Genomic DNA, 216,936 nt, shown 5'->3' with positions numbered 1-216,936 from the left:
AGCGGGCGGGCGGGCGGACGCGGCGGGGGAGGTTCTTTGGCCATGCCAGATTATGGCCCGATTCGCCCTGCCCGTAACAGCCGGGCAGGTATGCGTGGGGCAGGCCGATTTCGCGGCCGTGCGTCGAGGGCCAAAACTCATGTAATGCTCAGGCTCTGAGGGGGCTCTTAGAGGGCGTTGAATGGATATCTAAAAGGGGTCCGGAACCTTGTGACAGAATTTCCGGAACGTTGTGGCTCGCTACAGTGGCCTTTGCTGGGGAGAGTTCGAGAGGGGCAAAGCCCCTCTCGGTTCCCACACCGCCTAAGCTTCGACGCCCTCTGCCGTAAGGGCTGTCCTCGTCGCCGCCAGGATCCGGTCCGACAGCGCAGGGTCGTCCACGGCGCGCGCGAGGATCAGCGCGCCGACCATGGCGGAGAGCAGGGCGAGGGCGCGGTCCTCAGACGCCTGTCGCCGCCGGCCCGGCAGCAGCATCGCCAGGCGTTTCGCCGCCATGCGGATGCCCCCCGTGAAGACCTCGCGCAGCGCCGGACCCTGGCGTGCGACATCGCAGCCCAGCGCGGCGAAGGCGCAGCCCTTGCCCGGGCGGTCGCGATGCGCCGGGGAGAGGTAGTTCGCGACGATGCCGGCCAGGGCCTCCGGGCCGGCATCGTCCGGGATGCGCGCGAGGGCCGTGCCGGCCATGGCCGCTTCCAGCGCTTCCGCCGCCAGGCGCTCCTTCGATCCGAACTGGCTGTAGAGACTGCCATGGGTCAGGCCGGCCGCCTCGGTCAGCGCATCCACGCCGACGCCTGACAGGCCGCGCTCGCGGAACAGCCGCGCGGCTTCGGTCAGGATGCGGGCCCGGTTCTCGGCAGCCTGTTCCTTCGAAACGCGCACCGTTGCGACCTCCTTTGTCCGATCTGTGCTCCTTGACAGATTTGATGACGATCGCAATCTCAATCAATGATGGCGATCGTCATCAAAAACAAATCCCTGCTGCGGAGCCCTGCTGCGATGCGGATCCCTTTCCTCGGTGCCGGCGACCGACGCATGGCGGATGGCGGGATCGTCGCGCCACTGCCCCGCGCCGCACAGGGCCGGGTGCGGGTCCTCATCTCCCGCGCCGCGGCGCGCGGGTGAAACCCCCCGAACGGAGATCTCCCATGTCCTCATCCCCTACCATCGGAACGGCGCTCGTCACGGGCGCGTCGTCCGGCATCGGCGCGGTCTATGCCGATCGTCTGGCGCGGCGCGGCCACGACCTGCTGCTGGTCGCCCGCAATGCGGCACGTCTCGAGGAGTTGGCGGTGCGCCTGCGCGCCGAGACCGGGCGCGCGGTCGAGATCCTGCCTGCCGACCTCCAGCAGCCCGCCGATGTGGCGCGCGTCGCGCAGCGCCTGCGCGAGGATGCGCGCATCCGCCTGCTGGTGAACAACGCCGGCGTGGCCGTGGCGGGATCGGCGACGGCGGCCGATCCCGCACGGCTCGACGCGATGGTGCAGCTCAACACGGTGGCGGCGATGCGCCTCGCCGTCGCGGCGGGGGCGGCGTTCAAGGCACGCGGCGGTGGGGTGCTGGTGAATATCGCCTCGGTGCTCGGACTGGCGCCCGAGATGTTCAACGCCGTCTATGCGGCGACCAAGGCCTTCATGCTGGTACTGTCGCAGGGCCTCGCGGCCGAGCTGCGCGACAGCGGCGTGCGCGTGCAGGCCGTGCTGCCCGGCGCGACCCGGACCGCGATCTGGGAAGGCGCCGGCACCAGCGTCGACGCCCTGCCTCCCGAGATGGTGATGGAGGTGGATGAAATGGTAGATGCTGCCCTCGCCGGTCTGGACGCAGGGGAACTGGTGACCATTCCTTCCTTGCCCGATGTCGGCGACTGGTCGAAGCTCGATGCGGCGCGGCTCGCGCTGGGTCCCAACCTGTCGCGCAACCGTGCCGCCGACCGCTACCGTGCCGGCGCGCGGGCGGCGTGAGGACGGGGAGGAGGACATCGTGACCGCTCAGGACATCCTGATCTGCAACCCCGTTCGCACGGCGATAGGGGCCTATAGCGGCACGCTGAAGGGCGTGCCGGCGACCGAACTCGGCGCCGCCGTGGTGCGCGAGACCCTGGCGCGCAGTGGTCTCGCGCCGGAGGCGATCGGCGGCGTGATCCTCGGCAATGTTATCCAGGCCGGCAACCGGATGAACCCGGCGCGCCAGGCGGCGATCGGCGGCGGCCTGCCGGTGAGCGTGCCGGCCATGACGGTGAACCGCGTCTGTGGGTCCGGTGCGCAGGCCGTCGTCACTGCCGCGCAGGAGATCCTCGCCGGTCAGTACGACGTCGCCATCGCCGGCGGCATGGAGAACATGGATCGCGCGCCCTACCTGCTCGACAACGGGCGCTGGGGCTATCGCATGGGTCCGGCCGAGATCCATGACAGCATGCTGCGGGACGGGCTGAACGACGCCTTCTCCGACAAGCATTCCGGTTGGCACACCGAGGACCTGGTGACCAAGGCGCAGTTGACGCGGGAAGCGCAGGATCGCTTCGCCGCAAGGTCCCAGCAGCGCTTCGCCGCGGCGCAGGCGGCGGGGCGCTTCGAGGCGGAGATCGTCCCGATCACGGTGAAGGGCCGCAAGGGCGACGAATCCCTCGCGCGCGACGAGGCGCCGCGCCCCGATACGACGGTCGAGGGCCTGGCGCGGCTGCGCCCGGCCTTCCGGCCGGAGGGCACCATCACCGCCGGCAATTCGCCGGGGCTGAACAGTGGCGCGGCGGCGATGGTGGTCGCCAGCCGCGCCTTCGCCGAGGCCCGTGGCCTGACGCCGAGCGCGCGGCTCGTCGCCTATGGTGTTGCGGCGGTGGAACCCGGGTTGTTCGGCCTGGGCCCGGTGCCGGCCGTTCGCCGCGCGCTGGACCGCGCGGGCTGGAGCATCGGCGACCTCGAACGCATCGAGATCAACGAGGCCTTCGCCGCGGTGCCGCTGGCCGTGGTGCAGGAACTCGGCCTGCCGGAGGACATCGTCAATCCCGAAGGCGGGGCCATCGCGCACGGCCATCCGATCGGTGCGACCGGCGCGGTGCTCGTCACGCGCCTGCTGCATGCGATGAAGCGGGACGGGCTGCGCCGCGGCATGGTCACGCTGTGCATCGGGGGCGGACAAGGCATCGCGCTGGCCCTGGAGGCAGCCTGAGCTGGCGGGGTTTGTTCGCGCCACCACGTCAGCGAAGGCTGCGGGGCCCTCCTGACGACTGGCCTGCTCTCCGCGGCTGAGTTGGAGGGGCTTTGCCCCTCCAAACCACCTCACCAAAGGCCACAGGTCCTTTGGGAACCTTTACTTGGCGCCGTGCGCCGTCGGCAGAGCCTGCGCCGAAACCCGCCCCTGCGCCCGCAAGGCGCTCGGCGGAGAGCGGCATGCCTTTTCTGCCGGGCGCCAGGTGTCTGCGTTCCAGGTGCTCCGAGCACTTGGCGGGGTGGCTCAGAGGGAGAGCGCCTGTCCAACTGCCACAGCGTCAGCATCCGGATCGGATGACCCCGAGAGCAGCCAGATGCCCTCCCGGTCGGACGCACGGCCGCAACGCCCGGACTGTCCTTCGTCGTGGCTACGCGCGATCACCGTGCCATGTCCGCCCTTGCCTGGTCCTTCCTTCTCGCCCTGTCCGTCCTTTGGGGCGGCTCCTTCTTCTTCGTCGGCGTCGCCGTGGCGGAGATCCCGCCGCTCACCCTGGTTGCGCTGCGCGTCGCGTTGGCCGCGGGCCTGCTTTGGCTGGCCCTGCCGCTGCTTGGTGTCGCCGCGCCGCGCGGAGCGCCGGCGTGGCGGGCCATTGGGATCATGGCGCTGCTGAACAACGTCGTACCGTTCAGCCTGATCGTCTGGGCGCAGCAGACGCTGCCCTCGGGCCTGGCCTCGATCCTGAATGCGACGACGCCGCTCTGGACAGTGCTGGTCGCCCATGTCGTGACCGTCGAGGAAAGGGTGACACCGGGAAAGATCGCCGGGGTGCTGCTCGGCTTCGCCGGCGTAGCGGCGATGATGGGGCCGGCCATCCTGACCGGCGCGACGGTGGCCGGGCCGGCGACGGCGGCGATGCTCGCGGCGACCTTCTCCTATGCCTGCGCCGGCGTCTTCGGGCGGCGCTTCCGTGCGATCGGCGTCGCGCCGATGCAGGCGGCGCTCGGCCAGGTGACGGCATCGACGCTGATGATGGCGCCGCTAGCCCTGCTGATCGACCGGCCCTGGGGGCTGGCGATGCCGTCGGGCGCTACCATCGGCGCCGTGCTGGGCCTCGCGGGGCTGTCCACCGCGGCGGCCTACGTCCTGTACTTCCGCATCCTGGCGCTGGCCGGGGCGGTGAACCTGCTGCTGGTCACCTTCCTGATCCCGGTCAGCGCCATCCTGCTCGGCACCCTCGTGCTGCATGAGGCGCTGGAACCGCGCCATCTGCTGGGCATGGCGCTGATCGGCCTGGGGCTCGCGGCGATCGACGGGCGGCCGCTGGCCTATGCGTCGCGCAGCTTCCGTTCGTAGTGCTTGGCGTATTTGCCGGTGATCAGCTCGGTCTTTACCAGCACCGCGACGTCGGTGGTGTTGAACTGCTCATCGATCACGGCGCCGTCGCCGACGAAGCCGCCCAGGCGCAGATAGCCCTTCACCAGCGGCGGCAGGTCGATGAGCGTCCCCTTCACGTCGATCGTCGCCGGATCCTTGCGCAGCATCTCGACATAACGTTCGGGCAGCGCACGGGGGCGGATGTCCTCCGGCGCCATGTGGTTCGCGGCGAGGTAGGTGAGCTGGTCCGCGAGCGCATCGAGATCGGTGCCCGGCAGCGAGGCGCAGCCGAAGAGGATCGCGATGCGATGCCGGAACACATAGGCCGCGATGCCTGCCCACATGAGCTGCAGCGCCGCCCGGGTGCGATAGGCGGGATCGACGCAGGACCGACCGCATTCGACGATCTCGCCCTCGACGGCGACGATGCGGGAGATGTCGTATTCCGACGCCGAATACCAGCGCCCCAGCCGTGCGGCGGCGGCCCGGCGGATCAGGCGATAGGACCCGACGACCGATTCGGCACCCTCGCCGCGGTCATGGTCGACCACCAGCAGATGCTCGGCGACGGCGTCGAATTCGTCGCGGTCGCGCTGCGTCGCCGTGGTCTCGGCATCGGCATGGGCGCCCATCTCGCCATAGAAGACGCGATAGCGCAGCGCCTGGCTGGCATCGACCTCGGCCTGGTCCCTGGCAAGACGCACGCCGAGATTGCCGGCACGCAGTTCCCCGAAGTCGGGGTCATCCTGATCGGTCACGATTCGCGTCCGGGCTTCCGGCGCTTGCCCGGGGCCTCGGCCTCGACGGGTTCGGCGCGGCGGCCGAAAAGCTCAAGCCTCTGTCCGACCAGCACGAAGCCGAGGCGGCGGGCCATGATCCGGGCCAGTTCCTCGAACTCCTCGTCGGCGAATTCGATGACCTTGCCGGTATCGACGTCGATCAGATGGTGGTGATGGCCGCGATCGGCCGGATCGTAGCGGGCGCGGCCGCCGCCGAAGTCGCGGCGTTCGAGGATCCCCTTCTCCTCGAGCAGGCGGACGGTCCGATAGACGGTCGCGATCGACACCTTGTTATCGAGTGCGAGTGCGCGGCGGTACACGTCCTCGACATCCGGATGGTCCTCAGCCTCGCTCAGCACGCGCGCGATCAGCCGGCGCTGGCCGGTCATCTTCAGTCCACGCTCGATGCAGAGTTGCTCGATGCGCGACGGGGCGCGGTCCTGGGCGGGCGGGCGGGCCTGGATGCGGGTCTCCATGCGGTGGTCGGTATCCCGGAACGGTCACGCGCCACAAGTCGGCGCAGCGGGAACGATAGTCCCCGCCGCCCTGTCAGGCCACTGCCAAGGCGCCTATCGCCCCGATAGTCGCACGCGACATCTGCGGCCGCTCAGCCCTTCGACTTGCCCGCGCGCGCACGCGGCGTCGTGCCGAGGCCGATCTTCTTCGCGAGCGAGGAGCGGTGTTTGGCGTAGTCCGGCGCCACCATCGGGTAGTCCGGCGGCAGACCCCAGCGCTCACGATACTGCTCCGGCGACAGGTTGTAGGCTGTCTTCAGATGCCGCTTCAGCATCTTCAGCTTCTTCCCGTCCTCGAGGCAGATCAGATAGCCCGGCGTGATCGACTTTTTGACCGGCACGGCGGGCTGCGGACGTTCGGGCTCAGGCGCGGGACGGCTGCCGACGCCGGAGAGCGTGCGGAAGACCTCCTGGATCAGCCCCGGCAGTTCCGCAGCGGGAACCGGGTTGTGCGAGACATGGGCAGAAACGATCTGAGCTGTCAGTCCCAGCAGTTCGCCCTGCGTGTTCGATTCGGCCACTTTACAAGCCCCCTGTAACCCTAGCGTCAACGCTTCTACCGTTGGTCGCTAGGCCCTGCAATTCCTAGTGGAGTGAAATCGGTGACACATGCAATTTCTCCATCAATGGTCGAAGAAATAAGCGTCAATTCCACCTTGGACATTCAAAATGAGACTTGTCCCATGACCTTCGTACGGGTGCGGTTGGCACTGGACCGGATGCCGCCGGGGACGGTGCTGGAAGTGCTGTTGCGTGGCGAGGAACCGCGCCGAAATGTTCCACGCACAGCCGAAGAACAGGGTCACACAATATTGGCTATGACTGATGAAGCAGGCGGAATCATGCGTCTGCTTCTGCGTCGGGGCGGATGACCGGCAGGCGCAATACCAGCGCGTCGCCGCCATCAGGGTAGTAGCGTCGCCGCCGCCCGGCTTCGACAGCACCCAGGCCCGCATAGAGTGCCCGCCCCGCGACGTTCGATTCGGCGACCTCGAGAAAGAGTTCCGTCGCGCCCAGCCCGCTCACCTCGGCCAGCAGAGCGCCCATCAGAGCGCGACCGAGGCCGCCGCGCCGCGCCTCCGGACGGACAGCCAGGGTCAGGACTTCGGCTTCCCCTGCCGCCGCACGCCCCATGACGAAACCAACGGGCGCATCGTCGTTGGCGGCCAGCAGCGCGACATGCCCCGGCAGGTCGAGCAGCAGACCGATCGCCTCCGCACCCCAGCGTTGGGCCGGGGGGAAGGCCTCCGCATGCAGCAGGGCGAGGAGCGGGGCGGCCTCGGCGCCGACACGGCGGATTGTCATGCCGGGGCCGTGACGGCCGGGGGCTCGGCGTAGAGCGGCGCGGCCCCGCGCGGCGGCAGCATACCGGCCAGACGCCGCACGGCGACCTGCGCGACGGCTTCGGCATGGGGTAGGCCGGGATGGGCCTCGGCCGCGTCGCCGCGGGCGCGCAACAGCCCGGCCACGACCTCCGCCGCATCTCCCAACACCAGGACCGGGCCGGCGGCGGCCGGCAGCGCGTCGAGAGGCGCAACCACCGGTGGCCCGGGGCTGGCCGCGCCGGCGGGGAAGACCTCGATCACTGCGCGGCCGCGGCGATTGTCGATCGCGGCCCAGAGCGTCCGGCCCGCCCGCAACGCATCCGGCAGGGCGGCGGCGAGCGCCTCGCCCGTCGTCACGCCGACCAGCGGGCGGCCGGCGCCGTGCGCCAGGCCCTCGGCCAGGGCGATGGCCGCCCGCAGGCCGGTGAAACCGCCCGGCCCGACCCCGACCGCCACGGCATCGAGCGCGGCAGCGGTGATCCCGGCGTCGCTCAGCACCTCCGCGACGAAGCGCGGCAGCAGGGCGGGGTGGCCGCGCGCAGCTTCAGCCTGGCGCAGGGCAAGACACGCGTCGCCATCCAGCAGGGCGACGGAGCAGCGCGCGAGCGCGCCCTCGATGCCGAGAATCCTCATGTGGGAGGCTCTAGATCAGATCGCGCCGGGCTGAAATCCGCCAGGCGCGTGAAAGCGCGCGCGGGGAGGGGGATCCGGAGCGCAAGCGGCGCTTCCCTGCCCAGGCGCCATGCGCGCAAGATGCGCGCAACGACAGGATTCCAGGAGAGGAAACCCCATGAGCATCACCCGCCGCGCCCTCGGCGCCGGGGCGCTGAGCGCGCCTGTCCTCCTCGCTGCCGGCGCTGCCCGTGCGCAGGGCGCCTGGCCCAGCCGCGCTGTCCGCATCGTCGTGCCCTACACGCCCGGCGGCGTCTCCGACATCACGGCACGGCTGATCGCGGATCCGCTATCCGCCATGTGGGGCCAGCCGGTGCCGGTGGAAAACCGGGCCGGGGCCGACGGCGTCATCGGCACCGAGGCTGTCGCACGCAGCCCGGCCGATGGCTATACGCTCGGCCTGGTGTCGGTCGGACATCCGGTCAATGCGGCCTTCTACCGGCTGCCCTTCGACACCATGCGCGACTTCACCTTCGTGACCCAGACCACATCGACCCCACTCGTGATCTGCGCGCCGCGCGCCTTCGCGCCCAACACCCCGGCCGAACTCGTCGACTACGCGAAGCGCAACCCGGGCGTGACCTTCGCGGGCACCGGCGGGGTGGTGCGGCTCGCCCCGGTGCTGTTCGCCCAGCGGACCGGCATCACGCTGGAATATGTGCCCTATCGCGGATCGACCCAGGCGCATCCGGACCTGATCGCCAACCGCGTGAACATCATGTTCGACACGGTCCCGGCTGCCCTGCCGCACATCCAGTCCGGTGCGCTGAAGGCCCTCGCGACCACCGGGGCGCAGCGCAGCCCGCAACTGCCCGATGTGCCGACCGTCGCCGAGACGCTGCTGCCGGGTTTCGAGGCCGCGACCTGGGGGATGGTCATCGCCCCCGCCAATGTGCCGCTGCCCGTGCTGGTCAAGCTCAATGCCGACATCCGTGCCGCGTTGCAGAACCCGACGGTGGTGGAGCGGCACCGGACGCTGGGGGCTGCGATCGTGTCCAACTCGCCCGACGAGATGCGCAGCTTCGTTCAGGCCGAAATGGAGAAATGGGGCGCGGCGGCTCGCTCGGCGGGGATCCAACCGCAGTAGTGCCGGCCGCCCATGTTGGGTGTGGTCGGTATTGGAGGGGTGCTGCGCCATGCGCACGACGATACGGGGCTGGCGGGCATCAAGAAGGCCTCTGCCCCCTCTCCGGATTCCGTCCCACCGGGCCACAACGTGGCCTGGACCGCCAACACCTGGTGCCGGGCGCAGCGCGTATGCCAGCTTTCCCACCGCCTTTCGTCCGCAAGTGCGCATGTCGCCCCTGATCTTGACCGTGGCGCAACGTACCAAGTGGCGGTTTCCAAAGGCCTTGGGCCTTTGGCGGGGTGGTTTGGAGCGGCGGAACCTTCCAACGGCGTCAGCGGAAGCCTGAGGGCGACCAGGAACCCTTGCCGGTCCCGAAGCGTCGCCGATGGATCTTTCGGCGTCGCGGCAAGAGTTCCTTCACTCCCGTTGCGCCAATTGGAGGCATGCTGAATTCGCCCAGCGCGATTGTGGAGGCGATCACCCGCCCCTGGGGCACGCAGGACAGTCTCCTGCGGCGCACCATCGCCAGCGGTGCCCGGCTGCTCCGCCCCGGGCGCGCGGCCGAGACGGCGGCGACGCGCGTGGAACCCGTCGTTCCGCCAGTCGCGGATTCGGCCGGCGCCGAGGCAAGCCGGGCGGCGGCACCGTTCGATCGCGCCATCTGGTCCAACCGTCTCTGGGGCGAGGGGATGACCTTGCCCGGCGGAGCGGAGGAGGTCCTGCGCCTGTCCGCCCTCCTGCCGCTCGCGCCCGAGCATACGCTGCTGCTCGCCGGACTCGGCGCGCGGGCGGCGGGCGGCGTGGTGTCCGGTGCGCGCGGCTGCTTCGTCGCTGCCCATGACCTGCTGCCGCCCGAGGCGCCGGGGCCGGGCCGCGGGTCTTCCCGCCGCGTAACCAGCGCGGCCCTGGCGCCGGAGGCACCGGATTTTCGCCTCGGCTATCACCACCATGCCCTGCTGCTGGAGCCTTTCCGCCGGGGCGGGGCCCCCGAAGGATTGCTGCGCGCGACCGCCGCCGCGCTGCGCGATGGTGGGGAGGTCGTGCTGCTCGACCTGGTGTCCTGCGACGACGCGCCGGAGTCTCGCTGGCTTCATGCCGAGGCGCGCAGGCCGCCTCCACCCGACGCCGCCTTGCCCGCCGCACTGGAACAGGCCGGATTCCGGATTCATGTCGTCGAGGATGCTGGGCCTCGCCAGCAACGTGCGGTGCTGCAGGGCTGGGCATCGCTGCTCGCCGCCCTGCGCAGCCAGGAGACCCGGCCAGCGCCGCGCGAGGCGGCCGCGCTGGTTCTCGAAGCGGAAGCCTGGCTGCTGCGTCTCCGGCTGTTGCGCGAAGGGCGGCTGCGGCTACTGCGGTGGCACGCGACGAAGCGGCGCACCGTGGTGTAACCGCAATCAAGGGCGGCGTGCTCATGGCAGGGACCGTCGGACCCCGGCCGGGGCTGACGGCGCGGTCGCCGAAGCTCGGGGGGGGGCTATCCCGTCACCTTATCGGCGACGCTGGCCCTCGGGCAGGGCACGCCTGTCCTGCCCTGCCGTTCAATCGGCGGCGGCATCCTGCGCCAGCCAGGGCCAGCGCATCTTCACCACGGGGCTCGACGGTTCATAGGCGAGGCAGGTGCCGATGATCCGCGGCTTTTCACGGATTCCGGTCGTCTTCTCGCGTGCCAGTTCCTTCGCCCGCCGCACCGGATACAGCGTCTGGTAGGCGACGGTCGCCATCTGGGCCAGCATCTCGCGCAGATGAGTGCAGCCGACCACGCCGCCGACGCGCTCATTCACCGCACGATTGAAGCCCGGCCCGATCTTCACGCCGGCCAGCCGCGCGAAGTTCGGCGCCGCCTGGGGGCAGATGGCATAGGGCGTGTGATCGGAGGCCGCCTCGCAGTGCCGGATCACCAGATCCTCGTCGATCGTCAGGCGAAGCCACATGCCATGCAGCGGCGTGCCGGGCTCGAGCCAGCCCTTCTCCTCGTTCTCGAAGCCGTAGGATTTGGTGTCGAGCAGATGCCCCTCGATGTCGAACAGCCCATCGGCGCGGCGGTAGCCGTGCATGTCGATCTGGCGACGGTGCATGGGTTCGCGGTCGGCGGGGGCGGAAAGCGGCATGGGAACGATCCGGGACGTTGATGGCGCGCAACGCGTTCGCGGCAGCGCAGCATAGGCATCGCCGACGCTTGGCCGCAAACGCGCCAGGCGCGGATCAGCCCAGCGCACCCTCGTCGCGCAGCAGCGCGGTGACCGCCTCGGCCGGGACATCCCCGGTGGTGAAGACGTCGCCCGGTGCGCGCATGAGCACGAAGCGCATGCGCCCGTCGCGGTTCTTTTTGTCCTTGGCCATGCGGCCCATCAGGGCGTCCACGGTGAAGCGCCGCGGCAGGTCGCCGATACGCGCCGGCAGCCCGACCGCGGCCAGGTGCGCGATGACCCGGGATGGCCATTCCTGGCTGCAATGCCCGAGGCGCGCGGACAGCGAGGCCGCGAGACCCAGCCCCACCGCGACGCCTTCGCCATGCAGCAGGGTGCCGTCGAAGCCGGCCTCGGCTTCCAGCGCATGGCCGAAGGTATGGCCGAGATTGAGCAGGGCGCGGCCGCCCTCCGCACTCTCCTCGCGCTCATCGGCCGCGACCACCGCGGCCTTCAGCCGGCAGGATTCGAGCACGGCATGGGTCAGGGCGGCCCGGTCGCCGGCGACGGCATCGGCGCCATGGGTCTCGCACCAGTCCCACAGCGGGCCCTGGAGCAGGCCGTGCTTCGCGACCTCGGCGTAGCCGGCACGCAATTCGCGGGGGGGCAGGGTGCCCAGGGTGTCGGTGTCGGCCAGCACGATGCGGGGCTGGTGGAAGGCGCCGGCCAAGTTCTTCCCGGCGCGCAGGTTCACGCCGGTCTTGCCGCCCACCGAGGAATCCACCTGCGCCAGCAGCGTCGTCGGCACCTGCACGAAGGGCACGCCGCGCATGGCGACCGCCGCGGCGAAGCCGGCGAGGTCCCCCACCACGCCGCCACCCAGCGCGACCACGGCTGTCCGGCGATCCAGGCCGGCGGCGAGCATGCCCTCCAGCACCTCCTGCAACCGGCTGAAATCCTTCGAGGATTCGCCGGGCGGCACGGTGATCTCGGCGACCACCCGGAAATCCGCGCCCAGCAGACCGGCGCGCAGCGCGGGCAAGTGCAGCGGCGCGACGGCGGCGTCGCTGATGATCACCACGCGCCGCGCCGGCAGCACCGGGGCGATCAGCCCGCCGGCGCGCGCCAGCAGGCCCGCACCGATCACGACCTCATAGGCCCGGTCGCCCAGCCCCACCGGCAGGCGCTGCGGGCGTACGGCCTCATCCACCGCATCCTGGACGCGGCGGGTGGTCGTCTCGGGGCTTTCATCGGTGCAGTGAACGGTCACATCGGCCTCGGCATAGAAAGGGTGGCGCGCCGTCATCAGGCGCTGCAGCACCTCGGCAGGGTCGGCGTTGAGGAACATCGGCCGGTGTTCCCGCCCCGCGACACGGCGCAGCAGGGTGGGCAACTCGCAGTGCAGCCAGATGGTGACGGCGCCGGACCGCTTGATCGCCGCCCGCGTCGCCGCATCGGCGAAGGCGCCGCCGCCGGTGGCCAGCACGACCGGCGGTCCGGCCAGCAGGCGGGAGATCACCCGGCGCTCGCCATCGCGGAAATGCGGCTCACCATAGCGTGAGAAGATCTCCGTGATGGGCATGCCTGCGGCCGATTCGATCTCGGCATCCGCATCGCGGAAGGGCAGGCCGAGTCGCGCCGCCAGCCGCCGCCCGATGGCGGTCTTGCCCGCGCCGGGCATGCCGACCAGGACCAGGGCCCGCGACGAGGCGGCCTCCGACGGGCCATCGGGAAGGGTTTCGGGGGGCAGATCGAGGGCGGAGTTGCGCGACACGGGGCCGGAGGCTAGAGCAATATCGGTCCGGATGAAATCGTCCTGTCCGATTTCAGGCCACGGAAAACGTCGATTCTTGAGCAGCTTATCACCGCTGCCCCGCTTCACCACCAGCCTTCCGCGAGGGAGCCGCCCCGCCCGATGTCCCGCAGCCCGTTCTTCGTCATCCTGCTGCTGGTCCTCGGGGCCGTCGTCGTGGGACTCCTCGCGCTGGGCGCCTTCCCACCCGGCGTCACGCCGCAGCCGGTCGAGCGCAGCCTGCCCAACGAGCGCTTCCAGTCGAGCCGCTGAGGGTCGGTTCGGAAGCACGCTGAGTGGCGTGTTTCCTGGTCCGGCTCCCGCCCGCGTCCCCCGCTCGGCCATCCATGTCAGCATCCCGGATCAGGTGGCCGGGTCAGGGTGCCGGCCGATGCCGGTGGTTCCCAACGCTCCCCGGCCCCTGGCCGCATTGATCCGTCGCAACGCCCGGCGGGGGCAACCATGTCAGCCTTCTTCCATCGGGAAGGAGACAGACCATGGCATCGACCATGCGAGCGGCGGTCTTCGTCGAGCCAGGAAAGATCCAGCTCCAGGAAAAGCGGATTCCGGACGTCGGACCCAACGACGCGCTGCTGAAGGTGACCACCACCACCATCTGCGGCACGGATGTCCACATTCTCAAGGGCGAATATCCGGTCGAACGCGGCCTGACCATCGGGCATGAGCCGGTCGGCGTGATCCATCGCCTCGGGTCCGGGGTGAAGGGATATCAGGAAGGCCAGCGGGTCATTGCGGGGGCGATCACGCCCTCCGGCTGGTCCAATGCCTGCCTTTGCGGCAAGTGCAGCCAGGACGGCGCCGGCACCAAGCATGGCTGGCGGCCGATGGGTGGCTGGCGCTTCGGCAACACCATCGACGGCTGCCAGGCGGAATACGTGCTGGTGCCTGACGCCCTGGCGAACCTGGCCCCGGTGCCCGATGCGCTGACCGACGAACAGGTGCTGATGTGCCCGGACATCATGTCCACCGGCTTTTCCGGCGCCGAGAGCGGGGAGGTGCGGATCGGCGATACCGTCGCGGTCTTCGCCCAGGGGCCGATCGGGCTCTGCGCCACCGCCGGCGCCCGGCTGATGGGGGCGACGACGCTGATCGCGGTGGACCGCGTGCCGGAACGCCTGGCCATCGCCAAGAGGCTCGGCGCGACGCATGTCGTCGACTTCTCGAAGGTGAACCCGGTCGAGGAGATCATGCGCCTGACCGATGGGCGCGGCTGCGACGTGGCGATTGAGGCGCTCGGCACCCAGACCACCTTCGAATCCGCGCTGCGCGTGCTGCGGCCCGGCGGGACGCTGTCGTCGCTCGGCGTCTATTCGACGGACCTCAAGATCCCCTACGACGCCTTCTCGGCGGGGCTCGGGGACCACAAGATCGTCACTACCCTCTGCCCGGGCGGCAAGGAACGGATGCGGCGGCTGATGGAGGTGATTGCCTCGGGCCGGGCGGACCTGACGGCGATGGTGACGCACCGCTTCTCGCTGGACCGGATCGAGGAAGCCTACGACCTGTTCAGCCACCAGCGGGACGGGGTGCTGAAGGTCGCGCTGACGCCATAGGGCGATGAGGCTCGCGACGCGACGGGGAGGGGCTTTGCCCCTCCCCGGACCTCGCCCCACCAAGGGCCCGAGGCCTTTGGAAACCGATACCTGGCGCTGGGCGCGGCGTTCGTTTCGAGATGTCGGGGCGCGCGCCGTGCATGGCGCCTGGTCATACTTTCTGACGCTGGGCAGGAACCGCGCGTGTCATGGCGGCCGGCCCGCTGCGCAGGGCGCCGAGTGACGGTTTCCGAAGGCCTCGGGCCTTTGGCGGGGTGAGGTTTGGAGGGTGGCAGAGCCCCTCTCCATCCGCCGTCATCCGCCATAGCTTCATGCCTGCGGGGTTCTATCCTCTCCACCCCACCCGTTGCGGCCTCACCACCTTCCTCGCAACTGTGCGCCATGTCCGGTGCTCATCATGTCGAGTCCTTCCTGGAAATGCTCTCCGCCGAGCGCGGCGCGGCGCGCAACACCCTCGCCGCCTACAAGGCGGACCTCGATGACTTCGCCGGCTATGCCGCCGCCCGTGGCTTCGCCGTGCATCAGGCGGATGCCGAGGCGCTGCGCGGCTGGGTGCGCCAGCTTGCCGGCGCCGGCTACGCCGCGCGCACCCAGGCCCGGCGGATTTCCGCCATCCGGCAATTCCACCGCTTCCTGGCGCGCGAGGGGGTGCGGCCGGACGACCCGACCGAATTGCTCGACAGTCCCCGCCTGCCCGCGAGCCTGCCCAAGGCCCTGAGCGAAGCGGAAGTGGAGGCGCTGATCGCCGCCGCCGCCGCCCTGCCCGGGCGGCGCGGCGCGGCGGCCGCGGCGGCGGTGGAGCTGCTCTATTGCTCCGGGCTGCGGGCCAGCGAACTGATCGCCCTGCCGGCCGGCGCCCTGCGCGAGGAGGAGGGCCTGGTCGCCGTGCGCGGCAAGGGCGGCAAGGAACGCCTGGTGCCAGTCTCCGCCCGCGCCCGCGACCTGGCCCTGGCCGCCCGCACCGAGGCCGCCGAGCGCGCCGGGCCCAGGGGCGCCCGCTGGCTGTTCCCCTCCCGCGCCGCCACCGGGCATCTGACCAGGCAATCCCTGGCCCTGCTGCTGAAGGAGGCAGCCCTGGCCGCGGGCCTCGACCCGGCCCGGGTCAGCCCGCATGTGCTGCGGCATTCCTTCGCCTCGCATCTGCTCGGGCGGGGGGCGGATCTGCGCAGCCTCCAGCTCCTGCTCGGCCATGCCGACATCGCGACGACCCAGATCTACACGAAGGTGCTGGAGAGCCGTTTGAAGACGCTGGTGGAGACCCATCACCCCCTGGCTGCATCCGGGGGGGTCGCGCCCGGCGCCGATATCGGCTAACCCCCGCCGGCCATGCGCCACTTCCTGGACTTCGAAAAGCCGATCGCCGAACTCGAGGGCAAGATCGAGGAGCTGCGCCGGACCACCGACGCCGGCGGCATTGATGTCGCCGAGGAGGTCGGCCGTCTGCACGACAAGGCGCAGACGCTGCTCAAGGCGACCTATGCCAAGCTGACGCCCTGGCAGAAGGCCCAGGTCGCCCGCCATCCCGACCGGCCGCATTGCGGCGATTTCATCGCCGCGCTGATCGAGGACTACACGCCGCTCGCCGGCGACCGCGCCTTCGCCGACGACGCGGCGATCATGGGCGGCATGGGCCGCTTCCGCGGCCGCGCCGTGATGGTGATCGGCACCGAGCGCGGGAACGACACCGAAAGCCGCGTGAAGCACAATTTCGGCATGGCGCGGCCCGAGGGCTACCGGAAGGCGCGTCGCCTGATGGAACTCGCCGGCCGCTTCGGCCTGCCGATTCTGTCCTTCGTCGACACCGCCGGGGCCTTCCCGGGCATCGAGGCCGAGGCCCGCGGCCAGGCGGAGGCCATCGCGCGGTCCATCGAGGCAGGCCTCGACGCCCCCGTCCCCTTCATCGCCACCATCATCGGCGAGGGCGGGTCCGGCGGCGCCATCGCACTCGCCGCGGCGGACCGCATCATCATGTTGGAACATGCGATCTACTCGGTGATCTCGCCGGAAGGGTGCGCGTCCATCCTGTGGCGCGACGCCGCCCAGGCACCGACCGCCGCCGAGGCGTTGAAGCTGACGGCAGACGACCTCCGCAGGTTGAACCTGGTGGACGCGGTGGTGCCGGAACCCCTGGGCGGCGCACATCGCGACGCGCATGCGACCATCGCGGCCCTGGGCGACAAGATCGAGCAACTGTTGGAACCGCTGGTCGCGCTGGACGGGGCGACCCTGCGGGCGCGACGGCGAGAGAAGTTCCTGGAAATGGGGCGCAGCGGGAGCCTCTGAGGTGGCGCCCGGGGCCGCGGAGGAGGGCTTTGCCCTCCTCCGCACCTCCACCCGCCAAGGGTCGAAAGGCCTTTGGAAACCTCCTTTCCGCCCTGCAGACGGGCACAGCATTCCCCCGGAACGCGCCCTTGGCGCGCGACGCTGGGTCGATGGGCCGGGCCGCGCCGGCGGAAGCGAATTGGATGCCTTCCTGCGCATGAACGGCGCACATGCTGGGTGGCCGGCGGCCGGAGATGGGCACGGACGACATGGTGGCCAGTCCCCGCGCGCTTGGGGCGCCAGCACACGCCCCGGCGTTCATCCGACCAACGACGCCAGGCACCAAGTATCGGTTTCCAAAGGCCCTGTGGCCTTTGGTGGGGTGAGGTCCGGAGAGGGGCAAAGCCCCTCTCCGGTCAACCCGTGACCACCGAGGAAACTGCCCTCCGCGACGCTTTCCTCCGCGCCTTCCCTGGCGTCTCCCTTGTCATTTTCCTCGCTGCCGTCGACCAGACCATCGTCGCCACCGCGCTGCCGGCCATCGCGGCCGAGATGGGCGGCATCGAGCGCACCTCCTGGATCCTGGTCGCCTATCTCGTCGCCGCTACCTGTGCCGCGCCGGTCTTCGGCCAGCTCGGTGACTGTTTCGGCCGGCGCCGGGTGCTGTTCGGAGCGCTGGCCGTCTTCTTCACCGGCTGCCTCGGCTGTGTCCTGGCGCCGACCCTGCCGGCCCTGGTCGTCGCGCGCATCGTGCAGGGCTTTGGGGGCGGGGCGCTGCTCACCCTGGCCCAGGCGCTGATCGGGGAGGCGCTGCCGCCGCGCGACCGCGGGCGATACCAGGCGCGGATCGCGGGGTCCTATGCCTTCGCCTCGGCCTTCGGGCCGGTGGCGGGCGGCTACATGACCCAGGCCTTCGGCTGGCGATCGGTCTTCCTGCTGTTGCTGCCGATCGCGCTGGCCTGCGCGGCATTGGCGCGGCGCCTGCCCTATGTGCAGCCAGCGCGTCTCGGGATCCGGCTCCGCTTCGACTGGACGGGGCTCGCCCTGTTCGTCGTGATGGTCGCGGCGGCGCTGATCGGGCTCGACCGCGCGCGGCGGCTCGATCCGGCGCTGTTGCCGCTCGCCGGCGGGCTGGCGGCGCTGGCGCTGGGGGCGGGGACGTTGCTGCTGCGGGCGGAACGCGCGGCGCTTGATCCGCTGCTGCCGTTGTCGGTGTTCAGCGAGCCGTCGATCTGGCGCTGCTATGCCATGTCCGCGGCCGTCGTCGGGGCGCAGGTGGGCATGATCTCCTTCCTGCCGGTCTGGCTCCAGACGGTGCGAGGGCTGGAACCGGGGCCCTCGGGGCTGATGCTGCTGGCGATGTCCGCGGGCGGGGTCACGGGGGCCTTCTTCACCGGGCGCATGGCCGCGCGGACCGGGCATGCGATCCTTTGGCCGTCCATCTTCCTGCCGCTCGGCAGCGTGGTTTGGGCGGGGCTCGCCATTTTCGCACCCGTCCTGCCGCTGGTTGTCTTCGCGCCGCTGCTCATGGTGACGTCCTTCTGCTCGGGTTGCTCCTTCCCCGCGGTGCAGGTGACCGCCCAAATGGCCGCGGGGCGGGAGAGGCTGGGGGCCGTCTCGGCCGGGATCGCCTTTTCCCGCAACATCGGCGCGGCGACGGGCACGGCGCTGGTCGCCGCGGTGGTCTTCGCGGCACTGACGCTGACCGGCCCTGCCACCACCCCGGCCTTTCAGCGCCTGGTGGCCGAGGGCCCGGGCTTCGTCGCCGCGATGGGGCCGGAGGCCGCCGCGGTGCTGCGGGCCGATCTGGTCGAAGCCTTCCGCATGTTGTTCGTGACCGTCGCCCTGCTGATGGGGCTGGGGGCATTCTTCGCATGGCGGGTGCCGCTGCGGCGGGTGTAGCCCTCCTGCCCTGACGCTCCTACGGTGCGCGTCATGACCGAGACCCTTCCCGACCTCCTCCTCATCGGCTGCGGCAAGATGGGCGGCGCGATGCTGTCCGGCTGGCTCGAGCGCGGGCTGTCCCGCGCCGTAGTGGTGGAGCCTTTCGCCCAGGCCGCCGCGGCCTTCGCCGGGCGCGCCACCATCGTGCCCGATGCCGCGTCCATCCCGGCCGATTTCCGCCCCGGTGCGGTGGTCTTCGCGATCAAGCCGCAGGAGGCACCGGCCACCCTGCCGGCCTATGCCCGTTTCGCCACTGGGGACACGCTGTTCGTGTCCATCATGGCCGGGCGCTCGGTCGCCTCGATGCGTGCGGCGCTCGGGGACCAGGCGGCCGTGGTGCGCGCCATGCCCAACACCCCGGCCGCGGTGCGCCAGGGCTTCACCGCCGCCTATCCGGCGCCCGGCGTGACCGAGGCGCAGAAGACCCTCGCCGATGCACTGCTGCAGGCAGTGGGCGAGGTCGCCTGGGTCGCGGAGGAAGATCAGATCAATCCGGTCACCGCCGTGTCCGGCGGCGGCCCGGCCTATGTCTTCCTGCTCGCCGAGGTCATGGAACAGGCCGCGATCGAGCAGGGTCTGCCGCCGGCCCTCGCGCGGCAGATGGCCCGCGCGACGGTTGCCGGTTCGGGTGCGCTGCTCGCCGCCAGCACGCAGGATGCGGCCGATCTGCGCAAGGCGGTCACCAGCCCGAAGGGCACGACCGAACGGGCTCTTGCCGTGCTGATGGAACCCGATGCCTGGCCAGAGCTGATGTCGAAGGCAATCAAGGCCGCGACGGATCGCGCACGCGAACTGGCGGGCTGACCCCTCCGCCGCCTATGGTGGCGCCATGAGCGAGACCGACGACGACGCCCTGATCGCCGCGCTGTGGCGCGTGGTCGCGAACCATGGCTGGGCCGGCCTGACCATGGGCCGGCTGGCCGCGGAAGCTGGCCTGCCGATGGCCGCGCTGCGCGACCGTTTCCCCACGCGCTTCGACCTGCTGTTGCTGCATGGGAAGGTGGTGGACCGCACCGTGCTGGCCGGCACCATCCCGGGCCAGGGCGGGGCGGAGCGCGACCGGCTGTTCGATGTGCTGATGCGCCGGTTCGACACCATGCAGCCGCATCGTGCCGGCATCCTGCGTTTGCTGAAGGACATGCGGTCCGATCCTGGTCTGGCCGCGCTTCTGATGCCGCAACTCGCGCTGTCGATGCGCTGGATGCTGGATGCCGCGGAGATCGAGACGGATGTGCGGCGCCAGCGCGTGATGGCGCTCGGCCTGGTCGGCGTGTGGATCGGCACGGTGCGCGCCTGGGTCGAGGATGACAGCGAGGATCTCGGCCACACCATGGCCGCGTTGGATCGGCTGCTCGATCGCGCGGGGCAGGTGGGGCGCAGCCTGCGCCTGCTGCCGCAGGCCGCGGCACCGATGGCGCCCGAGGACGCCTGACGTTCCACTTGGCGAGGCCGCGAGGGGGAGGGGCTGTGCCCTTCTCCGGACCTCACTCCGGCAAACGTCTGGAGGTCTATGCAAACCTCCTCCTGACGCTGGGGATCGCTGTCAGAACGGGCGCGGAAACCCGCGCCTGCGCACGAAGCGCGCTTCGCGGGCACGGCATGCCTGTCGTGCCTGGTGCCAGTGGATTGCGGTCCAGGATGCTCAGCATCCAGGGGCACCCATTGACGTTGCAAGGCAACGTCAATGGGTGCCCGATGGCGGGGTGGTACGGAGAGGCGGAGCCCCTCCGATTTCCGCCGGCGGCATGACGCCAGCCATCAGGACGGCTCTTGCAGACATCGACTTGGCGCAGCGTGACGCCGAGCGGTGCGCGCGGCGCAACGTTTCAGCTTGGGGTTTGGCAAAAGGTTGCGCTCCTACAATCGCCCATCCAGTCCTGGTGCGGCACCCACCAATGGTCATCTCCGACGAACGCCGTTGGATATTGAGGATGGCAGTCAATCACTGCGACGCGTCGCATGCTGTTCATGATGCGGCGCCACGGAATTGGGTCTAGGGTGCGTGCGCAACGCGGGAGCAGGCAATGTCAGACCGTTTCGGATTCAAGCCAGACTTCGACATGATGAAGGTTCTCGGTGAGTTCCGCATGCCGGCGATGCCGGACATGGAGGCGCTCGCGGCGGCGCAGCGCAAGAACATCGAGGCACTGTCCACCGCCAATCGTGTTGCGCTGGAAGGCGCCCAGGCCGTGGCGCGGCGGCACATGGAGATCATGCAGAGTTCCGTCGCCGAGATGACCGAGGCGATGAAGGCCTTCGCCACGGCGGATGCCCCGCAGGACAAGGCCACCAAGCAGGCCGAGCTCGCCAAGGCGACCTATGAGAAGGCGGTGGCCAATCTTCAGGAGATCGCCGACCTGATCCAGAAGTCGAACAGCGAGGCGCTCTCGGTCCTGAACAAGCGCTTCGCCGAAGCGATGGACGAGGTGAAGGGCCTGATGGCCAAGGCCGGCGGCTGAAACTGCCCCTACCGGTCGGGTGCTGGCCCTGTGCCACGCCCGATCAGGCGCCCCTGGGCGTCGTAGCGGCGCCAGGAATCGCCGCTGCGCTCGATCCGGCCGGTGCTGCGCCCTGAGGAATCGTAGAGGCGAGCCCGGTCGCCGGACCATTCTGTCCGTCCCGCCGAACGACCCGACGAATCATAGTGCCGGACCGTGTCGCCGCGCTGTTCGCTTCGTCCGACGCCGCGGCCCGACGAATCATAGTGGCGCGTGGTGTCGCCGCGCGTTTCCGACCGCCCGGTCAACCGGCCCGAGGCATCGTATTGCCGCTGCGTCGCCTGACCTTCGATCCGCCCGAGGCTGCGCCCGGACGAATCGTATTGCCGCCCGGTCTGTGCCGGCGCCAGTCCCGGCGCGAACAGGGCGATGGTTGCGCAACACGCGACGAATGCTCGGAATCGGTGCATCCGGTCTCCTCAACGCGGAAAGCTGGCTTCGCTCTGCGGCGGAATCACGGCCGCATGATTTACACAAGGCCGTCACGTTGCTACCTACCGCGCGCCTTCCTCCCGCCAATTGACGCCCCGCGGCGCCCGGAGCCCCCCGGCCATGAAGATCGTCGCCTGCAACAGCAACCGCCCCCTCGCCGAGGCGGTGGCAGCAGCCTGTGGACTTCCGCTGACGAACGCCTCGGTCCGGCGCTTCGCGGATCTCGAAGTGTTCGTCGAGATCCATGAGAACATCCGTGGCGAGGACGTCTTCGTGGTGCAGTCCACGAGCTATCCGGCGAACGACAACCTCATGGAACTGCTGATCACGCTCGATGCGCTGAAGCGCTCCTCGGCGCGGCGCATCACGGCGGTGATCCCTTATTTCGGCTATGCGCGACAGGATCGGAAATCCGGCCCCCGCACGCCGATCAGCGCCAAGCTGGTGGCGAACCTGATTGCGGCGGCCGGGGCCAACCGCGTGCTGACGATGGATCTGCATGCCGCGCAGATCCAGGGCTTCTTCGACATTCCGGTAGACAACTTGTTTGCCGCGCCGCTCTTCGCCCGCGACATCCAGGAACGCTACAACGGGCGCGAGCTGATGATCGTCTCCCCCGACGTGGGCGGTGTGGTCCGCGCGCGGGCCATCGCGGCGCGGCTTGGCGTCGATCTCGCCATCATCGACAAGCGGCGCCCGCGCGCCGGCGTGTCGGAAGTGATGAACGTGATCGGTGAGGTCGAAGGCCGCCACTGCCTGCTGGTGGACGACATCGTCGATTCCGGCGGCACGCTGTGCAATGCGGCCGAGGCGCTGCTGAAGAACGGTGCCAAGTCGGCCGGCGTCTACGTCACGCATGGCGTCTTCTCGGGCGGCGCGGTCGCGCGCATCGGCGCGGCGCCGATCGAGATGATGACGGTCACCGATTCCATCCAGGCAACCGAGGCGGTGCGCGTGTCGCGCAACATCCGCCAGCTCACCATCGCGCCGCTGCTCGCCGAGGCGATGAAGCGCATCAGCGAGGAATCCTCGGTCTCCTCGCTGTTCAACTGACGCGGAGGGGGTTTCTTCCGGCGCTGCCGAACCGAGAGGGGCCTTGCCCGTCTCGGGCTCGCCCCGCCAGGGGGCCCCATCGACGTTGCGCAGCAACGCGAATGGGAGCCCGCTTAGGCCACAGGGCCTTTGGAAGCCGATACCCGGCGCGGAGCATTGGGCCGTGGAGCCCGGGGGAAACGTGGTGGAACCGGCAGAGGCGGTCATCGGCCTGTATCGGCGCCACGGGTTGGCCTGGGCGGCGGATCGCGGCACGCGGCCGGGCGAAGGCCCCTGGATCGATCGCTTTGCGGCGTTGCTGCCACCGGGCGGCACCGTGCTCGATATCGGTTGCGGCGGTGGCGAGCCCATTGCCGGCACGCTGATGCGCACCGGTTTCGCCGTGACGGGCCTCGATTCCTCCCCGCCGCTGCTCGCCCTGTGCCGGGAACGCCATCCGGGCGGGACCTGGATTGCGGGCGACATGCGCCGGATGGATCTGGGCCGTCGCTTCGATGGGCTGATCGCCTGGGACAGCTTCTTCCATCTGAACCACGACGCGCAGCGCGGCATGTTCCCCCGCTTCGCTGCCCATGTGGCGCCCGGGGCACCGCTTCTGTTCACCTCCGGCCCCGCCCACGGGATCGCGCTCGGTAGCTATGCCGGGGAGACGCTGTTCCATGCGAGCCTGGACGCGATGGAATACCGGGCGCTGCTGGCGGCGAACGGCTTCGCGGTGCTGGACCACACCGTCGAGGATCCTTCCTGCGGCGGGCGGACCGTATGGCTTGCGCAGCAGGCCAAGGACTGAGCCGACAAGAGGGGCTTTGACCCTCTGCAATTTCCCATCCGGTTCCTTGCCAAGTCGCCCGCCCCGCCCGATCCTCCGCCGCCTGCCGCCCCCGGCGGCCGCACGGAAGGACTCACGGCATGAAGCTCTACTACTCGCCCGGCGCCTGTTCGGTCGGCATCCATGTCCTGCTCGAGGAAATCGGCGCGCCCTACGAGGCCGTGCTGGTGAACCTGCGTGAGGGCGCGCAGTTCAAGCCGGAGTTCACCGGCGTGAACCCGAAGTCGAAGGTGCCGACGCTGGAGCGTGACGACGGCTCCATCCTGACGGAATACCCTGCCATCGCCTTCTGGCTCGCCTCGCGCTTCCCCACCGCGCATCTGATGCCCTCGGGGATGGATGCGCAGGCGAAGGCGCTGGAATTCGCCGATTACTGCGTTGCCACGCTGCACATGCAGGGCTTCTCCCGCATGTTCCGCCCGTCGAATTTCGCGCCCTCCGAGGGCGACGCGGAGGCGGTGAAGGCGCGCGGCGCGGAGATTTTCCAGAAGGGCCTCGGCATCCTCGACGCGGCGTTGGATGGCAAGGAATGGCTGGTCGGCACCTATTCCTTCGCCGACAGCGCGCTGTTCTATGTCTGCTTCTGGTGGAACGGCCGGCTGGGCAAGGAACTGCCGGCCAATGTCGCCGCCCACTATGCGCGCATGAAGGCCCGCCCGGCCGTGCAGCGCACGCTGGCGGCCGAAGGCTTGGCGTGAGCCCGCCCTTCGTCATCATCCAGCCGCCGGCGCCAGGCGAGAAGCGGCCCTTCAGCCGCGCCACCCGCGCTGGCGGCCTGGTCTTCGTGTCGGGGCATTCCGCCCCGCACGATCCGGCGAACGGCATCCATCGCGGCGCCACCGCGGCCGAGCAGACGCGCAATGCGCTGGCGAAGGTCGATGCCATCCTGCGCGAGGCCGGCAGCAGCCTGGACCGCGCCGTCCAGGTGACGATGCTGATCACCGACCCCGCTGACTACGACGCCTGCAACGCCGAATATGTGAAGCACTTCCCGAACGGCCTGCCCGCCCGCCACACGGCGCGCTTCGGCGTGCCGACCGAGGCGAAGGTCGGCTTCGCCTGCATCGCCCTGGCTGGACCCGAGGAGGCCTGATGACCCCCGCGCTGAACCCCATTCCCTTCTGGTTCCTCCGCCATGGTGAGACCGACTGGAACGCAGAGGGCCGCAGCCAGGGCCGCACCGACATTCCGCTGAACGCGGTCGGCCTGCAGCAGGCACGGCGGGCGGCACTCGCCATGGTCGACCGCGGCGTCGTCACCATCGTGGCCTCCCCCCTGTCGCGCGCGCTGCGCACGGCGGAGATCGTGGCCGAGGCGCTGCAACTGCCGGTCTCGACCGACAGCGACCTGCAGGAAGTCGCCTTCGGTGCCGAGGAAGGCCAGCCCATGGGCGACTGGTATGACGATTGGATCGCCGGCACCTTCACGCCCGACGGTGCCGAGACCTTCCAGGGCCTGCACGACCGCGCCGTGGCGGCGATCAACCGTGCGACGGCGCTGCCGGGACCGGTGATGGTGGTGGCGCACGGCGCCTTGTTCCGCGCGCTGCGCATGGCGCTGGGGCACAAGCCGAATGTACGCACGCCGAACGCCCTGCCGATCCTGTGCGCGCCGCCAGCAAGGGGGGCGGTGTGGGAGGTGAGCCCGGTGGAGCTGCCGGCGATGTGAATGCCGGAGAGGGGCTTTGCCCCTCGCCGAACCTCACCCCACCGCGGGTTCCCATTGACGTTGCGAATCAACGCCAATGGGAGCCCGTATAGGCCACAGGTCTCTGGGAGACCGATACGTGGCGCGTGGCGCCCGAGCTGCGCGCTCCAGCGGCGTCAGCGCCCGGTGGTCAGGGCCGCACCATCACGAAGCGTCGGTAGATGGCCCCTAGCGCGATCAGCGCCAGGCCGAGCCCCAGGAAGGACAGCACGCGCCACAGCCCCACCAGCGTGTCCATGTCCACCAGGAACACCTTGAAGGTCGTCAGCGCGATGACGGCGAGCGCCGCGAGCCGGATCTCCTTCCGCCCGCTGCGGATGCCGATGGCGATCAGCAGCGCGCCGAGCAGCAGCCAGGCCCCGGAATAGGCGTACATCTCGGCGTCGCCGATGCCGCCGCGGCTCATCTTGATGGGATGGAAAGCGCGACGGACCTCCAACGTGATCCAGGCGAAGCCCGACGCCAGCGCATAGGCCGCGAGAAGCTGCGCCGCGCCCGGTGGGTTCCGGGCCTCGGGCGCGCGGGCGACCGCCCAGGCGGTCAGCAGCGCCGGGATCAGATAGGCCGGCAACAACGCGTTGAGGATCGGCAGCGATCCGACGTCATGGCCCTCTGTCCAGGGGTTGCGGACCAGCACGATCAGCCCGACGACCAGGCCGACGACGCAGGCTGCGCGCGCCGCCCACAGCATCGCCACCCGTCCGGTCCGTCGATGCAGGAGCAGCGCAATGCCGGCGCAGGCGAACAGCGCGGTGAGCTGCCAGGCGGCCTCGATGAAGTCCCAGGCCTCGGCATTCAGCGCGCCGCCCTGGATGGCGTGGCGGATTTCGAGCAGCACCAGCAGAGTCGCGAAGAGCGCGGCGCCGCATTCCAGCAGCCGCACCACGATCCCGTCCCGCACCCGCAGGAAGATCCGCGCCGCCCAGGCGAAGCAGATCGCCGGCACGCCATAGGCGAGCAGCAATCCGTTCAGCAGCGGCGTCGTGCCCCAGTCGTAGCCGAGCACGAAGCCGTTCAGGACCAGACGCACCAGCACGACGGCGGCGACCGCCGCCGCGACGCGGCGCAACGCGTCGAGCCCCGTCCGCGCCGCGATCATGGCGAGAGGCGGCAGGAACAGCGCGACGGCCAGCGTCAGCCACTGGTCCCGCAGCACCATGGCGACGCCGAGGGCCAGCGCCGCGGTCGCCGCCGCGGCATGGGCCCCGGCGCGCCGCTGATCTCCGGCACGCATCCCCCGCGCCGCCGCCCCCACATGCACCGCCGCCAGGGCGGCGGCCGCGAGGGCCCAGCTCGGATCGGTCGCGAAGCCGCGCACCCGGGTATAGGCCACCAGCAGCGTCAGCACCGGCACGGCAGCCCCCAGCCCGGCCCAGGCGAGGCCCCGGCCTTCCAGCGCCAGGCCCGCGATCAGGTGCATCAGCCCGAGCAGCATCGCGGCTGTCAGGAAGGGCGTCAGCGCCTCGGGCGCCCAGGCGCCGGGGATGAAGGACTGGGGGGCGCCCTCGATGGTCACCAGCTCGCCGGTCGGGGACCAGGCCGGGACCAGCCAGACCAGCAGCATCACCAGGCCGAGCCCCGCCGCGATCCAGGGCAGTCGCGTCAGCCTCTCGTCGCGCAGCCCGGCCAGGATCGCGACCGGGGAGAGCAGCAGGATGCCCGCCGCCGGCGCGAAGCCGCCATCGAAGATCGCCGCCGGCAGCAGCGCCGCGCCGAGCAGGCCGGGTGGGACATGCGCCAGCCGCCGGCCGAGCGCGCTGCCCAGCGCCTCCCGCGGCAGCAGGAACAGGAAGCAGGCGGCGGCGAGCGGCACGAACAGCGCCGGCGCCCAGAGGTCGAGCCCCTGCCCCATCCCGGTGCCGACCAGCACCCACAGCGCGCCGGCGACGGTCGCCGACCATCCCAACCAGCCCCAGGCCGTGGCGCGCACCACCAGCATTGCCGCAGCCACCACCACCAGCAGATAGGCGAAGAGGCCGGGCAGGGAGGGGTCCTCGGAGGAGACCAGCGCCGGCGTCGCGAAGGCGCCCACCAGCCCGATCACGGCGACCAGCGGCCCGCGGCGCAGTGACAGCAGCAGGCCCAGCCCGCCCACCGCCGCCATTGCCACGAAGCCGATCAGGGGCGGTAGCAGGGTATAGAGCCCCGTGGCGGCATAGGCCGCGCCGAACAGCGCGGCGAGGCCGCCGGCCGTGAGCGCGGCCGGGGCGTAGTCCGGGAGCGTGCCCGGCCGGTCGATGGCGGCGGACCGCCGCGCGAGCCACTCCCCGCCGAGGATCAGCACCGCGCCCAGCAGCGCCGCCAGGGCGCAGCGCGCGCCCGGGCCAAGCCAGCCTTCCTCGACCGCGGTGCGGATCAGGAAGATGGCGGCCAGCAGCAGGGCGCCGGCGCCGAGCCAGACGCCCCAGCGCTGGGTGATGAGTTCCTCCAGGCTGCGCTGCGGGCGCGGCGGGCCCTGGCGTGCCCAGGGGGGTGGTGGTGCGGGCTCGGCCTCGGGGAGGACCTCGGCCGGGGCATCTTCGCGTGGCGTGGCGGCCATGGCTTCGGTGCGGGCGGCGGCCTCGCGGGCCTCGGCGTCTTCCTGCTCGGCGACCACGCTGTGCGCCGGCGGCGCGGCCGCAGGCTGCGGCGGGCGGAAGCCGGCGGCGATCAGGGCGCCGGCCATGCCGGCGACGTCCCCCCGCAGCGTGGCGACCTCGCGGCGCAGCGCCTCGGCATCCCGCCGCGCGCGGCCGGCGCGGGCGAAGCCGGCAATGCCGAAGATCCAGCCGCCGAGCAAGAACAGGACGAAAAGGAGAATGAGGCCTTCCATGCTGCCGACGCTCGTCTTGCGCCCGGCGCCGCGTCAAGGGCGGCCATGCTTGCGCGCGTGACCTGCATCGCGCGGGTGCGCGCGTGACCCGAGACATCCCGCGCTTGCACGCGTCGCCCCCGTCCCCTAGAAGCAGGCCGCGCCGGCACCCCTGGAGGCCGGCGCTTGTCGTTGGCCCAGCTTCAACCGGGCCTGGAACGACAATCCAGAACCCGCATAGGAGCACCGACCATGGTCCAGACCATCCGGATCGAGGCCGAGGCGCGCGAGCAGGCAGGTAAGGGGGCAGCCCGCGCAACCCGGCGTCAGGGGCTTGTCCCCGCTGTCATCTACGGCGCGAAGGCCGAAGCCACGCTCGCCGCGCTCGACCCGCGCGACGTGATGAAGGAACTGCACAAGGGCGGCTGGCAGTCGCACCTCTACGAAGTGGCCGTGAAGGGTGGCGTCACCGAACGCTGCCTCATGCGCGACGTGCAGTTCCACCCGGTCACCGACCGGCCGATCCATGTCGATTTCCAGCGCCTGGCCCCCGGCGCGCGCATCCGCGTGAAGGTGCCGGTGCACTTCATCCATGAAGACACCTGCCCGGGCATCAAGGCCGGCGGCGTGCTGAACGTCGTCCGCCGCGAAGTCGAAGTGCTGGCCGAGCCCGAGAACGTGCCGGAAGCCTTCGAGGTCGACCTGTCCGAAGCCCAGATTGGCGCGGGCCTGCGCTGGTCCTCGGTGAAGGACCAGTTCGGCACGAAGCCGGCGATCGTCGGCCGCGACTTCATGATCGCCTCGGTCGCCGCGCCGACGGTGGTCGAGGAAGCCCCCGCCGCGGCCCCCGGCCCGGTCGAGGCGACCAAGCAGAAGGCGCCGGCCGCCGGCGCCGCCGCCCCGGCCAAGGGCGGGAAGAAGAAGTAAGGAAGGTCGGGGGAGGGCCCCTCCCCCGAATCCCCCTCCGTTATTTGGCTTTTGGGAACTGACCTCGGAGGTCAGTCTCCAGGTGACCAGAAAAAGGAGGGGGGTTCGGGGGGAGTTCATCTCCCCCTGATCTTTTCGGCCATGGCCATTCAGGACGGACCTCTGCTCTGGGTGGGCCTCGGCAACCCGGGCTCCGAACACGCCCGGCAGCGCCATAACATCGGCTTCATGGCGCTGGACGAGATCGCGCGCCGTCATCGCTTCTCCCCCTGGCGCAAGCGCTTCAAGGGCGAGGTCAGCGAGGGCACGATCGCCGGCCGTCGTGTCTGGGCGCTGAAGCCCATGACCTACATGAATGCCAGCGGCGATGCGGTGCAGCAGGCGGCGTCCTTCCTGAAGTTGCCGGTCGACGCCATCACCGCCTTCCATGACGAGCTCGACCTCGCCCCCGGCAAGGTGCGGGTGAAGAAGGGCGGCGGCGTCGCGGGCCACAACGGGTTGCGTGACATGCGCCGGGCCTTCGCCAGCGCCGAGTTCTGGCGCGTGCGCCTGGGCATCGGCCATCCGGGCCACAAGGATGCGGTGATCGGCCATGTGCTGGGCAATTTCGCGAAGCAGGATGCTGCCTGGCTGTCGAAGCTGCTGGATGCCGTCGCGGATGCGGCGGGGCTGCTCGCCGAAGGCAAGCCGGAGGATTTCATGACCCGCGTCGCGCTGCTGACCCAGGAGGCGTGATGGAAGACGATCCGCGTCCCGAATTCGACTTCACCGGCCCCGGCCCGCAGGACACGGCGAACGGCACGGCGATCCTCGCCGCCGCACTGGTGCGGGAGGCGCAGAGCCTCGCCCAGGCTGCCGCGGGGCTGAGCGCCACGCTCGGCGTGTTCGAGGGCGAGGACGCCGTCACGCGCGGCATGATGCAGGCCGGCACGCGGGAGGCGGCGGCATTGGCCGCGGCGCTCGTGCTCGCGGCGCGCTACCTGCTGCGCTTCACCGGGGACGCGCCGCGCGCGGCGCAGCGGACGGTCGCGCGGCTGCCGCGTGGCGCGCTGTCGGTGGGCGAGGTGGTGGGCCATCTTCGTGCGGCGGCACTCGCCCCCGTGACCGATGACGGCGCGGCGCGCATCGCCGCCGCCAGCATCGCGGAAACCTTCGCATCGGCATTCGAGGCCGCCTGGGACAGGGTGGCGCCCGCCGGCGGCGCCAAGGGGAATTGAGATGGGCTTCAACTGCGGCATCGTCGGCCTGCCAAATGTCGGCAAATCCACGCTGTTCAATGCGCTGACGCAGACCGCGTCGGCCCAGGCGGCGAACTATCCCTTCTGCACCATCGAGCCGAATGTCGGCCGCGTGGCGGTGCCCGACCGGCGGCTCGATGAGCTGTGCCGCATCGGCAAGTCGCAGAAGATCGTCCCGACCAGCCTGGAATTCGTGGATATCGCCGGGCTGGTGCGCGGGGCGTCGAAGGGCGAAGGGCTCGGCAACCAGTTCCTCGCCAACATCCGCGAGGTGGATGCGATCGTCCACGTCCTGCGCTGCTTCGAGGACGGCGACGTCACCCATGTCGAGGGCAGCGTCGATCCGATCCGCGACGCCGAGACGGTCGAGACGGAGCTGATGCTCGCCGACCTGGACAGCCTGGAAAAGCGCGCCCAGGGCCTGGTGAAGCGCGCACGCGGTGGCGACAAGGAAGCCATCGCGCAGATGGCGCTGATCGACCCGATCAAGGCCGCGCTCGAAGCCGGCAGGCCGGCGCGCACCGCCGTGCCGAAGGGCGAGGAGGCGGCGGCGGCGCGGCTGCAGCTCATGACCACCAAGCCCGTGCTGTATGTGGCGAATGTCGAGGAAGCATCCGCCGCCACCGGCAATGCGCAGGCCGAGCGCGTCTTCGCCAAGGCCCGCGCGGAAGGTGCGCAGGCGGTGGTGGTCTCGGCGGCGATCGAGGCCGAGATCAGCCAGATGCCGGAAGGCGACCGGGCGGAGTTCCTGTCCTCGCTGGGGCTGGAGGATTCCGGCCTGGATCGCATCATCCGCGCCGGCTACGCGCTGCTCGGCCTCATCACCTACTTCACCGTGGGGCCGAAGGAAGCGCGCGCCTGGACCATCCTCAAGGGGATGAAGGCGCCGCAGGCCGCCGGCGTGATCCATGGCGATTTCGAGCGCGGCTTCATCGCGGCGGAAACCATCGCCTTCGACGACTACGTGAAGCTCGGCGGCGAGCAGGGTGCCAAGGAAGCCGGCAAGATGCGCGTCGAAGGCAAGGAATACGTCGTGAAGGACGGCGACGTGATGCTGTTCCGCTTCAACGTCTGATCCGCGAACCGCTTCATCGCCCTTCCCCGCCCCGTGCCGCAACAATGACCCGGAACATGGGGTGCGGATGATGGCGGTGACGCGGCGCGGATGGTGCGGGGTGGCGATGGCGGCGATGATGGCCCTGCTGGCCGGCCCGGCCCTCGCCTGTTCCTGCGCGTCGGACGCCGATCCGGAATGGCGTGTGCTCAACGCGCCGCTGGCGTTCCGTGGCCGCGTGGTTGCCGTCGAGGCCCTTGGCAGCCAGGCTGAACCTCCCCTGCGCGCGACCGTGGAGGTGACGCAGATCTGGAAGGGCGACCTGCCCGCGCGCGTGGAGCTGCAGGCCGGCGGCGCCAGTTCTCTGTGCGGCTTTCGCCTGTCGCCCGGCGACGAGCACGTTTTCTTTCCCGGTGAGCATCGCGATGGCGGTCTGGCGATCAACCAGTGCGGCATGTGGGCGGCACGGGAAGCGGCGCCGGCCCTCTCGCGGCTCGGGGATGACCTTGCGGCGGCCGATGCCGCCATGCGGTCCGCGCCTGGTGCGGTGGGGCCGTTGCTGCGCCGCGCTGGCGTGCTCCGGCGATGGCGCGACCATGACCGCGCCGCCGTGGCCTATCGGTCCATCGTCGCGGCGGCGCCGGATCTGGCGGCCGCGCAGGCCGGCCTGGCCCAGGTGATGATCGCGCAGGGGCAGGCGCCGGAGGCCATGGCGCTTCTGGTGCAGGCACAAGCGCGGCTCGGGCCGCAGGCCGATATCCGCGGCGTCCTCGCACTGGCCCGCGTCGTGACCGGCGACCTCCGGGATCTCGGCCAGGCCGATTTCCGCGAGGCCGATCTCCCGCAGCTCGACCTGTCCCGGCAGGTGCTCCGCGGAGCGGATTTCTCACGTGCCTTTCTGGGGAGCGTGCGCCTCGAACAGAGCGACCTGCGCGGCGCGCGCTTCGACGGCACGCGTTTCTATGCGGTGGATCTGCGGCGTGCCGATCTCCGCGGTGCACAGTTCGTTGCGCCCCTGGGGTTTCCGCGCGTGGAGGGGGCCGATCTTCGCGAGGCGAGGCTCGAACGGATCGACCTGCCGGAAGACTGGTCGCTCCGTGACATCGACATGCGCGGGGCGACCCTGCTGGAGAGCCGCTTCCGCGCCGTGTCCTTCGTCGCGGTCGATCTGAGAGGCGCACGTCTGACGACCATCCACATGCGGAGAGGCGGCTTCGTCGCAAGCCGCCTGGACGGCGCCGTGCTGCGCGACGTGACGTTCTCCCGCGTCGACATGACCGCGGCCTCGGGCGTACCGCCGCGCATCCTTGCCGCGCCGGGCGACCTGCCGGGCGTGCGGCTGATCAATGTCCGCTTCGAAGAGTGATCACCGCGCCGGCAGCTCCGTCCGCGCCGCCCCCGTCACGGGGTCGGGCGGCGGCAGCGCCGTACCGCGCGGCCCGATCGGGCCGCTGCGCGAATAGCGATCGTCATCGCCGCAGGCGACCAGCGCCAGCATCACCAGCAGGACGGGCGCGAGAACTCGAAGGATGGCGACGCGTGTCATGCCCAACCGCTTAGCACGCGGCGCCTGCCGCGCTAAACCGCCTTCGCGCAGCCCGGAGGCACCGTTCCATGTCCGACCTCATCACCCCCATGATCGGCTTCATCGGCGGATCGGGCGTCTATGACCTCGACGGGCTCGAGGATCGCAAATGGGTGAAGGTCCACACACCCTGGGGCGATCCCTCGGACGAGATCCTGACCGGCGTGCTCTCCGGCGCCCGCGTCGCCTTCCTGCCGCGCCACGGGCGCGGTCACCCGACGCCGCCCTCCGCCCTGAACTACCGCGCCAATATCGACGCGATGAAGCGCATCGGCTGCACTGAGCTGATCTCGCTCTCGGCGGTGGGATCGCTGAAGGAGGAACTGCCCCCGGGGCATTTCGTCATCATCGACCAGTTCATCGACCGCACCTTCGCGCGCGAGAAATCCTTCTTCGGGTCGGGCTGCGTCGCGCATGTCTCGGTCGCGCATCCGGTCTGCCCGCGCCTCGGCGATGCGCTGGAAGGGGCCGCGAAGGCGATCGGCATCCCCTATACGCGCGGCGGCACCTACCTGGTCATGGAAGGCCCGCAGTTCAGCACGAAAGCCGAGAGCCTTCTCTACCGCCAATGGGGCTGCGACGTGATCGGGATGACCAACATGCCAGAGGCCAAGCTCGCCCGCGAGGCGGAGCTCTGCTACGCGACCATGGCGATGGTGACGGACTACGATTGCTGGCACCCCGACCACGACCACGTCACGGTCGAGCAGGTGGTGAAGGTGCTGTTCTCCAACGCTGACAAGGCGCGCGCGGTGGTCCAGGGCGTGGTGCCGATGCTCGGTGCGCCACGCGGGCCCTGCCCGGCCGGCTGCGACCGCGCACTGGACCACGCGCTGATCACGGCGCCGGAGCGGCGCGATCCGGACATGCTCGCGAAGCTGGACGTGGTGGCGCGACGGGTCCTTTGAGCCCGGAAGAAGCCCCGGCATCAGGCGGCCGGACCGGAGTGGAGAGGGGCGCCGCGCCTCTCCGGATCTTTCCTCGCCACCTGCGGTCCGTGCGCCAAGGCGAGGGGGGGCCTACCCCCGCTTGTGGCAGGCCACGAAATGGCCCGGTCGCGCCTCCCGCAGCGGGGGTGCGACTTCCCGGCACATCCCGGTATCCGCGATCGGGCAGCGCGTATGGAAGTGGCAGCCGGAGGGCGGGTTCAGTGGGCTCGGCACGTCACCCTGCAATCGGATGCGCTGGCGCTTCACCGTCGGGTCCGGGATTGGGACCGCGGAGAGCAGCGCCTCCGTATAGGGGTGCAGCGGCGTGGTGTAGAGTTCGCGCGAAGACGCGATCTCCACGATCCGGCCGAGATACATCACCGCGACGCGGTCGGAGATGTGTTCCACCACCGACAGGTCATGCGCGATGAAGAGGAAGGTGAGGCCGAACTTCTCCTGAAGGTCCTCGAGCAGATTCACGACCTGCGCCTGGATCGACACGTCGAGTGCCGAAACCGGTTCGTCGCAGATCACCAATTTGGGCGAGACGGCGAGCGCGCGGGCGATGCCGATGCGCTGGCGTTGGCCGCCCGAGAACTCGTGCGGGAAGCGCCGCATGTGGTCGGCATTCAGGCCCACGGTCTCCAGCAGCTCGACGACGCGTTCCTCGCGCTCGCGCGGGGATTTCACCAGGCCGTGGATGATCAGCGCCTCGGCGATGATGTCGCGCACCGTCATGCGCGGGTTCAGCGAGGCGAAGGGATCCTGGAAGATGATCTGCATGTCGCGCCGCAGCGCGATCATCTGCTGTTCGGTCAGCGCGGTGATGTCCTGGCCGTTGAACCAGACCTGACCCGAGGTCGGTTCGATCAGCCGCAGGATCAACCGCCCAGTGGTGGACTTGCCGCAGCCGGATTCGCCCACGAGGCCCAGGGTTTCTCCGGCCGTGAGGTCGAAGGAGACGCCGGAGACGGCGTGCACCTCGTTCACCGTGCGGCGCAGGATGCCGCCCTTCACGGCAAAGCGCTTCACCAGGTCCTGCACACGCAGCAAGGGCTCGGTCATGCGGCGATGCTCTCGGCGTGGATGCAGGCGACCTTGTGGCCTTGGGTGATCTCGCGCAGCGGCGGTTCGGCGGCGCGGCATTCCTCGGTCGCGAAGCGGCAGCGCGCGGCGAAGCGGCAGCCGATCGGCGGATGCAGCAGGGACGGCACGGTGCCCGGGATGGCCTCCAGCCGCTGATGCACCGTCGCGGCAAGGTCGAGGCGGGGGATCGAGCGGATCAGCCCCTGGGTATAGGGATGCAGCGGCGTGGCGAACAACGCGCCGACCGGCGCTTCCTCCACCACCTTGCCGGCATACATGACGATGACGCGCTGCGCATTCTCCGCCACTACGCCCATCGCATGGGTAATGAGGAGCACGGCCATGCCGAGCCGCTCCTTCATCTCCTCCAGCAGATCAAGGATCTGGGCCTGGATGGTGACGTCGAGCGCCGTGGTGGGTTCGTCCGCGATGACCAGCTTCGGGTTGCAGGACAGCGCCATGGCGATCATCACGCGCTGGCGCATGCCGCCCGAGAACTGATGCGGATAGTCATGCACGCGCCGCGTCGGGTTCGGGATGTTGACCAGGGACAGCATCTCGGCCGCGCGATCCATCGCCGCGCGCCGGGACAGGCCCTCATGCTGGCGCACGGCCTCGGCGATCTGCTCGCCCACCGTATAGACGGGGTTCAGGGAGGTCATCGGCTCCTGGAAGATGAAGCCGATCTCCTTGGCGCGGATGGCGCGCATCTGCGCCGGCGTCGCCGGCACCAGGTCGCGGCCCTGCCAGATGATCGACCCCGCCACGATCTTGCCGGGCGGCATGTCGATCAGCTTCAGCACCGTCTTGGCGGTGACGGTCTTGCCGCAGCCGGATTCGCCGACGATGGACACCGTCTCGCCGCCATCGACGCCGATATCGACGCCGTCCACCGCGCGCACCCAGCCGTCATCGGTGCGGAAATGGACCTTGAGGCCGCTGATCTCGAGCAGACGGGTCACTGCACGCGCCTCGGGTCCAGGGCGTCGCGCAACCCGTCGCCGACGAAGTTGATGCTGACGACGGTGAGGAAGATGGCGAGCCCCGGCGCCAGCGCCCAATGCGGCGCGAAGTCGAGGTTGTCCTTGGCGTCGAACAGCAGCCGCCCCCAGGTCGGCACATCCGGCGGGAAGCCGAGGCCGAGGAAGGACAGGGTGCTCTCCGCGATGATGGCGGCCGCGATGTCGATGGTGGCGGCGACGATCACCGGTCCCAGCGCATTCGGCAGGATGTGCCGGATGACGAGGCGCATGCGCGACGCGCCGAGGGCGCGCGCCGCCTCGACGAACTCCTTCTCGCGCAAGGAGAAGAACTGCGCGCGCACCAGGCGGGCCACCGGCATCCAGTTGAAGGCCCCGATGACCGAGACGATGAGGATAAAGACCCCCATCTCCGCGCCCACCACGTTCTTCAGCGATTCGCGGAACAGGTAGATGATCAGCAGCAGCAACGGCAGCTGCGGGAGGGACAGGAACAAGTCCGTCAGCCACATCAGCGCGGCGTCGGTCTTCCCACCCGCCATGCCGGCCGTGCTGCCCACCAGGATGCCGAGTCCGACCGCGACCATCATGGCGGTGAAGCCGACCGCCAACGAGATTCGCCCGCCATAGAGCACGCGTGCGAGCAGATCCTGCCCGAGATCGTCGGTGCCGAGCGGATGGTCGACGGACGGCCCCTGCAGCATGGCACCGAAATCGATGTCGTCGATCGGCACCTTCCAGAAGAAGGGGCCGAGCACGACGGAAAGGATAAGCAGCGCCAGCACCACCGTGCTCGCCACCGCAAGCCGGTGCTTGCGGAAGCGGCGCCACGCCTCCTGCCACGGCCCGACATGCGGGCGGCTGGCGGGGCTAACGGTAACTGATGCGGGGATCGAGCCAGCCATAGAGAAGGTCCGCCACCAGATTGAAGAAGATGACCAGGCAGGCGAAGACGAAGGTCACGCCCATGATCACCGGTGTGTCGTTCGACAGGATTGCGGTGATCAGCAGTGAGCCGATGCCCGGGACGCGGAAGATCTGTTCGGTGACGATCGCGCCGCCGAAGACCGAGGGCATCTGCAGCGCGACCAGCGTCACCACCGGGATCATGGCGTTGCGCACGACATGGCGGATGGTGATGCGCGGTTCCGACAGGCCCTTGGACCGCGCCGTGGTCACATGGTCCAGCCGGATCACGTCGAGCACGGCGGAGCGCACGTAGCGCGTCCAGGCGGCGCCCTGGAACAGGCCGAGCACCATGATCGGCATAATCGACTGCTTGAACATCTCCCACCACCACTGGAACCCGGTCGCCTCGATATCCGTGCGGAAGACGAAGGGCAGCCAGCCGAGGTGGATGGAAAACAGCAGGATCAGCAGCAGCCCGGTAAAGAAGGTGGGCAGCGAGAAGCCGATGAAGGCCAGCGTGTTCGCAATCTGGTCGAAGATCGAATAGGGCCGCGTCGCTGCGTAGACGCCGACCGGCAAGGCGATGCACAGCGCCAGGATCTGCGAGGATCCGATCACCGCGATGGTGGTCGGCAGCCGCTGCAGGATGAGCTGATCGACCGGAATGCGGCTGACGAAGGAATAGCCCCATTCGCCATGCAGCATCGAGGTCAGCCACGAGATGTAGCGGATATGGACGGGGTCATCCATGCCGAGGCTCGCGCGCAGATGCGCGCGGACATCGGGCGGGATGGCGGGATTGGTCGCCAGTTCCTCGAAGGGATCACCGGGCGCAAGTGCGAGCACGGTGAAGAGGATGATGCTGATCCCGAGCAGGCTCGGGATCGCAATCAGCAGGCGACGGGTCAGATACTGGAGCACGCCGAGGCGATCAGGTCTGGCGGTACCAGTCGCGGAGGAGCCATGTGGTGCCGTCCCAGGCCGACAGCACATGCCTCAGGGTGTTGAGGCTGGCCGAGACGGTCGGGCGCTTGACCAGCGGGATGATGTGGTTGCTGGACACCACCAGGTCGTTCATGCGGATGAACAGCGCGGCCCGCTTGACCGGATCGAGCTCACCCTGCGCCTGGCGGAACAGCGCGTCGTATTCGTCGCTGCGGAAGCGGACGATGTTGCGCCCCTGCCAGTTGTTCGCCTTGGTCGAGCATTCCCACGACGCGTACTGGTTCATGAACCGCTCGGGATCCGCCTGCGGCATGGTCGTGGTGTACATCTGCATGTCGGCGTAGAGCTTGACGTAGGTGTCGGGGTTCGCGACGTCGGAGGAGAAGAACACCGACGCGTTGACCGACTTCAGCTCCAGCTCGATGCCGGCGCGCTGTGCCGCCTGCTTGTAGATCGCCTGGGTGCGCTGACGCGGCGCGTTGACCGAGGTCTGGTAGAGGAACTTCAGCCGCACGCCGTCCTTCGCGCGGATGCCGTCGCGCCCGCGCGCCCAGCCGGCGCGGTCGAGGATCTCGTTCGCCTTCTGGATGCTGAATTCCCAGCGCATGTTGGGCGAGACGAAGCGCGGCGGATTGTTGAGGAAGTTCGCCGTCGCCGGGCCGCCGCGTCCATAGATGTGCTGCTCCAGCGCGCCGCGGTCGATCAGCAGTGCCATCGCCTCGCGCACCTCGGGGAAGCGGAAGGCGGGATGCTGCGTTTTCAGCGAGGAGCGCTCGCCATCGACTTCCTGGTTGGGGTCGGTGGTGTTGAGCTGCACGAACTCGATGCTGCCGCCATCGACGATGTTCACCTTGCCTTTGCCGGCCTCCTCGAGGCGCTTCAGGATCGCGTCCTCGACCTGCATGTTCCAGGCGTAGTCGAAGTCACCGGTCTGCAGCACCGCACGCGCGGCGGACACTGCATCGCCGCCGCCTTTGACCTCGAGCGTGTCGAAATAGGGGCGATTGTCCAGGTAGTAGTTCGGATTCAGCTCGGCGCGCAGATTGTCGCCCGGTGCGAAGGAGACGAACTTGTAGGCGCTGGTGCCAACGGGGCGCAGGTTGGTCGGCGCGTCACGCGCATTCGACCCGGCGTAATCCTTGAACAGGTGCTTGGGGATGAGCTGCCCGGCCGAGGCAACGAAGGCATCGGCCCAGAACGGCGTGGGGTTCTGGAATTCCACCCGCACCGTGAAATCGTCCACCTTCACGACGTTCACGTCGCGATAGGAACCGGACGTCACGGCGGCGACTGCCGGGTTCTTGGCATATTCCCAGTTGAAGACGACGTCGTCGGCCGAGAACTGCTCGCCGTCGTGCCACTTCGCGTCGCGGCGCAGCTTCCAGGTCACCGAGCGCCCGTCCTCGGCAAGCCCGCCATTCTCGATCGAGGGGACCTCGGCCGCGAGAATCGGATAGGGCGTGCCGTCGGTCGCCCAGCCGGCGAGCGGTTCGTAGAAGACGCGGCTCGCATCGTTGTTGGTGGTGCCCGACCCGAAATGCGGGTTCAGCAGAGTCGCCGCCTGCCAGTACAGGATCTTCAGCGCACCGCCGCCACCGCGCCGCGACGGCGCGTAGGTCGGCACGGACTGCGCCGAGGCGGGGCTCGACACGCCGGCGATGGCGAGAAGCTGCGTAGCCATCGGCGCGGTGAAGCCCACCGCGGCCAGGCGCTTAACGAAGCCGCGGCGCGACAGCGAACCGCGCTTCACGCGGCCGATCATCTGACGCAGATCGTCTTCAGTCATGTCAGTCTCCCAGGCCAATCGTCGCGGTCTTCGCCTGGCTCCCTGTGGTCAGGCGCGATCGCAGTTCCGTCATAGGCGAGTAACGCTACAGGATGCCGGCGTCACCCACTATGCCATTTTTTTGCACATTGCGGCCTCAGGCCGCTCCGCTGCCCATTTCCTGCTCGACCACGCCGACCCAATAGGCAACGCCAAGCGGAATGATCTGGTCGTTGAAGTCATAGAGCGGCGTATGCACCTCGGCCGAGGTGCCGTCCGGCCCCGTTCCGGCGCCGAGAAACATGAAGGCGCCGGGCCGTGCTTCGAGCATCAGCGCGAAATCCTCGGCGCCCGTCACGGGCGGGATGACCGTCACCGCGCTGCCTTCGACCAGGCGGCGCGCCGCGGCGCGCGCGACCTCGGTCTGCTCCTCGTGATTCACCAGCGCCGGTACGCCGCGGCGATAGATCGCCTCCGCCGTGCAGCCATGGGATGCGGCGAGGCCGTGGGCGAGTTCGCCGATACGCTTCTCCAGCAGGTCGCGCACCGCGGGGGTGTAGCTGCGCGCCGTGCCGGTGATGGTGATCTCGGATGGCATGACGTTGGGCGAGACGGGCGACCCGCCCTGGATCGACCCGACCGACAGCACGGCGGCTTCGATGGCCGGCACGTTGCGCCCGATGATGGTCTGCAGCGCGAGCACGAAATGCGCCTGCACCACCGTCACGTCGGTGGCGAGATGCGGCGAGGATCCGCCATGCCCGCCCGTGCCCTTGAAGGTGACGATGAAGCGGTCCGACGCCGCGAGCGCCGGGCCGGTGCGGATACCGAAGACCCCCTGCGGAATGGTCGGCGCATTGTGCAGGCCATAGACGGCATCGCAGGGGAAACGATCGAACAGCCCGTCCTCGATCATCGCCTTCGCGCCGCCACGGCCTTCCTCGGCGGGCTGGAAGATCAGGTGCACGGTGCCGGCGAAGTCGCGGTGCTGCGCCAGCCAGCGCGCCGCACCGAGCAGCATGGTGGTATGCCCGTCATGGCCGCAGGCATGCATCACGCCGGTATTCGTCGAGGCGTAGGGCTTGCCCGTCTGCTCGCTGATCTGCAACGCGTCCATGTCGGCGCGCAGACCGATCGCCCGCTGGCCCGGGCGCGTGCCCTTGATGGTGCCGACCACGCCGAACTTGCCCACGCCTTCGGTCACCTCGATGCCGAGGGCGCGGAGTTCCTTTGCCACCAGGGCGGAGGTGCGTGCCTCCTCCATGCCGAGTTCGGGATGGGCGTGGATGTCCTGGCGGATGGCGGCGAGTTCGGGCAGCCAGGCGGTCACGCCCTCGATCACGGTGGGGTTCATGCGCGGCTCCTGCGGTCGCGTTGGGAGGGGGGATTCGGTGGCATGGGGCAGGCGCGCCTGGCAAGCCGCATGCTGCCGCCGGTTGCCGTAGCGGCGCCGGCATCGCAGGGTGCGGACCCAATCGAATCGCGGGAGGGATGATCCATGTCCGACACGATCCTGTTTCCGGGCACCGTCGCCTGGTCGGGCGAGAATCCCGGCATCTCGTTGAAGGAGGATGCGGCGGGGGGTTTCACCACCCTTGCCTCCTTCTTTCGGGTCGTGCTGTCGCCGCATGGGCGCGGCCACGCGCTCGTGCTGCTGCTTTCCCCGCAGGAGGAGGCGCCGCCCGCCGACCGTGCCAATGTCTGCTACACGGACAATGAGGCGCTGGCGCGCTGGCTCGTCGCCGATTTCGTCTCCCATTTCGGGGCGTGGCGCGGCCTGCCGGGGCTGAAGGGGCTGCAATACCGGGGGCTCGACGGCGTCGAGACGGGCGGCGACGCCATCACCGCCTACAGCGAGACGGTGCGCGCCGGCGAAACCACGGTGACGCTGACCTGGTCGGGGCTCGGCAAGCCCTTCTGCTTCGCGCTGACGCCGGCGACCTCGGCGACCGGCGCGCATCACATGCCGACCCTGTTCGTCGGCTGCGAGCGTGCGACGGTCACCGTCAATGGCCGGGATCGCCCGGGCGCGCCCATCCCACGTGAGATCGCGGGGCAGAGAATCTCCACGGCCATGCTGGCGTTCTCGGAGACGTGGATCCGCGCCTGAGACCGCCCTGGGCCAGGACATGACGACCCGCCGGCCCCGCGCATCCGCGCGGCCGGCGGCGCCGATCGGCGTCAGCCCTGCTGGTTGAGCCGCCGCAGGCGGAAGCCGAGCAGCAGCAGCACCACGCCCATCACGATCGCCTCGAGCGCGATGATCCAGGCGAGGGCGATCAGTCCTGGTCCCGGCTGCGCCAGCAGCATGGCGCCGAACAGCACCGTGACCGCGCCGAGCAGGCCGAGCAGCACGTCCGAGACACGGAAGGCGAGCACGATGCGCGCCACCCCGACCGCCACGGCGAAGCCACCGGCCACCAGGACCAGGGCGAAGACCGACAGGCCCGGCGCAATCAGCAGCGCCGCGGCGGCGGCGAGCGAGAGCAGCCCGTCCACCCACGTCCAGACGCCATGCGGCCCCTTGCCGGCAATGGCCTGCCAGATCGTGGTCCCGCCCTCGATGGCGAGCCAGGCCGCGAGGAAGGCGAGCAGCACGAAGATGCTGATGCCCGGATTGAGGAAGGTGAGGATGCCGAAGATGATCGCGGCGGCGCCGCGCAGCGCGAAGGCCCACCAGTGCTGTGCCATGGCGCGCAAGATGGTCACCTGGGCATGGCCGGGCAGGCCATGTGGGGCATCGGACATCGGGGCGGCTCCTCGCTGCGAATCGGCGAAGGATAGCCGATCGGAGCCGCGCGGCTATCGCGTCGCGAAAGCGGTGTTTCCGGTTTGCCGGCTGATGGTCATTCCGCCGGCAGCATCGCCGTCGCCGGCCCCTGCGCGTAGCGCCGCGCCAGCCAGGCGCAGACCATGAGCTGGATCTGATGGAACAGCATCAGCGGCAGGACCATCAGCCCGACCTGACTGCTGGCGAAGAGCACGCTCGCCATGGGCAGGCCGCTGGCGAGGCTTTTCTTCGATCCGCAGAAAATGAGGACGATCTCATCCTCATGCGCGAGGCCGAGGCGGCGCGACAGCATCAGGCTGGTGCCGAGGGCCGCGGCCAGCAGCGCCACGCAGACCAGGGCCAGCATCGCAAGCTGCGTCGGCGAGAGCTGGTGCCAGATGCCTTCCCGCACGCCCTCGCTGAAGGCGGCATAGACCACCAGCAGGATGGACAGGCGGTCCATCCGCCCGAGCAGCGCGCGCTGCCGCTGCACCCAGGCGGCGATCCAAGGGCGCAGCGCCTGCCCCACCGCGAAAGGCAGGAAGAGCTGGAGGGCGATGCCGCGCAGCGCATCGAAGGACAGGCCGCCATGGGCGCCGGCGACACCCGGCATCAGCAGCGCCACCAGCAGCGGCGTCAGCACCATGCCCAGCAGGTTGGACGCCGAGGCGCTGCACACCGCCGCCGCGACATGGCCCCGTGCGATGGAGGTGAAGGCGATGGAGGATTGCACCGTCGAGGGTAGCAGGCAGAGGAACAGCACCCCCGCCTGCAAGCCGGGCGGCAGCACCGCCGTCGGCAGCAGGCCGGTCAGCAGCCCCAGCACGGGGAAGACCACGAAGGTGACGCCGAGCACCGCCAGGTGCAGCCGCCACTGCGCCAGTCCCTGCAAGGCCGCCTGTGGCGCCAGCCGCGCGCCATAGAGGAAGAAGAGGAAGGCGATGGCGATGGCGGTCACGTGGTCGAGCACAACCTCCCCGACCCCGCGGGCGGGCAGGAGCGAAGCCAGGGTCACGGTGGCCAGCAGGGCCGCGACGAAGCCGTCAATGGGGAGGCGGAGGCGCATGGCCGGATGCTCGCGCCACGGCGGGTCATTGTGAATGGCGCTTGTCGTGGTTACGGTGATCATGAAATGCGATAAGCACGCGCATCATGCTGGACCCGCTGCTGCTGAAGAGCTTCGTCGCCGTGGCCGAGACGGGCGGGTTCTCCGCCGCTGGGCGTCGGTTGTCGCTCCAGCAATCGACCGTCAGTGGACATATCCGCCGGCTGGAAGACGCCTGTGGACGGCGGCTGTTCCGGCGCGACACCCACAGCGTGGCCCTGACGAGCGATGGGGAGGCGATGCTCGGCTTCGCCCGGTCGGTGCTGGACACCGAGGCACGGGCGCGGCGGCATTTCGCGGCGGCCACGCTGCGCGGCCGGCTGCGCTTCGGCGCGTCGGAGGACGTGCTGATGCACGGCCTGCCGGAAATCCTGCGCGACTTCACGCAAGGGCATCCGGGCGTGGAGATGGAACTGACCGTGGGCACCAGCGGGGCGCTGCATGCGCGCCTGGCCGAGGGCGGGCTCGACCTGATCTTCGCCAAGCGGCTGGCGGGGGATCTGCGCGGCCGGACGGTGCTGCGCCAGCCGCTGGTCTGGATCGGGCGGCCCGGCTACGCGCCAGACCCCGTCGAACCGCTGCCGCTGATCCTGCTCGCCGCGCCGAGTATCACCCGGTCAAGGGTGCTGGAGACGTTGGAACGCGCCGGGCGGAGTTGGCGCCTGGCCTGCACCAGCGGCAGCCAGACCGGGGTGGATGCGGCAGCGCTGGCCGGGCTGGGGGTTGCACCGCATGCCGCGGGGCTGGTGCCGTCCGGGCTCGCGACCCTGCATGGGCCGGGCCTTCCGGAATTGGGGGAGGTGGAGTTCGTCATCCAAGGGGCGCGACGCGGGCCGGCGGCGGCCCTGGCAAGCCTGCTGGAGGCCAGCGCGGAGCGGCTGGCGCAGGCGCCGGGATGGCGGGCGTTCCGATGAAAGATGTAATGCAATCTCGCGGGCGGTGGTGGAGCTGAGGGGAATCGAACCCCTGACCTCCTCATTGCGAACGAGGCGCTCTCCCAACTGAGCTACAGCCCCAACCCGCGCGAGGCGCGCTGAGTGCCCCAGCGCGCAGGGGAAGTCAAGGCGCCTTGTCCGCACCCCGCCCGGTCACTAGGTTGCGGCCACCTGCAAGGAGGGCCCATGCGCGCGCTGTTCTGGCTGTTGGATACCGCAATCAGCCTCTATGTCTGGGCACTGATCATCGCGGCGGTGCTCTCCATGCTGCTCGCCTTCAATATTCTCGACAGCCGCAACCGGCTGGTCTGGACCATCTCGGACTTCTTCTACCGGGTCACGGAACCGGCGCTGCGGCCCATCCGGCGCTTCCTGCCGGACCTGGGGGGCATCGACCTGTCGCCGCTGGTGCTGATCCTGGCGTTGCAGGCGCTGCGCATCCTGCTCGCGACCAGCATTGCCCCGCTGTTCGGTCTCTACGCCTTCTGATGGCCTTCTGGCAGGCCGAAGCCGCTGCCGTGACCGTCCGGGTGAAGGTGCAGCCCAAGGCGCGCCGCCCCGGACTCGGTGGGGTGAAGCCCACCGCGGACGGCCCGCGCCTCGCCATCGCCGTCAGCGAAGCGCCGGAAGATGGCCGCGCTTCCCGCGCCGCCTGCACGGCGCTCGCCCGCGCCCTGGGTGTCGCGCCATCCGCCGTCGCCCTGCTGCAAGGCGCGTCGTCGCGGGAAAAGCTGCTGCGCGTGGACGGTGACCCCGCCACGCTTGTTCCCCGCCTGGAGTCCCTTGCATGACTGCCCGCATTCTTGATGGCAAAGCCATCGCGGCCGGGCTGCGCGCCCGCCTGGCCGAGCGCGTCGCCACCCTGCCTTTTCGCCCCGGCCTGCGCGTGGTGCGGGTGGGCGAGGATCCGGCCTCCGGCGTCTATGTCCGCAACAAGGACAAGGCGGCGAAGGAGGTGGGCTTCGACAGCGCCACGATCCATCTGCCGGATTCGACCAGCGAGGCGGAACTCCTCGCCACCATCGCCGCCCTGAATGCCGACCCGGCGGTGGACGGCATCCTGGTACAGCTCCCTCTGCCCGCGCATATCCGCACCGAGGCCGCCATCGCCGCGGTCGATCCGGCCAAGGATGTGGACGGCTTCCACCCGCTGAACGCCGGGCGGCTCGCCGCCGGCCAGCCGGGCCTGGTCCCCTGCACCCCGCGTGGCGTGATGCACATTCTCGCCGAGGCAGGCGTGACCCTGCGCGGCGCCCGGGCCGTGGTGCTCGGCCGGTCGCAGATCGTCGGGCGGCCCATGGCGCAGCTCCTGCTCGGGGCCGATTGCACCGTGACCATCGCCCATTCGCGCACCCGCGACCTGCCGGCCGAGTGCCGCCGCGCCGAGATCCTGGTCGCTGCCGTGGGCCGACCCGAGATGGTGCGCGGCGACTGGATCGCCCCCGGCGCGGTGGTGGTCGATGTCGGCATCAATCGCCGGGCGGACGGCAAGCTGGTCGGCGACGTTGCCTTCGCCGAGGCGTCCACCATCGCGGGCGCCATCACTCCCGTACCCGGCGGGGTGGGGCCGATGACCATCGCCTGCCTGCTCGAGAATACGCTGGATGCGGCAATCGCCCGACGTCGCTAGAGCCATTCCGGTTCGCCCTGGCCCGCGGCAACGTCTCCGGCCCCGTGTTGCTGCGGGCATCTTCACCCGATCAGATGCCTTTATTCGATCGGGATGTGCCCTGGGCGCCTGGGCCGGACCGGAGGGGTGATCGGGGGCGGCGCTACGGTGTGGCCTGCGGTGTCGTCCTGGGTTGCCTTTGCAGGGTCAGGTCACGGACGCAGTTTCGCGACGCCGCGAATAATTCGCCCGTGAAGGTATTGCCGACGAAGCGACCGATGAGAATCGTGTGTCCGGCGGTCGATTGGATGCTGCCGTCCGGCTGGATCGGGGTGTCGTGGAAGGCGTCATAGAACGGCGTGCGGGCGATTCCATCGCGCACGCCGATCCGCGCCGTGTAGCGCGCGAGCGTGCAGTTGAAGGGATCGACCGGCTGGCGATTTCGGACGGCCGGGCCCAGCCAGACGCCCTTGAAGCGATGCGGTATCGTGGAAGGCGTCGAGGTGCTCCGTTCGCTGGCACATGCCGCCAGCGAGAGACACGTCGCCATCGCGGCCGATCGGCAGGCTCGGGGCATTGCCACGCCTCCGGCAGCGATTGCCCAGCCCTTAAGCCTATGGATCACGCCTCCGGGAATTCAACAGGTTTGAGATCCTGACCTCGGCCCGGGGCCAGCCTTGCGACGGGGCCGGGAATCCTCCCCCGTCACTCCTGTGCTTCGGCGATCAGCCAGTCGCGGAACAGCCGCAGCGCCGGCAGCTCCGCCGACGTTTCCGGATAGGCGAAGACATAATGCTCGCCGCTGTCGAGCGCCTGATCGAAGGGTACGGCCAGGCGCCCGCGTGCGATATCCTCGGCGACCATGAAGCGAGGCATCAGGGCGACGCCCATGCCCTGGGCCGCAGCCTCCGCCACCATGGCATGGTGGTGGAAGCGCGGCCCACGGAACCCGTCCACACCCTCGACGCCGGCCATGGCGAGCCAATCCGCCCAGGCGCGCGGCCGCGTCGAGTGCTGCAACAGGGTCTGCCGCGCAATATCCGCCGTCACCGCCAGCGTCTCGGCCAGGACCGGTGCACAGACCGGCACGCGGCGATCCGCCACCAGGCGGTGCGTCGCGATGCCGCGCTGCGGTGTTTCTTCCAGCATGATGGCGGCGTCCACATCCTCCGCCGCGAAGTCGAGCGGCATCGGCCGCGTCGTGTAGTTCCGGAAGTTCACCACGATCCGCCGATGCGCGGCGAGGAAGCGCGGCAGCCGCGGCATCAGCCAGCGCGTGCCGAAGGTCGGCTGCACGGCGAGCGTCAGCGTCCCGCCCGCCCCCTGATGGGCCATGACTTCCAGCGTCGCCGCCTCGATGCGTGCCAGCGCGGCGCGAAGCTGCGGGGCATAGGCCGCCGCCGCCGCGGTCATCACCAGGCGCTGCCGCACGCGCAGGAACAGCCGCACTCCCAGCAGCGCCTCCAGCCCGGCGAGCTGCCGGCTCACGGCGCTCTGCGTCAGGTGCAGCTCCTCCGCCGCGCGGGAGACGGAGAGGTGCCGTGCGCAGGCCTCGAAGGCCTGCAGGGCAGCGGTCGGTGGGGTGTGGCGACGCATCCGGCGGCCCTGACTTCATTCCAGAACGTCATGAAGGCATGAGGGAGTATCGGTTGCCAGCCCCCTGATGTCGCGGAAGACTGCCGAAAGCGCGGAGGCAGGGCCAACCTGTCCATGCGCCGGGCGCATGAAAGGGCGCGTAGTCATCGCCGGGGCCAACCCGGCGGCACAGGGACGCCGGGCCGGACCGAGATGCAAGGAGGCCCCATGACCAAAGAATTCCTCTCGCGCCGCGCGCTGCTCGGCGCTGCCGCCGCCCTGGGTGCTGCGCTGCCGGCGCAGGCCGCCTGGACGCCCAGCCAGCCCATCCGGATGTTTATCGGCTACCCGCCGGGCGGGGCCGTCGACATCCTGTTCCGCATCGTCGCCGAGGGCATGCAGCGCGTGCGCAACGTCGCCTCGGTGCCCGAGGTGAGGTCCGGCGCCTATGGCTTCATCGCGGCGCAGGCGGCGTCGCGCGCCGCGCCCGATGGCTACACCCTCGCCAGCGGCATCATGGGCATGCTGGCGGTGGCACCCGCCATTCCCGGCATTCCCATTCCCTTCGACCTGGATCGCGAGCTGACGCCGGTGATCAACCTGGCCGGCACGCCTATGGCGCTGGTGGTGCGACCCGACGCGCCCTTCGACGACATCGACGGGCTGATCGCCTATGCGAAGCAGAAGGACGGAACGGCGACCTTCGCTTCCTCCGGCAACGGGTCGATCAACCAGCTCGGCGCGCTGCTCTTCGCCAATGCGGCAGGCGTGACGATGAACCACATTTCCTATCGCGGCGGTTCGCCGGCGCTGCTGGATGTATCCACCGGCCGCGTGGACATGATGGTCGCCAATGTCGCCGAGGTCGCGGCCACGATCCGTGGTGGGCGGTTGAAGGGTCTCGGCGTGACGGCGGCGGAACCGACTCCGCTGATGCCGGAGCTGCAGCCGCTCGCGCGCCGCTTCCCGACGATGGAGATCAACAACTGGTTCGGCATGGTCGGCCCTGCCGGTATGCCGGCCGACGTGGTCGCCGGGCTGGTCGACATCTTCCAGGCGACGCTCAGCGACGCGCAGGCCACGCGCACCCTGATGGAGCGCGGCCTGATCCCGATCGGCGAGGGCGGCTCCGACTTCGCCCAGCGCATCCAGCGCGACCGCGCCCGCTGGAAGCAGGTGGTCGAGACCAACAACATCCGCGGCGACTGACCTCCAGGAATCCCAATGACTGTGTCCCTGTCACTCGGTATCGACATCGGCGGTACCTTCACCGATCTCGTCGTCCTTGACCCTGCCGATGGCAGGGCGGTCATCTGGAAGGAAAGCACCACGCCCGACGATCCCTCCCGCGGGGCGATCACCGGGTTGAAGAAGCTGCTGGAGAAGGGCGGCATCGCGCCGTCCTCGATCGGCCGCGTCGTGCATGCGACGACGCTGTTCACCAATGCGCTGATCGAGCGGAAGGGGGCTGCCACCGGCCTGCTGACGACCGATGGCTTCACCGATGTGCTCGAGATCGCGCGCGAGCGGAAATACGAGCTCTACGACCTGTTCCTCGACATGCCCGCACCGCTGGTGCCGCGGCCGTGGCGGCGGCCGGCCTTCGAACGGCTGGGCCCGGATGGCAGCATCGAGAAGCCGCTCGACGTCGAGGCCGCGCTGCGCGAGGTGGAATCGCTGGTCGCGGAAGGTGTCACCAGCCTCGCCATCTGCTTCCTGCATGCCTATGCGAACCCTGTCCATGAGCGCTTGGCCGCCGACGCCATCGCGAAGCGGTTCCCGTCATTGTCGCTGTCCCTGTCCTCCGATCTCGCCCCCGAGATTCGTGAATATCCGCGCATGGTGACGGCGGCCGCCAACGCCTATGTGCGGCCGATTGCCGAGACGTATCTCGACACGCTGGAAGCCGCGCTGAAGGGGGCAGGCATTCCTGGCGGGCTGTTCCTGATGCTGTCCAATGGCGGCCTGACCCATGTCGCCGAGGCGAAGCGCGCACCCGTGCAATTGCTGGAGAGCGGCCCGGCGGCGGGTGCCCTGGCCGGGGCGTGGTTCGGGCGGCATGCGGGGCTCGATCGCGTGCTGGCCTTCGACATGGGCGGGACCACGGCGAAGCTCGCCCTCGTCGATGACGGCGATCCACTCGTCGCCTGGGGCTTCGAGGCGGCGCGCACCAAGCGCTTCCTGCGTGGCTCCGGCCTGCCGATCCAGATCGCGACCGTCGAGCTGATCGAGATCGGCGCCGGCGGTGGGTCGATCGCCAGACGTAGCGAGCTCGGTACCCTGCATGTCGGCCCGGAAAGTGCGGGCGCGCAGCCCGGCCCGGTCTGCTATGGGCGAGGCGGCGCGGAGCCGACCGTGACCGACAGCGATCTCGCACTGGGCTATCTCAACGCCGATTTCTTCCTCGGCGGCACCATGACGATCGACGCCGCCGAGGCACGCGCCGCGCTGGGCGGCCTGGCCGGCACGCTGGGTCTGGACGCGACGCGCGGGGCCTTCGGCATCCATGACGTGGTGAACGAGAACATGGCGGGCGCGGCACGCGTCGCCATCGCGGAACGCGGGCGCGTGCCGCAGGACTATGCGTTGCTCGCGACCGGCGGGGCCGCGCCGGTGCACGCCTGGCATGTCGGCACCAAGCTCGGCGTGACGCGCGTCGTCTGCCCGCCGGGTGCGGGTGCGGGCAGCACCATCGGCATGCTGATGGCGCCCGCACGCATCGACCGCGTGGCGTCCTTCAACACGCGGCTTAACCAGGCCGATTGGGCCGCGGCGGAGACGCTGTTCGCCGCGCTCGAAGCCGATGCCCTGGCGGTGGTGCAGGCCACAGGTGCGGACCTGTCGCGCCGCGAGGTCCGGCGCCTCGCAGACATGCGCTATGTCGGCCAGGGATCGGAGATCACCGTCGCCCTGCCGGAGGTGCTGACGGAAGCCGCCGTGCTTGCCGCCTTCGAAGCCGCCTATCGCGTGCTGTTCGGCCGCACCCCGCCCGGGGCCGCCGCGCAATTCGTCGCCCTGCGCCTATCGGTCTCCGCCCCCATGCCGGGCGCGGGCGGCATGCTGCGGCTCGATGGCCTGGGCGGTGGCAGCGCGGCGCTGAAGGGCCAGCGCAGCGTCCACTTCCCCGATGCGGGCGGCGCCGTGCCCACCCCGGTCTATGACCGCTACGCCCTGCCCATCGGCACCACCCTCGAAGGCCCCGCGGTCTTCGAGGAGAACGAAAGCACCTTCATCGTCGGCCCCGGCGCGCGCATCGCCGTGCTGCCGGACGGCTCCATCCTCGCCGAGCGCACGCCATGAACGACAGCCCCTCCACCCGCAGCTTCGACGCGGTCGAACTCGAACTCCTCTGGCGCCGGCTGATCTCGCTGGTGGATGAGGCGGCGGCGGCGCTGGTCCGCACCTCCTTCTCCACCCTGGTGCGCGAATCCTACGACTTCTCCTGCGTCGTCACCGACGCATCGGGGCAGTCGCTGGTGCAGGCGACGGAGAGCATCCCGTCCTTCATCGGCACCCTGCCGGAGACGGTGAAGCACTTCATCCGCCTGATCCCGCCCGAGACCCTGCAGCCCGGCGATGTGCTGATCACCAACGACCTCTGGCTCGGCACCGGGCACCTGCCCGACATCACCGTGGCGAAGCCGATCTTCCGCGACGGGCGGCTGGTGGCCTTCAGCGCCTCGACCGCGCATGCGCCCGACATAGGCGGCAAGATCCGCAGCCCCGAACCGCGCGAGGTGTTCGAGGAAGGTCTGCAGATCCCGCCCATGAAGCTGATGCGCGCGGGTGTCGCGGACGAGACGCTCGTCTCCATCATCAAGAAGAACGTCCGCACGCCCGAGCAGACCATGGGCGACCTCTGGGCGCAGGTCGTAGCCCTCGATCTGATGGAAGAACGCCTGCTGATCCTGATGGAGCAGGCGGATCTGCATGACCTGACGGACCTCGCCTCGGAAATCCATCGCCGCTGCGAGACCGCGATGCGCAACGCCATCGCGGCGCTGCCCGACGGTACCTACCACAGCGAGCTGAAGACCGACGGCCTGCTCGATACACCCATCACCATAAAGCTGTCGCTGACCATCGAAGGCGACAGCATCACCGCCGACTTCACCGGCACCGACGCGCAGGTGGATCGCGCGATCAACTGCGCGCTCTGCTACACCTACGCCATGGTGATGTATGGGGTGAAGGTCTGCACCAGCCCCACCCTGCCGAACAACGAAGGCGCCTGGCGGCCCATTTCGCTCATCGCGCCACCGGGCTGCATCGTGAACCCGGTCTTCCCGGCCTCCGGCGGGTCGCGCATGCTGATCGGCCACTACCTGCCGATGCTGGTCTTCGGGTGCCTCGGACAGATCGTGCCGGAACGTGTCATGGCGGCCTGCGGGTCGCCGATGTGGGGCATGAACCAGTCGGGCGTGAACGAGGCCGGCAAGCCCTACGCCAACATGTTCTTCTTCAACGGCGGCATGGGCGGCAATGTGCACGGGGACGGCATCTCCTGCCTGTCCTGGCCGTCCAACGTTTCCTCCACCGCCGTCGAGATCAGCGAACACATCGCGCCGCTGCGCATCCACCACAAGCGGCTGCGCCCGGACAGCGGCGGACGTGGGCGGCATCGCGGCGGGCTCGGCCAGGAAATCCTGATCGAGAGCAAGTCGCCCACGCCGATCGCGGTCTCCTTCCTCGCTGAGCGCACCATCTTCCCGGCCTTCGGCATCGAAGGCGGCGAGGCGGGCGCGCCAGGCGTGCTGAAGATCAACGACGAGAAAGTCGATCCGAAGCGTCAATATGTGCTGAAGACGGGGGACACTGTGTCGTTGGCCACGCCGGGCGGCGGCGGTCACGGTGATTCCAGACTGCGGACCGCACAGGCGGTGGCGGCGGATCACGCTGCGGGCTACGTCACCGAGTGACATTCCCGGCGCCAGCCAGCGATGTCGCTGGCTGGCAGCCCGGATGCAGCCCGCAAATGCCGAAACCGAGCCATGCGGCGGCGCAGTTGGTCATGTGCCTGGACGCGGCGCGACGAGTGGAGGCACCATGCGGCATGGCCACCGCTGAAGCATCACCTGCCACGAAGCTCGACGTATCGGTTGTGTGGCACAAATACACGCGCGGCGAACGGATCGCCGACGGCACCATTCACGTCCTGGGCGTGTCCGCCGCGGTCGTCGCTTGCGTGGTGCTCATCCTGATCGGCAGCGCATCGACGCCGTTGGGCACCGTCGCACTCGGGCTGTACGCCGCGGGGCTGTTTACGATGCTGGCATGTTCTGCGCTCTACAACCTGGCTCGGGAAGGCCGGGCGAAATCCCTGCTTCGACGGTTCGACCACGCGGCCATCTTCACGATGATCGCGGGCACCTACACGCCGATCTGCATCCTTGGCATCGGTGGCGTATGGGGATGGTGCCTCTTGGGGGCGGTCTGGGCGGGGGCGCTGACGGGTATCGTATTGAAGCTGGCGGTGCCTGGCCATTTCGAAGGGGTCTCGATCGCGGCCTATCTTCTGCTCGGCTGGGCTGGCGTCGCCGCCATCCATCCCCTGGTCGTCACGCTGCCGGATCGCGACATCATGCTGCTCGGCCTGGGCGGCGCGTTCTACACCATCGGCGTCCTGATGCACCTGGCGACGAGGATCCGCTACCACAACGCGTTCTGGCATGGACTCGTCCTGGCCGGGGCGGGAAGCCATTTCGTCGTCGTGTACAATCTTGCGATCGAGCCGATGGCCTGATCCCTGCTGTTGCGACGCGCTGCCAAGGCCGCGCGTCGCCGATGGTCCCGATGCCCGATCTGCCGGGTCGCGGCGAGGGATCGAACCGCGCTGCCCCTCCCGTCCGTCAGGCGCCCGGGATGGGACAACGGGGCCGTCACCCGATGGCGGCCGTCTTCACAAGGCCCGCCAGCCGATATCCCGGCGGCAGAAACCCTCCGGCCAATCGATCGCATCCACGGCGGCGTAGGCTGAGCGCTGGGCCTCGGCGAGGGTCGCACCCGTCGCGGTGACGCCCAGCACGCGGCCGCCGGTGGCGACCAGCGCGCCGTCCTCGCGCCGGGACGTGCCGGCGTGGAAGACCTGCACCCCCGGAACCTGCGCGGCGCGCTCCAGGCCACGGATTTCCGTGCCTTTCGCATAGCTGCCCGGGTAGCCTTTCGCGGCCATCACCACGACCAGGGAATGCAGCGGCTCCCACCGCAGGTCGAAGGACGCCAGTTCCTCATCGCAGGCGGCGAGGAGCGCCGGCAGCAGATCGCTCCGCAGCCGCACCATCAGCGCCTGGCATTCGGGGTCGCCGAAGCGGACGTTGAACTCGATCAGGCGCGGGCCGTCCGCGGTGATCATCAGCCCGACGAACAGCACGCCGCGGAAGGGCGTGCCGCGCCTCGCCATCTCCGCCAGCACGGGGTTGACGATGCGGGCCATGGTCTCATCGCGCAGCGCGTCGGTGAAGACCGGCGGGGGGGAATAGGCGCCCATGCCGCCCGTGTTCGGGCCGGTGTCGCCGTCGCCGACGCGCTTGTGGTCCTGCGCGGCGCCGAGCGGCAGGGCCGTCTTGCCGTCGCACAGCGCGAAGAAGGAGACCTCCTGCCCGATCAGGCATTCCTCGATCAGCACCGTCGCGCCGGATTCGCCGTGGATGCGGGATTCCATGATGTCGGCGATGGCGGCTTCGGCTTCCGCGACGGTCGCGGCGACAACCACGCCCTTGCCGGCGGCGAGGCCATCCGCCTTCACCACGATGGGCGCGCCGTGGTCCCGAATATAGGCCTTCGCCGCGGCCGGATCGGTGAAGCGCTGCCAGCGTGCGCCGGGGGCGCCGGCGGCGTCCGCGACCTCCCGCGTGAAGGTCTTGCTGCCTTCGAGTCGCGCCGCCGCCTGGCTGGGCCCGAAGCATTTGAGGCCCGCCGCCGCGCAGGCGTCGGCGAGGCCGAGCGTCAACGGCCCTTCCGGCCCGCAGACGACCAGATCGACGGCCTTCTCCGTCGCGAAGGCAACGAGCGCGGGGATGTCCTCGGCGCCGATGGGCACGCATTCCGCCACCTCGGCGATGCCGGCATTGCCGGGCGCGCACCACAATGTGTCCAGCAGCGGGGAGGCCGCGAGCGCCCAGCACAGCGCGTGTTCACGACCGCCGCCGCCGACCACCAGGACCTTCATCGCGCCTACCCCCGCTTTGGATGGGCGGCGCCTTAGCATAGGGTGGCGCCATGGACACCCCGGCCGTCAGCAACATCCCGGAATATGCCGTCTCCGATCTGGCCGGGGCGATCCGGCGGACCTTGGAAGGCGCCTTCGGCCGGGTGCGCGTGCGTGGCGAGATCACCGAAATGAAGCGGTATCCGTCCGGGCACATCTACCTCTCGCTCAAGGATGCCGACGCGAAGATCGAGGCGGTGATCTGGAAATCGGCCGTTCGCAACCTCGGCACCCTGCCCGAGAACGGCGTCGAGATGATCGCGACCGGGCGCATTTCCACCTATGCCGACCGGTCGAAATACCAGCTCGTCATCGACCGCCTGGAATATGCCGGGGAGGGCGCGCTGCTCGCGCGCATCGAGGCGCTGCGCAAGCGCCTGCTGGAAGAAGGCCTGTTCGAGGAGGCCCGCAAGAAGCCGATCCCGCGCCTGCCGCGCGTGATCGGCGTGGTGACGTCCGAGAAGGGCGCGGTCATCCAGGACATCCGCACCACCATCGCGCGGCGCTTCCCGCGCCACATCATCCTCTGGCCGGTCATGGTCCAGGGGCAGGGCGCGGCCGAGCAGATCGCCGCCGCCATCCGCGGCATGGATGCGATCCCCGCCGGCGGCCGCGTGCCGCGTCCCGATGTGCTGATCGTCGCGCGCGGCGGCGGGTCGCTGGAAGACCTGATGGCCTTCAACGAGGAAATCGTCCTCCGCGCCGCCGCCGCCTGTTCCATTCCGCTGATCAGCGCGGTGGGGCATGAGACGGATACGACGCTGATCGACTACGTCTCCGACCGCCGCGCCCCGACGCCCACGGCTGCGGCGGAACTGGCGGTCCCGGCGCGGGCCGACCTGGTCGCGTCCCTGGCGCAGACCGGGGCCCGGCTCGCCCAGGCGACCGCCGGCCTGCTGAATGCCACGCGGCTTCGGCTTCTGCGCGCCGAGCGCGGCCTGCCCGACGTGCCGGCGCGCCTCGCACAATCGCGCCAGCGCCTGGACGATATCGGGGACCGCCTGCCGCGAGCACTCGTTTCCTTGCTGGACCGGCGCCGCCAGGCCATCGCCGCATTGCGCGTGCCGCATCCGCGTGAGGGCATCCTGGCCCGTCGTGCCGCTGTCCAGGCCCTGTCCCTGCGCCTGTCCGCCGCCTGGGGTCGCCAGCGGGACGCCCGCGCGACGGCACGCGCCCTGACGCGGCTGTCGCCCGCGCCGGTGCAGGCGCTGATCCGTCAGCGCCGCGCGGTGCTGGACGGGCTGTCAGCACGGCTGGACAGCGCGTCCTACCAATCCGTCCTCGCGCGCGGCTTCGCCCTGGTGCGGGATGCCGAAGGGCATGCCGTGACCGCCGCGGGACGCGTCGCGCCGGGCCAGGCACTGCGGCTGACCTTCGCGGATGGCGAAGTGCGCGCGCATGCCGAGGGTGCGGCGGCGCGGAAGAAGAGCCAGGCTCCGGAACAAGGGTCGTTGCTGTGACAGGCACTCGCGACCGGAGGGGGGCTTTGCCCCTCCCCGGACCCCGCCCCACCAAAGGCCACAGGGCCTTTGGAAACCAATACCTGGCGCCGGGCAGAACGGCCCCCGACAACACCGGCGGCCGCGCTGCGCCTGAAGGCCGAATGGCCGAATCATCTTGCCCACCGCGACAGCCACCACCCCATCCGAACCACGGCGCACAGCGCCAAATGGAGGTTTCCAAAGGCCTTTCGGCCTTTGGTGGAGTGGGGTCCGGGGAGGGGCAAAGCCCCTCTCCGGTCCTGTCATCGCCCGCGAGGTTCCCACCCGCGGGAGGGACGCTCCCCCGTCGCGCCCTGCTCGCCGCCCCGATGCTGCTTCTCGCCCGCGCGGCCCAGGCGGTCACGCTCACCGAAGGCGGCCTCACCCAGGGCGGCTTTGTCGTCGGCCAGGCTGAACCCGGCACGCGCGTCGCGCTCGACGGCCGGGCGCTGCGCATCACCCTGGATGGCGCCTTTGCCTTCGGGTTCGGCCGCGACCAGGGCACATCGGCGATGCTGCGCATCATCACGCCGGACAATCGGCGAGAGGAGCGCCGCCTGACCATCGCGCGCCGGCACTGGCAGGAACAGCGCATCAACGGCCTGCCGCCGTCTCAGGTCACGCCGGATGCCGAGACGCTCCGGCGCATTGTCAGGGAACGCGAGAAGCTCGGCACGGCGCGCGCCATCGACAGCGCGCTGACCGGGTTCACGCAGGGCTTCATCGCGCCGGCGCAGGGGCGGATCTCGGGGGTCTATGGCAGCCGGCGCATCCTGAACGGCGAACCGAGGCAGCCGCATTACGGGCTGGATTTCGCGGTTCCGACGGGCACGCCGCTGAAGGCGGTCGCGGCGGGGCGGGTGACGCTCGCGGACGAGTTCCACTTCTTCGGCAATCTCGTGGTGATCGACCACGGGCATGGGGTGAATTCGCTTTACGCCCATCTCTCGGTGATCGAGGTGCAGGAGGGGCAGATGGTCGCGCAGGGGGACCGCATCGCGCAGTCGGGCGCGACCGGGCGCGTGACCGGGCCGCATCTGCATTTCTCGTTCTCCTGGTTCCAGACCTTCCTCGACCCGCAGCCGGTGGTGCTGCCGGCATGAGCACCTCGCTGGCCTGGGACGAACGCTACACGGGCGGCGACTTCCAGTTCGGGGAGGCCCCGAACGTCTTCCTGATGGAACAGGCGCACCGGCTACGGCGCGGGATGCGGGCGCTCGCGGTGGGCGACGGCGAAGGACGCAACGGCGTCTGGCTGGCCGAACAGGGGCTGGATGCGACCTCCGTGGACTGGTCGGCGGTGGGGCTGGACAAGGCGCGCGCGCTGGCCGCCCGCCGGGGCGTGCCGCTTGCGACCGAGGTCGCCGACCTGACCCGCTGGACCTGGCCCGAGGCCCGCTTCGACCTGATCGCCTGGATCTTCGTCCATCTGCCGCCGGAAGACCGCGCCATCGCCGCGGCCGGCGCGCTGCGGGCCTTGGCACCCGGCGGGCTGCTGGTGATGGAATGCTTCACCCCGGCCCAGGAAGGCCGCCGCAGCGGCGGGCCGAAGGATCCCGCCCTGCTGTGGTCGCGCGCCCTGGTGGAACGGCACTTCGCGGGGCTGGAGGTGCTGGAACTGCTGGAAGGCGCGGTACGCCTGGACGAAGGCCCGCGCCACCAGGGCCTGGCCGAGGTGGTCCGGGCCGTGCTGCGCCGCGCCTGATCGGCGCTATCCGGTGGTCATGCCGCCGTTGATGAAGGACGACACGATCGACACGACGACCGACCCGAACAGTGCCGCCCAGAATCCGCTGACGGAAAAGGCGGGCACGATCCATGCGACCAGGGCGAGCATGCCGGCATTCACGACCAGCAGAAACAGGCCGAAGGTGAGCAGCGTGATCGGGATGGACAGCAGGACCGCCAGCGGCCGCACCACGGCGTTGACGATGCCGAGGACGATCGCGGCAAGAAGCAGCGTTTGTGTATCGCGCGCATGAAGACCCGGCACGATGGACACCGCAACCCAAAGTGCAATGGCGGCGACCCCGGTGCGAATGATGAAAGCGAACATCTCCTCCTGAATTCTCCGCCATGCTAATTGGCCCGGCCGGCAATTCGCGCCGGGCCTGATCATATTGCCCTGGAACGAATGTCTTCCGCCACCCTTGCCGGCTGCGGCGCCCTGCTTCTTTGGGCTTTTCTGGCGCTGCTCGCGCGCATGGCGGCGGGATTGCCGCCGCTGGAACTGACCGCACTTGGTTTCGCAGTGGGGGGCGCGCTGGCACTGGCGGTGGTGGCCGCGCGCGGACGCCTGGCCCTGCTTCGGCAGGGGCCCTTGGCCTGGGCCCATGGGGTGGGCGGGCTGTTTGGTTACCACGCCCTGTATTTCCTCGCCCTGGCGCTGGCCCCGGCGGTCGAGGCGAATCTCCTGAACTATCTCTGGCCCCTGCTGATCGTGTTGCTCTCCGCGCCGCTTCTGGGGCTGCATCTGGGCGCGCGGCGGCTGGTCGGGGTGGCGCTGGGCTTTTCCGGCTGCGTGCTGCTGGTGGGCGCTGGGGCGTCCTTTCCGCCGGGGGCGACGCCGGGATTCGCGGCGGCAATCGGCTGCGCGCTGGTCTGGGCGGTGTATTCGGTGACGTCGAAGCGCATGGCCGCCGTGCCGACCGAGGCCCTGGCCGGCTTCTGCCTCGCCACCGCGCTGCTGGCCGGCGTCGCGCATCTGCTGTTCGAGACGACGATCCTGCCCGATGGCCGGCAATGGATCGCCGTGCTGCTGCTCGGTGCCGGGCCGCTCGGCGCTGCCTTCTTCCTGTGGGATGCGGGGATGAAGCGGGGCGATCCGCGGCTGCTCGGCACGCTCGCCTATGCGGTGCCGGTGGCGTCCACCCTGCTGCTGGTGGTCGCAGGGGAAGGCGTATTGTCCTGGCGCGCCGCGGTCGCCGCGGTGCTGGTGGCCGGCGGCGGCATGCTCGCGGCCACGGCACGGAGTTGAAGAGGCGGGCGCGTCCTCTGGCCTGACGCGGACCCGGGCAATGGGAAGGACGGATTCGGATGCACCTTTCGCGTCGCGGCGTGATCGCCGCCAGCCTGGCCGCCGCGGCCGTCGCGCCGGCACGGGCCCAGGCGCCCTGGCCGGGCGACGAGCCAATGCGCATCCTGCTGCCCGCGGCACAGGGGAGCGCGGCCGACACCGCCATCCGCGCCATGCTGCCGTTCCTCGCCGCGAAGCTCGGCGGGGCACGGATCACGGTGGACAACCAGCAGCCCAATGAGGACACCTATGTCTTGATGGCCGCGGCGCCGGCCGATGGGCGGACGCTGGGGCTGCTGATCTCGCCCCAGGCCCAGGCGTTGACCATCGGGCGCCAGGCGCGCTTCGGGCTGCGGCATTTCGCCTGGATCGGCACGATCTTCGAGGATCCGAGCGGCCTGTTCGTCGCGCCGTCCAGTCCGCTCCGCTCGATCCCCGATATCCTGCAGGCGGCACGGGAGGCCACGGACGGCCTGACGGCGGGGACAACCGGCATCGGGTCCGACGACCACCTGATGCTGGTCGAGTTTGAACGGGCGACCGGCGCCCGCCTGCGGCATCGTCCCTTCGCCGGCCGGTCGGTGCTGACCGCCGCCCTGCTGGCCGGGGACGTGCAGGTCGCCGCCCTGCCCATGGCCGAGAGCCTGCCCGCCCTGAAGGATGGCGCGATCCGGGCGATTGCCTCCTCCGGCCCCATGCGCTTCGCCTTCACCCCGGATGTGCCGACCTTCTCCGAGGCGGGCTATCCAATCGACACGCGCGCGGTGCGCAGCCTGGTGGCGCCGATCGGCACGCCGGTGCCGATCGTTGCGCGCCTCGATGCCGCACTGGCCGAGACCATGCGCGACCCGGCCTGGATCGCCGAGGCGCAGGCCCGCCAGATCCCGCTGAAATACCGCCCCGGCGAGGACACGCGGCAGATCGTGCTGGAGGAAGAGGCGGTGCTCGCCGCCCTGTGGAACACGCGCCCCTGGCGATAGGCTTCGATATGGCGCCGGGCCGGATTCGACCCCATCTTGGCGGCCATGAACCTGATCGCGCCCGGCCCCATGCTGTTCATCCCGGAGAAGCGGCCCGCGCCGCCGCTGGAACGGGCGCTGAAGGTCGTCTCCCCCTATGAGCCGAATGGCGACCAGCCGACGGCGATCCGGGAACTGACCGCCGGGCTTGTGCAGGGCGAACGCGACCAGGTGCTGCTGGGCGTCACCGGCTCGGGCAAGACCTTCACCATGGCGAAGGTCATCGAGAACCTGCAGCGCCCGGCCCTGGTGCTCGCGCCCAACAAGACACTGGCGGCGCAGCTCTATGGCGAGATGAAGTCCTTCTTCCCCGACAACGCGGTGGAGTACTTCGTCAGCTACTACGACTACTTCCAGCCGGAAGCCTATGTCCCGCGCACGGACACCTATATCGAGAAGGATTCGCAGATCAACGAGCAGATCGACCGCATGCGGCATTCCGCGACGCAGGCGCTGCTCGAACGGTCGGATGTGGTGATCGTCGCCTCGGTGTCCTGCATCTACGGTATCGGCTCGGTCGAGACCTACTCGCGCATGGTCGTGAAGCTGGAACGCGGCGGACGGATCGATCGCGATGCGCTGGTGAAGGGGCTGGTCGAGCAGCAATATCGCCGCAACGACGCCTTCTTCGCCCGCGGTACTTTCCGCGTGCGCGGGGAGAGCGTGGATATCTGGCCGTCCCACCTGGATGATCGCGCCTGGCGCGTCTCCCTGTTCGGGGACGAGATCGACGGCATCCGCGAATTCGATCCGCTGACCGGCGAGATCACCGGCGAGATGGAGCGCGTCGCGATCTATGCGAACAGCCACTATGTGACGCCGCGCCCGACGCTGACCCAGGCGATCAGCCAGATCAAGGTGGAGCTGAAGGAACGCCTCGCCCAGCTCGAAGCCGAGGGCAAGCTGCTGGAACGCCAACGCCTGGAACAGCGCACCATCTTCGACATCGAGATGATGGAGACGACCGGGTCCTGCAAAGGCATCGAGAACTATTCCCGCTACCTGACCGGCCGGCGCCCCGGCGACCCGCCGCCGACGCTGTTCGAATACCTCCCGGAGAACGCCGTGCTGATCGTGGATGAGAGCCACGTCACCGTGCCGCAGATCGGCGGCATGTATCGCGGCGACTATGCGCGCAAGTCGATCCTGTCGGAGTTCGGCTTCCGCCTGCCCTCCTGCACCGACAACCGGCCCCTGAAGTTCGAGGAGTGGGACAGTTTCCGCCCGCAGACGGTGTTCGTCAGCGCGACGCCCGGCCCGTGGGAGATGGAACGCACCCAGGGCGCCTTCGCCGAACAGGTCATCCGCCCGACGGGCCTCGTCGATCCGGTCTGCGAGATTCGCCCCGTCGAGGGCCAGGTGGACGATCTCCTCGCCGAATGCCGCGACGTGGCGCAGAAGGGCGGTCGCGTGCTGGTCACCACGCTGACCAAGCGCATGGCCGAGGATCTGACCGAGTACATGACCGAGGCCGGCATCCGCGTGCGCTATTTGCACAGCGACGTGGACACGCTGGAGCGCATCGAGATCATCCGCGACCTGCGCAAGGGCGTCTTCGACGTGCTGGTCGGCATCAACCTGCTGCGCGAGGGCCTCGACATCCCGGAATGCGCGCTGGTCGCGATTCTCGATGCCGACAAGGAAGGTTTCCTGCGCTCCACCACATCCCTGATCCAGACCATCGGCCGCGCTGCGCGCAATGCCGAGGGGCGGGTGCTGCTCTACGCCGACGTCATGACCAACAGCCTCAAGCGCGCGCTGGAGGAGACCGAGCGTCGCCGGTCCAAGCAGGTCGCCTGGAACACCGAGCACGGCATCACGCCCACCTCGATCCGGCGCGAGATCGCGGATGTGCTGAAGGATGTCTCCCAGGGCGACTACATCACCGTCGATGCGGTGGAAGGCGAGGACGACCAGAACTTCGTCGGCAAGGATCTGCAGGCGTCGATCGCGGAGTTGGAACGCAAGATGCGCGCCGCCGCCGCCGAGCTGGAATTCGAGACCGCCGCGCGGCTGCGGGACGAGATCAAGCGGCTGGAAGCGCTGGATCTTGGCCTGGAGCCGAACCTCGCCGGACGGTCGCTGCGCGAAGCCACGCCGCGTGCCGACTGGAAGCCCAAGCCGATGGGCCCGGGCGGCGGGGGCTATGACCCGAAGAAGGGCAAGGGCGGGCGCAAGCGCAAAGGCTCCTGATACTGGCCAGCCTTACGGCTGAGTCGCCATCAGAGTCTTGGTCTTGCACGCGGCCGCCCCACCAACCCCGCGCGCCATATCGCCTCGCCGACGCGAAGGTCATCGGCGGGGCGCGGCGGTATGACACGATCGTGAAACCTGGGGCAGGCACCGCCGTTTTTTGGCCGGGCGTCTGCCACACGGTTTGGTTGTGCTGACGCCATCGAAGACCACTTGATGGAGTCTCTTTCCATGACCCTTTCCCATTTCCGCCTGATGGCTGCCGGCCTCGCGATGCTCGGTCTGGCGGCCTGTTCCGACCCGGTCGGCGAGCGCGCCCTGATCGGCGGCGGCATCGGCGCCGCGGGCGGCGCGGGCATCGCCGCACTGACCGGCGGGTCGCCCCTGGCCGGTGCTGCGATCGGCGGTGCTGGCGGTGCTGCGGTCGGCGCCCTCACCGCGCCGCGGCAACGGCGCGGCTACTACTGACGCGCGATCTGCTCTATGCGCCTTCCGATCCCTTTCGGAAGGCGCAGCATGACCAGTCTCGACATCCTCGGCATCGGCAACGCGATCGTGGACGTGCTGGCCCGGGCGGGAGACGACTTCCTCGCCCGTCACGGCATGGCCAAGGGCAGCATGGCGCTGATCGGGACCGAGGATGCCGAGCGCATCTACGCCGCCATGGGCCCGGGCGTGGAAAGCAGCGGCGGTTCGGCGGCGAATACCTGCGCCGCGGCCGCCGCACTGGGGGCCAGGGTCGGCTATCTGGGCAAGGTCGCGGATGACGCGCTGGGCCAGGTCTTCCGCCACGACATCACCGCCGCCGGGGTGACCTTCCCGACCGCGCCGCTATCCGGCGGCGCGCCCACCGCGCGTTGCCTGATCCTCGTTTCGCCGGATGGGCAGAGGACGATGAACACCTTCCTCGGAGCCTGCGTCACCTTCGGCGAGGCGGATATCGATCCCGTCGCCGTGGCTGGCGCGCAGGTGACCTATCTGGAGGGCTACCTGTTCGACCCGCCGGCCGCGCAGGCCGCCTTCCGCGAGGCCGCGCGCATCGCCCATGCCGCGGACCGCAAGGTCGCCATCACCCTGTCGGACCCCTTCTGCGTCGAGCGCCACCGCGACGCCTTCCGCGCCTTCGTGAAGAACGAGGCGGACATCCTCTTCGCCAATGAGGCCGAGATCTGCGCGCTCTACCAGACCGACGATTTCGACGCCGCGGCGACCATCGCCCAGTCCGAGATCGGCCTCGCCGCGCTGACCCGCAGCGAGAAGGGCAGCCTGATCCTGACCGCCACCACGGCACATGAAGTGGCAGCCGTCCCGACGCAGGTCGTGGACACCACCGGGGCCGGCGATGCCTATGCCGCGGGGTTCCTTGCCGCGCTGACGGCCGGACGCGAGCTGGCGGAGTGCGGTCGTTGGGCCTCGGTCGCGGCGGCCGAGGCGATCTCGCATTTCGGGGCGCGGCCGCAGGCTGATCTGAAGGCGCTCGTCGCGAAGTGACGGGCAGGAGGTGATGGAGAGGGGCTTAGCCCCTCTCCAGACCTTGGCGGCCGTGCCGCCGAACCCGCCAAAGGCCTTTCGGCCTTTGGCGGGTGGGGGTCCGCGGGAGGGCAGAGCCCTTCCCCGTTCCACCGCCGCCATGATCTCCGCGCGTAAGGGGCCCTGTCCCCTCCATCAACCGTGCAGGCCCGGCGCCTCCTGCCCGGTCCGCGCGACGTATTCCGTATACCCGCCGCTGTAGTCGTGGAGACCCTCGGGCGTCAGTTCCAACACGCGGTTCGACAGTGCGGCGAGGAAGTGCCGGTCGTGGGACACGAACAGCATCGTCCCCTCATAGGCCGCGAGCGCGCCGATCAGCATTTCCTTCGTCGCCATGTCCAGGTGGTTGGTCGGTTCGTCCAGCACCAGGAAGTTCGGCGGGTCGTAGAGCATGCGCGCCATGACCAGCCGCGCCTTCTCCCCGCCTGACAGGACGCGGCACCGCTTCTCGACATCGTCGCCGGAGAAGCCGAAGCAGCCCGCCAGGGCGCGCAGCGACCCCTGGCCGGCCTGGGGGAAGGTGTATTCGAGTTCCTCGAATACCGTGCGGTCGCCGCCCAGCAACTCCATCGCGTGCTGCGCAAAGTAGCCCATCTTCACGCTGCCGCCGATCGCGACGCTGCCCTCGTCCGGTTCCGTCGTGCCGGTCACGAGCTTCAGCAGTGTGGATTTGCCGGCGCCGTTGACGCCCAGCACGCAGCAGCGTTCCCGCCGCCGCACCAGCAGGTCGAGCCCGTCATAGATCACCCGCTCGCCATAGCTTTTCGACACCTTGCGCAGGCTGGCCACGTCGTCGCCGGACCGCGGGGCAGGGGGGAAGTCGAAGGCGATGGTCTGGCGTCGGCGCGGCGCTTCGACGCGGTCGATCTTGTCGAGCTTCTTCACCCGGGATTGCACCTGCGCAGCGTGGGAGGCGCGGGCCTTGAAGCGCTCGATGAAGGCAATCTCCTTGGCCAGCATCGCCTGCTGGCGGTCGAACTGCGCCTGCTGCTGCTTCTCGTTCAGCGCGCGCTGCTGTTCGTAGAAGTCGAAATTGCCGGAGAAACTGGTCAGCGTGCCGCCGTCGATCTCGATGACCTTGTTGACGATGCGGTTCATGAACTCGCGGTCGTGCGAGGTCATCAGCAGCGCGCCGTCGTAATTGACGAGGAACTGCTCCAGCCAGATCAGGCTTTCGAGGTCGAGGTGGTTGCTCGGCTCGTCCAGCAGCATCACGTCGGGGCGCATCAGCAGGATGCGGGCCAGGGCGACGCGCATCTTCCATCCGCCGGACAGCAGCCCGACATCGCCATCCATCATCGCCTGGCTGAAGCCGAGGCCGGCCAGCACCTCCCGCGCGCGGCTCTCCAGCGCATAGCCGCCGAGTTCCTCGAAGCGTGCCTGGACCTCGCCGAAGCGGTCCAGCAGGCTGTCCATCTCGTCCGCCCTGTCGGGGTCGGAAAGAGCAGCCTCCAGTTCCGCCAGTTCCGCCGCGACACGGCTGACATCGCCGGCGCCGTCCATCACCTCGGCTGCGGCGGACCGGCCGGCCATTTCGCCGACATCCTGGCTGAAGAAACCGATGGTCACACCCCGATCGACCAGGATCTGGCCCTCATCGGGTTGCTCCTGCCCGGTGATCATGCGGAACAGCGTGGATTTTCCGGCCCCATTCGGGCCGACCAGGCCGATGCGCTCGCCCTTCTGCAGGGCGGCCGAGGCCTCGACGAACAGCAACTGGCGGCCGTTCTGCCGGGAGATGGAATCAAGACGGATCATGCCGCCCGAGACCACGCCGGCCCCGACCCGTCAACCGGGCGGATTCAGCCCTGTCCGCAGGTCCTTCAGGCCAAGCGGCCGTTGACCCGGTCGCGCGGGAAGCGGAACCTGCGCGGCGCAACAATCCCAGAGTTTCGCCAGATGTATCGTCGCACCCTCGCCTCTGCCGCGGCCTTGCTCGCCCTGGCCGGCTGTTCCTCGGTGACGCCACCGGTACCGACGGCGGCGAGTATCGCCGGCCAGCGCCCGGTCGGGACGGTGAGGCTGTCGGAGGAATTCGTCGGCGGCGCGGGCGCCGGCAATGGCACGCTGCACTTCCAGGGGCGCGACCTGCCCTTCCGCATGGTCGGCACCGTGGTGGGCCCCGGCGGCGCCGCGCGTATCCAGGCGCAGGGCGAGGTGTACAACCTGCGCCGGATCGAGGATTTCCGCGGCCTCTATAGCCAGGGCACGGGGGTGCAGGGCCTCGATACCCGCCGGACCGACGAACTCTGGCTGCAGAACAGCGCGGGCGTGATCATGCATCTGCGTGGTTCGCAGATCGGCGCGACACTCAGTCTCGGCCGTGACGAGATGCTGATCGAGATGGCCCCGCCGGGCGGTTGACGAGCGGGCCGGGACGGCGCCGGCGCCCGGGCGCTGCGCGCCCTCCCGCGGGCCCGGCGACCGGGCCCGCGCCGCACCGCCCGGTTGCCCCCCTGGAACCCAAGCGGCTACAACAACTTCGTGCCCGAGTCGCCGCTGATTGCCCCATCCCTGCTGGCCGCCGACTTCGCCCGCCTGGGCGAAGAGGTCGAGGCCGTCACCGCTGCCGGCGCCGACTGGCTGCATCTCGACATCATGGATGGGCATTTCGTGCCCAACATTTCCTTCGGCCCGGTGGTGGTGAAGGCGCTGCGCAGGCACAGCGCCATCCCCTTCGACGTGCATCTGATGATCGCGCCGGCCGATCCCTACCTCGCGGCCTTTGCCGAGGCCGGAGCGGACCTGATTTCCCTGCATCCGGAGGCTGGGCCGCATCTGCACCGGTCGCTCCAGACCATCCGTGCGCTGGGCAAGAAGGCAGGCGTGGTGCTCAATCCGGCGACGCCGGTCGACGCGGTGGCGCATGTGCTGGATCTGACAGACCTGATCCTGGTCATGTCGGTGAATCCGGGCTTTGGCGGGCAGTCCTTTATCGACAGCCAGCTTTCGAAAATCGCGACTCTGCGGAAGATGATCGATGCCTCGGGGCGGTCCATCCATCTGCAGGTGGATGGTGGCGTGACGCCGAAGACGGCACCGGCCTGCATCGCCGCGGGCGCCGATTGCCTGGTCGCCGGGACCGCTGTCTTCGGCCAGCCGGACTATGCCGCCGCGATCGCGGCGATCCGCGGGCCCACCGCATGATCGGCATCGTACGCGGGTTCCGGCAGAAGCTCTCGCGGCTCAAGCCGGTCCGCGTGCCCGAGGCCCCGGCGCGGGCCTTTCGAGACCTCTGGCCCGGCGACCCGGCGCGCGGCGCGCGACTGCTGCGCGGGGAATTCGAGACTCTGGGCACCGCCCGCCCCCTGCGCATCGGCCTGCCGGGCACCGAGGGCTGGGACATCACTTCCGGCACCGCGCCCTGGCGCGCGGCGGCGCATGGCTTCGCCTGGATGCGCGACCTGCGTGCACTGGGGACCGACGCGGCGCGGCTGCATGCGCGGGCGCTGACGGATGACTGGCTGGTGCGCGGCGCCGACGAGCCTGTGGCCGATGCGCCGGAAGTGGTGGGCGCGCGGCTGTCGGCCTGGCTTGGCCATTGGGATTTCTTCGCCGCGACGGCCGAGGACGCCTTCCGCCGCGCCATCATGACGCGCATGGCGCAGGATGCGCGCGACCTGTCCGCCGTCCTGCCCGCCGAGGCCGAGCACCGTGGCGCCCTGGTCGCCCTGAAGGGCGCGATGGCGGCGGCGATCGCCTTGCAGGAGGATGCCTATCTCCAACGCGCCGCACGCTTCCTGCCGGCGGAGATCGAGCGGCAGTTCCACCCCGATGGCGGGCATGTGGAGCGGTCGCCGGCGATGCAGCTCCTGGCGCTGCAGGACCTGATCGAGATCCGCAACCTGCTGCATGGCGCGGGCATGGAACCGCCACCGCACCTGCCGGCGGTGCTGGACCGCGCCGCGCCGGCGCTGCGGCTGTTCCGTCACGGGGATGGCGGGCTGGCGCTGTTCAACGGGACGCGGGACGAAGGATCGTCGCTGATCGACCTGGTGCTGACCCAGGGCCAGGCGCGCGGCCGTGCGCCCTTCGACCTGCCCGAGACCGGGTTCCAGCGCTTGCAGGCCGGGCGCACGCTGATCATCGCCGATACCGGCGCGCCGCCGTCTCCCCGCGCCTCGAGCGGCGGTGATGGTGGGCTGCCGGCGGGGGCGGATCGCTTCGCCCATGCCGGGACGCTCGCCTTCGAAATGTCGGTCGGCCGCGACCGGCTGATCGTGAATTGCGGCGCGGCGCCGGCCGCCGAGGAAGCCTGGCGTGATGCGCTGCGCGCCACGGCGGCGCATTCGACCCTGGTGCTGTCGGACACCAATTCGTCCGAGCTGCGCTCCGAGGGCCTCGGCCGCCGGCCCGAGCAGGTTGAGACCGCCCGCCACGAATCCGCCGGCGCGCAGTGGCTGGAAGCGAGCCATGACGGCTGGCGCCGGGCCTTCGGCGCAGTGCATCGGCGGCGGCTCTACCTGGCGGAATCCGGCGACGACCTGCGCGGGGAGGATGTCGTCGAGATCGCCGGCGACGCCACCATCCCGGCCTTCGCGATGCGCTTCCATCTCCATCCGGGCGTCGCTGCCACTCTGTTGCAGGATGAGAGCGCGGCGCTGCTGCGCCTGCCCTCGGGCATCGGGTGGAAGATCCGGGCCAAGGGCGCGCGGGTCGCGCTGGAGGACAGCGTCTATCTCGGCGGCGAACCCCGCCGCGCCTCCCAGGTCGTGCTCCTGGCCGAGGAGGGCGAGACCTCGATCCAGTGGGCCATCACCCGCGTGTCGATGCCGGCCCCGGGCGGCGTGGCGGCGCCGGAGTAGCCACCCTTCATGAACCGCAAGGCCTTCGCCTGGGCGTCCTTCGACTGGGCGAACTCGGCCTTCCCGACGGTGGTCTCCACTTTCGTCATCGCGGCCTATTTCACCCAGGGCATCGCGCCGGATCCGGCGACGGGCCAAGCGCAATGGGGGTGGATGCAGACGCTGTCCGCCCTCGGTATCGCGGTGCTGTCGCCGTTGCTGGGGGCGATCGCCGATCGGGGCGGGCACCGGCGCATGCTGCTGGCCCTGTGCACGCTGGTGACGGCGGTGTTCACCGGCTTGGTCTGGTATGCGCAGCCCAATCCGTCCTGGACGCTGTGGCTGCTGGTCTGTGTCGGCATCGCGACGCTGGCCTTCGAGCTCGGCACGGTCTTCTACAATTCCATGCTGCCGGAAGTCGCCGAACCGGCGCAGATGGGCCGCATCTCGGGCCTCGCCTGGGGGTTGGGCTATGCGGGCGGGCTGGCCTGCCTGGCCATCGCGCTGGTGCTGCTGGTGCAGCCGAATCCGCCGCTGTTCGGCCTGGACCGATCGACATCCGAGCAGGTCCGCGCGACGGCGCTGCTGGTCGCCGTCTGGACGGTCGTCTTCGGCTGGCCGGTGCTGGTGATGGTGCCCGACCAGCCTGGCGAACACCTGCCCATGGGGCAGGCGGTCACCCATTGCGTGGCCGAGACGCGCGGCCTGCTGCGCGGCCTGCCCCGGCGGCCGGACATGATGCGCTTCCTCATCGCGCGGCTGTTCTACACGGATGGGCTGAACACGCTGTTCGCCTTCGGCGCCATCTTCGCCGCCGGCGTGCATGGCATGACCTTCGAGGAGATCCTGCTCTTCGGCATCGCGCTGAACGTGACGGCGGGGCTCGGCGCGGCGGGGTTCGGGCTGGTGGAGGACCGGCTGGGGTCCAAGCCGACGGTGATGGTGGCCCTCGTCGCAATGGTCGTGGTGGGCGCGGCGCTGCTGCTGACCGACAGCAAGGCGGTGTTCTGGGGGCTCGCCATGGTGCTCGGCATCTTCATGGGGCCGGCCCAGGCGGCGTCGCGCACGCTGATGGCGCGGATGGCGCCCGAAGGCGAGGTGACCGCGCATTTCGGATTGTTCGCGCTGTCGGGACGGGTCACGGGATTCTTCGGCCCGGCGGTGCTGGCGGCGGTGACGGATGCCTCCGGCAGCCAGCGTGCGGGGATGGCGACGGTGCTGGTCTTCCTCGCGGTGGGCGCGGCGATCCTGGCGACGGTGCGCCCGGTCCAGGGCTGATCAGAAGCCGGTCAGCAGCAGGTCGAGGGCGCGGGTGATGGCGTCGCGTTCGGAAGCGAGGCTGCCGACGACCGGACCGAGTTCGCGCCGCGGCACCGCGGCAAGAAGCTGCGTTGCCAGGAGAAAGGCCTCACCCTGCACCGCCAGGTTCGGATGCAGGTCCGGCATGGCGGGCGGCACGCGATCGGGCGGCAGCAGCGGCACGACCACCCGCGTCTGGAGGTGGTCGAGCAGGTCGCTCTGCACGTTCACGACATATCCTGCCGCGCCGCCCGGCGCGCGATGAAGATCGAAGCGCGCCACCGGTCAGAACATGCGGTAGCGCGCGAGGGGGAGTTCGTTCTCCTCAGTCCAGCGGTTCCATGCCTCGATCGCGTCGCGATTTTCATCCAGCCAGCGCTGCGCCTTTTCCGCGCGCACGGCCTCGGTGATGGCCTTTGTCGCGATGGCCTCGGGATCCAGGCCGAGGCCTCGGGCCTCGGCGACGAGCGGTTGTTGGTTTTCCGTGAATCCGCCCTGTTGGCCGGGCCGGTAGAGATCCGGCCGGACCTCATGCAGGCCGAGCCCCGCCGCGGCGGCGACGGCCGGGACATGGCGCGCCGGTACGGCTTTCCAACCCGACACCGTAGAATGGTCCAGCCCCAGTCGTTGCGCCAGGGCACTGACGCCGCCGGCGCGGTCGATGGCGGTCTGGGCCTCGGGATTTCTCATCGCCCAATGGTGGGATTTTCCAACATCCAATGCAACATGATGTTGGCCCAGCCTACCGATCCGGCTGCCCCGGCCGATAGGCCCCACCATCGGTCGGGCGCAGCGCCTCGAAGATCTCGGTCACCGCGGCGTAGTCGCGATAGCCGCAGCGGGCCAGCGGCTGGGCCGCCGCCGTGTCGAAGCGGCCCTCCCGCAGGAAGGCCTCGTCGATATGCACGCCGACAACCTGGCCGATCACCATCCAGCCCTGCAGCGTCGCGCCCTCGGCATCGTGGAACTGGAAGGACTGGACCGTGCGGCATTCCAGCGCCGCCGGGGATGCCGCGACGCGCGGTGCCTTCACCACACGCGACGGCGCCGTCTCCAGCCCCGCCGCGTCGAACTCGCTTTCGCCCTCGGCCAGCGCGCCGGAGGAGATGTTCATCGCGTCGAACAGCGGGCGGGAGCAGAGGTTGAAGACGAACTCCCCGCTCGCGATCGCATTCGCCGCGCTGTGCTTCATCGATTCCGTCGTGAACATCACCATGGCCGGGCGCGAATGCACGGCGTTGAAGAAGGAATAGGGCGCGAGGTTCGTCCGTCCCTGCGCATCCAGCGTCGAGATCCACCCGATCGGCCGCGGCGCTACGATCGCCTTGAATGGGTCATAGGGCAGCCCATGCCCATTGCGCGGTTCGTAGAACATCAGGCCTTCCGTGCGATGGCGGCGTAGAGTCGCGGCCCGGCCAGCGCCAGGATGGCCAGGCCCAGGATGATCGCGCTGCCCGGCCGCGTCACGAACACCGTCCAGTCACCCTGGCTGATGGTCAGCGCCTGGCGCAGCGCCTGTTCGGCCATCGGCCCCAGGATCATGCCGATCACCACCGGCGCGACGGGGAAGTCGAAGCGCCGCATGAACATCGCGACGATCCCCAGCGCGTAGAGAAGGACCAGGTCGATGACGCTGTTCGAGATCCCGTAGGTGCCGATCGTCGCGAAGACCAGGATGCCGGCATAGAGCTGCGGCACCGGAATTTTCAGGATGCGCACCCACAGCCCGACCAGGGGCAGGTTCAGCACCACCAGCATGACATTCGCGATGAATAGCGATGCGATCAGCGTCCAGACCAGCTCCGCCTGTTGCGTGAACAGCAGCGGCCCCGGGTTGATGCCATAGGACTGGAAGGCCGACAGCATGATCGCCGCCGTCGCGCTGGTCGGCAGACCGAGGGTCAGCATCGGCACCAGGATGCCGGCCGCCGCGGCGTTGTTCGCGGCCTCGGGCCCGGCCACGCCTTCGATGGCACCGGTCGTGCCGAATTCCTGCGCGTATTCCGGCTTCACCAGCTTCCGCTCGGCGAAATAGCTGAGCATGGTCGGCATCTCGGTCCCGCCGGCCGGCAGCACGCCGAAGGGAAAGCCCAGCCCGGCGCCGCGGATCCACGGCCAGAAGGATCGCTTCAGATCCTCCTTCGACAGCATCAGCCGCCCGACCGCCAGCACCTCCTGCTTTCCGGCGTGGTGGTGCCAGGCCATGTAGAGCGCCTCACCCACCGCGAACAGCGCGACCGCCACCAGCACGACATTCACGCCATCCAGCAGTTCCGGCACGCCGAAGGTCAGGCGCGGCTGTCCCGTCTGGAGGTCCACCCCCACCAGCCCCAGCATCAGCCCGAAGAACAACGAGGTCAGCCCGCGCAGCGGTGACGACCCCAACACCGCCGAGACCGTGACGAAGCACAGCACCATCAGCGAGAAATACTCGGCCGGCCCCAGCACCAGCGCCCATTCCACGATGACCGGGCCGAGGAAGGCGATCCCCAGTGTTCCCACAGTGCCCGCGACGAACGACCCGATCGCCGAGGTCGCCAGCGCCGGCCCGGCGCGCCCGTTCCGCGCCATCTTCGCACCCTCGAGAGCAGTGATGATCGACCCGCTCTCGCCCGGCGTGTTCAGCAGGATGGACGTCGTGCTGCCGCCATACATGGCGCCGTAGAAAACACCACAGAACAGGATGAAGGCCCCCGTCGCGCTGACGGAGAAGGTGATGGGCAGCAGCAGCGCGATGGTCAGCGCCGGGCCGATGCCGGGCAGGACGCCGACCGCAGTGCCGAGGAAGCAGCCCAGCAGCGCCCAGGCAAGATTCGCGAGGGACAAGGCATTGCCGAAGCCGAGCGCGAGGCCGGAGAGGGAATCCATGGGTCAGCCTTCTGATGCAGGGCGCTCGGAGAGGGGCTTTGCCCCTCTCCGGACCGCACCCCACCAAAGGCCGAAAGGCCTTTGGAAACCAATGCTTGGTGCAGAGCGCGAAGGGTGCGTCGCCTGACATGAGCGGGCGCCGTGCCCAACTTCGGAATCGATTCCCGGCAGCGCGTTCGAGGCGCCGATCACGCTCGGTTGCGGCTGCCGTGCCCAACTCCGAGTATTGGTTTCCAAAGGCCTTTCGGCCTTTGGCGGGGTGGCGTGGAGGGGCAGAGCCCCTCCAATCGCCCTATGCCTCACAGCACCGCCTCGCCCCGCAGCACCGGCACGCAGCGCCCGCCCACGCTCGCCCGGATGCCGTCGGCGCGCCGCCGCGCGCGGGCCAGCAGCAGGGACGGCCGTCCCATCTCCACACCCTGCGTGATGTCCCAGGCCCCGTCTTCATCGCCGTCCAGATGCAGCAGGAAGCCGGCGAGCGGTGTCGCCGCGCTGCCTGTCGCCGCATCCTCCCAGGTGCCGGTGAGCGGCGAGAACATCCGCGCCCGCACCGCCGCACCGTCCCGGCAATAGATGTAGAGCGACAGGAAGCCGCGCGTCTCATCCGGGAAGTCCGCCACGGCACGACGGAAGGCACCGAGATCCGGCGTGGCGGCGACCAGACCTTCCGGCGTCACCTCGGTCAGCAGGCGCTGATTGCCGCCGTCCGAAGCCAGCGTTGGCGCGTGCCGGGCGGTGACCACCGCGGCCTCGGGGATGCCGGCACAGGCGGCGGCGGTGGCCACGGGCAGCACAGCCCCGATGCTCAGCGGCTGCGGCGCGGCCACTTCCGCGCCGGTCACCCGGCCGGCGCCGTCGCGCAGCAGCGCGACCTCCACCAGTCCGGCCGGTTCCTCGAAGCGATAGAGGCGCGGGCTGTCCTCATCCTCCTGCCCCAGAACGAAGGCGGTGCCGACATTGGGATGGCCGGCGAAGGGCATCTCGGCGACGCGGTTGAAGATGCGCACCCGCGCATCATGCTGCGGGTTGTCGGCGGGCAGGACGAAGGTCGTCTCGCTCAGGTTGAACTCGGCCGCCAGCGCCTGCATCTCGGCGTCGTTGAGGCCGCGCGCATCGGGAAACACGGCAAGCTGGTTGCCGCCGAAGCGCCGGTCGGTGAAGACGTCGACGGTGACGAAGCGGAACGCCCTCACGAGACCTCCTGCCCCAGGGCGCGCAGGATTGCCCCCTCCAGCAGCCCGGCGCCGATATTCACGCCCAGCGCTTCGACGAACAGGAAGAAGGCGGTTAGCGACACCGTGAGCGCGATGACCGCGTCACGCAGCGGCGCGCGGCTGCCGAAGGCGCGCGCGGTACAGACGAATTGCAGTGCGGCGGCGATGGAAAAGCCCAGCGGCTCGATCAGCACGAGGTTCAGCAGCATGCCGCCCAGCAGCCAGCCGAGTGCCGGCAGGTTGCGTGGGCCGGCCTCGGCGACCTCCGGCAGGTCCGCGCTCCAGCCCCCGCGCAGGGCGGCGGCGGTCAGCATCAGGCCAAGCACGAACAGCGCCGCGGCGATCACCGCAGGCACCAGCTTCGGCCCGACCACGGCATAGACCGGCGTCACCGGAATCACCCAGGTCAGCCAGGCGCCGAGCACACCCAGCGCCGTGACGGCAAGGCCGACCGCGAGGTCGGGCAGGGCACCTGGCTTCATGGCGGCTCAGGCGAGACCAAGGTCCTTGAGCACGCTTTCCGTATCGGCGCGGTCCTTTTCGAGGAATTGCTCGAACGGCGTACCGGTCAGGAAGGCGTCCTCCCAGCCGCGGTCGGTGAGGATGCCGCGCCACGCTTCCGTGGCATGGATGGCGGTCATCAGATCGACCAGCGCCTGGCGCTGCGTGGCGTTGATGCCGGGGGCGCCGAACACGCCGCGCCAATTGGTCGCGACCACGTCCATGCCGCTTTCCTTCAGCGTCGGCACATCCGTGTCGATGCGGCGCTCGCCGGTCGTGGCGAGGGCGCGCACGCGCCCGGCCTTGATCTGCTCGGAAAATTCCGACCAGCCGGAGATGCCGGCCGCAACCTGCCCCCCCAGGACGGCTGCCTGGGCCGGTCCGCCGCCGGGGAAGGCGACGAAGGACGCCTCACGCGCCTGGCGGCCGAGCTTCTGCAGCATCAGCCCCAGGATGATGTGGTCCGTACCGCCGGCGCTGCCGCCGGCCACCGAGACCGCGCGTGGATTCTCCTTCAGCGCGTCCAGAAGCTGCCGGATATTCTGATAGGGGCTGTTGGCCGGCACGATGATGACGCCGGCCTCCTCGGTCATTCGGGCAACCGGCACGGTGTTCTGCAGCGAGACCGGCGTCTTGTTGGTCAGCGACGCGCCGACCATGACCGACCCGCCGACCATGAGCGCATCGGCGCGGCCACGGCGCTGGGACAGGAAGCGCGGCAGGCCGACCATGCCGCCGGCGCCGCCGACATTCTCGAACTGGAAGGTGCCGACGAGGCCGGACTGGCGCGCCGCCTGCTCGATGGCGCGGCCGAGGCCGTCCCAGCCACCGCCAGGACCGGCCGGGACGAACATGTAGATGCTGGCGAATCGCTGCTGCGCCCCGGCGAGACGGGGCGTGAGGCCGAACGCGGCCAGGCCCGCGGAGGCGGCAACAAAGGTGCGGCGGTTGGTCATGGCGGTGGATCCGGTCATTTCCTCGATGCGCCTGAGCATGCGCCGGCCTCGCGCGCCGTGCAAAGGGGCTCCTGCATCTTCCGTGGCCTCGGCCGAAGCGTTGGAGGGGCTTCGCCCCTCCAAGCCACCCCAGTAAAGGCCCGAGGCCTTTGGAAACCGATACCTGGCGCCTCGCGCAAACGATGCGGTGAATACGACCGGACCGCCCCGTGTCTGGCGCCAGGCGGAGGGGGCGGCGACCCGCCTACCCGCGCGGCAGTTCCTGTTCCGCCAGCTTCGCGAAGAGCGAAGACCCCAGCGGGATCAGGTCGTCGTTGAAGTCGTAGCGGGGATTGTGCACCGACACCGAGTGCCGCCCGCCATCGCCTTGCCCGATGCCGATGAACGCCCCCGGCCGCGCCAGCAGCATGTAGGAGAAATCCTCCGCCCCCATGCGCGGCGTGCCGGTGCGCTGCACCTTGCCCTCGCCCAGGATGGCGTCGGCGGCCTTGGCGGCGCGCTCGGCCTGTTCGGGATTGTTCACCGTGGGCGGGTAGCCGCGCTGGTAGGACAGTTCGGCGGTGGCGCCATAGGCCTCGGCCGTCGAGCGCACGATCTGGTGCAGGCGCTCCTCGACCTTGTCCTGGATCGCCGGCTTGAAGGTGCGGACCGTGCCGTGGAGCTCGGCGGTCTCGGGGATGACGTTGCTCGCCTCGCCGGCGTGGAACATGCAGATGCTGATCACCGCGGCATCCAGCGCGTCCATGGACCGTGAGACGATCGACTGCGCCGCCACCACGATCTGCGAGCCCACCAGCACCGGGTCGATGCATTGCTGCGGGCGGGAGGCATGGCCGCCCTTGCCGTGGATGGTGATGGTGATGCGGTCCGCCGCGGCAAGGACCGGGCCGGCGAGGATGCGGGCCTCGCCGAGCGGGATCTCCGGCGTGTTGTGCATGGCGAAGACGGAATCGCAGGGGAAGCGGTCGAACAGGCCTTCCTTCACCATGACCTCGCCGCCGCCGCCGCCCTCCTCGGCGGGCTGGAAGATGAAGTTCACCGTGCCGTCGAAGTTCTTCGTCTCGGCCAGGTAGCGCGCGGCGCCGAGCAGCATGGTGGTGTGCCCGTCGTGACCGCAGGCATGCATCTGCCCCGCCACAGTGGAACGATGGCCGAAATCGTTGGTCTCGGTCATCGGCAGGCAGTCCATGTCGGCGCGGAAGCCGATGGACCGCTTGGACGTGCCGTTGCGCAGCACGCCGACCAGGCCGGTGCCGGCGATGTTGCGATGCACCTCGACGCCCCAGGATTCGAGCATCTTCGCGACCATGTCGGAGGTGCGGCGCTCCTGGAAGCCGAGCTCCGGATGGGCGTGGATGTCGCGGCGCGTGGCCGTCAGGTCGGCGTGGAAATCGGCGATGCGGTTGATGATGGGCAAGGTCGTCTGTCCCTGGGGAAAGCGCGCACTATGGCGCGGAATGGGGCTGCTTCGCGGCGGTGGCGACGGAATCGGGCATCACAGCCTGGCGAGCGCGGCTTCCACGGCGTCGCCGAAACGCTCGACGATCATGCCGATCTCGGCCGCGGTGCAGACATAGGGCGGCGCGAGGATGACGTGGTCGCCATGCTTGCCGTCGATGGTCCCGCCCATCGGGTAGCAGGCGAGGCCGCGGTCGAAGGCTTCCTTCTTCACGCGCTCGTTCACGGCTAGTGCGGGGTCGAAGACGGCCTTGGAGGCGCGGTCCTGCACCAGCTCCACCGCCCAGAACAGGCCGCGGCCGCGGATGTCGCCGATCTTGGCGTGGTTGCCCAACCGCTCGGTCAGGCCCTGTTCCAGCAGCGCGCCCATCGCCTTCACGTTGTCGAGCAGCTTCTCGTCGCGGATGACTTCCTGCACCGCGAGGGCGGCGGCGCAGGCGACGGGATGCGCCTGGTAGGTGTGGCCATGCTTGAAGGTGCCGGAACCCTTGGTCAACGCTTCGATCACCCGACCATGGACCAGGATGCCGCCGATCGGCTGGTAGCCGCCGCCGAGGCCTTTCGCGATCACCTGGATGTCCGGCGTCACACCTTCCTGTTCCCAGGCGTGCAGCGTGCCGGACCGGCCCATGCCGGACATCACCTCATCGAGGATCAGCAGCGCGCCGTGGCGCTGGCAGACCGCCTTCATGGCGGGGAAGTAGCCGGGCAGGGCGGTGGCGCAGCCGAGCGTCGCGCCGACGATGGTCTCGGCGCAGAAGGCGATCACATTCTGCGGGCCGAGGCGCTGGAACTCGGCCTCCAGTTCGTCGGCCAGCCGCGCGACGTAGTCGGCCTCGGATTCATCGTCGCGGCGGTCGCGATAGGGGTAGCAGGGCGAGACATGGCTGAAGGCATCCGACAGCAGCGGCGCATAGGGGGCGCGGCGCATCGCATTGCCGCCGGCGGCCAGGGCGCCCAGCGTGTTGCCGTGATAGGATTGCCGGCGCGCGATGATCTTCGTCCGCGACGGCTGGCCGGATTCGATCGCCCATTGCCGGGCCATCTTGATCGCGGCTTCCATGCCCTCGGACCCCGAGGACACGAAATAGGCATGGGTCAGGCCGCCCGGCGCGTGGCCGACCAGCATGTCGGCGAGTCGCTCGGCGCTCTCGGCCGAATACAACGCGGTGTGGGCGTAGCAGAGCCGGTCGATCTGGTCCTTCATCGCCTGGACGACGTGCGGGTGGCCGTGCCCGAGGCAGGCCACCGCCGCCCCGCCCGACCCGTCGATCACCTCATGCCCCGAGGCGTCGCGCAACCAGATCCCGCGCCCCGAGGCGGCGATGGGCGGCGCTTCGCGCAGGTTGCGGTGGACGATGTGGGTCATGGGGTGGGCTCCTTCGGCCGGCGCATCCTGCGCCGCGTTCAGGGCGCTGTCAGCACCCCGACGACCGCCCCGGTCATGCAGCAGGCGATCGTTGCGGAGATCAGCGAGGGCAGCCCGAGCCGCACGATGTCCGTCCGCCGTTCCGGGCACATCGCCGTCATGCCGCCCACCATGATCCCGACCGAACCGAGGTTGCTGAACCCGCACAGCGCATAGGTCAGGATCAGACGTGACCGGTCAGACAGCCCCGCCCCGCCCGACTGCGCCAGCGACAGGTAGGACACGAACTCGTTGATGATCATCTTCACGCCGAGCGAGGCGCCAACCGTCGCAGCCTCCCCCGTCGGCACGCCCATGGCCCAGGCGACGGGCCACAGCACCCAACCCATGATGCCTTGCAACGTCAGGCCGGTCAGGGGTTCCAGCGCCAGGTTGATCAGCGCCACGATGGCGACGAAGACGATCAGCGACGCCATGATGCCGAGCAGCAGGTTCAGCCCGTCCTGCGTGCCGCGCACCAGCGCATCCATGGAACTGTCGTAGAGCCGTTCGGGAATGCCGTCCCCGCCTTCGGTCGCGATGTCGCCCGCCGCCGGCGGGATCATCAGCAGCCCCGCGAGGATCGCCGCCGGCGCCGAGACCAGGGACGCCGTCAGCAACTGCCCCGCCGCATCCGGCACGACCGGCGCGATGATGAGCGCATAGACCACCAGCGTATTGCCGCTGATGGTCGCGAGGCCGGCCGTCATGACGACGAACATCTCGGACCGCGTGAGCTTCGCGAGCCAGGCGCGGATCATCAGTGGCGCCTCGACCATGCCGACGAAGACGTTCGCCGCGACGCCGAAGCCAGCCGCGCCGCCGAGGCCGAACAGGCGGCGCAGCACCTTCGCCATGCCCTTCACGATCGCGGGCAGGACGCCCCAGTGATACAGCACCGAGGACAGCGCCCCGACCACCAGCACCAGCGGCAGCGCCTGGAAGAACAGGATGAAGGACGCGCCCGGATAGGGCTCCGGAAAGGGAAGCGGTCCGCCGCCGAGATAGCCGAAGACCAGCGTCGTCCCCGCCTTGGTCGCGGTGGCGAGGGCATTCACCGCATCCCCGATCAGCGCGAAGGCGCGGCGCACCGGCGGCACGTTCAGCAATACGGCCGCGAGCGCCAGCTGCAGCAGCAGACCCGCCACGACGACGCGTACCGGCACGCCGCGGCGGCATCCGCCCAGCGCCCAGGCCAGTGCCGTCAGCAGCAGCAGGCCGATGGCAGATTGCACCTGCAACAGGCTCATGATTCGTCGCCCTCGCCGGGGGTCTGGTCCTCGGCCTCGATGTCGAGAAGGGCGGCGGCGCGGGATCCGTCCACCGCATCGACGCCGCGCAGCTTGCGGGCGACGGCGCGGGTGCGGACCTGCGCCGCATCGATGGTGTTGCCCACCGCCGTGACCTGCTTGCGCAGCCGCACCAGCACCTCGTCCATCTTGCCCATCTCGGCCTTGGTGGCACCGAGCAATTCGCGGACCATGTCGGCCTTCTCGCCGAGCGCGATGGTGACATGCCCCATCTGGATGGTGCGCAGCATGGCCGGCAGCAGGGACGGGCCCATCACCAGAACGCGGTGCAGCCGGTGGATGTCCTCGACCGCGCCGGGGATGCGGGTGATCTCGGCGTAAAGGCCCTCTGTCGGCAGGAACAGCACCGCGAATTCCACGGTCAGCGGCGGGCGGATGTATTTGGAGGCGATCTTCGCCGCTTCGCCACGCACGCGCTGTTCCAGGGCGCGCCGCGCGGCCTTCTCCGCTTCGACATCGCCGGCCTCGGAGGCCATCACCAGCCGGTCCCAGTCCTCGGTCGGAAATTTGGCGTCGACGGCCAGGAAGACCTCCCGCCCGCCTTCGCTCGGCATGCGGATGGCGAATTCCACCGCCTCGGCGCTGTCCTCGGACAGCTTCTTGTTCGCCTCATAGGACCCGGGCGGCAGGATGTCCTCGAGCAAGGCGCGGAGCTGCGCCTCCCCCCAGCCACCGCGGGTCTTCACGTTGGAGAAGAGCCGCTTGATGTCCACGATCTGCGTGGTGACCGCCTGCACGTCGGTCATCGCCTTCTGCACTGCGGCGAACTGATCGATGACGCGGGCGAAGCTCTCGTTCATCTGCTTCTCGACGGCCGATTGAAGCTGCTCGTTCACCGTCTTCTGGATGTCGGCGAGCTTCGCCTCGTTGCCCTCGCGCAGCTCCTTCAGCCGGGCGTCGAGCTGATCGCGCACACGGGTGTTCTCGGCCGTCAGCGTGGCCTGGATCTTCGCCAAACCTTCGACGACGCTGCCGGTCACGTCGCGGCGCAGCAGGGCGGTGTCGTCCTTGTGCTCGGTCAACGCCTTGACCACCGCGGCGCGCTGCTCGGCCATGGCCCGCGCATCCTGCGCCAGGCGTTCGGCCAGCAGCGCGGCATCGGCGGCGAGCCGGTCCAGCACCGCCTTCTCTTGCGCTGAAAGCCGGTCCGCGATGCGGCCGATCCCTTCCCCCAGGGCGCGCGTCTGGTCCAGCGCCCCGGCGCCGATGCGATCCCCGATCGCCGCGGCCTCGCGCGCGAGGGACCGTTCGAACTCCGCGGGCAGGGCTGCGATGCGTTCCCCCTGCCGATCCAGCACGGATTGCAGGTCGGCCAGGCGCTGCGTCAGTACCGGATCAGTGCCCGGCCGGCGCAGCAGCAGCGCCAGCAGCAATACCGCCAGCACCCCCAGCCCACCCAGGATCGCAAGGCTTTCGGGTGCCATCCCCTCTCCCCCGACTCGACCGGGGGAGTCTCGCATTCCCGCGCTGCGGGCGCGAGATTCCTTAGGGCGTGCGGGGTTCGCCCTCGGCGGGGACCAGCACCAGCCGGCCGGTGGCGACGCCGAAATGGGCGCCGTGAAGGGCCAGTCGGCCCTCCGCCACCGCCTCCGCCACCCAGGGGAAGGTCATGAGGTTGGCGAGCGAGATGCGCACGGCCTCATGCTCGGCGACTTCCTGGCGCTGTTCGGGGACATCGCAACGCAGGGCAACCTCCCGCGCGCGGCCGGCGATCTTGATCCAGCCGGCGACGAAATCCCCGGCCTCGGGCGGGACGCCATCCAGCAGGGCGCGGATGCCGCCGCACAGCGCATGGCCCATCACCACGATGCGCTTCACCACCAGCACGCGCACGGCGAATTCCACCGCCGCCGAGGTGCCATGGAACGCGGCGTCCGGCATGTAGGGCGGCACCAGATTCGCGACGTTGCGCGCGACGAACAGCTCGCCCGGTCCGGCCGAGAAGATCATTTGCGGATCGACGCGGCTGTCCGAACAGGCGATGACCAGGGTGTGTGGGCGTTGGCCCTGGGCGGCGAGCTCCTCGAAGCGCGCGCGCTGCTGGGGCCAGGTTTCCTGGCGGAAGCGGCGGTAGCCGGCGACGAGTTCATCCATGGGGGTGGTGGCTCCCTGCAGAGGGGCGCCGCCCCTCTCCAGACCTCACCCCGCCAAATGACCGTGTCATTTGGAAAGCCGACTTCTGGTGCTGGGCGCTGCCGTCATGCTGTCCCCTCTGAGCGCGCGCGGTGCGCGAGTGCGGGTTTCGGCGTGCATCCTGCCATGCCTGCCCGGCGCCAAGTTGAGGTTTCCAAAGGCCAGTCGGCCTTTGGTGGGGAGGGGTCCGGGGAGGGGCAAAGCCCCTCCCTGGTCCATCAGTGCCGGAAATGCCGCATCCCCGTGAGCACCATCGCGAGCCCGGCCTTGTCTGCCGCCGCGATCACTTCCGCGTCGCGCATCGACCCGCCCGGCTGGATCACGGCGGTCACGCCCGCCGCGGCCGCCGCTTCGAGCCCGTCCGCGAAGGGGAAGAACGCGTCCGAAGCCACCACGCTGCCGCGCGCGAGCGGTTCCGGCAGGCCGGCGGCCTTGGCGGCTTCCTCGCTTTTCCAGCCGGCGATGCGGGCGCTGTCCACACGGTTGGGCTGGCCGCCGCCGAGGCCGACGGTCGCCTCGTTCTTGGCGTAGACGATGGCGTTGGACTTCACATGCTTGCAGACGCGGAAGGCAAACAGCAGGTCGCGCAGCTCGGCCTCGGTCGGGGCGCGCTGGGTCACCACTTTCAGCGCGGATGCCGCGATATGGCCGGCGTCGCGGGACTGGGCCAGGAAGCCGCCGGCGACCGACTTGAAGGTCATGCCCGGCGCGGCCGGGTCCGGCATGGCGCCGGTCAGCAGCAGGCGCAGGTTCTTCTTGCGGGCGAAGATGGCGCGGGCCGCTTCGTCTGCATCCGGGGCGATGACGACCTCGGTGAAGATGGCGGCGATCTTCTCGGCCGCGGCGGCGTCCAGCACGCGGTTCGCCGCGACGATGCCGCCGAAGGGGGAGACCGGGTCGCAGAGGAAGGCGCGATCCCAGGCCGTGACCAGGTCCTCGGCGACCGCGACGCCGCAAGGGGTGGCGTGCTTGATGATGGCGATGGCCGGGCGGTCGAACTCCGCGACGCATTCGAAGGCCGCGTCGGTGTCGTTGATGTTGTTGTAGGACAGCTCCTTGCCCTGGATCTGCTTCGCGGTGGCGATGCCGGGGCGGTTGGTGCCGTCGGTGTAGAAGGCGGCCTGCTGGTGCGGGTTCTCGCCATAGCGCAGGCCTTGGCGCAGCACGCCGGCGAAGGCGAGGCGCGGGGGGAAATCCTCGCCCTGCTGCTTCGCGAACCAGCCGGAGATGGCCGCATCATAGGCCGCGGTGCGGGCATAGGCCGCGGCGGCGAGGCGCCGGCGGGTGGCGAGCGTGGTGCCGCCCTTGGCCTCGATCTCGGCCTGGATCTCGGCGAAATGCTGGGGTTCGGTCAGCACCGCCACGCCGGCATGGTTCTTCGCCGCCGAGCGGATCATCGCCGGGCCGCCAATGTCGATGTTCTCGATACAGTCCTGGAAGGAGGCGCCCTTCGCGACCGTCGCCTCGAAGGGGTAGAGGTTCACCGCGACCAGGTCGATTGGCGCGATGGCGTGCTGTTCCATCTGCGCCAGGTGTTCCTTCAGGTCCCGCCGGCCGAGGATGCCGCCATGGACCTGCGGGACCAGGGTCTTGACGCGTCCGTCGAGGATTTCCGGGAAGCCCGTGTGGTCCGAGACGTCCTTCACCGGCACCCCGGCATCGCGAAGCGCCTTCGCAGTGCCGCCGGTGGACAGGATCTCGACCCCCTTCCCGGCGAGGAAACGGCCGAATTCGATCAGCCCCGTCTTGTCGGAGACGGAAATCAGGGCACGGCGGATGGGGAGGAGGTCGCTCATGGGCGGGCGCATAGACCCGGGGCGGGCGCACTGCAACCACGGGCGGGGCGCAAGGCACTGCTTCGTAGCTCGCCAAGAGCCTTTCGGCCCGTCTGATGGCCCGGATGGTTCCACTGGACCGGAAATCGTGGGGGCGCCGCCCCATGAAGCGCGAAGATTGAGGGGCAGCGGGAGATTGGAGAGGGGCGCTGCCCCTCTCCAAACCTCACCCTGCCAAGTGCTTGGAGCACTTGGAACGCAGGAACTTGGCGCTGGGCAGAGAGGGCATGACGCTTCCCTCGACGCGACCTACGGGCACAAGGGCGGGTTACGGCGCTTTTCCCGCCCGCGCCACACAGCGCCAAATCGAGGTTTGCAAAGGCCTTTCGGCCTTTGCTGGGGAGAGGTCCGGAGAGGGGCAAAGCCCCTCTCCGCTACCGCCCGTCGCACCGACAGCCCCGTCCCTACTCTGCGCGAACCCCCTGCGGCGCCGGTGCGGCCCGCAGCACCACCCAGCCCAACAGCCCCGCGATCAGCGACCCGCCCAGGATGCCGAGCTTCGCCTTCTCCTGCAGCAGCGCCGTGTCCGGGAAGGCCAGCAGGGCGATGAACAGGCTCATCGTGAAGCCGACGCCGCAGAGCAGCGCGACCCCGACCATGTGAAGCCAGGTCGTGCGGAAGGGCAGCGTCGCCAGGCCCGTCGCGATGGCCAGCGCCGAGGCCCCGAAGACGCCGACCAGCTTCCCCAGCAGAAGCCCCAGCGCGACGCCGATGGTCAAGGGTTCGCGCAGCGCCGCCCAGCCGGCCTCGTCGAAGGACACGCCGGCATTCGCGAAGCCGAAGATCGGCACGATGATGAAGGCGACGGGGCGCTGCAGCGCGTGTTCCAGCCGGTGCAGCAGCGAATGCGCCACATCGTCCGGCCGGCCCGGGGCAGGCTGCAGCGGAATGGTCAGCGCCAGCAGCACGCCGGCGATGGTCGCATGGATGCCCGAGCGCAGCACGAAGAACCACAGCACGGCGCCGAGCAGCAGGAAGGGCCAGAGCCGCGCCACACCGGCACGGTTCATGCCCATCAGCACCGCGAAGGTCAGCGCCGCCAGGCCGAGATCCAGGATCGACAGCCCGCCAGTGTAGAACAGCGCGATGATGATGACGGCGCCGAGGTCGTCGATGATGGCCAGCGCGGCAAGGAACACCTTCAGCGCCGCCGGCACGCGCGGCCCGAGCAGCGACATCACGCCGAGCGCGAAGGCGATGTCCGTCGCGGTCGGGATCGCCCAGCCCTTCGCCGTTTCGGGCGAGCCTGCGTTGAAGAACAGGAAGATCAGCGCCGGCACCAGCATCCCGCCTGCCGCGGCGATGCCGGGCAGGGCTCGGTTGGACCAGGAGGCAAGCTGCCCGTCGAGCATCTCGCGTTTGATTTCGAGCCCGACGAGCAGGAAGAAGACCGCCATCAGCCCGTCATTGATCCAGTACCCGATGCTCAGCGGCCCCAGATAGGCGTGCAGCGCGCCGTGATAGGTCGGCGCGAGGGCTGAATTCGCGACCACCAGCGCCGCGGCCGCGGCGGCCATGAGCAGCAGGCCGCCGGAGGCCTCGCTTTCGAGGAAGCCGCGCGTCAGGGAGAAGGGGCGCTTGACCGCCTTGGTGATCGGCTTCACCACGGCGTCGGTGATCGGCTTGATCATCGGCCGCCTCGCATCGGGAGGGCAGGCAAGCGGGACGGGACTGGCGCGGGCGGCGTCATGGCACGGCTCTCCGATACCGGCGGCCCGACCGGTATTGAGACACCTGTCGGCCGCATCATGCAGGCCGACACCCGCCCCTATTGTTGCGATGCAGTGCCCATGCCGCAACCCCTGGGTGGTCCGCGATGCGATCCGCGGGGCTCCGGATCGGAGGTTAGTGCAGGATCTCGCGTGCCGCGTCGGCATACCCGACGCGCCGCTCGGGTGGTACCGGGTGCCGTCCCGCCACGCGTTCGAGGAGCAGGCGCGCATCCTCCTCCAGCCCCGCCTTCATCGCGGCATCGAGAAAGAGCTGTTCCAGCACGTCCTGCTGCGCGTGGCTGCCGCCGAGGATGTGCATCACGCTGACCGCCGGGCGCATCGCATCCACCGCGCGCGCGAAGTCGCCCTGCGCATAGGCGAGCACCGCCTCGCAGACCGGGATCGCGGCGTCGCGCAGGATGGCGGCATTGGTGCCGGGCTGGCGCGCGGCGTCCCGCATCGCGTCCAGCATGCGGGCGCCGGCCTGGAAGCGTTCAGTAGCGCCCAGCGCCATCATCCAGTGCGGCAAGGTGAAGGCGGACAGGCAGTCGCCGATGCGTGCCTCGGCCTTGTCGGCCAGTTCGACCCAGCGATCGCCGACATGGACATCGTGAAGTTCCAGGCGGAACAGCATCGACGCCGCGTTCTGCACATCGATGTAGAGATCCGGCATGGCCTGGGTCAGCCCGCTGCCGAGATTGCGAAAACCGCGATCATAAAGGGACAGCACCTCGGCATGTTCCTCGCGTTCGAGGTGATACATGGCGCGGTGCCACCACAAATGATGCAGCAGGTTCGACCCGCCGTCCCAGTGTTTCTCCAGCCCCTTGAGCCAGAGGATGCCTTCGCCGCGGCGGCCCTGCATCTCCATGATGTGGGCAACGCCATGGGTGGCCCAGAGATCGCCGGGATCGAGCGCGACGGCGGCGCGCCCGGCCTCCTCGGCGACCGTGTAGTTGCCGCATTCCTCATTGGCGAAGCAGCGACAGGCGAGGATGGAGCCATAGCCCGGCAGCGCGGCCGACCATTTCGGCGCGACCGCATCCACCGCGCGCAGCATCTGCCCCGCGCGGCCCAGCCAGAAGGCGCAGAAATGATGCAGGCGGAAGGCGAGGATGTCGTGCGGATGCGTCGCCATGATCGCCTCCCACGCCGCCAGCGCGCCGTCCATGTCGCCGCTCGCCCAGAGGGCGAGGGCCGCGGCATGGGCGCGTTCGCGGTCATTGCCGGCGCAGCGCGCTGCCTTGTCCGCGGCGGCCTGGGCGCGGGGGACCATGGCGGAGTTGTAGGTCAGCATCGCGAAGACGCCCTGCAGCACCAGGGCCATCGGCATCTCGGGGTCGATCGCCGTCGCCGCCTTCAGCCGCTGCCCGGCATCGGCGCGATACTTCAGATAGCCTTCGACCACATGGTCATAAGCGGCGGCCGCGGCATCCGACGCGGCAGTGAGGCTCAGTCCCTGGGCGTCCTTCGCCATGGTGTCGATCCTCCGGCTGGTGGCTATTTAGCGTCCGGTCGATCCGAAGCCGCCATGGCCGCGCGCCGTCTCCGGCAGCTCGGCGACCTCGTGCCAGGTGGCGCGGACCACCGGCGCGATGACGGCCTGGGCAATGCGCATGCCGCGCTCGATGGTGAAGGGCGCGTCGCCGCAATTCATGACGATGACGCCGAGCTCGCCGCGATAATCCTCGTCGATCGTGCCCGGGCTGTTGGGCAGCACGACGCCGTTCTTCAGCGCGAGGCCGGAGCGCGGCCGCACCTGCATCTCGAACCCAGCGGGGATGGCGATGCGCAGCCCGGTCGGCACCAGCATCCGCCCGCCGGGCGGGATGGTCATGGGCGACATGACGGCGGCGAGCAGGTCCATCCCCGCCGCGCCGTCCGTGGCATAGGAGGGCAGCGGCAGGCCCTCGGCATGGGACAGGCGCACGACTTCGATGACAGGGCTGGTCACGCCAGAGCCTCCGCGATGCGCGCGGCGAGGCGGCGGGCGACCTCCTCCTTCGCCATGCGCGGCCAATCCTCGACGCCCGCTTCGGTGACGAGGTGCACGGCGTTTTCCGCGCCGCCCATCACGTCGCCGGAGACGTCGTTCGCCACGATCCAGTCGCAGCCCTTGCGGGCGCGCTTGGAGATCGCGTTGTCGATCACATGCTCCGTCTCCGCGGCGAAGCCGACGACGAGGCGCGGGCGCTGCGGCCCGGCAGCGGACAGCGTCGCCAGGATGTCGGGGTTCAGCGCGAGCTCCAGCGGCGGGGGCACCGCGCCCGGCACCTTCTTCATCTTCTGGTCCGCCGCGCGCGCGGTGCGCCAGTCGGCGACCGCCGCGTTGCAGACCACGCCATCGGCGGGCAGGGCGGCCTCGCAGGCGGCGAGCATCTCGCGGGCCGTCTCCACGCGCACCACGGCGACGCCCGGCGGGTCCGGTTGCGTCACCGGCCCGCTGACGAGCGTGACCCGCGCGCCCAGCGCGGCGAGCGCGGCGGCGATGGCATGCCCCTGCCGGCCGGAGGCGCGGTTGGCGATGTAGCGCACCGGGTCGATCGGTTCATGCGTCGGCCCGCTGGTGACGATCAGGTGCCGCCCCTTGAGCGGCCCGTCGGACAGCGCCGCGCGGATGGCGTCCAGAAGTTCGGGCGGTTCCATGAGCCGGCCGGGACCGCTTTCGGGTTCGGCCATGGCGCCGTTGGCGGGGCCGGCGATGGTCACGCCGCGGCTGCGCAACGCGGCGATGTTCCGCTGCGTCGCGGCGTGGTCCCACATGGCCGGATTCATCGCTGGCGCGAGCAGGATCTTCGCCCGCGTCGCCAGTAGCACGCAGGTGGCGAGATCATCCGCCAGCCCATGCGCCATCTTGGCGATCAGATCGGCCGAGCCCGGCACCACCGCGACCATATCCGGCCAGCGGGCGAGGCGGATATGGCCGATCTCGGCCTCGGCGGCCCAGAGGTCGTCATGGACGCGCTCGCCGGTGATGGCGGCCAGCGCCTCCTTCGTCACGAAGCGTGCGCCGCCGACGGTCAGCACGGCCATGACCTGTGCGCCGTCCCTGCGCAGCAGGCGCGTCAGCTCCAGCGCCTTGTAGGCGGCAACGGAGCCCGAGACGATGAGCAGGATGCGGCGACCGGCAAGCATGGGCTTCTACAGGCGCCAGCCGGTATGGATCGCGACGATCCCGCCGGAGAGGTTGCGGACTTCCACCCGCTCCATCCCCGCATCCTCCATCATGCCCGCCAGCGTTTCCTGGTCGGGGAACATGCGGATGCTCTCGGCGAGGTATTCGTAGCTGTCGCGATCCTTCGCCACGCGCGCGCCGATCTCGGGCAGTGCCTTGAAGGACCAGGCATCATAAAGCGGCACCAGCGCCGCGATCTCGAGTTTCGAGAATTCCAGGCAGTGGAAGCGCCCGCCGGGGCGCAAGACGCGCCGCGCCTCCCGCAGCACGGCATCCTTGTCGGTGCAGTTGCGCAGGCCGAAGGCGATGGAGACCTTCTCGACGCTGCGGTCGGGCAGCGGGATGTGTTCCGCATCCACCACCATGAAGTCGAGCCCGGCGGCGAGGCCGCGATCGAGCGCGCGCTTCTGCGCCACTTCCAGCATCGCCGGATTGACGTCCGTCAAGATCACGCGGCCCGCGCCCCGCTCCTTCGCCAGGAAGGCGATGTCGCCGGTGCCGCCGGCGAGGTCGAGCAGCGTCTCGCGCGGGGAACAGCCGATGGCGTTGACGAAGATGCGCTTCCAGACGCGATGGACGCCCAGCGACATCAGGTCGTTCATCACGTCATAGCGTGGCGCCACGCTTTCGAAGACCTCGCGGACCAACCCGGCCTTCTCGGCGCGGGGCACGGTGCGGTAGCCGAAATCGGCGCTGTCCTGGGGGGTGTCGTTCATCGTGAGCGCAGCATAGCCTGCGTCGCGTCCGGAAGGGAGAGACCATGCCCGAACTGCCCGAGGTCGAGACGGTGATGCGCGGCCTGGCCGCCGTGCTGGAAGGCCATCGCATCGTCGAGGTCGAGCAGCGCCGCCCCGATCTCCGCTTTCCCTTCCCCGACAATCTGGTCCGCCGGGTGGAAGGCCGCCGCGTGCTGTCCTTCCGCCGCCGGGCCAAATACATGCTGATGCGGCTGGACGGGGGCGAGAGCCTGCTGATCCATCTTGGCATGTCCGGGCGGATGGTGGCGCGGCAGGCCAGTGTGCCCGTCATGGCACGGCTGACGCCGCAGGGCGCGGCGTCGGACGCACGCGGCCACAATGCGCCGCCGGAGGCACATGAGCACCTGGTCATGACCACCGATCATGGCTGGCGCGTCGGCTTCGTCGATCCGCGGCGCTTCGGGGCCGTGGACCTGGTCGCGACCGAGGTGGAGGACGCCCATCGGCTGCTGGCCGGCCTTGGTCCCGAACCGCTGGAGGATGCTTTCACCGACGCCGTGCTGTCCGCCGCCCTGGTCGGCCGGCATACGCCGATCAAGGCGGCGCTGCTGGACCAGACGGTCGTGGCGGGGCTCGGCAATATTTATGTATGCGAGGCGCTGTACCGCGCCGGCATTTCCCCCCGGCGGCTTGCCGCCAGCGTCGCCGGGACGCGCGCCACGCGCCTGGTGCCCGCGATCAAGGCCGTGCTCACGGAAAGCATCGGCGCGGGCGGGTCGTCCCTGCGCGACTATGTCCGCGCGGATGGGGAGGTCGGCCGCTTCCAGGAACGCTTCGCCGTCTATGGCCGCGAAGGCGAGCCCTGCCCGCACTGCAACCCACCCTGCCCCGGCATCGCGCGCATCGTCCAGTCGGGCCGATCGACATTTTTCTGTCCCCGGCGGCAGCGTTGAGGCGCCCCGGCGCCTGGGCTACAGGCAGGGGGTATCGATAAGGCGAGGAAGTCGGCGCATGGCCTATGAAATGATCCTGACGGAGACCCAGGGGAAGGTCGCCATCATCCGGTTGAACCGGCCGCAGGCGCTGAATGCGCTGTGCGACCAGCTCATGACCGAGCTCGGCGAGGCCCTGCGCGGCTACGACAAGGATCCCGGCATCGCCGCCATCGTCCTGACCGGCAGCGAGCGCGCCTTCGCCGCCGGTGCCGACATCAAGGAGATGAAGGACCGCACCTTCCCCGACGTCTATTTCAACGACTTCATCGGCGATCGCTGGGAGACGGTGCTTGAGATCCGCAAGCCGGTGATTGCCGCGGTGGCGGGCTTCGCCCTGGGCGGCGGGTGCGAGCTCGCGATGATGTGCGACATGATCATCGCTGCCGACACGGCGAAGTTCGGCCAGCCGGAGATCAATCTCGGCATCATTCCGGGTGCGGGTGGATCGCAGCGGCTGACGCGCGCCGTCGGCAAGTCCAAGGCCATGGAAATGGTCCTTACCGCCCGGATGATGGATGCGACGGAGGCTGAGCGCTCCAACCTGGTCTGCCGGGTCGTGCCGGCCGCGGATCTGATCGCCGAGGCGGTGAAGATCGGCGAGAAGATCGCCACGCTCTCCGCCCCGTCGGTGGCGATGGGCAAGGCGGCGGTGAATGCGGCCTTCGAGACCGGCCTGACCGAGGGTGTGAAGACCGAGCGGCGCCTCTTCCTGTCCCTGTTTGCGACCGAGGACCAGAAGGAAGGCATGTCGGCCTTCGCCGAGAAGCGGAAGCCCGCTTTCCGGAACCGATAGCCTCGCGGTTCATGGAATTCCCGCGCGGCAATGCTTGACGCCGCAAGCCGCGCGGGCTTAGAACCCCGGCCTTCGCCGCGGCAGCCAACCGCCCGCGGCCCATCGACGCAATCAGAGTATGTGAACCGGAAGCCCCATGGCGAACACCGACTCCGCGCGCAAGCGCATCCGCCAGACCGAGAAGCGCGAGGCGCGCAACAAGGCGCGGAAGTCCCGCGTGCGTACCTTCGTGCGCAAGCTGGAGGAGGCGATTGCCTCGGGTGACAAGTCCGCTGCGCAGGATGCCTTCCGCGCCGCGCAGCCCGAGATGCAGCGCGCGGTCACCAAGGGCACGCTGCATGCAAATACCGTGTCGCGGAAGATCTCGCGTCTGTCCGCGCGCGTGAAGGCCCTGGGCGCCGCCCAGGCCTGATACGGACCGCCTTCGGGCGGTTCCGCGAATTCGCTTCGATTGAGACACCGGTGGCGCGCGATGTCCCGCATCGCGCACGCCGTGCTGCGCGTGTTCGATACGCTGCGCAGTGCGCGTCACACACGGGCATTTGTCGCTTGCGACAGGCATGTGACGCGGTAGTCTTTGGATCATTGGGGGACGAAGTCTCTTTCACCACCACGACCCGCCAAGCGGGCGTGCGCTTCAGGGAGAAGCCGGTGAAAGAGCGGGTGGGGGAAGGTGATGGAGAAGCAGGCCGGGTCCGACTCCGCGCGCTCCGCAGCATCCCTTCAGGAATCTTGGGCCCGTATCCGAGGCCGATTGCGCGACGAGGTCGGTGAGGTCGAGTACCGCACCTGGCTGCGTCAGATGACGCTGGTCGGCATCGATGGCGACGAGGTCGTCGTCAACCTTCCGACGCGTTTCCTGCGCGATTGGGTGCGCAGCCATTATGGCGATCGCCTGCGCGCGCTCTGGCAGCAGGAAGTGCCGGCGGTGCGGCGCGCCGATGTGCGCGTCGGCCCGCAGCCGCGCGGCGCTGCCTCGGAGGAGGACGCGGCCGGCGCCGCACCCGTGCAGCCCGGCCTCGCTGAATCCCTGACCGCGCGCCCCGCGCGGAACGCGGCGCCGGATGCGCGCAACGAATGGTCCGCGCCGCTCGATCCGCGCTTCACCTTCGACACCTTCGTCGTTGGCAAGCCGAACGAATTTGCCCATGCCTGCGCGCGGCGCGTGGCGGAAAAGCCGGCGAGCCCTGGCTTCAACCCGCTGTTCCTGTATGGCGGCGTGGGGCTCGGCAAGACGCATCTGATGCACGCGGTCGCCTGGGCGATCCGCGGCGGCGAACCGGTGCGCAACGTCGCCTACATGTCCGCCGAGAAGTTCATGTACCGCTTCATCTCGGCGCTGCGCAGCCAGTCGACGATGGAGTTCAAGGAGAGCCTGCGCTCGGTCGACGTGCTGATGGTCGACGACCTGCAGTTCCTGATCGGCAAGGACAACACCCAGGAAGAATTCTTCCACACCTTCAACGCGCTGATCGATGCCGGCAAGCAGATCATCATCAGCGCCGACAAGTCGCCCTCGGATCTCAACGGGCTTGAGGACCGGCTGCGCACGCGCCTCGGCTGCGGCATGGTCGCCGACATCCACGCGACGACCTACGAGCTGCGCCTGTCCATCCTGCACGCCAAGGCCGCGGCGGCCGGCGTGCCAGTGCCGAAGAACGTGCTGGAATTCCTTGCACACAAGATCACCTCCAACGTGCGGGAGCTGGAAGGCGCGCTGAACCGGCTGATCGCGCATGCGAATTTGTTCGGCCGCGCCGTCACGCTGGAATCCGCGCAGGACGTGCTGCACGACCTGCTGCGCGCACACGACCGGCGCGTCACGATCGAGGAGATCCAGCGCAAGGTCGCCGAGCACTATAATATCCGTCTGACCGACATGTCCTCCGCCCGCCGCGCACGCAACGTCGCGCGGCCGCGCCAGGTGGCGATGTACCTCGCGAAGCAGCTCACCTCGCGATCGCTGCCCGAGATCGGGCGGCGCTTCGGCAACCGTGACCACACGACGGTGATGCACGCGGTGTCGCGAATCTCGGAGCTGATGCAGGCGGACAGCGCCTTCGCGGAGGATGTCGAATTGCTGCGGCGGATGCTCGAGACCTGACGGGCAGGTGAACGGCTCGGCGGCACCGATGTGCCGGCCGGGGAGGCCATGCCTCGGCTGCGCGGCATTACGCCGGCGTGCCCTCGTCCAAGGCGTTGCGCATGGTCGTCGCCTGGCCGGGCAGCGCCCGGCCTATCGCGGAAGGCGAGCCGATCACTGATGCAAGCCGGCCCCTTTCCTGATCTGTGGAACCGAGAGGGGCTTTGCGCCTATCGGGCTCACCCCAGCAAAGGCCGAAGGGCCTCTGTAATCCTCAATCCGGCGCCGGGCATCTCACGCAGGATGGCGCCGAAACCCTCTCCTGCGCACGACATGCGCCGAGAGGAAAGGAACTGCCTGTGCTGCCCGGCGCCAGGTGACGGTTTCCAAAGGCCCTGTGGCCTTTGGCGGGGGTAGCTTGGAGGGGGCGGAGCCCCTCCAATTCCGCACGCACCGGCCGTTCTCCAGAGCCGCTGGCGTGAGATCGACCGCATTGCCTGACGATTAGGTGCCGAACAGCGCTTTGCCCGGGATCGCCGCGATCAGGCTGCGCGTGTAATCGCTGCGCGGCGAGGCGAAGACCGCGCCGATCGGCCCGGATTCCTCGACCACGCCGTTGCGCATGACCGCGACCTCGTCGCAGAGCTGTGCCGCGACGCGCAGGTCATGGGTGATGAACAGGATCGACAGATCCAGCCGCTGCTGCAATTCGCGCAGCAGTGCCAGGACCTGTGCCTGCACGCTGACATCGAGCGCCGAGACCGGCTCATCCGCCACCAGCACCTGCGGTTTCATCGCCAGCGCCCGCGCGATGCCGATGCGCTGGCGCTGCCCGCCCGAGAACTCGTGTGGGTAACGATCCACCGCATCGCCATCCAGGCCGACCATGCAGAACAGTTCGCGTGCCTCGGTCATCGCCTGCTTCGCGGGAGTGCCTGCGGCGATCGGCCCTTGCGCCACCTGCGCCCCGACGCGCCGGCGCGGATTCAGCGAGGCGTAGGGATCCTGGAACACCATCTGCACCAGCCGCGCCGCGGCGCGCCGCTGTGCGGGCAGGGGCGCGCCACCGATCTTCACCTGGCCGCCATCAGCGCCCAGCAACCCGACGACCACGCGCGCCAGAGTGGATTTGCCCGACCCGCTTTCGCCGACGACCGCCAGCGTTGCGCCACGCCGCACCGACACGCTGACATCGTCGAGCGCCCGCACCGGCCGGCGCCGCCGGAAGATGCCGCGCGAGGCATAGGTCTTGGTCAGCCCGCGCACTTCCAGCACGCGTTCGTCCGACAGCGCGCGCGGCACGGGGGCCGAAAGCGCCGGCACTGCGCGCAGCAGCGCCTTGGTGTAGTCGTGCTGCGGCGTGGTCAGGACAGCCTGCGCCGAGCCTTCCTCGACCACCCGGCCCAGGCGCATCACGGCGACGCGGTCGGCGATCTCGGCCACCACGCCGAAATCGTGGGTGATGAACATGACGGCGGTGCCGTGTCGGACCTGCAGATCCTTGATCAGCGCCAGAACCTGCGCCTGGGTCGTCACATCGAGCGCGGTGGTCGGCTCGTCGCAGATCAGGACCTCGGGTTCCAGCGCGAGTGCCATGGCGATCATCACGCGCTGGCGCTGGCCGCCGGAGAGTTCGTGCGGGTAGGCGCGCAGGGCGCCCTCCGGGTCCGGCAGCTTCACCTCATTCAATGCGGCGAGAGCGCGCTGCCGCGCTTCGGCCGCATCGAGGCCGAGGTGGACGCGCCACATCTCCTCAAGCTGCGCGCCGACCGTCATCAGGGGGTTCAGGGCCGTCATCGGCTCCTGGAACACCATGGCGATGCGGCGGCCGCGGATGGCGCGCCATTGGTCGGACGTGACCTTGCGCAGATCCTCGCCGCAGAGATCGAGCGCGCCAGCGGTGATCGACAGGCCCGGCGCGAGCAGCCCCATGGCGGCGGAAGCCGTGACGGACTTGCCCGACCCGCTTTCGCCGACGACGCAGAGGATTTCGCCGGCATTCAGCGTCAGCGAGACATCCTCGATGGCATTCTCGCGATCCGCGCCGCGCGGAAGGCGGATCGTCAGGTTGCTGACGGTCAGTCGCGCGGTCATCGGGCCCTCGCCAGGCGGGGGTTCAGCGCATCGTTCAACCCCTGGCCGACCAGCGAGACGCCCAGGATGGTCAACAGGATCGCGACGCCGGGGATGGCGGAGACATACCACTCGGTCCGCAGCACGTTGCGGCCGAGGCCGATCAGATTGCCCCAGGACGGCACGTTGGGATCGGACAGTTCGAGGAAGGCCAGCGCGCTTTCCAGCAGGATCGCGACCGCCATGACGACGGAGGCATAGACGATGACCGGCGGCAGGGCGTTGGGCAGCACTTCGCGCAGGATCAGATGCGCGTCCGACAATCCCTGGACGCGGCAGGCCTGCACGAAGTCGCGCGTGCGCAGGGACAGGAACTCCGCCCGCGTCAGCCGCGCGACCGGCGGCCAGGAAACGATGCCGATGGCGATCGTCACAGTCTCGATGGTCGATCCGAAAACGGCGACCAGAACCAGAAGCAGGATGAAGTTGGGGAGGGTCTGGAAGGCCTCCGTCACACGCATCAGCGCCGTGTCGGTCGCGCCGCCATAGAAGCCGGCCACCGACCCGATGGCGATGCCGATCACCACGGCGATCGATGTGGCGACGAAGCCGATCAGCAGCGAGATTCGGGCGCCATGAACGATCTGGGCCGCGATGTCGCGGCCCGAGGAATCCGTCCCCAGCAGGAAGCGCGGGTTCTGCCCCGGCCATTGCAGCGGCCGCCCGGCGAGGCCCAGCGGATCACCCGGGTAGAACCAGTCCGCTCCCACGCCCATGACGAGGACGGCAAGCAGGATGACCGTCCCGATCACTGCCGCCGGGCTGCGCAGATAGGCCTTCGCCGCCCGCATCACGACCCCGCCGCGATGCGCGGATCGAGCCGCGCATAGAGGATATCGACCAGGAAGTTGATCACGATGACCAGGATCGCGGAGACGAAGACGATGCCGAGCAGCGTGTTGAGATCGCGCTGCACCACGCTTTCATAGGCGAGGCGCCCGAGGCCCGGCAGGGCGAAGACGCTCTCCACCACCACCGACCCGCCGAGCATGGTGCCGGCCTGCAGCCCGATCAGCGTGACCATGGGCAGCATGGCGTTGCGCAGGACGTGGCGCGCGACGACGCGCGTCTCGGACAGCCCCTTGGCCCGTGCGGTGCGCACGAAGTCGAGCGACAGCACCTCCAGCATCGAGGCCCGCATGATGCGCAGATAGATGGCGAGGAAGATCAGCCCGAGCGTCAGCGTCGGCAGCACCAGGTGCCGCGCGATGTCCAGCACCGCGGCGACGCCGGTCAGCGTTTGGGTGATGTCGGAAAACCCCCCCGGCGGGAACCATTGCAGATAGACGCTGAACACCACGATCGCCATCAGTCCGAACCAGAAGGATGGCGTGGCGTAGAAGACCAGCCCCAGCGTCGAGATCAGCGTATCCGGCCAGCGATTCACCCGCCGCGCCGCGATCACGCCCAGCACCAGCCCAAAGAAGAAGGCGAAGGACAGCGCCGAGGCCATCAGCAGGATGGTCGGCGGCAGGCGTTCCAGGATGACCGTCGCGACCGGCTTCCCATAGATGGCCGAGAAGCCGAGATCGAGCGTGACCAGTCGCATCAGGTAGCGCCCGAGCTGCGCCGCCACCCCGACATCTAGGCCGTAGAAGCGCCGCAGCTCCGCCGCCAGCGCAGGATCGCCGCCGCCCATCTGCGCCATCAGCGCATCCACCGTATCGCCGGGGGCCAACTGGAGCAGCAGGAACATCCCGGCGATGATCAGCAGCAGCGTCGGCAGGGAGGCCGCCAGCCGACGCAGCGCGAGAGTGAGGACCTTCAAGACGCCAGCCAGGTATCGTGCCAGGAGGAGGAGGCCCAGCGCGGATTGTTGCCCGCATTGCGGATGCGCTTGTTGAAGACCGAGACGAAAATCTGCTCGATCGGCATCCACAGCGGCAGTTCCGTCTGTGCCGCGCGCACGAAGTCGGCGTAGAGCGCCTTGCGCTTCACCGGATCGACCTCGGTTGCCGCGTTGTCGATGATCGAGTCGATGTTGGCATCGGTCCAGCCCCACTGGTTGGTCCAGGGTGCCCCACGCGGGCTGCCGGATCGGTACCAGACCGTCGTGCTGACCGCCGGGTCGCTGCGATACTGGTGCCAGCCCGTGGCCAGGTCGAAATTCCAGTCATTGTAGACGGTGCGCAGGAAGCCGGCCGCGTCCAGTCGCACGATTTCCACCCGCACGCCGACCTGCTGCAGCGATTGCTGGATGAAGGTGGACCACAGGGCGATGTCCTCGCCCCAGGGGGCGGGGTTCAGGCGCAGGTTGAAGCGCACGCCGCCGGCGCCGCGCCGGTGCCCGGCCTCGTCGAGCAGGCGGTTCGCCTGGGCCACGTCGTAGCCGTATTGCGGCATGGGCTCGGTCGGATAGTAGTCGGTCGACACCGAGGGGATCGGCCCGGTGCCAGGCTTGGCGAAGGGGCCAAGGAAGTTCTCGATGAAGAAGGGCACGTTCAGCGCGTGCGCCAGCGCCTTGCGCACCCGGATATCCGCAAGGATCGGGTTGCGGAAATTGAATTCCAGCGTGTTCGTGCGGACATTGCCTTCATTGCCGCGCGTCGTCGCCTCGAAGCGCGGATCGCGGCCCAGGCGCTGCATGTCGGCAATCGTAAGTGAGGAGTAGGGGCTGAACAGGATCTGTCCCGCTTCCATCTGTGCGGCCGCCGCCGCGCGGTCGCCGATCACCCGCCAGACCACGCGGTCCAGATAGGGCATGCCGTTGCGCCAGTAGTTCGGGTTGCGGTCGGCGATGACGTGCTGGCCGCGCTCATAGGTCATGAACTTGAAGGGGCCGGTGCCGACCGGTGCGGTATTGGCCGGGTTCTGGCGGATGTCGCCGCTTTCGTAGACATGCTTGGGCGAGACATAGCCGAGGTCCGGCAGGGCGCGCAGCAGCAGCCCCTGCGGCATCGGCTTCTCATACTTGAACACCGCGGTGTGCGGGTCGGGCGTCTGCACCTCGGTCAGGAATTGCTGCAGCGTGGTGCCGTAGTTGAGGATCTTCTTCCACATCTCCATCGCGGTGAAGGCGACGTCGGTGGAGGTGAAGGGCTTGCCGTCATGCCAGGTGACGCCGCGGCGCAGATGGAAGGTGTGGGTCTTGCCGTCCGGCGCGCTTTCCCAGGATTCCGCCAGGACGCCGATGGGCTGGCCCTGCGCGTCGAGGTCGACCAGCGCTTCCTGGATCTTGCCGCCAACGATGTAGACGCCGGTCGAGGCCTGGAGGGAGGGGTTGAGGATGCGCTGCTCGGTGGCGAAGTGCACGGTCAGCACGCCGCCGCGTTGCGGTGCCTCCTGCGCAAAGGCGGCCGTCGGGATCATCGCGGTCGCGCCGAGGAGAAGCATCTCGCGACGGGTGGGTCCGGTCATGGTCTCTCTCCTGTCGTTCGGATCAGGGGGATTCGAACATCACGGCGACACCGGTCGCGACCGCCGGCGGGCGCGGCGTGGGTGTCGCGATCACGATCGCGGCCCCGCCCTGTTCGGGCAGCGCCGTAGCGTCGCATTGCGCGAGGTGCGCGATAACGGCACGTGGCGCGAAGCCGATCTCGGCGCGGCCGATGCCGGTCGGCACCAGCCAGACATCGCCGCGCTGGCGGCAGACGCCGTCGATCGCCGCGGCGAGCTTCCGCGCCTCGGCTTCCGGCTGTTCCGTCGCGGCCAGGGCGCGCTTGATGCGCGTCGCGCCGTTCGGGTGGCTTTGCAGAGCAGGCACCCACACCGCTTCCGGCGTATGGTGCTGGCAGGCGAAGATGCCGAGCCCGCCCGGATAGCTCGAAGGCGGGAAGCGGAAGACGCTGAAGCGCGCCTCGGCCGTGCTGCCGTCGGGCAGGGGCACGGGCCGGCCGAAATGCAGCGGGCCGTGAGACTCGAAGCCGCGCGCCCGCAGGGCCTCTGCGCCGGCGGCGGCATCCGTGGTGGTGAAGGCCGCGCGTTCCAGCCCCTCCCGTGCCGCGAGGAAGTCCCGCAGCGCCTGATTGTGCGGTTGCGCCGTCACCACGGCCAGGAGTTCGAGGTAATCCTGTCCGAACATCATGGTATGGTTGGCGCTGCCGACATGGGCGCTGTGCAGCCCGCGCGGCGACAGGGTGAAGCCCAGCGCACGCCAGGCCTCGGCAGCGGCATCGAGGTCGCGCACCGCGACGACGAGATGGTCGAGTCCGACCAGGGTCGACAGCATCAGATCACGCTCCGGTTACCGGGGAAGCTTGGCATCCTCCGTGCTGCGCAGCAACAACGGCGCGCGCGGGAGCATGACCTTTGCGCCGCATCCGGCCTGGGGCAAGACTGTCCTCATGACCGATACGCCGATCGAACGCATTGCCCGTGGCCTGCCGCTTGCCTATCCGGGACCGGGCGGCGCCGTCGCCGTGCTGCGCGACGGCGAGGTGCTGCTGCGCCACGCCTGGGGCTATGCGAATGCCGAACAGCGCATCCCCTTCACGCCGCGCACCCTGTTCCGCATCTGCTCCATCACGAAGCAGTTCGTCTGCGCCACGCTGCTGGATCGCCTGGACGATCCCTGCGCGCTGGATGGCGATCTGCGCGCGTATCTGCCCCTGCTGGACGGCAAGCTGCCGAGCACGCTGCACCTGGCCCACAACCAGTCTGGGTTGCGCGACTACTGGGCGGTGGCGATGCTGCACGGCTCGCCAGCCGAAGCGCCCTTCGGCCCGGAAGAATCGCGGCGCGTCATCGCCGGTGCACGGTCGCTGCACTTCGCGCCGGGCTCGCGCTATTCCTATGTGAACCACAATTTCCGCCTGATCGGCGAGATGCTGGAGGCGCGGACCGGCCGCAGCCTCGCGGAACTGCTGCGCGACGGCGTCTTCGATCGCGCGGGGATGCACTCGGCGATCCTCGCCGCCGACACGCGCGCCATGCCCGACGGTACGGAGGGCTACGAAGGCACCCAGGTCAGCGGCTTCCGCCCGGCGGTGAACCGCATCCACTGGACCGGCGATGCGGGGATCGGCGCCTCGCTGGACGACATGATCGCCTGGGAGAAGCATATCGACGCGACGCGGGATGATCCGGGGTCGCTGTATCGACGGCTGTCGGCGCCGGTCGCCTTCGCTGACGGCATGCCGGCGCATTACGGCTTCGGACTGGCGCGCAGCATGGAGCTCGGGCGCGCCGCGACGGGGCATGGCGGCGGGCTGCGCGGCTGGACCAGCCGACGACTGCATCTCGCCGCGGAGCGCATTTCCATCGTCGTGCTGTTCAATCACATTTCCGATCCCAGTTCGGCGGCGCTCGACCTCCTTGCCGCGCTGCTCGACGAACCGCGCAGCACGGCGCCGGAGGATCTGCCGCCGCCATCCTGGTGCGGCGCCTATGTCGATCCGGAAACGGGCCTGTCGGTGCGCATCGATCCTGTTTCCCCAGGCCGGCTGCGTCTGCGCTTCGGCCAGAGCGGCGAGACCCTCGCGCTGCAATCCGATGGTGATGCGGTCAATGCGCAGACGCGTCTGGTCCCGACGCCCGAGGGGTTGCGCATGGAACGGGTGAAGGACAACCAGGTCTCGATGCTGCGGCCGGCCGATGGTTCGCCACGCCTCGATGCCGAGGGGCGTTACCGCTGCGCGGAGCTGGATGCAGAGCTGACCATCGTCGATGCGGGCGGGGCGCTCTACGGCGCCTTCTCGGGTTTCCTGGGGCGCGGGCGGATGGAGTTGCTGGACCCGATCGGGACGGATCTCTGGGCGCTGCCCTGCCCGCGCGCGCTGGACCACACGCCGCCGGGCGACTGGACCATCGCCATCCATCGCGACGGCGCCGGGCGCGCGACCGCGGCGACGGTCGGGTGCTGGCTCGCGCGCGGGCTGCGTTACGACCGGGTCTGACTGCCGATGCGCGTGCTGATGATCCAGGCCCATCCGCGCGCCGACAGCTACTCCGCCGCACTGCGCGATGCGGCGCGCGGGGCTCTGGAAGCGGCGGGTCACACCGTCGAGCTGCGCGACCTCTACGCCGAAGGCTTCGCCCCGGCGCTGAGCGCCGCGGAACACGCGGTCAACATGATCGAGGGCGCCAACGAAGCGGGCATCGAGGACCACGTCGCCGCGCTACGACGGGCGGAGGCGCTGGTCCTCGTCTATCCCACCTGGTGGTACGGCATGCCGGCGATGCTGAAGGGCTGGTTCGACCGTATCTGGTCGCCGGGCATCGCCTTCCGCCTCGGCGAGGGCGCCATCGAGCCGCTGCTGACCGACATCCGCCGCATCGCGGTGGTGACGACCTATGGTTCGCCGCTCTGGCTGCTGTGGTGGATCGGCTGGCCGGATTACAAGCTGATATCCCGCGGCATCCGGCGGCTCTGCGGGAAGGGTTGCCGGCTGGACTGGGTCTCTCTGCACGACATGGACCGACGGCAGCGGCCTGAGCTCGACGCCTTCGTGACGAAGATCCACACGCATTTCAGCCGCTGGTAGGTCAGTGCCCGCCCGTCGCACTTTCGTGCCAATGCCGCAGCAGCAGATGCGACAGCAGCGTCAGCGCCATGAAGATCGCGATGCCGGTCGCCGAGATCAGCGCCAGCGCCGCGAACATGCGCGGAATCTGCAACTGATACCCTGATTCCATGATGCGCCAGGCGAGGCCCGAGGCGCTGCCCCCTGTCCCCGCCACGAATTCCGCGACGATCGCCCCGATCAGCGACAGCCCGCCCGAGATGCGCAGCCCGGCCAGGAAATAGGGCAGGGCCGATGGCAAGCGTAACCGCCACAGCGTCTGCCAGCGGCTTGCGCGATACAGCCGGAACAAGTCTACCAAGTTGGGATCGGCGGAGTTCAGCCCTAGCGTGGTGTTCGACAGGATCGGGAAGAAGGCAACGATCCAGGCGCAGATCAGCAGCGACAGCGTGACGTCGTTCGCCCAGATGATGATGAGGGGCGCGATGGCGACGATCGGCGTCACCTGCAGGATGACGGCGAAGGGAAACAATGACAGCGCCAGGATGCGCGACTGGGCGAAGAGGATGGCGAGCAGCAGCCCCAGCCCCGCCGCCGCCGCCAGCGCCATCAGCGTGATCTGCAGCGTGACCAGCAGCGACCCCGACAGCGTGCCCCAGTCCCGCACCAGCGTCTGCGCGATCAGCACCGGTCCGGGCAGGATGTAGGGCGGGATGGCATAGAGCCTCACCGCCGCCTCCCAGCAGGCGAGGAACAGCAGCGCCACCACGGCCGGCGCCAGCAGGCGCAGCCAGGTCATGCCGCCTCCGCCATGGCATCGGCCAGAGCCTGCGAGACGGTGCGGCACTGGGCCGCATACTCGCCCGAGGTGCGGAAGGCGCCGTCGCGCGGAGACGGCGCGGTGATGTCGAGCGCCGCAACGATCCGCCCCGGCCGCGGCGCCATCACCAGGATGCGGCGGGCGAGGAAGACGCTCTCGAATACCGAATGGGTGACGAAGACGGCCGTGAAGCGCTCGGCCTCCCATAGCCGCAGCAGATCGTCGTTCAGGCGGAAGCGGGTGATCTCGTCCAGCGCGGCGAAGGGCTCATCCATCAGCAGCAAAGGCGGGCGCGTGACCAGCGCGCGGGCGATCGACACCCGCATCCGCATGCCGCCGGACAGCGCCCGCGGATAACTGCGCTCGAAGCCTGCGAGGCCCACCCGCGCCATCCAGTCCGCGGCACGCGCCTCGGCATCGCGGCGCCGGAGGCCGGCGAGTTCCAGCGGCAGGGCGACGTTGCGCAGCGCCGTTGCCCAGGGCATCAGCGTCGGTTCCTGGAAGACGAAGCCGATCTCCGGCCGCGCCGTGCCTTGCCAGGACAGGCTGCCGGCCGTCGGGTCCGCGAGGCCCGCCAGCAACCGCAACAGCGTCGACTTCCCGCAGCCGGAAGGCCCCAGCAGCGCGACGAAATCCCCCCGCGCGATGTCGAGCGAGACCCCTTCCAGCGCCAGCGTCCCGGTGGCGTAGCGCTTGGCGACGCCGCGCAGCGCGACGAGGCTCACCCCAGCCCCACCCGCCGGTTCACGAAGCGCAGCGAATAGGCGCGGGTCACGTCGAGCCCCGGCGGCATCACCCCCGCATCGCGCATGGTGGTGTAGAAGTCCTGCCAGCGTGCCTCGGTCATCGCGCCGATGCCGAGCCGTTCCGCATCGCCCGACAGCACGATGCCATATTGGTTCATCACCCGCACCGCGTAGTCGATGCGGTCCTGCGTCATCTCCGGATTGTCGCGCATGATGAGGCGGTTCGCTTCCGCCACGTCCTGGCCGCGCATGTACTGCGTCCAGCCCTCGATGCTGGCATCGACGAAGCGCTGTACCAGGTCGGGCTTCTCCTCGACCATGCGGCGGGAGATGTCGAGCGTCTCCTGGTAGTTCGGGAAGCCCGCATCGGCGATCAGATGCACCTGCGGATGCGCGCCGGCCTGGATGGCGGAGAACGGCTCGGAAGACAGAAAGCCCTGCTGGATCGCGTTGCGGTCGGCGAGGAAGGGCTGCAGGTTGAAGGTGTAGGGCCGGATTTGCGTATCGCTGAAGCCGAACTTCGCGCGCAGGAAGGGCCAGAAGGTCACGCGCCCGCCGCCGCCGATCATGATCGGCTTGCCGCGCATCTGCTCGAAGCCCGTGATGCCGGCTTCCTCGTGGCTCATCAGGATCTGCGGATCCTTCTGGAACATGGCCGCGATGGTCAGGAAGGGCAGGTTCTCCCGCACATAGTTCAGCGCCTGGAAGCCGTTGGACATGGTCATGTCCACGCGCCCCGCCAGCAGCAGTTGCGAGGGGTTGAGCTGCGGCCCGCCCATGCGCAGCTCGACCTCGATGCCCCGGCGCCGGTAGAGCCCCGCGGCGATGGCCTGGTAGTAGCCGCCATGCTCCGCCTGTGCCCGCCAGTCGGTCTGGAAGACGATGCGGTCGAGGGTCTGCGCCGCTGGCACCCGTGCGCCGGCCACCGCCACGAGGGCGAAGGCCGCCCCGCCTGTCAGCGCCGTCCGCCGCTCGATCCGGTATCTGCTGCGCATGGCGTGCTCCGTGTCTGAGGGGGGCGCTCAGGCTGCCGCGCAGTTGGCCATGCGGCAAGCGTCAAGACGCCTTCCGGGCCGCCGCGTGACGCGAGGCTGCGCGGACAAGGCGGACACCCGCTCATGTCCAGCGGTCGTCGCAGCCTGTTTGGCGGCGACATGCGCACGCGATTCTTCCGTTGGGTCCTTCGCAACCTGAAGCTAACGCGGGGCTCCGCCGCCGGGATCGGAGCCCCTCCCATCGTCCGACCTCACCGCTGATCGGCGAGGGATATTGGAGTCACTGCGCGACAGGACGTGCCTGATAGGCGACCATCTGCTCATCCATGCGCGGCGTGTATTCGACGCCACGGCGCGCCGCGACCACGACCACCTGATTGTAGATCGGGATGAAGGGCACCTGCTCCAGCGACTCGCGCGCGACGCGCTGCAGCTCCGCCTCGCGTCCCGGACCCGTTTGCCCGATCATCGTGTCGATCAGCCCGTCCAGCCGCGCGTCGCTGAACCCGCCGCGATTGCCCTGGCCGAAGGCGGAACCCGGCCGTCGCGTGTGGACCGCAGTCGACAGGATGTAGGACGCATCACGCGAGGAGGACAGCGACAGGCCGTACAGCATCAGCGGCAGGTCGTTGCGCGTGGCCAGGGTTCGCGGGGAGAAGACGTTCCAGGGCTGGGTTTCGACCTTCACCTGGAAGCCGGCGCGGGACAGCATCTGCCCGGCCGCCTGGCAGACCCGGGAATCATTGACGTAGCGGTTGTTGGAGCAGCCCAGCGTCAGCACGAACCCGTTCGGGTAGCCGGCCTCGGCGAGAAGGGCGCGGGCACGCGCCGGATCGGCCGGCGGGACGGTGATGGAGGGGTCGTAGCCACCGAACTGTTCCGGTACCATCTGCACCGTCGCGACACCCTGGCCATCCAGGGCGCGTGCCACCAGCGCGTTGCGGTCGAGCGCGATCGACAGCGCCTGGCGCACCCGCACGTCGCGCAGCGGATTGTGCGGCAGTGCCTGCCCGTTGGCGTCGGTCAGCAGAGGGAACTGGTCCAGCCGCACATTGGGCAGCAGGTACATGATGCGGTCGGAATTACGCCGGAAGACGCTGACGCGTTGGTCGCGCTGCAGACGTTCCACATCGGCGGGCGGCACGCTCTCGATGATCTCGATGTCGCCGCTCAGCAGCGCGGCGAGGCGGGAGGCGTCATTGCCGATGACGCGAATGTCGACACGCTGATAGGCCGCCTTCTCACCCCAGAAGGCGTCGTTGCGGACGATCGTCATGCCTTCCTGGCCGCGCATTTGTTCCAGCCGGAACGGCCCGGTGCCGATCGCGGCGCGGCCGGTGTTGAAGTCGGTGGTGCTCGCAGTCTCGGCGGCACGCTTCGACACGACGAAGATATTGGTGAGCTGCCCGGGCAGCACCGGGTTCACCTGGTCCGTGTGAAGCCGGACGGTGAAGGGATCGACCACCTCGACGCGATCGATGGTGCGGAGGTTGGACGTATAGGGGCCGGGATTGTTCGGCACGTTCGGCACGCGCGCGATGGAGAATGCGACATCATCCGCAGTGAATGGGCTGCCGTCGTGGAAGGTGACGCCGCGGCGCAGACGCAGTTCCCAGGTCTGCGGTTCGATCATCTCCCAGGATTCGACGACGCCCGGAACGAAGCGGCTTTCGGCGTCGCGATTGATCAGACTGTCATAGATGTTGCGCGCCGCGGCCATGTTCGGTCCGGCGAAGAGGAAATGCGGATCGAGACCGAAGGGCGCCTCGACGGCCATGCTCAAGGTCTGGGCCTGTCCGGCGTGTGCCATGCCTGCCAGGCAGGCAGCAGCGAATAATCGACCGAGGCGCATCATCGGCATCTCCAGCTTTGACCGGGCGAGCCTTCGGCTGCGCGTGGCTCGTGTCAATCGGGCCCGGCGGCGCCTGGTACAGCAAGCGGCAGGCCAACCGTCCCCACCATCCATGCCAGGCGATGCTTCTGCGCCGCGCGCGCATGGCGCCGCGCCGCGGCTTCCGCCGCATCTCCGTCACGCTGCCGGACCGCCTCGAGGATGGCGCGATGTTCGGCATGCGCCTGTTCCGCGCGTCCGCCGCGCGTCAGCAGCGTCGGCAGCAGCGACATGGTCGCGCCGAGCAGTTCCAGGCTGCGCAGCAAATAGCGGTTGTGTGCGGCGAGGTAGAGCAGCCCGTGCAGCCGCTGGTTCTCGGCTGCCAGCGCCGTCGCATCGGCGAAAACGCCCGGTTCGCGTTCGACGATTTCGGCCATGGCGGCGATCTCGGTGTCGCTTGCATGCTGCGCGGCGAGGCGCGCCGCGGCACCCTCCAGCACTTCCCGCATGACATAGAGTTCGACGACCTGCTGGTGGTCGGGCCGGGTGACGGTCACGCCGCGCCGGGGCTCATGGGTCAGCAGCCCCTCGGCCTCGAGCCGCGCGATGGCCTGGCGGACCGGCGTGCGGGAGACCCCGAAGCGCCCGGCGAGGTCGGTTTCCGTCAGCCTTTCGCCGGGCGCCAGGGTGCCATCGCGGATGGCCGCCCTGATCCGGGAATAGGCTTCGAGCCCGAGTTCGCGCGAGGATGTGGGAGCCCCGTCCATGGGCCACCCTATAGCCGAGGCCGCAGCGCCGGCGAAAGTCAGGCGCGCGGCGGAGTCAGGCCGAATGGAAATAGGCGTGCCGGAAGGCGTCGATCTGCCAGTCATCGATCAGGGTCCGGCCGCCATATTTCTGCGTGGCCATGTCGAAGGTGCCATAGGCCATCAGGTTGTCCGTCACGGCATGGCCGTCCTCGACCAGGCGGGAGTCGCCCTGCGGCCCATGGCCCGGATGCTTGAGTCCCGCGCAGTGGCCGGCCTCATGGGTCAGGGTCAGCCCGTCCTCGTTCAGAGTGAAGGCGTCCATGACGACCCAGGGCAGCCAATTCAGCTTCTGGTCGATCGAGCCGGGCGATTCCCCGCCGCCGCCGCCGATCTGGCAGAGGATGACGGGCAGGCGGTTGTCGAAGCTGGCATAGCGAGCGTGCGCCATCGCCCGCAGCGCCAGCCGCTGGGCCAGGCCCTCGCCCGATCGACCCTGCTCGAGCAGCGGCGCGCTCCAGTCGAGGTCCAGGCTGCCGGAGGCGGGATAGGCCTCGAAGCGCAGGCCGTGCGGGCGGAGGAAGGCGTTGCCCTTCTCGATCTGCTTGTGGAAGACCGTATTCGCCCAGGGCGCGACCGGTCCGACGTGGAAAAGCGTGAGCTTCAGGGTGCCCATGGGGTTCTCCCGCAACTGAAGGTGATGCGACGGGCGGCCCCGCCGGCGCCTTCATGTGAGAATCCCTCTGTTTCAGGATGGTATCGCGGGCGTCCCGGCCGCGTGATGCGGGTCACGCCGGCCCCTTGTCATCGCGCGGCATTGGTATATGACGGGATTCAGTTGGATACAGAGATAGCGGCGCCGGAGGGCACGACCCCATGGTGGACCTGACCGAAACCTTCGACGTGCTGGTGGCCGGCGGCGGCAATGCCGCCCTGTGCGCCGCCATCACCGCCTGCCGTGCCGGCGCGCGGGTGGTGGTGGCCGAGCATGCGCCGAAGCCGATGCGCGGGGGCAATTCGCGCCACACGCGCAATGTGCGCTCGCTGCATCACGGCCCGACCGGTGTGCTGACCGATTCCTATCTTGAGGAAGAGTACTGGGACGATCTGCGCCGCGTCACCGCGGGCAAGACCAATGAGCCGCTCGCCCGCATGTGCATCCGCGCATCGGAGGAAGCGCCGAAATTCCTCGAATCCTGCGGGGTGGTGTTCCAGCCCTCGCTGTCGGGCACGCTGTCGCTGTCGCGCACCAACGCCTTCTTCCTCGGCGGCGGCAAGGCGCTGGTGAATGCGCTGTACCGCACGGCGGAGGCGCTCGGCATCACCATCCTCTACGACACCGAGGTGCAGCACGTCGTGGTGAAGGACGGCTTCGCCACCGAGGCTGTCGTCTCCCATCGCGGTTTCCCCGCCACCATCAAGTTCAAGGCGTTCATCGCCTCGGCGGGCGGATTCCAGGCCAATCGCGAATGGCTGCGGAAATACTGGGGCGATGCGGCCGACAATTTCCAGATCCGCGGCACGCCCTATGCGCAGGGACGCCTGCTGAAGGACCTGCTGTCGCAGGGTGTGCAGGAAGTGGGCGATCCGACCCAGTTCCACGCCGTCGCCAATGACGCGCGCGCGCCGATGGAGGATGGCGGTCTCGCCATGCGTCTCGACTGCGTGCCCTTTTCCATCGTGGTGAATCGCGACGTCGAACGCTTCTACGATGAGGGCGAGGATGTCTGGCCGAAGCGCTACGCCATCTGGGGCCGGCTGATCGCGCAGCAGCCGGACCAGATGGCCTTCGCCATCAACGACTCCCAGGCGCAGCTCAACTACCTGCCGCCGGTCTTCGCGCCCTACAAGGCGGACAGCATCGCGGAGCTCGCCGGCATCATCGGCCTCGATGCCGCGAAGCTGGAAAAGGTCGTCGCCGACTACAATGCCGCCGTGCAGCCCGGCACCTTCGTCGCGCAGTCGCTCGACGACTGCCGCACCGAGGGATTGACGCCGCCCAAGTCGCACTGGGCGCGGAAGATCGACCAGCCGCCCTATTACTGCCACCCGCTGCGTCCGGGCATCACCTTCACCTTCCTGTCCGTGAAGGTGAACGAGCAGGCCCGCGTGCTGATGGCGGACGGCAAGCCCTCGGGGAACATGTTCGCCTCGGGCGAGATCATGTCCGGCAACATCCTTGGCCAGGGCTACCTGGCCGGGTTCGGCATGGCGATCGGCACCGTGTTCGGCCGCATCGCCGGGGCGGAAGCCGCGAAGCTGGTGAGGAACTGACCCGATGGCCCAGGAATCCCAGGCGATCACCGACGCGCGCCAGTACATGGAAGTCTGCAATGCCTGCCGGTATTGCGAGAGCTACTGCGCCGTCTTCCCCGCCATGACGATGCGCCGCGCCTTCACCGAGGGCGACCTGACGCACCTCGCCAATCTCTGCCATGGCTGCAAGGGCTGCTACCACGCCTGCCAATACGCGCCGCCGCATGCCTTCGGCATCAACCTTCCGGCGACCTTCGCCGAGATCCGGCAGGAATCCTACGCGCAGCATGCCTGGCCGGCGGGCTTCGGGCAGCTCTTCGCGCGCAATGGCACCCTCGTCTCGCTGGTCGCGACGCTGGGCGTCGCGCTGGCGCTGATCCTGTCGGTCGCGTTGCAGGACCCGGCGGTGCTGTGGTCCGCGCAGCGGGGTGCCGGCGCCTTCTTCCGCGTCGTGCCGCACTGGCTGATGATCTCGCTCGGCGTGCTGACCTTCGGCTTCGCGCTGTTCGCCATGACGATGGGCGCACGCAGCTACTGGAACGCGACGGGCAGTCCGTCAGGGGCATTTTCTGCTGGCCCGGCGACAGAGGCTGTCACGGACATCGTCACGCTGCGCAACCTCGGCGGTGGCGGACATGGCTGCAACGATCTCGACGACAGCTTTTCGATGCGCCGCCGCTGGCTGCACCAGGCGCTGTTCGGCGGATTCATGCTGTGCTTCGCGGCCACCTGCACGGGCACGATCTACCACTACTTCTTCGGCTGGACGTCGCCGCACAGCTTCTTCTCGCTTCCCGTGCAGTTCGGCTTCTGGGGCGGTGTGCTGATGATGATCGGCGCCGCGGGCCTCGCCCAGGTGAAGGTCATCACCGATCCGGGGCCGGTGGCGAAGAAGCTCGCCGGCGGGGAGTTTGCGATCCTTGGGCTGCTGTTCCTGATCGCTGCCACCGGGCTGCTGCTGCTGGCGGTGCGGCACACCGGAGCGATGGGCATCATGCTCGCCATCCATCTCGGCCTGGTCTTCGCGTTCTTCCTGCTGATGCCCTACTCGAAGATGGTGCATGGCGTGTATCGCGGGCTCGCGCTGCTGCGGAACGCGCAGGAGAAGCGGCGGATGCAGCCGATCGCGGCCGGCGGCTGAATGGGGGAGGCTCCTCCACGCCCGGTCTGCCGTAATACTAACGGCCCTTTTTCCTGATCGGTGGAACCGAGAGGGGCTTTGCCCCTCTCGCCGCGAAGCAGTGCTTCACGCCCCGCCAAAGGCCACAAGGCCTTATGGAAACCGATACCTGGCGCCCGGGCACCACCGTCACGATCAGTGTCGGAACCCGCCCTTGCGCACTCAGCGCGCCGGGAGGGGAATAAAACGCCTGCACCGCTCAGCACCAAATGACGGTTTCCAAAGGCCTTGGGCCTTTGGCGGGGTGGCTTGGAGGGGCGGAGCCCCTCCAATCTTCCAGCGCATTCGTCCGGGCGGCTGAAGAGGTTCGCTCTGCGAGGGCGGTGCCTCAGCGCGGCGCGCCGAAGCGGCTCGGCGGCAGGTCGAGCCCCAGATGCCCACGCAAAGTCGTCGCCGTATATTCCCGGCGGAACAGGCCGCGGCGCTGGAGTTCCGGCACCACCTCGTCCACGAACTGGTCGAAGGCGCCGGGGAACCAGGCGGGCAGGATGTTGAAGCCGTCCGCGGCGCCGGTCTCGAACCATTCCTGCAGCGTGTCGGCGATGTCGGACGGCGTGCCGGCGATCACCCAATGCCCGCGCGCCGCACCGGTCAGGTTGTGCAGGTCGCGCCAGGTCATGCCCTCGCGCCGTGCTTTCGACAGCATGGCGCGCGCGAAGCCGTGGGAGGTATCGGGCAGCGGCAGGTCAGGCACCAGCTCATCGAGCGGGAAGCCCGAGACATCCATGCCGAGCCGCCCGGACAGCAACCCCGCTGCATTGCTGCCCGTCACGAAGGATTGGAGCTTGTCGAGGGTGTCGCGCGCCTCCTGCCGCGTCGCGCCGATCACCGGCATGACGCCGGGCAGCACGGCGATCTCCTCGGGCCGGCGGCCGAAGCGGGGCATGCGGGACTTCAGCGCGGTGTAGCCGACGCGCGCCTCCTCGAGGTCCTGCACCACGGCGAAAACGACATCCGCCGTGCGGGCGGCGAGGTCGAGGCCCGGCTCGGACGCGCCGGCCTGCAGGATGATGGGACGACCCTGCGGGGAACGCGGCGCATTGTTCGGCCCCTTCACGCGAAAGTACGTCCCGTCGTGATCCAGGCTGTGGATCTTGGAGAAGTCGAGGTACTGCCCGGTCTCGCGATTGGCGACGACGGCGCCGTCCTCCCAGCAATCCCAGAGCCCCGTCACGACATCGACGAATTCCTCGGCGACGCGGTAGCGCTCGGCATGCGGCGGGTGCTCGCGGCCGAAATTCAGCGCGGCGAGGCCCCCCGAACTCGTCACCGCATTCCACGCGGCGCGCCCGCTGGTCAGGTGGTCGAGTGAAGCGAACTGGCGCGCGACGTTGAAGGGCTCGTTGTAGGTGGTCGAGGCCGTGGCGCCGAGGCCGAGATGCGTCGTGGTCGCGGCCAGCGCACCGAGCATGGTGATCGGCTCGAAGCGTGAGGTGAAGGAGGGGTGGTCGTTCTCCTTCACCGCCAGGCCGTCGCCGAGAAACAGCAGATCGAAGCAGCCGCGTTCCGCGATGCGCGCAATATGCTGGATGACCTTCAGATCCACGAAGCTGTCATAGGCGCCTGGCATCCGCCACCCGGCAATGTGATTGCCGGTTCCGAGAACGAAAACACCGAGATGCATCTGCCGTCGCGCCATGGAAACACCCTTGCTGCACCGCAACAGGGTGCTCGCCGACACCGGGGCGCGCAAGTCATGCACCCGTCGCCGGATGGAAGCTGAATCTTAACCGGTTGTTACCTTGAGGTCAGGTGGCCAGTGCAGACCCGTTCCGGGCCCGACGCCGCGCCCCCGTGCCGGCCCCGCCTGGAGGAATGCATGAGCACGACTTACCACGTCCTCGCCACCGCCGATTTCAGCCAGGATTGGTCGAACACCGGCCTGATCGCGACGAATGACGACTGGAGCGGCGTCGCCTCGATCATGGGCTATCGCGGCGATGAGCTGACGGCGTCGACCGGGACGGATCCGCGAACCCTGACCGCCGCCGATGCGGGGCTGGTGGTCGACGTGAACGCCAACCAAACCAATCCGGACACCTATACCGCCGGCGGCGTGACCGAGTTCGAGCTGACCGACCCTACCATCGCGCTGAACGGGTCGGGCACGGCGGATGCGCCCTATCTGGTGCTGTTCATGAACACGCTCGGCCGCAGCGAGGTGACGCTCAGCTTCAACCTGCGCGACGTCGACGGCTCGGCCGACGATGCGACGCAGCAGGTGGCCGTGCAGTACCGCATCGGCGAGACCGGCGACTGGACCAATGCGCCCGGCGGCTACGTCGCGGATGCGACGAGCGGCCCGTCCCTCGCCACGCTGGTCACGCCAGTAACCGTTGTGCTGCCGGAGGAGGCGGTGGACCAGGCACAACTCCAGATCCGCATCATCACCGCCAACGCCCCGGGCAATGACGAGTGGGTCGGCATCGACGACATCGCCGTCACCTCCGCCCCGGCCGGTGCGCCGGTGGAGACGCTTTCCATCGCCGCCGCCTCGGCCGACAAGGCCGAGGGCGATGCCGGCACGACGGAGTTCACCTTCACCGTCACTCGCGCGAATGGGGATGGCGAGGCCGGTGCGACCTGGACGCTCTCCGCCCCGGGTGGCGCGAGTGAAGCCGCCGCGGACGACTTCGCCGGCCCGCTGACCGGCACCATCGCCTTCGCCGAGGGCGAGACCGAGCAGACCATCACCGTCACGGTCAGCGGCGACACCGCTTCCGAAGGCGACGAGACCTTCGCGGTCGCCCTCTCCGACCCGACTGGCGGCGCGGTGATCGGCACGGCGATCGCCACCGGAACCATCCGCAACGACGATCTTCCGATCACGAAGATCAGCACGGTGCAGGGCGCGGGCGAGGCGAGCGGCATGGTCGGCCAGACCGTGACCATCGAGGCCATCGTGATCGGCGACTTCCAGAACGGTGACGCCGACGCGGCCCACAGCATGGGTGGCTTCTTCCTGCAGGAGGAGGACACGGATGCCGACGGCAACGCCGCCACCTCGGAAGGCCTCTACGTCTTCGCGAATGTGGCGTTGGGCGATGTCGCGATCGGCGACAAGGTGCTCGTGACCGGCACGGTCAGCGAGTATTTCGGCCTGACCCAGCTCAACGCGACCTCCGTCTCGGTGGTCAGCAGCGGCCACGACCTGCCGACCGCCGCGGTCATTGAACTGCCGGCCGAAGGCGTGACGCTGAACCAGAACGGCGCGTACCAGCCGGATCTCGAAGCCTATGAGGGGATGCGCGTCACCATCCCGCAGACGCTGACCATCTCGGAGCAGTTCAACCTCGACCGCTCCAATGAGATCCGCCTCGTCGCCGGGGAACGCGAGGCGAGCTTCACCCAGGACAACGATCCCTCGGTCGAGGGCTATGCCCAGCATCTGCAGGATCTCGGCGCGCGCACCATCGTCTATGACGACGGGCAGAACGCGCAGAACCTGCCGATCGGGGGGCTCGACGGCTTCGGCCCGAGCTACGACGCGGCGACCGCGCCGCGGATGGGTGACCAGGTGACCGACCTGTCCGGGGTGCTGGACTACCAGTGGGCGGGCTTCTCCGGCTCCGGGTCCACCTGGCGCATTCGCTCCACGGTGGATGGCGAGAACAGCTTCGACCGCGTCACCGAACGGCCCGAGACGCCGCCCGATGTCGGCGGCACGCTGCAGGTCGCGTCCTTCAACGTGCTGAACTTCTTCCCAACGCTGAACAGCAACCCCGGCGACGACAGCAGCAACTCCGATCCGAGCGACAACATCGCCAACGGCATGGACTCCCGCGGCGCCAACAATCCCGAGGAATACGCCCGGCAGTTCGAGAAGCTGATGACCACGCTGTCGACCATCCATGCCGAGGTGATCGGCCTGGTCGAGCTGGAGAACGACTTCCTCCCCGGCGCCTCGGGCAACGCAATCGAGACCATCGTCAACGGGCTGAACAGCCTGGAAGGTGCGGAGGTGTGGTCCTGGGTGAACCCGGATACGCGCTTCCTCGGTGGTGACGCCATCGCGGTCGGCATCATCTACCGCAACGACGCGGTGCGTCTCGCGGACGGCACCAGCATCGCGACGCTGACCGATACCGATCTCGCGGGCCTCGGCCTGCAATCGCTGATCGACGACAGCACGGTGGGCGGTGTCTTCGACGGCGCGAACACCAGCCGTGTGCCGCTCGCCGCGACCTTCGAGGATCTCGACAGCGGCGAGACCTTCACCGTCGCGGTGAACCACTTCAAGTCCAAGAGCGGCAGTGGCACCGGCGCGGATGCCGACATCCTCGACGGCCAGGGAAGCTGGACGCAGCAGCGCGAGGCGGCCGCCACGGCACTCTCTGCCTGGCTCGACACCGATCCGACCGGGTCGGGCAACGACAACGTGCTGATCCTCGGCGACCTCAACGCCTATGCGCGGGAGGATGCGATGGGCGTCCTCAAGGGCGCCGGCTATGTCGACCTCGAAGCGCCGGGCGAACACACCTACGTCTTCGACGGCCAGACCGGGTCGCTCGACCACGCTCTGAGCTCCGAAGGGCTGGCCGGCGCCATCACCGGCGCGGAGGCCTGGGCGATCAATGCCGATGAGGCGGATGCGCTCGACTACAACACCGATTTCGGACGCGATCCGGCGATATTCGACGGCAACACGCCCTATCGCACCTCGGACCATGATCCGCTGGTCATCGGGCTTGACTTCACCCCGATCACCTCGGTCGCCTTCGCGCTCACCGAAGGCGGCGCCAAGGCTGCGGCGCTGCTCTACCGCGCCGAGGAAGGCGAGGGCGTCGAGGACAGTGCTGCCGTCAACGACAGCACCGGCGCGACGACCGGCCGCTTCCGCCAGGAGGACGGCGAGGTCCGCGTGCTCGCCATCGATCCGGCCGGCAGCCTGCGTGACATGCAGGCGCGCCTCTCCTGGCAGGAGGACGGCGTGGCGACGCTGCGCGATACCTCGGGCGGCGGCGTGGATGGCGTGCTGGTCACCGACTTCGTCGGCCATGCGCTGAAGGTGCAGGGCTTCGCCTCGGTGACGCTGACCGCGACGCGGGATCAGGACGTCACGCTGCGCGTGGTCGACGCGAATGAGACCACGATCACGACCGGTGCCGGGCATGACGACATCACCATCGCCGGTGAGGTCACCTCCCTGTGGCGCCCGTCGCAGGTCGCGGTGGATGGCGGTGCGGGCGACGATCGCATCACGCTCGACCTCGCCAGGGCCGCGCCGGCGCTGGCGGCTACGGCGCAGGCGGAGCTGGCCGGCGGAGCAGGCAACGACACCATCCTCGGCAGCGTCTCCGCCGACACCATCGACGGTGGCGCGGGCGCCGACGACCTGTCGGGGCGTGGCGGCCAGGACATCTTCGTGCTGCGGGCCGGCGAGGTCGGCGGCGACATCATCCGCGACTTCGGCGCGTTGGACGGGGTAGCGCTCGATCGCGACGCGCTGCGCCTCGAAGGCTTCGCGCCCGATGCGATGCTGGAGAATGCCGGCGGCGATCTGTGGAGCGTGGGCGGCGAGACCTTCCAGCTCGCCGGGGTGCTGTCGCTGGGGCAGGTCGACTACGCCTTCGCCTGACTGGGCGAAGAGTGTGGTGAGGGTGGAGCGGGGAAGGGCTCTGCCCTCCCCCGCACCCCCACCCGCCAAAGGCCACAGGGCCTTTGGAAACCATCACCTGGTATTGGGCGGGGGAGGCATTCTCGGCGCCAACACACGCGCCGTGCCCATCGCGCCATCCGTCATGACACCGCACGGTGCGGGCGCTCGAACACGTTCCGCGCGCAAGGGCGCGCTTCCGCATCCATCCTGACCATGGCGCCTTGCGCCAGGTATCGGTTTCCAAAGGCCCTGTGGCCTTTGGTGGGGTGAGCCCGAGAGGGGCAAAGCCCCTCTCGGTCCCACAGCCCAGGATCGAATCCCAACCCCTCCCCTGGCATGCCGATTGCTGGCCCGCCGCGTCGGAACCGCCGCGGCCGTCGGGGTCGCGACTCCGCCTATCTGGAGATCTGGCCATGCCCCGCCTCCGCCCAGCCCTTGCTGCTGTGCTGTTGCTTGCAAGCGCATCCGCCACCCAGGCGCAGACCTTGCGAATCGCCTTCAAGGCGTCGATGGATGGCACCGATCCGCACCAGTCCTTCACACCCAACCGCAACGCGCAGTTGCATGTATGGGAAACGCTCGTGACGCAGGACGCGACGCTGCGTCCGCATCCACTGCTGGCCACGTCCTGGCGTTCGGTCGATCCGCTGACCTGGGAGTTCACGCTGCGCCGCGATGCGGTGTTTCATGACGGGACACCGTTCACCTCGACGGATGCGGCCTTCTCCATCCTGCGCGCCAAGGCGGCGACGGGGCCGCGCACCTACGCCGCGGCGGTGCGCAACGTTGCGACGGTCGAAACACCCGACGCCCATACGCTGATCGTGCGCACCACCGTGCCCACGCCGCTGCAGCCGGACTTCCTTGTCGGCATTGCCATGGTGAGCGCGCGCGCGGCAGAGGGTGCACAGGATGCCGATTTCAACGGCGGTCGCGCCGCGATCGGTACGGGCCCCTATCGCTGGGTGCGGTGGACGCCGCAGCAGGACGTGACCTTCGAACGCAGCCCGAACTGGCGCGGCACGCCCGAGCCTTGGGAACGCGTGCAGATCCGCTTCATTCCCAATGACAGCGCACGCGTCGCGGCGCTGCTCGCGGGCGATGTGGACGTGATCGACACGGTGCCGACCGGGCTGCATGCGCGCATCAGCGGCAATGCGGCGACACAGCTCATCAAGACCGATTCCGTCTTCACCCACTATTTCTACCTGGACAGCATGAGCGACCAGGTGCCGAACATCACCGGCCTCGACGGCCAGCCGCTGCCGCAGAATCCGCTGCGCGACCTGCGCGTGCGCCAGGCCATTTCCCACGCCCTGAACCGCGAGGCGCTGGCCAACCGCGTGATGGAAGGCGGTGCGACGGCGACCGGGCAGATCGCCCCGGTGGGGCTGATTGGCCATGTGCCGGAGATGCCGGTGCCGGCCTATGATCCCGCGCGGTCTCGTGCCCTGCTGGCCGAGGCCGGCGATCCGCAGGGCTTCGCCATGACCATTCACTGTACGCAGGACCGCTTCGCGGGTGATGCGCGCACCTGCCAGGCGATCGGACAGATGCTGACGGCGATCGGCATCCGCACGACGGTCGAGGCGCTGCCCATGCCGATCTATCTGCGCCGCAGTGCGACGCTGACGCCGGGCGGCGCGCCGGAACTGACCGCGCACCTGTCGATGTTCGGTTCCTCCTCCGGCATCGCGTCCGAGGCGCTGACCGCGCTGATCCGCACGCCGAATGCGGCGCGCGCGCATGGCGGCTGGAACCGCACGCGCTATTCGAATCCGCAGCTCGATGCTCTGCTCGACCGCGTGGACAGCGAATTCGATCCGGCGAAGCGCGAGGCCGACACGCAGGAGGCGATCCGCTGGGTGGCGGACAACCTGCCGCTGGTCCCCATCTTCCACGTCGGCGCGTCCTGGGGCCTGCGCCGGGGCCTCACCATGACGCCGCGCGCCGATCAATACACCATGGCCACCGAGGTTCGTGCAGCACCATGAAGCAGCTACATCTGGGCGCCTTCTTCTTCACGCCGGGCAGTCATTCCGCTGGCTGGCGCCATCCGCGTGCGGTCGCCGAGAGCGACATGTCCTTCGCGCATTATGTGCAGATGGCGCAGACCGCCGAGCGCGGCTGCCTCGACTGCCTGTTCTTCCAGGACACGGCGGCGGTGAACGGCAGCGCCAATCTCGACGGCGCCGGGCCGTGGCGGCCGGGCATGGGCCGCCAGGTGTTTCCCGAGCCGGCGACGCTGATCGCATCGCTGGCGCCGGTGACGAAAAACATCGGCCTGGTCGCCACCGCGACCACGACCTACAACGACCCCTACACGGTCGCGCGGCGCTTCGGATCGGTCGATCACATCAGCGGCGGGCGTGCGGGGTGGAACCTCGTCACCTCGCAGATCGAGGACGAGGCCTTCAACTACGGCTATGAGAAGCACCCCGATCACGCGAACCGCTACGAACGCGCGGAGGAGTTCTTCGACGTCTGCGCCGGCCTGTGGGATTCCTTCGAGGACGGCGCCTTCATCCGCGACAAGGCGTCGGGGCGGTATCTTGATCCGTCGAAGGGTCACATCCTCGACCACAAGGGCGAGTTCTTCACGGTGCGCGGGCCGCTGAACCTGCCGCGCTCGCCGCAGGGGCGGCCGGTCATCGCGCAGGCAGGGTCGTCGGAGGACGGGCGGAAGCTCGCCTCGCGCTGCGCCGACATGATCTTCACCGCGCAGTCGGTCGTGAGCGAAGGGAAGGCCTTCTACGACGAGCTGAAGTCGCGCGCCGTGAACCATGGCCGCAACCCGGATCATGTGAAGATCATGCCCGGCTTCATGACCATCCTCGGCGAGACGCAGGACGAGGCCGACCAGATCGCCGGCGAGCTCGGCGACATGATGGACGAGAAGAACGCGATGCGGCTTCTCGCCCGGCTGTGCGGCGACCTCGATATCTTCGCCTATCCGATCGACGGTCCGCTGCCGGACCTGCCGCCATCCAACGCGGCGAAGGCGCGGCAGGATCATCTGGTGGCGAAGGCGCGGGCCGAGAACCTGACAATTCGCCAGGTGGCGCGGTATCTCGGCACCTCGCTGGGGCACCAGCTGGTCGTCGGCACGCCGACATCGGTGGCTGACAAGATGCAGGAATGGCTGGAAGCCGAAGCCTGCGACGGCTTCACCCTGCTGTTCCCCTTCTACACGCGGCCGCTCGAGGATTTCGTGCGGCTGGTGGTGCCGGAGCTGCAGCGGCGCGGGCTCTTCCGCACCGAATATCCGGGCACGACGCTGCGCGACAGCCTCGGCATCCCGATCCCGGCGAACCGCTTCGCCGCGTAGGGAAACCGGAAGGGCCTTAGAGCCGGTTGGAAATGCGCCGATCGGCGCATTTCCAGGGCCGGTGCCGGACTTTTCAAACGGTCTGTTACTCCTCCGGATCGCCCCACCAGGGGGCGGGCATTCCGGAATGCCGACCTGACAGCGGCGCACGGCGCCGCATATCGGCTTCCACGCGCCCCGTGGCCTCTGGCGGGGCGTTCACCCCCCGGGCCACCAGACCCGGAAGGTCGTCCCCACGCCTTCCTCGCTCTCGATCATCAGTTCCCCGCGGTGCCGGTTCACGATGTGCTTCACGATCGCGAGCCCGAGGCCCGTCCCGCCGGCCTTGCGCGACCGTCCCTTATCCACTCGGTAGAAGCGTTCCGTCAGCCGCGGGATGTGATCGCGTGGAATGCCCGGCCCGTCGTCCGCGACTGACAGCAGGAACCCGCTGCGCCCGTCCCGCCCCGGCGCGGCGGCGACGGAGAGGCGGATCTCCCCGCTTTCGCGCCCATGGCGGATGGCGTTGTCGAGCAGGTTGCGGATCACCTGCGCCGCCTGATCGGCATCGGCGGGATGGGCCGGCGCCGCCGCCGGCAAATCGAGGCTGAGACGCACCTTACGCGCCGCGAGCTGCGGCGCGATCGCATCCGCCTCCGCCTGCGCGATGGCCGCGAGATCGGCCCGGCCGGACGGCGCCTGATGCTCAGCGATCTCGATGCGCGACAAGCCGAGCAGATCGTCGATCAGCCGACGCATGCGGTCTGACTGCTCGGCCATGATGGTCAGGAAGCGCTGCTGCGCGGCGGGATCGTCGGCGGCCGGGCCGCGCAGCGTCTCGATGAAGCCGATCAGGCTGGCAAGCGGCGTGCGCAGCTCGTGGCTCGCGTTGGCGACGAAATCGGCGCGGGTGCGCTCAACCGCGCGTTCCCGCGTGCGATCGGACAGCAGCACCAGAACGCAACCGCCATCGGCCAGAGGCGGGTCGAGGGGAATGGCCTGCGCCATCAGTTCGCGCGGCACCGGCACCGGCAGGGACAGGTCCGCGACGGCCGGCTGGCCGGTGGCCAGCGCCCGGTCCAGCGCCTCGGCCAGCGCCGGGTGGCGCAGCAGCGCGGCGGCGTCGGCGGGCGGCAGACTCGTGCCCTGGGGCGGTGCGCCGAGCGCCTCGCGCGCCGCACGGTTGGCACGCAGCGGCAGTCGCTCGGCCGACAGCACCAGCAGCGGGTCGGGCAGGGTCTCGATGATGGCGGCGTCGGCGCGGCGGAGCCGTTCCACCTGTGCGCCGCGTTCTGCCAGGCTGCGCGCGAGGCGCGTGACGCCGTCGGCCACCGCCTGCACGGAAGGCAGCAGCGGGGAGGCCGGCAGGTCCGGCACCGCCCCGCCGGCCGCAGCCGCACGGATGCGCGCCGCCAGCCGGCTCAGATTGCCAAGCCAAAGCCGTGCCACCGCGGCCGCGGCGCCGATCGTCGCGACCAGCGCGACGACGCCGGGCCAGAACGCCAGCGCGCCCGTTCCCATCAGCACCAGCAGCGCAGCCGCGGGCACGCCACAGATCACCGCGGTCGAGCGCAACCAGGCGCCAAGGCGCGGCTGCTCTCCGGTCATGGCGGGGGTCAGGATCCGGCGCTGCCGGGCCGCGGCGCTGACTCGATCATGCGAGGCTCGCCCATCGCCTCGACTGAAAAGAGAGCGAGGCCGCGTTGGACGATCCCGTCGGGCTGCAGGCGGATCGGCCCGTCGACGCCATCGAATACCTCGCCGGTATTCGGGCCGGCCTGGCCGCGCGGCGTCAGCACCACACGCGTGGCGACCCCCGCGGCATCATAGGCCACGCCGGCGAGACGTGGTGGCCGTTCCCCGAAGGCGCCCTCATACCGCGCATCGAAGCGGGCGCGGCTGTCCGGGTCGGGCGCGGCGAACAGCGCGCCGACCAGGGCCGGTTCCTGCCCCATGCCGGCATCCTGCGCCCAGAGTGCATGCCCGAGCAGGCGCGGCGCCGGTTCGGCGAAGCCCGCCGGGCCGAGTGCCGCGGCGATGGCGCGCGCCGTCGCGCCGGTGCTGCCGATCATGATGGCATCGAGCCCGCCGGGCGCGCGGCTGGCGAGGTCCTGCGCCACCGTGGGGGGATTCGCGCGCGCGCTGTGCAGCAGGATGACGGGATCGGTGAGGCCCCAGGTATTGGCCTCCGTCCGCATCGCGGCGGCCAGCACCCGGCCGAAGGCATTGTCCGGGGCAACGAGTGCGAAGCGCCGCGCGCCCGCCGACTGTGCCGCGCCCATGGCGCGGCGGACCTGCTGGGCTGGGGTGACGCCTAGCGTCCAGACGCCCGATCCGGCCTGCGCGGAATCGTTGGTGAAGGCGAGAATCGGGATGCGCGCCGCCCGCGCGGGGCCGGAGGCCGCGGAGGTCTCGGCCGCGGTGAGTGGCCCGACGATAACGCGCACGCCTTCCTGACTGGCCCGCCGCGCGGCCGCAGCGGCGCCGGAGGCCGTGCCGCCGGTATCCATCGGCAGGAAATCGACGTTGCGATTGCCGCGCTCGAACAGGGCGAGCTCGGCGGCCTGTTCCATGGCCGCGCCGAGCGGGGCCTGCGGCCCGGACAGCGGCAGCAGCAGCGCGATGCGCGATCGCGGCGGTTCCTGCAGCGGCTGGCGCGAGCCGACCGCCACTGACGCTTGCTGCGCGCAGGCCGACAGGCCCACAAGGGCCGCCAGGACGGGCACGGAGGCGCGACGTGGGAGGCGAAGGCGAGACAGAAGAGACACGGTGCGAGGATCCTCCCCCTGATCCGGCTGGTCGGCCAAGTCTTGTGCTCGTCGCCACGCCGATCGGCAACCTCGGCGACCTGTCGCCCCGCGCTTTGTCAGCGATCAGCGCCGCCGACGCCGTGCTGTGCGAGGACAGCCGGGTGACCGGCGGCCTGCTCGCGCGGCAAGGCGTCGCGGCGACCATGATCCCCTTGCACGATCACAATGAGGCGACGCAAGCCCCTCGCTTGGTCCAACGCATGAAGTCGGGCGAGTGTTTCGTCCTGGTCTCGGATGCCGGCACGCCGCTGATGAGCGATCCCGGCTACCGCCTGGTACGCGCGGCCATCGAGGCCGGCGTTACGGTCAGCGCCGTGCCCGGGCCGAACGCGGCGGTGATGGCGCTGTCACTCTCTGGTCTGCCGCCGCATCCCTTTCTGTTCCTGGGCTTCCTGCCGGCGAAGAGCGGGCCGCGCGGGGCGGAACTCGGCCGGCTGCGCGGGATCGAGAAGGCGGGCCTCTCGGCGACGCTGGTCTTCTATGAGGCACCCCATCGGCTGGCCGAGACCCTGGCCGCGATGGCGGAGGCCCTCGGCGCCGACCGGCCGGCCGCCGTGGCGCGGGAACTGACCAAGCGGTTCGAGGAGGTGCGGCGCGGCACGTTGGGCGCGCTCGCGGCACATTACGCGACCGCGGAAGCGCGGGGCGAGATCTGCCTCGTGGTTGGGCCGGCGGCAGAGGAAGCGGCGGGACCGGAGGAATTGGACGACCGGTTGCGCGCCGCGCTCGCCGCAGGACTCAGCCTGCGCGACGCGGCGGCAAGCGTGGCGGCGGCGACGGGGCTGCGGAAGCGGGATGTGTATGCGCGGGCGCTGGCGCTGGCCGGGGCGTGAGCCGGAAGGGGGCCCTGGCTTGGCGCGGAGGTGCGAACCGGAAGGGGCTTTGCCCGTTCCATCTCTGGCAGTCAAAAGCCGCAAGGCGTTCCTGGGGATCCGCCTGCTGCCGCGGGCGAAGATCGGAGGGCCTCTGACCCTCCGAACCACCCCGCCAGGGGATTGGATCTCCTGGACCGGATTCTGGTGGTGCTGGCCGCGAAGGTCACTTTCCGCCCTCCCAGCGCCTTTCGGGCGCAAGGCCCCTCCATCGGCAACGGCGGACGTGTCCGGGTAACCAGGGTGGCTATCACCTCGGGCGCCCGCACGCCGCGCTGTCGCGACGCCGAACCCAGGTCGGCGCCGCAGGCGGAAACGCGCCACATGGGGCGTTTCCAGACAGGGTCTCAGCGCCCTTCGATCAGCGTCGTATCATCGGGCCAGAGGCTGCGCGAGACGATCCCGGCCACCACCGCACCGACAATCGGCGCCACCCAGAACAGCCAGAGCTGCTGCAGCGCCCAGCCGCCGACGATCAGCGCCGGCCCCGTGCTGCGCGCCGGGTTCACCGAGGTATTGGTGACCGGGATGCTGATCAGGTGGATCAGCGTCAGCCCCAGGCCGATCGCGATCGGCGCGAAGCCGGCCGGCGCCCTGCCATGCGTCGCGCCCAGGATGATGACCAGGAAGAAGAAGGTCATCACGAATTCGCAGATCAGCGCGGCGTTCATGCTGTAGCCGCCCGGCGAATGCGCGTCGAAGCCGTTCGCTGCGAAGCCGCCGACCTCGAAGCCCGGCTTGCCGCTGGCGATGGCGTAGAGGATGTACGCCCCGGCAATCGCGCCGAGCACCTGCGCGACGATGTAGGGCACCGCCTCGGCCGCCTTGAACCGCCCGCCGGCCACCAAGCCGAGCGTCACCGCCGGATTGAGATGGCAACCGGAGACATGGCCGATGGCGTAGGCCATGGTCAGCACCGTGAGGCCGAAGGCGAAGGACACACCCAGCAGTCCGATGCCGACCTCGGGGAAGGCCGCCGCCAGGACGGCGGACCCGCATCCGCCAAGCGTGAGCCACAGGGTGCCGACGAACTCGGCGGCGAGTTTGGGGGCCATGCGCGCACTCCTTCAGTTTTGGCGCAGGCAAAACGATAGCATCTCGATCCGAGTCTGCCACTGTATTGGGCAAGTTGCAGATCAGGGGCGCAAATAACCAAGGACGACCTCCACCGCATGGCGTTCGCGCGCTTCGAGCGCCGCCTCGGTGCCGAGATCCTGGCCGAAGATGGTCGAAAGCGTGTGCCGGTTCGCCACCCAGAAATGCCCGAGCGCGAGCATGGTCACGTAGAGTTGCAGCGGATCGACGTCGCGGCGGAAGATCCCGGCCTCCTCGCCGCGCTGGAGCACCGCGCGCAGGCTGTCGACCAGCGGCGAATACAGTGCCGGCACCGCGCCGCTGCGCTGCAGATAGGCGGCGCGATGGATGTTCTCCTGGTTCAGCAGGGCGACGAATTCGGGATGGGCGGCGGTGTAGCGCAGGTTGAAGCGCACCAGACGGGCCATCGCCTCGGGCGGGGCAAGGTGCTCGACGTCGACTTCGCGCTCCTCGGCGCGCTTGGCGGCATAGGCGCGTTCCAGGACGGTCAGCCAGAGTTCCTCCTTCGACCCGAAATGCGCGTAGAGCATACGCTTGTTGGCGCCGGACCGCGCCGCGATCTCGTCCACCCGCGCGCCGGCCAGGCCATTCAGGGCGAATTCGGCGAGCGCCGCATCCAGGATGCGCTGCCGTGTCGCCGCGGCGCGGGCCGAGAGCGGCCGTGGCGCATGTTCCTCCATCAGAACCGGCCATCCCGCACTTCGAATTTGGTGGCCTTGCCGAGCGAGCGTCTGCCATGGGCCACCCAATCCGCCACCCAGTCCAGCATCGTCATCAGCGACACGGTGGGATAGCCGAAGGTCGCGAAGGCGCGGCCCGCGTTGGACAGCAGGGCGTCCGGCGCCTCGGTGCCCTCCAGGATCGGCGCCTTGCCGAAGCGGGCGCCGAAATGCTGCGCGGCCCAGCGGATCGACACCGTCTCCGGTCCCGTGACGTTCAGGATGGGGCAGGTGGGTTCGGCACGCGCCAGGGCGCGCAGCGTCCAGGCATTGGCATCGCCCTGCCAGATGACATTGGCATGGCCCATCGCCATCGGGATCGGCTTGCCGTCCAGAACCTTGGTCGCGACGTCGTGCAGCACGCCGTAGCGCAGGTCGATCGCGTAGTTCAGCCTGATGCCGAAGCAGGCCGTGCCGCGCGTCGCTGCGGCATGCTGGAAGACGCGTTCCCGCCCGAGGCAGGAGGCCGCGTAGTCGCCGATCGGCGCCGGCGGCATGTCCTCGGTTGCGCCGCCGGAGAGGATGGGCACCAGCCGCTGCACGTTGCCGGTCGAGAAGAAAACGATGCGGGACGCTGCGTAGCGTTCCGCCACCATCGCCGGCAGCAGCACATTCATGGCCCAGGTCAGCGGTTCGTTGCCCGTCGCGCCGAACTTCATCGCGGCCATGAAGACGACATTCGGTGCATCCGGCAGGGCGGCCAGGGCGTCGCGGTCCATCAGGTCGGCGGCGAGGCATTCGATGCCCCAGGATTCCATGCGCGCGCGCAGCCCCGGTTCCGACCAGCGTGCCACGGCGATGACGCGGCGCGACGGATCGGCCCGCTTCGCCTGGCGGCAGAGCGTCGGGCCCATCTTGCCGGCCGCGCCCAGGACCAGGATGTCGCCCGGCACCACGGCCAGATCCGATACCAGCGCCGGATCAGGGCGTGACAGCAGGTCTTCGAGAGCGGACTCGTCGGCAATGGTCGCGGGCAGGTCAGGCACAGGCGGTTCCTCCGGCCGGCATCCTTGCCCTGCCGGGGAGGAGAGTCCATGCACGTCGGCCGCTACTGCGCCTGCGGGGCCGTTGCGACCTCATCGGCACGGGGCAGCAGGATGAAGACCTCGGCTTCGTCGCGCATGCGCCCGGCGCGCTCGCCGGCTTCCGGGCCCCAGCCCCAGAAGTAGTCGGTGCGCGCCGGCCCCCGGATGGCGCCGCCGGTATCCTGCGCCACCACCAGCCGGCCGGTGGGTTCCACGCCCCGCCGCGCCATCGGGTCCCGCACGGAGACGAACATCGGCGTCCCGAGCGGGATGAAGGTCCGGTCCACCGCCACGCTGCGCCCCGGGGTCAGCGGCACCCCCATGGCACCGATCGGCCCCTGGTCCGGCGTCAGGCCATCGACGACCCGGAAGAAGACATAGGACGGGTTGGCACGCAGCACCTCGTTCGTGCGGTCATGCCCGACGCCGGTCAGCCAGGCGCGGATCGCCTGCATCGACATCTGGTCGCGCGTCAGTTCCCCGCGTTCGATCAGCACGCGGCCGATGGGCACATAGGGCTGGCCATTCTGCCCGGCGTAGCCGACCCGCATCATCTGCCCATCCGGCAGCATGACGCGGCCCGAGCCCTGGATCTGCAGGAAGAAAGCATCAGTAGGATCGTCCACCCAGGCGAGTTCCAGCCCGCGCCCGGCCAATGCGCCGGTGTCGATCGCCGAGCGGGGCAAGAAGGGTTCTAGTCGCCCTTCCACCATCATCCCGAAGCGTCGGCGCAGCGGATTGCCGGCGACAGGCTGCTCGACCAGCTCCGGCGGCCGGGCCAGGAGCGGGGTGCGGAAGACCTCATCCTGCGCCGGCGCACCGCGCAGGATGGGTTCATAGTAGCCGGTCATCAGGCCGGCGCCGATCGCGAAGACCTCGAACCGCGCCTCGATATAGGCGCGGACGATGTCGTTGCGCTCGGCCTCCCAGGCGGCCATTCGGCGGCGATAGAGCGGGCCGCGCGGCGCGTTGGGCGCAAAACGCGGGGGCCGTGGCAGGGCGCGCGCGAGTTCCCGCATGTCGGCGCAGATGCCGTGCCAGGCGAAGGCGGTGCCGGCCCGCAGCGCCGCCTCGCCCTGGCCGCCCAGCGGCGTTTCCGGGCGCATCGGCCGCAGCGCACCGCAGGAGGCGAGCAGCGCGGGGAGTACCTCGGCCTGGCGGTCAGTGCCCCATCCGGGCAACTCACTGAAGGCGGCAGGACGCAGGGACGGGGGCTGCGCGCCTTCCGTGGCGGGAGGGGCGGGTGCCGCGGCGGGCGCGGCGCCATCCTGCGCGCTGGCCGGCCCGCCCAGCAGCAGGGTCGACAGCAGGATGGCCGCAGCCGGCGCCGCGCGGCCGTTTTGGGCCGTCCGTGACATGGTCGTTTTATACCTCTGCCCAGCCGGCGCCGCGACTCTCCGGGGGCTGTAGGAAAGTCGCGGGCGCCCCGGTCCTGGGCTAGGCAGACCGGGTTCCCACCAGTCTCCAGGTGGGATCGGACGACCGAAGATCGCGCTGGAACGTCCAGAGGTCCGTGATTTCCGTCACAGCCTCCGCACCCGCGGCGATCGACCCGTCCTGTGCGATCGTCAGGTTCACCTGATCCGACACGATGCGCACGGTGATGTCGGCGATGGTGCCTTTCAGCTCGGCTTCCTCGATCGCCATGTCGTGGATCGCACGCAGCTCGGTCCGCTGGGTCGCACCGGCCGTCTCGCGCGCGGAAATCGCCTGGTCGAAGCCGGCGAAGGCCTCCTCGGACAACAGGTTGCGCAGCGTGTCGCGATCGCCGGCTGCGAAGGCTTGGACGATCATCCGGAAAGCACCTTCGGCGCCGCCCAGGAAGGCGCCGGGCTCGAAGGCCGGGTCGACGCCACGAATGCGCATCAGCGACTGGCCGAGTGGCGAACGCGGGTCAGGCAGGGCGCGCATCGCGGCGCCCGCCTGGGGCGGGGGCGGCAGCTCCGCCTCCCGCGCGGCGGGCGGCACGGCGGCGCCGGGCGTGGCTTCGCCCGGCTGACGCTCGAAGCCAGTGCGGCGGCCCAGCACGCTGCGCAGGCGCAGCACCAGGAAGGCCGCAACCATCGCGAACAGGATCAGATCAATCGGCAGGCCGCCAGTCATGACACTCTCCTCATCTTTCTCACTTAGGGCGGCCGGGGTCTCGTCGCAACATGAACCGCTTCAGGTTGCCGGCGGCTTTCCGGCCGGCTACGCGGAAGGTGATGTTGCAGGGAAGCGCCGGATGATCCTCCTCCGCCACGGCCAGAGCGAGTTCAACCTCCTCTTCACCCAGACGCGCAGGGATCCTGGCATCGCCGACCCCGTCCTGACACCGCTTGGCCACGAGCAGGCCCGGTCGGCGGCCGAGACGCTGGGCCGGGAGGACATCCGCCGCATCCTCGTCTCCCCCTATCGCCGCGCCATCCAGACCGCGCTGCCGACGGCCCAGCGGCTCGGGCTGCCCCTGACCATCACCCCGGTGGTGCGGGAACGCTATGCCTTCTCCTGCGACGTCGGCAGCCCCCGGACCTTCCTGGCTGAAACCTTCCCGGAGGTGGATTTCGCCCATCTCGAAGAAGTCTGGTGGCCGCCCGAGGAGGAGCCCGCCGTCCAGGTCGAAGGCCGCGCCGGACTGTTTCGCGCGGAAATGGCCGCGCTGGATGGCTGGGAGCACACGCTGGTGGTCTCGCATTGGGGGTTCATCATGGCGCTGACGGGCCGCAGCGTGACGAATGGAGAGATGCTGCGCGTGGACCCGACGGCGCCAGGGCCGGCGCTGGTGCCGTGGAAGCATCCGTGAAGGGGGAGGCGCCTCTCAGGCGGGGTGCACCGAGGACGTAGGCGGTTCTGGCTTCCGCGTAGCGGAGCCGGAGGGGCGGCGCCCCTCCGACCGCGATCACGGCGAACGCATCCAAACGACAAGGGGGCTGCTGGACACTCAGCCCAGAAGAACGAAGTCCCGCCAGCGCGCCGCTCCCCGGCACGTTGCAGCCCTTCGCCGGTGTCTCATCCCCAGGGATTCCGCCGCCCGCCCGACCACGGGCCCGGTGCTGCGGCCGGTGGCGCTGCGCCCGGGCCGCCTCGGCTCTGACCCATCCGTGCCGCCAGCTCCTGCAGCGCCGCCACGCGGTTCGCGGTGCTCGGATGGGTCGAGAACAGGTTGTCCATCCGCGCCCCGGAGAGTGGGTTGATGATGAACATATGCGCCGCGGCGGGGTTCGCCTCGGCGCCGTAGTTCTGGATCTGATGGGCGTAGTGTTCCAGCCGCTGCAGGCCAGAGGCGAGGCCGAGCGGGTTGCCGGTGATCTCCGCCCCTACCCGGTCGGCTTCGTATTCGCGCGACCGGCTGATCGCCATCTGCACGACTGCCGCCGCAAGGGGGGCGAGGATCAGCATCAGGATCATCGCGATCGGGCCGAACGGGCTCTGGTTGCGGTCGCGATGGGCGCCGCCGAAGAACATGCCGAAATTCGCGAGCATGGAGATCGCGCCCGCCACTGTCGCCGTCACCGTCATGATCAGCGTGTCGCGGTTCTTGATGTGGGCGAGCTCATGCGCGATCACCCCGGCCACCTCCTCCTCGGGCATCAGGTTCAGCAGGCCGGTGTTCACGGCCACGGCTGCGCTCGACGGGCTGCGCCCGGTGGCGAAGGCGTTGGGCTGGTCCTCATGGATCACATACAGCGCCGGCATGGGCAGCCCCGCGCGCTGGGCGAGCTGCGCCGTGATCTCGTACAGGCGCGGTGCGTCATGCGGGCTGATCGGCTGCGCATTCTGCATGCGCAGCACCACCCGATCGCTGTTCCACCAGGCGAACAGATTCATGCCGCCGGCAAACAGCAGCGCCAGGATCATGCCCTGCTGCCCCGCGATGGCAAAGCCGAGCCCCCCGAACAGCGCCGTCAGCGCTGCCAGAAGAACCGCCGTGCGCAGATATCCGCTCATGCCCCTCTCTCCACTGCTGCGTCGCAGGCCGGGACAGCCTACATCATCCCCGCCATGACCGAGACGACCCCCAACCCCGATCCGAAGCCCGCCGTGACCCCGGACGCGAAGGCCGACCCGAAGCCCCCCGCCCCCCCGATGCCGAAGGAGATCGGCGGCCCCACCGGCCCCGAGCCCACCCGCTTCGGCGACTGGGAGCGCAAGGGCCGCGTCAGCGACTTCTGATGCCGCTGGACGACGGCCCGATCCGCCGCCTGCCGCCCCGCCCCCAGGCGCGCAACGTGCTGGGCGGCGCGTTGTTGCCCTGCTCCGTCGCGCCGGTGACGGGATTCTTCCGTGACGGCTGCTGCAACACCGGGCCGGCGGATGTGGGGCGGCACGTGGTCTGCGTCGAGGTCACCGCCGCCTTCCTCGCCTTCAGCCAGGCGGCCGGCAACGACCTGTCGACGCCACGGCCGGAATTCGGCTTTGCCGGGTTGCGGCCCGGCGATCGCTGGTGCCTCTGTGCCGAACGTTGGGATGAGGCGCGCCAGGCCGGCATGGCCCCGCCGGTCCTGCTGGAAGCGACGCATGAGGCGGCGCTGGAGGTCTGCCGGCGGGAGGATCTGGCCGCGCGCGCGCTGGATTAAAGCAGATCACGCCCCGGGGGCATCGGCCCGGCGTCGCGCGATGCTTATCGATACAACGGCCAGGGCAGGGGCGGGGCCGCTTCCCGTTCCGCCCTACGACGCCCCTGGCAGCGGCCGGTATGGCAACGGCGCGAAGCGTGTCCCGTACAGCGTGATGTCCTGCCACACGCCATGGGTCACATAGGGGTCTTCCGCCATCCAGGCGCGCGCCGCGTCATCCGTCGCGTGACGTGTGACGGCGATCGACCCGCGCATGGTCCCGGCGTCGTCCAGGATCGCGCCCCCCATGGCGAGCGTGCCATCCGCCGCCATGCTGTTCACCCGTGCGATATGTCCGGGCCGGGCGGCAGCGCGGCGCTCCGCCGCGCCGGCATCCGTGCCGTCCTGCGCGACGATGACCGTGTGGGTGCGGGTGGCGGAGATCGGCTCGCCCGGCTGCGGGAGCGGACGATAGGGCAGCGGCGCAATACGGAAGGGATGCGCGGTCCAGCGGTCCCACACGCCCTCGACCACGAACGGCTCCTCGGCGAGGTAGGCATCGAGCCCGGCCTTGTCGGGCACGTCCAGCACCATAAGCGATCCGGCCGGCTTCCAGTCCGGCGTGAAGAGCGGCACGCCGAGAGCCAACCGGCCCTCCTGCGCCCAGCGGGTGATGACGGCGAGGTGCCGGTCGCGCGATGCGGCGCGGCGGGCCGGGTCCGGCCCGTCCCAGGCGATGATGGCGTAGCCCATGGTGATGGTTCCTGCCCTTCTGCGTTGGGGGCAGCCTGCCACGCCGACGCCCGCGCGTCAGCCCGCCATGACAGCGGAGGAGCGGCGGCTGCCCCTCCTCCACGCGCTGTCAGTACATGTGCTGGCCGCCGTTGATCGACAGGGTCGAGCCCGTGATGAAGTCGGCGTCGTCGGCGGTGAGGAACACCACGCCGCGCGCGATGTCATAGGCCGTGCCGAGCCGGCCGCGCGGGATGCGCGCGATGATCTTCTCGAGCACGTCGGGCGGCACGGCGCGCACCATCTCGGTGTCCACATAGCCCGGCGCGATCGCGTTCACGGTGATCTGCGTGCGGGCGCCTTCCTGGGCGAGCGCCTTGGTGAAGCCGTGGATGCCCGACTTGGCCGCGGCGTAGTTCACTTGGCCGTACTGGCCCGCCTGGCCGTTGATGGACCCGATATTGACGATGCGGCCGAACTTGCGCGCCGTCATGCCATCCCAGACCAGCTTGCACATATTGTAGCAGGATCCGAGGTTGGTATCGATGACCGCGTCCCACATCTCGCGGTTCATGCGCTTCATCGTGCCGTCGCGGGTGATGCCGGCGTTGTTCACCAGCACCTCGATCGGGCCGACCTCGGCCTCGATCTTCTTCACCGCATCGGTGCAGGAGTCGTAGTCCGCGACATCGAACTTGTAGCAGGGAATGCCGGTGCGCTTGGTGAAGGCCTCGGCCGCCGCATCGTTGCCGGCGTAGGAGGCGACGACCTTGCGGCCGGCCGCCTGCAGCGCCTCGCTGATGGCGGCACCGATGCCGCGTTGACCTCCGGTGACAAGTGCGACGCGAGCCATGCCTGATCTCCTCCCTCGGGCGGATGCGCTTGAGCGGTATCAATGGTCCGGTAAAGCCGCGCAATCCTTGACGCTCATCAAATCCTGTCGGGACTTCGCACGCCAGGGGGAAAGCGTGCAGTGCGGCAGGACGGCAGTGCCGTCGCTTGGCCCGCCGTCGCGCCTGCCGGGTCTGGTGCGCTGCGCTGTGGGGTGCTAAGCAATCGGCATGGCACCGCAGTGGCGCATCACTGGGCGAATTACCGGCACGGCCTGATCAGGTCCGCGCCCCGGGCGGGCGTGCCTTCGGCCGTAGGATTGCCCCGCCCGAGCGCTACCACTGCCGGATTCCTTGATCGCCATGTCCGAACACGACAATTTCGTTTCCGCGCGCTTCGTCCTGCTGGCCGAGGCGTCTCCCGGGCTGCTGTCCCGCCTGCTGCAACCGCTCGCCAAGCGCGACCTGGTGCCGGACCGCGTTACGGCGCGGCGTCTCGGTGAGGTGATGCGCGTCGAGATCGGCCTCGATGCCATGCCCGCCGGCATGGTCCATCTCGTCGCCGGCAACCTGTCCCAGGTCGTGGGCGTGACGGAACTCAGCGGCGGCGAGGACGTACTGCGAGCGGCCTAGCCCGCGCTGCCTCCCATCAATTGCGGTATTGCAACAAACGACGCCCGCTCGATAGGATGGACGCGGAGCGGCCGGATGCCCCGGCTCCCCGGGGACATGCCGGATGGCGCGAGCATCCGCGCATGGCCGCCCCGGCATGGCAGAGGCCACCATGCCGCGCATCCTCCCTGGCTGCCACGATGCCGCAGCCGCCATCGCGCGATGGATGCGCGTGTCGTACCTCGTCGTTCTGCTGGCTGTCGCCTGGGGGCTTTCGGCGTGCGTCCCGCCGGCCGACATCTCCGACCCCACCGCGCGCGCCCAGATGATCACGACCTTCCGTGCCGGCCAGACCGCGCTGGAGTGCACGGTCGGCTGCATCGCCTCCTGGGTGCAGAACAGGCGGGCGGCGGGCGCGCTCGATACCGCGGGCCGTTGGGAGGAACTGGCGCTGCTGGTCGCGCGGATCGGCTACATGCAGGACATCGGCTATTACTATCTCGGCCGCGCCGCCGCGGGGATGGGGCTGCCGGACGCCGCGAGGACCCATTAAGGGCGCGGCTACACGCTGACCACCGGGGCACTGTGTGGGCCGCAATGCCACTTGTCCAACGCGTGCAACGGCGTCGACCTGGCTGCCGTGCTGCCGTGCTGCCGTGCTGCCGTGCTGCCGTGCTGCCGTGCTGCCGTGCTGCCGGCACTGATGGCGGCCCGGCCTGCCGTGGCCTTCCGCGCGGCCTCTGCGCATGCGCGTGCCGCCGTTGCGCGACCACGGTCGGCGACGCCCGCGAACCTCGCTCCGTATTGCGCCGCCGTGGGTGACGACGACACTGGTGGCACGATGGATGAGAGACGGTCCGATGGGTCGCCCCAGTCTTACAGTTGGCGATGCATGGCAGGGCGCGTGATGCTCTGCGCCTATTATGCCAACGACTATCTTTGCAGGCGGAACCTGCACGGCTTGGCGCCGAGCCCTCAGGTTCCGGCCTACTGCGCCCGACAGCCGGACAGCTTCGTTCCAACGGCGTTCAACGACACGTCGTTGGGTTGGGATTGCAGGGCCGGATCCCCGGTTCTCGCCATGCCGGCCCGGCTCGACCCGCTCGGCTATCGGACCGACAGTCGGACGGCCGCGCCCCGGTAGGCGCCGGCCGGCCGCCTCTACCGCAGCGCCAGCACCGCCATCATCACCAGGCCGATCCCGATCCGGTACCAGCCGAAGGGCGTGAAGCCGATCCGCCCGATCACCGCCAGCACCGCGCGCACGGTGAAGAAGGCGACGATGAAGGCCGCCACGAAGCCGACCCCGATCTGCCCGAAGGCGGAGAAGTCGAGCTCGTGCCGCGCCTTGAACAGCGAGAAGACTGTCGCCGCCATCATGGTCGGAATGGCGAGCACGAAGGAGAATTCCGCCGCCACCTTCCGGTCCACCCCGATCAGCAGCGCGGTGATGATGGTCGCCCCGGATCGCGAGGTGCCCGGGATCATCGCCAGCGCCTGGCCGAGCCCGACCAGCACCGCGGCGAGCGGCCCGATCTCCGGCACCGAATGGATCGTCGGCGGCGGACGTTCCCGCTCGATGAGGATGATGGCGATGCCGCCCACGATCAGCGCGACGCAGACCACCCAGGGATTGAACAGCAGCTCGGTGATCGTCTTGTGCAGCGTCGCGCCGATGATCGCCGCAGGCAGGAAGGCGAGGATCAGGTTGATGACGTAGAAGCGTTCCCGCCCCGGCCGCCACATGCCCAGCACCAGATCGACGATGAGCTGCCGGTAGATCACCACCACGGCCAGGATGGCGCCGAGCTGGATCGAGATCTCGAACGCCTTGCCCGGCGGGCCCTGGAAGCCGATCAGCTCGCCCAGCAGGATCAGGTGGCCGGTGGAGGAGACCGGCAGGAACTCGGTCAGCCCTTCGAGGATGCCCATCGCCAGGGCGGAGAACAGGGCGGCGAGGTCCATGAACCGATGATCCGTTTGTGGGAAGGGCCCGACCTTATGCCGTTGCCCTCATGGCGTGAATCGGGCAACGCGGATGACATTCCCGCCATCCGGCCCCGACAGGGCAATGGCCCGGGCCGCCCTGGGTCGGGGTCTGTCTGGAAAGTCAGGCACCGGCCCACACCCCGACCGGCCACCAGCGACAGCATGCTGGATGGGTAACCGGTTGGGAGTGCGGCCCGGTGCCGGAGATGGAAACGCGCCGTAAGGCGCGTTTCCAGACAGCCCCTCAGCGCGCGGCGGCGGCCGGGAAGGCGAAGTTGTCGTAGGAATTCTCGGCGACGCGGAACCACTGGAACTGCTCGTCGCGATACGGCTTGTAGGACTCCCACACCTTCTTGAAGCGCGGGTTGCGGGCCGAGGTCTCGTCATAGACCTCATGTGCCGCGCGCCAAGCGGCCTGCATGATGTCGCGCGGCCAGAACTTGAGCTGCGCGCCGGCGGCGATCAGGCGGCGCAACGCCTTGGGGTTCAGGTCATCGTAGCGGGCCAGCATCTCGACATCCTGCTCGGCCGTCGCGACCTGGATCGCGTATTTGTAGAGGTCCGGCAGCGCATCATAGGCGGCCTTGTTGGCCAGGAAGTGCAGCCGGGCCGAAGGCTCCCAGAAGCCGGGCGCGTAGTAGAAGCGGGCGACGCGGACGAAGCCGAGCTTCTCGTCGTCATGCGGGCCGACGAATTCCACGGCATCGAGCGTGCCGCGCTCCAGCGAGGGATAGATGTCCGCCGCCGCCACCTGGGTCGGCGCGGCGCCCATGCGCTGGAAGACCTGTCCCGCGAAGCCGGCGATGCGGAACTTCAGCCCCTGCAGCGCGGCGAGGTTGTTCACCTCGTTGCGGAACCAGCCGCCCATCTGCGCGCCGGTGTCGCCAGCGGTGAAGGCCACGGCATTGTAGTCGGAGAACAGCTCGGCCCCGAGCTCCTTGCCGCCGCCATAGCGCCACCAGGCGGTGAACTGGCGCGACTTCATGCCGAAGGGCATGGCGGTGAAGAAGGCGAAGGTCGGATCCTTGCCGACATAATAATAGGAGGCGGTGTGCGCGCACTCCACCGAGCCCTGCTGCACGGCTTCCAGCGCCGCGAGGGGGGGCGCGATCTCGCCGCCCGGGAAGGCCTGGATGCGGAACTTGCCGTCGGTCAGCTCACCGACGCGGCGCGCCAGGGCCTCGGCGGTGCCGAACAGCACGTCGAGGTTGCGCGGGAAGGAGGAGGTGAGCCGCCAGCGCACCTCCGGCATCTGGGTCTGGGCGAGGGCGGGCGTGGCCAGGGCTGCCGGGGCAGCAGCGGCCGCGGCCCCCATCAGGGCGCGACGGTTCATCGGGGCGTTCCTCCCGGGTTATCACGGAATGCGTGACCCATAGGCGATAGCATGGCGCGGGAAAAGCCTTCTCAGGCGGCGGCCGGGCGCGGCGCGGCCGGTCCGGTGCCGCGCAGGGCATAGGCCACCTGCACCGTCCCCGCCACCAGCCCCATGCCGACGCCGAGTTGCCAGGCCAGCACGTAGTCGCCCCGCAGGTCGAAGAGCAGCCCGCCGCCGAAGGCGCCGAGGAAGCTGCCAAGCTGGTGCGACATGAAGGCGAGCCCCTGGATCAGCGCCTGGAAGCGCAGCCCGAAATATTCGACCACCAGCCCCGAGACCAGCGGCGCCACGCCGAGCCAGAGGAAGCCCATGATGGCGGCGAAGACGAGGGTCGAGGCCTCGGTCGGTGCCCAGGTGAAATAGAGCCCGAGCACGATGGAACGGACCAGGTAGATCCCGCCCAGCAGCGCCCCCTTGTTCCACCGCCCGCCGGCCCAGCCGAAGAACAGCGACCCCAGCACATTGAAACCGCCGATCAGCCCCAGCGCCTTGGCCGACAGCATAGGATCCTGCCCACACAGCGCGAGGTAGGAGGGCAGGTGTGTCGTCAGGAAGACGAGTTGCAGCCCGCAGACGAAATAGGCCCCCGTCATGACCAGGAAGGGCATGTGCGACAGCGCCTGGCGCAGCGCCACGCTCATCCGTGGCGCTTCCCCGGGCGCGAGCGCCGGAACCGGCACGCGATCCACGCGTCCCGCCAGCCAGGCCGCCGGGATCATGGCGAGGCCCAGCAGCAGGAAGCCCCAGACGCCGGCGCGCCAACCCCAGCCCTCGGCGAGGACCTGGCCGATCGGCGCGGCGATCAGCGCCCCCACCGACCCGGCGGCGGAGACCATGCCGAGCGCCGTCGACCGCAACGCCGCCGGCACCGGCCGGGCCGCCACCGCGAGCGCCATGCCGCTGCCCGTGCAGGCCAGCCCCACCCCGATGAACAGTCCCGCCCCCACCAGCAGCGCGAAACCGCCCTGCGCCGAGGCCATGACAGCAAGCCCGACCAGATAGGACAGCACCCCCGCGACCAGCACCGGGCGGAAGCCCCAGCGCGCCGCGGCCGCGCCGGCGAAGGGCTGCAGCAGCCCCCAGCCAAGGTTCTGGATGGCGATGGCGAAAGTGAACTCGGCGACGGCGATGCCGAGCTCACGCGTCGCCGGCGCCATGAACAGGCCAAGGCTCTGACGCAGTCCCATGGCAAGGGAGAGCATCACCGCGGCGCCAAGCAACAGCGGCAGACAAGGGCGAAGCTGAGACTTCATGTGTCGGAGCATCGCGTGAGGCGCGCCCCGGCGTCGAGGCGGAAAGCCCTGCGCCCGGGCGCGTGCGGATATGCGCTGGGCGCGGTCGGCGACCGGAGAAGGGCTTTGCCCCTCTCCGGACCTCACCCCACCAAAGGCCACAGGGCCTTTGGAAACCGTCATCTGGTGCTGGGCAGAAGAGGAGCCGCGTGAAGGCCCAAGGGTCCGCTGCGCCCAGGTCGTTTCGTGAGCCTATTGCCCGAAGCGCGTTTCACGGTGTCAGCGCAACACTTATGCTGGCCACCAGGTTCCGGCGGTCCAGGGTGTGCGGCACCCTGGCGGGGTGAGCTTTGGAGAGGGGCGGGGCCCCTCTCCAATTCGCCTTATCCTTCTGCGAGCCGCATCGCCGTCTCCGCATGATCCGCGAGGTGCGCCTCGGCGTGATGCTCCTCGAGATACGTCGCGAAGCCGCTGAAGGACTGCCGAGCGGCGTCACCCGGCAGCGCGCCCGTCGCCTGCCAGAACCGCAGCAGCAGCAGCCAGGTCGCGGCGACGTCGGTCTCGCAGTATTCGGCGACTTCGGCGCCGCGGCCGGCAGCCATGGCGGGTTCGACCTCCGACCCGTCCATCCCGGATTTCGCAGTCAGGCCAAGCAGGGAACAGGCCTCGGCCAGGGACGGCATGGGCGAGGCGCGGAACCCCGAGAGCCGGTCGGCGAGGTCGATGTGATCCCGCCCATAGCGATAGCCATAGTCCCGCCCGTTGCCGCCATTCAGCGCGGGCATCGCGACGCCGGTCGCGATGGCACGGTAGCGCAGGACCGGCAGGTCGAAGCCGGAGGTGTTGAAGCCTGCCAGCATCGGCGCGGGGCGCTGCGCCATGGTGCGCTCGAACAGGGCCAGGATCTCCGCCTCGGGTGTCTCGCCGGTGTGGCGGGACGCCATGCGGCGCACGCGCCAGGGTTCCTCGGCGCCGTCGCGTTCGGCGACCAGCAGGGCGAGACAGGCGATGGCATGCAGCGGCGGCTTCAGGAAGGTCGTGGCCGGGTCCTGGCCCTCCCGCGCATAGCGGGCGCCGAGGCGGGCGCGCAGCGCGGCATCGGTCAGGCCCTCCGCGTCCTCGCCCAGCAGGGCGCGGCCGGCGGCGAGGTCCGGCACGGTTTCGATATCGAAGACGACGACACGTTCCATGGTCGGGAATGCTGCGCGGATCAGCCGCGCGGACGCAACAGCAGCACCGCGAGCAATGCGCAGAGCGCCGTAATGCCGAACCAGAATCCCGTCAGTGCCGCCGTTGCGCCGAAGGCGTCGATGGCGAGGCCGGTCAGCAAAGGCGGCACGCAGAACCCGGCATGGGCGACGAGGAAGACACCGGCCGCGGCACGCGCACGATCCTCGCCGGCCGCAGCTTCCGAGGCACCGGCGAGCGCGCCGACGAACAGAAAGCCATAGGCCGCGCTGCCCACCAGCGCCCCGCCTGCGAGCAGCGTCAGTAGCGCCGCATCCAGCGTGCCGAGGGTGACAAGCCCCGCCCCCGCCACCAGCACCGGCAGCCCGATCAGCGAGGCTCGCCGCGCCGGCAGCTTGCCCACGACCTGCTGGAAAGCGGTGCCGACCAGGATCATGAAGCAGACGGCGAGCGGCCCGAGCCGCGGATGCCCCGCCGCCGCCAATGCGGCCGGCACAGAGCTGATCGCGACGCCCGTCACGCTCCAGGCGGCGAACATGCCGAAGCTTGTCGTGACCGTTCCGCGTGGGAAGGCCGGCAGGCGCAGCCAGGCGACCGGCGCGGCCGGCCGGCGATCCGGCAGCCGCGCGACCAGCGGCAGCAGCAGCGCGATGGCGGCGAGATGCAGCCAGAACGTGACCGGCGGTTCGACATCGCCCATCAGCCAGAGTGCCGTGAGCGTCGCGATCCCGCCCACGGCGAAGGACCCGGCGGTGGCGAAGGCCGTCACGCGCCCGGCCAGCCGCCCGGCCTCCGGCCCGCCGGCGAGTTCCGCCGCCCAGGCCGTGGCGCCGCCGGCGACGAGGCCGATCGCCAGGCCTTGCAGCACGCGCGCCAGGGCCAGCGCCGGCAGGCCCGGCGCGATGGTCAGTGCGGTCGTCGCCAGGAAGGCGAAGACCAACGCCGCGAGCAGGCAAGGCTTCCGGCCGACGCGGTCCGACAGTCCGCCCAGCAGGGGCGCGGTGACGATCAGTGTCGTCGCATAGGCGATGAAGGCCAGCGCGAGCCCACCCGCCCCGCCGCCGCTGCGGGCGGCATAGGCGGTGAACAGCGGCATGGGCAGCGTGGTTGCGGCGCCGATCGCGAAGACGGCGGCGCCGATGGTGGCGACGGGACTCATGGGAAAGGCTTGGTGTGCTCCGTCGGGCGTGGCGTCACGCGCCGGCCTTGATGAAGGCGGCCGCGCGTTCGGCGACCAGCATCACCGCTGGCTGGATGTTCGGCGTCGGGATCAGCGGGAAGGCCGAGGCATCCGCCACGCGCAGCCCCGCGATGCCGCGCACCCGCAATTGTGGATCGAGCACCGCCATCGCATCCGTACCCATCTTCGCCGTGCCGCAGGGGTGGAAGACCGTGCCGGCGGTGGCGCGGATGTTCTCGAGGATCGCCTCGTCACTGATGGCGGCGGGGCCGGGGCGCAGTTCCTCCTCGATCAGCGCGGCGAGGGGCGCCTGCGCCGCCACCTTCCGCGCCAGACGCGCGCCGCCCAGCATGATCCGCACGTCGTTCGGGTGATCGAGGTAGTTGGCGCGGATGCCCGGCTTGTCGGCGATGTGCGGCGATCTCAGGAAGACCTCGCCGCGGCTGTCGGGGCGGCAGACACCGTAGTTGAACATGAAGCCCGGGAAGTCATGCAGCCCGGCTTCATAGGCGAAGGTCGAGAAGTTCACGAAGAGGAACTGGATCTCCGCTTCCTCGGCCCCCGGCGTGACGCGCGCGAAGGCGTTCGCCTCCCCGGCGCCGATGGCGAGCGGCCCGGTGCGCGCCAGCAGGTAGTCGAGCCCCATCTTCGCCTTGCGGAAAGGGGAGAGCAGGATCTCGTTCAGCGTGCCGCAGGGCTTCGAGCGGAAGATCAGCTTCGCGATCAGATGGTCCTGCAGGTTCTTCCCCACGCCTGGGCTGTGATGCACCACGGGAATGCCGAGCGCCTGCAGCGCCGTGCCATCCCCGATGCCGGACAGCATCAGCAGCTTCGGCGTTTCGATAGCGCCGGCCGAACAGACGATCTCCCGCGCCGCACGGAAGGTCACGGGCTGGCCGTTCTGCATCGCCTCGATCGCGGTGGCGCGGCCGTCCTCGATGACGATGCGGGTCGCGAGCACGCCCGTCTCGACGCGCAGATTGCCGCGCGCCATGGCGGGACGCAGATATTCCCGCGCGGTCGAGGATCGTCGCCCGCCATGCACGTTGAGCTGCACCGGTCCCGCGCCGTCGATCGCCGTGCCGTCGTTCCAGTCGCGGTTGCGCGGCAGGCCGGCGGCCACGCAGGCCTCGACGAAAGCCGCGGCGGCCGGCGCCAGGTGCCGCGGTTCCCGCACATGGATCGCGCCGTCGGAGCCGCGTGCCGGATCAGGCGGGCCGTCCCAGTGCTCGATGCGGCGAAAGACGGGCGCGACCTCCTCATGCGACCAGCCGGTCGCGCCGGCTTGCGCCCAACGGTCGTAGTCGTGCGGCGATCCGCGCAGGAAGACCAGGCCATTCACGCTGCCCGACCCGCCCAGCACCTTGCCGCGCGGCCAATGGATGCGGCGGTCGTTCAGGTTGGGCTCAGGCTCGGTCTCGTAGCGCCAGTCATACTTGCCGCTGCCGTAGAGCTTCGCATAACCCGCCGGCAGGCTGATCCAGATGTCGCGATCGGGCGGGCCGGCTTCGAGCAGCAGGACGCGGCAGGACGGATCCTCCGAAAGCCGCGCGGCGAGGATGCAGCCGGCGGAACCGCCGCCGGTGATGATGATGTCGGCGTGCTGGGTCATGCTGCGTGTCCGCCGATGCGGAGTTGGAGGGGCTTTGCCCCTCCAAGCCACCCCACCAAAGGCCGAAAGGCCTTTGGAAACCTCGACCTGGTGCCGGGCGCCACGGGCAGAGTGGTGCCGAAACCCGCACTTGCGCACCAGGCGTGCTTGGCGGGCACAGACTGCCCGTCGTGCCTGGCGCCAAGTGATTGCGGTCCAGGTGCTCCAAGCACCAGGGGCACCCATTGACGTTGCATGGCAACGTCAATGGGACCCCGATGGCGGCGTGGTTCGGAGGGGCAGAGCCCTTCCGATCTCCACTGCCGGGTCATCGGCAAAACCCCGCGCAAGGTGATTTGGACGAGCAGCGCCCCTTCACGGCAACATCCGATCACAGCGACTCCAACCGCACCCCGGTCTGGTCCACCACGCCCTTGAACTTGGCGAGTTCGGCCTGGAAGAACGCCCGCGCATCCGCCGGTGTGTTCGGCTGATCGTAGGCGGTGATGCCGGCCGTGACGAAGCGCTCGCGCAGTTGCGGGTCGGCCAGGGCGCTGTTGATCGCCCGGTTGAGCGTCGCGGTCACCGGTGCCGGCATGCGCGCCGGGCCCACGATGGCGAACCAATTGCCGATGTCGAATCCGGGCATGCCGGATTCCGCGAGGGTCGGGATGTCGGGGAAGGCGGGGAAGCGCTCGCGGCCGGTGATGGCCATGCCGCGCACGCGGTTGTCGCGCACCTGGCCGGCGGCGGAGGCGAGCACGGCGACGCCCCAGGCCGTCTCTCCGCGCGCGATGCTCTCCACCATCAGGCCGCCGGAGCGGTAGGGCACATGAGGGAACTTGCCGCCGAGGCCCAGCGAGGCAGCGATCGCCTCGCCTGCGAAATGCGGTATGGAACCGACGCCAGACGAGGCATAGGGCAGGTCGTCCTGCGGCCCGCTGCGCAGCTTCTGCACGGCCTCGGCGGCGTTGGCGGCGGGGAAGTCTGGCTTCGCCACCATGATCAGTGGGCCGTTCGCGACGACGGCGACATGGGTGAAGTCGTCGATCGGGTTGAACCGCGTGCCGCCCTGCATCGCATTGGGGAACAACGCGTGGGATGAGGCCTCGCAGAGCATCAGCACATGGCCGTCGGGCGGCAGGCGGCGCAGCCAATCGGAGGCGACAGTCCCCGAGGCGCCAGGCCGGTTCTCCACCACCACCCGGCCATTGGGGCCGAGGAAACCCTGCATCCGGTCGGCGATGAGCCGAGCCGTGACATCCGTTGACCCGCCCGGGGCGAAGCCGCTGACCAGGGTGATGGTGCGGTCCGGAAACGATTGCGCGCGCGCGATGGCGGGCAGGGCCAGCACGGGAAGGGCGAGAAGGCTCCGACGGTTCATTCGGACGTATTCCTGAAGCGTGTGGTTATATATGCCAGGGAAGCGCCGAACGGGGCTGAGGGCAAGACGTTCAGCCCGCCGCGCTACCCGCCAGGACATTCACCGCCAGGCCAAGGATGGCCGCGTTGAAGACGAAGGAGACCAGGCCATGGGCCAGCACCATGCGCCGGACCCCGGGGGCGCAGGTCGTGACATCCGAGACCTGGGCGGTCATGCCGACGGTGAAGCTGAGGTAGAGGAACTCGGCCCAATCCGGCCGGTCGCCGCCGGGAAAGACGATGCCGCCATCCTCCAGCCAATAGGCATGGGCGTAATGCACCGCGAAGACGATGTGCAGATAGGCCCAGGACAGCGCCAGCGTGCCGATACCGAGGGTGATGGAATGCGGCCCCCGGTCACCGACCCCGGCAATCTCGCTGACTACGCCGTAGAGCGCGGCAAGGGCAGCGGCCAGCGTGCCGGTCAGGACCGTCCAACGGCTGTCCTGCAGGATCTCCGCACGGCTGCGCAGCGTCTGGGGCGACGTGACGATCAACGCGTGGAGAAGGAATGCCGCATGCGTGGCCGCGCCCGCGCACCAGCCGAGCAGGATGGCCACGCGCAGCGGCAGGTCGGTCAGGACCCGCGCGGCGACAACCATCGCGACCAGCACGGCCAGCGCCAGCAGCAGCGTTGGCCGTTCGCGCAGTCGCAGCCGCATCAGGCGGCGAGCGCCCGCGCGAAGATTGCCGGGTCGGCGTTGCCGCCGCTGATGACGACACCGATCACGCCCCCCTTCGCCGTCACCTTGCCCGCAAGCACGGCGGCGAGGGCGACCGCGCCACCCGGCTCGGCGACGATCTTCAGATGCTCGAAAGCGAAGCGCATGGCGCGGAACACCTCGGCCTCGCTGACGGCGACGCCGCCGGCCAGATGGCGATGGTTGATCGGGAAGGTCAGCGCGCCGGGCTGCTTCGACAGCAGCGCATCGCACAGTCCGCTGCCCGGCCGTTCGACCGGGATGGGCCGGCCGGCCTGGAGCGACCGGCAGGTGTCATCCCAGCCTTCGGGTTCCACCGCATAGACCTCGGCGCGCGGGGCCAGGGATTCGAGTGCCAGGACGCAACCAGCCGTCAACCCGCCGCCACCCGTGCAGACAGCGAAGGCATCGAGGGTGAGGCCGAGGGAGGCCGCATCCTCGACCAGTTCCAACGCCACCGTGCCCTGGCCCGCGATCACATCCGGATGATCGAAGGGCGGGATCAGCGTCGCGCCGCGCTCGGCGGCGAGGGTCTCGGCGAGCGCGTCGCGATCCACGCCGTGGCGGTCGAAGGGGATGATCTCGGCACCCCAGCGGCGCGTTGCCTCGACCTTGATGGCGGGCGCATCCATCGGCATCGCGATGGTGGCCTTCATGCCCAGCATGTGCGCGGCCGCGGCGCAGGCCTGGCCGTGATTGCCCGAGGAGTGGGTGACGATGCCGCCGCGCCGCGCCTCGGAAGACAGAAGCAGCGCCGCATTGGTCGCGCCGCGCAGCTTGAAGGACCCGGTGCGCTGCAGGGGTTCCGGCTTCACCACGACCGTCGCGCCGGTGACGGCGTCGAGCAGCGGATGGCGCAGCAGCGGTGTCCGCAGCACACGTCCGGCGAGACGTGTCGCGGCGGCGCGGACGTCGTCGAAATGCGGTAGGGCGTCGGACATGGGCTGATCCTCCTGCCGCAGGGTAGGACAGAGTGCCGCGGCGGCAAGCCCGGCTTCGTGCTTAAGTGTCGAAAGCGCCGGAATGCCTGTCCTGTAGGCAATGCGCCCTCCATGGTTTGCGCGGTTGCCTTGCGCCGTTTCACCTGCCTAACCTGCCCGAGTCGGAAATGGACCCATCTGAGGTCCGTCCGGGAGGTTTGGAGGGAAGCAATGTCCAAGAACGGGATGTCCCGTCGCGCCGTGCTGCGCAACGGGGCCGGAGTACTGGTGGGCACGGCCGTCGGCGCGCCCATGGTCCATGCCCAGGGAACCGGCGGCACGCTGAAATGCGGCTTCTGGGATCACTGGGTGCCGGCGGGCAACGGCATCATGCGCGAGCTCTGCCAGGAATGGGGCCAGCGCAATCGCGTCGAGGTCCAGGTCGAGTTCATCACCTCGGTCGGCAATCAGAACCTGCTGACCATCAACGCCCAGGCGCAGTCGCGCAGCGGGCATGACATCCTGTCCTTCCCGACCTGGGAACCGGCAGCGAAGGCCGAACTGCTCGAGCCCATGGACGACGTGATGGGTCGGCTGGTGCAGAAATACGGCGAGGTGACGCCGGCGGCCGAATATCTCGGCAAGGTGCGCGGCAAGTGGGTGGCGGTCCCGGCGGTGTCGGGCACGCAGCTCAAGCCGGCCTGCACGCGCTTCGACCTGATGAAGCAGCATGCCGGGCTCGACATGCGTGCGATGTGGCCCAACAAGCCCGAGCGCGGCCCCGGGGCCGATGGCTGGACCTGGGAAGCCTTCGCCGCCGCCGCGGAGAAGTGCAAGGAAGCGAACGTGCCCTTCGGCCTGCCGATGGGCCAATTCTCGGACGCGGTGGACTGGGTGGGCGGGCTGCTCACCTCCTATGGCGCCTTCATGATGGATGAGCGCGGCAACCCGACCGTGCGCAACAACCCGAAGCTCCGCCAGGCTGTGGAGATGCTGGTGCGCATCTCCCGCGCGCTGCCGGACGACGTCTGGGCGTGGGACGATGCGTCCAACAACCGGGCGCTGATCTCGGGCCGTTCGGCGCTGATCTTCAACCCGCCCTCCGCCTGGGCGGTGGCGAAGCGCGACCAGCCGCAGGTGGCGGAGAATTGCTGGTACGCCCCCGCGCCGGCCGGCCCCGAAGGGCGCTACGTCGGCTACCTGCCATACTTCTGGGGCATCTGGTCGTTCAGCCGGATGAAGCCCGCGGCCAAGGGGCTGATCGAGTTCCTGTCGGAACGGCCGCAGGCCGAACGCCAGACCAATACGTCGAGCGGCTACGACATCCCGCCCTTCCTTTCCATGTCCGACTTCCGGATCTGGGAGACGGAAGGCCCACCGACCGGCTTCGCCTACAACTACCCGGTGAAGCCGCACCAGCAGCAGCGCACTTCCGTCGCCTTCGCCCCCGCACCCGCCGAATTCGCGGTGCAGGCCTACAACAACGGCCTGAACACCAAGCTCATCGCGCGCATCGTGCAGGGCGGCGAGAGCATCGACCAGGCCATGGGCTGGGTCGAGCGTGAACTGACCACCATCCGCCGCGGCGGCTGAGTCAGCAGGACCCGGCCAGGGCGCGCGAGCGATCGGGCGCCCTGGCCGCAACATCAGGGAGGACAGCATGGCAGCCGACGGCAGCATGGCCGTGAGCGCCCCGGCCACGGCCGGAAACGGGCGGGCGAATTCGCTGCAGCGCTTCGCGCGCCGGCGTTCGACGATCGCCTTCTTCATGACCTTGCCGTTGCTGGTGGTCATCGTCGGGCTCGTCGCCTATCCGGCCGGATACGGCATCTATCTCTCGACGCTGAACCGCCGGATGACGAGCTTTATGGAGGGCGACTGGCTGCCCACCGGTCTCGGCAATTTCGAGATCCTGTTCGGCTCCGACACTTTCTGGATGGTGGTCTGGCAGTCCTGCATCTTCGCCATCAGCGCCGTGCTGCTGAAGGCGCTGATCGGCTTCTGGCTGGCGCACATGCTGCACCACATCCCGACCAAGGGTCAGCGCAAGTGGCGCGGCATGCTGCTGATCCCCTGGGTCATCCCGCCGGCGCTGTCGACGCTCGGCTGGTGGTGGATGTTCGACCCGTCCTATTCCGCCATCAACTGGGTGCTGAACGTCTTCGCGGTGCCGGCAGTGCCGTGGCTCGGCGAACCCTGGTGGGCGCGCGCATCGGTCATCATCGTGAATGTCTGGTATGGCGCGCCCTTCTTCATGATCATGTATCTCGCGGCGCTGAAGTCGGTGCCCGATCAGCTCTATGAAGCGGCGGCGATCGACGGGGCGACCGGGTGGCAGAAGCTCCGCTACGTTACCCTGCCGATGATGGCGAACATCATCTCCATCACCGTGCTGTTCAGCCTGATCGTCACCTTCGCGAATTACGACATCGTCCGCGTGCTGACCAATGGCGGTCCGCGCGACCTGACGCATGTCTTCGCGTCCTACGCCTTCCAGGTCGGCATCCTGTCGAGCAACATCCCGCGCGGCGCGGCGGTCTCGCTGTTCATGTTCCCGATCCTCGCCGTCTGCGCCTTCTTCGTGCTGCGCGGCGTGACCCGCCGAAACAAGGAGCAGATGTGATGTCGGCGACCGCGGCAGGCCGGGACATCCCCGGCATCTACCACAAGGCGGGCAGCCTGCGCTCGGAGAGGCGCTGGGCGATGTGGACGGCGTATGTGTCGCTGATCATCGCGGCGATCATCTTCCTCGCGCCGCCTTTCTACATGCTCGTCACCAGCTTCAAGACGAATGCCGAGATCGCGGACTATTCGCTGAATCCCTGGCTGATCCGCTCGCCGACCTTCGAGCACTACGCGGCGATCCTGAGCAACCCGATCTTCATCCGCTTCTTCATCAACAGCTGCATCGTCACTGCCTGTGTGGTGGTGCTGACGATGGTGATCTCGGTGCTCGCCGCATTCGCGCTGGCGCGCATGCGCTTTTGGGGCAGCCAGGTGCTCGCGACGGGCGTGTTCCTCACCTACCTGGTGCCGGACACGCTGCTGTTCATCCCGCTTTACCAGATCGTCGGCGGGCTCGGGCTGCTGAACTCGGTATGGGGGCTGGTGCTGGTCTATCCGACGCTGACGGTGCCCTTCTGCACCTGGATCATGATCGGCTACTTCGCGTCGATCCCGAAGGAGCTGGATGAGGCCGCGCTGATCGACGGAGCGAACTGGATGCAGATGCTGCTGAAGATCTTCGTGCCCGTGGCGATGCCCGGCATCATCGCGGCGACGATCTTCGCCTTCACCGTATCCTGGGCCGCCTTCGTCTATCCGACCGCCTTCGTCACCACGGCCGAGCAGATGCCGCTCACCATCGGCGTCGTCTCGCAGCTCGTCCGCGGGGACACCTTCGCCTGGGGTCAGATCATGGCCGGCGCGCTGATGGCGGCGCTGCCACCGGTCATCATCTACGCCTTCCTCATGGATTACTACATTGCCGGCCTGACCGCCGGTGCGACGAAAGGCTAGCCGTCCGATCGCCGGAGCGCCGCAGGGCGCGGAGGCGTGAATAGGCCGGCTCAAACAAAAGGAATCGCAATGGCGCAAGTCTCGCTTCGCAAGATCGTCAAGGCCTATGAGGGCGATGTCCAGGCCGTGAAGGGCATCAACCTCGAGATCGACGATCATGAGTTCGTCGTGCTGGTCGGCCCGTCGGGCTGCGGCAAGTCCACAACGCTGCGCATGATCGCGGGTCTCGAGGAGATCACCGATGGCGAGATCGCCATCGGCGGCGCAGTGGTCAACGACATCCCGCCGCGCGACCGCGACATCGCGATGGTGTTCCAGAACTATGCGCTCTATCCGCACATGTCGGTCTACGACAACATGGCCTTCGGCCTGACGCTGCGGAAATTCCCCAAGGCCGAGATCGACAAGCGGGTGAAGGAGGCTGCGCGCATCCTCGACATCACGCCGCTGCTGGAACGCAAGCCCAAGGCGCTGTCGGGCGGCCAGCGGCAGCGCGTGGCGATGGGCCGCGCCATCGTGCGCGACCCCAAGGTGTTCCTGTTCGACGAACCGCTGTCGAACCTCGATGCCAAGCTGCGCGTGCAGATGCGCACCGAGATCAAGAAGGTGCACCAGACGGTGCGCACGACCACCGTCTACGTCACCCACGACCAGGTGGAGGCCATGACGCTGGCCGACCGCGTCGTGGTGATGAATCAGGGCATCATCGAGCAGGTCGGCCCGCCGCAGGAGCTCTATCACCATCCGGCCACGAAATTCGTCGCCGGATTCATCGGCAGCCCCGCGATGAACTTCATGCCGGCGCGGCTCGAGGAAGCCTCTGGCGCACTGAACGTCACCTTGGCGAACGGCACGTCGCTGCCGGTTCCGGACTCGCGCAGCGCGCGGTATCGGCCGCATGTCGGCAAGGCGCTGCTGTTCGGCATCCGGCCCGAGCACCTGACCGACGAAAAGACGATGGACAAGGACAACCTCGCGCCTCTGTCGCTGACGCCGGAAGTCATCGAGCCGATGGGCATGGAGACGCTCGCGCATTTCCGCCAGGACGGCGCGGAGATCACCGCGCGGCTCGATCCCGCGACGCCGGCGGAGGTCGGGGTGCCCTTGCGCCTTCTCGCGCATATGGATCAGATGCACCTCATCGATCCCACGAACGACAAGGTGCTCTGAATGAAGCGTCTGGACGGGAAGTCCGCCTGGGTGACCGGGGCGGGCAGCGGCATCGGCCGCGCCATCGCCATTGCCTTCGCGCAGGAAGGCGCGAAGGTCGCGCTGACGGGCCGCCGCACCGCGCCGCTGGAGGAAACGGCGAAGATGATCGGCGAGGGTGCTGTCGTCGTGCCGGCGGACCTGACGGATGAGAAGCAGGTCGCCGCCGCGCTCGCCAAGGTGGAGTCCACGATCGGCGGCCCCGACATCCTGGTGAACAATGCCGGGGTGAACCTGCCGAAGCGCTACATGCACCAGCTGACGCCCGAGGCGATCCGGTCGCTGGTGGATGGCAATCTGACGGCGCCGTTCATGACCTCGATCGCTGTCCTGCCGGGCATGCGCGCGCGCGGCGGCGGGATGCTGATCCAGATCGCCTCCATGGCGGGGAAGGGGATCTCCTTCCTCTCCGGTCCCGGCTACACGGCGGCGAAGCATGGCTTCGTCGCGTTGTCGCAGTCGATCAACCAGGAGAACGGCATCCACAACATCCGCTCCTGCTGCATCTGCCCCGGCGAGGTCGCGACCGACATCTTGAAAAACCGGCCCGAGCCCGTGCCGCAGGAAGACATCGAGCGGCTGCTGCAGCCGGAGGACCTCGCCGCCATGGCGTTGTTCGCCGCGACCATGCCGCCGCGGGTGAACATCACCGAGATGCTGGTGACGCCGACCTATATGCGGCTCCTGGCGCCGCAGGCGCGCAAGGTTGCGGCGATGTAGCTGAAGGTTGGGGGAGATGAACTCCCCCAAACCCCCTCCTTATTTTGGTCACCTGGCGCCGGCCGCGGCGGTCAGTCCCCAGCGGCCAAAAAGCGGAGGGGGATTCGGGGGAGGTGTTTCTCCCCCGTGCTTTCTTTTTCGGGAACGCCCTCCATGGACATGCTGCACATCCCTGTCGACGCGCTGACCGCTCTGGTGCGCGACATCTTCATCGCCTCCGGCTGCGACGGCGCGGAGGCGGGGCGCATCGCGACGCATCTCGTCGGCGCCAACCTGGCCGGGCATGACAGCCATGGGGTGGTGCGCGTGCCGCGCTACGTCGAATGGCTCGAGGCCGGCTACGTACTGAAGGGCCAGGATGCGGAGGTCGTCACCGATGGCGGCTCCTTCGCGGTGCTCGACGGCAAGTGGGGCTTCGGGCAGACAGTGGCACCACAAGCGGTCGCGCTGGGCATCGAGCGCGCGCAGGAGAACGGCGTCTGCATCACCGCGCTGCGCAATGCGGGGCACATCGGGCGTGTCGGGGATTATGCGGAACAGGCGATCGCGGCGGGGTTGATTTCCATCCACTTCGTCAATGTCGCGGGCAGTGTGCTGGTCGCACCCTTCGGTGGGGTGGAACGGCGCTTTTCAACGAACCCGGTGTCGATCGGCGTGCCGCTGCCGGGACGACCGCTGGTGCTGGATTTCGCGACCTCGCTGGTCGCGGAAGGCAAGGTGCTGGTGGCGTCCAGCGGCGGCAAGAAGCTGCCGGAAGGCGCGCTCATCGAGCCGGATGGGCGGCTGTCGACCGATCCGCACACGCTGTATGGCCCCTATGACGCGGTCGGGCCGCGCGATCCGTCGAAGGGCGCGGGTGCCATCCGTGCCTTCGGCGACCACAAGGGGTCGGGCCTGTCCTTCATGTGCGAGATGCTGGCGGGCTGCCTGACGGCAGGCGGAACCTCGGGCCCGATCAGCGAGCGCAGCCGCATTGCCAACGGCATGCTGTCCATCTTCCTCTCACCCAGGCATTTCGGCACCCAGGCGGAGTTCGAGGCGATGGGCCTGCGCTATGCCGAATGGATCAGCGCGACGCGCCCTGCGAACCCCGCGGAACCTGTGCTGCTGCCCGGCGAGCCGGAGGCGCAGCGCCGTGCCGACCGTACCGCGCACGGCGTACCGCTGCCGGCGGAGACCTGGTCGAACATCCTCGCCACCGCCACGCGGCTGGGGGTGAAGAGCCCGGTCTAGGTCAAGGCAAGGAAGGCCCGCAGCGCGGCGACGTCCTCCACGCCGCGCGGATCGGCGAGGCGTTTATACAGCGCCGCAGCGCCCTGGTAGATCGCCGGCGCCGCATCGTCGGCGCTGGTGAAGTCGGCGATCTCCTCCATCTCGCCGGACCAGCGATAGGCCTTGTCGAACATGGTCGGCACCATGCGCGCGAACCAGGCGGCGAGCGCGGGCTGGCTGCGGGCGAGTTCAGCATGCAGCGCCTCGGCCGCCCCGGCGCGGCTTGCCGCGAGCATCATGGCCGAGCCGATCGCGACCAGCCCCTTGGTGATGCCGGCATAGGACATCTTCAGCGCCGAGGCCGCGCCTATCGGCCCTTCGACCAGCCGCAGATCGAGGCCACGCCCCGCGAGCAGCGCGATCAGGCCGGGCGCCTCCTCGCCCGAGACGTGGATGACCGGGCCGGCATAACCCTCCCGCGGTGGCCCGCCGATGATCCCGGCGTCGGCGACGCGCAGGCCGTGGCTTTGCACCAAGCTTGCCAGCCGCTGCATCGTCGCCGGGCTGATCGCGTTGCAATCGACATAGAGCGGCGGCTTCGCCGCCGTGGCGAAGCGCGGCGCCAGGCGTTCCGCCGTCGCCAGCGCCTCCGCCGGCGGGAGGATGGAAAGGAAGGCCTCGGCTTCGGCGAGCGCCGCTTCCGGCACCGCCCGCATGCCGGCGGCGGCGGCGCGCTGCGCGCTGGCGGCGCTGCGGCCTTCCACGCAGGTCAGCACCGTGACGCCATGGGCGACGAGCCGCGCCGCGACGCCGGCGCCCATGGCGCCCTGGGAGAGGATGGCGATCACCGGGTCTGGCATGGCGCGTCTCCGTATCGTGGCCTGTGTTGGCGCAGCCTGGACCGGCCGGCGTGCCGCGCCAATCCCAAGGCCGGATTTGGCGCAGGGCGCGTTCAGGGCTAGCCTCCTCGCACCGGAGCCTGAAAGGCCCGGAGGGAAGGAATTCGTCCGCTGCCTGCCGGTGCGCCACGTGCCGGCACTCGGTGCGGCGCGCCGTCCTTCCCGCGCAGGCAGGAGAAGGAACGGCCAGCATGCCCACCATCCGACCAAACGGCGCTACGCTCGGTGCGACGGTCACCGGCATCGATCTCTCGCGTCCCATGACCGCGGCGGATTTCGCGACGATCCTGCGCGCGCTGGGTGAGCACGGCGTGCTGTGCTTCCCGAACCAGTTGCTCGAGCCGGCGGCGCTGCGCGACTTCTCGCTGCGCTTCGGGTCGATCCAGACCTCGCTGTCCGGCAAGTTCCAGGATCCGGATGTCCCCGAGGTCGGCATCCTGTCGAACATCATGGTGGACGGGAAGCCGATCGGCCTCGCCGATGCGGGTCAGGACTGGCACACCGACATGTCCTATCGCGACACGATGGGCTTCGTGAATGTCCTGAACGCGCACAAGGTGCCGCGGCGCGACGGCCGCGTGCTGGGCTCCACCGAATTCGCGAACATGCACGCCGCCTATGACGCGCTCGACCCGTCGCTGAAGAAGCGTCTGGAGAACGCCACCGCGACGCATGACTTCAACAAGTTCTGGGACATGATGGTCAAGCGCGGCACCGCCAACCGCAAGCCGCTGACGCCGGAAGAACGCGCGAAGCGGCCGCCTTCGGTGCATCCGGTGTTCCTGACGCATCCGATCACCGGGCGGAAGGTGCTCTACTGCAACCCCGGCTACGCGATCCGCATCAATGAGCTGGACGAGGCCGAGAGCGACCGGGTGCTTGAGGAACTCTTCGCCCACCAGCTCCAGCCGCGCTTCCTCTACACGCATGTCTGGAGCGAAGGCGACCTGCTGATCTGGGACAATATCGGCACGCTGCACAATGCCATCCCGGATTACGGCCCGAACGAGCACCGGCTGATGAAGCGCTGCCAGGTGATGGCGGACAAGGTGTTCCAGGCGGACTTCATTCGCCAGGCGCTCGCCGCCTGATGCGCTGGATCCGCTTCACGGCCGAGGGCCGCACCGCCTATGGCATCCTGGAAGGGGATCGCATCGCCGAAGTCGCGGGCGATCCCTTCCGCGGCTACGAATCCACATCGCGCCGGCACGATCTGTCGGCCGTGAGGATCGAGGTGCCCGTCATCCCGCCCACCTTCTACGCGGCGGGCCTGAACTACGTCGAACACGTGAAGGAAGGGGCGGCGCGGCGCGGCGAGACGCCCAACATCCCGGCCAAGCCCGACATGGGATACCGCGCCGCCAATGCGCTGATCGCCCATGGCGAGACCGTCGTCATCCCCGCCGATGCGACGGAGAAGGTGCATTACGAGGGCGAGATCGTCGCCGTGGTGGGGAAGACGGCGAAGCACCTTACCGAGGAGAATGCGCTCTCCTGCCTGCTCGGCTGGACCATCGGCAATGATGTCAGCGAACGCACGTGGCAGAAGGCGGACCGCACCTTCTGGCGCGCCAAGAATACCGACACCTTCAAGCCGATGGGCCCCTGGATCGAGACCGATTTCGACCTCGACGCCGCGGAGACCATCGTGCGCTTGAACGGCGAGATCACCACGCGCTTCGCCACCAACCACATGCTGTTCGGCGTGGCGACATTCATCGCGACCATGACGCGCAACATCACGCTGTATCCGGGTGACGTGATCTGGATGGGCACGGATGGCGTCTCCCCCGACCTCAAGCACGGCGATGTGGTGGATATCGAGATCACCGGCATCGGCCATCTGACCAACCCCTTCATCCGCGAAGGCGCCTGACACCGTGAATGTTCCGCATGAGCGCGTGCGCGCGCAGATCGAGGCCATCCTGCAAAGCTGGGGCATGGCGCCCGATCTGCTCGCCACCACCGTCGAGGCGATGATCGAGACCGACCTGCTCGGCGTGGACAGCCACGGCATCTCGATGCTGATGACCTATGAGAAGCGCTACCGCGACGGGTCGCTGAAGCTCCAGGCGCGCCCGCGCATCGAAAGGCAGACGGCCTGCACCGCGCTAGTCGATGGCGGGGCGGGGCTTGGCCATCCGGTCGCGGCCTTCGGCATGAACCTCGCGGTGGACAAGGCAAAGGAAGCGGGCGTCGGCGTCGTCGGCGTGCGCAATTCCCACCATTTCGGCGCGGCGGGCGTCTATGCGCGCATCGCCGCGCGACGCGGGGCGATCGGCATGGTGACCAGCGCGACGCGTGGCGTGACCATGGTGCCGACGCGTGGTGCGGCGCCGGTGCTCGGCACCAATCCGCTCGCCTTTGCCGCGCCGGCGAAGCGCAACCAGCCCTTCGTGCTGGACATGGCGACGACGACCACCGCGGCCGGCAAGGTGAAGGTCTATGACCTGAACGACCGTCCGCTCCCATCGGGTTGGGTGCTGGACGCCAGGGGCCAGCCGGTGACGGACCCGAAGCAGGGCTTCGACATCGTGTTCAACAAGCCGGAAGGCGGGCTGTCGCCGCTCGGCGGCACGCCGGAGATGGCGAGTGCCAAGGGCTATGGCCTCGCGATGATGGTGCATATCCTGGGTGGCACGCTGGTCGGGTCCTCCTTCTCGCCGATCCGCAACCGCACGCAGAAGCCGGGCGACCCCGACGACATCGGCCATTTCTTCATGGCCATCGATCCGGCCGCCTTCCGTCCGCCGGGGGAATTCGAGAGCGACCTCGACGACGTCATCGACATCATGCACGCCACTCCCGCGGCGGACCCCGCGAAGCCGGTGCTCGTCGCGGGCGACCCCGAGGAAGCGGAACGCCAGCGTCGCCTGCGCGAAGGCATTCCCGTTCCGGCGAGCCTTGACACCCTGATCCGTGGCATCTGCGAAAGGTCAGGTGCTGCCTATCTGCTCGCCTGAGCCAGAACACCAACAGGGAGGACGGGAGATGAAGAAAATACTGGCCGGAACGACGGCCGCCCTCGCGCTGGTCGCGGCCGGTGCCTCGGCGCAGACATTGCGCATGGGCGTTGGCGCGCAGATCACCTCGATCGATCCGCACTATCACAACATCTCGCCGAACAATGCCTTCGCCTCGATGGTCTTCGACAACCTCATCGAGACGGACGACAAGGCGCGGCTGGTCGCGCGGCTCGCGGAATCCTGGCGCCCCGTGGGCGAAGGCGTTTGGGAGATCAAGCTGCGCCGCGGCGTGACCTTCCACAATGGCTCCCCCTTCACCGCCGATGATGTCGCCTTCACCTTCGAACGCATTCCGCAGGTGGTGAACAGCCCCGGCTCCTTCCGCACCTACAGCCAGGGTGTGCAGTCGGTGGAGGTGGTCGATCCCTACATACTGCGCATGAACACCGGCGGGCCCTTCCCGCTGCTGCCAGTCAACCTCGCCCAGATCCCGATCCTTGACCGGGAGACGCACCAGGGTGCCTCCACCGAGGATTTCAATACCGGGCGCGTCGCCATCGGCACCGGGCCGTTCCGCATGGTCTCGCACCGCCCGGGCGATCGCATCGAACTGGAGCGCAACAATACCTTCTGGGGCGATATGCCCGCCTGGCAGAGCGTGGACTACCGCATGCTCACCAACAACGCGGCGCGTACGGCGGCTCTGCTGGCCGGCGATGTCGACATCATCGACCAGGTGCCGACCACTGATATCGAACGTCTGCGCCACAACGCCGATATCCGGATGAGCGAGATCGACAGCCTGCGCTTCATCTATTTCGCCATGGACCACATGCGCGACGGCCCTTCGCCCTTCATCACCGACAATGACGGACGGCCGCTGCCGCGGAACCCGCTGAAGGACATCCGCGTCCGCCGCGCGCTGAACGTGGCGATCGACCGCGCGGCCATCGTCTCGCGCGTGATGGAGGGCGTGGCGACACCGACCACGCAGCTCATGCCTGAAGGCGCTTACGGCTACGTGCCCGATCTGCAGCCGCCGCGTGCCGATCAGGAGCAGGCGAGGCGCCTGCTGGCCGAGGCGGGATATCCCAATGGCTTCCGCCTGACCCTGCATGGACCGAACGACCGTTATCCGAATGACGGCCGGATTGCCCAGGCGGTGGGGCAGATGTGGACGCGCATCGGCGTCCGCACGCAGGTCGAGCTGGCGCCCTTCTCCTCCTTCGTCACGCGTGCTTCGCGGCAGGAATTCTCGGCCTTCCTGGTGTCCTGGGGCAGTTCGAGCGGTGAGCCATCCTCCGGCCTGCGCTCGGTGATCGCGACCTATGACCGTCAGCTCGGCACCGGCTCTGTGAATCGCGGCCGTTATTCCAACCCGCAATTCGACGAGACGCTGGCGCGCGGCATGCGCACCCTTGACGATGGCCAACGGGAGGCCCTGCTGCAGGAGGCGACGCGCATCGCCATCAACGATGTCGCAGTCATGCCGACGCATCTGCAGCGCAATGTGTGGGCCATGCGGCGCGCCTTCCAGCACACGCCGCGGGTCGATGAGCGTACCCGCGCCCAGGATGTCGTGCCGGCGACACCCTGACGGTCGGGGGCCGGCCGCGTGGCGGCGGGGCCGGCCCTGTTACTGTCACACTCCGACGCTGTGACATGACCCGCTGACTCCGGCTGGCCTGGCGCGCTATGACTGCGGCGCAACGCCCGCCAGGAGACCGGACAGGATGAGCGACACCGCCGTCACCGTGCAGCCCATGCGCTACCTCGACAAGGCCATGGGCGCGCTGCGCGACCTCGGCCTGCCGCTGCCGCAGGCTTCGGCCGAGGAATCGCCGATCACCGGCCTGCTGTCCAAGATTATGGAGGTCGACACCGACCGCGTGACCCTGATCGCTCGGGTGCTGAACCAAGCGACGACTTTCAACGAGGTGGTGCGCGAGCAGATCAAGGCGATGGAGGTCGGCGAGCGCTACCAGACCATCACCAACGCCTTCAATTCCATCCGCGACGACGCGAAGGGCATGGTCGCGCAGATGGAAGACGGCAAGATCTCCACCATGGAGCGCCTGTCCAACATCTGGCAGAAGGCGACGCGCGGCGACATCGCGACGCGCTTCGACAAGATCCGCGACACCTATCTGGAAGTGTCCAAGGACACCAAGGAGAACATTGACCGCGAGCATTCGATCCTCGAGGCCTATCGCGACTTCCGCGGCGCGCTGAAGCAGGCCGAGGTGCTGGCGCTCGAAGTGCTCAAGACGGCCGAGGGACGGCTCAACGCGGCGAAGGCCAAGACGGACGAGGCGGTGAAGGCCGCCGAGGCCGCCGCGGCGCTGGAACCCGCCGAGCGCGCCAAGCTGGAACTGGCGCGCGACGAGGCGCTGCGCGTGCTCCAGGCCGAGGACGGCAAGTACCAGATCGCCAAGGACCTCGCCGACAACCTGACCGTCTCCTACAACACCTCCGAGGTCATCATGGCGCGGCTGGTGCAGACCACGACCGCCAAGGAGCGCGTCTACCAGCAATCGGTCTCCTTCTTCTCGACCAATGAGGCGGTGCTGACGGCGCTGACCGCCTCCTTCACCGGCATGCACGGGCTGCATGAATCGACCCGCACCCTGGAAGGCATGAAGGCCGGCGTGAACCAGTCGCTGGAAGTCCTCGCCGAGATCGGCGGCAAGGTGCAGGAAGCCGCGCTGAAGGCGGGCTACGGCCCGACCATCCAGGCCGATGCGGTGAAGAAGCTGGTCGATTCCGTGGTGAACTACCAGGAACGCTCGCTCGAGATCATCGACGAGATGCGCACCGCCGCGACTCAGAACAGCGAGGAGATCCGCCGTTCGGTCGAGGAGGCGAAGCAGCGCATGGCGAAGCTGACCCAGCGCGCCAGCGCGGTCGCCGCCGCGAATGCCTGAAGCCGTGACGGGCGCCCCGGCGCTCGATGAGACGATGCTGGCGATGGACGTGGTGGACACCATCCGCCACGCCGATCGCCTCGTCGAACGCGAGCTTTCCGGCACGGAACGCCAGGCGCGCCTGCGCGAGCGGCTGCGCGAGATCTACCACTCCCAGGGCATCGAGGTATCCGACGCGGTGCTGGACCAGGGCATCTTGGCCCTGGAGGAACGGCGCTTCGCCTATACCCCGAAGGGCGAGGGCTGGCGGCGCAGCCTCGCCACCGCCTGGGCGACGCGCGGGCGGTGGGGGAAGTTCGCCCTGGCGGGACTCGGCGTCGTCGTCATCGGCTGGGGCGCCTGGTACGTCACCGTCGCGCTGCCGCGGGCGCGCGAAGCGGCGGCGATCCAGTACGAATTGCAGACCGATCTGCCGCGCAGCCTGAAGGCCGAATTCGACCGCGTGACGGCCGGCACGCAGGACACGGCCGTGCGTGCTGATGCTGCCCGGCTGCTGGCGGAAGGCGAGGCCGCGGCCCGCGCCGGCCGTGCCTCCGATGCGCGCGCGCGGCGCGATGCGTTGGCGGATCTCGCGGCGCGGCTCGCCGCCGCCTACAGCGTGCGCATCGTCAATCGCCCTGGTGAGCCTTCCGCCATCTGGCGCGTGCCGGCGTCCAACCCGCGCGCGCGCAACTACTACCTGATCGTCGAGGCGGTGGACCGCGACGGAAAGCCGGTCGAGGTGCCGATCACCTCGGAGGAGAATGGCGAGACACGCCGCGTCTCCCGCTGGGCCCAGCATGTGCCGGAGGCTGAGTTTGAGCGCGTCCGGCGCGACAAGCTCGCCAATGGCATCATCGAGCAGCCGGTCATCGGGCAGAAGGTGGCAGGCAGCCTCGCGACGCAGTGGACCGTGCAGACCAATGGGGGGGCGATCCTGTCATGGTGAACGGCGTCGCCGTGTTGCAGGAGGTCGATGAGCGCCTCGCCATCGCGCAGCGAGAGGCCTCGGCCGCGCAGACCGAGGCGGATCGCCTGGCGGCCCAGCGCGAGGGGCTGCGCAGCGAGGAGGCCGAGGCGCTGCGTGCCCTCGCCCGCCTGCGCCTGCAGGACATGGCCGATGGCCGCACCGCGGTCGAGGCGCTGGACGCTGCCGGCGCCCAGCTTCGCGACAGCCTTGCGCAGCGTGCGGCGGCCCTTGATGCGGCGCAGCGCGAGGTGCTCGACGCCCGCGATGCGCTGGTTGCCGCCGAGGCGCAGCGGGATGCCGAAGCGGCCCGCCAGCGCGCGGCGCAGGAGGCCGAGGCCGCCGCGCTGAAGGCCGCCGACGAACGCACCGCACAGGATGCCGAGTTCCAGCGCCTCTCGGCCACGGCGGAGGAGGCCGAGCGCGTCGCCCAGCATGCCGAGCAGAAATCCGGCTTCGCGGCGCGCGACTTCGAGGAGAAGGGCCGGCCCTACCGCGCCGACCCGCTCTTTGCCTATTTGTGGGACCGTGGCTGGGGCACCGGCCGCTACCGGGCCTTTCCCCTGGTGCGCATGATCGATGGCTGGGTCGCGAAGCTGATCGAGTTCGAACCCGCCCGCCGGTCCTATGCGCTGCTCTCCGAACTGCCGGGCAACATGACGGCGCATGCCGCCCGCATGCGCGCCGTGGCCGATGCCGCGGTGAAGGCCATGGTGGAGCGCCGCCGCGTCCTGGCCGGCTTGTCGCGGGGCGCGGCCGGCCTCGATCACGACGCATTGGAGAAAGCAGAGGACGCGGCCGAGGCGGCCCGCGCCGCCCTGACCGCCGCCGAGGCGAAGCGCAGCGCGCTCGCCGCCGGCGACGATCCGGCGTCCCAGCAGGCAATCCGGGCGCTGGAGGCCGCGCTCGGCACGCGGTCCCTGCGCACGCTGCGCGAGGAGGCGTCCCGCACCCCCACCCGCGACGACGACGCGATCGTCGCCCGGCTCGAAGTCGCAGCGGCGGAGCGCGGGCGGCTGGAGCGTGCCCTGGCCGATGCCCAGGCCCAGGCCGAGGGTGCCCGACGGCACCTCGCGGAGCTTCAGACCCTGCGGCACGACATGCGCAGCCGCGGCGTGGAACGCAGCGAATGGGGCTTCACGAGCGGCGCCCTGATCGGTGCGCTGGTTGGCGAATTGCTGCGCGGCGCCTTGTCGCGCGATGGCTTCTGGGACCGCATGGAACGCCACCGCATGCCGGACCGCATGCCCGGCACCGCCCATCCCGGCCCCTGGGGCAAGCCGATGCCCGGTCCCTGGGAGCGACCGGCCCCGGGGCCCTGGGCGACCGACCGGGACCCGTCCTCGGGCGGCTGGTGGCAGGACGACAACTCGCCCTATTGGGGCGGGGGCAAGCCGTCCGGCGGTGTTGGGGGCAGCAAGGGCGGCTGGTCCGATGGCGGCTGGAGCGGCGGCGGCAAGTCCGGCGGGGGATTCTCGACCGGCGGCAGCAGCGATTCCGGCGGCGGATTCCGGACCGGCGGATCGGTCTGATATCGGCCAGCCTTTCGGCTGACTCGGTATCAGGGTCCTGGTTTGTCGCGCGGCCGCCCTGTCAGCCCCACCCGCGACACCGGCCGTCCCCCGGCGGAAGTCCTGGTTTCCCGTGCGGCCCGTCACCAATCCAGGGGGCCGCGTCGCCTGCGCTGTTGATGACAGGTCCTGGACAGGACGCGGCGGTCTGGCGCCCGCGCCTTGTCCTGGCCGGTCCGACGGGTGACCATGCGCCCCGCCGGGCGCCCATCCCCAGGATGGCGTCCTGATCCGAGTCACTGGACCAGGAAGATCACATGTCCCTTCGCAATCTCGGCGCGGCCTTGGCCTTTGCGCTGACCGGCGCCGTCGCCACCGACGCCGCCTTCGCCCAGAACATCACGCCTGGGCCGACGCTCGCCGCCGTGCGTGCCAAGGGCATGCTCGACTGCAGCGCCAACCAGGGCTCGCCCGGCTTCGGCGTGCCGGACAGCCGGGGTGAGCAGCAGGGGCTCGACCCCGATATCTGCCGCGCCATCGCCGCCGCCGTGCTGGGCGACCCGACCCATGTGCGCTGGCACGTCCTGACCAGCCAGGCGCGCATCCCGGCGCTGCAATCGGGCCAGGTCGACGTCGTCGCCCGCACCTTCACCTGGACCCATTCGCGCGAGGTGAATGCCGGCCTGCAATTCGGCCCGACCGTCTTCTATGACGGCCAGAGCTTCATCGTGCGCCGTTCGCTCGGCGTGTCGCGCGCGACGGAGCTTGCGGGCGCGACCATCTGCGTCACCGCGGGTTCGACCAATGAGCTGAACCTCGCCGACTGGGCGCGCGCCCGGAACGTCCAGATCCAGCCCCTGGTCTTCGAGAGCAACGAGGACACCCGCAAGGCCTATGTCTCCGGCCGCTGCGACGCCTATACGCTCGATGCCAGCCAGCTTGCCGGCTTCCGCACGACCCTGCCGGCGGGCGAGCACATCATCCTGCCCGACATCATCTCCAAGGAGCCGCTGACCCCGGCCGTGCGCAAGGGCGACCCGCAGTGGTTCGACATCATGCGCTGGACCATCTACGCGCTGATCCTTGCCGAGGAACTGGGCATCACCCAGGCCAATGTCGACCAGATGCTGGAAAGCCCGAACCCGGAGATCCGCCGTTTGCTGGGCGTGACGGGTGACCATGGGCCGGCCATGGCCCTCGATCGCCGCTGGGCCTACAACGCCATCAAGGCGGTGGGGAACTATGGCGAGATCTATGATCGGCACCTCGGCCCGAACTCGCCGATCGGGCTGCAGCGCGGCGTGAACGCGCTGTGGTTCAATGGCGGGCTGATGTACGCGCCGCCGATGCGCTGAGAGGCGCTGGCGATCGGAGAGGGGGCTGCCCCTCTCCGAACCTTGGCGGCAGTGCCGCCAAGCCCCCGAAGGCCCCAGGCCTCTGGAACCCGTCACCGGGTGTTGGGCAGGGCGGGGATTTCTGCGGCGACAAAGTTCGCACCCTGCATACGGTTTCCTTGGCATATCGGCGCTGCAGTCGTGCCCGCCGCCCTGCCATCGAAACCGTCAGGCATGTCCCCCAACACCTGCCAACGATGTCTCCGGTCCGGACAGAGGGGCAAAGCCCCTCCCGATCAGCCGAGCCGCGCCACCGCCGCAAATCCCGCATCCGCTGCCTGCAGGGCGCGGTCGATATCGGCCTCGCCATGTGCGCAGGAGAGAAACATGTTGTGCCGCGGGTGGAAGTAGGCGCCTGCCTCCAACGCTGCCGAACAGAAGGCGTTGCCGAACCGGAACTCCTCGTCGCCCTCGAACAGCATCAGCGGCATCTGCGCCGGGCCGCTCTGCCGGATCGCGACGCCGTGCCTCGCGGCCAGGGCGTCAAAGCCCGCGCGTAGCCGCTCGCCCATTGCCCGCATATGCGCCGGCCCGTCGATACGCTTCAACTCGCTGAGCGTCGCGACCGCGGCGGCCATCGGCGCCGCGGCGCACCAGAACGAGCCGGTGGTGAAGACCTTCGTCGCGGCTTCGCGGAAGCGCTCCACGCCGGTCACGGCGGACAGCGCATGGCCGTTCGCGATCGCCTTGCTGTAGGCGGCAAGGTCCGGCCGCACGCCCAGGATCTCCCACGAGCCGCCGAGATGCAGGCGGAACCCCGCTCGCACGTCGTCGAGGATCAGCGCCGCGCCCTCCCGGTCGCAGATCGCGCGCAGCGCCTGCGCGAAGGCGGGGTCGGGCAGTTCCAGCGCGCGCGCCATGTCATGGCGGAAGGCCGTGACAATGATGGCGGCGAGGTCGCCCTTCGCTTGCTCCGCCGCTGCCTCCACCGAAGCGGTGTCGTTGTAGTCGTAGGTGATGAGGTGGGCGCGGTCCTCCGCCGTCACCCCGGCGATGGACGGCGAGCACCAGGGCACCGCGCCGTGATAGGACCCGCGCGCCACCAGCACCTTGCGCCGCCCCGTTCCCGCACGCGCCAACGTTACGCAGGTGGTCGTCGCATCGGTGCCGTTCTTCGAGAAGAGGCACCAATCGGCATGCGGTACGGTGTCGACAAGCGTCTCGGCGAGTTCCACCAGCACCGGTCCGGGGCCGTTCATGCAGTCACCCTGCGCGGCCTGGCGCTGCACCGCTTCCTCGACGGCGGGATTGTGGTGGCCGAGCACGACCGGACCCCAGGAGCACATGAAGTCCACGAATTCGCGCCCGTCGACATCCCACAGGCGGCAACCCTCGGCGCGCGCGAAATACTGCGGATAGCCCGCCGGCAAATTGGCGGCGTTCAGATGGCCCCACAGGCCGCCGGGAATGACCCGTTTCGCGCGGTCGCGCAGGGCCGCGTCATGGTGGTTGCGCTGCGCGGCAGGGGAAAGGTCGTCCATGGATGGCTCCAGCGGCGGGTTCGGTGCGGGTATGTCAGGATCGCGTCGCCGCGGCCTTTTCCAGTGCGGCGAGATGGCGAACCAGCCCCTCCCCGCCCTCGATCATGTCGGCCATCAGCGCGGCGCGGGTCGCGTGGGGGTCGCGCGCGCGCAGCCCATCGAGAATGTCGAGATGCCGGTGCCGCCCCGGATAGGTCGGCCGCGCATGCGGATAGAGGTAGTTCAGCATCGGCCCGTTGCGCAGCCAGATGCCTTCGATGACGGCCAGCAGCTCCGGCATCGCCGCGGCACGATACAGGCTGTGATGGAAGCGCCAGTTCGCCAGGACCGCCGGCGTGGCCTCGCCGGCATCCTCCGCGCGGATCAGCTCGGCATGGGCGCGTTCCATGGTGCGGATCGTGGCGTCCGTGATGCGCCGCGCCGCGGCTCCGGCGGCAAGCCCTTCCAGGGCCAGACGCACCTCGCGCAGTTCCAGGTACTGCGCCAGGGTCAGGCCGGCGACGGTGATCGCCTTGGCCTCCTCCATGCGCAGGGCGCGTTCGCGCACGAGCTGCATCACCGCCTCGCGCACCGGCGTCTCGGACACGCCGAGGGCCTGTGCCAGGTCGCGGATCTTGAGCCTCTGGCCCGGCTGCATCCGCCCTTCCAGCAACACCTGGCGCAGTTCGCCATAGACGCGTCCGGTCAGGTTCTCGCGCCCGATGGGGGTCAGGAAGTCGAGCCCGCCCGCCTCTTCTCTGGGGGCAGGCCGGACGGCACGGCGGGGGCGTTCGGCATTCATCACGCTTGATCGTATTTGATATATCGACGTCCATGCAATGGCGCGCGACACTGCCCGCGACACGTCGAGGGAAACGTCGCCCATGCCGCCTTCACCCGCTTCCGAGACGCTCCGCGCCGCCCTGCCCCAGCTCGATGGGCGGCTGCGCCTGCCGGGGCTTTCGGCGCCGGTCGAGGTGCTGCGGGATTGCTGGGGCGTCCCGCATATCCGCGCGGAAGGCGGGCAGGTCGATGCCTTCCGCGCCCAGGGCTTCGTCCATGCGCAGGACCGGCTGTTCCAGATGGAACTGAACCGTCGCCGGGCGCTGGGCCGCGCGGCGGAATGGCTCGGCACCGCCGCGGCCGAGGGCGACATCCTCGCCCGGCGCCTCGGCGTCGAGGCGGCGAGCCGGCGGGACTACGCTGCGCTCGGCGCGGAAGGCCGCGCCATGGTCGATGCCTATGCTGCCGGGGTGAACGCCTTTCTCGACTCCGGCGCGCCGCTGGCGATCGAATACCAATTGCTCGGCGCCACGCCGGAACCTTGGGAAGGCTGGCACTGCATCGCGGTGATGCGGCGGCTCGGCCTGCTGATGGGATCGGTCTGGTTCAAGCTGTGGCGTGCTGCCGCGCTGCCGGTGGTCGGCGCCGGGAACGCGGTGAAGCTGCGCTACGACGATGGCGGACAGGACCTGCTGCTGATCCCGCCCGAGGTCGAGGCGGATCGCTGGACCGCGACTCTCGCGGAACTGCAGCCCGCCATCGCCGCGCTGCTCGGCAGCGAGGATGTGGACGCGACCGGCGGCGGCAGCAACAACTGGGCAGTCGCGCCGGCGCAGAGCGCGACCGGCCGCCCGGTCGTCGCCGGCGACCCGCATCGCGTCTTCGAAATCCCGAACATGTATGCGCAGGGTCATCTGGCCTGCGCGGATTTCGACGTGATCGGCCTCACGGTCCCCGGCGTGCCGGGCTTCCCGCACTTCGCGCATAATGGCCGTGTCGCCTGGTGCGTGACCCATGCCTTCGTCGATATCCACGACCTTTTTGTCGAGCGTTTCGACGAGGGCGCGCAGCACACCGCCTTCCGTGACGGGTGGCAGCCGGTCACGCGGCGCAGCGAGACCGTGTCCATCCGCGGGGCCGAACCGCGCAGCGTGGAGGTCGTGGAAACGCATCACGGCCCGATCATTGCCGGCGATCCCGCCTCCGGCACCGCCATCGCGCTGCGGTCCGTGCAGTTCGCTGAGACCGACCTGTCCTTCGACTGCCTGCCGCGCATGCTGGGCGCCGATGGCGTCGCCGCGCTGTATGAAGCAACGCGGGGCTGGGGTCTGATCGACCACAACCTGGTGGCGGGCGACATCGGCGGCCATATCGGCCATCTGGTGCGTGCGCGCCTGCCGCGCCGGCCGCGCAGCAATGGCTGGCTGCCCGTGCCGGGCTGGACCGGCGCCCATGAATGGACCGGCTGGATCCCGCATGAGGAGATGCCGCGCGTGATGGATCCGCCCGGTGGGCTGATCGTCACCGCGAACAACCGCGTCGCCGCGGATGATGGCCCCGACTATCTCTGCACCGATTGCCATCCGCCCTATCGCGCCCGGCGCGTCCTCACGCGGCTGAAGGCCGCCGCCGAGGCGCGCAGCGTCGAAGGCGCCGCGAGCGTCCATGCGGACACGCTCTCCCTGAACGCGCTGCTCGTCCGCGACAAGCTCGCCGCACTGGACGAACCGGCCGACGCCGGCGCGGCGGCGCTGCGCGCACGGCTGATCGCCTGGGACGGGCGCATGGAAGCGGGCGCCAGCGCGCCGACCGCCTATGTCGTCTTCCGCCGCGCGCTGACGGCGCTGCTCGCCGAACGCAGCGGGCTCGGCGTCCTGGCGGGCGATCCGCTGCTGGCGGTCTCGCCCGGCGTGCCGCCGATGAACCAGCTCTGGTGGACGCTGCCGACGCTGCTGCGCGACGGGGATAGTAGCCTGCTCGATGGCTGGGACTGGCCGCAGGCGATGCAGGAAGCCCTGCTGCGCGCGGCGCGCGAGGACACCACCCGGCCCTGGGGCGAGGTGCATCGGCCGCGCCTCAACCATCCGCTCTCGCCGCTGTTTCCGGATTGGGCGCCGCTGCTCGATCCGCCCGCACTGCCGCTCGGCGGCGACACGGATACGGTGCTGGCCAATGGCTTCATCGCCTCGGCCGGGCCGGTGGCGGCGTATGGCGCGCTCGCACGCTATGCCTTCGATGTCGGCGCCTGGGAGAACAGCCGCTGGGCCGTGTTCCACGGTGCCTCGGGCCACCCGGGCAGCCCGCATTACGCTGACCAGCACCCGGTCTGGGCCGGGACGGCCATGGTGCCGATGACCTATGGCTGGCCGGAGCTCCGGAATACGGCGCGGTGGCGTCAGACCCTTGAGTAACCGCTACCGCCGCCCCGCCAGCGCCAGCCCGGCCGCGATCACCGCGACCGCCATGATGAAAGGACCGAAAGCGGAGAAGCCGAATTCCGCCATGATCCAGCCGCCGAGCGAGGCTGCCCCGATCCAGCCGAGGCAGGCCGCCGTCACGTTCAGGCCGAGCACCGTGCCGCGCACCGCCTCGGGCACGTTGGCGAGGGCCGCCATCAGGCTCGGCCGGCACATGGCGCTGAAGGCCGAGAAGGCGCAGCCTAGCGCCACCGTCACGGCCAGCCCCGGCGTCCACCAATAGAGCGTCAGTGCCGCGGCACCCGATGCCAGCATGGCCATCGCAAAGGTGCGCCGCCGATCCGGCAGGCGGTCGGCCGCCTGTCCGCCCAGCACCGTGCCGAGGATGTTGCCGATGGCGACGACGCCCAGCGGCAAGGCGACGCCCGCCGGCGTCAGCCCATAGGTCGTCTGCAGGAAGGTCGCGAAATAGACCACGGAGAGGCCGAAGCCGACGCGCTCCCCGACGCCCATCGCCAGCAGCCGCAGCACGGGGCCGGTCATGACCCCGCGCATCCCGGGCGAGCTGCGCCGCGCACTCGCGCTGCCCTCGGGCGGCCGCAGCGTGGTGACGAACAGCGCGAAGGCGGTCAGCAGCGCGACCCCGGCCGAGACCTGGTTCACCCCACGCCAGCCGACGAAGCTGCCGATCCAGGCCGCGAGCGGCACGCCGACCAGCAGTGCGAGCGACTGCCCCGCCATCACCCAGCCGAGCGCCCGTCCGCGCTGGCGGTCATGGGTGCGAGAGGACACCTCGGTCATCAGCACACCCGTATAGGCACCCGCGCAGGCACCGATGGCGGTGGACCACAGCGCGAGGCTGACGATGTCCTGCGACAGCGACAGCCCGACCAGCCCGATACCGAGGCCGACCGGCCCGCCCACCAGAAAGGGGCGGCGGCCGTAACGGTCGGCCGCCGCGCCGGCGAAGCCCGAGGATATGCCCCAGGCTATCGCGGTTGCCGCCATCAGATTCGCCACCACGGGCAGGCTGGTGGACAGATCCTGCGCCATGGCGATCAGGAAAGGCGCGCGCGTCGTGCCGGAGGAGGACGCGGCGAACATCGCCAGGCACGCCGCCGCGAGCAGCGGCCAGGGCATGGTGGGCACGTCGAGGTCTCAGCCCCGACCCGGCATGGCGTTCGTTCCTGCGATCACCCTCGGCCCCTCATTGTGCGTCGCAGCATGCTAGGCCCCCGCTGGACGGATGGCCATGGGCGGTGGACAGTCGCGCCGCGTCACGGAGGACACTGCCTTATGAAGCTCGCCTATTCCCCTGCCAGCCCCTATGTGCGGAAGTGCTGGATGGTCGCCATCCTGCGTGGCATCGACAGCAGGATCGAGCTGTGGAAGGTGCCGACCAGCGCGCCCGAGCTCGCCGCGCAGAATCCGCTCTCGAAAATCCCGACGCTGATCACCGATGACGGCCAGGTGCTGTATGACAGCCCCGTCATTGCCGAATATCTGGACAGCGTCGGCGATGCACCGCGGCTGATTCCGGCCGAAGGGCCGGCGCGCTGGAAGGCGCTGACGCTCGCCGCCCTGGGCGACGGGATCCTGGATGCGACGCAGCCACGCCGGCGCGAGATCGCGCTGCCGCAGGATGATGGCCGCAAGGACTACATCGCGACCCAGCAGGCCAAGGTCACGCGCGCGCTGGCGGTGCTGGAGGAGGAAAGCCTCGGCGATCTCACGACCATCGGCGAAATCGCCGTGGCCTGTGCGCTCGGCTACCTCGACTTCCGCTATCCGCACGAGCCGTGGCGTCCGGGGCATCCAAAGCTCGAAGCCTGGTATGCGCGCATCGTGACGCTACCGGCCATGGCGCGCAGCATGCCGCCGGCGGCCTGACAAAAGCTCACGGCGCGGGCATGACCTGCCTCCTTCGCAGGCGTCCGCGCCGGCCTTGCTGCATTGCAAACACGCCGATAGCCTTCCCTGCGACATGATGGCAGCGAGGTTCCGGTGACGTCTCTTTCCGGCCGCTACCGCCTCGGCTTCGACATCGGCGGTACCTTCACGGATTTCGTCCTGCTCGATGCCGCGACAGGCGGCATCACGCTGTACAAGTGCCTGACGACGCCGACCGATCCGGCGGAAGGCGCGCTGACCGGTATCCGCGCCATCACCGGACAGGCGGGCATCGCGATCGCCGACCTGTCGGAGGTGCTGCACGGAACGACGCTGGTCACGAATGCGCTGATCGAGCGGCGCGGCGCGACGACGGGCCTGCTGACGACGCAGGGTTTTCGCGATGTGCTCGAACTGGGCATCGAGCAGCGCTACGACATCTACGACCTGTTCCTGAAGTTCCCCGACCCGATCGTGCCGCGCCGCCGGCGCATCGAGATCGCCGAGCGCCTGACCCATGACGGAACGGTGGTCACACCGCTGGACACAGGGGCGGTGCGCGCGGCGGGTGCGAAGCTGGTGGCCGAGGGCTGCACCGCCATCGCCGTGTGCTTCCTGCACGCCTATGCGAACCCGGCGCACGAGAAGGCCGCCGCCGCGGTGCTGCGCACCGCCTTCCCGACGCTGTCCGTCAGCCTGTCGAGCGAGGTTGCGCCCGAGATCCGCGAATACGAGCGCAGCGTCACGACCTGCGCCAACGCCTTCGTGCAGCCGCTGATGGACCGTTATCTTGGTCGGCTGCTGACGGAGCTCGATGCGCTCGGCTTTACCGGCACGCTGCGGCTGATGCAGTCGGATGGCGGGCTCTGCGCGCCTGAGGTGGCGCGCGCCTTCCCGATCCGCCTGCTGGAATCCGGCCCGGCCGGCGGCGCGCTGGCGACGGTGCTGTTCGCGCGCACGGCGGGACTGCCGGATGCGCTCGCCTTCGACATGGGCGGCACCACCGCCAAGGCCTGCCTGATCGAGCATGGCCGCGCCGAAGTCGCGCCGATGATGGAAGCGGCGCGCGTGCACCGCTTCAAGCGCGGTTCCGGTCTGCCGATCCGCTCGCCGGTGGTGGACATGATCGAGATCGGCGCCGGCGGCGGGTCTATCGCGCGCGTCGACGAGACCGGCCTGATCAAGGTCGGGCCACACTCGGCGGGCGCCGATCCGGGCCCGGCCTGCTACGGCCGCGGCGGGGTGGAGGCGACGGTCACCGACGCCAACCTGCTGCTCGGCTACTACGATCCCGGCTTCTTCCTCGGCGGCGCCATGTCGCTCGATCTGCCCGCCGCGGAATCCGCCATGGCGCGGCTGGGCGAGAAGCTGGGTCTCTCGGCGATCGAGGCCGCCTGGGGTGTCCACGCCGTGGTCTGCGAGGCCATGGCGGGCGCGGCCCGCGTGCATCTGGTCGAGAAGGGCCGCGATCCGCGGGCCTATGCGATGGTCGCCTTCGGCGGCGCGGGGCCGTGCCATGCGGCGCGCGTCGCGCGCATTCTGGGCATTGGGGAAGTGCTGGTGCCGCCGGCCTCGGGCGCGGCCTCTGCGCTCGGCTTCCTCGCCGCGCCGCTTGCCTTCGAGCAGTCGCGCAGCCTGATCGCACCGCTCGGCGCGGGCGCGGACTGGCCGGCGGTGAACGCCGCGTTGGTTACGCTGGAGACCGAAGCCCGTGGACGCCTGCGCAGCGCCGGCACCGCGGACGACACCATGCGCGTCGAACGCTCGGCCGAGATGCGCCTGGTCGGCCAGTTGCACCAGATCACCGTGCCGCTGCCCGACGGCGCGCTAGATGCCGGGCGCCTCGCCGATATCCGCGCCGCCTTCATCGAGACCTATCAGCGCCTCTACACCCGCGTCATCGAAGGCGCGGAGATCGAGCTGCTGTCGCTCCGCGTGCGGGTGCTGGGGCCGGAGCCCGAGATCAGCGTCTCCGGGGCCGTGGCCGGCAGCGCGAGCGAAGGCGCCTCGCTGAAAGGCCATCGCCGCACCTGGTTCGACGGCGTCTGGTACGACTCGGCAGTGCATGACCGATATCGCCTGAAGTCCGGCGACACCATCGCCGGCCCGGCGATCATCGAGGAACGCGAGGCCACGACCATCATCGGCCCGGGCGATCGGCTGACCGTCGATGCCGCGATGAACCTGCGCATCGCCGTGGCCGAGGCCGGCAAGGCGGAGGCGCTGGTCACCCCTGGCATGCCGCTCGAAGAGGCCAAGGCACGCATCGAGGCCGACCCGATCGGCCTCGAGATCATGTGGTCGCGCCTGATCTCGGTGGTCGAGGAGATGTGGCAGACAGTCTGCCGCACCGCCTATTCCCTCATCATCGCCGAGGCGCAGGACTTCGCGAATGAGATCCTCGACCCGCAGGGCAATCCGCTGGCGCATTCGCCGCGCGCCATGCCGCTGTTCAATTTGACGCTGACCCGCTGCGTGAAGGCTCTGCTGGCCGAATTCCCGGCGGACACGCTGCAGCCGGGCGATGTGCTGGTCACCAACGATCCCTGGCTCTGCGCCGGGCATCTGTTCGACATCGCCCTGGTGACGCCCGTCTTCCATGAAGGCCGCGTCGTCGCGCTGATGGGCACGGTCGGCCATGTCAGCGACATCGGCGGCGTGAAGGACCCGCTCGCGGCGCGTGAGATCTATGACGAGGGCGTGCAGATCCCGCCCATGAAGCTGTACGACGCGGGCGTGCCGGACCGCACCCTGTACCGGATGTTGCGCGCCAATATCCGCAACAGCGACCAGGTGCTGGGCGACGTGGAATCCATGGTCACCGCCAATGCGCTCGGCGCGCAGCGGCTGGTCGCCTTCATGGAGGAATACGGGCTGCAGGACCTCGCCGCCCTCGCCGCCGTGGTGCAGGGCCGCAGCGAGGCCGCGACGCGCGCCGCCATCCGCGCCGTGCCCGACGGCGTCTATGAGAGCGAGATCGAGAACCGCCCGCTCGGCCAGACGCTGCATTATAAGCTGCGCGTCCACAAACATGGCGACACCATCCATGTCGAGCATGTCGAGGCGCCGCCGACCCTGCCGCGCGGCGGGCTCAACTGCACGATGAACGTGACGGCGGCGCATTCCTCCTACCCGCTGAAATGCATGCTGACGCCGAATGTCCGCGGCAATGCGGGGTGCTATGCGCCGATCACCGTCTCGGCGCCGGAGGGGTCGGCGCTGAACTGCCTGCCGCCCGCCTCGGTCGCGCATCGCACGCGGCTGTCCTGGTTCATCGGGCCGAACCTGTATCGCGCCATGTCGGCCGCGATCCCCGAGCAGGTGCAGGCCTTCACCGGCCTGCCGAAATCCTTCTCCTTCTACGGGCGCAACAACCAGGGACGCGTCGCCTCCGACCATTTCTTCATGGGCGGCGGGCAGGGCGCTTCGGCGAAGACCGACGGCAAGTCCGGGCTGCTGTTCCCGACCAGCGCGGCGAACACGCCGGTCGAGCTCGTGGAAAGCCGCATGCCGGTGCTGGTGCTGGAGAAGGGCCTGGTCGCCGACAGCGGCGGGCCGGGGCGGCAGCGTGGCGGGCTCGGCCAGCGCATGCGCGCGCGGCGCCTGACCACCTCCACCGATCCGATCAGCGTCGCGCTGTTCCCCGAAGGTGTGGGCCTGCATCCGCAGGGCTTCTTCGGCGGCTTGCCAGGCGCTTCCGGCGCCGGCTTCGTGAAGGGGCCGGACGATGCCGCGCCGCGCGATGTCGGCAATGGCGAGATGGTCACGCTGTTCGACCCGAACACCGAGATCGCTGGGCACATCGCCGGTGGGTCCGGCTTCGGCGATGCCTGGGACCGGCCGATCGAGGCGGTGCAGGCCGATCTCGAGGACGATTACATCACCCCCGAAGGTGCCGAGCGCGACTATGGTGTCGTGCTTGGCCTGGATGGGCGCATCGATCCTGTTGCCACCGCGCGGCGCCGGGCGGAGAAGACAGGCGCGGACAGGGACATGGCTGCAACGACCGGGGGTGCCTGAGATGACGAACGACGTTTCCCGCCGCGGGCTGATGGCCGGCGCGGCGCTGCTGACCGCCGGCATGCCCGGCATCTCCTGGGCCTTCGAGCGCGACGGCAACCGCAAGGTGCTGGTCTTCTCGGGCAACCAGGCGGTGCCGGTGCTCGACCCGCATGTGCGCTACGACTGGTCCACCCGCATGATCCAGCAGAGCGTGTATGACGCGCTGCTGAAATACGATGGCGACCCGCCGCGCATCATCCCCTGGCTGGCCGAACGCTATGAGGTCTCGCCCGACGGTCTGACCTACACCTTCCACCTAGTCGGCAACGCGAAGTTCCACAATGGCGATCCTGTGGACGCCGAGGCCGTGCGCTTCTCCTTCGACCGCGGGCTGAAGCTGAATGCCGGCATTGCCTGGATGTTCAGGGACTTCCTGAAGCCGGAGAACATCGTCGCGGTCGATGCGCGCACCGTGCGCTTCACGCTCGACCGGCCCTTCGCGCCTTTCATCTCCTATGTGCCCTGGTGGTACGTCGTGAACCCGAAGCAGGTGATGGCGAACCAGGAGGGCAGCGACCTCGGCCGCAAATGGCTGACCGAGAACGTCGCCGGGTCCGGCCCCTTCAAGCTGCGCCGCTTCGACGGCAATGCGCTGGTCCATCTCGACGCCGCGGCCGACTACTGGAAGGGCTGGCCGATGGCGGATGGGGAGCGCCTGTCGGGCGTCATCTACCGCATCATCCGCGAGGCCGCGCCGCGCAAGGCCGCGTTGCAGCGGCGCGAGGCGGACATGATCACCAACCTGACGCCGGACGACCTCGAACAGCTCGCGCGGGTGCCGGGCGTGGCGGTCGAGAGCCATGCCGGCTCCAACACCTTCGGCATCAAGTTCAACTGCCAGCAGGGCCCAACGGCGGATGTGAATCTGCGCAAGGCGATCGCCTATGCCTTCGACTACGATGCGCTGCTGACCATCCACAACGGCCAGGCGAAGCTGCAGACCAGCCCCTTCCCGCAGTCCATGGCCGGCCACATCGACGTGCCCGGCATCCCGCGCAAGGATCTCGATAAGGCGCGCGACTACCTGAAGCGCTCGCAATATCCCAATGGCGGGATCGAGCTGGAATACGTGCACGTCCAGGGCCTCGAGAGCCCGCGCCGGATCGGCCTGGCGCTGCTGGACAGCCTGCGTGCGCTCGACATCAAGGTGAACATCGTCGGCCAGCCCTGGACCACCATGGTCGCCCGCGGATCGAAGCCCGAGACCTGCCCGAACATGATCTCGGTCTATGTCACGCCGGTCGGCACCGATCCGGACACGGTGGCCTACCAGTATCACCGCGCCTCCTGGGGCCTCTACTACGGCATGAGCCACTACGAGAATCCCGAGGTGTGGCGCATGATCGACGAGGCGCGGGGCGAGACCGACAACGCCAAGCGCATGGCCATGTATGCCGAGATCCAGCGCCGCATCGTCGACGACCAGCCCGAGGTCTTCGGCATGATCGCCAACGGGCTGTGGGGCCGGCGCGACTACGTGCGCGGCTTCGTCTTCTCCCCGGTGCGCTTCACCGGTGAGGTCGATCCCTACCCGCTGTGGATCGCGGGCTGACGGCGGCGTGGCGGGCTATCTCCTTCGGCGCATCCTCCTTGCGGGGCTGATGCTGTTCGGGCTGGTCTGCCTGACCTTCGTCATCGCCAATGTCGCGCCGTCGGACCCCGCGGCGCTGGCGGCGGGCCCCGATGCCGGCCGCTCGCAGATCGAACAGGCGCGGCGCGACTACGGCCTCGACAAGCCGCTGCCCGAGCAGTTCCTGCGCTACGTCACCGACCTGCTGCACGGCAATTTCGGCCGGTCGGTGGCGACAGGCCGGTCGGTGGGGACAGATCTCGCGCGCTATTTCCCGGCGACGCTGGAACTCGTCATCGTCGCGATGACGCTCGGCGTGCTGCTGGGTGTGCCTCTCGGTGTGCTCTCCGCCCTGCGCAAGGACGGGCCGATCGATCACGCGACGCGGATCTTCGCTGTCTCCGGCATTGCACTGCCGCCCTTCTGGTTCGGGCTGCTGCTGCAACTGGGCTTCGCCACCTGGCTCGGCCTGCTGCCGACCAGCGGGCGGCTGTCGGTCTTCACCGAGCCGCCCGACCCGATCACCGGGCTGCTGCTGGTGGACAGCGCGCTACGCGGCAATTGGGCGCTGCTCGGCGAGGCGGCGTCCTACATCGTCCTGCCGGCCATCGTGCTGTCGCTGCCCTGCCTCGCCTCCATCCTGCGGGTGAACCGCGCCGAGATGGTCGAGGCCCTGCGCATGGACTATGTCGTCGCCGCGCGCGCCCATGGTGTCACCCCCTGGCGCATCGTCATGGTGCACGCGCTGAAGAACGCCATGCTGCCGACGCTCGCCATCATCGGGTTGCGCTGGGGCTGGATGATGTCGAGCACGGTGCTGGTGGAAACGGTCTTCGACTGGCCGGGCATTGGGCTCTACGCCGTCTCCTCCGCCATCGCCGGTGATTTCAAGCCGGTGATGGGCGTAACGCTGATCGTCGGGCTGAACTTCATGATCGCGAACCTGATCGTCGATCTGCTCTATGGCGTGCTCGACCCGCGACTGAGGCGCGCCTGATGTCCGCCGTCGCCGAACAGGCCGTCGCAGCCCCGCCTCGCCGTCGCCTGCGGCTTGCGGTCTGGCTGTTCACCCGATCCTTCTCTTCCGTGCTCGGCCTGGTGCTGGTCGCGGCGATCGTGCTGCTTGCGCTGCTCGGCCCCTGGATCGTGCCCTATCCGGACGATGTGCAGGGGGGCATCAACCTCGCGAACAAGCTGCAGCCGCCATCCTGGCAGCACTGGTTCGGCACGGATGAGGTCGGCAACGACATCCTCACCCGCGTGATCATCGGCGCGCGCATCTCCCTGCTGGTGGGCATCGGCATCACCGCCGCCGCGGCGCTGATCGGCGTGCCGCTCGGCATCCTGGCGGGGCTCGCCGGCGGGCGGCTGCGGGAGGTCATCATGCGCTTCACCGACCTGTTCCTGTCGGTGCCCGGCCTGGTGCTGGCGATTGCTCTGGTCGCGGCGCTCGGCCCGGGCATCGTGAATGCGATGATCGCGCTGATCCTGGTCTGGTGGCCGGGCTATGTGCGGCTCGCGGAATCAAAGGCACTGTCGATCCGCGAGGAACCCTTCATCGAGGCCGCGCGCGTCGCCGGCGCGCAGCGTTCGCGCATCCTGTGGCGACATGTCCTGCCCAACAGCCTCTCCCCGCTGATCGTGAAGATGAGCATGGACATCGGCCAGGCGATCCTCGCCGTCGCCTCGCTCGGCTTCATCGGCCTCGGCGCCAAGCCGCCGACGCCGGAATGGGGGGCGATGATCTCCATCGCGCGGGGCTACCTGCCGGAATGGTGGTGGTACGCGGTCGCCCCCGGCGCCTTCATCTATCTCGCCGTTCTCGGCTTCAACCTGCTCGGCGACGGGCTGCGCGACATCCTCGATCCGCGGAGCAACCGCGGGTGACGGCGCTGCTTGAGATCAGCGACTACCGCCTCGCCTTCGACAGCTTCGATGGCACGGCGCAGGTGCTGGACGGCATCGACCTGCGGCTGGAGGCCGGGGCGACGCTCGGCATCGTCGGCGAGACGGGCTGCGGCAAGTCGGTCCTCGCGCGCAGCCTGCTGGGGCTGAACCCGGCGCCGCCGGCGCGCGTGGTCAGCGGTGCGATCCGCTTCCGCGGCGACGATATATTGCGCCTGCCGGAACGCGGCATGCGGCGCCTGCGCGGCCGCGCCATCGCGATGATCTTCCAGGACCCGGCCTCCTACCTGAACCCGCTGCTCACCATCGGCACGCAGATGGAGGACGCGATCCGCGGCCAGGATGCCGCCGCCGGCCAAAGCAAGCGGCCGCGCAGCAAGGCCCGCGCCCTGGCGGCTGAACTGCTTGCCGCCGTTGGGCTGCCGGAGCCGGCACGGCTGCTCGACAGCCATCCGCATATGCTCTCGGGCGGCATGCGGCAACGTGTGCTGATCGCCATGGCGCTTGCCGGCGATCCCGCCCTGCTGGTGGCCGATGAACCGACCACCGCGCTCGACGTCACGGTGCAGGCGCAGGTACTGGCGCTGATCGCGCGGCTGGTCGCCGAGCGTGGTCTGGCGCTGATGCTCATCAGCCACGACCTCGGCGTGGTCGCGGCATCCTGCGCCCGCGTCGCGGTGATGTATGCCGGCACGGTGGTCGAGGAAGCCCCGACCCAGGCCCTGCTCACCAACCCGCTGCACCCCTATGCGCGTGGCCTGCTTGCCGCCGTGCCGGACCTCGATCATCCCGAGCATCGCCCGCAAGGGATCCCTGGTAGCATTCCGGGCCTGATCACCCCGCCGCCGGGATGCCGCTTCCATCCGCGCTGTCCCATCGCGACGGAGCGTTGCCGCAGCGAAAAGCCGCTGCCGCGCGAGATCCTCCCCGGTCACGCCGTCGCCTGCCACCACGCCGCGCCATGACGGGACCGCTCCTTCGCGCCGAGGGCCTTTCACGCAGCTTCGAAGGCCGCCGCCGCCTGTTCCGTGAGACGTCGCAGGTGCGCGCCGTGGCGGAGCTCGACCTCACCCTCGATCGCGGCGCCGCGCTCGGCATCGTGGGGGAAAGCGGCTGCGGCAAGTCCACCCTCGCGCGCCTGCTGCTGCGGCTGATCCCGCCCAGCGCCGGCACCATCCATTTCGACGGCCGGGACATCACCGCGCTGGACGAAGCGGCGCTACGGCCGCTGCGCCGACGCATGCAGCTCATTCACCAGAATCCCTCGGCCGCGCTCGACCCGCGCCTGACCGCCGAGGACGCGGTCGCAGAACCGCTGCGCATCCATGGCGTCGCCTCCGGCCGCGCGTTGCGCGATCGCATCGCGGACCTGCTCGCCGAGGTCGGGCTGCCCTCCGCCTTCCTGCACCGCTTCCCGCATGAGCTGTCCGGTGGCCAGAAGCAGCGCGTCTGCATCGCCCGCGCGCTGGCGCTGGAACCGGATCTGCTGGTACTGGACGAACCGACCTCCGCGCTTGACGTATCGGTGCAGGCACAGATCCTCGATGTGCTGGAGGCGCTGCGGGCGCGGCGTGGCCTCGCCTATCTGTTCATCAGCCACAACCTCGCCGTGGTGCGCCAGGTCTGCGAGCGCGTGGCGGTGATGTATCTCGGCCGCATTGTTGAGGAAGGCAGCGCGGCCGAGGTGCTCGGCGCGCCGCGCCATCCCTATACGCGGGCGCTGCTCGCCTCGGTGCCGCGGCTGGAGGCGAGCGGCCCCCCGCCCGCCGCGCCGGGCGAACCGCCCAATCCGGCTTCGCCGCCGCCCGGCTGCGCCTTCAACCCGCGCTGCCCGATCGCCGTCGCGGAGTGCCGCGCCGCCATGCCGGCGCTGACGACGCTCAGCGACGGGCACAGGCTGCGCTGCCCGCGCGCCGCGTGAGGCATGTCGGCAGGAGCTGATCCTGCACCGTGGAACCGAGAGGGGCGCTTCCCCTCTCGGACTCACCCCGCCAATGGCCCGAGGCCTTTGGAAACCGTCACCCGGCGCTGCGCAACACTGGCAGAAAGGTGCCGAGACCCGCTATGGCGCAGCAAGGGCGCGTGGCGGGCGCAGCTTTGGCGTTGCGCCCGGCACCAGAAGATTGCGTTCCAAGTGCTCCAAGCACTTGGCGGGGTGGTTCGGAGGGGCGGGGCCTCTCCGACGTCGCGGCGTCACGCACCCGGCGCCACCGACAGCCCCTGCACGCCATGCTTCGCGATCAACGACGCGACGAGGCCCGAAGCCTTCGCTTCCTCCACGAAGCCATGAAGAAAGGCGGCCGCCGCGTCGTTGCCGCGCGCCGTGCCGATCGCCTGCTGCACGGCGCTGAACTGCCCGTCGAGGATACGCGCGCCCGGCAGCGTCGCGACATCCTTCAGCAGGCGCGGCCGCAACCCGGCCAGCGCCTCGAGCTTCTCATCGAGGAACAGGCGCAGCGCGCCGTCCAGCCCCTCGGCGCGCAGCAGCGTCGCCTGGCGGATGTTGCGCTCCAGCCAGAGGTCGTAGGCCGCGCGCGCGGTGCTCGCGATGCGCACGCCCGGACGATCCACCTCCACGATGCTGGCGATGGACGAACCCGCAGGCACCAGGAAGGTCGCCTCGATCTCCGTATAGGCCGCGGTGAAGGCAATGGTCTGCGCGCGTTGCGGCTCGGCGCCGATCAGGCCGATGTCCCAGGCGTCGGTGCCTGCCGCATCGGCGAGCAGTCCCGGGGAGGCATAGGGCACCAGTCGCAGCGGCACGCCGAGCCGCGCGGCGACCGCGCCCGCCATGTCGGGCGACACGCCCACCGGATTGCCGAACTCGTCCCGCCCGGTGACGAGCAGGAAGTTGCTGAGGTTGATGCCGGCGCGCAGCACGCCATGCGGGGCGATCTGGCTCACGATCTCGGGCGACATGGGCGGTTCCATCTTCTGTCGGGCCAGTAGAGGCTGAGCACGCCGCGCCGGCAACCGGGCTTCCCGGAATGCGCCGGCCGCGCCATCATCCTCGCATGACCACCCTGCCAGTCTTCGTCATCGGCCAGGCGCCGCGCCCCGATCTCGCCGCCGAGATCGCCGTGGCGGCGCCGGGCCTTCCCATCGCGATGCGCGGGGCGCTGGACGGCCTGTCCCGCACGGAGATCGCCGCGCTCGCCCCGCGCGATGGCGCCGACACCCTCTTCACCATCCTGCCCGATGGCGAGTCCGTCTCCATCTCCAAGGCCGCCGTGACGGCGCGGATGAAGACGATGCTGGAGGCGACGCAGGGTCCCGTCCTGCTCGCCTGCACCGGTGCGTTCAAAGGCCTGCCGGATCGCCCCGGCCTCGTGCAGCCCTCGGCCGTGCTGAACGGGCTCGCGGCGGCGCTGTTGCCGCGCGGAAGGCTCGGCCTCTTCGTGCCCCTTACCGAGCAGGCTGCCGCGCTCGGCGGCTCCCGCGCGCGGGAGGGCCTGTCCATCGTCGTGCGCGCGCTGCGCCCCCAGTCCGACGCGGCAACGCGCGACGCGGCCATGGCCGCCATGGCGCGGGAGAAGCCGGACCTGCTGGTGCTCGACTGCATTTCCTACACGCGGGCGGACAAGGCGGCGGCCGTCGCCGCCATGGATTGCCCGGTGCTGCTGTCCGTCGCCGTTGCCGCGCGCGCCGCGGCCTGCCTGCTGCCGGAGGATTGATGCGCGAGGTTCCGCTGGATGAGATCGAGGCGCTGGCCGTCGGCGCCTGGGTGTTGGGCACCGGGGGCGGCGGGTCGCCCTATCACGGTCTGCTCAACATGCGGCGGCTGTATACCGAGGGCCACCGGGTGTCGCTGATGGACCCCGACGAGCTGGCCGATGACGACATGGTCGCCGTGGTGTCCAACATGGGCGCGCCGCTGGTCGGTCAGGAACGCCTGGCGGACAGTGCGAATATCGGCCGGGCGGTCACGCTTATGGAGGAGTATCTCGGCCGGTCCTTCCGCGCGATCATGTCGGTCGAGATCGGCGGCAACAACGGCGTCCAGGCCTTCCTCGCCGCGGCGGAGACGGGCAAGCCGGTCGTCGATGCCGATGCCATGGGCCGCGCCTATCCCGAGGCGCAGATGACCTCTTTCGCCGTCGGCGACCTCAAGCCCTGGCCCCTGTCGCTGGTCGATCCGCGCGGCGTCGAGGGAATCGTCGCCAAGGTGCCGAGCTGGAAGTGGATGGAGCGCCTGTCGCGTAAGATGTGCGTCGAGACCGGCTCGATCGCCGCCACCTGCAAGGCACCGCGCACCGGGGCGGAGGTGAAGCGCTGGGGCATCCCGCGGACCACGACCCAGGCGATCAAGCTCGGCCAGGCGATCCGGGCGGCGCAGCGCGAGCATCGCGATCCGGTCCAGGCGATCCTCGACTCCGAGAAGGGCAAGCTGCTGTTCCGCGGCAAGGTGGCCGACATCGCGCGCCGCACCACGGAAGGCTTCCTGCGCGGCACAGCGAAACTGGACGGCCTCGATGCCTGGCGCGGGCATGGCTTCGAACTGGCCTTCCAGAACGAATGGGCGGTGGGCTGGGAGGATGGAGTGCCACGGGTAATGACGCCGGATCTGATCTGCGTGCTTGATACGGTCAGTGGCGAGGCGATCGGCACCGAGGTGCTGCGCTACGGCCAGCGCGTCACGGTGGTGGCGCTGCCCGCGCCGAAGATCTTCCTCTCGCCGCGGGGGCTCGATTTCGTCGGGCCGCGCGCCTTCGGCTACGACATCGAATTCCGGTCGGTCTTCGCATGAGGCGGCGGATCGGCATTGATGTCGGCGGCACCAACACGGACGCGGTGCTGCTGGAGGACGATCGCGTGTTGCACGCGGTCAAGACGCCGACCACGGCGGATGTGCTGACCGGCGTGCGGCTGGCGCTGGAAAGTGCCGCGGCCGCGATGGGTCCGCAGGGCGTGCAGGCGGTGATGATCGGCACCACGCATTTCGTGAATGCGGTGGTGCAGCGGCGGGACCTCGCGCCCGTGGGGGCGCTGCGGCTTGGGCTGCCGGCCTCGCGGTCCCTGCCGCCCTTCTGCGACTGGCCGGAGGACCTCGCGGCCATCGTGCGCGGCCAGGTGCACATGGCCGAAGGCGGGCACGACTATGACGGCCGGCCGATCATGCCGCTCGATGAGCGCGCCGTCGCCGCGGCGGCGCGGGAGATGAAGGCGGCCGGCATCGGGTGCGTCGCCATCAGCAGCATCTTCTCGCCGCTCGATCCCGCCATGGAGGAGCGCGCCGCGCAGATCCTGCGCGACGTCATGCCCGATGCGGCGGTGACGCTGTCACATGACCTCGGCCGAATCGGGCTGCTGGAACGCGAGAATGTCGCGCTGCTCAATGCCTGCCTCGCGCCCCTCGCCCGCCACACCGTCCAGGCCTTCGAGGATGCCTTGCGCCAGGCGGGCATAGACGCCCCACTCTACATCACCCAGAACGACGGCACGGTCATTCGCGCCGAGCTTGCCGCGCGCTTTCCCGTGCTGTCCTTCGCCTCCGGCCCGACCAATTCCATGCGCGGCGCGGCCTTCCTGACCGGACTGAAGGACGCGCTGGTGGTCGATGTCGGCGGCACCACCAGTGATATTGGTGCGCTGAAGGCGGGCTTCCCGCGTGAGGCCAATGCCGTCGTGCATGTGGGCGGCGTGCGGACGCTGTTCCGCATGCCGGACCTGCTGTCGATCGGCCTCGGCGGCGGATCGCATGTGGAAGCGCAGGACGGGCGCGTGACCATCGGACCCCGCAGCGTCGGCTATCGCCTGCCGGAACTCGCGCGCATCTTCGGCGGGCCGCAGCTCACCACGAGCGACATTGCGGTGCGCGCGGGAATGCTGTCCCTCGGCGATGCCGCGCGCGTCGGCGACATCCCCGACGCGCTGGTTCGCGCCGCGCTGATGGAGGCGGCCCGCATGCTCGAGGAATCGGTGGACCGCATGAAGACCGAGGCAGCCGCGGTGCCGCTGCTCGCCGTGGGGGGTGGTGCCTTCCTGGTGCCGGATGCGCTGCCTGGTGTCTCGGAGGTACTGCGGCCCGCCCATGCGGCAGTGGCCAATGCTGTGGGCGCCGCCATCGCGCAGGTCAGCGGGGAGGCCGACCAGGTCTTCCAGGGCCTGACCCGCGCCGAGGCCATGGCCGAAGCCGAACGCATCGCCCGCGACCGTGCGGTGGAGTCCGGTGCCGACGGCGCGACCCTTGCGCTCGTCGATATCGAGGACCTGCCCATCGCCTATCTGCCCGGCGGCGCGCTGCGCGTCCGTGCGCGGGTGGTGGGCGAGATCGCTGCCTGACAATAGGGAGGACGTTCGCATGATCCACGAATTGCGCATCTATCGCTGCGTGCCGGGCCGCCTGCCGGCGCTGCTCAAGCGCTTCGACACCATCACGCTGAAGATCTGGGAACGGCACGGCATCCGCCAGGCCGGCTTCTGGACGACCGTGGTCGGAGAATCGAACCAGGACCTCTACTACCTGCTGGCGTGGGAATCGCTCGCCGAGCGCGAGGCGAAATGGACCGCCTTCCAGAACGACCCGGAGTGGATCGAGAAGCGCGCCGAGACGGAGAGGGACGGTGCCATCGTCGCCCAGGTGACGAATGCCATCCTGCAGCCGACAAGCTTCTCCTCGGTGAAGTAGCGTTGCGCTTCAACCATGTCGCCAACCGGCTCGATGGCCGGCATTTCGAGACGGTGGTGGAGATGTTCCGCACGCAGCTCGGCTTCGTCGAGCTGCGGCGCACCGATCGTGCAGTCTGGCTGCGCCAGCCCGGCGCGACCATCGATCTGCAGTTCAGTCGCAGCACCACCGCGGCGCGCGACGAGGACAGGCACCGCTCGCAGGTATCTTTCCTGAGCGATGCGCCCAAGGCGGCGCTGGACACGCTGGCCGACTGGTTTCGCGACCGGGGACTGGCGGCCGAGGTCGACGCCTATTCCGACCGGGAGTTCTTCCTCGACGTGCCGGCGGCCTTCGTGGATTTCGTGATCGAGGCGATGCGGCCCGAACTGGCGGATTACGGAGTGGTGGGCGCGACGTAATCGCGCTGGACGTGGGCGCCAGGATGGATCGGCCGAAACGCGAGGGCTTCAGCTCGTCCTGAGCCTGCCTCGCCAAATGCCGGAGAGGGGCCAAGCCTCTCTCCAGGTCTCCGCGCTCACGCGACCCCGGCATGACGCGCAGGCAGCGCCGCCGACCCTCGGTGCACAAAACCGCGGCAGATGACCGCATGACGATCATCCCTTCGGTTGGCTCTTGCATACAAAACGGCGGCAGACCGTTCCACTCAGCGGACATGGCCGTGGCACGGCTTTCGCTACTCACCGCCCCGTGCGTCAGGCGACAGCGCGCCGATCCCCGGCCGCGTCTGCCCCGCTCCGCACCGAAGAAGACAGGTGAGGGTCCAAACACGATGACCAAGACAGGGACGATCACGCGCCGCGCGGCGCTCGCGGGGCTCACCACGGCACTGGCCGCGCCGGCTTTCCGCCCCTCCTTCGCGCAGGCGGCGCCCATCAAGATCGGCGTGCTGCACTCGCTGTCCGGCACCATGGCGATTTCCGAGACGGCGCTGCGCGACACTGTGCTGATGATGGTGGAATACCAGAACAGCAAGGGCGGCCTGCTTGGCCGGCGGCTGGAAGCGGTGGTCGTCGACCCGGCCTCCAACTGGCCTCTGTTTGCCGAGAAGGCGCGCGAGCTGCTGCAGGTCCACAAGGTGGACGTGACCTATGGATGCTGGACCTCGGTGTCCCGCAAGTCCGTGCTGCCGGTCTTCGAGGAACTGAACGGCATGCTCTTCTACCCGGTCCAGTACGAGGGCGAGGAAGAGAGCCGCAACATCTTCTACACCGGCGCCGCGCCGAACCAGCAGGCGATCCCGGCGGTCGAATACCTGATGGGCCCGGATGGCGGCGAGGCGAAGCGCATCGTCCTGCTCGGCACCGACTACGTCTATCCGCGCACTACCAACCGCATCCTGCGCGGCTTCCTGAACTCCAAGGGCATCACCGATGCCGACATCATGGAGGAGTACACCCCCTTCGGTCACAGCGACTGGCAGGGCATCGTCAGCCGCGTGAAGACCTTCGCCAACCAGGGCAAGAAGACCGCGATCGTCTCGACCATCAATGGCGACGCGAACGTCCCCTTCTATCGCGAGCTCGGCAACCAGGGCATCAAGGCCGAGGACATTCCCTGCGTAGCGTTCAGCGTGGGCGAGGAAGAGCTGGCCGGTATCGACACCCGCCCGCTGGTCGGCCACCTGGCCGCCTGGAACTACTTCATGTCGGTGCAGTCGCCGGCGAACACCGAGTTCAAGAATCTCTGGCAGGCCTACATCAAGAACCCGCGCCGCGTGACCAACGACCCGATGGAAGCCACCTATACCGGCTTCAACATGTGGGCGCAGGCCGTGACCAAGGCCGGCACCACCGCCGTCGACGCGGTGCGCACCGCCGTGATCGGCGAGAAGTTCGCCGCCCCGGCCGGCTACACCGAGGAGATGCTGCCGAACCATCACCTGTCGAAGCCGGTCATGATCGGCGAGATCCAGGCGGATGGTCAGTTCAACATCGTCTGGAAGACGCCCGAGGTGGTGCCGGCCGAGAACTGGTCGCGCTTCATCCCGGAGAACGCCAACCGCCGCCGCGGCTGAGCGGACAGGATGGGGCGTGCCCCCGCTCGCCCCATCCGCACCGTCATGAAGCGCATCCTGCTCCTCCTGATCCTGTTGGCGGCGTCGGCTCTGCCGGCGCACGCGCAGGACGCCTTCGTCTCGGCCCTGTCGGGCCTCGGTGGGAACTTCAACGCCCAGGCAGAGGCCACCGCGCGGCTTGGATCCCTGGGCGATGCCCGCGCCTTGCCGGCGCTGCGCGCCCTGTCCGAGGGCAGGCTGCTGCGCACGGCCGATGGCACGCTGCTGATCCGCGAGGGAAGCGGCCTGGTTGATGCCGCCACCGGCGCGCCGGTTGCCGCCCCGGATCCCGAACCGCAACGCATCAGTATCAACAACCGCGTCCGGGCCGCGCTGCGCGGCGCGCTCGGTCAGCTCCAGATCCTGTCGACCGACCCGGCCGAGCGCCTTGCCGCCGCCGAGGCCGTGTTCCGCACCCGCAGCGCCGACAACATCCCGTTGCTGGAAACCGCGCTCGGCCGTGAGACCGTGCCGCGTATCAAGGATCAGCTTGCGCTTGCCCTTGCGGCCTCACGCCTCGTCTCGCCGGATCGGGCTGCGAAGCTGGCCGGCATCGCCGCCCTGGGCGAGGGCTCCTCGGCCGAGGCCCGTTCCCTGCTGCTCGAAGCCCGCGCGGCCAATGCGGATCTCACCGAACAGATCGATGGCGCGATTGCCTCCATCGATCGCCGGCTCGCCGTGCGTCGTGTGGCGGAGACGGCCTTCCAGGGGCTGTCGCTCGGCTCCGTGCTGCTGCTCGCCGCGCTGGGGCTCGCCGTGACCTTCGGCGTGATGGGCGTGATCAACATGGCGCATGGCGAGTTCGTCATGCTCGGCGCCTACACCACCGTCATCGTGCAGGACCTGCTGCGCGACGTTCCCGCCCTTCAGCCCTGGTCGTTGCCGCTGGCGGTGCCCGCGGCCTTCCTGGTCACCGCCGCGGCCGGGGCGCTGATGGAACGCGGGCTCATCCGCCACCTCTATGGGCGGCCGTTGGAAACCCTGCTGATGACCTTCGGCGTCGGCATGATGATCCAGCAGGCGGTGCGGCTCATCTTCGGTGCGCAGAACCGGGAGGTGATCTCGCCGCCCTGGATGCAGGGCACGCTGCTGCTGCCCTTCGACATCCCGGTCACCGCCAACCGGCTATGGATCCTGTGCTTCTCCCTCGTGGTCTTCGGCCTGATCGTCGCGGCCATCCGCTTCACCCGCTTCGGGCTGGAGATGCGCGCGGTCACCCAGCGCCGTCCGATCGCGGCGGCGATGGGTATCCGGACCGGGCGGGTCGATGCGCTGACCTTCGCGTTCGGATCAGGCATCGCGGGCATCGCTGGCGTGGCGCTGTCGCAGATCGACAACGTCTCGCCCAACCTCGGCACGGGCTACATCATCGACAGCTTCCTCGTGGTCGTCTTCGGCGGCGTCGGCAGCCTGGCCGGGACGCTGATCGCCGCCTTCGGCCTCGGCGTCATCAACAAGATGCTGGAACCCTGGGCGGGCGCGGTGCTCGCCAAGGTCTTCGTGCTGGTCGCGGTGATGATCTTCATCCAGCGTCGCCCGCGCGGCCTGTTCCCGCAGAAGGGACGGGCGGCCGAGGCATGAGCGCGACCACCCTCGAACCCGGCGTCTCACGCGCGCGGCTTGGCCTGCGCGCGGCGATGATCGCGGCGGTCGCGATCCTCGCCGCCTTCCCGATCCTGAACCAGTTGCCGCAGGACAGCGTCTTCCATGTGTCGGACTTCCTGGTCTCGGTGTCCGGCAAGTGGATCTGCTACGCGATCCTCGCTCTCTCGCTCGATCTCGCCTGGGGCTATGCGGGCATCCTGTCGCTCGGGCATGGCGCCTTCTTCGCGCTCGGCGGCTATTGCATGGGCATGCACCTGATGCGGCTGATCGGGCCGCGTGGCGTGTATGGCCATCCGGTGCTGCCGGACTTCATGGTGTTTCTCGGCTACCAGGAACTGCCCTGGTACTGGCTCGGCTTCAACCACTTCGCCTTCGCCATGCTGATGGTGCTGCTGGTGCCCGGCTTCCTGGCGCTGGTGCTGGGCTGGCTGTGCTTCCGCAGCCGCATCACCGGCGTCTATCTGTCGATCATCACGCAGGCCATGACCTATGCGCTGATGCTCGCCTTCTTCCGCAACGACATGGGCTTCGGCGGCAACAACGGCTTCACCGACTTCAAGGAACTGCTGGGCATGCCGCTCAACACCGGCACGGCACGGGCGGCGCTGTTCTATGCGTCGCTGGTGACGCTGGTCGCGGCGTATCTCCTGTGCCGCTGGATGACGGGCACCAAGTATGGCCGCGTGCTGACGGCCATCCGCGATGCGGAGAACCGCGTGCGGTTCCTCGGCTACGACACCACGAGCCACAAGCTCTTTGCCTTCGTGGTGTCCGCGATGCTGGCGGGGCTGGCGGGTGCGCTCTACGTGCCACAGGTCGGCATCATCAACCCTGGCGAGTTCAGTCCCGGCAATTCCATCGAGGCCGTGATCTGGGTCGCGGTGGGCGGCCGCGGCACGCTGGTCGGTGCGGCGCTCGGCGCCTTCAGCGTGAACGGGCTCAAGACCTGGCTGACCAGCGCGGCGCCGGATCTCTGGCTGTTCGTGCTCGGCGCGCTCTTCGTGGCGGTGACCTTGTTCCTGCCGAAGGGGCTGATCGGCCTGATGCAGGGGCGCGGCAAATGATCGGGCGGCGGCTTTATCTCGATGGCGTTTCGGTGATCTTCGACGGATTCCGCGCGCTGAACAACCTCGCCCTGGTCGTCGAACCGGGCGAGATGCGCGCGGTCATCGGCCCCAACGGCGCCGGCAAGACCACCATGATGGATGTGATCACCGGCAAGACGCGCCCGACCACCGGGGTTGTCACCTTTGGCGATCTCGACCTGACACGGATGGACGAGGCGTCCATCGCCAATCTCGGCATCGGTCGCAAATTCCAGAAGCCGACCGTCTTCGACGCGCTCACGGTTTTCGAGAATCTCGAACTCGCGCTGAAGGCCCCGCGTGGGCCGGTCCCCTGCCTGCGCTGGCTCCTCCCCGCCCCCGGCCGCGCCCGCATCGAGGAGGTGATGACCGAGACCGGCCTGACCGAGCGCGCCTATGACCGCGCCGGCATCCTCTCCCACGGCCAGAAGCAGTGGCTCGAGATCGGCATGCTGATGATGCAGGAACCCGACCTGATGCTGGTGGACGAACCCGTCGCCGGCATGACGGATGCCGAAACGGAGCACACGGCGAAGCTGCTCGCACGCATTGCCGGTCGGCACAGCGTCGTCGTCGTCGAGCACGACCTTGAATTCGTCCGCGCGCTCGGCTGCAAGGTCACCGTGCTGTCCGAAGGCACAGTGCTGTCGGAAGGCTCCATCGACCACGTGCAGAACGACCCGCGAGTGGTCGAAGTGTATCTGGGGCGCTGACCGTGATGCTTCCGGACGGCCGCACTGGAAGAAGCCGGAGGGGCTCTGCCCCTCCGGACCACCCCGCCAAGTGCCTGGAGCACTTGGAACGCAGGCCATTGGCGCCGGGCGGGAAGGTCACACAGTCCCCCTCGCAATGCCTTGCGGGCGCAAAGGCGGATTCTCGCGCGCAGGCTGCCAGCGCTGCCCAGTGCCAGGTTCAGGTTTTCAAAGGCCCTTCGGCCTTTGATGGGGAGAGTCGGAGAGGGGCAAAGCCTCTCCCGGTTCCACAGTGCATGCAGCGAGGTAACCTGGCGATGCTCCCTCCCGGCCAACCTGTGTTCAGTCGGCCGATTGACGGCTGCGGCTGCAAGCAGCCTTCGCCGATCGGACGCTGACCCATGCTCGATGCCGCCAATATCGACCTCTCCTACGGCGCCAGCCGCTGCCTGCGCGGCGTCTCCCTGGTCGCCGAGCCCGGCAAGGTCACCGCCATCCTCGGCCGCAACGGCGTCGGCAAATCCTCTCTGCTGCGGGCCATCATGGGGCTGGAGCGCATCCAGGGCGGGTCCATCACCTGGGAAGGCCGGGATATCACGCGCCTGGGGCCCGCCGAGCGCGCCCGCGCCGGCATCGGCTATGTCCCCCAGGGGCGCGAGATCTTCCCCTTCCTCACCGTGCAGGAGAACATGGAGACCGCGCTCGCCGCCGCCCCGCGCGGGTCCGGCGTGCCGAGCGACGTCTTCGACCTGTTTCCCATCCTGCGGCAGTTCCTCCGCCGCCGCGGCGGCGACCTCTCGGGCGGGCAACAGCAGCAGCTTGCCCTGGCGCGAGCGCTCTGCGCCCGGCCGCGCCTGCTCATCCTCGACGAACCGACCGAGGGCATCCAGCCTTCCGTCATCAAGGATATCGGCCGCGTCATCCGCCACCTCTCCCGTGACCGGGGCATGGCGATCATCCTGGTGGAGCAGTACTACGACTTCGCTCGGGAACTCGCCGACACCATCGCCGTCATGGTGCGCGGGGAGGTCGCCCTGCACGGCCCCGCCGAGAGCCTGGCGGAGGAGCAGGTGAGGCCGCTGCTAACGGTGTGACGGGGGAAGCCGCCCCGCCCGCCGGCATTGCAGCGCGGGGCGCCGTCACTCCGGCGGTCCGCGCCGATGCTCACCGGCGGGCCGTCACGGCGCGTATCGGTTAGGTGGCGGCGTCAGCCCCAGAGTCTCGCGCAGGGTCGGCCCCGCATAATCCGTGCGGAACAGGCCGCGCGCGCGCATCTCCGGCAGCACCAGCTCCACGAACTGGTCGAGCCCAAGCGGCAGGACCGGCGGGCAGAGGTTGAAGCCGTCCGCGGCCTCGGCCTCGACCCATTCCTGCATGTCGTCGACGATGTCCTTCGGCGTGCCGATGAAGGTGCGGCCGCCGAAGCCCGCGGCGATGGTGCCGTAGAGCTGGCGGATGGTCAGGTTGTCCCGCCGTGCCAGCGCCAGGAGACCGCGCGCGAGGCTGCGCACCTGCGGGTTCGACGGCTCGGGCACCGGCCCGTCCAGCGGGTAGCCGGACAGGTCGCCCATCTGGGCATAGAGGTAGGAGAGGCCGAGCTCCGGCTCCACCAGGCTGGCCAGCAGGTCGTACTGGTCCTGCGCCTCCTGCCGCGTGCGGCCGATGAACAGCGTCACGCCGGGCATGATCTTCAGGCTGTCGCGCTCCCGCCCATGCGTCGCCAGGCGATCCTTGAGGTTGGCGTAGTATGCCTTGCCGGCGGCAAGGTCGTGCGGCGCGGCATAGACGACATCGGCGCTGCGCGCCGCGATCTCCAGCCCCTGCTCCGCGGCGCCGGCCTGTACCAGGATCGGCCGCCCCTGCGGCGTGCGCTTGATGGTCAGCGGGCCCTTTACCTTGAAGTGCTTGCCGACGTGGTTCAGCACATGGAGCTTCGACTGGTCGAACAGGATGCCGCTCTGCTTGTCGAAGACCGGCGCGTCTGCCTCCCAGCTGTCCCACAGGCCCTTGACGACTTCCACGAACTCGGCCGCCCGCTCATAACGCAGGTCGTATTCCATGTGCCGGTCGCGGTTGAAGTTGTGGGCCTCGGCCTCGGACCAGGAGGTGACGATGTTCCACCCCGCGCGCCCGCCGCTCAGATGGTCCAGCGAGGCCCATTTGCGCGCGATGTGATAGGGCTCGTTGTAGGTGGTGGATGCCGTCGCCACCAGGCCGATGCGCGAGGTAACGGAGGACAGCGCCGCGAGCAGCGTCAGCGGCTCGAGCTCCAGTGTCTGGTGCGACCGGCGCAGCGCGCCAGGCGGCTCATCCTTGGTGCGCATCCCCACGCCATCGGCGAGGAAGACCATGTCCATCTTCGCCGCCTCGGCGGTCTGGGCGATGTAGCGGTAATGACTGAACCTGGACGCGGCGTCGGGATCCGCCGAGGGATGCCTCCAGGCAGCCGCGTGATAGCCGAGGTAGCGCATCGAAACACCGAGGCTGATCTGCTTCGGGTTGCTCATCTGGTTCGTCTCGTCATCGTGGTCGCGGGGGCGCCATACCGTTTCGCGGCGCCGCGCCTGGGGGTCAAGAGACGCCGCGGCGGCACTGCCCCTGCACAGGCGCGTTGTTGCCATGTCGGGCGGCAGGACGGGACCGCCCTGCCGCGGCCTTGGGCGATCGGCACAGGGATGGGCGCATCGACGCTGCGGGGCCCGGTCTGCGCGACCGCGCCATGGCCCCGACGGTCGGTCGCGCTACCGAGCTTCCGCCATCAGCCGCCCACCATGGATGAATCCATAGGTGGGGTAGTTGGTCTGCCCCAGGGCGTTCACCGGCGGGTACCACACCCGTACCACCGACCAGTCATTGTTGGGCGATACGTCCACCACCGGCTGGTCCTGCGCGATGCGTCCGCGATTGCCGCTGGAAGCCCAGTTGGCATGATCCACACGGATCTCGCGCGAGGACACCACCCGCGTCACGACGGACAGATGGCCGGTCCGGTTGCGGGAGGTGCGCATGAAGACCAGGACCGATCCGGAGCGCGGGCTGCGCGATCGGTCGTAGCGGCCGGAATCCGCGGCAGCCTCCCACCATTGCCAGGCGTCGCCCGCCAGGCTTATGCCGCTGCGTGCCCGGGCATAGGGCACGCAGGAGCTGTTGCCCCCCGAATAGCCCGGCACGCCCGTATACGGCCCCGTGCTGCGGGAACTGCCGCAAGCGGCAAGTCCCAACACAGCCAGAAGCAAGATCATGCGAAGCATGACCCCGAACCCCCTGATTCCCCTCGGTTCAGCTTAGCAAGAATCAGGGCGATGTGCAGCAGGTAAACGCAATCGGGGGTTACCAGGTGACCCTGATACTTCCGCCGTTGCAGTTGGAGGGGCTTGGCCCCCTCTCCAATCCACAGCATCGCCATTCCGCTTCTCGCCGAGGCGATGGCGGAACCGCCGCCTCATGCCAGGCCGACCGGCTCGGATGGCGTCGCGGGCCGCCTGACACCGGCCTGGGCCAGGGTGCGTTCCAGCAACTGGCTGTAGATCGGCCGCCCGCCGGCCCATTGCGCGACCAGATCGGCCACGCCGCAGGTGACCAGCACAGGCAGGATCAGCGCATAGGATCCTGTCAGTTCCAGCGTCAACGCGACGCCGACGATCGGTGCACGGACCGAGGCAGCGAAGAGCCCACCCATGGCCGCGATGGCGAAGGCCAGAGGCACGAAGCCGGCATCGGGCAGCAGGATCCTCGCGCCCTCGCCGAAGGCAAGGCCCACGCAGACCGCAAGGGCCAGCATCGGCGCGAAGATCCCGCCCGGCACGCCGCTCGAATAGCTGCCGACGGTGGTGAGGAAGCGGATGACCGCCAGGGACAGCAGCAATGCGAGCCCTGGATTCGTGGCACCGAGCTCGAGGATGACGCCGTCGCCGCCATGCACCGCCTGCGGCAGCAGGATGACGAGTGCCCCGGTCGCGAGGCCGATCACCGCCGGGTAGACATAGGGCGCGCGCTTATGGCTGCGGGCGGCGAAATCCAGCGCCCAAAGAATGGCACCGTTCAGCATCGTGCCGATCACGCCGAGCACCACGCCAAGCAGCAGGAAGGCGGGTAGCAGATGCAGCGGAGCGCTCTCGGCGGGGAGCGGCAGGGCCGGGCCGGTCCCGACGACGAGCTGGGTCACGATCGTGGAGGCGATGGCGGCGAAGACGACGCCGAGATAGGTGCGGAAGGTGTAGGGAAACTCGCGGTGAGTCTCTTCGACGATGAAGAGCACGGCGGCGAGCGGCGCGTTGAAGGCGCAGGCGAGCCCGGCCGCGGCACCCGAGGCCAGCAGGCCGCGCCGTTCCAGCTCGTCCACACGGAAGGTCTCGGCGACCGCGGCAGCCGCGGAGGCACCAATATGGATCGTCGGCCCCTCGCGGCCGAGCACCAGGCCCGAGGAAATCGCTGTCACGCCGGCGAAGAACTTCACCGGCAGCACGCGGCGCCAGCGCACAACGCGCAAGCCTTCCATCGCGCCTTCGATTTCCTGGACGCCGCTGCCGCCGGCCTCCGGCGCGCAGCGACGCACGAGGACCACGGAGACGAGCGTGCAGACCAGCGTGACCCCCGCAGCGGCGCCGACCAGCGTCCAGCCCTGGGCAACCTGCTCCAGCCAACGCGGCCAGTCGCTGAGGCGATTGATGAACAGGTGGAAGATCGACCCGAGCAGCCCCGCAGCCGCCCCCGCCAAGGTCGCCAGCAGGGCGTAGCGCGCCTCACCGCGCGAATCGCCCGGAGGATCCTGGGTCAGAAGTTCCTCGTCCATGAACCTCACGATCGGTTGGGCGGCACGAAGCGCGTGTGCCGCACGTCGCGCCGACCATGCTTCGGGGCGCTTGCCAGGGTCAACCTGCAGGCAGCCATGCCCACATCGGCGCGGCAACCGGCGCGTGCCGGTTCATCCCGGTCAGAACAGCGAGTAGGCCCCGTCGATCACCAGACAGTCGCCGCTGTGATAGGCGGAGGCGTCGCTCGCCAGATACACCGCGACGCCCCCGAAATCGGCTCCGGTTCCCCAGCGCCGTGCCGGAATGCGCGGCAGCACGGCGGCGGCGAATTTGTCGTCGCCCACGCTGCGCGCCGTCATCGGTGTCTCGATCCAGCCGGGCAGCACGGCATTGGCGCGGATGCCGTGGCGGGCCATTTCGACTGCCAGGGCGCGGATCACCGCGACCATGGCTCCCTTGGTCGCCGCATATTGCGCATTGCGCGCCGCACCCTCGATCGCCGCCAGAGATGCGGTGCCGATGAGCGACCCGCCTCCGCCACGTTCCACCATGTGCCGTGCCGCCGTGCGCAGGGTGTAGAAGGCACCATCGAGGTTCACTCGTGTCACGCGATGCCACTCGTCGCTGTCGAGCTCGGTGAACTTCGTCTTGCGGCCATAGGTGCCGGCATTGGCGAAGCAGGCATCGACCCGGCCGAGGGCAGCGAGCGTGCCGGCGAAGGCGACCTCGACAGCGGCTTCGTCACCCACGTCGCAGAGCGTCGCATGCACACGCGCGCCGGTCGCTGAGAGCTGCGCCACCGCCGCATCGTTCTTCGCGGCATTGGTGCCCCAGATGGCGACGTCGGCACCGGCCTCCGCGAGGGCCTGCGCCATGCCAAGACCAATGCCGGAATTGCCACCGGTGACGAGGGCGACCTTTCCGGTGAGGTCGAAGGGCTTGTAGGGCATGGACGCTTCCTCGGGATTTTGGGACCGTGAGTGTCTTACGTCAGTCTGAGGCTTCGGCCCTGGACAAATTCGCCATATGCGGCGTTGGGACGCTCTCCGTATTCGCCGGAACGGGAGGGGGGGGCTTCGCTAGCTTGCGCCGAGAGTGCCGTCACGGGAAGGGAGGGGCTCTGACCCTCGCGGACCCGCCTCGCCAAAGGTCGAAGGCCTCTGGGCACCTTGAACTGGTGTCATGCCCGGAGGGTCGTCCGGACATCGGCACGAGTTCCTGGCCCGTATCCTGATCGCACCCCAACCGCCACGCACCGCGGACGCGGCTGATCGCCACCGGACCGCCTGGCCGGGCGCTGAGTATTGGCTTCCAAAGGCCCTGTGGCCTCTGGTGGGCGGGGGCTCCGGGGAGGGCAGAGCCCTTCCCCGTTCCGTCATGGCCATGATCTTCGTGCCCGTGGACAAAGCCCCTTCAATTCCAGCCCGAAGCAACGCCGGCGCAAAAGCTCTGCGTCAGTACCCCGCCTCGCGATCCACGAGCTGCGTCAGCGGCGCGCCTTCTACGAAGCGGCGGAGGTTCTCCACCAGCAGTGTCGCGACCATCTGGTCGCGCTTCGGGTGCAGCCCGCCGATATGGGGCAGGACCAGGATCTTCTCCTCCGCCCAGAAGGGGTGGTCCGAGGGCAGGGGCTCGGTGCGGAAGACGTCGAGCACGGCACCGGCGATGGTGCCGGCCTGCACCGCCGCCACCAGGTCGTCGTCCTTGATCAGCGCGCCGCGGCCGAAATTCATCAGCCAGGCTGTCTTCTTCATCCTGGTGAGGCGTGCGGCGTCGATGAAGTTCTCGGTGGCGGGGGTGGCAGGCAGCAGCAGCACGACGAAGTCGCTCGCCGCCAGTACCGCGTCAGTGTCCTCGGGGGCGTAGACGCGGTCCACATGGGGCAGGTCTCCGGGGCTGCGGCGGGTGCCGATGACGTGCATCTCCAGCGCTTCGGCCTTGCGGGCGAGTTCCGCCCCGATGGCGCCGAGGCCGAGGATGCCGAGGGTCTTGCCGGCGAGCGTCGTGGACACGCGCCGTGTCCAGCGATGCGCAGCGTTGTCGCCGACGATGGCGGCATAGGGCTTGGTGATGTGGAACAGCGCGCCGAGGATGTTCTCCGGCATCTGTACCCGGTGCGTGCCGCGCGCGCAGGACAAGGCGAGGTCAGGCTTGAGATCCGGCCGCGCGAGCCAGTGCTCCACGCCCGCAGTCAGGGCCTGGACGAAGCGCAGCTTCGGCATGCGGGTCAGCGTGCCGGCGGGCGGGCCCCAGGACAGCAGCGCCTCGGCTTCGGCAAGCTGTGCGTCGCTCGGCGTTTCCGCGCGCGGGACGCTCTCGACCCGCAGGTGGCTGCCGAGGCCGGCTGCCTCAATGGCGGCAGCATAGGGGCCAGCGCCATCGGTCCACAGCAGCAGGAGTGGTTTGGTCATCGCTCGCGTCCTCCGGTTCCGCCGCAGCCTGCGGCAGCCCCGTCGGCGCGTCCAGATGGCCGCCGGCTAGGCGGCAGGCGCGCGCAGTTCCGAGGCAACGGCCTTCTGCATCTCAGCGACCCGCAGGATGCGGATGACGCGGCGGTCGCGGGCCAGCCAGCCTTCCCGCGTCATGTCGGACAGCTCGCGCGACACCACCTCGCGGCGGGCGCCGATGCGGGCGGCCAGCTCATGATGCGGCGGCGGTGGCGAGACGACGCGTTCGGTCGGTGCCCCGCTGCGCGGCCGGGACAGGCGCAGCAGCTCCGAAAAGAGCCGCAGTCGAACGGGCAGGGCCTCGCGCTCCAGCGTGCGTTCGGTCTGCAGGCGCAGCTTGGCCGAGAGCGTCTTGAGCAGCGCGTGGCAGGCATCCGGCGTGGCGAAGACATATTCGAGGAAGGTCTTAGCCGGGATGATGCACAGCCGCGACCGCGCCACGGCGGTGACATTGGCCGCGCGGGGGGCACCGTCGATGGCGGAAAGCTCGCCGAAGAACTCGCCGGTGCCGAATTCGTTCAGCAGCACCTCGCGGCCCGAGGCGGCGCGGAGCTGCACGCGCACGCTCCCGGCGGCGACGAAGAAGATGTCGGTGGAGGGCTCGTCGTCATCGACCACGACCTGGCCGGGCTCGACGGTGCGCCAGCGGGCCGAGGTGGCGACCTTGGCCAGCACGGCGGGGTCCGCGCCGCGGAAGAAGGGCAGGTCCGAAAGCGCAGGAGGGCGCGTCGTCGGCGGCTCAGTCATGGCGGGGCGCAGCCAGACGAGATGCGGGAAGACGGGATCCTGAATCGCGCGCATGGTCAGCCTCCGACCAGGCACCGATGCGGTGCCGACGACGGGAGACTGCGGCGCGACGGCGGCCGGCGCGAGTGATACGGATCACGGAACGAATCGGCGACCGCGTGCCCAGCCGCGCAGCCCCGATCAGGCCATGCCGCGTCGCGCCATCCTGGGCGGCCATAATTCGTCCTCCGGAAATGATCCCCAGGCCTATCCTGACATTTCCGGAAGCGCCGCAAAACCTCCCAGTGGCCGAGAAAGCGCTGTCAGGCCTTCACGATCAGCGCGTCCACGGCGACTGCATCCGGTCCCGAAACGATAATGGGATTCACATCGAGTTCGGCAACGTTGTCGCGCTGGTCGGCGATGAACTCTGACAAGCGGGCGACGATATCGGCGAGGCGGTCGAGATCGGCCGGGGGCGCGCCGCGGAACCCTTCCAGCGCGGCGCGGCCGCGCAGGGATTCGAGCAGGGCGCGCGCCTCGGCCGGGGAGATGGGAGCGAGGGCCAGGGCGGAGTCGCGCATCAGCTCGACCAGCACGCCACCGAGGCCGGTGACGATCAGCGGGCCCATCAGTGGATCGACGCGACCGCCGACCATGAGTTCGACGCCCGGCTTGGCCATGGGTTGGACCAGCACGCCGTTGATCCGGGCGTTGGGGGCGTGGTGGTGGGCGTTGGCCATGACGGCACGGTAGGCGTCGCGGACCTCGGCGGCGTCCTTCAGCTTCAGGCGGATGACGCCGGCCTCGGTCTTGTGCGGCAGGTCGGGGCTTTCGACCTTCATCGCCACGGGGAAACCGAGGGATTCGGCTGCGGCGACGGCTTCGTCCTCGGTCTGGGTCAGCTTTTCAGGCACCACCGGCACGCCATAGGCAGCGAGGACGGCCTTGGCCTCGCGCTCCGTCAGGGTGCGGTCCTGAGCCGCGGCGAGCATGGCGGCGGCGTCCTGTGCGGCCTCAGGGCGGGACAGGCGCGCCAGCTTGCGCGGGCCGGCGGCGCGGCGGGCTTCGCGGTCGTTCCAATGGGACAGGGCGGCGAAGCAGCGGTCCATGGAGCGGAACAGGCCGATGCGCGGGTTGATCTCCGCCTCGCGCGAGCCGGTGCCTTCCAGCCACTCCGTGGTCCAGACCACGCAGATCGGCTTGTCGTGCTGCTCGGCGATGGCGGCCAGTTCGCCGGGACGCTTGGCAGACAATTCCGTCGAATAGATCTGTGCGTAGATCAGCGCGCCGTAATGATCCTCGCCGAGCATGGCGGAGGCGCAGGCGGTCAGGCTCTCCGGATCGTTGGCGACCTGGGCGGTGACGTCGCAAGGGTTCCGCGCCGACCCGAAATCGGGGATGCGCGATTCCAGGATGGCCTGCACCGGCGGGGAGGGCTGGGGCAGCGGGATGTCGTGCATTTCCGCCTTGTCGGCGGACATGATGGCCGCCCCGCCGGAGACGGCGACGACGGCCACGCCCCGCGCGCGAGGCGGCGGGGCCTTGGCGAGGAACGCGGCGGTTTCGACCAGCGCCTCGAAGTCCGGCACCACCACCGCGCCGGCGCGCTGGAAGGCGGCGAGGTAGGCGGCGTTCTCCCCGGCCAGGGACCCGGTGTGGGACATGGCTGCGGCGGCGCCTGCTTCACCCGTGCCGAGCTTGAAGACCACCAGTGGCTTGTTCGCCGCATCCGCGATCTCGGCCGCCTGGATGAAGCGCATCGGGTCGGGCATGCCCTCGAAGACGCAGCCGATGGCGCGGCAGGACGGATCGTCGGCGAGGAAGGACACGCAATCCGCGACGTCCACATCCGACGAATTGCCGGTGGTCAGCAGGTGGCTGACCGACACGCCGCGCATCACCGACTGCGCCAGCGAAAAACCGAGCGCGCCGGACTGGCTGACCAGCCCCACCGCATGCGGCAGCGGTGCCTCCATCGGCGGCGGAATCATGAAGGTCACGCCGGCCTTGGAGCCGAAATTCAGCATGCCGATGCAGTTCGGTCCGACGATTCGCATGCCCGCATCGCGCCCGATCTGCGCGAGGCGAAGCTGCGCGGCGACATCGGCATCCCGCCCCGTCTCGGAATAGCCGGAGGCGTAGAGCATGATGCCGCCGACGCCCGCCTTGGCGCAGTCGATCGCGATCTCCTCCACCGCATCCTTGGCGACGACGAGGATGCAGCAATCCGGCACCTCGGGCAGGGAGGCGATGGAGGGGAAGCAGCGGCGCTCGCCGATGGTCTCGTAGCGCGCATTCACCAGATGGAGGCGCCCCGTATAGTCCTTCAACGCCTGCACCGTGCGGTCGGCGAAGGATCCGGCCCGGGGGCTCGCGCCGATGACGGCGATGGAGGCCGGATTGAACAGGCGGGCCATGTCGCCGTGGCGGTAGACGGCGCGGCTCGGTGCAGGCATGCGGACGAAATCCCCTGGCTTTTCCCCGGCACGTCGCGGCCGGTTCCGGAAGCCTAAGCGGGGATTCGCGACGCGTCACCCCCGGGGCGGCGCTTTCGCGGACGCCAAGACGGCGTTGGAATACCGCGCATCTCCGGTGATCTCCTGCCCGGCCCAGGACGGCAGACCGACCGGATGGTCGGGCGAGGGCAATTCGATCTCGGCGATGACGAGACCGGCGAGAGGACCCTCGAAGACATCGACCTCCCAGGTCAGGCCCTCATAGGGGACCAGGTGGCGCGTCTTGGCGATGCTGCGGCCGCTGCACAGGGTGGTCAGCATCTCCTCCGCTTCGGCGAGCGGCAGGTCGTATTCGTATTCGGGGCGGGCCACGCCGCCGCGGCCCTTGATGGTCAGCCGCGCCGCGCCGCCGGCGACGCGCAGCCGCACGGCGACGCCGTCCTCCCGCGCCAGGTAGCCCTGGCGCAGGCGGCGTTCGCCGGTCACGGCATGGCGCCAGTCGTCGCCGCGGACGAGGAAGCGTCGCTCGATCTCGATACCCATGGATCCATCACTTCATGAGGACATAGCTGCCCGGCGCCGCATCAAGCGGGGGCAGGCCACGGTCGGGCGCACCCATGGCGGGTGGCGCAACCATGCCTTCGCTGCCGGATGTCGCGAGCCAGGCTGCCCAGGCCGGCCACCAGGACCCGTCCTGGCGCGGCGCGATGGCCGCCCAGGAATCTGGATCGAGATACCGTTCTCCATGCGTGCGCGTCATGATCTGGTAGTGCCGCCCCGCATGTCCCGGCTCGCTGACGATGCCGGCATTGTGCCCGCCCGAGGTGAGCACGAAGGTGACATCCGTGTCGCTGAACAGTGAAATCTTGTAGACGGACCGCCAAGGCGCGATGTGGTCCTTCACCGTGCCGACGGCGAAGATCGGCGCCGCGATGTCGGTCAGCGCGATGACGCGGCCTTCCACCGCGAAGCGGCCGGCAGTCAGCCGGTTCTCGAGGAACAGTCCGCGCAGGTATTCGCCGTGCATCCGCGCGGGCATGCGCGTCTGGTCGCTGTTCCAGGCGAACAGATCGGTCATCGGGGCGCGTTCGCCGAGGACATAGTCGCGCATCAGCCGGGACCAGATCAGGTCGTTCGAGCGCAGCAGCTCGAAGGCGCCGGACATCTGCTGGGAATCGAGGTAGCCGCGATCCCACATCATGTCCTCGAGGAAGGCGACCTGGCTTTCGTCGACGAAGAGCATCAGTTCGCCGGCCTCGGCGAAATCGGTCTGCGCGGCGAACAGCGTCAGCGAGGCCAGGCGGTCATCCCCGTCCCGCGCCATGGTTGCCGCCGCGATGGACAGGATCGTGCCGCCAAGGCAGTAGCCGCAGGCGTGGATCTTCCGGTCCGGCACGATGTCCGACACGGCATCGAGGGCGGCCATCACGCCCTTGCGGCGATAATCGTCGAGGCTGACGTCGCGGTCGGCGGCATCCGGGTTCTTCCAGGACACCATGAAGACGGTGAAGCCCTGGGCGACCAGCCAGCGGACCAGCGAGTCCTGCGGCACCAAGTCGAGGATGTAGTACTTCATGATCCAGGCCGGAACGATCACCACCGGTTCCGCATGGACCTGGGGCGTCGTCGGCTCGTACTGGATCAGCTCCATCAGCGCGTTGCGGTAGACGACGCGGCCGGGGGTGATGGCGACCTCGTGGCCAGGGCGGAACTGCTCGGCGCCGGGCGGTGGCGCGCCGGAGAGCGTCCGCTCCATGTCATCGAGCCAATTGGCCGCGCCCTGCAGCAGGTTGGTGCCGAAGGCGGCCATGGTGTGTTGGCCGATCGCCGGATTTATCCAGGGAAGGTTCGACGGCGCCCAGACATCGATGAGCTGGCGCAGCATGAAGGCCACGCGATCGGCATGGCCATGGGCAAGGCCCGGGACGTTGCGGGTGGCTTCGGCCCACCAATCCTCGGTCAGCAGATGGGCCTGGACCATGGCGTTGAAGGGGAAGCCCTGCCAGGCGGGGTCCGTGAAGCGGCCATCGCCGTTGTTGGGCGGGATCAGTGGCGGCGCGTGCTGCTGGGTCGCCGCCTGCCGCAGCCAGAGCAGCCAGCGCATCGCCTGGATCCAGGCCCGCGCAGCGAGTTCCATCCGCTTGCCCGGCGCGCGGGAGAGATGCACGGCCCAGTCGTGCCACGCCTCCCCGATCGCGGTGGGGGACAGGCCGCGCGTAAGGCGCGCCTCGGCCGCCCGCAGGGAGCGGTCGAGGGTACGGAAGGAGGGGAAGGAGGGCGCTGCGGCCGGCGCCGGGGGCGCGGCAGGCGGTGCGGCCGGGACCGGGAGGGCGGGCCGCCGGGGACGGGATCGGGGCATGGCCTCTTGTAGCGCAGCCGCCGCCGGGTGTGTGTTGCGGCTGCGCAATTCCGCAGGCGGATCAGCCGGCGCGGGCGGCCTCGGCCAGGTAGTCGATCGCGGCCTGCACGCCGCCGGGGGTGTGGGGGATGCCCGCGACGCGCAGGCAGGCCTCGACGGTGGCGAGGGTGCCGAGGATCATCGGCTCGTTCAGGTCACCCAGATGGCCGATGCGGAAGACCTTGCCGCCCAGCTTGTTCAGCCCGCCGCCGAGCGAGACGTTGAAGGTGCCGAGGGCCACCTTGCGCACCGCCTCCGCGTCATATCCCTCGGGCATCAGCACGGCGGTGACGGAGTTCGAATAGCGGTCCGGATTCGCGCAGAACAGCGAGGGGCCGTTGTTGCCGGACCAGTGGCGGACGCACCGGCGCACGGCTTCGGCGAGGCGCGCGTGGCGGACGAAGACCTGGTCGAGGCCCTCTTCCTCCAGCAGGCGGATGGATTCCTGCAGGCCATAGAAGAGCGAGGTCGGCACCGTCCCGATGAAAGATTTGTGACGGCGCCCCAGCATGTTGGTCCAATGCAGGTACGACTTCGGCAGCGTCGAGGTCTTGTGCGCCGCCATCGCCTTCGGCGACACGCCGGTGAAGGACAGGCCGGTGGGCAGCATCAGCCCCTTCTGGCTGCCGGCCACCGCGACATCCACGCCCCAGGCATCCATCTGGAAATCGAGCGAGCCGAGCGAGGAGATGGTGTCCACCAGCAGCAGCGCCGGATGGCCGGCGGCGTCGAGCGCGGCGCGGGTTTCGGCGATGGACAGTTCCATACCGGTCGCCGTTTCGTTCTGCACGGCGCAGACGGCCTTGATGGCGTGGGCGGTGTCCTCGGCGAGCATGGCGCGCAGCGCCGCGAAATCGGCGCCGCGGCGCCAATCGGCGGACAGGGTGCGGATATCGAGACCGAAATCCTTCGCCATCTTCCCCCAGGATTCCGAGAAATGGCCGGTCTCGATCACCAGCAGCGAGTCGCCCGGCGAGAAAAGGTTCACCAGCGCCGCTTCCCAGGCCGCATGGCCCGAGCCGGTGTAGAGGAAGATGTCGTGCTGCGTCTTCAGGATGCGCTTCAGCCCGGCGACGGTTTCGTCATAGACGGTCAGGAAGGCAGGATCGTTGAAGTCGATGCTGACATGCGCCACCGCCTTCAGGATGGAATCCGGGATGTTGGTGGGGCCCGGATTGGCAAAGAACTGACGTCCGCGGGCGATGCGGGGCTTCACGTCCATCTTGTCGTTTCCTCGTCGTGATTCAGCGCGCCAATTCGCGCGCCATGGTTTCCAGCCCCGCCAGCGTCAGCGGGTACATCCGGTTCTCCATCAGCCGCTGCAGGATCCCGATGGATTGCGTGTAGCGCCAATGCGCCTGGTCCACGGGGTTCAGCCAGGCGGCCTTGCGGAAATGCCGCGTCAGACGGGACATCCAGACCTGGCCGGCTTCCTCGTTCCAGTGTTCCACCGACCCGCCGGGCTGGATGATCTCATAGGGGCTCATCGTCGCGTCGCCCACGATCACCACGCGCCAGTCGGGGCCGTAGGTGCGCAGCATTTCGAAGGTGGGGCGTTCGGTCTCGCGCCGGCGGCGGTTGGTGCGCCAGACGCGTTCGTACAGGCAGTTGTGGAAGTACCAGAATTCGAGATGCTTGAATTCCGACCGCGCGGCGGTGAAGAGTTCCTGGCAGATGCGGATGTGGTCGTCCATCGACCCGCCGATATCCATCAGCAGCAGGACCTTCACCGCGTTGTGCCGCTCCGGGACCATGTGCAGGTCGAGCGAGCCGCCATTCTTCGCCGTTGCGCCGATGGTGCCGGGGATGTCCAGTTCCGTCGCCGCCCCGGTCCGTGCGAAGCGGCGCAGGCGTCGCAAAGCGACCTTCATGTTGCGGGACGACAGCGCCTCGTCCTCGTCCAGGTCGCGGAAGTTGCGCTGGTCCCACACCTTCACCGCGCGGCGATGGCGGGATTCCGCCTGGCCGATACGCACGCCCTCGGGGTTGTAGCCATAGGCGCCGAAAGGCGAGGTCCCCGCCGTGCCGATCCATTTCGACCCGCCCTGGTGGCGGCCCTTCTGTTCCTCCAGGCGCTTCTTCAGCGTCTCCATCAGCGTGTCGAAATCGCCGAGCGCCTTGATCTGCTCCATTTCCTCGGGCGTCAGCACCTTTTCCGCGAGCTTGCGCAGCCATTCGACGGGGAGCTCGCGCGGCGCCTCGCCTTCGGGCGTTTCGAGGCCCTTGAAGATCTCCCCGAACACCCGGTCGAAGCGGTCGAGGTGGCGTTCGTCCTTCACCAGCGCCGCGCGCGACAGGTGGTAGAAATCATCGACGCTGAAGCCGGCCACGCCCTCCTTCATCGCGCGCAGCAGGGCCAGGTACTCCATGATGGAGGCCGGGACGCCGGCGGCGCGCAGCGCGAGGATAAAGGGGGCGAACATCTCAGCCGCCGCGCCTCCGGGCCAGGAAGGCCAGCCGCTCGAACAGGTGCACGTCCTGTTCGTTCTTCAGCAGCGCGCCATAGAGCGGTGGGATCGCGGTCTTGGTGTCGGAGGAGCGCAGCGCCTCGGGCGGCATATCCTCGATGGTCAGCAGCTTGAGCCAGTCGAGCAGTTCGCTCGTCGCCGGCTTCTTCTTGAGGCCGTCCACCTCGCGGATGTCGAAGAAGACGTTCAGCGCCTCGCGCAGCAGGTCGCGGCGGATGTCGGGGTAGTGCGCGTGGACGATCATCTCCATCGTCTCGCGGTCGGGGAAGCGGATGTAGTGGAAGAAGCAGCGGCGCAGGAAGGCGTCCGGCAGCTCCTTCTCGTTGTTCGAGGTGATGATGACGACCGGGCGCTGCTTCGCCGCCACCGTCTCCCGCGTCTCGTAGACGAAGAACTGCATGCGATCGAGTTCGAGCAGCAGGTCATTGGGAAACTCGATGTCGGCCTTGTCGATCTCGTCGATCAGCAGGACCACGGGCCGGTCGGCCTCGAAGGCATCCCATAGCTTGCCGCGCACGATGTAATTGGCGATGTCGTGCACGCGCGGATCGCCCAACTGCCCGTCCCGCAGGCGCGACACGGCGTCGTATTCATAGAGGCCCTGCTGCGCCTTCGTCGTGGACTTGATGTGCCATTCGATCAGCGGATAGCCGAGCGCCTTCGCGATTTCCTGCGCCAGGACGGTCTTGCCCGTCCCGGGCTCGCCCTTGACCAGCAGCGGGCGCTGCAGGGCGACGGCCGCGTTGACCGCGACCTCAAGCTCGCGCGAGGCGACGTATTTCTCCGTACCCTTGAACTGCGCCACCGCTCCGTCCCCTGGCTGCCCGGCCGCAGGGTCGGGCGGAAGGGCGGATCATGCAAGGGCCTCGGCGGCGAGGCGGAACAGGGCGGCGGCGAAGGCGCGCATGTTCGCCTCCCGGTCCGCGGCGCCGGTCTCCAGGGTGATGACGCGGTCGATGGGGCCTGACACCGCCAGGCAGGAATGGCCCGCGGCATCGCCATAGCGATTGCCCGCCGGGCCGGCAGCGCCAGTCTCGGCGAAGCCCCAGTCGGCGCCAAGCCGTGCCCGGATCGTGCGGGCCAGCAGCAGCGCATAGGGCTCGGAGGACGAGCGCATGCCTGCCATGTCCGCCGGTGTGATGCCGAGCAGGCCGACCCGCGCCGCCTGGGTGTAGACGACGGCGCCGCCGAGGAAATAGGCCGAGGCACCGGGGACGGCCAGGAGCGCGGCGGAGATCAGGCCGGCGGCTGAACTTTCGACGACCCCGACGGTCTCGCCGCGTGCCTTCAGGCGGGCGCCGATGGCGCGGGCGGCGGGAAGCAAGGACTCCATGGCGTTTCCCTTCAATTCCTGGGGCTCTGCCCCATGCGCGCAGCGACACCGGGAAGGAGCCGACGGAGAGGGGCTTTGCCCCTCCCCGAACCCCACCCCACCAAAAGCCACAAGGCCTTTGGAGACCAATACCTGGCGTCGGGCAGAGCCGTCCCTTCACGACGTCGAAGCGTGCATTCTGCGTTGCGGTCCAGCCTTTGTCGCGTCGCTGGCCAACGGGCCCGCGCACGAGGATGGCCGAACCATGGCCCGGTGCAGGATGTCGCGGCCTGCCATGGCCGTCCTCGGTGCTGGCCTCCATTCGCTCCGAGGGTGACACCGGAGGGCTACGGCCCGTCGAACCATCGCGCCATTGGAGGTCTCTGGAGCATCGGGACCGCCGGCGGCTGGTGCCGGCCGGGAAGGCCCGCAGCGGCCCTCGATGCGCCTTGCGGGCGCAAGAGCGGGTTCCGGCGCGCCTCCTGCCAGCGGCGGCCGGGCGTCAAGTTGCGGTGTGCAAAGGCCTTGCGAATTGCCCTGACGGTTCCGCTGGGACGGGGCAGAGGAGCGGAGCCCCTCCAACGGTAACAGCCGACGATTGGCGGCAATCAGGCAAGGCCTGTCGGCCGATGCGCGGGTCGATCCGTCACGGCGGCGGTGTCGTTCGCCGCCCGGTTCCGCCCGCCCGGGGGAAGACCGGATCAGCCCGCCAGCACGCGCACGACCGGTTCGGCGTCGGCGCGCCGGCCATCGGCACCGAACAGAATGCCGCCGCGAAGTGCCATGCGGCAGGATGCGCCGCGCTGCACCGGCTGGCCGCCGGCCATGGTGGCGTCGAGCAGCACCCCGCCGAACTCGACGACCAGCCGCGCGCGTTCCTCCGCAGCATCGCGCAACGCCCGCACGGTGCAGGGCCCGGGGCCGGCATGCACGGCGATATCGCCCGGCCGCAGGAAGGCCTGCGCCGGCCCGTCGGGTAGCGTCACCCGCAGCGGCGGCAGGGGCAGCGGATCGAAATGGGCGACGCCGCCGCGGACATGGCAGTCGAGCCGGGTCGCCTCACCGAGGAAGCCCGCGACGAAGGGCGTGGCCGGCTCCCGCAGCAGCGCCTCGGCGGTGTCGCACTGCACGATGCGCCCGCGTTCCATCACCGCCACGCGATCCGCCATTTCCATCGCCTCCTCCTGGTCATGCGTGACCAGGATGGTGGAGATGCCGAGCCGGTCGTGCAGGCCGCGCACCCAGCGGCGCACATCCTTGCGCACCAGGGCGTCCAGGGCGCCGAAGGGTTCGTCCAGCAACAGCAGGCGCGGTTCGATGGCCAGTGCGCGGGCCAGCGCAACGCGCTGGCGCTGCCCGCCCGATATCTGCTCCGGATAGCGCCGTTCGAGTTCGGGGATCTGCACCAGCGCCAGCAACTCGCGCACGCGCCGCGCGATCTCCGCTGCGGAGGGGCGCCGCTTGCGCACGCGCAGCCCGAAGGCGACGTTGTCGAGCACCGTCATGTGGCGGAACAGCGCATAATGCTGGAACACCACGCCGATGCGCCGCTCGCGCGCGGGGACGCCGGTCATGTCCTCGCCCTCGATGCGCACGCTGCCAACATCGCTGCCTTCGAGCCCGGCCAGGATGCGCAGCAGAGTCGTCTTGCCAGACCCGGACGGCCCGAGCAGCGCGACGAACTCACCGCGCGCGACGTGCAGGGAGACACCTTCCAGCGCCGCGGTGGCGCCGAAGCGGCGGACGATCTCGCGGACTTCGATGCTCATGCCGCGCCTCCCGCCCGTCGGCCCGCCGCGTGGTCGAGCATCGTCTTGGCCGCGAGGGTGACGAGGCCGAGCAGTGCCAGCAATGCCGCCACCGCGAAGGCTCCGGCGAACTGGTACTCGTTGTAGAGGATCTCGACATGCAGCGGCATGGTGTTGGTCTCCCCGCGGATATGGCCGGATACGACGGACACCGCCCCGAACTCGCCCATGGCGCGGGCGTTGCAGAGAAGCACGCCGGACAGCAGCGCCCATTTCACGTTCGGGAGCGTCACGCGTGAAAAGATCTGGAAGCCCGAGGCGCCGAGCGTCGCCGCGGCTTCCTCCTCATCGCGCCCCTGTTCCTGCATCAGGGGCATCACGGTGCGCGCGACGAAGGGGAAGGTGACGAAGATGGTGGCGAGCACCAGCCCCGGCACTGCGAAGATCACCTGGATGTCGCGTGCCTGCAGCCAGGGGCCGAGCCATCCCTGCGCGCCGAAGATCAGCACGAAGGTGAGCCCGGCGATGACCGGGGAGACGCTGAAGGGCAACTCGATCAGCGTGACCAGCACCCGCTTGCCCGGGAAGTCGCATTTGGCGACCGCCCAGGCCGCGGCGATGCCGCCCGCCAGGTTCACCGGCACGGTGATGGCGGCGACGATCAGCGTCAGCCGGATGGCCGCGAGGCTGTCCTCGTCCAGGATGGCGCCGATCGCGACCGGCAGGCCGCGGCGCAACGCCTCGGCGAAGACCGCAGCAAGCGGCAGCACCAGCATGACGATCGCGACCAGCACCGCCGACGCGGCCAGCAGGGCGCGGGCCCAGGGCGCGTCGGCATGCGCCGGGCGGAATCGCTCGCTCATCGCCGCCCCCGCCTCAGCCTGCGTTGCAGCAGGTTGAGTATGAGGAGGATCGCGAAGGAAAGGACCAGCATCGCCAGCCCCACCGCCGCCGCGCCGGCATAGTCGAATTGCTCGAGGCGGATGACGATCAGCAGCGGCGCGATCTCGGTCACCATCGGCACGTTGCCGGCGATGAAGATCACGCTGCCATACTCGCCGACGGCCCGCGCGAAGGCGAGGCCCGCGCCCGTCAGCAGCGCCGGCGCGAGCATGGGCAGCACGACGCGGCCTAGCGTCTGCGGGCGCGTGGCGCCGAGCGTCGCGGCGGCTTCCTCGGCATCGCGGCCCAGGTCGCGCAACACGGGTTCGACCGTGCGCACGATGAAGGGCAGGCCGACGAAGATGAGCGCCACGGCGATGCCGGCTTGCGTATAGGCGACCTGCCAGCCGAAGGCTGCCATGAGCGGGGCACCGAGCCAGCCATTCGGCGCGAAGAGGGCGGTGAGCGCGATGCCGGCGACGGCCGTGGGAAGGGAGAAGGGCAGGTCGATCACGCTGTCCAGGATGCGCCGGCCCGGGAAGTCGAGCCGCACGATCGCCCAGGCCAGCAGCAGCCCGAGCGGCAGGTTGACGAGCGTGGCCAGCAGCGCGGCGCCGAAGGAGACCGCCAGGGCCGAGAGGACGCGCGGCTCGGCGAGCGACTGGGCGACGCCCGCCACGCCGAGCTCCCAGGGCTTGATCGCCAGGGCGGCGAGTGGAATGACCACGATCAGGCCGACCCAGGCGAGGGTGATCCCCAGGGTCAGGCCGAGCCCGGGGACCGGGGCGACCCGGGACCGCCGCCCGAGCAGGGCCGTAGCACTCATCGCGCGGTGATCCGGTCGAAGATGCCACCGTCGCCGAAATGGGTACGCTGCGCCGCGGCCCATCCGCCGAACACCTCGTCCACGGTGATGAGGTCCATGCGCGGGAAGCGCGCCGCATTCGCCGCCAGCACCGCGGCATCGCGCGGCCGGTAGAAGTGCTTCGCGGCAAGCGCCTGCCCCTCGGGTGCGTAGAGGCCCTGCAGATAGGCTTCGGCCGCCGCGCGCGTGCCGCGACGGTCGACATTCGCGTCCACCACGGCGACCGAGGGCTCGGCGAGGATCGAGAAGGACGGGTAGACGATCTCGAGGCCGGCCTCCTTGAATTCCTCAAGCGCCAGATGCGCCTCGTTCTCCCAGGACAGGAAGACGTCGCCCTGGCCGCGCTGGGCGAAGGTGGTGAGCGATCCGCGCGCGCCGGTGTCGAGCACCGGGACCTGGCGGAAGAGCTGGCGCGTGGCGGCCTCCGCGGTGGCGGCGCTGCCGCCGGGCTGGCGCAGCGCCCACGCCCAGAAGGCGAGGTAGTTCCAGCGCGCCCCACCCGAGGTCTTGGGGTTGGGGGTGATGATGCGCAGGTCGGGCTTCAGCAGGTCGCCCCAGTCGCGCACGCCCTTCGGATTGCCACGGCGGACCAGGAAGATGATGGTGCTGGTATAGGGCGCGCTGTTGAACGGCAGCCGTCCTATCCAGTCGCGAGCGATGAGGCCGCGCTCGGCGATCGCATCGACGTCGTAGGCGAGGGCGAGGGTGACGACGTCGGCCTGCAGCCCGTCGATCACCGAGCGGGCCTGGCGGCCGGACCCGCCATGGGAGGTGTTCACCCGCAGCGCCTGGCCGGTCTGCGCGCGCCAGCGTGCCGCGAAGGCCTGGTTGTATTCGCGATAGAGTTCCCGCGTCGGGTCGTATGAGACGTTGAGCAAGGTGCCCGACTGCTGGGCGGCCGCCGGCCCGGCGGCCACCGCGAGAGGCAATGCGAGAAGCGCGCGCCGGGCCGGCGCGATCCTGCGATGCAGCATCGGTCGAAACTCCGTCCTGGGGTGTCGAGGCTTTGGGGGCGGTCAGCCGCCGCGGGGCGGTGTCCAGCGCGTCGTATAGGCGGCACCGGGGCAGGCGGTGTCGCGCCAGCCGGCGATGCGTTCGAGCGTGCCGGCGAGATCCCGCAGCGCGACGGCCATCTCGCGCAGGTCGGCGGAGCCGCGGGGGTCGGTGAGCAGGGAAAGAAGCGAGGCGACGGTGCCGGTCGCCTCGGAGGAGGGAGCGGCTCGGCGGGTCGGGTCGGTGGTGGTCACCACAGGGTCCTCCGTCGGGTCATCGGGCCGGATCAATCTGGCGCCAATAAAGCCTATCGAGTCTGTGGGGATTACGTCAACGCATTTCTGCCATGACGGCGACCGGGGCCTGGGCCGCACTCGATGCGGCGAAGTCAGCGAGGGTCGTGCCGTCGAGAATCTGGGCCATGGCGTCGCGCACCTGGCGCATCAGGCGCCGGATCTCGCAGGTGGCCGCGTCGGTGCAATCGGCGCAGGGCCGGTAGGCGGTGAGGCTCGCGCACGGGATCGGCGCCAGCGGGCCGTCGAGCGCCCGGATCAGGTCGCCGATGGCGATGTTCGCGGCGGGCTGGGCGAGGGCATAGCCGCCGGCCTTGCCGCGGCGGCTGGTGAGAAATCCGTGGCGCTTGAGGTCGAGGAGGATCGCCTCAAGGAATTTCGGGGGGATGTGACCGGCCTGGGCCAGTTCGGAAATGGCCATGGTGCCGCCTTGCGGGCACCGCGCCGCGAGCAGCGACATGGCCCGGAGGCCGTACTTGGCTCGTTGTGTGAGCATGCTGATTCTACGAAACCCGTGCTGGCCGATGGCAATACTCTATCGGAATTGTCGCCATTAGAAGCCTTTTGCGCGGAAGCGCCTCCGGCGACGCTGAATCATCGGCGGCAAGACGCCAAGGGAGGATCGCGTACCCATCCGGCCGCTTTCGACATGTGCGCATCGGGGGCTGGATGTCCGCGATGACCGCCCGGGGCCCGGCACCACGTGTGTCGGGGCCGGATCGCCCACATCGCCTAATCCGCCCGGATATTGTTTTCCCGCACCACCGCGCCCCATTTCGCCCAGTCGCCGGTCAGCGCCTGGGCGAAGCGGTCGCGGTTGCCGCCGACCGGTTCGGCGCCGAAGCCGCGCACGCGTTCGATCACCTCGGGCTGGCGCAGGATGGCGTCGAGTTCCTGGTTCATCCGGTCGAGGATCGGGTCCGGCGTGCCGCGCGGGGCCAGCATGCCGCCCCAGAAGCCGACCTCGTAGCCGGTCAGCGTCTCGCCGAAGGTCGGCACGTCCGGATAGATGGGGGAGCGTTCGGCGCTGGTCACCGCGATGGCCCGCAACGTGCCGGCCTCGAGCTGGCTGCGGGGCGTGAAGAGCCCGTCATGGGCGACATCGACCTCGCCGCGGATCAGCGCCGTGATGGAGGGCTGGTTTCCGGTATAGGGCACCGGGGTCAGCTCGATGCCCGTCTGGCGCATCAGCAGGATCAAAGCGAGGTGGTTGATCGCGCCAGTTCCGGGGTGGGAGACGGTCATGCGGCCCTGCTTCTCCCGCGCCAAAGCCAGGAATTCCGGCACCGTCCGTGCCGGGAAGTCGGGCCGGCAGATCAGCGCCAGCGGGGAGGATTGCGCGAGGGTGACCGGCACCAGGCTCTGCACCGCCTCGATCGCGGCGGAGCGGTTGACCAAGCTGCTGATCAGCGTCGAGGGCGAAGTGTAGAAGAAGGTCGTCCCGTCCGGCGTCGCGCGGGCGACGAGTTCCGCCGCGACCAGAGTGCTGCCGCCAGGGCGGTTCTCCACCACGAAGGCGCTGCCGGGCAGGCGTTCCGACAGTTTCTGCGCGAGCAGCCGCGCCATGATGTCGTTGGCGCCGCCGGCGGCGAAGCCGACCACGATGCGCACCGGCCGGTTCGGCCAAGCCTGCGCCCGCGCGCTTCCGGCCGCCAGCACCGCCGGTGCGGCGAGCAGCAGCCCGCGCCGGCCCGATCCGTGGGTCATGCCCGTGTCCTTCCTGTCCGTTCCCTGGCGCAACGGTAGCGGGGCCGGGGCGTTCCGGCCATATGGACCGACCTCGGAGTCCGTTTGGAAGGACCGGCACCGGCCCGTACCCGGCCACCCAATCCAGGATGTTGCCGTGGGTGGCGAGGTGGGGGTGCGGGCCGGCGCCGATTTCGGAAACGCACCGGATGGGGCGCTTCCTCATGAACTCTCACGACAACTATACCGTCCGGACGGTTGAATGGACCGTCCAGACGGTATAGTTGAGATGCTCAATGGACGCCGCCGCAACGACCACCCCTCCCGATGCCCGCACCCGCATCCTCGATGCGGTGGAACGCCTCGTCGTGCAGAAGGGGGTCAGCGGCCTGACCCTGGAAGCCGCGGCGCGCGAAGCGAAGGTCTCGAAGGGCGGGCTGCTCTACCATTTCGGATCCAAGGAGGCGCTGCTCACCGGCGTGATGCAGCGCCTGGCCGAGATGGTGACCCAAGATTACGAGGCCGGCGTTGCCCTGCAGCCGGACGGCCCCGGACGTGTCGCGCGGGCCATGCTGGCCTGGGCGTTCGGGGAGGCCGATTGCTCGCCCGGCGAGGACAAGCACGAGCGGATGGCCGCGGTCTGCCTGGCCGCCTTCCATCACGATCCCGTGCTGCTCGACCCGCTGCGGGCGGTGACGGAGCGGATGAAGGCAGACCTGCTGGCCGACGGCATTCCGCACGGCATTGCCATGACGATCCAGACCGCCACGGATGGGCTGTTCATGGCCCATCTGTTCGGGATGTACCGGCCGACCGAGGCCGACATCCTGGCGCTGCGCGCGACGCTGGTCAGCCTGCTGGAGCCGCCGTCGTGAGGGGCCGGGCCACGCTGCTGACCGGTCTTGCCGCGCTTGGCCTCGTTGCCGGCGGCTATGCGGTCTGGACGCGGGGCGAGGCGACCCGGCCCGCCCCGATGGTCGCCGCCGCGCCAGCCGGCCCCGTCGGCGTCGGGGCGCTGGGGCGGGTGGAGCCGGCCTCGCGCATCCGCACCCTGACCCAACCGGGCGGCATGGCCGTGACGCGGCTCGACCGACTGCTGGTGGAGGAGGGCGACCGCGTCACAGAGGGTCAGTTGCTCGCCGAATTCGCCGATGCGGCGCAGAAGGATGCCTCGGTCGCGCAGGCCGAGGCGGCGGTCGCGGAGCAGCGCGCCAGCCTGGACCGAATGCGCGCGGCAGGCCGGCCTTCCGAGGTCGAGGCCCAGCGGGCGCGCATCGCCGCGCTGACAGCGCAGGAGGATCTGGCGCTGCGGGAAGCCGAACGCTCCGACCGACTGGTGCCGACCGGCGCCGGCGCCGTGGCTCAGGCCGACCGCAACCGCGCTGCCGCTGTCCGCTTGACGGCCGAACGGCGGCAGGCCGAGTCCGATCTGGATACCCTGCTTTCCTCGCGCCCCGAGGATATCGCCCTGGCCGAGGCGCGCGTCGCCGCCGCGGAGGCGGCGCTGGCCAAGGCCCGCGCCGATGCGGAGCTGTCGCGCGTCCGCGCCCCCTTCGCCGGCACGGTGCTGCGCATCATGGCCCGCCCGGGCGACCAGGTCGGCAATGAGGGGCTGATGGAAATCGGCGACCTGTCGAAGATGGACATCGTCGCCGATGTCTATGAGACGGACCTGCCGCGGCTGCGCCTGGGCGCACCCGCCGAGGTGGTGGTCCCCGGCGAATCCCGCCGCTTCGCCGCCACGGTGCGCGAGATCGGCTGGACCGTCCGCCGCCAGACCCAGGCGAACACCGACCCCGTCGCCGCGGTGGACAGCCGCACGGTCGAGGTTCGGCTCGCCTTGGACGAGGCGGGGGCGGAGGCGCTGCGGCGCCGGTCCAATATGCAGGTGCAGGTGGCGATCCGGCCATGAACGTGGTGACCAAGCCGACCCTGCTGCCCTGGGCGCCCGAGAACACCGGCGATGCGGCACCGGCCGCTGAAGCGCCGCCGCCCCGGCGCAGGCCGGGGCCGGTCTCGGCGCTGCTGCTGCCCGCGCGGCTTGCCTGGCGGCAGTTGCGGGCGGAACGGGCGCGGCTGTTCTCGGCCATCGCGGGGGTGATGTTCGCGGCCGTGCTGGTCTTCATGCAGCTGGGCTTCCGCTCGGCGCTGTTCGACAGCGCGACGCGGCTGCTGGCGGCCATGGACGCCGAGATCTTCCTGATGAATCCGCTGACCACGGCGAGCTTCCGGCCGGAGCCTTTGCCCCGGATACGCGCGCATCAGGCGCTGGCCTTGCCGGAAGTCGCGCAGGCCGTGCCGGTCTACATGACCCAGGCGACCTGGCGGAATCCGCAGGACGGATCGCGGCGCATGATCCAGATGATCGGCTTCGACGTCGAGGCCGGCGCCATGCATTTCGAGGGGCTGGACGCCATCGTCCCGGCGCTGCGGCGCATCGATGCGGTGGGATTCGATACGCGGTCCCGGCCTGAATTCGGGAATGTGTCGCAGCTCTTCGCCGAACAGGGTCCTTTCCCCGTCCAGGTCGGCAACCGGATGGTTGAGATGGTGGGGTTGGTGACCATCGGCCCGTCCTTCGGCGCCGACGGCAACCTGGTGATGAGCGAGGTGAATTTCCGCCGCATGGTGCCGGTGCGCCAGGCGTCGAACACCGACCTCGTTGCCATCCGCCTGCGCCCCGGTGCCGACATCGCCGCCGCCCAGCAGCGCCTGCGCGAGATCCTGCCGCCCGACGTGATGGTCATGACCCATGCCGAGCTGGTCGCGCATGAACGCCATTACTGGGAGACGGCGACTCCGATCGGCTTCATCTTCGCCTTCGGGTCGGTGATGGGGCTGATCGTCGGGATGGTGATCGTCTACCAGATCCTGTTCTCGGACATCGCCAACCACCTGCGTGAATACGCGACGCTGAAGGCGATCGGCTATTCCAACGGCTATCTGTCGCGCGTGGTGATGGCGGCGACGCTGATCCTCGCGGTCATCGGCTTCCTGCCGGGGGCGGCGCTCTGTGTCTGGCTGTATGATGTGGTGGCAGGGGCGACCTTCCTGCCGCTGACCATGACCATCGAACGTGCCTCCATGGTCTTCGGGCTGATCTTCGGCATGTGCGCGGTCGCCGGCTTGCTGGCGATGCGCAAGCTGCGCGATGCCAGCCCGGCGGACATGTTCTGATGGATCCGATCCGCATCGAGGGGCTGAACTTCGCCTATGGCGAGGGCGATCTGCGCCGCCCGGTGCTGCGCGACGTCTCGCTGACCGTGCATGCGGGGGAAGTGGTGCTGCTGACCGGCCCCTCGGGGTCGGGCAAGACCACGCTTCTGACGCTGATCGGCGCGCTGCGCGGCATGCAGGACGGGTCCTGCCGCGTGCTGGGTCGGGAGATGCTGGGGGCCTCGGAGCGCGATCGCGTGGCGCTGCGCCGGCGCATCGGCTTCATCTTCCAGAACCACAACCTGCTTGGCTTCCTGACGGCGCGGCAGAACGTCGCCATGGCGCTGGAGATCGAGGCCGGCATGCCCGAACGGGAGCGGCTGGATCGCGCCGGGGCGATGCTCGCCGCCGTCGGCCTGGCGGGGCACGAGGACAAGACGCCGGCGAAGCTGTCGGGCGGGCAGCGCCAGCGCGTGGCCATCGCCCGGGCATTGGTGGCCGAGCCCGGCCTGGTGCTGGCGGACGAACCCACCGCGGCGCTGGACAAGGTCTCGGGCGGGGAGGTGGTGCATTTGCTGCGCGACCTGGCGAAATCGCGCGGCACGGCGATCCTGATGGTCACGCACGACCCCCGCATCCTCGACATCGCCGACCGGATCGTGACGATGGAGGATGGCCGCATCGTCGAGGCCGCCAATGCCGCCTGAACTCGGCGGCGAATTGATGTCCGTCAACTTCGCGCGGTGATCCCTGCGCCATGATGGCCCGGTCATCATCGGGATCGCCGCGCCATGGCCTTGACCTTCGTCTCCCCAGCGGAGCCGGAATCGAACCGCAAGCTCGCCTATCTGCTCCTCGCCATCGCGCTCTTTATCGGCGTGCTGATGCTGCCGACGCCAGAGGGGCTGAGCGCCTCGGGCCAGGTGGCGCTGGGGCTGCTGGTCCTGGTGATCGTGCTGTGGATCAGCGAATGTGTGTCGCCGGCCACCAGCGCCATCATCCTGACCGGCGCGGCGGTGCTGGGGCTGATGGGCAAGCCCCTGCGGGCCGGCGGGCCGCCGCTCAGTTCCGCCGGCGCGCTGAACGCCATGCTGACCGGCTATTCCTCGAGTGCGGTGCTGCTGGTGGCCTCGGCGCTCTTCCTCGCCGTGGCGCTGAAGCTGACGGGGCTCGATCGCCGCGTCGCGCTGCTAGTGATGAGCAAGGTCGGCGTGTCGCGCTCCCGATTGATCATCGGGGCGATGCTGGTGGGATTCGTGCTGGCGCTGTTCATCCCATCCGCCACGGCGCGTGTCGGCGCGGTCATCCCGATCATGGTGGGCATCACCGCGGCGCTCGGCCTGCCGATCACCAGCAGCCTGGGGGCGACGCTGATGATCGTCACGGCCTCGGCCTGTTCGGTGTTCAACATGGCGGTGAAGACCGGGGCGGCGCAGAACCTGATCAGCCTGAACTTCATGCAGCAGGCCTTCGGGCACACCGTCACCTGGGGCGCCTGGTTCGTTGCCGCGCTGCCCTTCGTGATCGCCCTGTGCGTGGTGCTGTATTTCGCCGCGCTGCTGGTGCTGCGGCCCGAGGTGCCCGGCAAGGCGGAAGCCGAGGCGCGGCTGGCCGAGGAGTTGGGAAAGCTTGGCTCCGTGACCCCGGCCGAGATGCGGCTGATGGCGGTGGCGATGCTGCTGCTGGTGATGTGGTCAACCGAGGGGTCGCTGCATCCCTTCGACACCGCGACCACCACCCAGATCGGCATCGCGCTGCTGCTGATGCCGCGCATCGGCGTCATGCACTGGGCCCAAGCGGAGAAGCTGGTGCCGTGGGGGACCATCGTGCTCTTCGCCGCGGGGATTTCGCTCGGCACGCTGATGTCCACCACGGGGGCGGCGGCCTGGCTGGCGCAGGCCACGCTGGGGCGGCTGGGGCTGGAGGCGCTGCCGATCTTCCTGGTGGTGGGCGCGCTGTCGCTGTTCAGCATCGTGCTGCATCTGGGCTTCGCCTCGGCGACGGGGCTCGCCAGCACGCTGATCCCGATCATGATCGCCTTCGCCAAGACCCTGCCCTTCGGCGAGCAGGCGGCCTTCGGCATCGTGCTGATCCAGTCGATGGTGGTGTCCTTCGGCTTCATCCTGCCGACCAACGCGCCGCAGAACATGCTCTGCTACGGGACGGGCGCCTTCACCATCGCGCAGTTCGCCAAGGTGGGGCTGATCGTCACCATCGCGGGCTGGCTGCTGATCCTGCTGCTGTCCGCCACCTGGTGGCCGATGATCGGGGTGCTGTGACGAACCGGGGCGGCCGCGCTGCGCGAGGCGATCCGCGCGGCCGCGGCGCCCGGGCGAAGGTCAGCGATAGCGGCCGTGATGCTGCAGCACCTCGATCCGGTAGCCGTCCGGATCGTTCAGGAAGAAGAAGCGTGCGAGCAACGCGCCGTCGCGATGGAATTCCTTGATCGGTTCGGGCGTGATGTCGCCTTGGATCAGTCGCGCATGCTCGGCGTCGAGGTCGTCCACCACGACGGCCATGTGGCCGTATCCATCGCCGCGGGCATAGGGTTCGGTGCGATCGTGGTTGATCGTCAGTTCGAGCTCGAAGGGACTGTCCGGGCTTTTCAGGTAGAGCAGGGTGAAGCCGTCGAAGGCTAGGCGTTCCGCCACCTCGAAGCCGAGCGCAGCGCGATAGAAGGCGACCGAGCGCGCTTCGTCGAGGACGCGGATCATCATATGGATGGGCTTGGCCATCGCGGGGCTCCCGGGCGGTTTGCCGGGCGTGGCGTAACGGGTGGCCGCGCGCTCCGCAACCGCCGGGTCAGGCTTGGCGGGGACGCCGGCTATCGCAGTGCCGCCGCCGCGTCCGTGTCCTCCCAGGGCACGCCGAGATCCTCGCGCCCCATCTGCCCAAAGACGGCCAGAGGCCGGAAGAAATCCGCCGCATGCGCGCGGGCGCGCAGGGCGAAGCGCCGTTCGATGGCGGCGGGGCGGAAGTCGAAGGTCGCGGCGATGCGCCGGGCGATCTCGGCCTCGGTGATGGCGGCGGTGCCGAAGCATTCGACCGCGACGCTGACCGGCCGCGCATGGCCGATGACATAGCCGAGATGCACCTCGCAGCGCCGCGCCAGCCCCGCGGCGACGACGCATTTCGCCGCATGCCGCGCGGCATAGGCGCCGACGCGGTCGATGCGGGACGGATCCTTGCCCGACAGCGCCGCACCCGATTGCCGCGCTGCCTCCCCATAGGTGTCGATGCCGTTCTTGCGTCCGGTCAGCCCCGCATGCCGCGACGGCCCGCCGACCGCGAAGGGCCCGCCGGCATTCACATGCACCCTGGTGCGCGCGGTGAGCGGCAGCGGCGCCCCATCCAGCGCCGGCACGACCACATGCGCGCGGAGCGCAGCATCGAGCGCCTCCCCCTTCGGCGCGCCGGGCAGCGTTGCGACGGTCAGCGCGACCGAGGCCAGTTCCGACGCAGTTCCATGGCCATACAGCACGCCCGCC

The 216,936-nt window shown here is 69.5% G+C and carries 201 protein-coding genes and 1 tRNA gene (1 of these 202 only partly in view); 101 read left to right on the top strand and 101 right to left on the bottom strand.

All coding sequences use genetic code 11. The features are described from left to right. Positions 1-303: 303 nt before the first annotated feature. Positions 304-879, bottom strand: coding sequence for a TetR/AcrR family transcriptional regulator (locus tag KPL78_RS11785; RefSeq protein ID WP_219763122.1), 576 nt, complete (start codon positions 877-879; stop codon positions 304-306). 117 nt (positions 880-996) lie between these two features. On the opposite strand from KPL78_RS11785, the gene KPL78_RS30180 reads away from it, so the two are divergent. The 4 genes from KPL78_RS30180 to KPL78_RS11770 all read left to right on the top strand — a co-directional run bounded on the left by KPL78_RS30180 (position 997) and on the right by KPL78_RS11770 (position 4,497). Beyond that, positions 997-1,122: a hypothetical protein gene (locus KPL78_RS30180; RefSeq protein WP_255568870.1), complete on the top strand. Its 126-nt coding sequence runs from the start codon at positions 997-999 to the stop codon at positions 1,120-1,122. Positions 1,123-1,145: 23 nt separating this feature from the next. Beyond that, the gene (locus tag KPL78_RS11780) at positions 1,146-1,958 is read left to right on the top strand and encodes an SDR family NAD(P)-dependent oxidoreductase (RefSeq protein WP_219763121.1); all 813 of its coding nucleotides are present in this window, start codon (positions 1,146-1,148) and stop codon (positions 1,956-1,958) included. A 19-nt stretch (positions 1,959-1,977) separates the two neighbouring features. After that, complete coding sequence (locus KPL78_RS11775; RefSeq protein WP_369412738.1) at positions 1,978-3,162, top strand: thiolase family protein; 1,185 nt, start codon at positions 1,978-1,980, stop codon at positions 3,160-3,162. 429 nt (positions 3,163-3,591) lie between these two features. Beyond that, positions 3,592-4,497: a DMT family transporter gene (locus tag KPL78_RS11770; RefSeq protein ID WP_219763119.1), complete on the top strand. Its 906-nt coding sequence runs from the start codon at positions 3,592-3,594 to the stop codon at positions 4,495-4,497. On the opposite strand, the gene KPL78_RS11765 is transcribed toward KPL78_RS11770, so the two are convergent. The 3 genes from KPL78_RS11765 to KPL78_RS11755 all read right to left on the bottom strand — a co-directional run bounded on the left by KPL78_RS11765 (position 4,470) and on the right by KPL78_RS11755 (position 6,333). Next, complete coding sequence (locus KPL78_RS11765) at positions 4,470-5,276, bottom strand: GNAT family N-acetyltransferase (protein ID WP_369412737.1); 807 nt, start codon at positions 5,274-5,276, stop codon at positions 4,470-4,472. The genes KPL78_RS11770 and KPL78_RS11765 overlap by 28 nt on opposite strands. After that, positions 5,273-5,773, bottom strand: coding sequence for a Fur family transcriptional regulator (locus KPL78_RS11760; protein ID WP_219763118.1), 501 nt, complete (start codon positions 5,771-5,773; stop codon positions 5,273-5,275). Before KPL78_RS11760 ends, KPL78_RS11765 begins: the two co-directional genes overlap by 4 nt. Positions 5,774-5,904: 131 nt before the next feature. Beyond that, positions 5,905-6,333 carry a Ros/MucR family transcriptional regulator gene (locus KPL78_RS11755; protein ID WP_219763117.1) on the bottom strand — a complete coding sequence of 143 codons (429 nt, stop codon included), beginning with the start codon at positions 6,331-6,333 and terminating at the stop codon, positions 5,905-5,907. 105 nt (positions 6,334-6,438) lie between these two features. On the opposite strand from KPL78_RS11755, the gene KPL78_RS11750 reads away from it, so the two are divergent. Continuing rightward, positions 6,439-6,684 (top strand): sulfurtransferase TusA family protein, encoded by a 246-nt coding sequence (locus KPL78_RS11750; RefSeq protein ID WP_219763165.1) that lies wholly within the window; start codon positions 6,439-6,441, stop codon positions 6,682-6,684. Here the strand turns inward: KPL78_RS11750 and KPL78_RS11745 are convergent. Continuing rightward, entirely contained in the window at positions 6,653-7,117 is a 465-nt protein-coding gene (locus tag KPL78_RS11745; RefSeq protein ID WP_219763116.1) for a GNAT family N-acetyltransferase, read from the bottom strand. The two genes, KPL78_RS11750 and KPL78_RS11745, sit on opposite strands and share 32 nt — an antisense overlap. Next, complete coding sequence (gene tsaB, locus KPL78_RS11740; RefSeq protein WP_219763115.1) at positions 7,114-7,770, bottom strand: tRNA (adenosine(37)-N6)-threonylcarbamoyltransferase complex dimerization subunit type 1 TsaB; 657 nt, start codon at positions 7,768-7,770, stop codon at positions 7,114-7,116. The genes KPL78_RS11745 and tsaB overlap by 4 nt, the downstream gene beginning before the upstream one ends. A 157-nt stretch (positions 7,771-7,927) precedes the next feature. Here tsaB and KPL78_RS11735 point away from each other — a divergent pair, with 157 nt between their 5' ends. Next, positions 7,928-8,896: a tripartite tricarboxylate transporter substrate binding protein gene (locus KPL78_RS11735; RefSeq protein WP_219763114.1), complete on the top strand. Its 969-nt coding sequence runs from the start codon at positions 7,928-7,930 to the stop codon at positions 8,894-8,896. Between the two features lie 425 nt (positions 8,897-9,321). Next, complete coding sequence (locus tag KPL78_RS11730; RefSeq protein ID WP_219763113.1) at positions 9,322-10,266, top strand: hypothetical protein; 945 nt, start codon at positions 9,322-9,324, stop codon at positions 10,264-10,266. A gap of 150 nt (positions 10,267-10,416) precedes the next feature. Here the strand turns inward: KPL78_RS11730 and KPL78_RS11725 are convergent, their stop codons facing one another. Both KPL78_RS11725 and aroB read right to left on the bottom strand, forming a co-directional pair. After that, on the bottom strand, positions 10,417-10,986 hold the full coding sequence (locus KPL78_RS11725; protein ID WP_219763112.1) for a DUF2889 domain-containing protein: 570 nt from the start codon (positions 10,984-10,986) through the stop codon (positions 10,417-10,419). A gap of 94 nt (positions 10,987-11,080) precedes the next feature. Further along, on the bottom strand, positions 11,081-12,778 hold the full coding sequence (aroB, locus tag KPL78_RS11720; RefSeq protein WP_369412736.1) for a 3-dehydroquinate synthase: 1,698 nt from the start codon (positions 12,776-12,778) through the stop codon (positions 11,081-11,083). 141 nt (positions 12,779-12,919) lie between these two features. Here aroB and KPL78_RS11715 point away from each other — a divergent pair, with 141 nt between their 5' ends. The 8 genes from KPL78_RS11715 to KPL78_RS11680 all read left to right on the top strand — a co-directional run bounded on the left by KPL78_RS11715 (position 12,920) and on the right by KPL78_RS11680 (position 21,035). After that, positions 12,920-13,069 carry a hypothetical protein gene (locus KPL78_RS11715; protein ID WP_219763111.1) on the top strand — a complete coding sequence of 50 codons (150 nt, stop codon included), beginning with the start codon at positions 12,920-12,922 and terminating at the stop codon, positions 13,067-13,069. Between the two features lie 224 nt (positions 13,070-13,293). Continuing rightward, positions 13,294-14,370, top strand: a complete 1,077-nt coding sequence (locus tag KPL78_RS11710) for an NAD(P)-dependent alcohol dehydrogenase (protein ID WP_255568868.1) — start codon at positions 13,294-13,296, stop codon at positions 14,368-14,370. 381 nt (positions 14,371-14,751) lie between these two features. Further along, a complete protein-coding gene (locus KPL78_RS11705) occupies positions 14,752-15,684 on the top strand; it encodes a tyrosine recombinase (protein ID WP_219763110.1) in 933 nt (310 codons plus the stop codon). 12 nt (positions 15,685-15,696) lie between these two features. Continuing rightward, positions 15,697-16,653, top strand: coding sequence for an acetyl-CoA carboxylase carboxyltransferase subunit alpha (locus KPL78_RS11700; RefSeq protein ID WP_219763109.1), 957 nt, complete (start codon positions 15,697-15,699; stop codon positions 16,651-16,653). A gap of 402 nt (positions 16,654-17,055) precedes the next feature. Further along, complete coding sequence (locus KPL78_RS11695) at positions 17,056-18,534, top strand: MFS transporter (RefSeq protein ID WP_219763108.1); 1,479 nt, start codon at positions 17,056-17,058, stop codon at positions 18,532-18,534. Positions 18,535-18,567: 33 nt separating this feature from the next. Then, on the top strand, positions 18,568-19,380 hold the full coding sequence (proC, locus tag KPL78_RS11690) for a pyrroline-5-carboxylate reductase (protein WP_219763107.1): 813 nt from the start codon (positions 18,568-18,570) through the stop codon (positions 19,378-19,380). Between the two features lie 25 nt (positions 19,381-19,405). Continuing rightward, positions 19,406-20,008, top strand: coding sequence for a TetR family transcriptional regulator (locus KPL78_RS11685; protein ID WP_219763106.1), 603 nt, complete (start codon positions 19,406-19,408; stop codon positions 20,006-20,008). Positions 20,009-20,600: 592 nt separating this feature from the next. Then, positions 20,601-21,035: a phasin family protein gene (locus KPL78_RS11680; protein WP_255568866.1), complete on the top strand. Its 435-nt coding sequence runs from the start codon at positions 20,601-20,603 to the stop codon at positions 21,033-21,035. Between the two features lie 8 nt (positions 21,036-21,043). Here the strand turns inward: KPL78_RS11680 and KPL78_RS11675 are convergent, their stop codons facing one another. Then, entirely contained in the window at positions 21,044-21,484 is a 441-nt protein-coding gene (locus KPL78_RS11675) for a type IV secretion protein Rhs (RefSeq protein WP_219763161.1), read from the bottom strand. Between the two features lie 142 nt (positions 21,485-21,626). Here KPL78_RS11675 and KPL78_RS11670 point away from each other — a divergent pair, with 142 nt between their 5' ends. The 5 genes from KPL78_RS11670 to KPL78_RS11650 all read left to right on the top strand — a co-directional run bounded on the left by KPL78_RS11670 (position 21,627) and on the right by KPL78_RS11650 (position 25,056). Next, a complete protein-coding gene (locus KPL78_RS11670; RefSeq protein WP_219763105.1) occupies positions 21,627-22,559 on the top strand; it encodes a ribose-phosphate pyrophosphokinase in 933 nt (310 codons plus the stop codon). Between the two features lie 163 nt (positions 22,560-22,722). Next, complete coding sequence (locus KPL78_RS11665; RefSeq protein ID WP_369412735.1) at positions 22,723-23,349, top strand: class I SAM-dependent methyltransferase; 627 nt, start codon at positions 22,723-22,725, stop codon at positions 23,347-23,349. 119 nt (positions 23,350-23,468) lie between these two features. Next, positions 23,469-24,086 (top strand): glutathione S-transferase family protein, encoded by a 618-nt coding sequence (locus KPL78_RS11660; protein WP_219763104.1) that lies wholly within the window; start codon positions 23,469-23,471, stop codon positions 24,084-24,086. Further along, a complete protein-coding gene (locus tag KPL78_RS11655) occupies positions 24,083-24,481 on the top strand; it encodes a RidA family protein (RefSeq protein ID WP_219763103.1) in 399 nt (132 codons plus the stop codon). The genes KPL78_RS11660 and KPL78_RS11655 overlap by 4 nt, the downstream gene beginning before the upstream one ends. Then, positions 24,481-25,056, top strand: a complete 576-nt coding sequence (locus KPL78_RS11650) for a histidine phosphatase family protein (protein ID WP_219763102.1) — start codon at positions 24,481-24,483, stop codon at positions 25,054-25,056. Before KPL78_RS11655 ends, KPL78_RS11650 begins: the two co-directional genes overlap by 1 nt. Positions 25,057-25,225: 169 nt before the next feature. On the opposite strand, the gene KPL78_RS11645 is transcribed toward KPL78_RS11650, so the two are convergent. Continuing rightward, positions 25,226-27,907, bottom strand: a complete 2,682-nt coding sequence (locus KPL78_RS11645; protein WP_219763101.1) for a DUF2339 domain-containing protein — start codon at positions 27,905-27,907, stop codon at positions 25,226-25,228. Between the two features lie 231 nt (positions 27,908-28,138). On the opposite strand from KPL78_RS11645, the gene KPL78_RS11640 reads away from it, so the two are divergent. From KPL78_RS11640 to KPL78_RS11620, 5 genes are all read left to right on the top strand, one after another. Continuing rightward, positions 28,139-28,813 (top strand): 50S ribosomal protein L25/general stress protein Ctc, encoded by a 675-nt coding sequence (locus KPL78_RS11640; protein ID WP_219763100.1) that lies wholly within the window; start codon positions 28,139-28,141, stop codon positions 28,811-28,813. 141 nt (positions 28,814-28,954) lie between these two features. After that, on the top strand, positions 28,955-29,548 hold the full coding sequence (gene pth / locus KPL78_RS11635; RefSeq protein ID WP_219763099.1) for an aminoacyl-tRNA hydrolase: 594 nt from the start codon (positions 28,955-28,957) through the stop codon (positions 29,546-29,548). After that, positions 29,548-30,030: a hypothetical protein gene (locus KPL78_RS11630; protein ID WP_219763098.1), complete on the top strand. Its 483-nt coding sequence runs from the start codon at positions 29,548-29,550 to the stop codon at positions 30,028-30,030. The genes pth and KPL78_RS11630 overlap by 1 nt, the downstream gene beginning before the upstream one ends. Position 30,031: 1 nt before the next feature. Next, the gene (gene ychF, locus KPL78_RS11625; RefSeq protein ID WP_219763097.1) at positions 30,032-31,126 is read left to right on the top strand and encodes a redox-regulated ATPase YchF; all 1,095 of its coding nucleotides are present in this window, start codon (positions 30,032-30,034) and stop codon (positions 31,124-31,126) included. A 76-nt stretch (positions 31,127-31,202) separates the two neighbouring features. Next, entirely contained in the window at positions 31,203-32,471 is a 1,269-nt protein-coding gene (locus KPL78_RS11620; RefSeq protein ID WP_219763096.1) for a pentapeptide repeat-containing protein, read from the top strand. On the opposite strand, the gene KPL78_RS11615 is transcribed toward KPL78_RS11620, so the two are convergent. Beyond that, positions 32,472-32,651, bottom strand: a complete 180-nt coding sequence (locus tag KPL78_RS11615; RefSeq protein WP_219763095.1) for a hypothetical protein — start codon at positions 32,649-32,651, stop codon at positions 32,472-32,474. Positions 32,652-32,719: 68 nt separating this feature from the next. On the opposite strand from KPL78_RS11615, the gene KPL78_RS11610 reads away from it, so the two are divergent. Continuing rightward, on the top strand, positions 32,720-33,598 hold the full coding sequence (locus KPL78_RS11610; RefSeq protein WP_219763094.1) for an S-methyl-5'-thioadenosine phosphorylase: 879 nt from the start codon (positions 32,720-32,722) through the stop codon (positions 33,596-33,598). A gap of 111 nt (positions 33,599-33,709) precedes the next feature. Here KPL78_RS11610 and KPL78_RS11605 read toward each other — a convergent pair whose 3' ends face one another. The 6 genes from KPL78_RS11605 to KPL78_RS11580 all read right to left on the bottom strand — a co-directional run bounded on the left by KPL78_RS11605 (position 33,710) and on the right by KPL78_RS11580 (position 40,658). Continuing rightward, a complete protein-coding gene (locus tag KPL78_RS11605) occupies positions 33,710-34,684 on the bottom strand; it encodes an ABC transporter ATP-binding protein (RefSeq protein ID WP_219763093.1) in 975 nt (324 codons plus the stop codon). Beyond that, entirely contained in the window at positions 34,681-35,667 is a 987-nt protein-coding gene (locus KPL78_RS11600; protein WP_219763092.1) for an ABC transporter ATP-binding protein, read from the bottom strand. The genes KPL78_RS11605 and KPL78_RS11600 overlap by 4 nt, the downstream gene beginning before the upstream one ends. Continuing rightward, a complete protein-coding gene (locus KPL78_RS11595) occupies positions 35,664-36,590 on the bottom strand; it encodes an ABC transporter permease (RefSeq protein WP_219763091.1) in 927 nt (308 codons plus the stop codon). The genes KPL78_RS11600 and KPL78_RS11595 overlap by 4 nt, the downstream gene beginning before the upstream one ends. Beyond that, positions 36,556-37,515, bottom strand: a complete 960-nt coding sequence (locus tag KPL78_RS11590; RefSeq protein WP_219763090.1) for an ABC transporter permease — start codon at positions 37,513-37,515, stop codon at positions 36,556-36,558. Before KPL78_RS11590 ends, KPL78_RS11595 begins: the two co-directional genes overlap by 35 nt. A gap of 10 nt (positions 37,516-37,525) precedes the next feature. Next, positions 37,526-39,325 carry a peptide ABC transporter substrate-binding protein gene (locus KPL78_RS11585; protein ID WP_219763089.1) on the bottom strand — a complete coding sequence of 600 codons (1,800 nt, stop codon included), beginning with the start codon at positions 39,323-39,325 and terminating at the stop codon, positions 37,526-37,528. A 136-nt stretch (positions 39,326-39,461) separates the two neighbouring features. Then, on the bottom strand, positions 39,462-40,658 hold the full coding sequence (locus KPL78_RS11580; RefSeq protein WP_219763088.1) for a M20 aminoacylase family protein: 1,197 nt from the start codon (positions 40,656-40,658) through the stop codon (positions 39,462-39,464). A gap of 144 nt (positions 40,659-40,802) precedes the next feature. Here KPL78_RS11580 and KPL78_RS11575 point away from each other — a divergent pair, with 144 nt between their 5' ends. Beyond that, positions 40,803-41,414: a hypothetical protein gene (locus KPL78_RS11575; RefSeq protein ID WP_219763087.1), complete on the top strand. Its 612-nt coding sequence runs from the start codon at positions 40,803-40,805 to the stop codon at positions 41,412-41,414. A 71-nt stretch (positions 41,415-41,485) separates the two neighbouring features. Here KPL78_RS11575 and KPL78_RS11570 read toward each other — a convergent pair whose 3' ends face one another. Both KPL78_RS11570 and KPL78_RS11565 read right to left on the bottom strand, forming a co-directional pair. After that, complete coding sequence (locus tag KPL78_RS11570) at positions 41,486-42,052, bottom strand: HdeD family acid-resistance protein (RefSeq protein ID WP_219763086.1); 567 nt, start codon at positions 42,050-42,052, stop codon at positions 41,486-41,488. Positions 42,053-42,150: 98 nt separating this feature from the next. Further along, positions 42,151-43,140 carry a bile acid:sodium symporter family protein gene (locus KPL78_RS11565; RefSeq protein WP_219763085.1) on the bottom strand — a complete coding sequence of 330 codons (990 nt, stop codon included), beginning with the start codon at positions 43,138-43,140 and terminating at the stop codon, positions 42,151-42,153. A gap of 86 nt (positions 43,141-43,226) precedes the next feature. Here KPL78_RS11565 and KPL78_RS11560 point away from each other — a divergent pair, with 86 nt between their 5' ends. Further along, positions 43,227-44,093, top strand: coding sequence for a LysR family transcriptional regulator (locus tag KPL78_RS11560; RefSeq protein WP_219763084.1), 867 nt, complete (start codon positions 43,227-43,229; stop codon positions 44,091-44,093). Positions 44,094-44,119: 26 nt separating this feature from the next. On the opposite strand, the gene KPL78_RS11555 is transcribed toward KPL78_RS11560, so the two are convergent. Beyond that, positions 44,120-44,195: transfer RNA gene (locus KPL78_RS11555), tRNA-Ala, on the bottom strand. A 105-nt stretch (positions 44,196-44,300) separates the two neighbouring features. Here KPL78_RS11555 and KPL78_RS11550 point away from each other — a divergent pair. The 3 genes from KPL78_RS11550 to folD are packed head-to-tail and all read left to right on the top strand — an operon-like array spanning position 44,301 to position 45,744. Beyond that, a complete protein-coding gene (locus KPL78_RS11550; protein ID WP_219763083.1) occupies positions 44,301-44,603 on the top strand; it encodes a YggT family protein in 303 nt (100 codons plus the stop codon). Then, positions 44,603-44,905, top strand: a complete 303-nt coding sequence (locus KPL78_RS11545; RefSeq protein WP_219763082.1) for a DUF167 domain-containing protein — start codon at positions 44,603-44,605, stop codon at positions 44,903-44,905. The genes KPL78_RS11550 and KPL78_RS11545 overlap by 1 nt, the downstream gene beginning before the upstream one ends. Next, positions 44,902-45,744 (top strand): bifunctional methylenetetrahydrofolate dehydrogenase/methenyltetrahydrofolate cyclohydrolase FolD, encoded by an 843-nt coding sequence (folD, locus tag KPL78_RS11540; RefSeq protein ID WP_219763081.1) that lies wholly within the window; start codon positions 44,902-44,904, stop codon positions 45,742-45,744. The genes KPL78_RS11545 and folD overlap by 4 nt, the downstream gene beginning before the upstream one ends. 142 nt (positions 45,745-45,886) lie before the next feature. Here folD and KPL78_RS11535 read toward each other — a convergent pair whose 3' ends face one another. Together KPL78_RS11535 and KPL78_RS11530 are read right to left on the bottom strand one after the other, a co-directional pair. Continuing rightward, positions 45,887-46,273 carry a hypothetical protein gene (locus KPL78_RS11535; RefSeq protein ID WP_219763080.1) on the bottom strand — a complete coding sequence of 129 codons (387 nt, stop codon included), beginning with the start codon at positions 46,271-46,273 and terminating at the stop codon, positions 45,887-45,889. A gap of 155 nt (positions 46,274-46,428) precedes the next feature. Further along, on the bottom strand, positions 46,429-47,319 hold the full coding sequence (locus KPL78_RS11530) for a LysR substrate-binding domain-containing protein (RefSeq protein WP_219763079.1): 891 nt from the start codon (positions 47,317-47,319) through the stop codon (positions 46,429-46,431). A 207-nt stretch (positions 47,320-47,526) separates the two neighbouring features. Here KPL78_RS11530 and KPL78_RS11525 point away from each other — a divergent pair, with 207 nt between their 5' ends. The 4 genes from KPL78_RS11525 to trhA all read left to right on the top strand — a co-directional run bounded on the left by KPL78_RS11525 (position 47,527) and on the right by trhA (position 53,041). Next, complete coding sequence (locus KPL78_RS11525; protein WP_219763078.1) at positions 47,527-48,507, top strand: Bug family tripartite tricarboxylate transporter substrate binding protein; 981 nt, start codon at positions 47,527-47,529, stop codon at positions 48,505-48,507. Between the two features lie 15 nt (positions 48,508-48,522). After that, complete coding sequence (locus KPL78_RS11520) at positions 48,523-50,598, top strand: hydantoinase/oxoprolinase family protein (RefSeq protein WP_219763077.1); 2,076 nt, start codon at positions 48,523-48,525, stop codon at positions 50,596-50,598. Next, the gene (locus KPL78_RS11515) at positions 50,595-52,217 is read left to right on the top strand and encodes a hydantoinase B/oxoprolinase family protein (RefSeq protein ID WP_219763076.1); all 1,623 of its coding nucleotides are present in this window, start codon (positions 50,595-50,597) and stop codon (positions 52,215-52,217) included. Before KPL78_RS11520 ends, KPL78_RS11515 begins: the two co-directional genes overlap by 4 nt. Before the next feature lie 134 nt (positions 52,218-52,351). Then, positions 52,352-53,041, top strand: coding sequence for a PAQR family membrane homeostasis protein TrhA (trhA, locus tag KPL78_RS11510; protein WP_255568864.1), 690 nt, complete (start codon positions 52,352-52,354; stop codon positions 53,039-53,041). A gap of 156 nt (positions 53,042-53,197) precedes the next feature. Here the strand turns inward: trhA and purD are convergent, their stop codons facing one another. Next, positions 53,198-54,466 carry a phosphoribosylamine--glycine ligase gene (purD, locus tag KPL78_RS11505; RefSeq protein ID WP_219763075.1) on the bottom strand — a complete coding sequence of 423 codons (1,269 nt, stop codon included), beginning with the start codon at positions 54,464-54,466 and terminating at the stop codon, positions 53,198-53,200. 50 nt (positions 54,467-54,516) lie between these two features. Between purD and xseA the strand changes: the two genes are divergently transcribed. The 3 genes from xseA (at position 54,517) to KPL78_RS11490 (ending at position 57,691) form a co-directional block, all read left to right on the top strand. Continuing rightward, entirely contained in the window at positions 54,517-55,965 is a 1,449-nt protein-coding gene (gene xseA, locus KPL78_RS11500) for an exodeoxyribonuclease VII large subunit (protein WP_219763074.1), read from the top strand. Between the two features lie 350 nt (positions 55,966-56,315). Further along, the gene (locus KPL78_RS11495) at positions 56,316-57,089 is read left to right on the top strand and encodes a M23 family metallopeptidase (RefSeq protein ID WP_255568863.1); all 774 of its coding nucleotides are present in this window, start codon (positions 56,316-56,318) and stop codon (positions 57,087-57,089) included. Continuing rightward, a complete protein-coding gene (locus KPL78_RS11490) occupies positions 57,086-57,691 on the top strand; it encodes a class I SAM-dependent methyltransferase (protein WP_219763072.1) in 606 nt (201 codons plus the stop codon). The genes KPL78_RS11495 and KPL78_RS11490 overlap by 4 nt, the downstream gene beginning before the upstream one ends. Positions 57,692-57,697: 6 nt before the next feature. Here KPL78_RS11490 and KPL78_RS11485 read toward each other — a convergent pair whose 3' ends face one another. After that, complete coding sequence (locus KPL78_RS11485; protein WP_219763071.1) at positions 57,698-58,042, bottom strand: phage holin family protein; 345 nt, start codon at positions 58,040-58,042, stop codon at positions 57,698-57,700. Positions 58,043-58,120: 78 nt separating this feature from the next. Between KPL78_RS11485 and yddG the strand changes: the two genes are divergently transcribed. The 5 genes from yddG (at position 58,121) to KPL78_RS11460 (ending at position 63,705) form a co-directional block, all read left to right on the top strand. Next, positions 58,121-58,963, top strand: a complete 843-nt coding sequence (gene yddG / locus KPL78_RS11480) for an aromatic amino acid exporter YddG (RefSeq protein WP_219763070.1) — start codon at positions 58,121-58,123, stop codon at positions 58,961-58,963. Between the two features lie 59 nt (positions 58,964-59,022). Further along, positions 59,023-59,982 (top strand): tripartite tricarboxylate transporter substrate binding protein, encoded by a 960-nt coding sequence (locus tag KPL78_RS11475; RefSeq protein WP_219763069.1) that lies wholly within the window; start codon positions 59,023-59,025, stop codon positions 59,980-59,982. Between the two features lie 45 nt (positions 59,983-60,027). Then, positions 60,028-62,214 carry an excinuclease ABC subunit UvrB gene (gene uvrB, locus KPL78_RS11470; protein ID WP_304621873.1) on the top strand — a complete coding sequence of 729 codons (2,187 nt, stop codon included), beginning with the start codon at positions 60,028-60,030 and terminating at the stop codon, positions 62,212-62,214. A 231-nt stretch (positions 62,215-62,445) separates the two neighbouring features. Continuing rightward, complete coding sequence (locus tag KPL78_RS11465) at positions 62,446-62,682, top strand: YMGG-like glycine zipper-containing protein (RefSeq protein WP_255568862.1); 237 nt, start codon at positions 62,446-62,448, stop codon at positions 62,680-62,682. A 48-nt stretch (positions 62,683-62,730) separates the two neighbouring features. Beyond that, on the top strand, positions 62,731-63,705 hold the full coding sequence (locus KPL78_RS11460) for an adenosine kinase (RefSeq protein ID WP_255568861.1): 975 nt from the start codon (positions 62,731-62,733) through the stop codon (positions 63,703-63,705). A 174-nt stretch (positions 63,706-63,879) separates the two neighbouring features. Here the strand turns inward: KPL78_RS11460 and KPL78_RS11455 are convergent, their stop codons facing one another. After that, the gene (locus KPL78_RS11455; RefSeq protein WP_219763067.1) at positions 63,880-65,502 is read right to left on the bottom strand and encodes an ABC-F family ATP-binding cassette domain-containing protein; all 1,623 of its coding nucleotides are present in this window, start codon (positions 65,500-65,502) and stop codon (positions 63,880-63,882) included. A gap of 141 nt (positions 65,503-65,643) precedes the next feature. Between KPL78_RS11455 and KPL78_RS11450 the strand changes: the two genes are divergently transcribed. The 4 genes from KPL78_RS11450 to KPL78_RS11435 all read left to right on the top strand — a co-directional run bounded on the left by KPL78_RS11450 (position 65,644) and on the right by KPL78_RS11435 (position 69,806). Beyond that, positions 65,644-66,108 carry a hypothetical protein gene (locus KPL78_RS11450; protein ID WP_219763066.1) on the top strand — a complete coding sequence of 155 codons (465 nt, stop codon included), beginning with the start codon at positions 65,644-65,646 and terminating at the stop codon, positions 66,106-66,108. Positions 66,109-66,228: 120 nt separating this feature from the next. Next, on the top strand, positions 66,229-66,891 hold the full coding sequence (gene rpe / locus KPL78_RS11445; protein ID WP_369412734.1) for a ribulose-phosphate 3-epimerase: 663 nt from the start codon (positions 66,229-66,231) through the stop codon (positions 66,889-66,891). Further along, positions 66,888-68,549 (top strand): heparinase II/III family protein, encoded by a 1,662-nt coding sequence (locus tag KPL78_RS11440; protein WP_219763065.1) that lies wholly within the window; start codon positions 66,888-66,890, stop codon positions 68,547-68,549. The genes rpe and KPL78_RS11440 overlap by 4 nt, the downstream gene beginning before the upstream one ends. 9 nt (positions 68,550-68,558) lie before the next feature. Continuing rightward, positions 68,559-69,806, top strand: a complete 1,248-nt coding sequence (locus KPL78_RS11435) for an MFS transporter (protein WP_219763064.1) — start codon at positions 68,559-68,561, stop codon at positions 69,804-69,806. On the opposite strand, the gene KPL78_RS11430 is transcribed toward KPL78_RS11435, so the two are convergent. From KPL78_RS11430 to KPL78_RS11345, 18 genes are all read right to left on the bottom strand, one after another. Beyond that, a complete protein-coding gene (locus tag KPL78_RS11430) occupies positions 69,807-70,109 on the bottom strand; it encodes a CcdB family protein (protein WP_219763063.1) in 303 nt (100 codons plus the stop codon). Positions 70,110-70,112: 3 nt separating this feature from the next. Further along, positions 70,113-70,607 (bottom strand): type II toxin-antitoxin system CcdA family antitoxin, encoded by a 495-nt coding sequence (locus tag KPL78_RS11425; RefSeq protein WP_219763062.1) that lies wholly within the window; start codon positions 70,605-70,607, stop codon positions 70,113-70,115. Further along, a complete protein-coding gene (locus KPL78_RS11420) occupies positions 70,570-71,202 on the bottom strand; it encodes a flavin reductase family protein (protein ID WP_219763061.1) in 633 nt (210 codons plus the stop codon). Before KPL78_RS11420 ends, KPL78_RS11425 begins: the two co-directional genes overlap by 38 nt. Continuing rightward, positions 71,202-72,695: a tripartite tricarboxylate transporter permease gene (locus KPL78_RS11415; RefSeq protein ID WP_219763060.1), complete on the bottom strand. Its 1,494-nt coding sequence runs from the start codon at positions 72,693-72,695 to the stop codon at positions 71,202-71,204. The genes KPL78_RS11420 and KPL78_RS11415 overlap by 1 nt, the downstream gene beginning before the upstream one ends. A gap of 299 nt (positions 72,696-72,994) precedes the next feature. Beyond that, positions 72,995-73,888, bottom strand: coding sequence for a PhzF family phenazine biosynthesis protein (locus KPL78_RS11410; RefSeq protein WP_219763059.1), 894 nt, complete (start codon positions 73,886-73,888; stop codon positions 72,995-72,997). After that, a complete protein-coding gene (locus KPL78_RS11405; protein ID WP_219763058.1) occupies positions 73,885-74,391 on the bottom strand; it encodes a tripartite tricarboxylate transporter TctB family protein in 507 nt (168 codons plus the stop codon). The genes KPL78_RS11410 and KPL78_RS11405 overlap by 4 nt, the downstream gene beginning before the upstream one ends. A gap of 6 nt (positions 74,392-74,397) precedes the next feature. Beyond that, on the bottom strand, positions 74,398-75,384 hold the full coding sequence (locus KPL78_RS11400) for a Bug family tripartite tricarboxylate transporter substrate binding protein (RefSeq protein WP_255568860.1): 987 nt from the start codon (positions 75,382-75,384) through the stop codon (positions 74,398-74,400). A gap of 226 nt (positions 75,385-75,610) precedes the next feature. Beyond that, complete coding sequence (locus KPL78_RS11395; RefSeq protein WP_219763057.1) at positions 75,611-76,783, bottom strand: M20 aminoacylase family protein; 1,173 nt, start codon at positions 76,781-76,783, stop codon at positions 75,611-75,613. 78 nt (positions 76,784-76,861) lie between these two features. Further along, entirely contained in the window at positions 76,862-78,193 is a 1,332-nt protein-coding gene (locus KPL78_RS11390; protein WP_219763056.1) for an aspartate aminotransferase family protein, read from the bottom strand. Between the two features lie 38 nt (positions 78,194-78,231). Continuing rightward, positions 78,232-79,482, bottom strand: a complete 1,251-nt coding sequence (locus tag KPL78_RS11385) for a NupC/NupG family nucleoside CNT transporter (protein ID WP_219763055.1) — start codon at positions 79,480-79,482, stop codon at positions 78,232-78,234. Then, positions 79,479-80,966 carry a DNA recombination protein RmuC gene (locus KPL78_RS11380; protein WP_255568858.1) on the bottom strand — a complete coding sequence of 496 codons (1,488 nt, stop codon included), beginning with the start codon at positions 80,964-80,966 and terminating at the stop codon, positions 79,479-79,481. The genes KPL78_RS11385 and KPL78_RS11380 overlap by 4 nt, the downstream gene beginning before the upstream one ends. Before the next feature lie 61 nt (positions 80,967-81,027). Beyond that, positions 81,028-81,636 carry a carbonic anhydrase gene (locus tag KPL78_RS11375; RefSeq protein WP_219763054.1) on the bottom strand — a complete coding sequence of 203 codons (609 nt, stop codon included), beginning with the start codon at positions 81,634-81,636 and terminating at the stop codon, positions 81,028-81,030. Positions 81,637-81,893: 257 nt separating this feature from the next. After that, the gene (gene purH / locus KPL78_RS11370) at positions 81,894-83,483 is read right to left on the bottom strand and encodes a bifunctional phosphoribosylaminoimidazolecarboxamide formyltransferase/IMP cyclohydrolase (protein WP_219763053.1); all 1,590 of its coding nucleotides are present in this window, start codon (positions 83,481-83,483) and stop codon (positions 81,894-81,896) included. A 431-nt stretch (positions 83,484-83,914) separates the two neighbouring features. Beyond that, positions 83,915-85,141, bottom strand: coding sequence for a Na+/H+ antiporter NhaA (gene nhaA, locus KPL78_RS11365; protein ID WP_219763052.1), 1,227 nt, complete (start codon positions 85,139-85,141; stop codon positions 83,915-83,917). A gap of 214 nt (positions 85,142-85,355) precedes the next feature. Beyond that, complete coding sequence (locus KPL78_RS11360) at positions 85,356-86,699, bottom strand: tetratricopeptide repeat protein (protein ID WP_219763051.1); 1,344 nt, start codon at positions 86,697-86,699, stop codon at positions 85,356-85,358. A gap of 27 nt (positions 86,700-86,726) precedes the next feature. Then, positions 86,727-87,176, bottom strand: coding sequence for a dUTP diphosphatase (dut, locus tag KPL78_RS11355; RefSeq protein WP_219763050.1), 450 nt, complete (start codon positions 87,174-87,176; stop codon positions 86,727-86,729). Continuing rightward, positions 87,173-88,357: a bifunctional phosphopantothenoylcysteine decarboxylase/phosphopantothenate--cysteine ligase CoaBC gene (coaBC, locus tag KPL78_RS11350; protein WP_219763049.1), complete on the bottom strand. Its 1,185-nt coding sequence runs from the start codon at positions 88,355-88,357 to the stop codon at positions 87,173-87,175. Before coaBC ends, dut begins: the two co-directional genes overlap by 4 nt. A gap of 6 nt (positions 88,358-88,363) precedes the next feature. Next, on the bottom strand, positions 88,364-89,113 hold the full coding sequence (locus KPL78_RS11345) for a class I SAM-dependent methyltransferase (RefSeq protein WP_219763048.1): 750 nt from the start codon (positions 89,111-89,113) through the stop codon (positions 88,364-88,366). A 44-nt stretch (positions 89,114-89,157) separates the two neighbouring features. Here KPL78_RS11345 and mutM point away from each other — a divergent pair, with 44 nt between their 5' ends. From mutM to dnaA, 4 genes are all read left to right on the top strand, one after another. Continuing rightward, positions 89,158-90,048, top strand: coding sequence for a bifunctional DNA-formamidopyrimidine glycosylase/DNA-(apurinic or apyrimidinic site) lyase (mutM, locus tag KPL78_RS11340; protein WP_219763047.1), 891 nt, complete (start codon positions 89,158-89,160; stop codon positions 90,046-90,048). A gap of 58 nt (positions 90,049-90,106) precedes the next feature. Further along, complete coding sequence (locus KPL78_RS11335; RefSeq protein ID WP_219763046.1) at positions 90,107-90,883, top strand: enoyl-CoA hydratase; 777 nt, start codon at positions 90,107-90,109, stop codon at positions 90,881-90,883. Between the two features lie 136 nt (positions 90,884-91,019). Next, positions 91,020-91,295, top strand: a complete 276-nt coding sequence (rpsT, locus tag KPL78_RS11330) for a 30S ribosomal protein S20 (RefSeq protein WP_219763045.1) — start codon at positions 91,020-91,022, stop codon at positions 91,293-91,295. A gap of 264 nt (positions 91,296-91,559) precedes the next feature. Beyond that, positions 91,560-92,987, top strand: coding sequence for a chromosomal replication initiator protein DnaA (dnaA, locus tag KPL78_RS11325; protein WP_219763044.1), 1,428 nt, complete (start codon positions 91,560-91,562; stop codon positions 92,985-92,987). A gap of 483 nt (positions 92,988-93,470) precedes the next feature. Here the strand turns inward: dnaA and KPL78_RS11320 are convergent, their stop codons facing one another. The 5 genes from KPL78_RS11320 to KPL78_RS11300 are packed head-to-tail and all read right to left on the bottom strand — an operon-like array spanning position 93,471 to position 99,267. Then, complete coding sequence (locus KPL78_RS11320) at positions 93,471-95,060, bottom strand: dipeptide ABC transporter ATP-binding protein (protein ID WP_219763043.1); 1,590 nt, start codon at positions 95,058-95,060, stop codon at positions 93,471-93,473. Continuing rightward, positions 95,057-95,890, bottom strand: a complete 834-nt coding sequence (locus KPL78_RS11315) for an ABC transporter permease (RefSeq protein ID WP_219763042.1) — start codon at positions 95,888-95,890, stop codon at positions 95,057-95,059. The genes KPL78_RS11320 and KPL78_RS11315 overlap by 4 nt, the downstream gene beginning before the upstream one ends. Beyond that, positions 95,890-96,867, bottom strand: coding sequence for an ABC transporter permease (locus KPL78_RS11310; RefSeq protein WP_219763041.1), 978 nt, complete (start codon positions 96,865-96,867; stop codon positions 95,890-95,892). Before KPL78_RS11310 ends, KPL78_RS11315 begins: the two co-directional genes overlap by 1 nt. Beyond that, positions 96,864-98,456: an ABC transporter substrate-binding protein gene (locus KPL78_RS11305; protein WP_219763040.1), complete on the bottom strand. Its 1,593-nt coding sequence runs from the start codon at positions 98,454-98,456 to the stop codon at positions 96,864-96,866. Before KPL78_RS11305 ends, KPL78_RS11310 begins: the two co-directional genes overlap by 4 nt. A 22-nt stretch (positions 98,457-98,478) precedes the next feature. Then, the gene (locus KPL78_RS11300) at positions 98,479-99,267 is read right to left on the bottom strand and encodes a VOC family protein (RefSeq protein ID WP_219763039.1); all 789 of its coding nucleotides are present in this window, start codon (positions 99,265-99,267) and stop codon (positions 98,479-98,481) included. 73 nt (positions 99,268-99,340) lie between these two features. Here KPL78_RS11300 and KPL78_RS11295 point away from each other — a divergent pair, with 73 nt between their 5' ends. Together KPL78_RS11295 and KPL78_RS11290 are read left to right on the top strand one after the other, a co-directional pair. Next, positions 99,341-100,933, top strand: a complete 1,593-nt coding sequence (locus KPL78_RS11295) for a D-aminopeptidase (protein ID WP_255568857.1) — start codon at positions 99,341-99,343, stop codon at positions 100,931-100,933. 18 nt (positions 100,934-100,951) lie between these two features. Then, positions 100,952-101,521, top strand: coding sequence for an NAD(P)H-dependent oxidoreductase (locus KPL78_RS11290; RefSeq protein WP_255568856.1), 570 nt, complete (start codon positions 100,952-100,954; stop codon positions 101,519-101,521). Position 101,522: 1 nt separating this feature from the next. Here the strand turns inward: KPL78_RS11290 and KPL78_RS11285 are convergent, their stop codons facing one another. The 6 genes from KPL78_RS11285 to KPL78_RS11260 form a co-directional block, all read right to left on the bottom strand. Next, a complete protein-coding gene (locus tag KPL78_RS11285) occupies positions 101,523-102,299 on the bottom strand; it encodes an ABC transporter permease (protein WP_219763037.1) in 777 nt (258 codons plus the stop codon). After that, positions 102,296-103,045, bottom strand: a complete 750-nt coding sequence (locus KPL78_RS11280) for an ABC transporter ATP-binding protein (RefSeq protein WP_219763036.1) — start codon at positions 103,043-103,045, stop codon at positions 102,296-102,298. Before KPL78_RS11280 ends, KPL78_RS11285 begins: the two co-directional genes overlap by 4 nt. Then, complete coding sequence (locus KPL78_RS11275) at positions 103,042-104,061, bottom strand: ABC transporter substrate-binding protein (protein ID WP_219763035.1); 1,020 nt, start codon at positions 104,059-104,061, stop codon at positions 103,042-103,044. Before KPL78_RS11275 ends, KPL78_RS11280 begins: the two co-directional genes overlap by 4 nt. A gap of 280 nt (positions 104,062-104,341) precedes the next feature. Beyond that, positions 104,342-105,838 (bottom strand): ABC transporter substrate-binding protein, encoded by a 1,497-nt coding sequence (locus KPL78_RS11270; RefSeq protein WP_255568927.1) that lies wholly within the window; start codon positions 105,836-105,838, stop codon positions 104,342-104,344. Between the two features lie 128 nt (positions 105,839-105,966). Then, positions 105,967-106,659, bottom strand: coding sequence for a GntR family transcriptional regulator (locus KPL78_RS11265; RefSeq protein ID WP_219763033.1), 693 nt, complete (start codon positions 106,657-106,659; stop codon positions 105,967-105,969). 55 nt (positions 106,660-106,714) lie between these two features. After that, positions 106,715-107,314 carry a hypothetical protein gene (locus tag KPL78_RS11260; protein WP_219763032.1) on the bottom strand — a complete coding sequence of 200 codons (600 nt, stop codon included), beginning with the start codon at positions 107,312-107,314 and terminating at the stop codon, positions 106,715-106,717. 200 nt (positions 107,315-107,514) lie between these two features. On the opposite strand from KPL78_RS11260, the gene tcuA reads away from it, so the two are divergent. Together tcuA and tcuB are read left to right on the top strand one after the other, a co-directional pair. Further along, positions 107,515-108,912: an FAD-dependent tricarballylate dehydrogenase TcuA gene (gene tcuA, locus KPL78_RS11255; RefSeq protein ID WP_219763031.1), complete on the top strand. Its 1,398-nt coding sequence runs from the start codon at positions 107,515-107,517 to the stop codon at positions 108,910-108,912. A gap of 4 nt (positions 108,913-108,916) precedes the next feature. After that, positions 108,917-110,035 carry a tricarballylate utilization 4Fe-4S protein TcuB gene (gene tcuB / locus KPL78_RS11250; protein WP_219763030.1) on the top strand — a complete coding sequence of 373 codons (1,119 nt, stop codon included), beginning with the start codon at positions 108,917-108,919 and terminating at the stop codon, positions 110,033-110,035. Between the two features lie 367 nt (positions 110,036-110,402). Here tcuB and KPL78_RS11245 read toward each other — a convergent pair whose 3' ends face one another. Next, on the bottom strand, positions 110,403-111,713 hold the full coding sequence (locus KPL78_RS11245; protein ID WP_219763029.1) for an LLM class flavin-dependent oxidoreductase: 1,311 nt from the start codon (positions 111,711-111,713) through the stop codon (positions 110,403-110,405). 180 nt (positions 111,714-111,893) lie between these two features. Here KPL78_RS11245 and KPL78_RS11240 point away from each other — a divergent pair, with 180 nt between their 5' ends. The 3 genes from KPL78_RS11240 to KPL78_RS11230 all read left to right on the top strand — a co-directional run bounded on the left by KPL78_RS11240 (position 111,894) and on the right by KPL78_RS11230 (position 119,001). Continuing rightward, a complete protein-coding gene (locus tag KPL78_RS11240; RefSeq protein WP_219763028.1) occupies positions 111,894-115,652 on the top strand; it encodes an ExeM/NucH family extracellular endonuclease in 3,759 nt (1,252 codons plus the stop codon). A gap of 434 nt (positions 115,653-116,086) precedes the next feature. Beyond that, entirely contained in the window at positions 116,087-117,667 is a 1,581-nt protein-coding gene (locus tag KPL78_RS11235; RefSeq protein WP_219763027.1) for an ABC transporter substrate-binding protein, read from the top strand. Next, positions 117,664-119,001, top strand: coding sequence for an LLM class flavin-dependent oxidoreductase (locus KPL78_RS11230; protein WP_219763026.1), 1,338 nt, complete (start codon positions 117,664-117,666; stop codon positions 118,999-119,001). The genes KPL78_RS11235 and KPL78_RS11230 overlap by 4 nt, the downstream gene beginning before the upstream one ends. 198 nt (positions 119,002-119,199) lie before the next feature. Here KPL78_RS11230 and KPL78_RS11225 read toward each other — a convergent pair whose 3' ends face one another. Both KPL78_RS11225 and KPL78_RS11220 read right to left on the bottom strand, forming a co-directional pair. Further along, complete coding sequence (locus KPL78_RS11225; RefSeq protein ID WP_219763025.1) at positions 119,200-120,588, bottom strand: ATP-binding protein; 1,389 nt, start codon at positions 120,586-120,588, stop codon at positions 119,200-119,202. A gap of 8 nt (positions 120,589-120,596) precedes the next feature. Further along, entirely contained in the window at positions 120,597-121,652 is a 1,056-nt protein-coding gene (locus tag KPL78_RS11220) for a penicillin-binding protein activator (protein WP_219763024.1), read from the bottom strand. Between the two features lie 140 nt (positions 121,653-121,792). Here KPL78_RS11220 and rsmI point away from each other — a divergent pair, with 140 nt between their 5' ends. Further along, positions 121,793-122,623: a 16S rRNA (cytidine(1402)-2'-O)-methyltransferase gene (rsmI, locus tag KPL78_RS11215; RefSeq protein WP_219763023.1), complete on the top strand. Its 831-nt coding sequence runs from the start codon at positions 121,793-121,795 to the stop codon at positions 122,621-122,623. Positions 122,624-123,009: 386 nt separating this feature from the next. Here the strand turns inward: rsmI and aqpZ are convergent, their stop codons facing one another. From aqpZ to KPL78_RS11190, 5 genes are all read right to left on the bottom strand, one after another. After that, entirely contained in the window at positions 123,010-123,717 is a 708-nt protein-coding gene (gene aqpZ, locus KPL78_RS11210) for an aquaporin Z (protein ID WP_219763022.1), read from the bottom strand. 81 nt (positions 123,718-123,798) lie between these two features. Next, the gene (locus tag KPL78_RS11205; RefSeq protein ID WP_219763021.1) at positions 123,799-124,437 is read right to left on the bottom strand and encodes a TetR family transcriptional regulator; all 639 of its coding nucleotides are present in this window, start codon (positions 124,435-124,437) and stop codon (positions 123,799-123,801) included. Further along, on the bottom strand, positions 124,437-125,462 hold the full coding sequence (locus KPL78_RS11200) for an NAD-dependent epimerase/dehydratase family protein (protein WP_219763020.1): 1,026 nt from the start codon (positions 125,460-125,462) through the stop codon (positions 124,437-124,439). The genes KPL78_RS11205 and KPL78_RS11200 overlap by 1 nt, the downstream gene beginning before the upstream one ends. A 62-nt stretch (positions 125,463-125,524) precedes the next feature. After that, positions 125,525-126,859: a murein transglycosylase A gene (mltA, locus tag KPL78_RS11195; RefSeq protein ID WP_219763019.1), complete on the bottom strand. Its 1,335-nt coding sequence runs from the start codon at positions 126,857-126,859 to the stop codon at positions 125,525-125,527. 79 nt (positions 126,860-126,938) lie between these two features. Continuing rightward, entirely contained in the window at positions 126,939-127,604 is a 666-nt protein-coding gene (locus KPL78_RS11190; RefSeq protein WP_219763018.1) for a Tim44/TimA family putative adaptor protein, read from the bottom strand. Between the two features lie 121 nt (positions 127,605-127,725). Here KPL78_RS11190 and KPL78_RS11185 point away from each other — a divergent pair, with 121 nt between their 5' ends. Further along, the gene (locus tag KPL78_RS11185) at positions 127,726-128,283 is read left to right on the top strand and encodes a histidine phosphatase family protein (RefSeq protein ID WP_219763017.1); all 558 of its coding nucleotides are present in this window, start codon (positions 127,726-127,728) and stop codon (positions 128,281-128,283) included. A gap of 206 nt (positions 128,284-128,489) precedes the next feature. Here KPL78_RS11185 and htpX read toward each other — a convergent pair whose 3' ends face one another. Beyond that, positions 128,490-129,428, bottom strand: a complete 939-nt coding sequence (gene htpX, locus KPL78_RS11180) for a zinc metalloprotease HtpX (protein ID WP_219763016.1) — start codon at positions 129,426-129,428, stop codon at positions 128,490-128,492. A gap of 54 nt (positions 129,429-129,482) precedes the next feature. Between htpX and KPL78_RS11175 the strand changes: the two genes are divergently transcribed. Together KPL78_RS11175 and KPL78_RS11170 are read left to right on the top strand one after the other, a co-directional pair. Further along, positions 129,483-129,653: a succinate dehydrogenase assembly factor 4 gene (locus tag KPL78_RS11175; protein WP_219763015.1), complete on the top strand. Its 171-nt coding sequence runs from the start codon at positions 129,483-129,485 to the stop codon at positions 129,651-129,653. Beyond that, positions 129,653-130,057, top strand: a complete 405-nt coding sequence (locus KPL78_RS11170) for a DUF2237 family protein (RefSeq protein WP_219763014.1) — start codon at positions 129,653-129,655, stop codon at positions 130,055-130,057. Before KPL78_RS11175 ends, KPL78_RS11170 begins: the two co-directional genes overlap by 1 nt. A gap of 93 nt (positions 130,058-130,150) precedes the next feature. Here KPL78_RS11170 and KPL78_RS11165 read toward each other — a convergent pair whose 3' ends face one another. Next, the gene (locus KPL78_RS11165) at positions 130,151-130,789 is read right to left on the bottom strand and encodes a YciI family protein (protein ID WP_255568853.1); all 639 of its coding nucleotides are present in this window, start codon (positions 130,787-130,789) and stop codon (positions 130,151-130,153) included. A gap of 109 nt (positions 130,790-130,898) precedes the next feature. Continuing rightward, positions 130,899-131,621: an acetoacetyl-CoA reductase gene (phbB, locus tag KPL78_RS11160; protein ID WP_219763013.1), complete on the bottom strand. Its 723-nt coding sequence runs from the start codon at positions 131,619-131,621 to the stop codon at positions 130,899-130,901. 340 nt (positions 131,622-131,961) lie between these two features. Here phbB and KPL78_RS11155 point away from each other — a divergent pair, with 340 nt between their 5' ends. Then, positions 131,962-132,231, top strand: coding sequence for an ACT-like domain-containing protein (locus KPL78_RS11155; RefSeq protein WP_219763012.1), 270 nt, complete (start codon positions 131,962-131,964; stop codon positions 132,229-132,231). Between the two features lie 151 nt (positions 132,232-132,382). Further along, positions 132,383-132,763 carry a hypothetical protein gene (locus KPL78_RS11150; RefSeq protein WP_219763011.1) on the top strand — a complete coding sequence of 127 codons (381 nt, stop codon included), beginning with the start codon at positions 132,383-132,385 and terminating at the stop codon, positions 132,761-132,763. 608 nt (positions 132,764-133,371) lie between these two features. Here the strand turns inward: KPL78_RS11150 and KPL78_RS11145 are convergent. The 9 genes from KPL78_RS11145 to KPL78_RS11105 all read right to left on the bottom strand — a co-directional run bounded on the left by KPL78_RS11145 (position 133,372) and on the right by KPL78_RS11105 (position 143,829). Next, complete coding sequence (locus KPL78_RS11145; RefSeq protein ID WP_219763010.1) at positions 133,372-134,175, bottom strand: undecaprenyl-diphosphate phosphatase; 804 nt, start codon at positions 134,173-134,175, stop codon at positions 133,372-133,374. A 268-nt stretch (positions 134,176-134,443) separates the two neighbouring features. After that, on the bottom strand, positions 134,444-135,532 hold the full coding sequence (locus KPL78_RS11140) for a TRAP transporter substrate-binding protein (protein ID WP_219763009.1): 1,089 nt from the start codon (positions 135,530-135,532) through the stop codon (positions 134,444-134,446). 71 nt (positions 135,533-135,603) lie between these two features. Further along, on the bottom strand, positions 135,604-136,827 hold the full coding sequence (locus tag KPL78_RS11135; RefSeq protein ID WP_219763008.1) for an MFS transporter: 1,224 nt from the start codon (positions 136,825-136,827) through the stop codon (positions 135,604-135,606). A 362-nt stretch (positions 136,828-137,189) separates the two neighbouring features. Continuing rightward, entirely contained in the window at positions 137,190-137,996 is an 807-nt protein-coding gene (locus tag KPL78_RS11130) for a 3'-5' exonuclease (RefSeq protein WP_219763007.1), read from the bottom strand. Between the two features lie 20 nt (positions 137,997-138,016). Beyond that, positions 138,017-139,153 carry an MFS transporter gene (locus KPL78_RS11125; RefSeq protein WP_219763006.1) on the bottom strand — a complete coding sequence of 379 codons (1,137 nt, stop codon included), beginning with the start codon at positions 139,151-139,153 and terminating at the stop codon, positions 138,017-138,019. A 34-nt stretch (positions 139,154-139,187) separates the two neighbouring features. After that, the gene (locus tag KPL78_RS11120; RefSeq protein ID WP_219763005.1) at positions 139,188-140,786 is read right to left on the bottom strand and encodes a GMC family oxidoreductase; all 1,599 of its coding nucleotides are present in this window, start codon (positions 140,784-140,786) and stop codon (positions 139,188-139,190) included. 370 nt (positions 140,787-141,156) lie between these two features. Next, positions 141,157-142,149 (bottom strand): Bug family tripartite tricarboxylate transporter substrate binding protein, encoded by a 993-nt coding sequence (locus KPL78_RS11115; protein WP_219763004.1) that lies wholly within the window; start codon positions 142,147-142,149, stop codon positions 141,157-141,159. Between the two features lie 70 nt (positions 142,150-142,219). Next, the gene (locus KPL78_RS11110) at positions 142,220-142,849 is read right to left on the bottom strand and encodes a DUF1345 domain-containing protein (protein ID WP_219763003.1); all 630 of its coding nucleotides are present in this window, start codon (positions 142,847-142,849) and stop codon (positions 142,220-142,222) included. Continuing rightward, positions 142,849-143,829 carry a threonine ammonia-lyase gene (locus tag KPL78_RS11105; protein ID WP_219763002.1) on the bottom strand — a complete coding sequence of 327 codons (981 nt, stop codon included), beginning with the start codon at positions 143,827-143,829 and terminating at the stop codon, positions 142,849-142,851. The genes KPL78_RS11110 and KPL78_RS11105 overlap by 1 nt, the downstream gene beginning before the upstream one ends. Positions 143,830-144,054: 225 nt before the next feature. Between KPL78_RS11105 and KPL78_RS11100 the strand changes: the two genes are divergently transcribed. The 6 genes from KPL78_RS11100 to KPL78_RS11075 all read left to right on the top strand — a co-directional run bounded on the left by KPL78_RS11100 (position 144,055) and on the right by KPL78_RS11075 (position 150,489). Then, positions 144,055-145,401: an ABC transporter substrate-binding protein gene (locus tag KPL78_RS11100; RefSeq protein WP_255568852.1), complete on the top strand. Its 1,347-nt coding sequence runs from the start codon at positions 144,055-144,057 to the stop codon at positions 145,399-145,401. Between the two features lie 67 nt (positions 145,402-145,468). Then, entirely contained in the window at positions 145,469-146,431 is a 963-nt protein-coding gene (locus tag KPL78_RS11095) for a carbohydrate ABC transporter permease (protein WP_219763000.1), read from the top strand. Further along, positions 146,431-147,327: a carbohydrate ABC transporter permease gene (locus KPL78_RS11090; RefSeq protein WP_219762999.1), complete on the top strand. Its 897-nt coding sequence runs from the start codon at positions 146,431-146,433 to the stop codon at positions 147,325-147,327. The genes KPL78_RS11095 and KPL78_RS11090 overlap by 1 nt, the downstream gene beginning before the upstream one ends. Before the next feature lie 69 nt (positions 147,328-147,396). After that, positions 147,397-148,497 carry an ABC transporter ATP-binding protein gene (locus tag KPL78_RS11085; RefSeq protein WP_219762998.1) on the top strand — a complete coding sequence of 367 codons (1,101 nt, stop codon included), beginning with the start codon at positions 147,397-147,399 and terminating at the stop codon, positions 148,495-148,497. Next, positions 148,498-149,256, top strand: coding sequence for an SDR family oxidoreductase (locus KPL78_RS11080; RefSeq protein WP_219762997.1), 759 nt, complete (start codon positions 148,498-148,500; stop codon positions 149,254-149,256). It begins immediately after the preceding gene. A 153-nt stretch (positions 149,257-149,409) separates the two neighbouring features. Beyond that, positions 149,410-150,489, top strand: a complete 1,080-nt coding sequence (locus KPL78_RS11075) for a malate/lactate/ureidoglycolate dehydrogenase (protein WP_219762996.1) — start codon at positions 149,410-149,412, stop codon at positions 150,487-150,489. On the opposite strand, the gene KPL78_RS11070 is transcribed toward KPL78_RS11075, so the two are convergent. Further along, on the bottom strand, positions 150,486-151,328 hold the full coding sequence (locus tag KPL78_RS11070; RefSeq protein ID WP_219762995.1) for an NAD(P)-dependent oxidoreductase: 843 nt from the start codon (positions 151,326-151,328) through the stop codon (positions 150,486-150,488). The genes KPL78_RS11075 and KPL78_RS11070 overlap by 4 nt on opposite strands. Before the next feature lie 230 nt (positions 151,329-151,558). Between KPL78_RS11070 and KPL78_RS11065 the strand changes: the two genes are divergently transcribed. The 8 genes from KPL78_RS11065 (at position 151,559) to KPL78_RS11030 (ending at position 161,069) form a co-directional block, all read left to right on the top strand. After that, positions 151,559-152,458, top strand: coding sequence for a TauD/TfdA dioxygenase family protein (locus KPL78_RS11065; RefSeq protein ID WP_219762994.1), 900 nt, complete (start codon positions 151,559-151,561; stop codon positions 152,456-152,458). Further along, a complete protein-coding gene (locus KPL78_RS11060) occupies positions 152,458-153,243 on the top strand; it encodes a fumarylacetoacetate hydrolase family protein (protein ID WP_219762993.1) in 786 nt (261 codons plus the stop codon). Before KPL78_RS11065 ends, KPL78_RS11060 begins: the two co-directional genes overlap by 1 nt. A gap of 4 nt (positions 153,244-153,247) precedes the next feature. Beyond that, positions 153,248-154,330 carry an Ldh family oxidoreductase gene (locus tag KPL78_RS11055; protein WP_219762992.1) on the top strand — a complete coding sequence of 361 codons (1,083 nt, stop codon included), beginning with the start codon at positions 153,248-153,250 and terminating at the stop codon, positions 154,328-154,330. A gap of 28 nt (positions 154,331-154,358) precedes the next feature. Continuing rightward, a complete protein-coding gene (locus KPL78_RS11050) occupies positions 154,359-155,930 on the top strand; it encodes an ABC transporter substrate-binding protein (protein ID WP_219762991.1) in 1,572 nt (523 codons plus the stop codon). A gap of 136 nt (positions 155,931-156,066) precedes the next feature. Then, complete coding sequence (locus tag KPL78_RS11045; RefSeq protein WP_219762990.1) at positions 156,067-157,257, top strand: hypothetical protein; 1,191 nt, start codon at positions 156,067-156,069, stop codon at positions 157,255-157,257. Positions 157,258-157,261: 4 nt separating this feature from the next. Next, a complete protein-coding gene (locus KPL78_RS11040) occupies positions 157,262-158,185 on the top strand; it encodes a DUF6384 family protein (protein ID WP_219762989.1) in 924 nt (307 codons plus the stop codon). Continuing rightward, on the top strand, positions 158,179-159,735 hold the full coding sequence (locus KPL78_RS11035; RefSeq protein ID WP_219762988.1) for a coiled-coil domain-containing protein: 1,557 nt from the start codon (positions 158,179-158,181) through the stop codon (positions 159,733-159,735). Before KPL78_RS11040 ends, KPL78_RS11035 begins: the two co-directional genes overlap by 7 nt. Positions 159,736-160,031: 296 nt before the next feature. Further along, on the top strand, positions 160,032-161,069 hold the full coding sequence (locus KPL78_RS11030; RefSeq protein ID WP_219762987.1) for an amino acid ABC transporter substrate-binding protein: 1,038 nt from the start codon (positions 160,032-160,034) through the stop codon (positions 161,067-161,069). Between the two features lie 275 nt (positions 161,070-161,344). Here KPL78_RS11030 and KPL78_RS11025 read toward each other — a convergent pair whose 3' ends face one another. Further along, positions 161,345-162,589: an aminotransferase class III-fold pyridoxal phosphate-dependent enzyme gene (locus tag KPL78_RS11025; protein WP_219762986.1), complete on the bottom strand. Its 1,245-nt coding sequence runs from the start codon at positions 162,587-162,589 to the stop codon at positions 161,345-161,347. 34 nt (positions 162,590-162,623) lie between these two features. Further along, positions 162,624-163,370, bottom strand: a complete 747-nt coding sequence (locus tag KPL78_RS11020; protein ID WP_219762985.1) for a GntR family transcriptional regulator — start codon at positions 163,368-163,370, stop codon at positions 162,624-162,626. Positions 163,371-163,452: 82 nt separating this feature from the next. On the opposite strand from KPL78_RS11020, the gene KPL78_RS11015 reads away from it, so the two are divergent. Continuing rightward, positions 163,453-165,762: a penicillin acylase family protein gene (locus KPL78_RS11015; protein ID WP_219762984.1), complete on the top strand. Its 2,310-nt coding sequence runs from the start codon at positions 163,453-163,455 to the stop codon at positions 165,760-165,762. A 3-nt stretch (positions 165,763-165,765) separates the two neighbouring features. On the opposite strand, the gene KPL78_RS11010 is transcribed toward KPL78_RS11015, so the two are convergent. After that, positions 165,766-166,908, bottom strand: a complete 1,143-nt coding sequence (locus KPL78_RS11010) for an MFS transporter (protein ID WP_255568923.1) — start codon at positions 166,906-166,908, stop codon at positions 165,766-165,768. Positions 166,909-167,064: 156 nt separating this feature from the next. Here KPL78_RS11010 and KPL78_RS11005 point away from each other — a divergent pair, with 156 nt between their 5' ends. The 7 genes from KPL78_RS11005 to KPL78_RS10975 all read left to right on the top strand — a co-directional run bounded on the left by KPL78_RS11005 (position 167,065) and on the right by KPL78_RS10975 (position 177,116). Beyond that, complete coding sequence (locus tag KPL78_RS11005; RefSeq protein ID WP_219762982.1) at positions 167,065-167,658, top strand: glutathione S-transferase family protein; 594 nt, start codon at positions 167,065-167,067, stop codon at positions 167,656-167,658. Positions 167,659-167,772: 114 nt separating this feature from the next. After that, the gene (locus KPL78_RS11000; protein ID WP_369412733.1) at positions 167,773-171,678 is read left to right on the top strand and encodes a hydantoinase B/oxoprolinase family protein; all 3,906 of its coding nucleotides are present in this window, start codon (positions 167,773-167,775) and stop codon (positions 171,676-171,678) included. Between the two features lies 1 nt (position 171,679). After that, positions 171,680-173,272, top strand: coding sequence for an ABC transporter substrate-binding protein (locus tag KPL78_RS10995; protein WP_219762981.1), 1,593 nt, complete (start codon positions 171,680-171,682; stop codon positions 173,270-173,272). A gap of 7 nt (positions 173,273-173,279) precedes the next feature. Then, positions 173,280-174,287 carry an ABC transporter permease gene (locus KPL78_RS10990; RefSeq protein WP_219762980.1) on the top strand — a complete coding sequence of 336 codons (1,008 nt, stop codon included), beginning with the start codon at positions 173,280-173,282 and terminating at the stop codon, positions 174,285-174,287. Beyond that, positions 174,287-175,177, top strand: a complete 891-nt coding sequence (locus KPL78_RS10985) for an ABC transporter permease (protein ID WP_219762979.1) — start codon at positions 174,287-174,289, stop codon at positions 175,175-175,177. Before KPL78_RS10990 ends, KPL78_RS10985 begins: the two co-directional genes overlap by 1 nt. After that, positions 175,174-176,160 carry an ABC transporter ATP-binding protein gene (locus KPL78_RS10980; RefSeq protein WP_219762978.1) on the top strand — a complete coding sequence of 329 codons (987 nt, stop codon included), beginning with the start codon at positions 175,174-175,176 and terminating at the stop codon, positions 176,158-176,160. The genes KPL78_RS10985 and KPL78_RS10980 overlap by 4 nt, the downstream gene beginning before the upstream one ends. Then, on the top strand, positions 176,157-177,116 hold the full coding sequence (locus KPL78_RS10975; protein ID WP_219762977.1) for an ABC transporter ATP-binding protein: 960 nt from the start codon (positions 176,157-176,159) through the stop codon (positions 177,114-177,116). The genes KPL78_RS10980 and KPL78_RS10975 overlap by 4 nt, the downstream gene beginning before the upstream one ends. 272 nt (positions 177,117-177,388) lie before the next feature. Here the strand turns inward: KPL78_RS10975 and KPL78_RS10970 are convergent, their stop codons facing one another. Next, on the bottom strand, positions 177,389-178,114 hold the full coding sequence (locus tag KPL78_RS10970; RefSeq protein WP_219762976.1) for a transporter substrate-binding domain-containing protein: 726 nt from the start codon (positions 178,112-178,114) through the stop codon (positions 177,389-177,391). A 95-nt stretch (positions 178,115-178,209) separates the two neighbouring features. Here KPL78_RS10970 and KPL78_RS10965 point away from each other — a divergent pair, with 95 nt between their 5' ends. The 10 genes from KPL78_RS10965 to urtE all read left to right on the top strand — a co-directional run bounded on the left by KPL78_RS10965 (position 178,210) and on the right by urtE (position 188,355). Then, positions 178,210-178,869: an AroM family protein gene (locus KPL78_RS10965; protein WP_219762975.1), complete on the top strand. Its 660-nt coding sequence runs from the start codon at positions 178,210-178,212 to the stop codon at positions 178,867-178,869. Beyond that, the gene (locus KPL78_RS10960) at positions 178,869-179,942 is read left to right on the top strand and encodes an S-methyl thiohydantoin desulfurase family protein (protein WP_219762974.1); all 1,074 of its coding nucleotides are present in this window, start codon (positions 178,869-178,871) and stop codon (positions 179,940-179,942) included. The genes KPL78_RS10965 and KPL78_RS10960 overlap by 1 nt, the downstream gene beginning before the upstream one ends. Next, the gene (locus KPL78_RS10955; RefSeq protein WP_219762973.1) at positions 179,939-181,477 is read left to right on the top strand and encodes a hydantoinase/oxoprolinase N-terminal domain-containing protein; all 1,539 of its coding nucleotides are present in this window, start codon (positions 179,939-179,941) and stop codon (positions 181,475-181,477) included. The genes KPL78_RS10960 and KPL78_RS10955 overlap by 4 nt, the downstream gene beginning before the upstream one ends. Before the next feature lie 19 nt (positions 181,478-181,496). Next, positions 181,497-181,823: an NIPSNAP family protein gene (locus KPL78_RS10950; RefSeq protein WP_219762972.1), complete on the top strand. Its 327-nt coding sequence runs from the start codon at positions 181,497-181,499 to the stop codon at positions 181,821-181,823. 2 nt (positions 181,824-181,825) lie between these two features. Further along, positions 181,826-182,224, top strand: coding sequence for a VOC family protein (locus KPL78_RS10945; RefSeq protein ID WP_219762971.1), 399 nt, complete (start codon positions 181,826-181,828; stop codon positions 182,222-182,224). A gap of 371 nt (positions 182,225-182,595) precedes the next feature. After that, the gene (urtA, locus tag KPL78_RS10940) at positions 182,596-183,840 is read left to right on the top strand and encodes an urea ABC transporter substrate-binding protein (protein WP_219762970.1); all 1,245 of its coding nucleotides are present in this window, start codon (positions 182,596-182,598) and stop codon (positions 183,838-183,840) included. A gap of 9 nt (positions 183,841-183,849) precedes the next feature. Further along, positions 183,850-185,460, top strand: coding sequence for an urea ABC transporter permease subunit UrtB (gene urtB, locus KPL78_RS10935; protein WP_255568849.1), 1,611 nt, complete (start codon positions 183,850-183,852; stop codon positions 185,458-185,460). After that, a complete protein-coding gene (gene urtC / locus KPL78_RS10930) occupies positions 185,457-186,548 on the top strand; it encodes an urea ABC transporter permease subunit UrtC (protein WP_219762969.1) in 1,092 nt (363 codons plus the stop codon). Before urtB ends, urtC begins: the two co-directional genes overlap by 4 nt. Next, on the top strand, positions 186,545-187,282 hold the full coding sequence (urtD, locus tag KPL78_RS10925) for an urea ABC transporter ATP-binding protein UrtD (protein ID WP_219762968.1): 738 nt from the start codon (positions 186,545-186,547) through the stop codon (positions 187,280-187,282). Before urtC ends, urtD begins: the two co-directional genes overlap by 4 nt. Positions 187,283-187,662: 380 nt before the next feature. Then, complete coding sequence (gene urtE, locus KPL78_RS10920; RefSeq protein WP_219762967.1) at positions 187,663-188,355, top strand: urea ABC transporter ATP-binding subunit UrtE; 693 nt, start codon at positions 187,663-187,665, stop codon at positions 188,353-188,355. An 84-nt stretch (positions 188,356-188,439) separates the two neighbouring features. Here urtE and KPL78_RS10915 read toward each other — a convergent pair whose 3' ends face one another. The 20 genes from KPL78_RS10915 to KPL78_RS10820 form a co-directional block, all read right to left on the bottom strand. Beyond that, a complete protein-coding gene (locus tag KPL78_RS10915; RefSeq protein WP_219762966.1) occupies positions 188,440-189,768 on the bottom strand; it encodes an LLM class flavin-dependent oxidoreductase in 1,329 nt (442 codons plus the stop codon). 234 nt (positions 189,769-190,002) lie between these two features. Next, positions 190,003-190,512 (bottom strand): CHAP domain-containing protein, encoded by a 510-nt coding sequence (locus tag KPL78_RS10910; protein WP_219762965.1) that lies wholly within the window; start codon positions 190,510-190,512, stop codon positions 190,003-190,005. A gap of 191 nt (positions 190,513-190,703) precedes the next feature. Next, positions 190,704-192,053 (bottom strand): H(+)/Cl(-) exchange transporter ClcA, encoded by a 1,350-nt coding sequence (gene clcA, locus KPL78_RS10905; RefSeq protein WP_219762964.1) that lies wholly within the window; start codon positions 192,051-192,053, stop codon positions 190,704-190,706. Positions 192,054-192,194: 141 nt separating this feature from the next. Next, the gene (locus KPL78_RS10900) at positions 192,195-192,965 is read right to left on the bottom strand and encodes an SDR family NAD(P)-dependent oxidoreductase (protein WP_219762963.1); all 771 of its coding nucleotides are present in this window, start codon (positions 192,963-192,965) and stop codon (positions 192,195-192,197) included. A 504-nt stretch (positions 192,966-193,469) separates the two neighbouring features. Continuing rightward, positions 193,470-194,426: a D-2-hydroxyacid dehydrogenase gene (locus KPL78_RS10895; protein ID WP_219762962.1), complete on the bottom strand. Its 957-nt coding sequence runs from the start codon at positions 194,424-194,426 to the stop codon at positions 193,470-193,472. A 66-nt stretch (positions 194,427-194,492) separates the two neighbouring features. Beyond that, positions 194,493-195,263, bottom strand: a complete 771-nt coding sequence (locus tag KPL78_RS10890) for a Crp/Fnr family transcriptional regulator (protein ID WP_219762961.1) — start codon at positions 195,261-195,263, stop codon at positions 194,493-194,495. A 248-nt stretch (positions 195,264-195,511) separates the two neighbouring features. Continuing rightward, complete coding sequence (locus KPL78_RS10885; RefSeq protein ID WP_219762960.1) at positions 195,512-197,647, bottom strand: acetate--CoA ligase family protein; 2,136 nt, start codon at positions 197,645-197,647, stop codon at positions 195,512-195,514. Positions 197,648-197,722: 75 nt separating this feature from the next. After that, a complete protein-coding gene (locus KPL78_RS10880) occupies positions 197,723-198,190 on the bottom strand; it encodes a CYTH domain-containing protein (RefSeq protein WP_219762959.1) in 468 nt (155 codons plus the stop codon). A 7-nt stretch (positions 198,191-198,197) separates the two neighbouring features. Further along, positions 198,198-200,006 (bottom strand): PHA/PHB synthase family protein, encoded by a 1,809-nt coding sequence (locus KPL78_RS10875; RefSeq protein ID WP_219762958.1) that lies wholly within the window; start codon positions 200,004-200,006, stop codon positions 198,198-198,200. 61 nt (positions 200,007-200,067) lie between these two features. Further along, positions 200,068-201,267 carry a pyridoxal-phosphate-dependent aminotransferase family protein gene (locus KPL78_RS10870; protein WP_219762957.1) on the bottom strand — a complete coding sequence of 400 codons (1,200 nt, stop codon included), beginning with the start codon at positions 201,265-201,267 and terminating at the stop codon, positions 200,068-200,070. Between the two features lie 22 nt (positions 201,268-201,289). Further along, on the bottom strand, positions 201,290-202,468 hold the full coding sequence (locus KPL78_RS10865) for a vWA domain-containing protein (protein ID WP_219762956.1): 1,179 nt from the start codon (positions 202,466-202,468) through the stop codon (positions 201,290-201,292). A gap of 1 nt (position 202,469) precedes the next feature. After that, positions 202,470-203,318, bottom strand: a complete 849-nt coding sequence (locus tag KPL78_RS10860; protein ID WP_219762955.1) for an AAA family ATPase — start codon at positions 203,316-203,318, stop codon at positions 202,470-202,472. 48 nt (positions 203,319-203,366) lie between these two features. Continuing rightward, complete coding sequence (locus KPL78_RS10855) at positions 203,367-203,846, bottom strand: CinA family protein (RefSeq protein WP_219762954.1); 480 nt, start codon at positions 203,844-203,846, stop codon at positions 203,367-203,369. Between the two features lie 680 nt (positions 203,847-204,526). Then, positions 204,527-205,594 carry a sulfate/molybdate ABC transporter ATP-binding protein gene (locus tag KPL78_RS10850; protein ID WP_219762953.1) on the bottom strand — a complete coding sequence of 356 codons (1,068 nt, stop codon included), beginning with the start codon at positions 205,592-205,594 and terminating at the stop codon, positions 204,527-204,529. Next, positions 205,591-206,436, bottom strand: a complete 846-nt coding sequence (cysW, locus tag KPL78_RS10845; RefSeq protein ID WP_219762952.1) for a sulfate ABC transporter permease subunit CysW — start codon at positions 206,434-206,436, stop codon at positions 205,591-205,593. Before cysW ends, KPL78_RS10850 begins: the two co-directional genes overlap by 4 nt. Next, the gene (cysT, locus tag KPL78_RS10840) at positions 206,433-207,281 is read right to left on the bottom strand and encodes a sulfate ABC transporter permease subunit CysT (protein WP_219762951.1); all 849 of its coding nucleotides are present in this window, start codon (positions 207,279-207,281) and stop codon (positions 206,433-206,435) included. Before cysT ends, cysW begins: the two co-directional genes overlap by 4 nt. Continuing rightward, on the bottom strand, positions 207,278-208,294 hold the full coding sequence (locus KPL78_RS10835; protein ID WP_219762950.1) for a sulfate ABC transporter substrate-binding protein: 1,017 nt from the start codon (positions 208,292-208,294) through the stop codon (positions 207,278-207,280). The genes cysT and KPL78_RS10835 overlap by 4 nt, the downstream gene beginning before the upstream one ends. A 42-nt stretch (positions 208,295-208,336) precedes the next feature. Continuing rightward, positions 208,337-208,567 (bottom strand): hypothetical protein, encoded by a 231-nt coding sequence (locus KPL78_RS10830; protein WP_219762949.1) that lies wholly within the window; start codon positions 208,565-208,567, stop codon positions 208,337-208,339. Positions 208,568-208,643: 76 nt separating this feature from the next. Then, positions 208,644-209,102, bottom strand: a complete 459-nt coding sequence (locus KPL78_RS10825; protein WP_219762948.1) for an RrF2 family transcriptional regulator — start codon at positions 209,100-209,102, stop codon at positions 208,644-208,646. Between the two features lie 236 nt (positions 209,103-209,338). Continuing rightward, a complete protein-coding gene (locus KPL78_RS10820; protein WP_219762947.1) occupies positions 209,339-210,313 on the bottom strand; it encodes a Bug family tripartite tricarboxylate transporter substrate binding protein in 975 nt (324 codons plus the stop codon). A gap of 275 nt (positions 210,314-210,588) precedes the next feature. Here KPL78_RS10820 and KPL78_RS10815 point away from each other — a divergent pair, with 275 nt between their 5' ends. The 5 genes from KPL78_RS10815 (at position 210,589) to KPL78_RS10795 (ending at position 215,727) form a co-directional block, all read left to right on the top strand. Then, positions 210,589-211,167, top strand: a complete 579-nt coding sequence (locus KPL78_RS10815) for a TetR/AcrR family transcriptional regulator (RefSeq protein WP_219762946.1) — start codon at positions 210,589-210,591, stop codon at positions 211,165-211,167. Continuing rightward, positions 211,164-212,204, top strand: coding sequence for an efflux RND transporter periplasmic adaptor subunit (locus KPL78_RS10810; protein ID WP_219762945.1), 1,041 nt, complete (start codon positions 211,164-211,166; stop codon positions 212,202-212,204). Before KPL78_RS10815 ends, KPL78_RS10810 begins: the two co-directional genes overlap by 4 nt. Beyond that, a complete protein-coding gene (devC, locus tag KPL78_RS10805; RefSeq protein WP_219762944.1) occupies positions 212,201-213,469 on the top strand; it encodes an ABC transporter permease DevC in 1,269 nt (422 codons plus the stop codon). Before KPL78_RS10810 ends, devC begins: the two co-directional genes overlap by 4 nt. Further along, positions 213,469-214,155, top strand: coding sequence for an ATP-binding cassette domain-containing protein (locus KPL78_RS10800; RefSeq protein ID WP_219762943.1), 687 nt, complete (start codon positions 213,469-213,471; stop codon positions 214,153-214,155). The genes devC and KPL78_RS10800 overlap by 1 nt, the downstream gene beginning before the upstream one ends. Before the next feature lie 84 nt (positions 214,156-214,239). Further along, positions 214,240-215,727, top strand: coding sequence for an SLC13 family permease (locus KPL78_RS10795; protein WP_255568848.1), 1,488 nt, complete (start codon positions 214,240-214,242; stop codon positions 215,725-215,727). Between the two features lie 60 nt (positions 215,728-215,787). Here the strand turns inward: KPL78_RS10795 and KPL78_RS10790 are convergent, their stop codons facing one another. Both KPL78_RS10790 and metK read right to left on the bottom strand, forming a co-directional pair. Continuing rightward, positions 215,788-216,183, bottom strand: coding sequence for a VOC family protein (locus KPL78_RS10790; RefSeq protein WP_219762942.1), 396 nt, complete (start codon positions 216,181-216,183; stop codon positions 215,788-215,790). 89 nt (positions 216,184-216,272) lie between these two features. Continuing rightward, positions 216,273-216,936 carry the 3' portion of a methionine adenosyltransferase gene (gene metK / locus KPL78_RS10785; RefSeq protein ID WP_219762941.1) on the bottom strand. Its footprint extends 509 nt past the window's final position, so 664 of the gene's 1,173 nt are visible here — the last part of the coding sequence; its start codon lies beyond the right edge, outside the window; it ends in the stop codon at positions 216,273-216,275.

This window comes from Roseomonas alba (genome assembly GCF_019430885.1).
In the GTDB taxonomy this organism is placed as follows: Bacteria; Pseudomonadota; Alphaproteobacteria; order Acetobacterales; family Acetobacteraceae; genus Neoroseomonas; species Neoroseomonas alba.
The sequence above is the reverse complement of the archived record's forward strand: the minus strand, read 5'-3'. Positions and strand labels throughout refer to the sequence as shown.

Coding starts and splice junctions, on each gene's coding strand:
- KPL78_RS11610 (WP_219763094.1), top strand. CDS start 32,720: ATGTCCGACCTCATCACCCCCATGATCGGCTTCATCGGCGGATCGGGC.
- KPL78_RS11390 (WP_219763056.1), bottom strand. CDS start 78,193: ATGACCCACATCGTCCACCGCAACCTGCGCGAAGCGCCGCCCATCGCC.
- KPL78_RS10955 (WP_219762973.1), top strand. CDS start 179,939: ATGAGGCGGCGGATCGGCATTGATGTCGGCGGCACCAACACGGACGCG.
- KPL78_RS10965 (WP_219762975.1), top strand. CDS start 178,210: ATGACCACCCTGCCAGTCTTCGTCATCGGCCAGGCGCCGCGCCCCGAT.
- KPL78_RS11440 (WP_219763065.1), top strand. CDS start 66,888: ATGATCGGCATCGTACGCGGGTTCCGGCAGAAGCTCTCGCGGCTCAAG.
- KPL78_RS10900 (WP_219762963.1), bottom strand. CDS start 192,965: ATGCCCTACAAGCCCTTCGACCTCACCGGAAAGGTCGCCCTCGTCACC.
- KPL78_RS11680 (WP_255568866.1), top strand. CDS start 20,601: ATGTCAGACCGTTTCGGATTCAAGCCAGACTTCGACATGATGAAGGTT.
- folD (WP_219763081.1), top strand. CDS start 44,902: ATGACTGCCCGCATTCTTGATGGCAAAGCCATCGCGGCCGGGCTGCGC.
- KPL78_RS11295 (WP_255568857.1), top strand. CDS start 99,341: ATGACCTTTGCGCCGCATCCGGCCTGGGGCAAGACTGTCCTCATGACC.
- KPL78_RS11705 (WP_219763110.1), top strand. CDS start 14,752: ATGTCCGGTGCTCATCATGTCGAGTCCTTCCTGGAAATGCTCTCCGCC.
- KPL78_RS11560 (WP_219763084.1), top strand. CDS start 43,227: ATGCTGGACCCGCTGCTGCTGAAGAGCTTCGTCGCCGTGGCCGAGACG.
- KPL78_RS11050 (WP_219762991.1), top strand. CDS start 154,359: ATGAAGAAAATACTGGCCGGAACGACGGCCGCCCTCGCGCTGGTCGCG.
- KPL78_RS10795 (WP_255568848.1), top strand. CDS start 214,240: ATGGCCTTGACCTTCGTCTCCCCAGCGGAGCCGGAATCGAACCGCAAG.
- KPL78_RS11580 (WP_219763088.1), bottom strand. CDS start 40,658: ATGAACCCCACCGTGATCGAGGGCGTGACCGCCTGGCTGCCCGAACTC.
- KPL78_RS10975 (WP_219762977.1), top strand. CDS start 176,157: ATGACGGGACCGCTCCTTCGCGCCGAGGGCCTTTCACGCAGCTTCGAA.
- KPL78_RS10890 (WP_219762961.1), bottom strand. CDS start 195,263: ATGCGCGCGATTCAGGATCCCGTCTTCCCGCATCTCGTCTGGCTGCGC.
- KPL78_RS11165 (WP_255568853.1), bottom strand. CDS start 130,789: ATGGGCTACGCCATCATCGCCTGGGACGGGCCGGACCCGGCCCGCCGC.
- KPL78_RS11045 (WP_219762990.1), top strand. CDS start 156,067: ATGAGCGACACCGCCGTCACCGTGCAGCCCATGCGCTACCTCGACAAG.
- KPL78_RS10995 (WP_219762981.1), top strand. CDS start 171,680: ATGACGAACGACGTTTCCCGCCGCGGGCTGATGGCCGGCGCGGCGCTG.
- KPL78_RS11030 (WP_219762987.1), top strand. CDS start 160,032: ATGTCCCTTCGCAATCTCGGCGCGGCCTTGGCCTTTGCGCTGACCGGC.
- dnaA (WP_219763044.1), top strand. CDS start 91,560: ATGGAGAAGCAGGCCGGGTCCGACTCCGCGCGCTCCGCAGCATCCCTT.
- KPL78_RS11025 (WP_219762986.1), bottom strand. CDS start 162,589: ATGGACGACCTTTCCCCTGCCGCGCAGCGCAACCACCATGACGCGGCC.
- KPL78_RS11660 (WP_219763104.1), top strand. CDS start 23,469: ATGAAGCTCTACTACTCGCCCGGCGCCTGTTCGGTCGGCATCCATGTC.
- KPL78_RS11130 (WP_219763007.1), bottom strand. CDS start 137,996: ATGGAACGTGTCGTCGTCTTCGATATCGAAACCGTGCCGGACCTCGCC.
- KPL78_RS10915 (WP_219762966.1), bottom strand. CDS start 189,768: ATGAGCAACCCGAAGCAGATCAGCCTCGGTGTTTCGATGCGCTACCTC.
- KPL78_RS10895 (WP_219762962.1), bottom strand. CDS start 194,426: ATGACCAAACCACTCCTGCTGCTGTGGACCGATGGCGCTGGCCCCTAT.
- KPL78_RS11070 (WP_219762995.1), bottom strand. CDS start 151,328: ATGCCAGACCCGGTGATCGCCATCCTCTCCCAGGGCGCCATGGGCGCC.
- KPL78_RS11145 (WP_219763010.1), bottom strand. CDS start 134,175: ATGGACCTCGCCGCCCTGTTCTCCGCCCTGGCGATGGGCATCCTCGAA.
- KPL78_RS11230 (WP_219763026.1), top strand. CDS start 117,664: ATGAAGCAGCTACATCTGGGCGCCTTCTTCTTCACGCCGGGCAGTCAT.
- KPL78_RS11020 (WP_219762985.1), bottom strand. CDS start 163,370: ATGAATGCCGAACGCCCCCGCCGTGCCGTCCGGCCTGCCCCCAGAGAA.
- KPL78_RS11315 (WP_219763042.1), bottom strand. CDS start 95,890: ATGCGGGCGGCGAAGGCCTATCTGCGCAGCCCGGCGGCAGTGATCGGG.
- KPL78_RS10950 (WP_219762972.1), top strand. CDS start 181,497: ATGATCCACGAATTGCGCATCTATCGCTGCGTGCCGGGCCGCCTGCCG.
- KPL78_RS10820 (WP_219762947.1), bottom strand. CDS start 210,313: ATGACCCACGGATCGGGCCGGCGCGGGCTGCTGCTCGCCGCACCGGCG.
- KPL78_RS11185 (WP_219763017.1), top strand. CDS start 127,726: ATGATCCTCCTCCGCCACGGCCAGAGCGAGTTCAACCTCCTCTTCACC.
- proC (WP_219763107.1), top strand. CDS start 18,568: ATGACCGAGACCCTTCCCGACCTCCTCCTCATCGGCTGCGGCAAGATG.
- KPL78_RS11285 (WP_219763037.1), bottom strand. CDS start 102,299: ATGACCTGGCTGCGCCTGCTGGCGCCGGCCGTGGTGGCGCTGCTGTTC.
- KPL78_RS11190 (WP_219763018.1), bottom strand. CDS start 127,604: ATGACTGGCGGCCTGCCGATTGATCTGATCCTGTTCGCGATGGTTGCG.
- KPL78_RS11730 (WP_219763113.1), top strand. CDS start 9,322: ATGCTGAATTCGCCCAGCGCGATTGTGGAGGCGATCACCCGCCCCTGG.
- KPL78_RS11525 (WP_219763078.1), top strand. CDS start 47,527: ATGACCAAAGAATTCCTCTCGCGCCGCGCGCTGCTCGGCGCTGCCGCC.
- KPL78_RS11265 (WP_219763033.1), bottom strand. CDS start 106,659: ATGGACGGGGCTCCCACATCCTCGCGCGAACTCGGGCTCGAAGCCTAT.
- KPL78_RS10885 (WP_219762960.1), bottom strand. CDS start 197,647: ATGCCTGCACCGAGCCGCGCCGTCTACCGCCACGGCGACATGGCCCGC.
- KPL78_RS10825 (WP_219762948.1), bottom strand. CDS start 209,102: ATGCTCACACAACGAGCCAAGTACGGCCTCCGGGCCATGTCGCTGCTC.
- KPL78_RS11225 (WP_219763025.1), bottom strand. CDS start 120,588: ATGACCGGAGAGCAGCCGCGCCTTGGCGCCTGGTTGCGCTCGACCGCG.
- urtE (WP_219762967.1), top strand. CDS start 187,663: ATGCTCGATGCCGCCAATATCGACCTCTCCTACGGCGCCAGCCGCTGC.
- cysT (WP_219762951.1), bottom strand. CDS start 207,281: ATGAGTGCTACGGCCCTGCTCGGGCGGCGGTCCCGGGTCGCCCCGGTC.
- KPL78_RS11760 (WP_219763118.1), bottom strand. CDS start 5,773: ATGGAGACCCGCATCCAGGCCCGCCCGCCCGCCCAGGACCGCGCCCCG.
- KPL78_RS11515 (WP_219763076.1), top strand. CDS start 50,595: ATGAACGACAGCCCCTCCACCCGCAGCTTCGACGCGGTCGAACTCGAA.
- KPL78_RS11545 (WP_219763082.1), top strand. CDS start 44,603: ATGGCCTTCTGGCAGGCCGAAGCCGCTGCCGTGACCGTCCGGGTGAAG.
- tcuA (WP_219763031.1), top strand. CDS start 107,515: ATGGTGGACCTGACCGAAACCTTCGACGTGCTGGTGGCCGGCGGCGGC.
- KPL78_RS11300 (WP_219763039.1), bottom strand. CDS start 99,267: ATGCTGTCGACCCTGGTCGGACTCGACCATCTCGTCGTCGCGGTGCGC.
- purD (WP_219763075.1), bottom strand. CDS start 54,466: ATGAAGGTCCTGGTGGTCGGCGGCGGCGGTCGTGAACACGCGCTGTGC.
- urtD (WP_219762968.1), top strand. CDS start 186,545: ATGATCGGGCGGCGGCTTTATCTCGATGGCGTTTCGGTGATCTTCGAC.
- KPL78_RS11115 (WP_219763004.1), bottom strand. CDS start 142,149: ATGAACCGTCGGAGCCTTCTCGCCCTTCCCGTGCTGGCCCTGCCCGCC.
- KPL78_RS11530 (WP_219763079.1), bottom strand. CDS start 47,319: ATGCGTCGCCACACCCCACCGACCGCTGCCCTGCAGGCCTTCGAGGCC.
- KPL78_RS11490 (WP_219763072.1), top strand. CDS start 57,086: ATGAGCACCTCGCTGGCCTGGGACGAACGCTACACGGGCGGCGACTTC.
- KPL78_RS11700 (WP_219763109.1), top strand. CDS start 15,697: ATGCGCCACTTCCTGGACTTCGAAAAGCCGATCGCCGAACTCGAGGGC.
- devC (WP_219762944.1), top strand. CDS start 212,201: ATGAACGTGGTGACCAAGCCGACCCTGCTGCCCTGGGCGCCCGAGAAC.
- KPL78_RS11360 (WP_219763051.1), bottom strand. CDS start 86,699: ATGGCGAAGGACGCCCAGGGACTGAGCCTCACTGCCGCGTCGGATGCC.
- KPL78_RS10800 (WP_219762943.1), top strand. CDS start 213,469: ATGGATCCGATCCGCATCGAGGGGCTGAACTTCGCCTATGGCGAGGGC.
- KPL78_RS11085 (WP_219762998.1), top strand. CDS start 147,397: ATGGCGCAAGTCTCGCTTCGCAAGATCGTCAAGGCCTATGAGGGCGAT.
- KPL78_RS11150 (WP_219763011.1), top strand. CDS start 132,383: ATGCCGCGCATCCTCCCTGGCTGCCACGATGCCGCAGCCGCCATCGCG.
- coaBC (WP_219763049.1), bottom strand. CDS start 88,357: ATGCTTGCCGGTCGCCGCATCCTGCTCATCGTCTCGGGCTCCGTTGCC.
- KPL78_RS11495 (WP_255568863.1), top strand. CDS start 56,316: ATGCTGCTTCTCGCCCGCGCGGCCCAGGCGGTCACGCTCACCGAAGGC.
- phbB (WP_219763013.1), bottom strand. CDS start 131,621: ATGGCTCGCGTCGCACTTGTCACCGGAGGTCAACGCGGCATCGGTGCC.
- KPL78_RS10835 (WP_219762950.1), bottom strand. CDS start 208,294: ATGCTGCATCGCAGGATCGCGCCGGCCCGGCGCGCGCTTCTCGCATTG.
- pth (WP_219763099.1), top strand. CDS start 28,955: ATGGCCATTCAGGACGGACCTCTGCTCTGGGTGGGCCTCGGCAACCCG.
- KPL78_RS10865 (WP_219762956.1), bottom strand. CDS start 202,468: ATGTTCGCCCCCTTTATCCTCGCGCTGCGCGCCGCCGGCGTCCCGGCC.
- KPL78_RS10985 (WP_219762979.1), top strand. CDS start 174,287: ATGTCCGCCGTCGCCGAACAGGCCGTCGCAGCCCCGCCTCGCCGTCGC.
- KPL78_RS11735 (WP_219763114.1), top strand. CDS start 7,928: ATGAGCATCACCCGCCGCGCCCTCGGCGCCGGGGCGCTGAGCGCGCCT.
- KPL78_RS11235 (WP_219763027.1), top strand. CDS start 116,087: ATGCCCCGCCTCCGCCCAGCCCTTGCTGCTGTGCTGTTGCTTGCAAGC.
- KPL78_RS11780 (WP_219763121.1), top strand. CDS start 1,146: ATGTCCTCATCCCCTACCATCGGAACGGCGCTCGTCACGGGCGCGTCG.
- KPL78_RS11485 (WP_219763071.1), bottom strand. CDS start 58,042: ATGTTCGCTTTCATCATTCGCACCGGGGTCGCCGCCATTGCACTTTGG.
- tcuB (WP_219763030.1), top strand. CDS start 108,917: ATGGCCCAGGAATCCCAGGCGATCACCGACGCGCGCCAGTACATGGAA.
- KPL78_RS11015 (WP_219762984.1), top strand. CDS start 163,453: ATGCCGCCTTCACCCGCTTCCGAGACGCTCCGCGCCGCCCTGCCCCAG.
- KPL78_RS10910 (WP_219762965.1), bottom strand. CDS start 190,512: ATGCTTCGCATGATCTTGCTTCTGGCTGTGTTGGGACTTGCCGCTTGC.
- trhA (WP_255568864.1), top strand. CDS start 52,352: ATGGCCACCGCTGAAGCATCACCTGCCACGAAGCTCGACGTATCGGTT.
- KPL78_RS11105 (WP_219763002.1), bottom strand. CDS start 143,829: ATGTCCGACGCCCTACCGCATTTCGACGACGTCCGCGCCGCCGCGACA.
- KPL78_RS11455 (WP_219763067.1), bottom strand. CDS start 65,502: ATGATCCGTCTTGATTCCATCTCCCGGCAGAACGGCCGCCAGTTGCTG.
- KPL78_RS11065 (WP_219762994.1), top strand. CDS start 151,559: ATGCCCACCATCCGACCAAACGGCGCTACGCTCGGTGCGACGGTCACC.
- mutM (WP_219763047.1), top strand. CDS start 89,158: ATGCCCGAACTGCCCGAGGTCGAGACGGTGATGCGCGGCCTGGCCGCC.
- KPL78_RS11710 (WP_255568868.1), top strand. CDS start 13,294: ATGGCATCGACCATGCGAGCGGCGGTCTTCGTCGAGCCAGGAAAGATC.
- KPL78_RS11100 (WP_255568852.1), top strand. CDS start 144,055: ATGTCCCGTCGCGCCGTGCTGCGCAACGGGGCCGGAGTACTGGTGGGC.
- KPL78_RS11170 (WP_219763014.1), top strand. CDS start 129,653: ATGCCGCTGGACGACGGCCCGATCCGCCGCCTGCCGCCCCGCCCCCAG.
- KPL78_RS10960 (WP_219762974.1), top strand. CDS start 178,869: ATGCGCGAGGTTCCGCTGGATGAGATCGAGGCGCTGGCCGTCGGCGCC.
- KPL78_RS11615 (WP_219763095.1), bottom strand. CDS start 32,651: ATGACACGCGTCGCCATCCTTCGAGTTCTCGCGCCCGTCCTGCTGGTG.
- KPL78_RS11010 (WP_255568923.1), bottom strand. CDS start 166,908: ATGCCCTGGCCGCTGCTCGCGGCGGCGTGCCTGGCGATGTTCGCCGCG.
- KPL78_RS11585 (WP_219763089.1), bottom strand. CDS start 39,325: ATGACTGAAGACGATCTGCGTCAGATGATCGGCCGCGTGAAGCGCGGT.
- urtB (WP_255568849.1), top strand. CDS start 183,850: ATGGGGCGTGCCCCCGCTCGCCCCATCCGCACCGTCATGAAGCGCATC.
- rpsT (WP_219763045.1), top strand. CDS start 91,020: ATGGCGAACACCGACTCCGCGCGCAAGCGCATCCGCCAGACCGAGAAG.
- KPL78_RS10850 (WP_219762953.1), bottom strand. CDS start 205,594: ATGAGCATCGAAGTCCGCGAGATCGTCCGCCGCTTCGGCGCCACCGCG.
- KPL78_RS10870 (WP_219762957.1), bottom strand. CDS start 201,267: ATGGACGTGAAGCCCCGCATCGCCCGCGGACGTCAGTTCTTTGCCAAT.
- KPL78_RS11535 (WP_219763080.1), bottom strand. CDS start 46,273: ATGGCGACGTGTCTCTCGCTGGCGGCATGTGCCAGCGAACGGAGCACC.
- KPL78_RS11120 (WP_219763005.1), bottom strand. CDS start 140,786: ATGACCCAGCACGCCGACATCATCATCACCGGCGGCGGTTCCGCCGGC.
- cysW (WP_219762952.1), bottom strand. CDS start 206,436: ATGAGCGAGCGATTCCGCCCGGCGCATGCCGACGCGCCCTGGGCCCGC.
- KPL78_RS30180 (WP_255568870.1), top strand. CDS start 997: ATGCGGATCCCTTTCCTCGGTGCCGGCGACCGACGCATGGCGGATGGC.
- KPL78_RS11240 (WP_219763028.1), top strand. CDS start 111,894: ATGAGCACGACTTACCACGTCCTCGCCACCGCCGATTTCAGCCAGGAT.
- KPL78_RS11465 (WP_255568862.1), top strand. CDS start 62,446: ATGACCCTTTCCCATTTCCGCCTGATGGCTGCCGGCCTCGCGATGCTC.
- KPL78_RS11550 (WP_219763083.1), top strand. CDS start 44,301: ATGCGCGCGCTGTTCTGGCTGTTGGATACCGCAATCAGCCTCTATGTC.
- mltA (WP_219763019.1), bottom strand. CDS start 126,859: ATGTCACGGACGGCCCAAAACGGCCGCGCGGCGCCGGCTGCGGCCATC.
- KPL78_RS10970 (WP_219762976.1), bottom strand. CDS start 178,114: ATGTCGCCCGAGATCGTGAGCCAGATCGCCCCGCATGGCGTGCTGCGC.
- KPL78_RS11110 (WP_219763003.1), bottom strand. CDS start 142,849: ATGCGGCTGCGACTGCGCGAACGGCCAACGCTGCTGCTGGCGCTGGCC.
- KPL78_RS11175 (WP_219763015.1), top strand. CDS start 129,483: ATGACCGAGACGACCCCCAACCCCGATCCGAAGCCCGCCGTGACCCCG.
- KPL78_RS10875 (WP_219762958.1), bottom strand. CDS start 200,006: ATGCCCCGATCCCGTCCCCGGCGGCCCGCCCTCCCGGTCCCGGCCGCA.
- KPL78_RS11645 (WP_219763101.1), bottom strand. CDS start 27,907: ATGGAAGGCCTCATTCTCCTTTTCGTCCTGTTCTTGCTCGGCGGCTGG.
- KPL78_RS11140 (WP_219763009.1), bottom strand. CDS start 135,532: ATGAACCGTCGCGCCCTGATGGGGGCCGCGGCCGCTGCTGCCCCGGCA.
- KPL78_RS11260 (WP_219763032.1), bottom strand. CDS start 107,314: ATGGGCACCCTGAAGCTCACGCTTTTCCACGTCGGACCGGTCGCGCCC.
- nhaA (WP_219763052.1), bottom strand. CDS start 85,141: ATGATCAAGCCGATCACCGACGCCGTGGTGAAGCCGATCACCAAGGCG.
- KPL78_RS11405 (WP_219763058.1), bottom strand. CDS start 74,391: ATGAAGCCAGGTGCCCTGCCCGACCTCGCGGTCGGCCTTGCCGTCACG.
- ychF (WP_219763097.1), top strand. CDS start 30,032: ATGGGCTTCAACTGCGGCATCGTCGGCCTGCCAAATGTCGGCAAATCC.
- KPL78_RS11290 (WP_255568856.1), top strand. CDS start 100,952: ATGATCCAGGCCCATCCGCGCGCCGACAGCTACTCCGCCGCACTGCGC.
- KPL78_RS11675 (WP_219763161.1), bottom strand. CDS start 21,484: ATGCACCGATTCCGAGCATTCGTCGCGTGTTGCGCAACCATCGCCCTG.
- KPL78_RS11415 (WP_219763060.1), bottom strand. CDS start 72,695: ATGGATTCCCTCTCCGGCCTCGCGCTCGGCTTCGGCAATGCCTTGTCC.
- KPL78_RS11385 (WP_219763055.1), bottom strand. CDS start 79,482: ATGAGCCTGTTGCAGGTGCAATCTGCCATCGGCCTGCTGCTGCTGACG.
- KPL78_RS11005 (WP_219762982.1), top strand. CDS start 167,065: ATGAAGCTCGCCTATTCCCCTGCCAGCCCCTATGTGCGGAAGTGCTGG.
- uvrB (WP_304621873.1), top strand. CDS start 60,028: ATGAACCTGATCGCGCCCGGCCCCATGCTGTTCATCCCGGAGAAGCGG.
- KPL78_RS11075 (WP_219762996.1), top strand. CDS start 149,410: ATGGACATGCTGCACATCCCTGTCGACGCGCTGACCGCTCTGGTGCGC.
- KPL78_RS11345 (WP_219763048.1), bottom strand. CDS start 89,113: ATGAACGACACCCCCCAGGACAGCGCCGATTTCGGCTACCGCACCGTG.
- KPL78_RS10790 (WP_219762942.1), bottom strand. CDS start 216,183: ATGGCCAAGCCCATCCATATGATGATCCGCGTCCTCGACGAAGCGCGC.
- yddG (WP_219763070.1), top strand. CDS start 58,121: ATGTCTTCCGCCACCCTTGCCGGCTGCGGCGCCCTGCTTCTTTGGGCT.
- KPL78_RS11135 (WP_219763008.1), bottom strand. CDS start 136,827: ATGAAGTCTCAGCTTCGCCCTTGTCTGCCGCTGTTGCTTGGCGCCGCG.
- KPL78_RS11080 (WP_219762997.1), top strand. CDS start 148,498: ATGAAGCGTCTGGACGGGAAGTCCGCCTGGGTGACCGGGGCGGGCAGC.
- KPL78_RS11460 (WP_255568861.1), top strand. CDS start 62,731: ATGACCAGTCTCGACATCCTCGGCATCGGCAACGCGATCGTGGACGTG.
- KPL78_RS11725 (WP_219763112.1), bottom strand. CDS start 10,986: ATGCCGCTTTCCGCCCCCGCCGACCGCGAACCCATGCACCGTCGCCAG.
- KPL78_RS11270 (WP_255568927.1), bottom strand. CDS start 105,838: ATGGCCGTCGAGGCGCCCTTCGGTCTCGATCCGCATTTCCTCTTCGCC.
- KPL78_RS11435 (WP_219763064.1), top strand. CDS start 68,559: ATGAACCGCAAGGCCTTCGCCTGGGCGTCCTTCGACTGGGCGAACTCG.
- KPL78_RS11770 (WP_219763119.1), top strand. CDS start 3,592: ATGTCCGCCCTTGCCTGGTCCTTCCTTCTCGCCCTGTCCGTCCTTTGG.
- KPL78_RS11245 (WP_219763029.1), bottom strand. CDS start 111,713: ATGGCGCGACGGCAGATGCATCTCGGTGTTTTCGTTCTCGGAACCGGC.
- KPL78_RS11595 (WP_219763091.1), bottom strand. CDS start 36,590: ATGGCTGGCTCGATCCCCGCATCAGTTACCGTTAGCCCCGCCAGCCGC.
- KPL78_RS11650 (WP_219763102.1), top strand. CDS start 24,481: ATGACCCCCGCGCTGAACCCCATTCCCTTCTGGTTCCTCCGCCATGGT.
- KPL78_RS11335 (WP_219763046.1), top strand. CDS start 90,107: ATGGCCTATGAAATGATCCTGACGGAGACCCAGGGGAAGGTCGCCATC.
- KPL78_RS11670 (WP_219763105.1), top strand. CDS start 21,627: ATGAAGATCGTCGCCTGCAACAGCAACCGCCCCCTCGCCGAGGCGGTG.
- KPL78_RS11320 (WP_219763043.1), bottom strand. CDS start 95,060: ATGACCGCGCGACTGACCGTCAGCAACCTGACGATCCGCCTTCCGCGC.
- KPL78_RS11605 (WP_219763093.1), bottom strand. CDS start 34,684: ATGACCGAGCCCTTGCTGCGTGTGCAGGACCTGGTGAAGCGCTTTGCC.
- KPL78_RS11125 (WP_219763006.1), bottom strand. CDS start 139,153: ATGAGTCCCGTCGCCACCATCGGCGCCGCCGTCTTCGCGATCGGCGCC.
- KPL78_RS11715 (WP_219763111.1), top strand. CDS start 12,920: ATGTCCCGCAGCCCGTTCTTCGTCATCCTGCTGCTGGTCCTCGGGGCC.
- KPL78_RS11375 (WP_219763054.1), bottom strand. CDS start 81,636: ATGGATGAACTCGTCGCCGGCTACCGCCGCTTCCGCCAGGAAACCTGG.
- KPL78_RS11520 (WP_219763077.1), top strand. CDS start 48,523: ATGACTGTGTCCCTGTCACTCGGTATCGACATCGGCGGTACCTTCACC.
- xseA (WP_219763074.1), top strand. CDS start 54,517: ATGGACACCCCGGCCGTCAGCAACATCCCGGAATATGCCGTCTCCGAT.
- KPL78_RS11565 (WP_219763085.1), bottom strand. CDS start 43,140: ATGCGCCTCCGCCTCCCCATTGACGGCTTCGTCGCGGCCCTGCTGGCC.
- KPL78_RS11420 (WP_219763061.1), bottom strand. CDS start 71,202: ATGTTCTACGAACCGCGCAATGGGCATGGGCTGCCCTATGACCCATTC.
- KPL78_RS11155 (WP_219763012.1), top strand. CDS start 131,962: ATGTCCGAACACGACAATTTCGTTTCCGCGCGCTTCGTCCTGCTGGCC.
- KPL78_RS11090 (WP_219762999.1), top strand. CDS start 146,431: ATGTCGGCGACCGCGGCAGGCCGGGACATCCCCGGCATCTACCACAAG.
- KPL78_RS11575 (WP_219763087.1), top strand. CDS start 40,803: ATGTCCGACACGATCCTGTTTCCGGGCACCGTCGCCTGGTCGGGCGAG.
- KPL78_RS11305 (WP_219763040.1), bottom strand. CDS start 98,456: ATGACCGGACCCACCCGTCGCGAGATGCTTCTCCTCGGCGCGACCGCG.
- KPL78_RS11035 (WP_219762988.1), top strand. CDS start 158,179: ATGGTGAACGGCGTCGCCGTGTTGCAGGAGGTCGATGAGCGCCTCGCC.
- KPL78_RS11380 (WP_255568858.1), bottom strand. CDS start 80,966: ATGGCACCCGAAAGCCTTGCGATCCTGGGTGGGCTGGGGGTGCTGGCG.
- KPL78_RS10815 (WP_219762946.1), top strand. CDS start 210,589: ATGGACGCCGCCGCAACGACCACCCCTCCCGATGCCCGCACCCGCATC.
- KPL78_RS11095 (WP_219763000.1), top strand. CDS start 145,469: ATGGCAGCCGACGGCAGCATGGCCGTGAGCGCCCCGGCCACGGCCGGA.
- KPL78_RS11275 (WP_219763035.1), bottom strand. CDS start 104,061: ATGCGCAGCAGATACCGGATCGAGCGGCGGACGGCGCTGACAGGCGGG.
- KPL78_RS11450 (WP_219763066.1), top strand. CDS start 65,644: ATGTATCGTCGCACCCTCGCCTCTGCCGCGGCCTTGCTCGCCCTGGCC.
- KPL78_RS11640 (WP_219763100.1), top strand. CDS start 28,139: ATGGTCCAGACCATCCGGATCGAGGCCGAGGCGCGCGAGCAGGCAGGT.
- KPL78_RS10880 (WP_219762959.1), bottom strand. CDS start 198,190: ATGGGTATCGAGATCGAGCGACGCTTCCTCGTCCGCGGCGACGACTGG.
- urtC (WP_219762969.1), top strand. CDS start 185,457: ATGAGCGCGACCACCCTCGAACCCGGCGTCTCACGCGCGCGGCTTGGC.
- tsaB (WP_219763115.1), bottom strand. CDS start 7,770: ATGAGGATTCTCGGCATCGAGGGCGCGCTCGCGCGCTGCTCCGTCGCC.
- KPL78_RS11630 (WP_219763098.1), top strand. CDS start 29,548: ATGGAAGACGATCCGCGTCCCGAATTCGACTTCACCGGCCCCGGCCCG.
- purH (WP_219763053.1), bottom strand. CDS start 83,483: ATGCGCCCGCCCATGAGCGACCTCCTCCCCATCCGCCGTGCCCTGATT.
- KPL78_RS11685 (WP_219763106.1), top strand. CDS start 19,406: ATGAGCGAGACCGACGACGACGCCCTGATCGCCGCGCTGTGGCGCGTG.
- clcA (WP_219762964.1), bottom strand. CDS start 192,053: ATGGACGAGGAACTTCTGACCCAGGATCCTCCGGGCGATTCGCGCGGT.
- KPL78_RS11400 (WP_255568860.1), bottom strand. CDS start 75,384: ATGACCGGATCCACCGCCATGACCAACCGCCGCACCTTTGTTGCCGCC.
- KPL78_RS11475 (WP_219763069.1), top strand. CDS start 59,023: ATGCACCTTTCGCGTCGCGGCGTGATCGCCGCCAGCCTGGCCGCCGCG.
- KPL78_RS11205 (WP_219763021.1), bottom strand. CDS start 124,437: ATGGAGGAACATGCGCCACGGCCGCTCTCGGCCCGCGCCGCGGCGACA.
- KPL78_RS11750 (WP_219763165.1), top strand. CDS start 6,439: ATGGTCGAAGAAATAAGCGTCAATTCCACCTTGGACATTCAAAATGAG.
- KPL78_RS11745 (WP_219763116.1), bottom strand. CDS start 7,117: ATGACAATCCGCCGTGTCGGCGCCGAGGCCGCCCCGCTCCTCGCCCTG.
- KPL78_RS11425 (WP_219763062.1), bottom strand. CDS start 70,607: ATGGTGGGGCCTATCGGCCGGGGCAGCCGGATCGGTAGGCTGGGCCAA.
- KPL78_RS11060 (WP_219762993.1), top strand. CDS start 152,458: ATGCGCTGGATCCGCTTCACGGCCGAGGGCCGCACCGCCTATGGCATC.
- urtA (WP_219762970.1), top strand. CDS start 182,596: ATGACCAAGACAGGGACGATCACGCGCCGCGCGGCGCTCGCGGGGCTC.
- aqpZ (WP_219763022.1), bottom strand. CDS start 123,717: ATGGCCCCCAAACTCGCCGCCGAGTTCGTCGGCACCCTGTGGCTCACG.
- KPL78_RS11570 (WP_219763086.1), bottom strand. CDS start 42,052: ATGTCCGATGCCCCACATGGCCTGCCCGGCCATGCCCAGGTGACCATC.
- KPL78_RS10855 (WP_219762954.1), bottom strand. CDS start 203,846: ATGGAGTCCTTGCTTCCCGCCGCCCGCGCCATCGGCGCCCGCCTGAAG.
- htpX (WP_219763016.1), bottom strand. CDS start 129,428: ATGAGCGGATATCTGCGCACGGCGGTTCTTCTGGCAGCGCTGACGGCG.